The sequence below is a fragment of the Variovorax boronicumulans genome, from assembly GCF_009811375.1.
Lineage (GTDB): Bacteria > Pseudomonadota > Gammaproteobacteria > Burkholderiales > Burkholderiaceae_C > Variovorax > Variovorax boronicumulans.
Map to the genome: position 1 here is coordinate 114117 of NZ_BKDH01000005.1, position 227678 is coordinate 341794.

Consider the following 227678-nt stretch of genomic DNA (forward strand, 5'->3'; position numbering starts at 1 on the left):
CCGAGTTTCATCGTCTCGCTGGGCATGCTCGAAGCCGTGCGCGGCGGCGCCTACCTGGTCACCGACTCGCGCACGCAGTACGTGGGCGACGCCATCTCGGGCCTGGCCGCGCCGTGGATCGGCGGCATCTCGGCCGCCTTCGTGCTCGCCGTGGTGCTGGTGGCCGTGGGGCAGCTGGTGCTCACGCGCTCCGTGTTCGGCCGCCATGTCGTGGGCATCGGCACCAACGAGGAAGCCATGCGCCTGGCAGGCATCGACCCGCGACCGATCCGCATCATCGTGTTCGCCGTCACGGGCCTGCTGGCCGGGCTCGCGGGCCTGATGCAGTCGGCCCGCCTCGAAGCGGCCGACCCGAACGCGGGCGTGGGCATCGAGCTGCAGGTGATCGCGGCCGTGGTCATCGGCGGCACCAGCCTCATGGGCGGGCGCGGCTCGGTGGTCAACACCTTCTTCGGCGTGCTGATCATCGCGGTGCTCGAGGCCGGCCTGGCGCAGGTGGGCGCGAGCGAACCAAGCAAGCGCATCATCACGGGCGCGGTGATCGTGGTGGCCGTCATCATCGACACCCTGCGCCAGCGCCGGGCCGATCGTCGATTGGCCTGAGCCTCAAGGAACCCACACAACCATGGCCACCATCAAGGACGTCGCACTCCAGGCGGGCGTTTCCGTCACCACCGTGTCGCACGTCGTCAACGACACGCGCCACGTGAGCGCCAAGGTGCGCGAGCGCGTCGAGCTGGCGATCCGCGAACTGGGCTACGTGCCCAACGCGATGGCGCGCAGCCTCAAGAGCAACACCACCTCGACGCTGGGCATGCTCATTCCCAACAGCTCGAACCCCTACTTCGCCGAGATCGTGCGCATCGTGGAAGACCGCTGCTTCGGCGCCGGCTACACGCTGGTGCTGTGCAACACCGACGACGAGCCCCGGCGCCAGAGCGTGTACCTGCAGGTGCTGGCCGAGCGCCGCATCGACGGGCTCATCGTGGTGTCGACCGGCGCCGACGAAGACGACTCGCTCGCCACCCAGCTGCGCGGCCTGCGCATTCCCACCGTGCTGGTCGACCGCGAGATCGCCGACCCCGCCTGCGACCTGGTGGAAACCGCCCACATGCAGGGCGGCCTGCTCGCGGTGCGGCACCTGCTGTCGCTGGGCCACAAGCGCATCGCCTGCATCGGCGGGCCGCTGGGCGTCACATCGAGCGAGCAGCGCATCGAAGGCTGGCGCATGGCGCTGGCAGAGACTGGCTCGACACCGAACGCCGACGCGCTGCTGTGGCGCGGCGGCTTCACCAGCCAAGGGGGCTACGAGGCGATGCACGCCATCCTGCGCACCGAGCAGAAGCCCTCGGCCGTGTTCGTGTGCAACGACCTGATGGCCATCGGCGCGCTGCGCGCCGCGCATGAAAGCGGCGTGCGCGTGCCCGACGAACTCTCCATCGTGGGCTTCGACGACATCGAACTGTCGGCCTACACCAGCCCGCCGCTCACCACCGTGGCCCAACCCAAGGAGCGCATCGGCGCGCTGGCGGTCGACATGCTGCTGGAGCGCATGGGCGGCAAGCGCCGCGACGCGCGCAAGGTCGTGCTGCAGCCCGAGCTGCGCGTGCGCGCCTCGACCGTGCGCCACGCGGGCTTTCGCGAAGCCGGCGTGACGCCCGCCCCTTCCACCACCGCCACACCTTCCAAGTCCCGCACCTCGTGAGCCTTCAGCCTCTTTCTTCCTCCAAGGCACCGCGCATCGTGGTGCTCGGCAGCCTGAACATGGACATCGTGCTGCGCGTGCCGCACGCGCCGGCCGCGGGCGAAACCCTGCTGGGCCGCTCGATCGACGCCATCCCCGGCGGCAAGGGCGCCAACCAGGCCGTGAGCTGCGCGCGCCAAGGCGCGCAGGTGCAGATGATCGGCTGCGTGGGCGACGACGCGCATGGCGCGGCCCTGCGCGATGCGCTCGCGCGCGACGGCATCGACACCGCGGCGCTGCGCACCGTGGCGGGCGAGCCGACCGGCACGGCGCTGATCCTCGTGGAAGACAGCGGCCAGAACCGCATCGTGATGATCCCCGGCGCCAACGCGCGCGTCGCCATCGACGAAGCCTCGCTGACGCAGCAGGTGCAGGGCGCGGCCTTCCTCGTCGCGCAGTTCGAGACCCCGATGGACCAGGTGACACGCGCCATCAACGCCGCGCACGACGCGGGCTGCGCGGTGATGCTCAACCCCTCGCCGGTGCAAGCCATCGCCGAGGCGCTCTGGCCCCGCATCGACACGCTGGTGGTCAACGAGATCGAGGCGCAGACCCTGTCGGGCCAGAACGCCGACAGCCCCGAAGAGGCCGCGCAGGCCGGCCAGGCGCTGCGCGCGCGCGGCATCGCCCGCGTGGTCGTGACGCTGGGTTCGCGCGGCGCCGTGGCGGTCGACGCCGACGGTGCGCGCCACCATCCCGCGCCGAAGGTGCAGGCGGTCGACACCACCGCCGCCGGCGACACCTTCCTGGGCGCGCTTGCCGTGGCGCTGGGCGAAGGCCAATCGTTCGACGAGGCCGTGCGCCTGGGCATCCGCGCCGCCGCGCTGTGCATCCAGCAGCCCGGCGCCCAACCCTCCATTCCGCTGCGCGACGCCGTGCTGCGCAGCCCCCTACCCCCCGACTGGATCACGCTGTGAAACGCTCTCCCCTGCTGCACGCCGAACTCTCCCACGTGATCGCCTCGCTGGGCCACGGCGACATGCTGGTGATCGGCGACGCCGGCCTGCCGATTCCCGACGGCCCGCGCCGCATCGACCTGGCGGTGGCGCGCGGTGTGCCGGGGATCACCGATGTGCTGAAGGCGGTGCTGTCCGAGATGCAGGTGGAAAGCGCGCTGATCGCGCGCGAGGCGCTGGAGCCCTTGCCTGCCGGCACGCTGCCCGCGTGGTGCGAAGGCCAACTGGGCGTGGTGCCGCAGGTCATCTCGCACGAAGAACTGAAACGCGTGAGCGCACGCGCCAAGGCCGTGGTGCGCACGGGCGAATGCACGCCCTACGCGAACATCATCCTGGTCGCGGGCGTGGCGTTCTGAATGGGCCTCGACGCCTCGGTCCGCTGCAACTGCTGGGAGCGCGGCCTGACCCGGCCGACGCCCCTGGCATCGCGCATCGCCATCGACGAAGAGGGCTACCCCGGGTTGAAGGACGAGGACGACCCCGACTTCGGCCCGTTCTGGGAGTGGCTGCAGACATGCTGCGTCCACCCGGGCATGAAACAGGCCCACGAACACCTCGCGAACTGGCACGGCTATCGGGAGTTTCAGCATGCATTGCACCAGGCAGGCGGTGCCGAGCGCTTTCCGACGCTGTTCGACAACCTGCCAGAGGCGAATGGAGGTCTGGCACCCGCCGCCGTGGCACCGCGCATGCTCGCGGAGCTGTCGGATTTCGAACAGTCCGCGCGCTTCGGCCAACGCTTCGTGCTGTTGGACTCGACCTCGGGCGATGAACTGCGCAGTGCCTCGGCGTCGCACGAGTTTGTGCTGACGTCCGAGTTGCGTCTGGGCGTCGATGCCGAGGGCTTCTTCGTCGTGTCGGGAGGCGCCGAGGTGCTGTTTCGCAGCAAGCGCTTCACGCAGGCCCTGCTGACGCCTGAAGGCTCAGACTCGTTCAAATCAGGCCCCGTGCTGCTGACGGACCTGGATTCAGGCCAAAGCTTCCGGTGCGCGCTTGCAATGCCCGGCCCCGCCATTGCCTGGCCCGACGGTCGCATGCAGAACGATGCGGGTCAGTGTCGCTCCAGCTACCCGACGGCGGTTCATTTCGAGATGCGCGACCGCACGAGTGCCGACTTCAACTACATCGTCGAGCCGCTTCGAATTTTGTGCAGCGCAGCCATCGAAACGGGAAATCCGATTCGCTGGTCGTAAAGACCACGGCGCTTACTCGAACCTGTAGTTCGCGCCCACCACCTGCCCCACCTTGAGCATGTGCTCCACGCCCTGCACCACGATGCAGTTCATGCCGAAGGTGATGCCGCCGTCCACGCGCGCGTCGGCGCGGTAGGTGCGCAACATGTCGCCGACCTCGGGGCTGCTGAGCGCGGTGGCCGGGTCGATGTCGGGAATGGGGCAGCGCGTGCAGGGCTTGACCGGGCGCAGCTCGGCCTCGCCTTCGCCGGTGGTGACGTGCAGCGCGTCGACCCGGTCTTCGTCGTGCGACTCGATGCCGGCCAGCACGATGTTCGGGCGGAAGCGCTCGATGCCGACCGGGCCGTGGCCCGCCGCCGCCAGGCGCTCGTTGAGCTCGGCGATCGAGCCCTCGCTGGCCACCAGCAGCGGAAAGCCGTCGGCGAACTGGTTCAGCGCCTCCACGCCGTCGGTCCACTTCAGGCTCGACAGGCGCTGGTGCTCGGGGTCGAAGCGCACCAGGCGCAGCGTCTGCGGCTTGCCGGGCTCCGAAAGAAAGTCGCTGAACCACTGGGCGGCGATGTCGCCCATGTCGTAGGCCGCCACCTCGTCCTTCCACACGCGCACGCGCACCGGCTGCTCGACGCGGTCGAAGGCCAGGTGCAGCGCCAGCATGCCGGGCGCGCGCAGCACGACCTCGGTGTGCTTCATCTGCGGCTGGATGAGCGCCATGCGCGGCAGCTGCCGCTGGGTGACGAACTCGCCCTGCGCGTCGACCACCATCCAGGCCCGGTCGAACTCCAGGCCGGTTTCGGTGAGCAGCATCTCGTCGAGCTCGACGCCGGCGCACGATTTGACGGGGTACACGAACAGGCGGGCGATGGTGGCCTGGAGATCGAAAGCGGGCGGCTGCGACACGGTGGGGGTTCCTTTGAAATCGCTGGCCATTCTCCCGCATGAACGGGTATCGGCGCCCGCGCGCGAGGCAACTCCTACAATCATCCGATGGCCCTCTCACCCGAAGTTTGTATCCGCGGCGCCGGCATCGTCGGCCGCACGCTGGCGCTGCTGCTGGCGCGCGAACGCGTGCGTGTCGCGCTGGTGGTGCCGCCGGCCCCTGCGGGCAAGGAAGACATCCGGGCGTACGCGCTCAACGCGGCGTCCCGCACCCTGCTCGAATCGCTGCGCGCCTGGCCCGACACGGCCCATGCCACGCCGGTGCACGAGATGCAGGTGCATGGCGACGACGGCGGCCGCGTGCAGTTCAGCGCCGCGCGCCAGAAGGTCGAGGCGCTGGCCTGGATCGTCGACGTGCCCGCGCTCGAGCAGCAACTGGCCGACGCGGTGCGCTTCCAGCCCCTGATCGACGTGGTGACCGAGCCCGTGGCCGCGCCGCTCACGGTGGTGTGCGAAGGCAAGGCCAGCGCCTCGCGCGCGGCGCTGGGCGTGAGCTACGAGGTCACGCGCTACCCGCAGCACGCCATTGCCGCGCGGCTCGAAGCCGCGCACACGCACGACGGCATCGCGCGCCAGTGGTTCAACGACCGCGGCGAGGTGTTCGCCCTGCTGCCGCTGGGCGGCGTGCACGGCAAGACGCTGGCGCTGGTGTGGTCGGTCGACCAGCTGCGCGTGCCCGAGCTGGTCGCGCAAAGCGCCGAAGAATTCAGCGCCGCGGTGAGCGAAGCCAGCCACGGCGAGCTGGGCTCGCTGCGGCTCACGAGCGAACGCGCCGTGTGGCCGCTGTCGCGCGCCATCGCCGACCGCTGGTCGGGTGCGATGCCCGGCCAGCCCACCCAGTCCTGGGTGCTCGCGGGCGACGCCGCGCACACGGTGCATCCGCTGGCGGGCCAGGGCCTGAACCTCGGCCTGGCCGACGCGGCCGCGCTGGCCGACGTGATCCGCACCCGCGACTACTGGCGCAGCGTGGGCGACGCCCGCCTGCTGCGCCGCTACGAACGCGCCCGCCGCGCCGACGTGCTGCAGATGAGCCTGGCCACCGACGGATTGCAGCAACTTTTCTCGCACAACCTGGGTCCACTGCCTGCGTTGCGCAACTGGGGCATGCGCGGTTTCGACCGCACGCGCTTCGTGAAGCACTGGATCACCGCACAAGCCATGGGCCTGAAGTCCTGACGCCCCGCGCCCTCCAGCCCTCCACCTTTTTCCCGAAACCTTCCCGATGACCTTCGTCCGCCACCTTCTCGTCGCCGCCTGCGCGCTGCTCACGCTCTCCACCGCCGGCGCGGGCGAGGCCGAGATCCGCAAGAACCTGCCGACGCACATCCCGCAACTGCCGCCCATCGAGGAAGTCACCAAGACGCCCGTGCCGGGCCTGTACGAAGTGCGCGTCGGCGGCAGCCAGCTGCTCTACACCGACGAGCAGGGCAACTACCTGCTGCAGGGCAGCCTGATCGACGCCAAGACCCGCCGCAACCTCACCGAGGAGCGCGTCGAGAAGCTCACCGCCGTCGCCTTCGACAAGCTGCCGCTGAAAGACGCGATCAAGATCGTGCGCGGCAACGGCAAGCGCAAGGTCGCGGTCTTCGAAGACCCGAACTGCGGCTACTGCAAGCGCTTCGAAAAAGACATGAAGAAGGTCGACAACGTGACCGTCTACATGTTCCTGTACCCCGTGCTCGGCCCGGATTCGACCGCCAAGTCGCGCGACATCTGGTGCAGCAAGGACCCGGGCAAGGCCTGGGCCGACTGGATGGAAGGCAACGTCAAGCCCGCCGCCGCAGCCACCAGCTGCAACGTGACGGCGCTGGAGCGCAACGTGGAGTTCGGCCGCAAGTACAACATCACCGGCACGCCCACGCTGATCTTCACCGACGGCAGCCGCGTCCCGGGCGCGATTCCCGCCGAACAGGTCGAGAAGCAGCTCGCCGCCGCCAACTGATCCGATGGCGACGACCTCCGCTTCCCGGCGCGCAGCCGCGGCTGCAACCGCCACGCCCGCTGTGCATTGCCGCGTCGAGTGCGCCGACCTGCATGCGCGCCTGTTCGCCGTCACGCTGACCATCGCCGCGCCCGCCGCGCAGCAGCGCGTGGCGCTGCCGGTGTGGATTCCGGGCAGCTACCTCGTGCGCGAGTTCGCCAAGAACCTGCAGGGCCTGCGCGCCACGCAGGGCCGCCGCAAGCCAGTGCTGACGCAGCTCGACAAGTGCAGCTGGCAGATCGATTGCGTGCCAGGCCAGCCGCTGGTGCTGCACTACCAGGTGTGCGCCTACGACAACTCGGTGCGCACCGCATGGCTCGACGCCACGCGCGGCTTCTTCAACGGCACCAGCGTGTGCCTGCGCGTCGAAGGCCAGATCGAGGCGCCGCACGCGCTGGAGATCGTGCCGCCCGCGCTGCCGGCCGACGCCGCGCGCTGGTCGTGCGCCACCGCGCTCGTGCCGACGAAGGCCGACAAGCACGGCTTCGGCAGCTACCGCGCCGCCGGCTACGACGAACTGGCCGACAGCCCGGTCGAGATGGGCGCCTTCTGGAGCGCCGAGTTTGAGGCCTGCGGCGTGCCGCACCGCTTCGTGATCGCGGGCGCCGCGGCCTCGTTCGACGGCGATCGCCTCATTGCCGACACCAAGGCCATCTGCGAAGCCGAGATCCGCTTCTGGCACGGCGACAAGGCCGGCAAGCGCGGCGGGCCGAAGCTGCCGATCGACCGCTACGTGTTCATGCTCAACGCGGTGGACGACGGCTACGGCGGGCTCGAGCACCGCCATTCCACCGCGCTCATCTGCAACCGCCGCGACCTGCCGCTGCGCGGCGAAAAGAAGAAGCAGCCCGAGGGCTACACCACGCTGCTGGGCCTCATCAGCCACGAGTACTTCCATACCTGGAACGTCAAGCGCATGCGCCCGGCGGAGTTCGCGAGCTACGACTACAGCCGCGAGAACTACACGCAGCTGCTGTGGTTCTTCGAAGGCTTCACGAGCTACTACGACGACCTGCTGCTGCGCCGCGCCGGCCGCATCGACGACGCCGCGTACCTGCGCCTGCTCAACAAGACCATCAACCAGGTGCTGCAGACACCCGGCCGGCTGGTGCAGCCGGTGGCCGACGCGAGCTTCGACGCCTGGGTCAAGTACTACCGCCAGGACGAGCAGACGCCCAACAGCACCGTCAGCTACTACACCAAGGGTGCGCTGGTGGCGCTGTGCTTCGACCTCACGCTGCGCCAGGAAGGCAAGGGCACGCTCGACGACGTGATGCGCCACCTCTGGACGCACGGCAACGGCGGCCCGATCAGCGAGGCCGACATCGCCGCCGCGCTCGAAGCCGTGGGCGGACGCTCGTACGCCCCCGAGCTTGCGCGCTGGGTGCATTCGACCGACGAACTCCCGCTGGCCGACCTGCTGCGCGCGCACGGCGTGGCCACGCTCGACGACCCCTCGCAACCCGCGCAGGCGCTCGGCCTGCGCGTGGCCGAAAGCGGCGGCAGCGTGCAGATCAAGGTGGTGCTGCGCGGCGGCGCCGCCGAAAAGGCCGGCTTCTCGGCCAACGACGAATGGCTCGGCATCGAGCTGCCGGCCGTCGGTGGTCGCAAGGGCGCGGCGCAACCCGCACAGGCCTGGCGCCTCACCAAGCTCGACGACCTGGCGCTGTACCTCGGTGATGCCACCAAGTGCACCGCCCTCGTCGCGCGCGACCGCCGGCTGCTGCGCCTGCCGCTCACGCTGCCGACGGGCTCGACCACGTGGCGGCTGTTCTCGCACGACGCGGCCAAGATCACGGCCTGGCTCGCAGCCAAGCCTTGATTTCTTCCGTTCAGGCCGGGTGATCGACGGCCGCCGCCAGCGGCGGCCGCACGAACAGCATCGGCTGCGGCTCGCCCACCAGCACGCAGGGCTTGCCGGTGCGGCGGCAGTGGTCCTGCACGCGCCAGTAGGCACCGTGGCTCACGCAGCCGGTCTGGCAGATCACGAGGTCGGCGGCGCGCAGGCCTGCTTCGAGCGCCGCAGGGTCGTCGGCCTCGTCGCCGCCGTCGTGGTGCAGGTAATGGCCGCCGGCAATCTCCACGAGCTGGCGCGCCAGCGAAGGCGCTTCTTGCGCCGCTTCCGAACGGCCCACGCACAGCACCGACTTGGCCCGCAGATCGGCCGGCACCTGCGGCCCCGGCGGCAGGGCGTGGTGGCGCCGGCCGCCCGGTGCCAGCAGCGCATGCAGGCGCTGGGGCAAGGCAGTGCCTCTGTCGGCGCGCGCCGCCAGTTCCTCGCGCACGATGGCAATCGCCGAGTCGCGCGCCACCAGTGCACCGCGCAGCCGCACGATCTGCGCCTCGAGCCGCTCGACCCGGGCGGCCTGCTCCACCAGCAGGCGCGAGCAACGCTCCTGCACCCGGGCATAGGCCCGCAGCAACACGGCATGTTCTTGCATCGGGAAGTCCATGGCGGCCATTCTAGATGAGAACAATTCTCAAATGAAACACCCGCGCGTCAGCGGGCCCGAAGCCTGGCTGGGTATAGTGGGACGCGTTTTTTTCCCCACCTCCCCCGGAGACAGCGACACCATGAGCTACGAAAACATCGACGTGCGGACCGAAGCAGGCAAGGTCGGCATCATCACCCTCAACCGTCCCAAGGCCCTCAATGCGCTGAACGACGCGCTGATGACCGAACTGGGCCAGGCGCTCAAGGCCTTCGACGCCGACGACGCCATCGGCTGCATCATCCTCACGGGCAGCGAGCGTGCCTTCGCGGCCGGCGCCGACATCGCGGCGATGGCCAAGTACAGCTTCATCGACACCTACAAGGGCGACTACATCACGCGCAACTGGGAAACCATCCGCTCGATCCGCAAGCCCGTGATCGCAGCCGTGAGCGGCTTCGCGCTGGGCGGCGGCTGCGAGCTGGCGATGATGTGCGACTTCATCATCGCGGCGGACAACGCCAAGTTCGGCCAGCCCGAAATCAAGATCGGCGTGATCCCCGGCGCCGGCGGCACGCAGCGCCTGCCGCGCGCGGTGGGCAAGAGCAAGGCCATGGACATGGCGCTCACCGCCCGCATGATGGACGCCGCCGAAGCCGAGCGCGCGGGCCTCGTGAGCCGCGTGGTGCCCTTCGAGAAACTGGCCGACGAGGCCCTGGGCGCCGCGCTGATCATCGCGGGCTTCTCGCAGATCGCCGTGATGGCGGCCAAGGAATCGGTCAACCGCGCCTTCGAGAGCGGCCTGAGCGACGGCGTGATGTTCGAACGCCGCCTGTTCCACGCGCTGTTCGCCACGCAGGACCAGAAGGAAGGCATGGACGCGTTCCTGGCCAAGCGCCAGCCGGATTTCAAGAACGCCTGATCGGCTGAATCGTCACGGGCCCGGCGACCGCCACGGTCGCCGTCAGCGGGTCCGTGACAGCGCCGTGCGCAGCGCCTCGAGCGCCTGCGCCGGCGGCGTGCCGAGGAAGGCGGGGCCGCCCGGCTGCGGCGTCCACCGCACCTGGTCGCCCGCGATCTCGAGCACGGCCAGCAACGCGCCGTCGCGCCGCAGTTCGATGCGCGCCTCGACCGGCGCACCCCATTCCCCGCCCGACATGGTGGCCGCGCGCGCCACGGTGTTCACCAGCGCCGCGAGGCCTTCGGTGTCGCCGCGCGCCTGGCGCGTGGTGGTGCCGGCGCGCGTGATGTCGAGGGCGGTCCAGCGGTCCAGTGCCGTGAAGCCGCCGGCCGCGACGGCCTTGGCGGCGGCCGATGCAGGGGCCGGCGCGGCGCGGCGCTGCATGCCGGCGACGTTCGCGCTGGCACCGCCTTGCGCAGCGAGCGACGACGCCGTGTCTGCGGACTCGCGCTGCATCGGCGCTGGCGCTGCAGGCGCCGCAGGTGCTACGGCCGGCGCCGGCGGTGCGGCTGCGTAGGGCATCGGACTCTGGCCGACATCGGCCATGGGCGGTGCAGCCGGCATGGGCGCAGATGCGATGGCCGGTGCGGCAGGCGCAGGCACGGGCGCCGGGGCTTGCACTACCGGGGCCGCGGGCGCCGCCTTTTCCATCGCCCGTGCTTCGTCCTTCTGGACCGACGCCGCCGCCGCAGGGGCTTCGCGCCGCCGCGACGCTTCACGCGTGTCCTGCGTCTCGCGCTGCTTGAGGGTTTCCTTCGCATCGCGTGCCGCTTCGCTGCGCTGCGCAGCGGGTGGCGTCGTGTCCGCCGTTGCGGCCGGCTCAGCGGCGGGCGCAGGTGGCACCGGTGCCGGTGCCGGTGCCGCTGCCACTGCCGGCGCTTCCGCCGATTGCGCAGGCGGTGCCGACGCCGGCGCGGGCGCCCCGGCCACTTGCGCTTCGCCATCGAGCCGCGCTTCGGGCACCGGCTCGCGATGCCACAGCACGGTGACGAAGGTCGCCACGAGCACGGTCGCGAAGGCCGCGTTCCACGGCATGCGCGAACGGGGACTGCCGCCGCCGAACAGGCGTCGCCACCACGGCGCGGCTTCCACCGCAGGGCCGGCCGCCGGCGCGGAGGCCGTGGCGAGGTTGTGCGCCATCTTCAGGATCGCCTCGCGCGTGTGGGCCGCGGGCATCGCATCGCGGTCAGGCGCATGGTCCAGCGCGCGACGCAGCCGGGCGTCGTGCAGGTCGTCGTTGTCCATGCCGGTGCTCATGCCCGCTGCTCCAGCACCGACAGGTAGCGTTCCATGCAGCCGCGCAGCTTCTGCAGCCCATAGCGCAGGCGGCTGCGCACGGTCTCGAAGCCGATCTCCAGCCGGGCCGCGAGCGCGTCGACGGTCAGGCCGTCTTCATGGTGCAGGAGAAAAGCCGCGCGCTGCTCGGCCGGCAGTTCGTCCAGGCAGACCAGCAGCCGGCGACCGGCAGCGCGCCAGAACGCCAGCTCTTCAGCCGACGGATGCGCCGACAAGTCGGTGGCACCGTGCACGCCGCGGTCGAGCGCGGGCACCGCGTCGCCGTCGTCGTCCGTTGCATGGCCATCGAGCGTCACTTCGCGCCCGCTCACGCGCAGGCGGTCCATCGCGAGGTTGTGCGCGATGGTGAAGGCCCAGGTGCGCCACGTGGCGCCCTGCGGCGAGAAGCTGTCGCGCGCCGAGATGATCCGCACCCAGGTGTCCTGGAACACCTCGTCGGCCTGCGCGGCCAGCCGCGCGCCGAGCAGGCGCTTGACGAAACGGAACAGGCCGCCTTCGTGGCGCGCATAGAGCACGTCGAAGGCAGCAGCATCGCCGTGGGCGTAGGCCAGCATCAACTGATCGTCGGGCATGGCGTCGCGCGCAGTGGCGGCTTGGGCGGAAGGGGCGCGGGGCAGCGCAGACATCGAAGGATTGTCACCCGAGCTTGTACGGGCCAGCGGCGCGATCGGGGTTAAGTCGGGATGCGATCCGATGCGTTCGGACGCAGAAAAATCGACCAGAAAACGCGGGGTGTTGAACTGAGCCCAAAGCCTGGGCTATAATTTTGGGCTTCGGTGCAGTTTTGTACTGAACGGCTCTTTAGCTCAGTCGGTTAGAGCGATGGAATCATAATCCACAGGTCCGCGGTTCGAATCCGTGAAGAGCCACCAACACCGCTTCCCCGCCTCGGCGGAGAAGTCAAAAAAGCCCTAAGTTTTCAACGACTTAGGGCTTTTTTCTTGCCCGGAACATCCTCAGGAGCCCACCGCCACCCGGTCCAGCCGGAACGCCTCGGGCTCGCAATGCACCAGGCGCCAGCCGTGGGCGCCGTGCAGCTGCAGCTCGTCCACCACGTCCGTCAGCGTGCCGATGAGTTCGTTGCCCCAGAACCTGCGCGCGCCGCGCACGGGGTTGAGCATCTGCCGCAGCCGCGGAATCGACAGCACGCGTTCGGCATTGAAGAAGAACTCCAGCGCGAGGTCGAAGGTGACCGGATCGACGCGCTGCGTGCGGCCCGGGAAGCTCACGCTGCGGTCCATCGGCTGGAAGCTGTAGGCGCCCCACACGAGCGGTGCCGGCATCGCGCACGCCAGGCCGCGCGTGCGCAGCGACAGCAGGATGGAGCGATAGAAGTCGTCGAACGCCGGTGCCGCCACGGGCGGGCGTCCCCGCAGGTGCCGCGTCGGCGCGGGCGCCCCGTGCGCCAGCGGGACGACCTTCGCGCCCATCAACGACAGCACATCCGGCGCCTCTTCGCGCGCCGCCTCGGGCACATCGGCCAGGAACAGCAGGTTCAGGCGGTCGCCCAGCGCCTCGAGTTCGTCGACGCTGGTGAACACCAGCGGCGCCACGCCCAGCGCGCGCAGCACGCGCCGCGCGTACTCGCGCTCGCGCAACGCATGGCCGAGCACGCCGATGCGGCGGGCGGGGCGCGCCAGGGGCTCCGAGGGGGCGGCGAAGAAGCGGCTCATGCGGGAGCCCCTTCACAGTCCACTGCGGCAACAACATGCCCGAGGCAATGCGTTCGGGGGCTCGGGCCGCGGTTCGCGACCCCGGTGATCAGGACCGGCATGGGTGCTCGAAATTCTCAAAAGAATGAAAGAAGCCGCGTCCGGTGCGCCCGCGCTTCATGCCGCATGCGAATGCGGGCACAAGGCAGCGGGCCCACTGAAGCAACCCGGCGCTCACCCATCCTAGGAAGGCCCGCGCGGCCCGTACATAGGACTGTTCTGAAAAGCCCCGCCTTTCGCGCCCCTCAGAGCACCTTTGCGCCGCGCAGCCAGTCCAGCAGCATGGCCGAGTCGGCGCGCATGCGCAGGTCGGCCGCCTCGGCGTCAAAGCGTGTCGACACCTGCGCCGACTGGTTGTTGTAGTGGTCGCTCTCGGCGGTGAGCACGTCCAGCAGCGTGCGCTTGCCCAGGTGGTACCACTGCTCGTAGAAGATCTTGCGCACGCGGTCGGTTTCCTGGATCAGCTCGGTGTACTCGCCGGTCCGGCTCGCCGCCGCGTCGCGCTGCTCGGCCGAGGTGCGCAGCCGGTAGGCCAGGTCGCGCGCCGAGGCCTCGGCCTTTTCCTCGCCGGCCGCCGCGCGCTCGAAGGCCGCGCGTTCCGACGCGCGCCCCGAGCCGCCCTGGAACGCGTTCCACTGCAGCGACAGGCCCGTGGACCACGGCTGCTTGTTGCCCGCCGAATCTTCCTGCGTGCTCTTGCCGACCACCCAGTTCAGCTGCGGCAGGCGCCCGGCCTTCACCGACGCCGCATACAGGCCCGCGGCCTTCGCCTCGGCCCGCGCCTGCTGCATGGCCGGATGCTCGGCGCCCGCGATCAGGGCGTCCTGCAGCGCGACCGGGCGGATCTCCCAGGCCAGGTCGGCCGGCCACTGCACCTCTTCGCCGACCAGCTTCACGAGGTTGACCTGCACCTCGCGCAGCTTGGCCACGATGGCGTCGCGGCCGGTCACGGCCTGCAGGCGGCGTGCGCGCGCCTGCGTGAGTTCGCTGGCGCGGCCGCGGTCGCTCTGCACGATCTGGCTCAGCATGTCGACCAGCTCTTCCATGCGCTTCACATAGCCCTGGCTGGCCTCGAGCGCCGCCTGGTGGCGCCGCTGTTCGAGCAGCGCCGACACGGTGTCGTACGCGATCTTCTGGCGCACCTGCTGCGCCGCCTGGTAGGCCGCCTTCGAGGTCTCGGTGCGGCTGTCGATGGTGGCGCTCAGGCGCCCCCAGTCGTACACCGGCGTGGTGATCGCGAGGTTGCCCGCCGCGCTGCGCGTGCCGCTGTTGGCGCCGCCGCCGAAGGTCGCGGAAGGCGACGACACGCCCACCTGCACCTGGGGCCAACGCTGGCCCCTGGCCTGGTCGATGTCGTACTCGGCCGCCTTCCAGTTGGCCTGCGCCTCGCGCGCTTCGGCGCTGAGCTCGAGCGCCTTGCGCACGTTCTCGTCGAGGTAGGCCCGCAGGCGCTCGCCCGCATCGGCGCTGAGGCCCATCGAGGAGGCGGATGCCACCACCTTGCGCATCTGGAACGGCGGCGGCGACGCCGCGACGAACGGCGCAGGCATGGCCACCGGCGCCACGGCAACAGCCACGGCCGGCGCTGCAGCCAACCGCCGCGCCACCTTCAGCGCGGGCGCCTCGTCCTGCGACGCCTGCGCCACCGACGCACCGGCACCGAACAGCATCGACACCGACAGCAGCGCGCACACGCCCGGCTGCATGGATTTGTTCTGCTTCGTTTTCATGATGACTTCGACTCCTGCTCAGCGTTCGCGAAACGCTTCGCGTGCCTTGAGCACCGGCTTCAGCAGGTAGCTCAGGACTGATTTCTCGCCCGTGCGGATCTCGACCGTGGCGGTCATGCCGGGAATGATGGGGAACTCCTTGTCGCCCGCGCTCAAGGAAGCTTTGTCCGTGCGCACCAGCAGCCGGTAGTACGACGTGTCGCCACGCGCGCCCTGGCGCGCCTTCTCGTCGTCCTTCAGCGTGTCGGGGCTCAGGTGCTCCACCGTGCCGGTGAGGCCACCGTAGATGCCGTAGTCGTAGGCCGAGATCTTCACGGTGGCCGGCAGCGTCGGGCGGATGAAGGCCACGTCCGAGGGCTTGATCTTGGCTTCCACCAGCAGCTGGTCTTCCAGCGGCACGATCTCCATGATGTCCGCGCCCTGCTGGATCACGCCGCCGATGGTGTTCACGCGGATGTTCTTCACGGTGCCCTTCACGGGCGCCTTGATGGTGGTGCGCTTCATCACGTCCTCGCGCGCGCCCATGTTCTCCTTGGCCTGCGCCAGCTCGCCCTCGAAGCGCGTGAGCTCGGCGTTGGCCTCGGCCCGGTACTTGTTCTGGCGCTCGGCGATCTGCAGGCGGAACTCGTTGGCCTGGCGCTTCATGCGCAAGACCTCCACCTCCGACATCAGGCCGCGCGCCGACAGCGGCTCCGACAGCGAGATCTCGCGCTCGGCCAGCTGCAGGCTGCGCTGCAGCGCGCCCACGCTCTCGTTGAGCGTCTGGCGGCGTGCGTTGTAGGCCTGCGTCTCGTCGCGCACGATCGAGTCCACGCCCTGCACGTCCGGCGGAAACGCGAGCGGCTGCGCATAGGCCTCGGCGCGCAGCCGGGCAATGGAGCCCTTCAGCGCCTGCACCTTCGACAGCCCTTCGCGGTACGACGCGCCCGCGCGCGTCGGGTCGATCTCGAGCAGGATCTGCCCGCGCTCGACCACGTCGCCTTCGTGCACGTTCATCTCTTCCAGGATGCCGCCTTCCAGGCTCTGGATGATCTGCTCGCGGCTGGCCGGAATCACGCGGCCTTCGCCCTGCGTGATCTCTTCCACCTTGGCAAAGTGCGCCCACACGCCGCCGACCACGAGGATCGTCGCGATCAGGTACAGCACCGCCAGGCTGCCCGGCGTCTTCTGCACCAGCATCGCCTCGCGCAGGTCCTTCACGAAGGGAGAGTCTTCGTGGCGTGCCTGGCCGCTCGGGCCCGGGCGCTTTGCGGGCAGCTTCGCCACGGGGGCCGACACCTTCGCCGGCAAGGCCGCGCCGGGCATGGGCCCCGCGGTGGTTTCATTCGTGTTCATGGCATCGTTTCCTTGCATCGGGTGCGCGCTCACGCGGGCACCGGTTGTTCGTTCGGTTCATTGCCGGCCGTGCCGCGCAGGCGCGCCAGCACGGCGTCTTTCGGTCCGTCGAGAAACACCTTGCCGTCGCCGTCCATCACGACGATGCGATCGACCAGGTCGAGCACCGACAGCCGGTGCGTGGCCACCACCAGGGTCTGGCCCTGCGTGACGTGCGCCATGCGGCGCAGGAATTCGTGCTCCGTCTGCAGGTCCATCGAGCTGGTGGGCTCGTCCATCAGCAGGATGCGCGGGCGCAGCAGCAGGCAGCGCGCCAGTGCCACCAGCTGGCGCTGCCCGCCCGAGAGGCCGTGGCCGCCCTCGCCGATGGGCATGTCGTAGCCGCGCGGATGGCGCGCCGCAATCGCGTCGATGCCGGTGATGCGCGCCACGTGCAGAAACTCTTCCGTGGTGGCCGACGGGTGGCCGATGGTCACGTTGTCGCGCAGCGTGCCGTGGAACAGGCGCGCGTCCTGGCTCAGCAGGCCCACGGCGGCGCGCACGTCGGCCGGGTCGATCTGGCCCACGTCGACGCCGTCGAGCAGCACCTGGCCGGCACCGGGCTGGTACATCGCGGCCATCACGCGCAGCAACGTCGACTTGCCGCAACCGATGTTGCCCAGGATGGCGATGCGTTCGCCCGCCTTGATCGTCAGACTCACGTCCTGCAGCACCGGCGGTGCCGGCTGCATGGGCGGTGCGGGGTAGGCGAAGTTGATCTTCTTGAGCGTGACGTGGCCGTTGAACACGGGCTTGGCCAGGTAGCGTCGCTCCGCCACGCGGTCGGCCGGCTTGGCCATCACCTGGTTGAGCGAGGTCAGCGCCGTCTTGGCCTGCTGGTAGCGCACCGCCAGGCCCACCACCGCCGCCAGCGGCGAGGTCGAGCGCCCGGCCAGGATGACCGTGCCGAACAGCGCGCCCATCGTGAACTCACCCGCATGGATGAGGTACACGCCCCACACCACCAGCACCACGGTCTGCACCTGCTGGATCAGCGTGACGAGGTTCACCGCCATGCTCGAGAGCTTGCGCGACTTCATGGAGCTGGTGGCCGCGAGCGCGCTGAAGTTCTCCCACTTCTGCTGCATCACGCCCTCGCCGCGCGCGGCCTTGAGCGACTCGATGCCTTCGATCGATTCGATGAGCAGGCCCTGCTTGAGCGAACCCTCGCGCAGGTTCTCCTGCATCACCTTGGCCAGCGGCCACTGGATGGCCACGCTGATGAGGATGATGAGCGGAATGGACAGCAGCGGCACCAGCGCCAGCGGCCCGCCGATCATGAAGATGATGCCCACGAACAGCAGGCAGAACGGCAGGTCCGACAGCGTCGAGATCGTGGCCGAGGTCACGAAGTCGCGCACCGACTCGAACTCGCGCAGCTGGTTGGCCGACGAGCCCGACGACTGCGGCTTGTGCTCCATGCGCGTGGACAGCAGCTTGCGAAACAGCATCGAGCCCAGGATCAGGTCGGCCTTCTTGCCGGCCATGTCGACCAGGTGCGAGCGCACGTGGCGCGCGCTGAACTCGAACACCATCGCGAACACCACGCCGATGGCCAGCGACCACAGCGTCACGTAGGCCTGGTTGGGCACCACGCGGTCGTACACGTTCATCGTGAAGAAGGTGCTCGCCAGCGTGAGGATGTTGATGAGCAGCGCCGCCAGCGCCGCGCTCGCGTAGTAGCGCCGGTAGCGCCACAGCGTGGAAAACAGCCAGTGCCCTTCCGATTCCTCGGCCTCGGGGCCGGCGCGGTCGTCCAGCTGCGCATGCGGCTTGGCGAGCAGCGCGTGGCCGCCGTACAGCGCGGCCATCTCCTGCACGGTGAGCGTCACCGTGCCCGTGCCGGCTTCCGGCAGGATCACGTCGTAGGTGGCCTTGTCGCCCTGGCCGTTGCGGCCGGTGATCACACACGCGCCGCCTTCCTTGCGCAGCGCCACCACGGGGAACAGGTACGAGAGCAGGTCGCCCACCTCGCGCTTGACCCAGCCCGCGCCGATGCCCGCCTGCTCCAGGATGCGCACCGCCAGCGTGGGCGACAGGCGCATCTCGCGCGGCAGGCCCGCCTGCAGCGCGGCCTCGCTCAACGTGCGGCCGTGGTGCGCGCACAGCCAGTGCACGGCGCGCAGCAGCGTGTCGCGCTCTTCCGCCACCATCGCCATCGGCGACGCCTCGTTGCCGGGGGCTCCCGGTACGCCGGGTACGGCGTCATGCGCGATCACTGCAGCCATGTGGTTCTCTTTTCTCTTCGCCCGTTGGCAGGCCTGTGGCAGCGCGGCGGGGCCGTGGATGCCGGTGGTGTGAAACATCGGGGCAACACCCGTCCCTGCCCCATGGCATCGGACTTTCATGGCATTGCACCGACAAGGAATTCGCAGGGGCCCCGCATGCGCCTCGGCAGCGGGGGAACTCGACGTGGGAACCGCGCGGCAGGCGCCTTTCCCATGCCAAGGACTTTACAAATGGGCCCGTGAACAATCCATCGGACTCGTCCGAAACTGCGGGCCGCATGCACGCCAAAAGGGGCGTTGTCCCTGCCGCTGCGGGCAAGGGGCAACGCCCCGCGGCGCATGCAGCGCCGGAATGCCCGCCGCGCGGTGCGACTTACGCGACTTACTTCACGCCCTGCACCACCACCTCGACGCGGCGGTTGGGGGCGTTGCACGCAATGCGGGCGTCGCGCGAGCGATTGGCCACGCACGACACCACGGTCTCGACGCTGCCCATGCCTTCGGCCGCGATGCGGTCCGCCGGCAGGCCTTCGTCGGCCAGCACGCGACGCACCGTCTGTGCGCGCTGCTCCGACAGGCGCAGGTTCTCGGGCGCCGAGCCGATCGGATCGGCATGGCCGCGCACTGCGATGCGCGTCACGCCTTCCAGCGAATTCGCGCGGATCTGCGCGGCCACGTCGGCCAGTGCCGTGCGGCCCTTCTGCGTCATCGCGGCGAGGTCGGAGCGGCCGAACGCGAACAGCGTGTCGGTGTTGAGCGTGTAGCGGGCCTTTTCCACCGGCTGCACCGCGGCCACCGGCTCCCGGCAGCGCTCCACCGCGCTTGCGCGGCTGATCACGTGGCGCAACTCGTGCGCGCCCGCCAGCATGCGTTCGGCGTCGGCGCGGCGGTAGGGCACCGGGGAGCCCGAGCCGTCCTGCTCCGACACGGCCACGAACACCGTCTTGCCGCCTTCGAGCTCGGCGCGCGTGCGGGGCTGCGACTTGCCTTCGTAGGTGGGCGCATCGCCGAGGTAGGCCTCGACCGAGTGGTTGCCCGGGGCCACGCACAGGCGCGTGAAGCTGTTGGGCAGCAGCGCGGCGTGGAACTCGCCGTTCACGTACACGTGCGCCGCACCGGGGCGCTGGCCGGCGGCCGAACTGCTGACGGGGCGAAAGAAGATCACCTGGGCCTGGTCGGCCGCTGCGGCGGGCACGGCGCGGTAGACCGGTCCCTGACGGACCGCAGCAGCGCCCTGCTTCTGCGGTTGCTGGGCCTGCGCCGCGGTCGCCGCCAGCACGCCCAGTGCCAGGAGTGCGGCGGCGCGGACGCAGCGGCCGGAGAAAAGAAAAGTCGAAGGAAACAACGAAGACATGAATGGCTCCTGGTGCCCCGCGCGGGGGCACGCATGAAAAATGAATGAAGAAGAAAGGGCAAGGCCTCGAAGCCGCGGCCGGCCGACAGCGCGCGGCAGCCATCGGCTGCCACGCGCATTCACCACCGGCCGGGCGACGGGCCCCGTCGGCTTACAGGATGGTCACGTGGACCTTGTCCTCGACCAGCAGCTCGGCCGTGCCGGCGAGGTTGGTGTAGACGCTGTACGTCACACCGCCCACCGTGGCATTGCTGCCCTGGGCCCAGCTGTCGTCGCCGCCGAGCAGGTTCACATCGCCGTTGGCGCCGTTGACCAGCATCTGCACCTTGCCGTCGGCCATGACCATGTCGCGCGCGCCACCGGCCAGCACGTCGTGCGTGCTCAGCGCCAGCGTGTTGCCGCCCGTGCCCAGGTCGAACTTCTCGACGCCCTGCACCTTCAGGCCGAGGGCCGACAGGTCGATGTGCATCGCCTTGCCGTCCATCACCAGGGTGTCGACACCCAGGCCGCCGTCGATGCGTTCGAAGTCGCCGCTGTTGACGTGAACCCTGTCATTGCCCGCGCCGCCGTGTACCACGTCACCCGTGCCCACCTTCAGGAAGGTGTCGTTGCCGGCGCCGCCTTCGAGGCGGTCGGCGAAGCCGAGCCTGGCGATGATCTGGTCGTCAGCTTCGGTGTAGCCCTGCGTCGGGTGATCGAGCACGTCGGTGCCGTGGGCTGCCGCATCGGCACCGGCACGGTCGCCCGTTTCATCCCCATCCAAAGCGAAGGTCCCGGACACACCCGGCATGGTCTGCGCCGACACATTGCCCACCGGGTCGATGATGACCGCCGAGGCATCGAGGTTGGCGGTGGGGCCGCCGCCGATCTGGAGGTTGTCCATGGCGGCGACGACATCCCGTCCATCCTTGGTCTCGAATGTCACACGGCCGATCTCCCGGCCCACGGGTGCCGCAAAGCTGTAGTCATTGGGAGTCGCCCCGCCCGGGATCGCGACAACGTCGATCACACCGCCCTTCATGTCATAGATCGTCATGGTCGTAGGGGATGATTGATCGGTGCCGCGCCAGCGGAAACCGATGAAGTCCGTTCCCTCCGCCACCGCGAACTGAAGGGTGGGTCCCGCTCCGGCGGGCATGCCGAATGCCAGGTAATTCCCCGACATGCCCCAGAAGATCTCCGATACGGAGGTCTTCGGGGAAACGTACATCTGGCTGCCGGTGATCGTCAGGCGACCGCTCTCCAATGAAGGCACGTAGGTGCCCTCCGGTGCGATCGGCATCCCCTCGAAGCCGACGGTGAACGGCGGCACCGGATTGGCCACGTACGCCTTGCCTGCGGCAATGTCGGCCGCCGTGAGCACATGCTCGACGGGCCCGTCGCCGAAGATCACGCGCACCTTGTCGCCCGCCTTCGCATCGGTGGTGTCGAAGTACACGTCCACGCCCGTCGCGGTGGCCACCAGCTTGGTCGGGGCCTTGGGCGGCGTCGTATCCACCGTGAACCCGAACGCTGCCGAAGGCACGCTGGAAACGCCCGCCTTGTTGATCACAATCGCGCTGATGCTGTGGCCGCCGTCGGCCAGCGGGGTCGCCGGCATGTAGGTCCAGTTGCCCGACGCATCGGACTGCACGCGCGTCACCTCCACCCCGTTGTTGAAGACGATGACGGTGCTGTTGGCCTCGGCCTTGCCCGTGACCAGGGGCTGGGCGTCGTCAGTCACGTCGCCGCTGTACAGGTCGTCCTGCACCGCGCCCACGTCGTCGTACACCGACACGATGGTCGGCTTGGGCGGCGGCGTGGTGGACACCGTGAAGCCGAAGGCATCCGACGGCGCGCTGAGGTTGCCCGCCTGGTCGACGGCCTTCACGGTGATGGTGTGCACGCCGTTGTTCAGCGCCGTCGTCGGCGTCCAGCTCCAGTTGCCCGACGCATCGACAGGCACGCGCTTGACCTCCACACCCTTGTCGTAGATGACCACGGTGCTGTTGGCTTCGGCCTTGCCCGTGAAGACGGGGCGCGGATCGTCGATGACGCCGTTCAGCGTCACTTCGCCCTGGATGCTGCCCACGTCGTCGACCACCGACACGATGGTCGGCTTGGCCGGCGGCGTCGCGTCGACGGTGAAGTCGAACGCAGCCGAGGGCACGCTCACGTTGCCTGCGGCGTCCGTAGCGGTCACGGTCACGTTGTGCGCACCGTTGCCCAGCGCCGCGGGCGGCGTGAAGCTCCAGTCGCCCGCGGCGTTGGCCGTGGTCTCGCCCAGCTCGGTGGCGCCGTCGTAGACCTTCACGGTCGCGTTGGCCTCGGCCTTGCCCATGAACTGCGGCCGGGTGTCGTCGGTGACGCCGCCCTGCACCACGTTGATCGTGAGGCTGCCCACGTCGTCGAGCACCGCCACGATGGTCGGCGCGCCCGGCGCGGTGAAGTCCACGGTGAAGTCGAACACCGCCGTCTTCGCGCTTTCGCCGTGCGCCGCCGTGGTCACGGTGGCGCTCAGTTCGTACGCGCCTTCGCGCAGCGCGGTGGCCGGCGTGAGGCTCCAGTCGCCGTTGGCGTCGGCCACGACCGAGCCCAGCACGGTGGTGCCGTCGTACACCTTCACGGTGCCGCCCGGGGTGGCCTTGCCGTGCAGGGTCGGGGTGGCGTCGTCGGTAACGCCGCCCTTGGCGATCTCGCCGAGGATGTCGCCGGCGTTGTCGGTCGCGCCGGCGATGCTCACGGTCGCGGGTTGCACATCGACGGTGAAGTCGATGGCCGCGCCCGGCTGGCCGACGTTGCCGGCCAGGTCGATCACGGCGTTGCTGAAGCTGTGCGCGCCCGGTGCCAGCGGCGTGAACGGCGTGAAGCTCCAATCGCCCGCGGCGTTGGCCTGCACCCTGTCGATTTCCTTGCCGTCGTCATAGATGACCACGGTGGCGTTCGGCTCGGTCTTGCCCGCGTAGGTCGGGGTGTCGTCGTCGGTCACGGTGCCGCTGGTGATCGGCCCCTTGATCTCGCCGGCATCGTCGCTCAGCGTCGCGGCCGAAGCCGCGGGCGCCGAGTAGTCGGTGGTCAGCACGAACTCGGCCGAAGGCGCGCTCGTGTTGCCCGCCTTGTCGGTGGCGGTGGCGGTGAACTTGTGCTCGCCTTCTGCCAGCGGCGAGGTCGGCGTGTACACCCAGTTGCCGCTGGCGTCGGCCACGACCTTGCCCAGCTCCACGGCGCCATCCTTGATGATCACGCTACTGCCGGCTTCGGCCTTGCCCGACAGCGTGGGCGACGGGTCGTCCGTCACGCCGCCGTTGACCAATGCACCTTGCTTGGCGCCCACGTCGTCTGCTGCCGCGTCGATGCTCGGCGCGGTCGGTGGCACGGTGTCCACGGTGAAGTTGAACGGCTGGGTCGGCTCGCTCACGTTGCCCGCCAGGTCGGTGGCGACGGCGGTGATGGCGTGCGCGCCTTCACCCAGGCCGGCCGTGGGCGTGACGCTCCACGTGCCGTCGGCCTTGACCACGGTCTCGCCCACCTGGGTCGCGCCGTCGTACACCTTGACGGTGCTGCCGGCCTTGCCCATGCCCTGGATTTCAGGGCGGGTGTCGTCCGTGGTTCCGTTGAGCGCAATGCTGCCCTTGTTGGTGCCCTGGTCGTCCAGCAGCGTGTCGATCGACACCGTCACGCCCGAGTTGTCGACCACGATGTTCAGGGGCGCGCCCTGTCCGCTGCTGTTGCCCGCCGGGTCCACCACCTCGGTGGTGAGCGCGTGCGGCCCGTTCGCCAGCGGCGCGTTCGGCGTGAAGGTCCAGTCGCCGTTGCCGTCGACCGGCGCGCTGCCCAGCAGCGCGCCGTTGTCGTAGACCTTCACGGTCGCGCCGGGCTCGGCCTTGCCGTTGAAGGTGGGCTTGGTGTCGTCGGTGGTGTCGCCGTTGGCGAGCGGACCCGTCTTGGCACCCACGTCGTCCAGCACTTCGAGACCCGTCACCTGGCCCGGAGGCGCGGTGTCGACCACGAAGTTCCAGATGCCGGTGGCATCGCTGGTCTGGCCCACGGAGTTCGTGGCCGTCGCGGTGATGTTGTGCGTGCCGTCGGCCAGGTCGACCGTCGGCGTGACGCTCCACTTGCCGTTGGCGTCGGCCACGACTTCACCGATCTGGGTGCCGTTGTCGTAGACCTTCACGGTGGTGCCGGCTTGCGCCGTGCCGATGATGGTCGGGCGCGCGTCGTCGGTGACTTCACCCTTTTGCAGCATGTGCACCACGCCCACGTCGTCCTGCACGTTCTGGATCACCGGCACGCTCGGCGGCACGCTGTCCAGGATCACGGTGTAGGGCGCGCTCGGCGCGGTCGCATTGCCCGCCGGATCGATTTCGATCGCGGTGAACTCGTTGCTGCCTTCCAGCAGCGGCGTGGTCGGCGACAGCGTCCACTTGCCGTCGGCGCCCACGGTCGTTTCGTTCAGCTTGTGGTTGCCCGTGCTGTCCTTGACCATCACGACGATGGTGTTGCCGGCCGTGCCGGTGCCGCTGATGACCGGACGGCTGTCGTCGGTGGTGGCACCCGAGGCCACGTTGCCTTGCACGCCGCCCACGTCGTCTTCCACGCCCGTGATGGCCAGCTTGCTGGCGTCCGGCGGCGTGTAGTCGGTGGTCACCACGAACTCGGCCGAAGGCGCGCTCGTGTTACCGGCCTTGTCGGTGGCGGTGACGGTGAACTTGTGTTCGCCTTCTGCCAGCGGTGTGGTCGGCGTGTAGCTCCAGTTGCCTTCGGCGTCGGCCACGACCTTGCCCAGGAAGGCGCCGTTGTCATTGATGGTCACGGTGCTGCCGGCTTCGGCCTTGCCCGACAGCGTGGGCGACGGGTCGTCCGTCACGCCGCCGTTGACCAATGCGCCCTGCTTGGCGCCCACGTCGTCCGTGACCGACTCGATGCTCGGTGCGGTCGGCGCAACGGTGTCCACGGTGAAGTTGAACGGCTTGGTCGGCTCGCTCGTGTTCCCGGCCTTGTCGGTGGCCGTGGCGGTGATGGCGTGTGCGCCCTGGCCCAGCTCGGCCGTGGGCGTGAAGGTCCACGAACCGTCGGCCTTGACCGTCGTCTCGCCCAGCAGCGTGGCGCCGTCGTACACCTTGACGGTGCTGCCGGCCTTGCCCGTGCCCTGGATCTCGGGACGCTTGTCGTCGGTGGTGCCGTTGGCGGCGATGGCGCCCTTCACGTCACCCTGGTCGTCCACCAGCGCGCTGATCCGCAGCTCGCCAGGGATGGTGTCCACGGTCAGGTTCAACGGAGCGCTTTGACCACTCGAGTTGCCCGCGGGGTCCACCACCTCGGTGGTGAGTGCGTGCGTCCCGTCCGCCAGCGGCGTGGGGGGCGTGAAGCTCCAGTCGCCGTTGGCGTCGACCGGCACGCTGCCCAGCAGCGTGCCGTTGTCGTAGACCTTCACGGTCGCGCCCGGCTCGGCCTTGCCCTTGAACTCGGGCTTGGTGTCGTCGGTGGTGTCGCCGTTGTTCAGCACCCCTTGCTTGCCGCCCACGTCGTCCAGCAGCTGGACGGTCGCCACGTCGGGGGCCTTCGTGTCCACCGAGAAATTCCAGATGCCGGTGGCGGGACTGACCGCGCCCACCTCATTGGTGGCCGTGGCGGTGATGTTGTGCGCGCCGTCGGCCAGGCTGGCTTCAGGCGTGAGGCTCCACTTGCCGTTGGCGTCGGCCACGACCTGGCCCAGCAGCTTGGCGCCGTCGTAGACCTTGACGGTGCTCCCCGCCTGCGCGGTGCCGATGATGGTCGGTTTGGCGTCGTCGGTGACCTGGCCCTTCTGCAGCATGCCCTGGTGCACGCCCACGTCGTCCTGCACGTTCTGGATCACCGGCATGAGCGACGGGCCGTTTTGCAGGATCACGGTGTAGGGCGCGCTCGGCGCGGTCGTATTGCCTGCCGGATCGACCTCGATCGCGGTGAACTCGTTGCTGCCTTGCAGCAGCGGCGTGGTCACTTGCAGCGTCCACTTGCCGTCGGCGCCCACGGGCGCACGGCCCAGCTCGTGGTTGCCCGTGCTGTCCTTGACCATCACGATGATGGTGTCGCCGGCCGTGCCGGTGCCGCTGATCGCGGGACGGCTGTCGTCGGTGGCGCTGCCCGAGGCCACGTTGCCCGTGATGCTGCCTTCGTCGTCTTCCACGCCCGTGATCACCAGCTTGCTGTAGTCAGCCGGCGTGTAGTCGGTGGTCAGCACGAAGCCTGCCGAAGGCGCGCTCGTGTTGCCCGCCTTGTCGGTGGCGGTGACGGTGAACGTGTGCTGCTCTTCCGTCAGCGGCGTGGTGGGCGTGTACACCCAGTTGCCTTCGGCGTCGGCCACGACCTTGCCCAGGAAAGCGCCGTTGTCATTGATGGTCACGGTGCTGCCGGCTTCGGCCTTGCCCGACAGCGTGGGCGACGGATCGTCCGTCACACCGCCGTTGACCAATGCACCTTGCTTGGACCCCACGTCGTCCGTGACCGATTCGATGCTCGGTGCGGTCGGCGCAACGGTGTCCACGGTGAAGTGGAACGCAGCCGTCGGCTCGCTCGTGTTGCCAGCCTTGTCGGTGGCCGTGGCGGTGATGGCGTGTGCGCCCTGGCCCAGCTCGGCCGTGGGCGTAAGAGTCCACGTGCCGTCGGCCTTGACCACGGTCTCGCCCACCTGGGTCGCGCCGTCGTACACCTTGATGGTGCTGCCGGCCTTGCCCGTGCCCTGGATCTCGGGACGCGTGTCGTCGGTGACGCCGTTGGCCGTGATCGGGCCCTTCACGGTGCCCTGGTCATCCACCAGCTTGCTGATCGAGACTTCCACCTTCGAGGTGTCCACGGTGATGTCCAGTGCCGGACCCTTGCCGCTGGAGTTGCCAGCGGGGTCCACCACTTCGGTCGTGAGCGAGTGCGCACCGTCGCCCAGCGGCGTGGTCGGTGTGATGCTCCAGTTGCCGTCCGGGTCTGCCACGGCCGTGCCGATCTTGGTGTCGCCGTCGTACAGGTTCACGGTTGCACCAGGCTCGGCCTTGCCCTTGAATTCAGGCTGGTTGTCGTCGGTGGTGTCGCCGCTGGTCAGGGTGCCTTGCTTGGCGCCCACGTCGTCCAGTGCTTCCTGGCCCGTGGCCAGGCCCGGAGGCGTAGTGTCGACCACGAAATTCCAGATGCCCGTGGCATCGCTGGTCTGGCCCACCGGGTTGGTGGCCGTCGCGGTGATGTTGTGCTGGCCGCCGGCCAGCGGCGTCTCGGGCGTGAAGCTCCACTTGCCCGAAGCGTCAGCCACGATCTCGCCGATCTGGGTGCCGTTGTCGTAGATCTTGACGGTGTTGCCGGCCTGCGCGGTGCCGATGATGGTCGGCTTGGCGTCGTCGGTCACGTCGCCCTTTTGCAGCATGCCCGTGTGGATGCCCACGTCGTCCTGCACGTTCTGGATCACCGGCACGCTCGGCGGCACGCTGTCCAGGATCACGGTGTAGGGCGCGCTCGGCGCAGTCGCATTGCCCGCCGGATCGATTTCGATCGCGGTGAACTCGTTGCGGCCTTCCAGCAGCGGCGTGGTCGGCGACAGCGTCCACTTGCCGTCGGCGCCCACGGTCGTTTCGTTCAGCTTGTGGTTGCCCGTGCTGTCCTTGACCATCACGATGATCGTGTTGCCGGCCGTGCCGGTACCGCTGATGACCGGACGGCTGTCGTCGGTGGTGGCACCCGAGGCCACGTTGCCTTGCACGCCACCCACGTCGTCTTCCACGCCCGTGATGGCCAGCTTGCTGGCATCCGGCGGCGTGTAGTCGGTCGTCACCACGAACTCGGCCGAAGGCGCGCTCGTGTTGCCGGCCTTGTCGGTGGCGCTGACAGTGAATTTGTGCTCGCCTTCGGTGAGCGGCGTGGTCGGCGTGTAGCTCCAGTTGCCTTCGGCGTCGGCCACGACCTTGCCCAGGAAGGCGCCGTTGTCGTTGATGGTCACGGTGCTGCCCGCTTCGGCCTTGCCCGACAGCGTGGGCGACGGGTCGTCCGTCATGCCGCCGTTGACCAGCGCGCCTTGCTTGGCGCCCACGTCGTCCAGCGCCGATTCGATGCTCGGCGTGGTCGGCGCGACGGTGTCCACGGTGAAGTTGAACGGCTGGGTCGGCTCGCTCACGTTGCCAGCCTTGTCGGTCGCGGTCACGGTGATGCTGTGCGCGCCGTCGGCCAATGCCGTGCCGGGCGTGACGCTCCACGTGCCGTCGGGCTTGACCGTCGTCTCGCCCAGCAGGGTCGCGCCGTCGTACACCTTGACGGTGCTGCCGGGCTTGCCCGTGCCCTGGATTTCAGGGCGCGCATCGTCGGTGTTGCCGTTGGGGGCGATGGCGCCCTGGATCGTGCCCTGGTCGTCCATCAGCTTGCCCAGCGTCACGACGCCAGGAATGGCATCCACCACCACGTTCAGCGCATCGCCCTGGCCGCTGCTGTTGCCGGCGGGGTCGACCACTTCGGTGGTGAAGGCGTGCTCGCCGCTGGTCAGCGGGGCGGTGGGCGTGAAGCGCCAGTCGCCGTTCTCGTCCACCGGCGCTTCGCCGATCTTGGTGCCGTTGTCGTACACGTTCACGGTGGTGCCCGGCTCGGCCTTGCCGCTGAAGGTGGGACGGTCGTCGTCGGTGGTTTCGCCGTCCTTCAGCGGACCCTGCTTGCCGCCCACGTCGTCGGTGATGACGAGGTCGGTGACCTTGCCCGGCGGCGTGGCGTCGACCACGAAGTTCCAGATGCCGGTGGCGTCGCTGGTCTGGCCCACGGGGTTGGTGGCCGTGGCGGTGATGTTGTGCGTGCCGTCGGCCAGGTCGGCTTCAGGCGTGACGCTCCACTTGCCATTGGCGTCGGCCACGGTCTGGCCCAGCAGCTTCGTGCCGTCGTAGACCTTGATGGTGTTGCCCGCTTGCGCGGTGCCGATGATGGTCGGCCGCGCGTCGTCGGTGACCTGGCCCTTCTGCAGCATGCCCTGGTGCGGGCCCGCGTCGTCCTGCACGTTCTGGATCACGGGCACGCTCGGCGGCACGCTGTCCAGGATCACGGTGTAGGGCGCGGTCGGCGCGGTGTGGTTGCCCGTGGGGTCCATCTCGATGGCGGTGAACTCGTTCTTGCCTTGCAGGAGCGGCGTGCTCACCTGCAGCGTCCACTTGCCGTCGGCCTCCACGATGGTGCGGCCGAGCTCGCGGCTGCCCGTGCTGTCCTTGACGGTCACGATGATGGTGTCGCCGGCCGTGCCGGTGCCGCTGAGCAGCGGACGGCTGTCGTCGGTCTTGCCGCCCGAGGCCACGTTGCCCTGGATGTCGCCCACGTCGTCGGCCACGCCCTTGATGGCCAGCTTGCTGGCGTCGGGCGGGGTCACGTCGATCTCGAAATCGAAGGGGTCGGAGGGCTTGCTCTCGTTGCCGGCCGGGTCGCGCGCGATGACGGTGATGGAGTGGTCGCCCTCCTTCAGGTCGGTCGAGGGCGTGAAGGTCCAGGCGCCGTTCTCGTCCACTTCGGTGGTACCGATCACGGTGTCACCGTCCTTGATGACGATGGTGTCGCCCGGCGTGCCTTCGCCATGGAACTCGGGCTGGCGGTCGTCGGTGACGCCGCCCGGGGTGATGGGGCCCTGGTACTCGCCCATGTTGTCGTTGGCGCCGCCCACCTGGGGCTGCTCGGGCGGGGTGATGTCGACGACGAAATCGAACGGGTCGGAGGGCTCGCTCTCGTTGCCCGCGGGGTCGCGCTCGACGATGGTGATGGAGTGCTCGCCCTCGCTCAGGTCGGTCGGCGGCGTGAAGGTCCACACGCCGTCCCCGTTCACTTCGACGCGGCCGATTTCCTTGCCGTGGTCCTGCACGATGATGGTGTCGCCCGGGGTGCCCTGGCCGTTGAACTCGGGACGCTGGTCGTCCGTCGCGCCGCCCGGGGGCACGCGGCCCTTGATGGGGCCCACGTCGTCGATGACGGCGCCAGGGCCTTCGCTGCTGCCGCCGTTCCACTCGGGCTTGGGCGGCGGGGTGGTGTCGACACCGAACTCGAACGGATCCGAAGGCTCGCCTTCACGGCCGGCCGGATCGCTCTCGGTGATGGTGATGGAGTGGTTGCCCTCGCTCAGGTCCTTCGGTGGCGTGAAGTGCCACGCGCCGTTGCCGTCCACGAGGGTCTTGCCGATTTCTTTGCCGTTGTCGTACATGGTGATGGTATTGCCGGGGGTGCCGGTTCCGAAAAAATCAGGTCGTGTGTCGTCGGTCTGGCCGCCGGGTTGGATCTGGCCCTTGATGGGGCCGACGTCGTCGTAGGCGCCGCCGATGCCGTCGAAGCCGGGCTTGCCGGGAGGGCGCACGTCGGGCGGGGGCATCACAGGCGGAAGGCTCGGCGCGGTATAGCCGTCGCTGCCGCTGGCCGCGGCGATCGCGCCGAGGCCGAGCGCGGCCAGGCCGCCGGTCATCAGCAGGGGCAGCATGCCGCCGAAGAGGTCATTGCCACCGGCTTCGGTGCCGGCCAGGTACGGCGCGCCGGACCCGTACGAATCGCCGCCCAGCGCCACGGGCGCCGACTGGCCTTCGGCCAGCGCGTAGATGTCGCCCGCGCCATCGGTGCGCGCGTAGGCGTACAGCTGGCCGTCCTCGGCCACGCCGTACAGGCCCACGGGTTCCGATTGCGCGTAGTAGCCCTCGAGCACCAGGCCCGGGCTCGTCTCGCCTTCGAGCGTGATCTGCAGGTCGTTGCCCACGCGCGTGAGCGTCACGTTCTCGGGCGCGAAACCGTCGTCGCCCTTGAGCAGGTACTTCGCGCCCTTCTGGACCTTGATGCGGACCGGCGCCTTGCCGTTCGTTGCCGCTTCCACCGTGTGATCGATGTTCCTGCCGTTGCTGTTGACGACGACCTTCGTCTTCTTCGTTGCCATGTGATTCCTAGTGCTTGCTGAATGAAAAACGGGACCGCAGCGGCACGCGCACGCGCGGCGCCAGCTCATACGGTTTGTTGACCGATGACTTTAGGAAGACGGTCCCGTTCCATCCATCGGACGAGTCCGAAAGCGGGTGCGACAAACATAGGCACAGGGCGAAACTGTGAACAAAGCCCCCAGGAGTTCGTACAAAGCACAAGGCCCTCGCGAGTCAGCGACTCGCAAGGGCCTTGAAGAAGACAGCGCCGCAGCGCGAAGCGGTCAGCGTCCGAGGTCTTTGGCGGACACGCCGCCGATGCCCCAGTTTTCCTTGGGCATGTCGTGCAGCCACACGCGCACGTTCTCCTTCGGCGCGTCGACGGCCTCGACGATGGCGCGGGTCACTTTCTCGATCAGCGCGCGCTTCTGTTCTTCGGTGCGGCCTTCGATGAGGTAGATCTGTGCAAAGGGCATTCGTGTACTCCTGTTCGGTTCTTCAGTGCTTGATGCAGGTCAGACGAAGCGCAGGCCCACGCTGCCCATGCCCTGCACCTTCAGCGTGACGGCATCACCCGCCTGCACGGCCACGGCCTCGGTGATGCCGCCCGACAGGATCAGCGTGCCCGCCGGAATCTCCTCGCCGCGCGCGCCCAGGTGGTTGGCCAGCATCGCGATCGCCGCGGCCGGGTGGCCGAGCACGGCGGCGCCCGCGCCGAAGGCCACGGGCTGGCCGTTCTTCTCGAGCACGATGCCCACGGTGCGCAGGTCGACCTCGCTCGCGGGCACGGCGCGCCCGCCCACCACGAAGCGCGAGGCGGAGGTGTTGTCGGCCACCACGCTCTTGAGGTCGAACTTGAAGTCGCGGTAGCGGCTGTCGATCACCTCGATGCCGGGCAGCACGAAGTCGGTGGCCGCGAGCACGGCGCCGATGTGGCAGCCCGGGCCGCTGAGCGCGCGCTTGGTGACGAACGCGATCTCGGGCTCGACCTTCGGGTGGATGAGCTCGCTCACCTTGCACTCGCCGCTCTCGGGCAGCGCGTAGTTGTCGGCCATGAAGCCGAAGACCGGCGTGGTCACGCCCATCTGCTTCATCTTGGCGTGCGAGGTGAGCCCGGCCTTCAGCCCGATGATGCGGTGGCCGCGCGCGAGCTTGCGGCGGCGGATCTCGTTCTGGATGGCGTAGGCGTCGTCCCAGTCCATCTCGGGATGTTCGTCGGTGATCTTGGGCGTGTCGCGTGCCTCGAGCTCGCAGGTCTCCAGGTGCTCGGCGAGCGCGGCGATGGTGTTCTTGCCGAGCTTCATGCCACGACTCCTTCCTGTTGCTGCTGCACGGCCTGGCGTGCGCGGGCCAGCGTGATGGCCGTGTCTTCGATCATGTCTTCCTGGCCGCCGACCATGCCGCGCCGGCCCAGCTCCACCAATATCTCGCGCGCGGGCACACCGTACTTTTTCTCGGCGCGCTTGGCGAACAGAAGGAAGCTCGAATACACGCCCGCGTAGCCCAGCGTGAGCGAGTCGCGGTCGACGCGGATCATGTGGTCCATGATCGGCACGACGCGGTCCTCGGCCACGTCCTGGATGCGGAACACATCGACGCCGGTCTCGATGCCCATGCGGTCGCACACCGCCACGAACACCTCCATCGGCGTGTTGCCCGCGCCCGCGCCCAGGCCTGCGGCGGCAGCGTCGATGCGGTTGGCGCCGGCCGCAACGGCCGCGACCGAATTGGCCACGCCCATCGCGAGGTTGTGGTGGCCGTGAAAGCCCAGCTCGGTGTCGGCCTGGAGCGCCGCGCGCACCGCGCCGATGCGCGCCGTGACGTCGTCCGGCAGCATGTAGCCGGCCGAATCGGTCACGTAGATGCAGTTGGCGCCATAGCCTTCCATGAGCAGTGCCTGGCGCACCAGCGTCTCGGGCGAGGCCATGTGGGCCATCATGAGAAAGCCCACCGTGTCCATGCCGAGCCGGCGCGCCATGGTGATGTGCTGCTCGGACACGTCGGCCTCGGTGCAGTGCGTGGCCACGCGCACGGTGTGCACGCCCAGGCCGTGCGCCATGCGCAGGTGGTCCACGGTGCCGATGCCGGGAATCAGCAGCGCCGACACCTTGGCCTGCTTCATGAGCGGGATCACGGCGCCCAGATACGCTTCGTCGGAATGCGCGGGAAAGCCGTAGTTGACCGAGCTGCCGCCCAGGCCGTCGCCGTGCGTCACTTCGATCAGCGGCACGCCCGCTTCGTCGAGCCCGCTGGCGATGTGCGTCATCTGTTCGAGCGTCATCAGGTGGCGCTTGGGGTGCATGCCGTCGCGCAGCGTCATGTCGTGCAGGGTGACACGGCGGCCCTGCAGGTGGGTGTTCGTGGGGGTGGTCATGGGGGTGCTCCTAGGCCACGGCGGGCTCGGGTTGCGGGAGGCTGGCGAGCATCGCTTCGGCGAACATTTCGGCCGTGCGCGCCGCGGCGGCGGTCATGATGTCGAGGTTGCCGGCGTACTTGGGCAGGTAGTCGCCCAGGCCTTCGACCTCCAGGTAGATCGACACGCGGTGGCCGTCGAACACCGGCCCGTTCACGAGCTTGTAGCCCGGCACGTACTTGCGCACCTCGGCGATCATTTCGTGCACCGAGGCCGTGATGCGCGCCTCGTCGGGCGGGCCTTCGGTGAGGCAGTGCACCGTGTCGCGCATGATCAGCGGCGGCTCGGCCGGGTTGACGATGATGATCGCCTTGCCCTTGGCCGCGCCGCCCACGCGCTCGACCGCACCGGCCGTGGTGCGCGTGAACTCGTCGATGTTCTTGCGCGTGCCCGGGCCGACCGAACGGCTCGACACGGTGGCCACGATCTCGCCGTAGGCCACGGGCTGCACGCGCGACACGGCCGCCACCATCGGGATGGTGGCCTGCCCGCCGCAGGTGACCATGTTGACGTTGGCCGGCCGCGCGCCGCCCGCCATGAGCAGACTCTTCAAGTTGACCGGCGGCACGCAGAACGGCCCGATGGCCGCGGGCGTGAGGTCGATCATGAGCACGCCCAGCGCGTTGAGCTTGGCGCTGTTCTCGGCGTGCACGTAGGCGCTGGTGGCGTCGAACGCGATCTGCACGCCGTCGGCCTGCACATGCGGCAAGAGGCCGTCCACGCCTTCTGCCGTGGTCTTCAGGCCCATCTCGCGGGCGCGCTTCAGGCCGTCGGATTCGGGGTCGATGCCCACCATCCACACGGGTTCGAGCACCGGGCTGCGCTGCAGCTTGGCGAGCAGGTCGGTGCCGATGTTGCCGGGGCCGATCAGCGCGCACTTGATCTTCGTTGGGGTCGTCATGGGGTTGTCTCCTTCAGTGGAAGCGCACCGAGCAGCCGCCGAGGCCGCCGATCGACACGCGGAAGTTGTCGCCGGCCTTGGCGGGGAACATCGCGGCGAGCGCGCCCGACAAAATCACCTCGCCCGCCTTGAGCCCGATGCCCAGCGCGCCGAGCGTGTTGGCCAGCCACGCGACCGCGTTCACCGGCGAGCCGAGCGCGGCGGCGCCCGCGCCGGTGGCGATGATTTCGCCGTTCTTCTCCAGCACCATGCCGCAGGTCACCAGGTCGATGCGGCGCGGATCGACCGCGTGGTCGCCCAGCACGAACACGCCGCACGAGGCGTTGTCGGCCACGGTGTCGGCGATCTGGATCTTCCAGTCGCGGATGCGCGAATCGACGATCTCGAAGCAGGGCATCACGCACTCGGTGGCGGCCAGCACGTCGGCGTTGCCGATGCCGGGGCCCATGAGGTCGCGCTTGAGCAGAAAGGCGATCTCGCCCTCGGCCTTGGGCTGGATGAGCGTGCGGCTGTCGATCGACTCGCCCTCGCCGACGACCATGCCGTCGAGCAGGTAGCCGAAGTCGGGCTGGAACACGCCCAGCATGTTCATCACGGCGCGCGAGGTGACGCCGATCTTCTTGCCGACGACGCGCTCTCCGGCGTCGAGGCGGCGCGCGATCATGCGCTGCTGCACGCCGTAGGCGTCGGCGATGGTGATGCCTTCGTGCCGGCTGGTGAGCGGCTCCACGACGCTGCGCTCGCGCAGCGCGTCGTAGAGCTCGTCGCCGAGCCGCTGGATGAGGGTGGGGTCCATGGTGGGTTCTGTCCTTTGCTCTGTCTCAGGTGAATCAATCGGTCAATCAGTCAATCGGCTTCGTTCAGGAAGTCGCCGACCAGGCGGGCGAAGCGTGCGCTGTGCTCGATCTGCGTCCAGTGGCCGCAGCGGCCGAACACATGCAGCTGGCTGCGGGGAATCCACTGGCTCAGCGTGAGCGAGGTGGCCAGCGGAATCACCTGGTCTTCGCGGCCGTGGATCAGCAGCGTCTCGTGCGGCAGGGCGCGGATGGCGGCCTCCGGGCTCGCCATGGCATCGACCCAGCGCTGGCGCGGCGCCGGGAACATCGCGCCGAAGGTCTCCTGGAAGCCGGGTCGCATGCTGGCCTCGTAGCGCAGCTGCGCGAGCTCGTCGGTGACGAGGGCGCGGTCGAACGCGAACACGTCCATGATCCGGCGCATGTTCGCGAACGAGGGCGTGTAGCCCCACACCGCGTCGAGCCCCGGCGTGATCGCGAAGGGCACGCCCACGCTGCCCATGAGCACCAGCCGGCGCACGCGGTGCGGCGCGCGGATGGCCAGGGCCAATGCCAGCGCACCGCCGAAGGAGTTGCCCACCACGTCGGCGCGCTCGATGTCGAGCGCGTCGAGCAGGTCGAGCGCCTGCTGCACCCAGGCATCCATGGTGTAGGCCGCGCCGGGCACGCGCTCGGTGAAGCCGAAGCCGGCCATGTCGGGCGCGATCACGCGGCGCGTCTGCGCGAGCACCGGCAGCACCAGCCGCCAGTTGGCCCACGCACTCACGCCCGGGCCCGAGCCGTGGATGAAGAGCACCGGCGCGCCCTCGCCCAGGTCGTGGACGTTGGTGTGGAACGCACCCGTGCGGATGCTGTTCGCGATTTCGGGGTTGCTCACCGCCGGGCCCTCATAACTTGATGCAGACGTTGCGCAGCTCGGTATAGAACTCGAGCGAATGCACGCCGCCTTCGCGGCCGATGCCCGACGACTTGGCACCGCCGAAGGCCGTGCGCAAATCGCGCAGGAACCAGCTGTTGACCCAGCAGATGCCGACCTGCACCTGCTTGGCCACGCGGTGCGCGCGGCCCAGGTTCTCGGTCCACACGGTGGTCGCCAGGCCGTAGTCGGTGGCGTTGGCCAGCGCGATGGCTTCTTCCTCGGTGTCGAAGGGCGCGATGTGGCAGCAGGGGCCGAAGATTTCCTCGCGGATCACCGAGGCCGTCTCGGGCAGACCGGTCCAGATGGTGGGCTGCACCCAGTGGCCCTCGGCCAGCGCGCCCGGCATCGACGGCACGCCGCCGCCGGTGACGACGGTGGCACCTTCCTTCACGGCCTTCGCGTAGTACGACAGCACCTTCTGCTGGTGCTCGCGCGAGATCAGCGGGCCGATGCCCACGCCGGCTTCCTCCGACGGGCCCGGCTTGAGCGCCTCGGCCTTGGCCTTGAGCGCCGCGACGAAGCGGTCGAAGATCGGCCGCTGCACGTAGACGCGCTCGGTGCCCAGACAGACCTGGCCGCAGTTCTCGAAGGCCGAGCGCGTGATGCCGGCCACGGCCTTGTCGAAATCGGCGTCGGCGAACACGATGCCGGCGTTCTTGCCGCCGAGTTCGAAGGACACGGGCCGCACGCCCTTGGCGGCCGCCCCCATGATGGCCTCGCCAGTGCGCGTCTCGCCCGTGAAGGTGATGCCGTCCACGCCCGGGTGCGTGGTGAGGAACTCGCCGGCCGAGTCGGGGCCGAAGCCGTGCACCACGTTGTAGACGCCCGGCGGAATGCCGACCGCGTTCATCACCTCGCCCAGCAGCGTGGCGGTGGCCGGCGTTTCTTCCGAAGGCTTGACCACCACCGTGTTGCCGCAGGCCAGCGCGGGCCCGACCTTCCAGGTCATGAGCAGCAGGGGCAGGTTCCACGGGCACACGACGCCGATCACGCCCAGCGGCGAGCGCACGGCGTAGTTCAGCGCCTGCCCGCCGTCGGGCGTCGTCATCTCGAAGCTCTCGGTGGGCACGTTCTTCACGATGTCGGCAAACACCTTGAAGTTGGCCGCGCCGCGCGGGATGTCGACGTGCGAGGCCAGCGCGTGCGGCTTGCCGGTGTCGGCCATCTCGGCGGCCAGGAAGTCGTCGAAGCGCCGGTTGATCTCGTCGGCCACGGCATGCAGCAGCTCGACGCGGCGCGCGACGCTCATGCGGCCCCACTCGCCATTGAGCGCCGCGCGTGCGGCGCGCACGGCCGCATCGACCTCGCTGCGGCCGGCCTCGTGCACCTTGCCGATGACGCGGTTGTCCACAGGCGCGCGGTTGTCGAAGGTCTTCGTCGTGGCGACGAACTCGCCGCCGATGAAGTTCATGAACTGTTTCATCGCACCGTCTCCTTCAGGTCACCACGCTCAGGAAGTTCTCGTTGAGCTTGCGGTCGTGATAGAAGATCGCGCGCCCGAGTTCGTCGTCGGTCCACACCAGCGGCGGCTTGTCGGGGTAGAAGATGTAGCCGCCCGAGAACACCTCGTTGCGATTGCCGCTCGGGTCGAAGAAGTAGATGGTTTCGCCGCGCGTGATGCCGTGGCGCGTGGGGCCGATGTCCAGCGACACGCGCTTCTTGGTGATGATGTCGGCCGCCTTGAGCACCTCGCCCCAGTTGTCGAGCAGGAACGACGCGTGGTGGAACTTGTTCTTCTCGGGATGGCGGATGAACGCGATGTCGTGCGGCTTGGTCGAGCAGGTGAGAAAGGCCGCGATGTACATGCGCTCGGGGCCCGCCACCACGCTCTCGGCCAGCTGGAAGCCCAGAACCTCGGTGAACAGCTTCATGGTGCCGTCGAGGTCGTCGCCGTACAGCAGGCAGTGGTCGAAACGCGAGGGCGCCATGCCCTTGAGGTCGTCGGGGTAGACCTCGGGGTTCTCGTAGGGCATGCCGTTGCCGACCTTCTCCTTCTCGGCGAAGAGCTCGATGGCATGGCCGGTGGGCACGGTGAAGCGAAAGCGTTGGCCGGTGCGCAGGTGCTCGCCGGCTTCGATCCACTGCATGTCGGTGGCCAGGCCGCTGGCCTTCAGGTCGGCGGCGAGCTGGTCGAGCGTGGCGGGCGAATCGACGCGAAAGCCCATGAAGTCCATGCCGGCCTCGTCGGCTTCGCGCAGCACGACACTGTGGTGGTCGTGCTCGTCCCAGGCCTTGAGGTAGATGCGGCCCTGCGCATCGCGCCCGGTTTCGATCAGGCCCAGCACGTCGCGGTAGTGCGTGAGGGCGGCCCCGAGGTCGAGCACGCGCAGTTGCACGTGTCCGGGGCGAATGACGCCAGTGAGTGCCATGGAAGTCTCCTTTGGTGGGTGAGGGAAAAGTTCAGGTGGGGGAACGGGGAACGGCGGGCTGCGACGCGGCCAGGCGCCGCTCGATGCAGCGCGCCAGCTTTTCGACGGCGCGCAGGGCCAGGTCGCTCTGCGGGTACGCGCGGCAGGCCAGCACGTAGCCCTGGGCTTCTTCTTCGGCGCTGACGTGGCAGCGGCTCATGCGCTCGCGGCGCACGGCGCCCGACTCGATGCGCACCTTGCACACGCCGCAGCCGCCACCGCGGCAGCCGACCGGGATGCCCTTGCGGCCGAGCTGCTCCATGCCGCCGAGCAGGGTCTGGTCGGCGCGGCACACGTAGTGCTCGTGGGTGTTGCCGATGGCGACGGAAAAGCGCATGACCGGCTCCACGTCACAACGCCTTGAACAGCGGGCTGCGCGGCGCTGCAGAGGCCGCATCGGCAGCGGTGAAGAATTTCTCGGTGTAGATGTCGCGCTCGAACAGCCGCCCCTGCATCAGCGTGGCGATGCAGGCCTCGGTCATCGGTGGCGGCCCGCACAGGTAGGCCTTGTGGCCGCGGAAGTCGTTCGCGAAGTGGGCCTTCAGCGCCTCGTGCGCGAAGCCGCGCGCGCCAGGCCAGTCGCTGTCGGCCGGCAGGTCGGACAGCACGGGCACGTAGGTGAAGTTGGGGTGCCGCTCGGCGAGCTGCTCGAAGAGCGCGCGGTAGTACAGCTCCTCGGTGTTGCGCGCGCCCTGCACCAGCGTGATCGGCAAGGTGCAGCCTTCGGCCAACAGGTCGAGCACCATCGACTTCGGGCTCGACAGGCCCGAGCCGCCGGCCACGAAGATCATCGGCAGGCCGGCCGACTTGCGCACGAAGAAGCGGCCGTTGGGTGCGGTGAAGCGCAGGCGCTGGCCCACCTGAAGGTCGTCGTGCAGCCAGCCGGTGGCGCGGCCGTTGGGCACGCGGCGGATGTGCAGTTCGACGAGGTGGTCGTCGGGTGCGTTGGCGATCGAGAAAGCGCGTGCGCCCTCCACGCCCGGCACGTGCAGCATCACGTACTGGCCGGCCTGGAACGGCGCCGGCCGGTCGGTGCGCAGCCACAGGCCGCGGATGGTGGGCGTGAGCATGCGGGCCTCGACCAGCTCGGCGTCAAAGTCTTCCAGCGGCAGGAACTGCGCGTCGGGGTCTTCGTCGATCTCGGCCTCGATGACCAGGTCGGCCTGCGCCATCGCGCAGCACGCGAGGATCTTGCCGTCGTCGCGCTCGAAGTCCATGAGCGCGAAGTTGGAGGCGTCGCCGTGCTCGCACTCGCCTTCGAGCACCTGCACCTTGCAGGTGCCGCACACGCCGTGGCCGCAGGCGTGGGGCAGCCACACGCCGGCGCGCAGGCAGGCGTCGAGCACGGTCTGTCCGTCGCGTGCCGCCACGGCCTGGCCGAGCGGCTCGATCATGATCTGGAAGCTCATGGCAAGGCCCTCCTTCCTGTGCTCAGCTGAACGAGCCGCCGATGCCCGTGAGCCCGGGCGTGCGAAAGCGCAGCGCCGACTTGTGGACCAGGCCGTTGTCGGCCAGCGACTTCGCCGCGTCGGGCGCGAAGGGCTTGCCGGAATCGAACCATTCGACCTTCGACCAGTCGACCTTTTCGAAGTCGGGGTGGCTGCCGTACACGCCGGGCAGCACGTCGCTGACGAGCGCGCCGAAGGGCATGGCCGCGGGCAGCGGCAGGCACACGGGGGCGCAGAAGAGCAGGTGGTCTTCCCAGCCGATGTAGAGCAGGCGGTTGCCGTGGAAGCGGTCTTCGCTGTCCATGACGGTGCCGGTGTAGCCGGGGGCGAGTGCAACAACAGACATGTCGGTCTCCTTGTTTCGGGGTGAGCGCCGCCCGCACCGTGCGTGGGGCACGGCGGGAGCGCGGGGGTCGATGAGGGGTGGTGGGCCGGGTGCTCAGGCCACCTTGGGCTCGGCCGCCGACAGGTCCTGCCCTGTCCAGCGTTCCCAGTTGGCCTTGTCGGGCGAGGTGTTGAACTCGCCGTTGTCGGCGCCGACGTTGATGTGGTAGTAGTCGAGCACGGCCGCCAGCGGGTTGAAGCCTTCCACCGTCGGGTCGGTGCCCTCGGGGAAGCAGTTGCCCTGGTAGATCTGGTGCACCGGCAGCCAGGCCTGCACGTACTTCTCGGGCTCGCCGTCGAACACGTCCTTGCAGCCGTCGGAGCAGAAGTGGTACTTCATGCCGTGGTAGCTGCTCTCGCGATAGCAGATCTTGGTCGGGTCGTCAGGCTCGGTGAAGGCCATCGGGATCTGGCAGGTCTGGCACAGCATGGGCAGCGTGTTGTTGAACCAGCGCTTGCCCTGCTTCTCCTGTTCGGCCAGCCACTCGAAGCGCGGGCGGTACAGGCTGTCGAAGGTCTCGGGGTACTTCTCGGCCAGCCAGGTCATCTCGTCTTGCTTGGGTGCCCAGACGTTGAAGTTGGCGGCGTGGCCGTAGTTGTTGAAGATGGCCCAGGCCTCGTGCGAGATGCGGCTCTTTTCCTTCGACGCGACCTCGTGGTACTTGGGCATGCGGATGCCGTAGCGCGCGAGGTCCTCGAACAGCGCGCCGCCGTTCTTCTCGAAGTACATCTCCCAGGCCTCGGACCAGCTCATGACGCGCTTGGGCAGCATGTAGTCCATCATCATCGCGACCAGCGTGAGCAGGCGGTAGCCGCGCCAGAACCACTTGTCGACCCACTTCTGCACGATGGGCACGTTGTCCGGGTCCTGCTCGAGGATGAACTTCACCACCTCCAGGCCCAGCGTCATGTGGCGCGACTCGTCGCTCTGCGCCGAGAAGCCGAAGGTGACGGTGGCCATGTCGCCGTTGTAGGCGGCGCCGCTCATGAAGGGCATGAACAGCAGGTTGGTCAGCACGTACTCGAAGGAGAACGAGATGGCGGTGATGAACTCGAAGGGCCCCGCGCTCATCGCATCTTCGAAGTAGCTCTTGGGCACCGACAGGTACCACACGCGGTCGTGCATGTGCTGCGGGTCGTGCAGGCCGTGGAAGTACTTGTTGAAGTGGCTGATGGTGTGGAACTGCGTCTGCGCATGGCGCAGCTCGTCGATCGACTGCATCTGGCAGGCCACGCGCGCGCCCACGCCGCGCAGCGAACGCCCGGCCATGGCATAGCCGCGGTGCGCCGCGTACTCCAGCGGCGAGACGCCGGTGAGGAACAGCTTGAGCGTGTTCAGGTAGCGCGGGTCGCTGATGTTGAACTGGCCGTTGTTCTGCTGGAACGCATCGATGATGGCGTAGAGCTTTTTCTCCTTCTCGCCCTGGAACTTCCAGTAGGCGTCCATCGTGAGGCGGAACGGGTCTTCCCACTTATCCCAGTCGTGGATCTTGATGCCCTCGAACTTGTCGAAGGGAAACACGTCGTCCATCGACTGGTAGGTGGTCTCCCAGCCGAGGCCGCGCGTCATCATGGCGTAGCGCTCCTTCAGGCCGAGGCGCGGGGTCGTGGGGGTCTTTGCTGCTGCTTGGGTGGTCATGGCGTTGTCCTTGGTCGTGGTCCGGTGGGGCCTGGGCTCAGGCGCCCCAATGGAGGGTGAATTCGTCATCCGTCTCTTCGATGCTTCCGGACAGCGAGATCAGGCTCAGGTGCAGTTCCTGCAGGTCCCAGCGGCGCCCGACCAGGGCTTCGACGCTCTCGCGGCGGATCACGAGGCGGCCGGGCGCGTCGATCTTCACCATCGCGGGGTACTCGGTGACGGTGGCCCCGGGGTTGTCGGCCACGATGGCCTCGACGATGGCGCGCGCGGCCTCGCCGGTCTGCAGCGCGATGAAGACGGGCGGTCGGGACACTTCGGCGGTGGCGGTGGTCATGGGGTGGTCTCCTTGGTTCGATCGATTCGGTCGTCAGGCGGCAGCGCCCGTGCGCACCAGCCGGGCCACGCGCGCATCGAGCGCGGCGTGCAGCGTCTTGAGCACCTCGGCGCCCTGCGCACCGAGCGCCAGCGCGGCCAGCGGCGCCAGCGCCTGCACGGCCTGGTCGCGCCAGCTCGCGTACCACTGCGCAAGCAGTTCGGCGTTGGCGGGCGACTCGTCGGCGGCGGTCTTCAGCGTGGCGTCGACCCAGCGCACGTTCTCGTCGAACCACTCGTTCATGAACTCGGTCAGCATCGCCAGCGCGTTGCCGGTGGCGGCGCTGTGCGCGTTCACGTAGTGGCGGTAGACCAGCGGGTACAGCAGGCCGTCGAGCACGAGGTTCTGGGCCACGAACACCTCGAACCAGTCTTTCGTGACGAACAGGTTTTCCATCAGGCGGCGCACGCCCTGCCAGGCTGGGTGCGCGAGCCAGGCCTGCTTGCCGGCGTCCAGCGCGCGGCCCGAGTTGGCGTCGATCTGCAGGCCGACGCGCGAGAGGTACTGCGCGATGCCCAGGCGGTCCATGGCCGCGTAGATGAAGGGCTGCGTGATGGCCGTGCCGTAGCCGTAGCCGCAGCAGTAGCTGTGGTTCATGTTGGCGCCCCACTCGTAGTGGCGCAGCGGCACCAGCACCTGCTGCAGCGACTCGCGCACGCCGGCATCGGCCAGGGCCAGCAGCTGGCGCTTCTCGGCGAACTCGAACTGGCGGTCGGCGCCATCCCCCTGGCGCGCACGGGTCATCGTGTACACGCCGTAGTAGTAGTGGCGCGGGTCCTTGAAGCTGTACCAGTCGGCCATCACGAGGGCCGTGCGGCGCTTGTCGTACAGCGCGTGCTGCGGGTCCCACAGCGGCCGGTAGTGGAAGTTGGCCGTGGGCTGCATGTCCAGCGTGGCCTCCTGGTAGCGCGAGGCCGGCTTGTCGCCGAGCCGCCGCGCCACATGCGAGAAGGTCTGGCGGATCGGCCGGATGTCCGAGGTCTTGATGTCGACTTGCACGGGGTGTCTCCTTGGTTGTCGCGGGAAAAAAATGGGGGCGTGTCAGTGGTCGATGCCGGGCGCGCCGAAGCGCCACTTCATGCGCTCGAAGTCCAGCCGTGCGCCCTCTTCGGTGCTCAGGTGGCGCACCGCGTGGCGCGCGCAGAACTCGCGGAACTGGTCGAACTGCAGCACCAGCTCCACGGCCAACTCGGGGTCGCCGATGGCGAACTCGAACTCCACGAAGCGCGTGCCGCGCGTGCCGGTGACGCGCACGAAGCACGGCTGGCCGGTCATCTGGGCGGCGCTGCCGCTGCGGGGGTCGGGCTGCATCGAGGGCATCACTTGTTCAATCCATCAACAGGTGGACGGCACCAGCGCCGCCCGGCCTGATAAGGGCAACGGGCGTGCCAGCGTGGCTAAGTGATTGATTTGCATGGGCCCGCTGCGCCTGCGGGCCCGAAGCACCGGGAAGTCCCGGATGCTGGTTTGATCATTTGCTGCGGTGCAGCTTGATCAAATGGTGAAAACCGGAAAACGCCGGCCTGCGTCCGCTCAGGACGTGGGAAGGCCTTCCTTCTTGAGCCGGTAAGCCAGCTGCGGGCGCGTGATGCCCAGCAACCGAGCGGCCTGCGACAGGTTGCCCTTGGCGCGCTGCATCGCGGTCTGCATGAGGCGCTGCTCGAGCGAGGCGATGTCGATGTTCTGCTCGAGCACGCGCTGGCACAGCGCGTCCAACTCGCTCGCGTCGGCGCCCGACGCCGAGGCGCCCGTGGCGACCTTGCCGCTGGCGTCGAGCTGGTTGTCGGGCGGCGCGCCCGGCGGCTGCATCCACAGGTGGCAGGCCTCGATGTCGCCGTGGTCGGGTGCCAGCAGCACGGCGCGCTCGATCACGTTCTCAAGCTCGCGGATGTTGCCGGGCCAGGCGTGCTTGTGCACGTCGAGCGCGGCCTTGTCGGTGAGGCCGCGCAGCTTCTTGCCGTACAGCGCGCTGTACTTCTCGACGAAGCGCGCCACCAGCGCCGGGATGTCGGCGGTGCGCTCGCGCAGCGGCGGAATCTGGATCGGGAAGGTGTTGAGCCGGTAGAACAGGTCGGTGCGGAACTTGCCCGCCTGCATGGCCTGCTGCAGGTTGACGTTGGTGGCGGCCACGATGCGCACGTCGACCTTGGTCGGCTGCTCGGCGCCCAGGCGCTCGACCTCGCCGGTCTGCAGCACGCGCAGCAACTTGACCTGCGCGGCCAGCGGCAGGTCGCCCACCTCGTCCAGGAACAGGGTGCCACCGTGGGCGCGCTCGAAGCGCCCGGCGCGCGCATGGTGGGCGCCGGTGTAGGCGCCCTTTTCCACGCCGAACAGCTCGGCCTCGATCAGGTCGGCCGGGATCGCCGCGCAGTTGACGGCAATGAAGGGCTGCTTGCCGCGCGGCCCGTTGTCGTGCAGCCAGCGAGCGAACACTTCCTTGCCGACGCCGGTCTCGCCGAGCAGCAGCACGGTGATGGCGCTGTCGACCGCGCTGCGCATGAGCTCGAAGGCGGCACGGAAACCCGGCGACACGCCGACCAGCTTCTGGTCGTACTCGCGGCGCGGCTGCAGGCGGCGCAGGTGCTGCAGGCCGAGGTTGAAGTCGATGAGCTTCTCGGCCACGTGGTGCTGGCGGAAGTACTCGAGGTAGTGCTCGTCGTTCCACGCCTCGGCGGCCTGGCCGACGATGCGGCAGCGGCTGTCGCCCATGCTGGTGCACTCGACTTCCTTGAACACCACGAGCCGCCCCATGAAGGCGGTGGTGTAGCCCGAGGCATAGCCGATCTGCGACCAGCACTGCGGGTCTTCCCCGTAGCCGAAGTCGGCCACGTGGGCTTCGCATTCCCAGGAGTTCTCCCAGAGGAATTCGCCGTAGAAATGCTTGGTGGCCACGTCGAGGTCGACCTGCACCTTCTGCACCGAGACGATGCCCTCGATGGAATGCAGGCGCGGGCCGAGCATGAAGGCGTCTTCGGCGCGCATGCCGGCAAGGCGCTCGCGCACGGCCACCTCGCCGTCGCGCAGGCCGGAAGCAAAACCCATGCGCACCAGCAGGCCGCGCGCGCGCTCGATGCCCAGCGAGTCGAGCAGTTCGCGGCGCAGTTCGGCGAAGGCCCGGGCATGCATGAGCAGCATGCGCTGCTCGTCCAGCCAGATGTGGCCCGAGCCGGCGCTGAAGCGCAGGAGAGAAAGAAGTTCTCCCACCATGTCCCCTTTACTTGTCTGGAATCCGTTCCTCCTACATTCTCCTGCAAGGACGGACGACAAGGCTGCTCAATCAACAGGCAACGTGGTGCGAAGCCGCGCCAATGCTCGTTCTGCTGGCTCGCCTCCTCAGGCAACCCACAGAGTTATGCACAGAAAGAACGAACAACTGTCATCAAGTTGACTTGGCTGCGACGTAGCCCTTGAACTGCTCGCGCAGCTTGGTCTTCAGCAGCTTGCCGGTGGCTGTATGCGGCAGGCTGTCGACGAAAGCCACGTCGTCGGGCAGCCACCACTTGGCCACGCGCTGCGAAAGAAAAGTGAGCAGTTCCTCGCCCGTGACCTCTGCGCCTGCACGCTTCACGACGATCAGCAGGGGCCGCTCCTGCCACTTCGGATGCGCGATGCCGATCACCGCGGCCTCGGCCACGGCCGGGTGCGCGCTGGCGGCGTTCTCCAGGTCGATCGACGAGATCCACTCGCCGCCCGACTTGATGACGTCCTTGGCGCGGTCGACCAGCTGCACATAACCGTCGGCGTCGATGTTGGCCACGTCGCCGGTCGGAAAGAAGCCCTCGGCGTCGAGCACGTCGCCGCCTTCGCTGCGGAAGTAACCGCTCGCAATCCATGGGCCGCGCACATGCAGGTGGCCGAAGGCCACGCCGTCGTGCGGCAGGCGCTGGCCGTTCTCGTCGACGATCTTGAGCTCCACGCCCCACACGCCGCGGCCCTGGCGCATCTTGACCGTCGTCTGCTCCTCTTTCGGGAGCGCGAGGTGCTTGGGCAGCAGGTTGCCGATCACGCCGATGGGGCTGGTCTCGGTCATGCCCCAGCCCTGCACGAAGTCGGCGCCGAAGTCGCGCTCGAAGCGTTCGATCATGGCGCGCGGCGTGGCGGCACCGCCGACGCCGATGCGCTTGAGGCCGATGGCGCGGGTGTCGATCTCGGGGTGGGCGTCGAAGTACTGGAACAGCATGAGCCACACGGTGGGCACCGCCTGCGAGAAGCTCACCTTCTCGTCGCGCATGAGTTCGTACAGGCTCTGGCCGTCCAGGTGCGGGCCGGGCATGACGAGCTTGGCGCCCACCATCGGCGCCGCATACGGCATGCCCCAGGCGTTGGCGTGGAACATGGGAACGGCCAGCAGCAGTGTCATCTGCGAGCACACGCCGAAGGTGTCAGGCGCGCATTCCATCAGCGAATGCAGCACGGTGGAGCGGTGCGAATACAGCACGCCCTTGGGGTTGCCCGTGGTGCCCGAGGTGTAGCAAAGCGACGACGCAGTGCGCTCGTCGAACTCGGGCCAGGTGTAGTCCTCGCTCTGCGCGCCGATGAGCTCGTCGTAGCACAGCAGGTTGGGCACGTCGATGGCCGGCATGTGCGCGCGGTCGGTCATGGCGACGAAGGCGCGCACGCTCTTCAGTTTGGGCGCGAGCTTCTCGACCAGCGGCGCGAAGCTGGTGTCGAAGAACAGCACCTTGTCTTCGGCGTGGTTGACGATGTAGTCGATCTGCTCCGGAAAGAGCCGCGGGTTCACCGTGTGCAGCACCGCGCCCGAGCCCGACACCCCGTAGTACAGCGCCAGGTGCCGGTACGTGTTCCACGCCAGCGTGCCCACGCGGTCGCCGGGCGCCACGCCCAGCGCCTTCATCGCATTGGCCACCTGCTTGGAACGCCGCTGCACCTCGCGGTAGTTGGTGCGGTGCACCGGGCCTTCGACGGTGCGCCCGACGATCTCGACGTGAGGGTGGAAGGTGGCCGCGTGGTCGATCAGCGACGAGATCAGCAGCGGGCGGTCCTGCATCAGTCCGAACATGGTGGTGTGTCTCCTGTGGTTCTTTTGAGCGTGCGTCTGCGAAGGCTACTTCACGGCGATCGAATCGCCCATGGGCTCGAACTCCTTGCCGTTGAACTGCACCAGCTGCAGCGTGTTGAACGGAAAGTAGTCGGTGCTCGAAGTGTTCAGCGCGATGCCCGGCAGCAGCATGCCGGTGCGCATGTTCTTCAGCGTGGTGGCCTGCTTGAGCACGTTCTCGCGCGTGAGGTTGTCGCCCGAGGCCTTGAGCACGGTCTCCATGGCCTGCGCCACGCCGTAGCCGTACACGCCGGCGGCGTTGTTCACGTCTTCGTTGGGTGCGTACTTCTTCATGAAGGCCAGGAACTCCTGCGTGGCCGGGTCGTTGGCCCAGCGCGGCTGCGCGGCGTCCTTGAAGAAGGCCATGGCCATGATGCCCTTCGACTTCTCCAGGCCCGCGGGCTCCAGCGTCATCTTCACGTAGGCCGACACGTAGGTGAGGTACTGCTGCTTCGGTTTCCAGCCGATGTCCCAGGCCTTGCGGATGGCCTGCGCGGCGAAGCGCGCGGTGGCGAAGTTGACGAACACGTCGGCGCCCGACGACTGCAGCTTGATGATCTGCGAATCGACCGTCGGGTCGGCCACTTCGAACGAGGCCTCGGCCACCACCATCGAGGCCTTGTCGCCCAGGCCCTTCTTCAGGCCCTTGAGCAGGTCCTTGCCGAAGTCGTCGTTCTGGTAGAGCACGGCGATCTTCGCGTTGGGCATCGTCTTCAGGATGTTCTTCGCGTAGAGGCTGCCCTCGCCCTCGTAGCTGGGCATGTAGGGCGTGGTCCAGGGGTAGGTCTTGGGGTCGTTGAAGCGGTCGGCGCCCACGCCCAGGAACAGGTGCGGCACCTTCTTGGCGTTCATGTAGCGCTGGATCGCGGCGTTGGACGCCGAGCCCAGGTTGCCGTACACGGCGAGCACTTCGTCCTGCTCGACCAGCTTGCGCACCACCTCGGTGGTGCGCGGCGGCGTGTACTGGTCGTCGTAGCTGATGAGCTTCACCTTGCGGCCGTTGATGCCGCCCTTGTCGTTCACCATCTTGAAGTAGGCCTCGTTGACCTTGCCGACGATGCCGTACGACGACACGGGGCCGCTGTAGGGCATGGCCATGCCGAGCTTGATCTCGGTGTCGGAGGCGCCGGTGTCGTACTTCTTCTGCGCGAAGGCCGCGCCAGCGGTGAACAGGAGGGCCGCGCCGCCCAGGGCGGCGGCCAGTCGAACGATGGAGGTCATGGAAGCTTCAATGAAAACGAAAAGGGGAAATGAATGGCGGGCCGACAGCGCGGCCCGCGTGACGTCGATCAATCGCCGAGCACCTTGCCGAACGGCTCGTAGCGCGTGCCATTGAAACGCACCAGCTGCATGCGCTCGATCGGGTAGAAGTCGCTCGGCGAGGTCTTCACCTCGATGCCCGGGTAGAGCATGGGCGGGCTGTACTGCAGGTTGGCCGCCACCTTCATGATGTTGGCGCGCGTGAGGTCGTCGCCCGCCTTGCGCAGCACCTGCTCCAGCGTCTGCGCCGACGAGTAGCCCAGCACGTTGAGCGAATCGCTCAGGTCGCCCGAGGGGTAGTACTTGCTGAACCAGGTCTTGTAGTCCTCGTACTCCTTGGCGCCCTTCCACATGTCGTCGGCCGGGTCGCGCAGGTAGGTGGCCGAGATCACGCCCACCGCGTTCTCGGGGCCCGCCGGCTTGATCACCGCCGACACCGACACCGAGACGCTCGACAAATACTGCGTGGGCTTCCAGCCGATGTCGGCCGCCTTGCGGATCGCCTGCGCCGCGAACTTGGGCGTGGTGATGCTGAAGAAGGTGTCGGCGCCCGAGGCCTTCAGGTTGACCATCTGGCTGTCGATGGTCGGGTCGGTCACCTCGTAGGTCGACTGCGCCACGATCATCGTCTTGGCCTTGTCGCCCAGCGCTTCGAGAAAGCCCTTCAGGAAGTCCTTGCCGAAGTCGTCGTTCTGCATGAGCACGGCGATCTTCGCGTTGGGCTTGGTGGAGAGGATGTGCTGCGCGTAGATCTTGCCTTCGGTCTGGTACGTGGGCTGCCAGCCCATGGTCCAGGGGAAGGCCTTCGGGTCGCCGAAGCGCGTGGCGCCCGTGGCCACGAACAGCTGCGGCACCTTCTTGGCGTTCATGTAGCGCTGGATGGCCAGGTTGTGCGCCGTGCCCAGCGGGCCGAAGAGCACCAGCACTTCATCTTGTTCGACCAGCTTGCGTGCCTGCTCCACGGTCTTGGAGGGGTTGTAGGCGTCGTCCAGCGAGATGAACGTGACCTTGCGGCCGTTGATGCCACCCTCGGCATTGAGCTTGGCGAAGTAGCCCGCCGCCGCCTTGCCGATGGTGCCGTAGGCCGACACCGGGCCCGAGTACGGGACGATGTGGCCGATCTTGATCTCGGTGTCGCTCGCGCCCGGGTCATAGCGCTTCTGGGCCTGCGCCGTGAAAGCGGTGGCGAGGCCGAGCGTGGCGGCAAGGCCGGCGCCCAGCAGGCGGCGGAGCGTGCCGGGGCGGGCGGAAAAGAGGGAACGTGTCATGGTGTTGTCTCCGTCGTTCTCGTGAAAAAGAAGCTGCGGCCGCGGGCCTCTCAACGGCCTTGAATCGATCTCTTTCGGACCTCGTGCGGCGTTCGGGCTGGATGGTAGGCAGCGCCTCCTGCGCGTCACATCGTCGGAACGGACGATTGAGAGCGGCTGAGGGTTGCCCCTAGCATGGGCCTCGACACGGAGACACACCCACCGCCGCGCAACGCGGCGCGCACCGAAGGCAAGCACCGCATGGACCTCACGCTCAATCCCCGCTACGAAGCCTTTCGCGACGAGCTGCGCGCGTTCCTCGCCACGCACGGCCACCGCTCGGCCTTCGCGCGCACCGCCGAACGCCCCGACGCCGACGCCCTCGCGTGGCAGCGCCTGCTGCTGGACCACGGCTACGCGGGCCGCACGGTGCCGCGTGAGTACGGGGGCCACGGCGCGGCGCCCGACGTGATGGCGTCGCACCTCATCACCGAAGAGTTCGCGCGCGCCGGCGTGGCGCCGCCGCTGGGCAACCAGGGCATCTCGATGCTGGTGCCCACCCTGCTCGAGCTGGGCAGCGAGGCGCAGCGGCGCGAGTGGATCGGCCCCACCCTGCGCGGCGAGGTGGTCTGGTGCCAGGGCTACTCCGAGCCCGGCGCGGGCTCCGACCTGGCCTCGCTGCAGACGCGCGCCACCGAAGACGGTGGCGACTTCGTCATCAACGGCCAGAAGATCTGGACCTCGACCGCGCACGTGGCCGACATGATCTTCTGCCTCGTGCGCACCGAGCCCGGCGCCGCGAAGCACGCCGGCATCAGCTACCTGCTGTTCTCCATGAAGACGCCCGGCATCGAGGTGCGCCCGCTGAAGACCATGACGGGCCACGCCGAGTTCAACGAGGTCTTCTTCACCGACGTGCGCGTGCCGCAGCACCAGATCGTGGGCCAGCGCGGCGAGGGCTGGAAGGTGGCCAACGCCACGCTCAAGCACGAGCGCGGCTCGCTCGGCAACCCCAACCTGACGACGCAGCGCTACCAGGAGCTCGCCACGCTGATGCAGGCCGAGACGGTGGACGGCACGCGCCTCATCGACCAGCCCGTGCTGCGCGACCGCCTGATGCGGCTGCAGGGCGAGGTGCTGGCGCAGAAGTGCCACGGCCTGCGGCTGCTCACGGCCGCGGCCAGGGGCGAAGACCCGGGCCTGGCCGCGCTGGTCGTGAAGCTGCAGGGCTGCGAGCTGCGCCACCAGCTGGCCGCGCTCGCCATCGACGCGCTGGGCGAACTGGGCCTCCTGATGCCCGGCAGCGCGCACCTGCGCGCGCAGGCGCTCTGGCAGGAGCGCTACATGTTCGACCTGGGTTTGATCATTGGCGGCGGCACCGCGCAGATCCAGAAAAACATCATCGCGGAGCGCGGGCTCGACATGCCGCGCGAACCCCGGCTGGCTTGAGACAAACGGAAAGAAGTACCCGATGGAATTCGCCCTCTCCGCCGACCAGAAGCTGCTGCAGGACAGCCTGCGCCGCGCGCTCGAACGCGCCTGTCCGCTCGATCGCGTGCGCCGCGTCGCGGCCGACGACCTGCCGCTGGACCGCGAGGTCTGGCGCACGCTGTGCGAGGTCGGCGTGCCGGCCCTGCTCGTGCCCGAAGCCTTCGGCGGGCTCGGCCTGTCGCTGCTCGACGCCGCGCTGGCCGCCGAGGAGCTGGGTCGCCATGTCGCGCCCACGCCGTTTCTCGGCACCGCCGTGCTCGCACCGCTGGCGCTGCGCGAAGCCGGCAGCGCCGCACAACAGGATGAATGGCTGCCGCGCCTGGCGGCAGGCGAATGCATTGCCGGCGTCGCCATCGCCGAGGCCGTGGCCGGCGCGCGCGATGGCGCGGGCGTGACGGCCAATGCCGACGGCACGCTCGACGGCAGCGCGCTCTTCGTGCTCGACGCGGGCGCGGCCGATGTGTTCATCGTCGCCGACCGCGCGGGCGGCCTGCACCTCGTGCGCGCCGATGCACAGGGCCTCACGCGCGGCGCGCTGCGCAGCATCGACGCCACGCGCCCGCTCGGCGAACTGCACTTCGCACAGGTGAAGGCCGAACGGCTTCCCAACGCCAGCCCCGCCACGCTCGCGCGCCTGCGCAGCGCGGGCTGGACCCTGCTCGCCGCCGACACGCTCGGTGCGGGCGAAGCCATGATCGGCCAGGCCGTGGCCTACGCCAAGGAGCGCCGCCAGTTCGGCCGCGTGATCGGTTCCTTCCAGGCCGTGAAGCACCTGTGCGCCGAGATGGCCGCCGCGCTGGAGCCCGGCCGCGCGCTCGTCTGGTACGCGGCCCACGCCTTCGACGCACTGCCCGAAGAAGCCGCGCTGCTCGCCGCGCACGCCAAGTCGCACCTGAGCGAAACCGGCACCTTCGTCGCCCGCACCGCCACCGAGGTGCACGGCGGCATGGGCATCACCGACCTGCTGGGCCTGCACTACTGGTTCAAGCGCATCGGCTTCAACCGCCAGCTGCTCGGCGGGCCGGAGCGCGTGCGCCACCTCGCCGCCGAGATGCAAGGCCTCGTCGCCGCATGACTGCCAAACCCATGACCACCCCATCCCCCGCCCCCCGCATGCTCGAAGGCCTGCGCATCGTCGACCTCACCACGGTGATCTTCGGCCCCTACTGCACGCAGATCCTCGCGGACCTCGGCGCCGAGGTGGTCAAGGTCGAGCCGCCCGAGGGCGACAGCATCCGCATCATCGGCACGCCGCCCGTCACGCCGCTGATGAGCCCCGTGCACCTGCGGCTGAACCGCGGCAAGCGCTCGGTCGACTGGGACCTGAAGAGCGAGGACGGCCGCACCGCGATGCGTCGCCTCATCGAGACCAGCGACATCTTCATCCACAACGTGCGCAGCAACGCCATCGCGCGCGCCGGCCTCTCGTACGACGACGTGCGCGCCATCCGTCCCGACATCGTCTACGTGCACTGCACCGGCTTCGACCAGCGCGGGCCGTACGCCGCGCTGCAGGCCTACGACGACATCATCCAGGCGGCTTCAGGCATCGCCTCGCTGCCACCCAAGGTCGACGGCAACCCGCAGCCGCGCTACGTGCCGATGACCATGGCCGACAAGGTCTCGGGCCTGCATGCGGCGTATGCCGTGCTCGCCGCCGTGGTGCACCGGCTGCGCACCGGCGAGGGCCAGCAGGTGGAGGTGCCGATGTTCGAGTCGCTCGCCAGCTTCAACCTCGTGGAGCACCTGTGCGACAAGACCTTCGTGCCGCCCACCGGCCCCGCGCTGTACCCGCGCCAGATCGACCCCATGCGCCAGCCCATGCGCACGCGCGACGGCTACATCGCCATTGCGCCCTACCTGGACGACCGCTGGCTGCGCTTCTTCGAGGCCGCCGGCCACCCCGAGGTGCTCGAGGCGCCCGAGCTGGCCGACAAGGCGCTGCGGCGCAAGCACATGAGCCGCATGTACGAGGCCGCCGCCGCGATCCTGCCCGAGCGCACCACGGCCGAATGGCTCGACATATTGAAGAAGGCCAACGTGCCCGCGATGCGCGTGAACGACATCGCCGACCTGCCCGACGACCCGCAGCTGCAGGCCGCCGGCCTTTTCCGACAGCGCACGCATCCGACCGAAGGCGCGTATCTTGAAGTGCGCCCGCCGGTGCGCTTCTCGGGCTATGCCTACGCCGACCTGTCGCACGCCGCGACGCCCGGCCAGCACAGCGCCGAAGTGGCACGCGAGCTGGGCGTGACCCTCATGAACGAACGAAAGAACGCCGCATGACCATGACTGTCTACGACGCCGTCGCGAGCCGCCGCTCGGTGCGCGAATTTCTCGACCGCCCCGTGCCGGCCGACACCCTCCGCCGCGTGCTGCAGGCCGCGCTGCGCGCGCCCTCGGGCGGCAACCTGCAACCGTGGCACCTGCACGTGGTGGGCGGCGAGCGCCTGGACGAACTCAAGGCCCTCATGCGCACCCGCGTGCAGGAAACGCCCGGCGGCGAAGGCAGCGAGTACGACATCTACCCGCGCGAGCTGGTGGCGCCGTACCGCGACCGCCGCTTCGCCGTCGGCGAGGCGATGTACGCGCGCCTGGGCATTCCGCGCGAGGACAAGGCCGCGCGTTTGAAATGGTTTGCGCGCAACTTCCAATTCTTCGGCGCGCCGCTCGCGCTCTTCTGCACGGTGGATCGCCGCATGGGCCCGCCGCAGTGGTCCGACCTCGGAATGATGTTGCAGAACGTGATGCTGCTGCTGCGCGCCGAGGGCCTGGACAGCTGCCCGCAGGAATGCTGGGCCATCTACCCGCAGACCATCGGCCGCTTCATCGACCTGCCGCCCGAACGCATGCTCTTCACCGGCATGGCCATCGGCTACGCCGACCGCGACAAGCCCCTCGACGCCCTGGAGACCGAGCGCGCGCCGCTGGACGACGTGGCCGAGTTCATCGGCATCTAGGAAGGCAATCACCGATGGACGATTGGGAAAGCGCCTGGGCGCCGATGGTGGCGCGCGTGGGCGAAGACTTCGCGAACGGCGTGATCCGCTGGGGCGTCGATGTGATCGAGGCCGGCGCCGTGCGCCGCTATGTCGAGGTGCTGGAGTTCGACTGCCCGCTGCACCACGGGCCCGACGCCGTCGCGCCATCGACCAGCCTCGCGAGCCTCACGCTGCCGCCGATGTGGGCCCCGGGCCAGCCGCCCGTGTTCACCAGCGACGCGCGCAACGCCGAACCCGAGCGCAGCCCGCTCAAGGGCACGCGCCCCGAAGGCATGCCGCCCACCACCGCCTACATGGCGACCGACTACGAGGTCGACTACCTGCAACCCGCGCGCCTGGGCGACCGCCTGGGCCGACGCGGCAACCGGCTCGTGCGTTGCGAACCCAAGGCGACCAAGGTGGGAAAGGGTGCCTTCACGACGTGGGAGTACGACATCGTGAACCAGCGCGAAGAGGTCGTGGCCCGCTGCCGCTTCGGCATGTACCACTACCTGCCGCACTAGCGAACAAGCATCCGATTCAGTGCGGCCTCTCGCACCGGCGCGCCGCGTCCCGTGCGCAGGGCATTGGGTGCTCCCCGCAGCGAAATCAAGGAGGAGGGGCGAAGCCCCGGGGGACATTCGCGGAGGGGAGTACCCGATGTCCTGTGCACGCGCCCCGAACAACGAAAGCAGAGCAACAAGATGAACTGGCAAGAACAACGCCACTGGAACGAAGTCAACGAGGGCGACACCCTGGCCCCCGTGCCCTTCCCCCTCACCGTCTACCGCCTCGTGATGGCCGCCGGCGCTAACCGCGACTTCAACGCCATCCACCACAACACCGAGCACGCCCAATCGACCGGCGCCCCGGAGATGTACGCCAACGTGATGCTGCTGCAGGGCATGTGGGAGCGCGCGATTCGCGAGTACATCGGCACGGCCGGCGTGCTGCATTCCATCCGCGGCTTTCGCATGAAGTCGTTCAACACGGCGGGCGACACCGTCACCGTGCGCGGCCAGGTCGAGCGCAAGTGGATCGACGACAGCGCCGACGCTGCGCACCGCCACCGCCTCGACCTGCGCCTGTGGAGCGAGAACCGGCACGGCGTGTCGGTCGGCCCCGGCATTGCCGTCGTGAGCCTGCCGCCCTGACATCGCACCCACACAGAAAAACCATCGGAGACAAGACAGACATGCACAGCAGCAGATTCACCCGCCGCCACGCCCTCGCGCTGGCAGCCGCCCTGGCCACCGGCAGCGCCTTCGCGCAACAACAAGCGACCACCTGGCCCGACAAGCCCATCCGCATGATCGTCCCCTACGCGGCCGGCGGCGGCACCGACGTGTTCGCGCGCATCGTTGCCGAAGGCCTGGGCAAGCGGCTCGGCCAGAGCGTCATCGTCGACAACCGCCCCGGCGGCAACGGGCAGATCGGCATCACCGCCGTGCAGCGCGCACCGGCCGACGGCTACACCGTGCTGTTCTCGCTCACCTCCATCATCCAGAACCCGCTGCTGTACCCCAACGCCGGCTTCGATCCGTTCAAGGACTTCGTGCCCGTGTCGGAAGCCGGGCGGTTGCCCATCGTCTTCACCGTGAGCAACAAGCTCGGCGTCGACACCCTCGACGGCTTCGTCAAGCTCGCGCGCGCCGCGCCCGGCAAGTACTCGTACGGCTCCTACGGCAACGGATCGAGCGCCCACCTGTACGCCGAGGTGCTGCAGGACGCCGCGGGCATCCAGTTGCTGCACGTGCCTTACAAGGGCGAAGCGCCGGCCATCACCGACCTGCTCGGCGGCACCGTCGATGCCGTGTTCGTCTCGGCCAAGGGCGTGGGCCCGCACGTCGCGGCCGGCAAGGCGAAGTCGATCGCCGTGGTCGGCACCGCACGCGCCCCGCTCGCGGCCGGCGTGCCCACCTTCAAGGAACAGGGCTTCGCGGGCATGGAGTCGGTCGGCTGGTTCGGTATCTACCTGCCCACGGGCACACCGCAACCCATCGCGCAGCGCCTCTCGACCGAGGTGGCCCAGGTGGTGCAAAGCCCCGAGCAGGCCGCGCGCATCGAAGGCCTGGGCGTGATCCCGGTCGGCAGCACGCCCGCGCAGCTCACCGCCACCATGCGCACGGACCATGCGCGGTGGAAGCAGGTGATTCAGGCCAAGAACATCAAGCTCGATTGAGACCGCACGCCATGACACGTCTTTCCTCCACGCTCGGCATCGCGCTCGCTGCCTTGTTCGCCCTGCCCGCCGCCGCGCAACAGCCACCGGCCGACTACCCCTCGCAACCCGTCACGCTCGTCGTGCCCTTCCCCGCAGGCGGCATCACCGACAACATCGCGCGGCTGGTCGCACAGGAACTCGGCACTGCCTGGGGCAAGCCCGTCGTCGTCGACAACCGCGTGGGCGCCAGCGGCACCATCGGCGCCGCCGCCGTCGCGCGCGCCCCGAAAGACGGCCACACCGCCCTCTTCACCATCACCACGCACGTGCAGATGCCCGCGCTGCAGCGCAAGCTCTCGTACGACGCGGTGAAAGACTTCGCGGCCGTGTCGCAGATCGGCATCTCGACCTCGGCCCTGGTCGTGACGCCCGACGTGCCCGCGAAAACGCTGGCCGAACTCGTCACGCTGCTCAAGGCCGAGCCCGGCAAGTATTCGTACGGCTCGACCGGCGTCGCGACCACCTCGCACATCTACGGCGAGCTGTTCAAGAAAGAGGCCGGCGTCGACATGCCGCACGTGCCCTACAAGGGCGCCGCGCCCATGGTGACCGACCTGCTGGGCGGCCACATCCGCGTGGCCGTGCTCGACACCGGCACCGCCCTGCCCTACCTGCAAAGCGGCAAGCTGCGCGCGCTGGCGGCGCTGGGCACGCAGCGCTCGGCCACGCTGCCGCAGGTGCCGACCTTCCAGCAGGCGGGTTACGCGGGCTTCGAGCCCTATGCGTGGATTGCGCTGTTCCTGCCGGCCGGCACGCCGAAGCCGCGCGTGGACAAGATGTCGAAGGCCGTCGCGGCCATCATCGCCAAACCCGAGGTGCAAAAGAAGATGCGCGACATGAACATCGAGCCCGTGGGCAGCACGGCCGCCGAGTTCGCCGTGGTGCTGCGCCAGGACGCCGACACCTGGAAGCGCGTGATCGACAAGACCGGCATCCGCCTGGAGGACTGATCGATGACGCCCCCTCCCCTTCTTCGCGGCGCCCTCGAAGGCGTCAAGGTGCTCGACCTGTCGTCCGTGGTGCTCGGCCCGCTGGCCAGCCAGATGCTGGCCGACATGGGCGCGGACGTCATCAAGGTCGAGGCGCCGCAAGGCGACCTGGCCCGCTCGGTCGGACCCGCGCGCCACAAGGGCATGTCGTCGCTGTACTTGTCGTGCAACCGGAACAAGCGCAGCCTCGTGCTCGACCTGAAGCAACCCGCCGCGCGCGAGGTGCTCGACACGCTGGTGCGCGGCAGCGACGTGCTCGTGCACTCCGTGCGCACCGATGCAGCGGCGCGCATCGGCATCGACGCGGCGCGGCTGCTGGAACTCAACCCGCGGCTGGTGAGCGCGCACGTCAAGGGCTTCTCAGACGAGGGGCCGTATGCGGGCCTGCCGGCCTTCGACGACATCATCCAGGCCGCCTCGGGCCTGGCGCAGCTGCAATCGATCTACACCGGCGAGCCGCGCTACATGCCCGCGCTCGTGGCCGACAAGACCACCGCGCTGTACGCCGCCTACGCCATCGTCACCGCGCTGTTCCACCGCGAGCGCAGCGGCCAGGGGCAGGCGGTCGACGTGCCGATGTTCGAGACCATGACCGCCTTCAACATGGTGGAGCACCTGTGGGGCCACACCTTCCAGCCGCCCATCGACGACATGGTCTACGGCTCGATCCGCTCCGGCGTGCGCAAGCCCTTTCGCACGGCCGACGGCTACATCGCGCTGGTGCCCTACACCGACGCGCAGTGGCTGCGCTTCTTCGAGGTGGTGGGCCGGCCCGAGCTGCGCGAGGACGAACGCTTTGCCACACTGGCCGCGCGCGTGCGCAACCACACCGTGGTGTTCGGCGAACTCGAACGCGCCACCGGCGCGCGCACCACGGCCGAATGGGTCGCGGCCTTCCGCCAGGCCGACATTCCGGCGATGCCGATCCAGACGCTGCAGCAGTTGCCCGACGATCCGCAGCTGAAAGCCAGCGGCCTGTGGCACGACGCCGAGCACCCGACCGAAGGCAGGCTGCGTTTTCCCGGCGTGCCGTTCACGCTGTCGGCCACGCCGGGCGGTGTGCAGCGGCTCGCGCCGTCGCTGGGAGAGCACACGGACGAGGTGCTGGGGGAGTTCGGGTTCGAACGCACGGCGGTCGATGCGCTGGTGACCGCCGGCGTGGTGGCGCGGGCCTGAGGTCTATTCGAGCTTCAGGTTCATGTCCTTGATGAGCCGCGACCACAGCAGGTTCTCGCGCCGCACCGCTGCCATCAACTCACCCGGCCCTTCACCCGAAGGCTCCAGCCCCAGCCCGATCATGCGTTCCTGCAGATCAGGCTGCGCCACGGCCCGGCGCACCGCGCCGGCCAGCTTGTCGATGGCCGGCTGCGGCGTGCCGGTGGGCGCGAAGAAGCCCCAGAAGCCGCCGTGCTCGTAGCCCTTGAAGCCCTGCTCGGTGAAGGTGGGAGTCTGCGGCGCGAGCGGCATGCGGCGCGTGCCGAACACGCCCAGCAATTTCGCGCGGCCCGACTTCGCGTGCGGGAGCGCCTCGCCCATGGTGACGAAGCCGCCCTGCACCTGGCCGCCGAGGATGTCGATCATCAGCGGCGCGCCGCCCTTGTAGGGCACGTGCGTCATCTGCAGGCCCTCGTCGCGCATGAGCTTCTCGCCATAGAGGTGGCCCGACGAGCCCTGCCCCGCCGAGCCGAAGCTCAACTTGCCGGGCTGCGCCTTGGCCATGGCGACGAACTCGCGCATGCTCTTCGCCGGCACGCCCTCGCCCACCGCGAACACGAGCAGGCCGTAGTTCGACAGCGACACGGGCGCGAAGTCCTTGAACACGTCGTAGCCGGGCTTGGCCATCAGCAGCGGCGCGAGCACGAAGGAGTTGACGGCGAACAGCAGCGTGTGGCCGTCGGCCGGCGCCTTGGCCACGAAGGACGCGGCAATGGCACCGTTGGCACCGGGCTTGGGATCGATCAGCACCGGCTGGCCCAGCGGCTTGGCGATGCGTTCGCCGATGGTGCGCGCGATGCCGTCGACCAGCCCGCCGGCCGCCGACGACACGATCACCTTGATCGGCTGGGTCGGGTAGGCGTCGGCCGCCTGCGCCTTCGGCAGGGCACCGAGCGCGGGGGCCAGCAGTCCGCTCGCGCCCCATTGCGCGAATCGACGTCGTTGCAGCATGAAGAGGTCTCCTGTTGGTTTTCTTGAGGATGAAAGTCGTTCAGCCGGCCGCGCCCCACACGGCCAGCGCATCGAGCGCCTCGACCGTGCCGCCGTCCACCCGCAGCGGGTTGACTTCGAGCGAGACCAGCTCGGGGCCGAGCGCAAGCGCCGCGTTGCCGATGGCGGCCACGGCTTCGGCGATGGCGTCGCGGTCGGCCGCGGGCGCGCCGCGCCAGCCGTCGAGCAGGCGCGCACCGCGAAGCTCGGCCAGCATGTCCTTCACCTCGGCGGGCGTCACGGGCAGCAGGCGCAGGCTGGTGTCGCGCAGCGCCTCGACCCAGATGCCGCCGAGCCCCACGGCCAGCGCCGGGCCCCACTGCGGATCGCGCACGGTGCCGACGAACAACTCGAGCCCACCTTGGCGCATCGGCGCGACCAGGATGCCGTCGATCTCGGCCTCGGGCCGCGCGGCACGCACGCGCGCATCCATCGCCTGCCAGGCGGCACGCACCGCGTCGGCACCCTGCAGGTTGAGCGCCACGCCGCCGACCTCGGTCTTGTGCGCGATCTGCGCCGAGGCGATCTTCAGCACGACCGGGCCGCCGAGTTCCTGTGCAATGCGCGCGGCCTCGTCGGCGCTGCGCGACAGCCGCACGGGCACCACCGGCACGCCGCGCTGCGAGAGCCAGTCGAGCGTCTCGCGCTCCGAACGCAAAGGCTGCGCGGGCGGCGTGGCCGGCACCGCGGCAGCGACACCTTGCGCGTCCTGACGCCGGCGCAGCGTTTCGGACCAGCGATGCACCGCACCCGCCGCGCTCATCGCGTGGTGGATGCCGCAGGCGATGTGGCGGATGCCGGTCTCGGCGATGAGCTCGCGCGACCGCTCGCTCACCTGCATCACGTAGTGGCTGCAGACGATGGCCGGCACCGGGCTGGCGGCCAGGCCGCGCGCCACTTGCGCCAACACGGCGCGGTTCTGCGGCGTGTCGTTGGCCGGTGCGTTGGGCACGTCGGCCACGACGATGGCGGCGCCCAGCGCGGGGTCGCGCACCAGCGCTTCGAGGGCGTTGCCGAACAGTTCGGGCTGCAGCATGGCGGCGCCGGTCACGTCCAGCGGGTTCTGCGGCGTGCCGTAGCCCGGCAGCACCTCGCGCAGCGCGGCCTCGGTGGTGGGCGCGAGCGGCGTGAGCGCCAGGCCTTCTTCTTCGGCGCGCTCGGCAAAGATCTCGCACATGCCGCCCGACATCGACACCGCCGCCAGCCCGCCGGCCGCGAAGGGCCCGGTCATGCTGGCGAAGGCGGCGGTGAACACCAGGTCTTCGATGGAACGCACGCGCATCAGGCCCAGGCGCTGGCACATGGCGTCGAACACGCGGTCGTCGCCCACCAGCGAGCCGGTGTGGGCCTGCGCGGCCTGCGCCGTGATCTCGCTGCTGCCCATCTTCAGCACGACGATGGGCTTGGCCACGGCCAGCGCGCGCTCGGCCGCGGCGGCAAAGCGCTGCGGGTCGCGCACGGTCTCGGCGAACACGGCGATGGAACGCGTGTGCTCGTCGTCCACCAGGTAGTCGATGACCTCGGCGATGTCGATGTCCGACTCGTTGCCGGTCGACACCATGCGGCTCAGGCCGATGCCGTGCACCTGCGCCATGAACGACAGCTGCCCCGCCAGCGCGCCGCTTTGCGACACGATGCCCAGCGTGCCCGCCGGCAGCGGCTCGCGCAGCGAAGCGGTCCACACGGCCGAGCGGTCGACGAAGTTGACGAAGCCCAGGCAGTTCGGCCCGAGGATGCGCAGGCCGCGCGATCGCGCCTTGGCCGTGAGCTGGCGCTGGCGCTCGCGACCTTCCTCGCCGGCTTCGGCGAAACCCGAGCTCAGCAGCACCGCGTTGCCGATGCCCGCACGCTGCAGGTCGGCCAGGGCGTCGTCGAGCGCATCGGCCGGCACCATGAGCAGCGCCGTGTCGACCGGCTCGCCGATGGCCTCGGCCGAGGTGGCCGCCGCCATGCCATGGAAGCTTCCGCCGCGCCGGTTGACCGGGTAGAGCTGGCCCGCGTAGCCCAGCGTGCGCAGGCTGGCGAGCGCCGCGTTGGACCACACCGAGCGCTCGGTGGCGCCGACGAAGGCGATGGCCTTGGGGTGGAGGAAGCAGTGAAGAGAAGAGGAAGAAGAAGTCATGGCAGCAGGAAGAAAGGTCGGGTTCAGTCGTCGAGCTTGATGCGCAGGTCGCTCACGAAGCGCTTCTCGTCGGCGTAGGTCTTGTGCGCCCAGGCCGTGTAGGCGGGGCTGTCCATGTAGAACCGGACGTAGTCGTTGAGGTCGAGCGTGCGCAGGAACTCGGGGTCGTCCACGGCCTTGCGGAAGGCCTCCTGCAGCGCCTGCACCACCTTCGGGTCCATGCCGCGCGGGCCGGCGATGCCCCACGAGCCGTTGGCCACCACGTCGTAGCCGAGTTCCTTCACGGTCGGCACGTTCAGCCGCGTGGGCGAGCGCGCCTCGTTGAAGGTGGCCAGCAGGCGCACGCGCCCGCCCGCCACGGCGGCGCCGAAACCGGCCTCGGAGACCGCGTCCACATGGCCGCCCATGAGCGCGTTGTACAGCTCGGCCGCGCCCTTGAAGGGAATGAAGTTGAACTTCACGCCGGCCAGCGCGGCCAGCCGCTCCATCGACACGTGCGAGGTGCCGCCGCGCCCGGTGGTGCCGTACGACACCTCGCCCGGTTTGGCCTTGGCCGCGGCCAGCAGCGCGTTCAGGTCTTTCCACGGCGCCTCCTGGCGCACCGTGATGCCCAGCGTGGCGGCCGTCACGTTGGCCACGTAGGTGAAGTCGGTGGCCGGGTCGTAGCTCACTTTCTGCAGGTGCGGCAGCCGGTACAGCGAACTCAGCATGAGCGAGAGCGTGTAGCCGTCGGGCGCGGCCTTGCGCGCCATGGTGGTCGGCGCCAGCGTGGCGGCCACGCCGGGCTGGTTGAGGATCACGATCTGCTGCTTCAGCTCGCGCGAGGCCGCCAGGGCCAGCGCGCGAGCCTGCACGTCGGTGGCGCCGCCCGCGGGGTACGGCACCAGCAGCGTGATCGGCTGCTTGCCGAACAGGCCCTGGGCGCGTGCCAGGAAGGGCAGCGCGGTGCCCGCGGCGGCGAGCGCGGCGCCGTGGATCAGGCGGCGGCGCGCCGGGTCGGTCGGGAAGGAATGCATGGCTTGTCTCCGGTCGGTCGAACAGTCGAATCGTTCGTTCTTCGGCGATGGTCGCGCGCAGCCCTTGGCCGGTCACCGTCGCTTCGGACGACTTTGGCCGCCAGGGCGCGTTCGATCCCGTCGCTTCCGACGATGCCGGCGCGGCGCGTCCCTTCCATACTCGGCGCACAACAACGAACCGACCGACGGAGACCGCAGTCCATGGACCTCACCCAGCCCCTGCACAAGGCCCTGCAGGAACGCCCCGGCGCCACCGCCCTCGTGTGCGGCGAGCGCCGCAGCACCTTCGCCCAGTTCGTCGACCGCGTGGCGCGGCTGGCGGCCGTGCTGCAGTCGCTGGGCCTGCAACCCGGCGACCGCGTGGGCCTGCTGGCGCTGAACTCCGACCGCTACGTGGAGTACCTCTACGCCACCTGGTGGGCGGGCGGCGTGATCAACCCGGTCAACATCCGCTGGAGCGCGCGCGAGGTCGCGTACTCGCTGGACGACTGCGACACGCGCATCCTGCTGTCCGACGCGCACTTCGGCGCCGTGGCGCAGCAGCAGCGCGAACTCTCGCGTTCGCTGAAGACGCTGGTGCACTTCGGCGACGGCCCCGCGCCCGACGGCATGGCCGACGCCGAAGCCCTCATGGCGCAGGCGCAACCCGTGCCCGACGCGCGGCGCGGCGGCGCCGATCTGGCCGCCGTGATGTACACCGGCGGCACCACCGGCCTGCCCAAGGGCGTGATGCTCACGCACGGCAACCTCTACACCGGCCAGCTCTCGGCCAACATGGCCGCCACGCGCCCGGCCGAGGCCGTGGGCCTGAACATGGCGCCCATGTTCCACGTGGGCGGCACCGGCCTCACGCTGCAGCTGATGATGCGGCTGTGCACGCAGGTCATCATCCCGGCCTTCGACGAAGCGAAGGTGCTCGAGGCGATCCAGAACGAGCGCGCCAGCGAGACCTTCATGGTGCCCACCATGCTCAAGCGGCTCATCGAGCACCCGCGCTTTGCCGAGTTCGACACCACGCCGCTGCAGCTGGTGCTGTACGGCGCCGCGCCCATCGACGACGCGCTGTTGCTGCAGGCCATCGACAAGCTGCCGCGCGCGGGCTTCTGCCAGCTCTACGGCATGACCGAGCTGTCGCCCGTGGTCACCGTGCTGCCCACGTGGTGCCACCAGCCCGACCAGCCGGCCGCGCGCCGCCGCTCGGCCGGGCGTCCCGTGCCCATCGCCGAAGTGCGCATCGTCGATGCCGACGGCCAGCCTGTGCCGAACGGCACCGTCGGCGAGATCGCCGCGCGCGGGCCGATGGTGATGGCCGGCTACTGGAACAAGCCCGAGCAGACCGCCGAGGTGCTGCGGGGTGGCTGGATGCACACCGGCGACGGCGGCGTGATGGACGCCGACGGCTTCGTCTACGTGGTCGACCGGCTCAAGGACATGATCGTGAGCGGCGGTGAGAACATCTACTCGGCCGAGGTCGAGAACGCCATCACCCAGCTGCCGCAGGTGTCGATGTGCGCCGTGGTCGGCGTGCCCGACGACCAGTGGGGCGAGCGCGTGCATGCCGTGGTCGTGCTGCGCGCCGGCGAGGCCCTGAGCGCCGAGGCGCTGGTGGCGCACTGCAAGACGCTGATCGCCGGCTACAAGTGCCCGCGCAGCGTGGAGTTTCGCGAAGAGATTCCGCTGTCGCCGGCAGGGAAGATGCTCAAGTACAAGCTGCGCGAGCCGCACTGGGAAGGGCGCGCGCGCAAGGTGGGGTGACGCGCCGGCGGGTGTGTCTGGGTGTGTACGGGTGTGTTTCACCTGCTTGGGGTATGGTGGCGGGCCGCCACCTGCACCCACTGCGACATGCACCGCCGCCTCCTCGCTCTCGCCCTGCCTTGCTTTCTGCTCTTTGGCCTGTCGCCCGCCTTTGCGAACGGCAGCCTGCAGTGCGACGGCCGGCCTTATGCGGTCGAGATCCAGTTCAGTCTCTCGACCGGCCAGCTGACCGAGCTGATCGTGGCGAACACCGCCTCCGGTGCCGACGAGACCGAGCGCTTCAGCCTGCAGCAGCGCTTCGTCGACCATCGCCGCCAGTTCATGCGCGCGCGCGGCACCGGCCTGGACCGTCCGCAAGTGGCCGTGGCGCTGCGCGTGGCCGGCGCGACGGGCACGCTCAGCTACCGCGGCGCGCAGTACGAGCTGCGCTGCAACTGGACCGCGCTGGGCTGACCCACCCCGTCGTGCGTTCACGCTTCGCATGCCGCAAGACCGCACCCTTCTCTATGCCGGACGCGGGTTCGAGGTGGCGCATGTGCGCCTGCACGCGCCGCAGGGGCCGGCGTGGAGCGACCTGTACACCGTGGCCTCGCCGCGCGTCGTCTTCCCCATCGGGCGCACGCGGCTCGACGTGCGCTCGGGCGAGCACACCTGGCTGACCGACGCGCTCACCGCCATCCGCTTCGGCGACGCCACCGCCTACCGGCTGCGGCCCGAGACCGCGACCGTGCGGCACAGCCTCGTGGTCAGCGGCCATGCGTCGGTGAACCCGGCCCACGGTGAAAGCGCTGCGGGCGTGAGCGTCTGCCTGCTGACCCCGCAGGCGCTGTACCGCATGCACGCGGCACGGCGCCAGCTGCCGGACACCGACAGCGCACAGGCCGCGGCCCTGGTGGCTGCGCTCGTCGCCGAGCTGGGCAGCGCGCCGCACCAGGCGCCCTGGCACGGCGCCGTCGCACGCGCACGGCAACTGCTGCTGTCCGAAGGCAGCAGCCCGGGCGCGCAGCCTCCGCTCTCGCTGGACGAACTGGCCGAGGCCGTGTCGCGCTCGCCCTTTCACCTGGCGCGGCGCTTTCGCCAGCAGACCGGCCTGAGCCTGCACCAGTACCGCCAGCACCTGCGGCTGGCGGCGGCGATGGAGCGGCTGGCCGACGGCGAGCGCGACCTGGCTGGGCTCGCGCACGACCTGGGCTACTGCAGCCAGAGCCACCTGGGCGCCGTGTTCCGGCGCGGCGTGGGCGTCACGCTCGGCGAGGCCCGCCGCGTGCTCGGACCGGCCGGCGCAGCAGGCGCACGAATCTGATAGCTTTCGCGCCGGCCGGACCACAGACTGGCCCGATGACGACATCGCCTCGCACCCTCTGGACCGGCGCGCTCGCCGCGCTGGCCGCCGCCCTCATCGGCAGCGCCTGGCAGCTGCTGTCGCGCCACGGCGTGACCGCCACCGCGCTCGGGCCGATGGACCTCGCGCTGCTGCGCTACGGCATTCCCGCGCTGCTGCTCAGCCCGCTGTGGCTGCGCGGCAGGCTCGTGCCGCCGGGTGCGTCGCGCGGCGCACTCGTGCTGCTCGTCGTCGGCAGCGGCCTGCCCTTCGGCCTGCTGGTGCTGGCCGGTGCGCAGTGGGCGCCCGCCAGCCACATGGGCATCTTCATGGCCGGCAGCCTGCCGCTCTTCACCGCGCTGGGCGCGTGGGTCTACCGGGGCGAGCGCGTGCACGGCCTGCGCCTGCTCGGGCTGGTTGGCATCGCCGTCGGCATGGCCGTGTTCGCGGCGGGTAGCTTCGGCGAGGGCTTGCGCCAGCAGCACTGGCGCGGCGACCTGCTCTTTCTGCTGGCGGCCCTGTTGTGGACCGTCTACTCCCTGGCCTTCGGCCGCTGCGGCATGAGCGCGTGGCAGGGCGCGGCCTTCGTCAACGGGGCGTCGACCCTGCTGCTGTTGCCGCTGCTCTGGCTCGCCGGCCCGCCGCGACTGTTCGCCGCGCCATGGACCGACATCGCGATGCAGGCCGCAGGCCAAGGCGTGGTCGCCGGCCTGCTGGGGCTGGTGGTCTACGGCGTGGCGATCACGCGGCTGGGCGCCGCACGCGCCGCGCTGTCGTCCGCGCTCGTGCCCGTGCTGACCACGCTCGGCGCGGCGTGGTGGATGAACGAGCCCGTCACGCGCCCCGCGCTGCTGGCGCTGTCGTTCGTGGTGCCCGGCGTCGTGCTCGCGAGCGGCGCGCTGCGGTGGCCGGTGCCGGCGCCGCGCGACAGCGAGCGCAAGACCCCGGGGGAGAATGCGACGACGCCGTGAGGTGGTGTGACGCCTCGGTGCGCTAACGGCGCAGATCGGCTGCTGCGGCGTTCAGTTGGGCGATGAAGTCAGGAAGGGGAATGCGTGAGCCCAGGCTTCCGTCTTTCGCGGGGAACGCAACGCAGAGCTGGTCCCGGCCTTCCTCGCGGTCGAGCAGCAACAAGAACTGACCGTCGAAACTCAGTTCCGCGACGAGGTGCTCGTACGTCGTGTCGCTCAGGATGGTGGTTTCCCATTTCTCGTTGTTCATGTCTGCTCTGCGGAAGAAAGATGACGATGCCGTGCGCTGTGGGTTGAGGCCCGACAGGGCCGGATGATAGGTCTGTAGGTCTGCAAATCCAGCCTCGCACGAGCAGCACTGGCCATGGCTATACTGCGCCGGTCACGTCAACACAGGGCGTGATCGGGCTTGGACTCCCGTTGAAATCACTGCGACGTAAAAGCCGCAGCCGCCCCGCAGGGTCTGCGGCTTTGTCGTTCGTGCTTCCTGTTTAGGCGGCTCGATGGGCGGGCGCGAGCCCGGCCGGTTTCACGCAAGTGGTTTCCCGGTAGTCCAACCCGTCGAGCCGCCGCCCCCGCTTGGACTCGGGCGCGTCGGTTTCAGCAAACCGAAACCCTTGGAGGCCATTCATGGCTGCATCTGCATCTCCCCGCGCGTGCGCGCACGCGTCTTCGCTTTCTGCATCTTCCGAAATCGCCAGTGCCGAGTCGCTCGCGCTGCAGGCGTGTGATGATGTCGACAGTCTTCACGCGGTGCAACGGGCCTACGCGTGCATCGAGAAGCTCATCGTTCCGCAGCGTGTGGGGGATACAGAGGAAGTCTTTCCGACGCGCACGGAGTTGGGGGCGTTGGTGCGGTTGGTGAATGAGGAACTGCAGCGGCGGATCGAAGCGGCCGATGCCACGACGCAGTCACTGCGTGCGGCGCTTGGTGAAGGCGGCGTGCAATGAGCGCCTCGCACGATTCACCCCTCTTCAAACCGGCTCGAAACGGAAGCTGAGAGAGCCAGCGGTGCGCCGACAGGCCGGGGATAGCCCACCTCGCTCAGGATTTCGTCGAAGTCCAGGTGCAGGAGTTCGACAAGCTTGTCGATATCCCGCAGTTTCATGGTCCCGTTCGCCATCAAGGTTTCGACACGCTGCTCTGACGTGGCGAGCGCACTCGCCACGTCGCCGAGGGTGAAACCGGCAGCAGCAAGCTCTCTTCGAAGAATGGCGAGTAAATGCGGCGTTCCGTGCATCGCTGAACTGGCAGTAGTGATGCCCGCGCTTGAATCGCGCGGAGCTGCTCAGCGCGATTGTTCCGAGCATGGCGCTGATCGCGACGTGTTATCCGGGAGGTAGCATCTCTTGGCACTCCGGGTATCCCGGTATCGCGAACCTTGCCCAAGGCTCAGACCATTGCAACCGGTCGTGGCTCAGACGCCGCTTCGGATGAGTGGTGGTGTCAGGCGCCTGACCTGAGGGAGGGTCTTTCGCCAATCAGCGCGACGAAACACCGTCAGGCCCGCCAGCACGACGCCGCCTCCAAATCACGGCGTCCGCCAAGTAGTGATGGAAGTTCAAGACGAAGTGCGCGATAAGAATGGTCGGAAGCCCCAGCCAAAGAAGACTTTCGCCAACACGATCGGCAGCCACGAACAAGACAGCGCCCACGATTGAACACGTCAGAAAAAAAGTCACGGGGGATTTCAGAACCGCAACCAACGGCTTGTGGCGTGCCGAAGCGTTGTCTGGTTTCTCGCCGCCTTTTTCCGTCGTGATTTCAGGACGCCGTTGGCGATACACGAATACCAGGTACTGAATGTTGTGCCAGACGTTGACCACCAACCAGCCCACCGTGATGTCGCTGATCCAGACATAGCCAACCAGCGAAATCACCAGGTGCGAGAGCACGAAGCTGTTGAAGGGCTCATTCGCCGGCTTCTCGCTCCTGGCATGCATCATCAGGCGAGCGAACCAGAACAATGCACCGGCGATGGCTGCGACGCCCACCGCAAAGGCCAACTCCTGCGGAATGGGAGGAAACCAGATGGGGTACCCCAGGAAGCTTTGGGGCGCCTGCGCGCTGCGATGCAGGTACCCCCACACGGGAAACAAATAGACCAGCAAGTAGGGCAGCTTCCGGAAAGGCACCTGAAGCCGATGGTCATTGCGTCTGGCGATTCCATAGCTCTGGCGAGCAACATGGAACGTCTGAAGCACGAAATACAGGGCGAGCAACCCAGCCGCTTCATAGGCCAGCGCAATGACCGTCAAAGCCGCCAATATCAAGAGAGGTGCGACAACGATCAGGACCCAGCGCAGGCGAAGGCGCGAATAGATAGCGCCAATGCGCGTGTAGGTCGCAACCAGATGAGGGTTCGCCAGCAGCCATACATTGATATAGAGAATGGCCAGCATCATCGGCGCGGACCACAATGCCAGCGCTCCGGCCGACAGCGCCACGAACAGGTTGCCAAAGATGAACCAATGCTCCTGGCGCATCGCGGCGTTGGTGCCGCTCCCAGCCGCAAGCTGCGCCTGGGCGGTCATGTCGCCGCAACCGGCATGGGCGGAGGACGTGGCGACCCGAGGGGCGCTGGTTTGGGCGGCACCGAGAACACGGAGCGAGGTCGCAGATAACGTTCGAGGTCAGTACGCATGCTTTCGTATGCCGCATTCCGCGCTGCCGTGAATCTCGACTCGAGGCTCGCACGGCTCACGACGCCAGACAGACCCGCCGGGGGAAGTTGCTGGTGCGGATCGAAGTATTCAATGACCTCGCAGGGGTAGCAATGGCCGTCCGCGTCGTACTGGCTGAGGACCTTCACCTTGTAGACCACCCCGCCCTCCTTGGCCGGATCCACGGGAAAACTGAAAGCCAGAGTGAGCTCGGGGGCCTTCGGAGGAGCCTCGCTTTCAATGGGCAGGAAGCCAGCGCTCTGATAAGCGCGAACAATGTTCTCCTTGAGACTGGGCAAACTGAGGCCAACGAAGGCGTTGCCGAACAAGGTCTTTTCTCCTTCCCATTGCCGCTTGTAGTCGAGCCGAAACGCAGGGTCGATATGTTCGCGCCCGACAGACTCGATCGTCGCGTACGCGTTGTCGATCGCCGGCAAGAGCCGCGCGCTCAGGTCGTACTGAGCCATCCACGGAAGCGCCTTGACCTCTGGCGCGTTTTTTATCTCGAAGAATCTCAAGTAGCATGGATTGCACTTCTTCTTTCCATCGAGCAACTCCTCGGCAGATACGAGAACTGTCGGCACGAACCGCCACTTCGGATCCGCATTGAATTTGAACTCGAAGATCGTCGACTTGTTCTTCTGCTGGCCCACAGCCACAAGAGAGAAGTCCGACTTCTGGAACGCCTTGCTCACCATCGACCTGAATTCCGCCCCGCTGATATTTCGGTAGGCGGCGACCGGAAGAGCGGGCCTTGCGCTCTGGTAGCTGAGATCCAGAACGCTTCGATACAGCTCCGGCTGGGCGAATGCGGTCAGCCCGGCCAGCAAGAAGCATCCGCCAAGCAAAGCTTTTCGAATACCGGAAGTAAATGCCATGTGTGCTCCCTGTAACAGCGCCCGTGTGTGCGTGGACTCGCCATTGGCGCAAATTGTTTTTTTGACGAATGTCCAATACCAGCCGATAACGCGGCCCCGAATCGTCGCATGGAACCTCTCTGCGAGATAGGCACGGCCTTGGTTAAACGCCTCAGACAAGCATCCATCGGCACGATGGAATTCGGCGTTTAGCGAAAAAGTTCCGAGACCAATTGGGGGGCTCAAACACCTGTTGCCCGCAAACGACGGCTTCCGCCTACAGAACGCCCCCTCCATTTGTGTCCCCAAATTGAGCACAATCCCCCCATGCCAAACATCGCCTCCATCCTCAAAGCCGAAATTTCCCGTGTCGCTCGCAAGGAAGTGCGAGCGGAAATCGAAACACTCAAGAAGGCCTCCGTCGCGCACCGGGCATCGATTGCCGACTTGCGCCGTCAAGTGAGCGCGCTTGAAAAGGAATTGCGCAAGGTTGCCAAGGGCTCCGCGCGTCAGACATCGGCCGCAGCCGGTGCTGCGGGTGACGACGCCGACGCGGGCAGCCCCAAGCGCCGCTTCAGCGCCAACCGGTTGGCCGCGCACCGCGCCAAGCTCGGGCTGTCCGCCGCGATCTACGGGCAGCTGGTCGGCGTGTCGGGCCAGACGATCTATCACTGGGAACAAGGCAAGGCGCGCCCGCGCGCGGCACAGCTGGAGCGGCTGGCCACGGTGCGAGAACTCGGGGCGCGCGAGATTGCAGAGCGGCTGGAAGCGCAGTAAGCAAGTCACCCGCCGCACACCATGAAACTCGGCTACACCATCGTCTACGTTCCCGACGTCGCCCAGTCGCTGAAGTTCTTCGGGCAAGCCTTCGGCCTGCCCACGCGCTTCCTGCATGAATCGGGCACTTATGGCGAACTCGAAACTGGCGAGACCACGCTGGCGTTCGCCGCGCATGCGCTCGGCGATTCCAACTTTCCGGGTGGACATGTCGCCGCCTCGGAATCCGCGCAACCGCTGGGCATGGAGCTGGGCCTCGTGACGCCCGACGTGCCTGCCGCGCACAGCCGCGCGCTCGCAGCCGGCGCCACGCAGCTGTCGGCGCCGGCGACCAAGCCCTGGGGGCAGGTGGTCTCGTACGTGCGCTGTCCCGACGGCACGCTGGTCGAGCTGTGCTCGCCCATCGGCGGCTGACGGGCGCCCTGCCCGCTCGCCAGTTCGCTGGCGGCTAGTCGATCAACGCCACCGCCCGCCGCGCAAACCCCGCGGCCTGCGCGCCCACCTGCACCGCATCGGCCGCCGCCGCGCTGCCGCTCTTGGCGCGCGCCGCGATGCCTTCGAGGATCACGGCGAAGCGGAACAGCGAGAACGCCAGGTGGAAGTTGGTCACTGGCTCGGCGCAGCCGCCGGCCTGCTGGTAGTGGGCGATGTACTCGGCCTGCGTGGGAACGCCTTCGGCCGCGAGGTCGATGCCCTGCATGCCCTCGAACTCGTCGGCGCCGGTGTGCCAGGCCATGCAGTTGTAGGCCACGTCGGCCAGCGGGTGGCCCAGGGTGGACAGCTCCCAGTCGAGCACGGCGATCACGCGCGGCTCGGTGGGGTGGAACATGAGGTTGCCGAAACGGAAGTCGCCGTGCGCGATGGTGGTCTGGTCGCCCGGTGGCAGGTTGGCGGGCAGCCAGGCGATGAGGCGGTCGATGTTGGCGTCCTCGCGGGTGCGCGAGGCTTCCCACTGCCGGGTCCAGCGGGCGATCTGGCGCTGGAAGAAGTTGCCGGGGCGGCCGTAGTCGGTGAGGCCGACGGCGGCAAGGTCGACCGCATGCAGGCGCGCCAGGGTCTCGGCCATGGCGAAGTAGTACGCGCGGCGCTGGGCGGGCGCGATACCGGGCAGCGCGTAGTTCGACAGCACGCGGCCTTCGAGCTTGTCCATCACATAGAAGGGCGTGCCCACCACGGCGCGGTCGTCGCAGTACAGCACGGTGCGCGGCACGGGCACGTCGGTGGCGGCCAGTGCGCGCAGCACGCGGTACTCGCGGTCGACCGCGTGGGCCGAAGGCAGCAGCTCGCCGGGCGGCTGCTTGCGCAGCACCAGCGCGCGGTTGTCGAAGTCGACGAAGAAGGTGGGGTTCGACTGCCCGCCGCCGATGCGCGCCAGGCGCATCGGGCCTTCAAGCGCGGGCAGCGCTTGCCGCAGGTGGCGCTGCAGGCGGTCGGCGTCGAACTCGATGCCTGCTGGGGTGGCGATGTCTGCAGCTGCGCTCATGGCCGGCGGAACACGGGCTCGCGTTTCTCCAGAAAGGCTTTCACGCCTTCGGCGAAGTCGGGCCGGTCGATCAGCTCGCGCTGGCGCTCGGCCTCGTGGCGCATCTGGCCGACAAGCGACTGGCTCGCGGCCGATTCGTACACGGCGCGGATCTCGTGCGCCGCGTGCGCGGGCAGGCGCGCGAGCCGCTGCGCGACGGCAACCGCCTGGGCGCGCAGCTCGGCGTCGTCCACGCAGGCCCACACGAGGCCCCATTGCGCAGCCTGTTCGCCCGACAGGCGCTCGCCGAGCAGCGACATGCCGACGGCGCGCGCGCGGCCCACGAGCCGCTCAAGGAACCAGGTGGTGCCCAGGTCGGGCACGATGCCCAGGCGCGGCATGAAGGGCAGGTAGAAGTAGGCCGATCGCGCCACCAGCACGACGTCGGCGGCCAGCGCCACGCCCACGCCGGCGCCCGCGGCGGGGCCGTTGATGGCGCTCACCACGGGGAAGGGCATGCTGCGCAGGTCTTCGATGAGGCGGTTCGACATCGCCTCCATCGCGTCGGCCGTGCGCTGGCCCAGGCTGCCGGGCGCGCTGGCGTCCATGCTGCCCAGGTCGGCGCCCACGCAGAACGATTTGCCGACGCCGGTGAGCACCACGGCGCGCACCTCGCCCTCGTCGCGCAGCTGCGCGAGCCGCTGGCGCAAGGCCTCCTGCAGCGGCACGGTGAGCGGGTTGAGCCGCTTGGGAATGTTGAAGCTGAGGATGGCGACGTCGCCGTCGCGTTCGTACAGAAGGGGGTCCTGGTCGTCAGGCTGGCTCATGGCGGGGCTCCGAAGGGTGTGAGTAGGCAAGAGGGTTTCACTTCATGTTCAGCGCGGGCCCGACCGGGTCGAGGTCCACGCCGTTGAAGCGCACGGGCTGCATCGACGCATAGGCGTGCAGGTCGGCGGCCGAATTGGCCATGGCCACGCCGGGCAGCAGCATCGAGATGCGCGGGCTCTTGAGGGTGCTGGCGGCCACGCGCACGCTCTCGCGCGTGGGGTTGGCGCCGGCCTCGCGCAGCACGTGGGCCATGAGCTGCGCGACGATGTAGCCCGACACGCCGCTGCCGTTGCTCGGGTCGACGCCGCTGGCGTGGGTCTTGAGCAGCTCGAGGTACTCGAGCACCTCGGGGTCGCGACTCCAGCGCGGGCTCATGGGTTCTTTGTAGACGGCGAGCGCGACCACGCCCTTGGCCTTGTCGGCACCCGCGGGCTCGAAGGCCATCTTCACGGAGGCGGCGGCAAAGTTGAGGTAGCGGTCGGGCGTCCAGCCCACGTCGGCGACCTTGCGGATGGCCTGCGCGGCGGTGCGCGCGGTGGCGGCCATCACGAGCACGTCGGCGCCCGACGACTTGAGCTGCACCACCTGCGAATCGACGGTGGGGTCGGTCACCTCGAAGGTGGCCTGCGCCACGATCTTGGCCTTGCCCTGCTTCGACAGGCCTTCCTGCAGGCCCTTGAGCACTTCGCGCCCGAGGTCGTCGTTCTGCATGAGCACGGCGATCTTGGCGTCGGGGCGGTTGTCGATGATGTGGCGCGCGAACACGCGGCCCTCGCCCTGGTAGCTGCCGAGAAAAGGCACGGTCCACGGGTACTTGGCCGCGTCGTCGAACTGCGAGGCGCCCGACTGCACGAACAGCTGCGGCACTTTCTTGGCGTTCATGTAGCGCTGGATCGCCATGTTGGGCGCGGTGCCCAGGTTGCCGAAGATGGCGAGCACCTGGTCTTCCTCGACGAGGCGGCGCGCCACCTCGACGGTCTTGGGCGGCGAGTACTGGTCGTCGTAGATCAACAGGCGCACCTTGCGCCCGTGGATGCCGCCCTGCTCGTTGAGCTTCTTGAAGTAGGCCTCGGCCACCTTGCCGACCACCGAGTAGCCCGACACGGGGCCCGACAGCGGCATGGGCATGCCCAGCACGATCTCGGCGTCGCTCACGCCGGCTTCGGGCTTCTTCTGGGCCAGGGCCGGCAGGCTGATGCAGAGCGTGGCAAGGCCCACAACTAGGCCGGAAGCCAAGGCGGTGCGGCTGGAAAGCAAATGAACCATGTCGCGTGTCTCCTTCTGTGTTGCTGAGTGGCCGGGTGGCCTGCGTCGTCAGTCGTCGTCGGAAAGCGGTTCAGGCGGAGGTGGCCCGGTTCGGCCCCATGTAGCCGAAGAGGTGGCCCGCCACCTTGCGCATCTGGATCTCTTCGGAGCCCTCGGTGATGCGGTAGCGGCGGTGGTGGCGGTAGATGTGCTCGAAGGGCTTGTGGCGCGAGTAGCCGATGCCGCCGTGCACCTGCATCGCGCGGTCGGCGGCCTCGCACACCAGGCGGTTGGCCCAGTAGTTGCACATCGAGACCTTGTCGGACAGCTGCTTCTCGACCTGCGGCTTGGGCATCTGGTCCATCTGCCACGCGGTCTTGCGGATCAACAGGCGCAGCATCTCGACCTGCGTGGCCAGTTCGACCAGCGGAAACTGGATGCCCTGGTTGCGCGCCAGTTCCTCGCCGAAGGGCTTGCGCTCGCGCGCGTACTTGACGCTCTCGCGCACGCAGTAGTCGGCGGCGCCCAGGCTCGACGCGGCCTGGCGGATGCGGTTCTCGTGCACGAAGTGCTGGGCAATGGCCAGGCCGCCGTCGAGCGGGCCGAGCACGGCGTCGTCGGGCACCCACACGTTCGTGAAGCTCACGCGCGGGTGGTCGGTGGGCATGTTGAAGGTCCAGAGGTACTCCTCGATCTTCACGCCCTCGGCCTTCGCGGGCACGAGCAAGGCGCTGATGCCGCGCGCGTCGCCGTCGCGCCCGCTGGTGCGCGCGAACAGCACGCAGTGCGTGGCGGTGTGCATGCCGGTGGTCCACATCTTTTCGCCGTCGATGCGAAAGCCGGCGCGGCCGTGGCGTGCTTCGGGCACGGCGCGGGTTTCCATGTGGGTGGCGTCGGAGCCGTGCTGCGGCTCGGTGAGGCCGAAGGTCAGGCGCACGCGCTCGTTGAGCATGCCCTGGATGAGTTCGTCGCACTGCGCGAGCGTGCCGAAGTCGCGGATGGCCAGCACGAAGGGGTTGTTGGCGACGATCGAATGTTCGTTCTGCAGGTCGTTGTGCAGACCCAGGCCGCGCGCGGCAAAGTGCTCGCGGATCACGGCCATCCAGAGGTTGCTGCCGTCGCGCCCGCCGAATTCGGCGGGCAGTGCAAAGCGCAGGTGGCCCGCGCGGTCGGCGCGGTGGCGCGCCTCGGCCAGCAGCGCCTCCCACTCGGGGCGCGGCAGGCCGCCGTTCTCGAAGTCGGTGCGGGCCCATTCGCGGCGGTGGTCGAAGAAGCGCTCGTTGTCGTCCTGCGCCTGCAGCGGCGCAATCTCGAGGTCGATGAAGGCGTCGAGTTCGGCGAGATAGTCGACAAGGTCGCGGGGCAGGTCGAAGTCCATGGCTCAGTCTTTCTTCTCCGTGCCGGCGGCATAGCCGGGCTGGTCGATGGCGAGCTTGTCGCGTGTGGTCTGGCGCAGGTGGTCGATCAGGCCGGGGGTGGCAGCGTCGAATTCGCCTGTGGCGATGCGGGTGCAGAGCAGGCGGTTGGCTTCGGCCAGGTCGGCAGGTGTGCCGGGGCCCAGCAGCGCGTGCAGCCGCATCAACTCACTGGCCTGCGCGACGGGGCCGAGAAGCACTTCGCGCCGCACGATGTCGAGCGTGTTCGCCGCCACGCGCGCGTGGAACGCGACCTGCCCTTCGGTAGCCGGCACCACCTGCTCGCGCAGGAAGGCGGCAACGGCCTCGAGCAGTTCGGCGATGTCGGGGCGGTCCTGCATCAGGTGGCCTCTTCCTCGGGGGCGAGCAGCGCCAGCAGGTCCGATTCGGCCTCCGATGCGCGGCGGCCGATGGCGGCCTTCTCGACATCGCGCTCGCGGCCGCTGAGCCAGGCATGCACCATGGCCTCGCAGACGATGCCCCACTTGAGCGTGCCCAGCACCTCCCACCAACGCACGCGCCCGGCATCGACCTGCCCGCCTTCGGCCGTGTAGCCCTCGAAGAGCTGCTCGCGCGTGCCGAAGCCGCCCACGGGCAGCGCACCGTGGCCGAAGCGCCAGGAGCGCACGCACATCCAGCCGAGGTCTTCCATGGGATCGCCGAGGTGCGCCAGCTCCCAGTCGAGCACGGCGCGCAGGCCCTCCTCGCCGACCATCAGGTTGCCGTTGCGAAAGTCGCCGTGCACGAGCACCGGCGCGGGCACGTCGGCCGGCGCGTTCGCGCGCAGCCAGCGGAACGCGAGTTCGAACACGGGGCGCGCGGTGCCGTGGCTGCGATGCAGGCCGATCTGGAAGTCGAGCTCCGCGCGTGCGGCGGCCGTGCGCAGCGGCGGCAGGTGGTGCGCGGGCAGGCGGTGGATGCGCGCCATGGCCGCGCCGCACTGGCGCGCGAGCACGCGGCGCGCGCCGGCCAGGCGTTCGTCGCGCACGATGCGGCGGCCCAGGGTCTCGCCCTCGATGCGGTCCATGACGAAGCCTTCGCCGAGCCCGTCGGCCGGCTGCAGCACATGGCGCACGCCGGGCACGGGCACGCCGCCTGCGCGTGCGGCCTCGATGAGTTGTGCTTCCGCCGCCAGGCCCGCGGTGCCCAGGGCGCGCGCGCCGCTGGCATCGGCCGCGCGGCGCAGCACCAGCGGCCGGGCCGGGCCCGCGCCGGTGGTCGTCACATCGAAAGCCCAGGTCTGCTGGCTGGCGCCGCCCGAAAGCCGGCGCACGGCCTGCACCGCATGGCCATCGGGCACGAGCCGCCCGGCCAGCCGCTGCAGTGCGTTCGCGATCAGCGTCGCGTCATCGTGCACGGGCGAAGCGTGCCTGGAGCTTGCGCAGCAACCCGACCACGCCGCCGGGCATCGCGAACATGAAGGCGATCAGCACCACGCCGTACACCGCCCAGGGCGCGGCCTTGGAGACCTTCTCGGCCAGCGAGGGCACGAACATGATGAAGATGGCGCCGAAGATCGCGCCGTACAGCGTGCCCACGCCGCCCACCACGATGCCCACCAGCAGCGAGATCGACAGGAAGAGCGTGAACGAATCGGGCGCCACGAACTGCACCGCGATGGCCGACAGCGCACCGCCCACGCCGGTGTACGCAGCCGACACGCCGAAGGTCATGGCCTTGTAGTGGCTGTTGTCCACGCCCATCGCCTCGGAGGCCATGGCGTGGTCGCGGATGGCGCGCATGGCCCGGCCGCTGCCGCTTTGCAGCAGGTTGTGGGCAATGAAGAACATCACGACCGCGACGAACAGCGAGAACAGGTAGAGCCACTGGTCTTCGTTGAGCGGCAGGCCGAAGGGCGCGGCGGGCTTCATGAGCACGATGCCCTGCACGCCGCCGGTCCAGGCCTCAAGGTGCTTGTACTTGAGCAGCTGCGGCATCGCCACGCCGAGCGCGAAGGTGGCCAGTGCCAGGTACAACCCTTCGAGCTTGAGCGCGGGCCGCCCGAACAGGTAGCCGACGATCAGGCACACCACGGCCGCCGCCGGCACCGTGAGCCAGTACGGCACGCCCGCGTGCTCCATGAGGATGCCGGTGGTGTAGGCCCCAATGGCATAGAAGGCGCCATGGCCCAGCGAGATCTGCCCGTTGTAGCCCGTGAGGATGTTCAGGCCCAAGAGCGCAATGGCATACGAGATCACCATCGTCGCCTGAAACAGCTGGTAGCCGCGCGCCACGAAGGTGATGCCGATGGCCAGCACGATCAGCAGGCCGACCCACACGAGCGGCGAGCGCGAGGGCTTGACGGTGGCGCGTGCATCGGCCGCCCTGGCGAGCGGTGCCATGGCGGTCGGCAAGGAGGAGGCTTGGGGAGAGTTCATGCGATCAGACCCGGGTGACCAGCTTGCGGCCCATGAGGCCGGAAGGCTTGACGATGAGCACGCCGACGATCAGCACCAGCGCCACCGACAGCTTGAGTTCGGTGCCCACCACGTAGGTGCCGATGAGGTTCTCGAGCACGCCGACGATGAAGCCGCCGAGCACCGCGCCCACGGGGCTGTCGATGCCGCCGATGAGCGCGCCGGCAAAGGCGTACAGCAGCACGCCGGTCATCATGTGCGGGTCGAGGAAGACCACGGGTGCGACCATCATCCCGGCCACCGCGCCGATGGCGCCGGCCAGGCCCCAGCCCAGCATCAGCATGCGCCCGACGTTGATGCCCACCAGCCGCGACGAGGCCGCGTTCTGCGCCGCGGCGCGCATCGCCAGGCCCAGCGGCGTGAAGCGGAAGAACGCGAACAGCAACAGCACCACCAGCAGCGTGACGCCGATGGCGCCCATCTCGTGCGCCGACATCATGGCGCTGCCGAACCACGCGTCCGACGGGAACGGGCTCGGGAACTGCTTGATGGTGTAGCCGAAGAGCCAGCCCGCCAGGCTGTGGAAGATCACCAGCAGGCCGATGAACACCACCACCACCGACAGCGCCGGCTTGTCGTGCATGGGCCGGATGACGGTGAACTCCACCACGGCCGCGAGCACGAAGGACAGCGCCACGGTCGCGACGAAGGCGGCCCAGTACGGCAGGCCGGCCTGCATGAGGCTCCAGGCGATGAAGGTCGAGAACATCGCCATCTCGCCCTGCGCGAAGTTGATGTGGTGCGTGGCCTGGTAGATCATCACCAGCGCCAGCGCAACGCTGGCGTAGATGCCGCCGGTGGCCAGGCCCGCCAGCAGTTGGTGCAGGAATGCGTTCATCGGTGTGTGGCCCTTATTCGCCCAGGTACGCTTTGCGCACGGCGTCGTTGCGGCGGATCTCGGCGGCCGTGCCCGAGAGCACGATGCGGCCGGTTTCCAGGAGGTAGGCCGAGTCGGCCAGGTCGAGTGCGAGCTTGGCGTTCTGCTCCACCAGCAGGATCGACACGCGCTCTTCCTTGTTGATGCGCCGCATGATCGAGAAGATGTCCTTCACGATGAGCGGCGCGAGCCCGAAGGAGGGCTCGTCGAGCAGCAGCAGGCGCGGCTTGCCCATGAGCGCGCGGCCGATGGCGAGCATCTGCTGCTCGCCGCCCGACAGCGTGCCGGCCTGCTGCGCGCGGCGCTCGCGCAGGCGCGGGAAGTAGTCGAACACGCGCTCCATGTCGGCGTCGATGCCGTCCCTGCTTGCGCGGGCGTAGGCGCCCAACCGCAGGTTCTCTTCTGTCGTAAGACCCAGGAAGGTGCCGCGTCCGTCGGGCACGTGGCCCACGCCGGCCTTGGCGATCTGCTCGGTCGAGCGGCCGTCGATGCGCTGGCCGGCCAGCATGATGCGGCCCTCGGTGCTCACCATCATCTGGCACAGCGCGCGCAGCGTGGTGGTCTTGCCGGCGCCGTTGGCGCCCAGCAGCGCCACGACCTGGCCGGTGGGAATGTCGAGGTCGATGCCCTGCAGCACGCGCGTCGGGCCGTAGGCCGCGTGCAAGCCGCGCACTTCGAGAATGTTGGTCGTCATGCCATCGCCTCCGCTTCTGCCTCTTCGCCCAGGTAGGCGCGGATCACCTCGGGGTGCGCGCGCACCTCGGCCGGCGTGCCCTCGGCGATCTTCTTGCCGAAGTTCAGCGCCACCACCTTGTCCGACACGCCCATCACGAGGCTCATGTGGTGTTCGACCAGCAGCACCGTCACGTTCAGGCGGTCGCGGATGTCGCGGATCAGCGTGCCCAGGCTTTCGAGTTCTTCGTGGTTCAGGCCGCAGGCCGGCTCGTCGAGCAGCAGCAGTTGCGGCTCGGCCGCCAGTGCGCGTGCCAGCTCGACGCGCTTTTGCGTGCCGAAGGGCAGGTCGGCCACTTCGCGCTCGGCCACGGCCTCGAGGTCGAGAAAGTGGATCAGCTGGTCGGCCCGCGCCCGCGCCTGTGACTCGATGGCCGCCACGCCGGGCAGCCGGAAGGCGTTGCGCAGGAAGCCCGCGTGGTGCTTGCTGTGGCAGCCCACCAGCACGTTGTCGCGCACGGTCATCGTGCGAAACAGCGCCAGGTTCTGGAAGGTGCGCCCGATGCCCAGGCCCGCCATGCGGTGGCGCGGCAGGCGCGTGAGCGGATGGCCGTCGAACTCGATGCGGCCGGCGCTGCACTCGTACAGGCGCGAGAGACAGTTGAACAGCGTGCTCTTGCCCGCCCCGTTCGGCCCGATGAGGCCGCAGATCTGGCCCCGCCGCACGTCGAACGAGACGCCGTCGAGCGCCACGATGCCGCCGAAGCGCACCGACACCGCGTCGATGCGCAACAGGGGGGTGTTCTCTTTGTCTCCGCGATCGGTGTCATGAATCATGCGTCGATCTCTTTTTTTGAGGGAACGGAAAAGGTCAGCGCCGCCCCGCGGGCGCTGCCAGGTGGCGGCGCAAGGGCCGCCCGGCTTCGTCAGAGCCGTTCGATGATGGTCACATTCGCCATGCCGCCGCCTTCGCACATCGTCTGCAGGCCGTAGCGCTTGCCGCGCTGGCCCAGGGCGTTCACCAGCGTGGTCATCAGCTTGGTGCCCGAGGCGCCCAGCGGGTGGCCCAGCGCAATGGCGCCGCCGTTCACGTTGATGCGGACCGGGTCGGCGCCCAGTGCCTTGAGCCAGGCGATGGGCACGGGCGCGAAGGCTTCGTTGACTTCGTACAGGTCGATGTCCTCGATCTTCATGCCGGCCTTCTGCAGCGCGCGCTGCGTGGCGGGCAGCGGGGCCTCGAGCATGATGACCGGGTCGTGGCCCAGCACGCTCATGTGGTGGATGCGCGCCAGCGGCTTCACGCCCAGCGTCTTCAGGCCGCGCTCGTTCACGACCATGAGGCCGCTGGCACCGTCGCAGATCTGGCTGGCGGTGGCCGCCGTGCAGCGCCCGCCTTCGGCGATGAGCTTGACGCCGGCGATGCTCTCCAGCGTGGCGTCGTAGCGGATGCCTTCGTCGGTGGTGTGCAGCTCGCCGGTCTCGGTGCCGTCGGCCATGCGCACGGCCACGGGCACGATCTCGCGCTCGAAGTGGCCGGCCTTGGTGGCGGCGATGGCGCGGTGGTGGCTTTCGAGCGCGTAGCGGTCGAGCGCGTCTTTCTCGATGCCGTAGTTGCGCGCGATCATCTCGGCGCCCGTGAACTGGCTGAACTGGATGCCGGGGTAGCGCTTTTCCATGCCGGGGCTCACGTAGAAGCCCAGGTTGTTCTTCAGCGGCAGCGTGGTGGGCAGGCCCATGGGCACGCGGCTCATGCTCTCGACGCCGGCGGCGATGACGATGTCCATCGTGCCCGACATCACGGCCTGCGCCGCGAAGTGCAGCGCCTGCTGCGACGAGCCGCACTGGCGGTCGACCGAGGTGGCGGGCACCGACTCGGGCAGGCGCGAGGCCAGCACCGCGTTGCGCGCCACGTTGGAGGCCTGCTCGCCGGCCTGGCCGACGCAACCCATGATGACGTCCTCGATCAGGGCGGGGTCGGCGTCGGTGCGCTCCACGAGGGCGTTGAGCACCTGGGCGGCCAGGTCGGCCGGGTGCCATCCGGCGAGGCGGCCGTTGCGGCGGCCGCCGGCGGTGCGCGCGGCGGCGACGATATAGGCTTCGGGCATGTGAAATCTCCGGTGATGGGTTCGGTTCGGCAGTCCAGCGCATTGTTGGCGCCGCGCCGCCGCACAGCGTCGTCGGAACCGACGATTTTGGGCGGCGGCGCCTTGCGCCCCTACGCTCTCAGGCCTTGGCGAGGCGCTTGGCCATGCTCCAGCGGTGCACCTCCGAGGGGCCGTCATAGATCCGGAAGGCCCGCATGTCGCGGAAGATGCGCGCGGCCACGGTCTCGTCCGAGACGCCGCTCGCGCCCAGGATCTGCACCGAGCGGTCGACCACGCGCCACTCGGCCTCCGAGCACAGCACCTTGGCCACGCTCGACTCGTGCCGGCCCTTGCCGCCCTGGTCGAGCACCCACGCGCAATGCCAGATGGTCAGGCGCGAGACGTGCAGGTCCATGTCGTTGTCGGCCAGCATGAAGCCCACGCCCTCGTGCTCCACCAGCGCATGGCCGAAGGCCTGGCGGCGGCGGGCGTAGTCGGCAGCGAGCTCGTGCACGCGGCGCGCGGCGCCGAGCCAGCGCATGCAGTGCGTGAGGCGCGCGGGCGCCAGCCGCACCTGCGCGTAGCGAAAACCTTCGCCGATGGCGCCCAGCACGTCGGTGGCCGGCACGCGCAGGCCGTCGAAGCGCACCACGCCGTGGCCACCGGTGAAGCAGCTGTCGAGTGCGTCGATCTGCCGCTCGATGACGATCTCGGGCTGGTTCATGTCGGCCAGGAACATGGTCGACGAGCCGTCTTCCATGCGCGCCATGATGATCGCGAAGCCCGCGCCGGTGGCGCCGGTGATGAACCACTTGCGCCCGGTGATCACGTAGTGGTCGCCGTCGCGCACGGCCACGGTCTGCATCATCGACGGGTCGGAGCCGGCGCCGGGCGGCGGCTCGGTCATGCAGAAGCACGAGCGCACATGGCCGTCGATGAGCGGCTGCAGCCAGCGCGCCTTCTGCGCGGGCGTGGCCACCACTTCCATCAGGTGCACGTTGCCTTCGTCGGGCGCGTGGATGTTGAGCGCCACCGGGCCGAGCGGCGAGTAGCCCGCCTCCTCGAACACGATGGCCTTGTCGACGTGCGACAGGCCCAACCCGCCGTGCTCCTTCGATGCATGCGGCGTGAGCAGGCCGGCGCGGCGTGCGCGCCCCACCAGCTCGTCGCGCAGCGCCTCGGCGGGGCCGTGCGAATCCTGCCGGGGGTCGGATTCGAGCGGAATCACCTCCTCGGCGATGAAGCGGCGCGTTCGTTCCTGCAGGTCGAGCTGGGCCGGGGTGAGGCTGAAGTCCATGGTGGGACGCTCCTTCTTTCTCTCAGTGGATTCAAGGACGGATTGAAGACAATGCGGCGCATGGTGCCGACGCGGGCGCGGGTTTCGAGTCGTGAGCGGGACAAGCCCGCCGGATTCGTCCGTTCCGACGATGCCGCGGCACGGCCTGCGCCCAACACTGACACGCCATGAATACATCTGCAACCAACAACGACGCCGACAACGTCCTCCTGCTCACCCGTCCGCAGGACGGCTGCGCCTGCCTCACGCTGAACCGCCCGCAGGCGATGAACGCCCTGTCGCTCGCGCTGCGGCGCGCGCTGGTGCGCACGCTCGACACGCTCGCGCAGGACGACAGCGTGCGCGTGCTCGTCCTCACCGGCGCAGGCCGCGCCTTCTGCGCCGGCCTGGACCTGCGCGAGATCGACCCCGGCGCCATCACCGGCGACGCCGGCACCGACGTGGCCACCGCGCTCGCGAACTTTCCGCGCCCGGTGATCGGCGCCGTGAACGGCGCGGCCATCACCGGCGGCCTCGAGGTGGCGCTGGCCTGCGACCTGCTGATCGCGTCGAGCGAGGCGCGCTTTGCCGACACCCACGCGCGCATCGGCGTGATCCCGGGCTGGGGACTGTCGCAGCGGCTGTCGCGGCTCATCGGCATCGCGCGTGCGAAGGAGATGGCCTTCAGCGGCAACTTCGTCGGCGCCGAGCAGGCCGAGCGCTGGGGGCTGGTCAACCACGTGACCACGCCCGAGCAGCTGATGCCCCAGGCGCTGGCGCTGGCCGCCGACATCGCGAGCGCGTTGCCCGAGATGCTGCCGGTCTACAAGCGCCTGATCGACGACGGCCATGCGCGCAGCTTCGCCGAAGGCATGGCGCTGGAGCAGGCCGCCACGCGCGACTGGGCCGCGTCGCTCACGCCCGAGGTGCTGCGCGCGCGGCGCGAGGCGGTGCAGGCGCGGGGGCGTGCGCAGAAGGGCTGACGACAGCCCTTCGCCCGGGCGTCAGCGCGGCGCCATCCGGATCGCGCCGTCCAGCCGCACGCTCTCGCCGTTGAAGTAGCCGTTGGTGATCATCAGCTCGGCCAGCGTCGCGTACTCGGCCGGGTTGCCCAGGCGCTTGGGGAACGGCACCGAGGCGGCCAGCGCGGCCTTCACGTTGTCGGGCGCGCCCTGCAGCAGCGGCGTGTTGAAGATGCCCGGCAGGATGGTGTTCACGCGGATGCCCTCGCCCATGAGGTCGCGTGCGATGGGCAGCGTCATGCCGACCACGCCGGCCTTCGAGGCGGTGTAGGCGGCCTGGCCCATCTGGCCGTCCTGCGCCGCGACCGAGGCGGTGTTGACGATGGCGCCGCGCTCGCCGTCTTCCAGCGCATCGAGCGTGAGCATGCCGGCCGCCGACTTGGCGATGCAGCGGAAGGTGCCCACGAGGTTGATCTGGATGATGCGGTCGAAGTTGGCGAGCGGAAAGTGCTTGATCTCGCCCGAGGCCTTGTCGCGGCTCGCGGTCTTCACCGCGTTGCCGGTGCCAGCGCAGTTGACCAGCACGCGCTCCTGGCCGTGCGCGGCACGCGCCTTGGCGAAGGCCGCGTCGACCTGCTCTTCCGACGTGACATCGACCTTGCAGAACACGCCGCCCAGCTCCTTGGCCAGGGCCTCGCCCTGCTCCACGTTGAGGTCGAACAGCGCGACCTTCACGCCGTGGCTGGCCAGGCGACGCGCGGTGGCGGCCCCGAGGCCCGAGGCGCCGCCCGTGACGACGGCGGCAATGCTGGAATCGAGTTGCATCTCTTGTTGTCCTTGGATAGAGAGAGAAAGGAAGAAAGAAAGAAAACCGAAAACGCCTGCCGTTCAGACCGGGTAGTAGCGCAACCTGCGCGCCGCCATCTCGCGCATGCGCGCCGTGGGCACATACGGCGCGCCGAGCGCCGCATGTTTGTCGCACAGCGCGACCACGCGGTCCAGCCCCAGCCAGTCGGCGTACTTGAGCGCGCCGCCCGCGTAGGCCGGAAAGCCCACGCCGAGCAGCAGCGCCATGTCGAGCTCGGCCGGCGTGGCGACCACGCCGTCTTCGAGCGCGTGCGCGGCCTCGACCACCATCGGCAGCATCATGCGTTCGACGATCTCCGCATCGGCAAAATCGCACCGCCCTTGCGGTTGCAGCGTGGCGACCAGCGCATGCGCCTCGGGCGCGGCCGACTTGCGCGGGCGGCCCGTGGGGTCGTTCTCGTAGCGGTAGAAACCCGCGCCGTTCTTCTGGCCGTAGCGCTTGTTCGCCACCATCAGCTTCACGGCGTTGCGTTCCAGGGCCGGCATGCGCTGCGGGTAGCCCGCGGCGATCACGTCGCCCACGTGCGCGCCCACGTCCATGCCCACCACGTCCTGCAGGTAGGCCGGTCCCATGGGCCAGCCGAAGGCTTCCATCGCGCGGTCGACCGCCTCGAAGTCGGCGCCATCGGCCACCAGCTGCACGAAGGCGTTGATGTACGGCGTGAGGATGCGGTTGACCAAAAAGCCCGGGCAGTCCTTCACCACGATGGGCGTCTTGCCCATCGCGACGGCATAGCCCACGGCGGTGGACACGGCGGCATTGCTGGTCTTCGCGCCCTGGATCACTTCCACCAGCTGCATCACCGGCACGGGGTTGAAGAAGTGCATGCCGACGAAGTCTTCAGGTCGCGCAAGCGGCTGGGCGATGTCGTCGATGCGCAGGCTCGAGGTGTTCGAGGCGATCACGGTGCCGGGCTTGACGCTGCCTTCCAGCGCGGCCAGCACCTTGCGCTTGACCTCGAGGTTCTCGACCACGGCCTCGACCACGCAGTCCACCGTGTCGAAGCCGGCCTCGTCGAGCTGCGGCACGATCGACGCTTGAATGGCATCGGCCTTGGCCTGCGCGAGCCGACCGTTCTTCACCTGCTTGGCGAGCTGCTTGCTGGCCTCGGCCATGCCCAGGTCAAGCTGCGGCTGCGCGATGTCCTTCATGCGCACCGGCGTGCCGCGCAATGCGCTGGTGTAGGCGATGCCACCACCCATGATGCCGGCGCCGAGCACGGCCGCCTGCTTCACCGGACGGCCTTCGCGGGCGTGGCGCTTGTAGAGCTTCTTGAGCGCCTGGTCGTTGAGAAAGGCCTGCACCAGCGAGGCGGCGGCCTGCGTCTTCGCGACGCGGCCGAAGGCGGCCGACTCGAGGTCGAGCGCGCCCGCGCGGTCGCGGCCGGCGGCCTCGGCCATCATTTCGAGCGCGATGACGGCGGCGGGCTGGTGCTTGCCGCTGCGCGCCACCACCTGCGTGCGCGCGGCCTCGACCAGCGCACCGGCCTCCTGCTTCGACAGCGTCAGCGGCGCGCGCTTGCGTTGCTGCGCGGCCTGCCAGTCGATCTCGCCGCGCGCCGCGCGCTGCAGCAGCGCGAGCGCACGGTCGCGCAGGGCCTCGGGCGCGGCGACCTCGTCGGTCACGCCCGCGGCCAGCGCGGCCGGCGCCTTGGACGGCTTGCCGCTCGCCACCCAGTCGATGGCCGTGGCCAGCCCCGCCAGGCGCGACAGCCGCACCGTGCCGCCGAAGCCCGGGAACAGGCCCAGCTTCACCTCGGGCACGCCGACCTGGGCCGTGTCGGCCATCACGCGCAGCGGCGCGAGCATCGCCAGCTCCAGCCCGCCGCCGAGCGCGAAGCCGTTGATGGCGACCACGCTGGGCACCTTCAGGTCTTCGAAGGCGTTGAACAGCTCGTTGCTGGCGCGCACGCCGCGCGCGATGTCGGCCTCGGCCTGCTGGAAGGTGGCGCCGAACTCGGTGATGTCGGCGCCGACGATGAACACGTCTTTCGCGCTCGTCACCAGCACGCCGCGCACATCGGGCGAGGCCGCGATGCGCTCGGTGGCCTGGCGGAACTCGTCGACGGTGCGCGCGTCGAGCTTGTTGATGGCCTCGCCGCGCCGGTCGAAGCGCAGCTCCACCAGCCCGTCCTGCAACGGCAGGACTTCGATACTTTCGCCTTGGAACAAAGGGGTCTCCTCGCGGCCGGCGACGCGCCAGCCTGTGGGAAAAAGTTTAGGGACGCGCCCTGCGCGCAGGCATCGTCCGAAGCGACGATTACAGGCGGCCGCGCGCCTGCAGGTAGTCGCGCACCGCCTCGGCGGCGGGGTCGCCGACCACGGCGAACTCGTCGGTGAAGAAGATCGGCGAGGCGGCCAGGTCGATGAAGCGGCGCTCGTCCGCGAGCAGCTCGGCGCTCGCGCGGCGGGCTTCCTCGCGCCGCGCACCGGTGCGCGCTTCGAGGCTGTCCCACCACAGCTCGGCCACGCCGTCGAAGGGCGCGGGGCTGCCGCGCGGCACGGCCAGCGGCTGCACGAGTGCGTCGTCGAGCGTGTGCGACTGCACGTAGCGCCGCAGGCCCAGCACCTCGGCGCGCTCGGCGATGAGCGGCGCGTGCACGTGTCGCCAGTGGTGCTGGAACTGCGCGCGGTCCAGGTGCGGCAAGCGCCGCAGGCAGAAGACGAGCTTGATCATCGGCGCACCCGGATCAGGCCTTCCTGCGCCACCGAGGCCACGAGCCGGCCGGCGCGGTCGAACAGCGCGCCACGACAGAAGCCGCGCGCATGCTCGGCCGAGGGCGAATCGGCGTCGTACAGCAGCCAGTCGTCGCAGCGGAAATCGCGGTGGAACCACATCGCGTGGTCCAGGCTCACGCCCTGCACGCCGGGTTGCTGAAAGGCCAGGCCGTGCGGCTGCATCGCCACACCCATGAAGCTGTAGTCGGAGGCATAGGCCAGCATCGCCTGGTGCAGCAGCGGGTCGTCGGGCAACGCGTCGGCGGTGCGCAGCCAGAGCTGGCTGTGCGGTGGGCGCGGGCCGGCCGTGACCGGATCGCGCGGGTCGACGTAGCGGAACTCGATGGGCCCTTCCACGCGCACGCGCGGGCCGGCGCGAGGCGTGAGCGTTTCGGGCGGCGGCGCCTCGGGCATCGCGCACTGGTGCGACACGCCCTCCTCGCGCCGGTGGAACGAGGCCGACATGTGGAAGATCGGCTCGCCATGCTGGATGGCGACCACGCGCCGCGTGGTGAAGCTCGCGCCGTCGCGGATGCGGTCGACGTCGTAGACGATGGGCGCGGCCTTGTCGCCCGCGCGCAGGAAGTAGCCGTGCAGCGAATGCGCCGCATGCCCGTCGACCGTGCGGGCCGCGGCCATCAGCGCCTGCCCGAGCACCTGGCCGCCGAAGACGGCGGGCGCGCCGATGTCGGTGCTGGTGCCGCGAAACAGGTTCTTCTCCAGTTGTTCGAGCTGCAGCTGGGCGACCAGCGACTGCAGCGCTTGCGCGCGGCCTGGGCTCACGCGGCGTGCTCCACGGGATAGAACGCCGTGTTCGATTGCGCGCGCTGGCGCAGCGCGGCCGTGGGCTTGAAGCGCTCGCCGTGGCGCTGTGCGAGTGCATCGCAGCGCGCGACGAAGGCCGCGAGGCCGACGGTCTCGATGTACGAGAGCGTGCCGCCGGTCCAGTCGGGATAGCCCAGCGCAAGCACGGCGCCGAGGTCGGCCTCGACCGGATGCTTCAGCACGCCTTCTTCGAGGCAGCGCACCGCTTCGAGCGCGAGCAGCGACAGCAGGCGCTCGCCGACAGCGCGCGCGTCGGGCTGCGCTGCAGCGGCTTGTCCCGTCGTTGCATCGGCAACCAGCGGACTCTCGCCCAGCCCGGCCTGCCGCGCGGCGTTCGCGATCAGCGCAGGCGACACGCCCTCGCTCAACAGCGCCGCACCCTCACTGCGGTACAGCTGCCGCAGCCGTTCGACATACGCAGCATTGACCGTACTCAAGTCACCCTTGCGCCGCAGCGCCGCGCCCCGGTTCACGAACAGCGTGCGCATCAGGTTGCGCGCCACCGGGCCGGCCAGCAAGGGACCGAAGCACTGCGCCTCGACCGCCAGCCCCGCGTCCATCGGCAGCTGCGTGCCTTCGTACACCGCCGACAGGATGGCCAGCGGCGCCGGCAGCTGGTCGTGCGTATCACGCCGCACCTGCGCCAGCGTGGCGCCGAAGCTCGCGCCCGCGTGCGGTGCGAGTGCGCCCGCGCCGCCAGGCACCTGGAAGCCCTTCACGTCCCACGGCTGCTGGCCGGCCTCGGGATGGTCGAGCACCCAGCGACGCGCGACCTGCACGAGCTGGTCGGCCGGTGCGAGCGCATCGACCATGCCCAGCGCCAGCGCCTCGGCCGGCGCCACATGCTGGCCCGACAGCAGCAGCGGCAGCGCGCGCGCAATGCCGATCAGGCGCGGCAGCCGCTGCGTGCCGCCGCCCACCGGCAGCAGGCCGACCGTGACTTCGGGCAGGCCGACCACCGCGCGCGCTTCGTCGAGCAGCACGCGGTGGTGGCAGGCCAGCGCCAGCTCGAAGCCGCCGCCCAGCGCCACGCCGTTGATGGCCACCGCCACGGGCTTGCCGCAGCGCTCCAGCTCGCGCAGCGCGCGCCCGCCGGGTGCGATCGCCTCGATGGCCTCGGCCGCGCCACCGCCCGTGGCATGGAAGCCCACGAGGTCCTTCAGGTCGGCCCCGGCCATGAAGCCGCTGGCCTTGCCCGAGGTGATGACGGCGCCGCGCACGTCGGCGCGCTGCGCGATCTGCACCACGGCCTCGCGCAGTTCGGCCGTGAAGCCGGGCGTGAACACGTTCATCGGCCGCTCGGGCACGTCGAGGGTGAGGAGCGCGACGCCGTCGGCATCGACCTCGAATCGGATGTGGGAAGGCATAGGAAAAAAGGAAAGAGAAGACGTGCTGCTCAGACGCGCTCGATCACCAGCGCGGTCGACTGCCCCGCCGCCGCGCACAGCGTGACCAGGCCCAGGCGCGCGTCGCGCCGCTCCAGCTCGTCGAGCAGCGTGCCCGTGAGGATCGCGCCGGTCGCGCCCAGCGGGTGGCCCAGTGCGATGGCGCCGCCGTTCACGTTGATGCGCGCGGGGTCGATGTCGAAATGGCGCGCATAGCGCATCGGCACCACCGAGAAGGCCTCGTTCACTTCGAACAGGTCGATGTCGCCGATGCTCAGGCCGCAGCGCGCCAGCAGGCGCTCGGTGGCGGGCATCGGGCCGCCCAGGCTCAGCAGCGGTTCGTCGGCGCACGAGGCGCTGCCGACGATGCGTGCGCGCGGCTTCAATCCGTTGCGCGTGCCGTAGTCGCGGTTGCCCATGAGCACCGCGCAGGCGCCGTCGACGATGCCGCTCGAATTGCCGCCTGTGTGGATCGGCGCGATGTGCGACAGCTGCGGGTAGCGCTGCAGCAGGATGGCTTCGTAGCCCTGCGCGGCCACGCCGGCGAAGGCGGGCTTGAGCTTGGCGAGGTCGGCCATCGTGGTGCCGGGGCGGTTGGCCTCGTCCTTCGCGAGCACGGTGCGCCCGAGCCGGTCGCGCACGGGCACGAGCGAGCGGTCGAAGCGGCCCTCGGCCTGCGCCACGGCGGCGCGGCGCTGGCTTTCCACCGCGTAGGCATCGACCGCCTCGCGGTCCACGCCGTCGAGCATGGCCGTCAGGTCGGCCGCCACGCCGTTGGGGATGTAGGGGTAGCGCTGGCCCACGGCGGGGTCGGTGTAGACCGCGCCGCCGTCGCTGCCGATGGTCACGCGCGACATCGACTCCACGCCGCCGCCGATCACCGCGTCGGCCTGGCCCGAGGCCACGAGGCCGAAGCCCATCTTGAGCGTGTCGAGCGCCGAGGTGCAGAAGCGGTTGAGCTGGAAGCCGACCACGCTGTCGCCGTAGCCCGCCGACAGCAGCGCGACGCGCGCGATATCGGCGCCCTGCTCGCCCACCGGCATCACCACGCCCAGGCCCACGTCCTCGATCTGCGCGGGGTCGAGTGCATGGCGTTCGCGCAGCGCCTGCAGCACCTGCGTGGCCAGCTGCACCGGCGTGATGGGGTGCAGCGCACCGTCGGCGCGCCCCTTGCCGCGCGGCGTGCGCACGTGGTCGTAGATGAAAACGTCGTCGGTCATGGGCAGGGCGCTGCCCGGGTGCGCAAGGCCACCGGATGCAGGGGAATTCAGTTTGTCTGCGGCCAGTTTAGGAAGCAGAATCGGTTGCCGGAATCGTCGGAAGCGACGGAATTTCCAGGCACTCACTCCCCCTTCGCGATGCCTGCTCCTGCCCCCGTTCCCCCTTCCTCGCTCCGGATTCTCGAGACCAAGCTCAACCCGCCGGCCTTCGTGGCCACGCAGGTGCCGCGCACCGCCATCAGCGAAGAAATCGCGGCCGCGACCGTCAAGCTCGTGCTGGTGCGCGCACCCGCCGGCTTCGGCAAGACCACCGCCATGGCGCAGATCCGCGAGCGCATGGACGCGCAGGGCATCGCCACCGCCTGGCTCACGCTCGACCGCGCCGACAACGACGTGTCGCGCTTTCTCAACTGCTTGGCCGAGGCCGTGCAGCGCATCGGCGTGGACGAGCCCGCAAGCCACGCGCCCTTCGACGCCGTGGCCGCGCTGGCCGCGCACGACTCGCCCTTCACGCTCTTTCTCGATGACTTCGAGGTGGTGCAGGAGCCCGCCGTGCTCGGCCTCGTGCGCGAGCTGGTGGAGCACCTGCCGCGGCGCGGGCAGATCGTGATCGGCTCGCGCAGCCTGCCCGACCTCGGGCTGGGCCGGCTGCGCGCGCGCGGCCAGCTCATCGAGATCGACACCGACCGGCTGCGCTTCTCGCTGGAAGAAACCAGCGCCTTCATCGGCCTGCGCCAGGCGCATGCGCCGCACGCCGCCGCGCAGCCGCCGCAGGCGCTGCCGGCCGACCTGCTCTCGCAGCTGCACCGCAAGACCGAAGGCTGGGTGGCGGCCATCTGGCTGGCGTCGATGGCGCTGGAGCGGCACGGCATCGAGACCGGCTTCATCGAGCGCTTCTCGGGCTCCGACCGCGCCGTGGCCGACTACCTGGCCGAAGACGTGCTCGCGCACCAGCCGCCCGAGATCCACGACTTTCTGCTGCGCACGAGCATCCTGCGCCAGCTCGACGCCTCGGTGTGCCAGGCGCTCAACCCGCGCGGCGACAGCGCCGTCATCCTGGAGCAGCTGGCCGCCGCCAACCTGTTCCTCACGCCCGTGAGCGGCGATGCTGGCGGCGAGGTGCGCGCGTGGCGCTACCACAGCCTCTTCGCCGATTTCCTGCGTGCGCAGCTGGCGCGCGAGCGGCCCGGCGAACTCGCGCGGCTGCACCTCGCAGCCTCGGGCTGGTACGAGTCGCACGGCCGGCCCGTGCCCGCCATCGACCACGCCATCGAAGGCGGCGACCATCCGCACGCGCTCACGCTGCTCGACAGCTACGCCGAGCAGTTCCTCGAGCAGGGCCGCATGCGCATGCTGGCGCGCTGGTTCTCGGCCATCCCTGAACATCAGCTGCGCGAGCACCCGTTTTTGCAGCTCATCGCGCTGTGGGCCACCTGCTTCACGCACGGCCCGTGGGACGCCATGCGCCTGCTCGAACAGTCGGGCTGCCTCGACAGCCCCATTCCCGAGGTGCGCGCCAACGCTCACACGCTCATTCCGCTGCTGCTGGCGATGGAAGACCAGCACGATGCTGCGTATGAAGCCGGCCGCGAAAGCCTTGCGCGCCTGCCCACCGGGCTGGCCTTTGCCGAGGGCGTGCTGCTCAACGCCATGGCCCACATCCTCGCCGTGCGCGGCGACCAGCGCGAGGCGCAGCGCCTGCTCGAGGCCGCGCGGCGCGAGCAGGGCAACAGCACCTTCAACCGCATGTACACCGAGTCGCTGGCGGGCCTGTTCGACCTCACCGAAGGTCGGCTGCGCCAGGCCACCGCGCGGCTGCGCATGGCGGTCGATTCGACGCATGCCGTGTCGTACAACCACAGCCACGGCAACGCCTGGGCCGGTGTGCTGTACGCGGGCGCCGTGTACGAGACCAACCAGCTGGTGCAGGCCGAGCACCTGCTGAACGTGTACCTGCCGCTGGCGCGCGACGTGGGCCTGCCCGACCACATGATCCTGAGCCACGTCATGCGCTCGCGCATCGCGTTCCACGCGGGCGACATCGACGCCGCGTTCCAGGCCCTGACCGAACTCGAATACCTCGGCCACCACCGCCAGCTGCCGCGCGTGGTCGCGGGCGCCAAGCTGGAGCGCGCCCACATGCTGCTGTTGCAGGGCAACGGCCCCGCCTCGCGCGACGAGCTGCAGCGCGCCGACGACCCCGAGCTGTGGGAGCGCGAGCGCCGTCAGCGCCTGCCCGCGCACGACCTCGACTACCTCGCGCTCGCGCGGGCGCGCTGGGACATCGCCTTCGGCGACGCGCGCGCGGCCCTCACCGTGCTCGACGCCGAGCTGCACGCCGCCGTGGCCGCCAACCGCAACCGCCGCGCGCTCAAGCTGCGCGTGCTGCGCGCGCTGGCGCTGCAGCGCGCGGGCGACCTCGCCACCGCCATCGAAGAGATCGGCGCCGTGCTGCAGGCCGCGAGCCAGGAAGGCTTCGTGCGGCTGATCCTCGACGAAGGCCCGGCCGTGGGCACGCTGGTGCACCGCTATGCCGCCGCCATGCAGCAGGAAGCGGGTGCCGTGGCGCCCGTGCTGCGCAGCGACCCGATCCTGGCCGACTACCTGCAGCGGCTGCTGCAGGTGCTGGGCCCGCCGCCCTCGCCGATCGACGCCGAGGCGCCCTCGGGCGACGCCACCAAGGAGCCGCTCACGCGCAAGGAGATCCGCGTGCTGCAGCTCCTGGCCGAGGGCTACTCGAACAACGCCATGGGCGAGAAGCTGTTCGTGTCGGAGAGCACGGTGCGCACGCACCTGCGCAACATCCACATGAAGCTGGGCGCGAAGCGGCGCACGGAGGCGGTGGCGATTGCGCGCAAGCTGGGCGTGATCCGCTAGCCCCAAAAAAAGGGCCCGCCCGCCGACACATGGCAGACGGGCCCAAACCCTCGCCTTTCGTCAGAACGACACGTTCAGATTCGCCTTCACCGACTGGTCGCGCGCCTTGCCGCCGAACTGGCCGCCGTAGGCCACGCCGAAGGTCGCGCGCGGCGAGAACGCGAAGTCCATGCCGAGTTGCAGCACCGCCGCGTTCTTCGCCACCGCGACGCCCGCGATGTCCGAGAAGCCCGTGGCGCCCGGCAATGCGACGCTGGTGAAGGGCGTCAGGTCGCCGTAGGCGCGGCGCCAGCCGACCATGCCCTTGAGCGTGGCGTCGACATTGCCCAGGCGCACCGCGGTCGATGCGCGCAGGCCCAGCGTCGACAGGCCGACGTTCGCGCTGCCGCTGCGCGCCTGCAGCGCCGCCCACGTGCCGCGCTCCGAGAACGCGTCGGTGTGCAGCGTGACGTGCGCCAGGTTCGCGAAGGGCTCCAGTGCCACGTCGCCGGCGGCCAGGCTGTAGCCCACTTCGCCGAAGACCTGCGTGGTCGATGCGTCGTGGTTGCTCTTGAGCGAATCCGACAGGCCCGCCACGCGCGCCTGGCGTGTGGTGTCCACGTCGTGCCGCGCATAGGCTGCGCCGGCGCGCAGGGCCCACGGGCCGAGCGTGGTGCCGCCGTACAGGCCCAGGTGGTAGCTGGTGGCATCGCCCGAAGATGAACGCGCGTCCACGTCGAACTTGCTGCGGCTGTAGCCGCCGGTCACGCCCAGGCGCGCGTTGTCGCCCACGCGGGTGTCGCCGCCCATCAGCAGGCCGTCGACCGAGCGATCGAGGCGCGCGGCATTGCCGTCGCCGCGCGCACGGCCGGTCGAGTGCAGGGCCTGGCTCCAGAAGACGGCCTCGCCCGTGGTCGGTGCGGCCATGTGCGACTGGCCGGCGCCGTCGTTGATCTTGACCGGCGCCGTGGACGCGCCCGCCGTGCCGGCCGAGGCGCGCAGGCGCTCCATCGCGGCCTCGCGCACGAAGCGGCTGTCCTCGATGAGCGCCGTCTTCGCGGAGGCATGCACTTCACCCGACAGGCTGTCGAAGGCCGCGCGCGCGGCCGGCACGCTCTCCAGCTGCAACGCGGCGGCCAGTGCCGGGCTCCAGGGGGCGGCGCCATCGAGGTTCACGCCCATTGCGCGCTGGTTGCCCGACTGCGCGACCGACGCGAACGACACGTTGTTGCGCAGGGCTTCCGTGTAGACCTGCGTCGCGGTGTAGCCCAGCATCGGCGAGAGGAAGAGGTAGTCCTTGGCCACGCTGAAGTCGGCGAAGGTGCCGCTCACGCCGCCCTCGGCGTTCAGCAGCGTGTAGCGCGCGCCCAGAACGTAGCCGCCGAGCACGCGCACCGTGCCGCCTTCGAGCGTGGCCTGCCCGCTGACGTCGAACCGGTCGGCCTGCGCGTCGGTGCCGCTCAGTTCGGCCTCGAAGGTCGAACCGGGCGCGAAGCGGGCGTTGCCGGCCACGTGCAGCGTGCCGATGGAGTTGCCTGGCGCCACAACACCGCCCGCGGCGATGGTGGTGCTGCCGACCGTGCCGGTGCCCTGCAGGCGCCCGCCCGACAGCACGGCCATCGTGCCGCCCAGCGTGCCGTTCACCGACAACATGCCCTGCGCCACCGAGGTCTTGCCCGTGAAGGCGCCGGAGTCGCCGGTGAGCTCGAACCGGCCCGCGCCCGCCTTGACGAGACCGCCGCTGCCGCTGAAGCGGCCCGCGAATTGCGTCGACCGGTCGTTGCCGCCGGTGGTCAGCGTGCCGGTGCCCACGGCGACGTCGCCCGCGCCGGCCAGCGAGCCGATGGTGGCGTCGAAGCCGTTGAGGTCGAGCCTGGCCTTGCCGGCCACCGTGAACGCGCTGGCGTTCGACAAACCGGTGGCCGAGCCTGCGCGCAGCGTGCCGCCCTGCACCCAGGTCGCGCCGGCGTAGCTGTTGGCGCCGCTCAGCGTGGTGACGCCTTCGCCGGTCGTGCCGCCCGTGGTGCGCAGGTCGCCCGCGCCGGTGATGTTGTAGGTGAAGTCGTAGGCATCGCCGCGGTCGATGGCGAAGCTGGCGCCCGCGTCGATGGCCACGTGGCTGGTGATGGAACCGGTGGTGCCGCCCTCGCCCAGCGCGAGCTCGCCGGCTTGGACGTGCGTGTCGCCCGAATAGGTGTTGGTGCCCGTGAGCACCAGCCGCCCGGCACCGGCCTTCACGAGGCTGCCGCGGTAGTCTTCGTCGGTCTTGCTGCGCAGGTGGGTCAGGCGGTCCCAGTCGACGTTGGCCGCCCTCGCCTTGTCCTCGGCAGCCGCCATGATGTCATCCGTCGAAATCGTCAAGCTCAATTGAAGCGAGCTCCAGAGGGGACTTCCCGGCCTAACAATCTTGCGCATTTGATCGAAGAACTCGGCGCGGGATTTCGCAATCGGATTGGCCTTCGCGGCGGCCAGCGCCTCGGCGTAGTCGTCGCCCGACAGTATGGCCGTGCGCAGTGCCTCGAGCAGCACGACAGCCTCCTGACCCAAGGGCTTGAAAGCGTCCAGGGCCACCGGCCCCTTCATGAGCGCACCCAGGCGCGCGATCTCGGCGGCTTCTTCCTGCTTGCGCTGCACCAGCCCCGTCTCCGAGATGTCATTGCGCCACGTATCGGCCGTCCCGCCAGGCATGTCGATGACCGTGCGCTTGAGCAGCTGGCCCGGCCCCTTCATGGCGTTCTCGAGGTTGACGAGGCCCCAGCCGATCACCTCGTCGGGCGCCGCCTGGCGCGAGCCGTCGAGCTTGGTGGCCGTGGTGAGCAGCACCTGCAGCGCCTGCTCGTTGGTCATGTACGGAAAGCGCTCCATGATGATGCCCAGGGCCCCCGTGGCATGCGGCGCCGCCATCGAGGTGCCGGAGTAGGTCCCGTAGGCCCCGTCGAACACCGTGCTCGTGATGTCGCTCCCCGGGGTTGCCACGCACCAGTACTTGGCGATGCCGCACTTGTTGAGGGAGCCGTTCTGCTGGTAGCCCTTCTTGTCCCACCTTTCCATGGCGCCCGTCACCGTCAGCCAGTGCCCCTCCACGTCGGGCCTGAAATACGGCAGCGCCCCGCGCGCCGCCGGGTTGGCCTGCCCCTGGTTGTCGGCAGCGAACACCTGGATGACCCCTTCCTTGCCATCGGCCTGGGGCTTCGTGGCGTCGATCGCGGCATCGACCCAGGACGGCCCGCGCAGGTACTGCAGGTAGTCGGCGGTGACCGCATTCAGTGTGCTGAAATTCCGATTGCTCGGATTGCCCCAGCTGTTGTTGATGACCCGCACGCCCGCGTCGCGCATGCCCTGGTAGAGGTTGCGGAAGTTCTCGGTCGTGGCGTAGCGGTAGCTGTCCGGACTCAGCCCGGCACTCGACTTCAGCGCGTCTGGCGCATTGGTGTTGCCCACGAACACGTTGGCATTGAACGCCACGCCGTGCATGTTGTTCTGGATGTCCTGCCCGTCCCGGCTGGCGCCCACGGTGCCGGACACGTGGGTGCCGTGGAAACCGTAGCCCACGTCTTTGCCGTTGAGCACGGACCCATCCGCCGCGAACTCGCTGTACGCCCCGTTGGACGTCGCCGTCACCAGCGCCGTGAAGCGCGTGAGCGGCAATTCGCGCGTGTGGCGCACGTCGAAGCCCGAGTCGATCACGCCCAGCTTCACGCCCTTGCCGGTGAAGCCCGCCGCATAGGCGTACTCGGTCTTCATCGCCCCGAGCCCCCAGTCGGCCAGGAACTCCTTCGTGCGCCAGCTGGCCGGGTCGCCGATCATGCCGGGGTCTCCCGGATAGGCCTGTGCGCCGGCCGCGGTGGCCAGCATCGAACCCCACACGCACACGGCGGCGCGGGCCACGGCCCTGCGCTTGAACTTCGGTGATCTCGTCATGACGGAACGAACCCTCTCTGTCTTGGAATGGAATGAAAAGACCGTCGCCCTGCCGGTGAAGCCACGTCGTGAAGACGTCGCGCACGGGCCGGTTAACGGTCGTTAAATTCTGGAAAGAGGGGTCGTTCTTTGTGATCTCGTCGGGGCTTGTTCCGATACTTTGAAATCCTGACGCTGGAGTTTTTCCCTAGGTTCCGGCGCTTTCAGGCCGCCAGCCGCTGCCGCTTGTCCTGCGCGTCGCGCCCCGCAATGTGCTCGCGCGCGCGCTTCCAGTCCTCGTCCTGCCACTGCGACATGCGCGAGAAATTCCCGCCCGTGGCCTGGAACTGCGCGCCGTCGATGGCGATGGTCTGGCCGTTGACGTACTCCGAGCCCGGGCCGAGCAGGTAGGCCGCGAGGTTGGCCAACTCGGGCATGCGCCCGTTGCGCTCCATGGGATTGCGCTCGGCCTTGTGCTCGCCGCCGCCGGGGTTCAGGCGCGCGCTCATGCCCTCGGTGGGGAACAGGCCCGGCGCGATGGCGTTGAAGCGGATGCCGCGCCCGGCCCACTCGACCGCGAGCGACTGCGTCATGGCGTGCAGGCCGGCCTTCGACATGGCCGAGGGCACCGTGAAGGGTGAGCCGTTCCACACCCAGGTGGTGAGGATCGACAGCACCGACGCGGCCTTGCCTTCGGCCAGCCAGCGCTTGCCGCATTCGAGCGTCATGCAGAAGCTGCCGCGAAAGACGATGCTCGAAATGGCGTCGAAGGCGCGCGGCGACAGGTCTTCGGTGCGGCTCACGAAGTTGCCCGCGGCGTTGTTGACGAGGCCGTCGAGCGCGCCGCCGTCGGCCCAGATTTCATCGAGCATCTCGGTGATCTGCGCGTCGTGGCGGATGTCGCAGGTCTTGGGCGTCACGCGCCCGCCGTGCAGGTGCATCAGCTCGGCGGCGGTTTCTTCGAGCACGGGGGCGCGGCGCCCGCAGATGTAGACGTGGGCGCCGAGCAGCAGCAGCGCCTCGCTCATCACGCGGCCCAGGCCGCTGCCGCCACCGGTCACGAGGTAGCGGCGGCCGGCCAGCAGGCCGGGCTTGAACATCAGGTCGTCGAGGGTCATGGAAATCCTTGTGTGCGGTCCGTTGAAATTCGGAATGAAGCTCAGCGCCCCGTGTAGACGGGCGCGCGCTTCTCGAGGAAGGCGCTCATGCCTTCGCGGAAATCGCGGGTCTGGGTGCACAGCACCTGGTTGCGGTCTTCCATGGCGACGACCGCTTCCATGCTGCCGGCATCCACGGCGATGCCCAGCGCCTCCTTGGTCAGGCGCAGCGCCACGGGCGTCGCGTTGAGCATGTCGTCGGCCAGCGCCTGCGCCTCGGCCTGCAGCGCGGGCAGCGTGTCGACGCGGCTCACGAGGCCCAGCGCGTAGGCGCGCTGCGCGTCCATGAAACGGCCGGTGAGCATGTACTCGGCCGCGACCGAGCTGCCGACCATGCGCGGCAGGAAGTAGCTCACGCCCACGTCGCAGGCCGACAGGCCGATGCGGATGAAGGCCGCGTTCATGCGCGCGTCGGGCGTGGCCAGGCGCACGTCCGACGCCAGCGCGAGCGCAAAGCCGCCGCCGCTGGCCGCGCCCTGCACCACGCTGACGATGGGCTGCGGGCAGCGCCGCATGGCCAGCATGATGTCGCGGATGCCCTTCTGCTGTTCGAGCATGTCGGCCACGCCGAGGTCTTCGCCGCCCACCTGCTCCTTCAGGTCGAGCCCGGCGCAGAAGGCGCGGCCCGCGCCCTGCAGCACGACCACGCGCTCGGGGCTGCGTGCGCTCAGGCCTTCGAAGTACTCGCGCAGCGCGCGCACCAGCACCGGGTCGAGCGCGTTCAGGCGCTCGGGGCGGTTCAGCGTGAGCCAGGCGACCTCGCCGCGCCGCTCGACCTGCAGCACCTCGTTCATCGCCGTCACAGCGCGCGCGAGATCACTTCTTTCATGATCTCGTTGGTGCCGCCGTAGATGCGCTGCACGCGCCCGTCGGCGTACATGCGCGCCACCATGTACTCGGTCATGAAGCCATAGCCGCCAAAGAGCTGCAGGCACTCGTCGACCACGCGGCCCTGCGTCTCGGAGGCCCAGAGCTTGGCCATGGAGGCGGTGGCGGTGTCGAGCCGGCCGGCCACGAGGTCTTCCACGCAGCGGTCGATGAAGGCGCGGCCCACCTTGATTTGCGTGGCGATCTCGGCCAGCTTGAACTTGGTGTTCTGGAACTCGGCGATCGGCTTGCCGAAGGCCTTGCGGTCGCGCACATAGTCGAGCGTGGCCTGGTAGGCGCCTTCCATGGTGGCCAGCGCGTTCACGCCGATGATGGTGCGCTCGTACGGCAGGTCGCTCATGAGCTGGAAGAAGCCCTGTCCTTCCTGGCCGCCGAGCAGCGCATCGGCCGGCACGTGCACGTCGTCGAAGAAGAGTTCGGAGGTGTCCTGCGCCTTCATGCCGATCTTGTCGAGCACGCGGCCCACGCGGTAGCCCTCGCAGCCCTCGGTCTCCACGATGAGGATCGAGGTGCCCTTGGCGCCCTGCGTCGGGTCGGTCTTGGCCACGACCAGCACCACGCCCGCAAGGAAGCCGTTGGTGATGAAGGTCTTGGAGCCGCGGATGCGGTAGCTGCCGTCGGGCTGCTTCTCGGCGCGCGTGCGCACGCCCTGCAGGTCGGAGCCGGCGCCGGGCTCGGTCATGGCGATGGCGCCGACCAGCTCGCCGCGCGCCATGCGCGGCAGGTAGCGTTGCTTCTGTTCCTCGGTGCCGTGGTTCAGGAAGTAGTGCGCCACGATGGTGTGCACCGAGCTGGCCATGCCGCTCAATGCGCGGCGCGCCTTCTCCTCATAGAACACGGCCTCGTGGCGGAAGTCGCCGCCCGCGCCGCCGTAGGCCTCGGGAATGTCGGAGCACAGCAGGCCGAGCGCGCCGGCCTTGCGCCACACCTCGTGGCCGACGTGGCCGCGCTTGCGCGCCTCTTCGTCGTGCGGCACGACTTCGGTCTCGACGAAACGCACCACGTTGTCGCGGTACAGCTCCAGTTCTTCGTCGCTCCACGAGCGGCGGAAATCGATGGGCATGGGGTGTCCTTCAGTGTCTTGGAATGAGGGGAATGGGGTCAGCCGACGCGGCGTTCCTTGCCGGCCCAGAAGGGTTCTCGCAGCTGGAACTTCTGCAGCTTGCCGGCAGCCGAGAGCGGCAGCGCATCGCGGAACTCCACGCTGCGCGGGCACTTGTAGTTGGCGATCTGGTCGCGGCAATGGGCGATGACGTCGTCGGCCGTGAGCGGCATGCCTTCGCGCAACACGATCACGGCATGCACGCGCTCGCCCCACTTGTCGTCGGGCACGCCGATGACCGCGGACATCAGCACCTGCGGCATCTGGGCGATGGCGTTCTCGACCTCGGCCGAGTACACGTTCTCGCCGCCGCTCACGATCATGTCCTTCATGCGGTCGACCACGAACAGCAGGCCGTGCTCGTCCATGTAGCCGCCATCGCCGGTGTGCATCCAGCCGCCGCGCAGCGCGGCCTCGGTCTCGGCGGGCTTGTTCCAGTAGCCCTTCATGACCATCGGGCCGCGCGCGACGATCTCGCCGACCTGGCCGGGGGGCAGCTCGTTGTCTTCGCCGTCGACGATGCGGATCTCGGCCACGGGCACCGGCGTGCCGGCCGCGCGCAGCAGGCGGTTGCGATCGGGGCCGGGCAGATGGAAGTGCGGCATCAGCACGGCCACGGTGGGCGACAGCTCGGTCATGCCGTAGGCCTGCGAGAAGCTGGTGGCGGGCAGCGCGGCCATGGCCTGCTCGAGCAGCGCGACGTCGATGGGCGCGGCGCCGTACAGCAGCATCTGCAGGCTCGACAGGTCGAACTCGGCAAAGCGCGGGTGCTCGATCACGCGCTTGATCATGGTGGGCACCAGGAACATCTCGGTGGCGCGCGCGGCCTGGATGGCCTGCAGGATCGCCACCTCGTCGAACATCGGCACCACGTGCTGCGGCACCAGCCGCAGGATGCTCTGCAGCGACAGCCCGCAGCCGGCCACGTGGAACATGGGCACGGCGATGACCACGGCGGCGTTGCGCGTCTCGCGCGGCACCGCGGCCACCGAGCTCAGCGCGTTGATGTAGAGGCTGCCGTGCGTGAGCATCACGCCCTTGGGCCGGCCGGTGGTGCCGCCGGTGTACATGATGGCGGCCAGCTCGTCGGCGCTGTGCGGGGCGTCGTCGATGGGCTGCGCATCGGCCAGCAGCGCCTCGTAGCCGACCATGCCCTCGGGCACGGGACCGTCGCCGCAGTACACCACGGTGCGCAGCGACGTCGAAAGCTTGCGCAGCTCGCCGGCCATGGGCGCGAACAGGTCATCGACCAGCAGGATGCGTGTGTCGCAGTCGTCCAGCGAGTAGGCGACCTCCTTCGGGTTCCAGCGGATGTTCACCGGGTTGATGATGCCGCCGCCCCACCAGGTGCCGAAGAAGAACTCGACGAAGCGGTGCGAGTTGAGGCTCATCATGCCGACGCGGTCGCCGCGCGCCATGCCGAGCTGCTGCAGCACGGCGCCCAGGCGCGCCACGCGGTCGGTGAGGGTCGCGAAGTCCAGGCGGTGGTTGCCGCAGACCACGGCGGTCTCGCGGGCCTTCTCGCGGCGGCCCTTGTGCAGGGGCTGGGTGAGGAACATGGTGTCGTCTCCTTGGTGGTTTTTTTCGTCAGGCAACCCGGCGTGCGTGGCCGGCCCAGTGCGGCTCGCGCAGGCGGTACTTCATGACCTTGCCGGCGCCCGAGATCGGCAGCGCGTCGACGAACGCGACGCTGCGCGGGCACTTGTAGCCGGCGATCAATTCACGGCAATGGGCGATGAGCGCGTCGGCATCCGCTTCGGTGCCAGGCTTGCGCACCACCACCGCATGCACGGCCTCGCCCCAGCGCTCGTCGGGCACGCCGATGACGGCGGCGGCGGCCACGGTGGGGTGGCGCGCGAGGGCGCCCTCGACCTCGGCGCAGTAGATGTTCTCGCCGCCGCTCACGATCATGTCCTTGTAGCGGTCGACGATGAAGACGAAGCCGTCGTCGTCCATGCGGGCGGCGTCGCCGGTGTGCATCCAGCCGCCCTGCAGCGCGGCGGCCGTCTGCTCGGGCAGGTTCCAGTAGCCCTGCATCACGCACGGGCTGCGCACCGTGAGTTCGCCCACGGTGCCGCGCGGCACCTCGCGGCCGTCGCCGTCGCACACGCGCAGGTCGATGCCCGAGAGCGCCTGCCCGGCCGAGGCCAGTTTGCCGAGCTTGCGGCCTTCGGGCGAGTGGTAGTGGCGCGTGAGGTAGCTCACGCCGGCCGACAGCTCGGTCATGCCGTAGCCCTGCGCGAACTCGGCCTGCGGGAAGGTGGCGAAGGCGCGCTCCAGCAGTGCCTCGGTGATCGGCGAGGCGCCGTAGCCCACGAAGCGCACGCTCGACAGGTCGGCCTGCGCGGTGCGCGGGTCGTCCACCAGCATCTGCAGCATGGCGGGCACGGCCATGAGGTTGGTGGCGCGGTCGCGCTCGATGGCGGCGAGCATGCCGTCCACCGAGAAGCCCGGCAGGATGATCTGCGCGCAGCCCATGAGCACGCCGCGCAGCAGGAACGACAGCCCCGCCAGATGAAAGAGCGGCGCCACCTGCAACAGCCGCGCGCTGTCGTCGAAGAAGGCGCCGAGCATCGACACCTGCGCATTGATCACCAGCGCCGCGTGGCTGAGCATCACGCCCTTGGGCCGGCCGGTGGTGCCGCCGGTGTAGAACACGCCGGCCAGGTCGTCGCCGCCGCGCAGCGCGTCGGGCACAGGCTCGCTCTCGCGGACCAGCGCTTCGCAGTCCGTCATGCCCGTGGGCGCCTGGCGCTCGCCCATGTAGACCCAGGTGGTGACGGCGCGCGCGGCGGCGCGCAGCGCGTCCGCCGTCGCCAGGAACTGGTCGTCCACGAACAGGATGTGCGTCGCGCAGTCGTCGAGGGAGTGCGCCATCTCGGCCACGCTCCAGCGCGTGTTGACCGGGTTGACCACGCCGCCGGCCCACCACACGGCCAGGTAGTACTCCAGCGTGCGGTCGGCGTTGAGCGCGAGCACGCCCACGCGGTCGCCGGGCTGCATGCCCAGGCGGCGCAGCCCGCCCGCCAGGCGCGCGACGCGCTCGCCGAGTTCGCCGTACGTGCGCGTGCGGCCCTGGAACACGGTGGCGACGGCGCGCGGGCTGCACTGCATGGCGCGGTGCAGGGCCTGCGTGAGGTACAGCGGCGGTGGCGTGGTGGGCATGGACAAGGCTCCTGTCGGTGCGGTGCGGAAATGCCATGCATGCGCGAACGCGCATGCCCGGAAAACAAGGACGTCAGCGGGCTTCGGCCACGGGCGCTGCCGCGCCCCAGCGCTTCAGCAGCGCGGGCCCGTCGTCGGGCGACACGGCCGGCGGCACGACCGGCGCGGTGCGGCTGAAGCGCGGCGCGGGCGCGGGCTGCACCACGCCGCCCACGGTGGCGAAGGTGCCGCGCGCCACGTTGTGCGGGTGCTGCGGGGCCTCGTCCCAGTCGAGCACGGGAGCGAAGCAGGCGTCGCTGCCTTCGAGCAGCACGCACCACTCGTCGCGCGTGCGGGTGCGGAACACGTCGGCCAGGCGCAGCTTGAGCAGCGGCCAGCGGTCGGCGTCCATCTGGGCGTCGAAGGCGGGGTCGTCGACCAGGCCGCAGCGCTCGCGCAGCAGGGCGTAGAACTGCGGCTCGATGGAACCGATGGCCACGTACTTGCCGTCGGCGCAGGCGTAGGTGTCGTAGAAGTGGGCGCCGCCGTCGAGCAGGTTCTCGCCGCGCTGGTTGCTCCACTGGCCGGCCGACTTGAAGCCGTACATCATGGCCGACAGCAGGGCGGCGCCGTCGGTCATGGCGGCGTCGACCACCTGGCCCTGGCCCGAGGCCTTGACCTCGTGCAGCGCGGCCAGCAGGCCGAAGGCCAGCAGCATGGCGCCGCCGCCGAAGTCGCCCACGTAGTTCAGCGGCGGCACGGGCGCCTCGCCCGAGCGGCCGATGGCGTGCAGCGCGCCGCTGATGGCGATGTAGTTGATGTCGTGGCCGGCCGCGTGCGCCAGCGGGCCGTGCTGGCCCCAGCCGGTCATGCGGCCGTAGACCAGGCGCGGGTTGCGCGCGTGGCATTCGGCCGGGCCCAGGCCCAGGCGTTCCATCACGCCGGGACGGAAGCCCTCGATGAGGATGTCGGCGCGCGCGATGGCGTCGAGCACCGGCGCGGCGGCGTCGGGGGCGCGCAGGTCGACCTCCCAGGTGCTGCGCCCGCGCGCCAGGATGTCGTGGGGGTCGCGCCGCGTGGCGGGGCGCGCGATGCGCAGCACCTCCGCGCCCATGTCGGCGAACAGCATCGCGCAAAAGGGGCCGGGGCCGATGCCGGCCATCTCGACGACCCGAAGTCCTTTCAGGGGTCCTGCCATGTGTGTCTCCTCTGGCGCGCACCCGGCGGCCTGTTGTGTGAAGGCATCTTGGCGCGCGGGCGCCGCCGTCGCATCGTCGGAAGCGACGAAAGCGCGGAAAGACGTTTCAACGCCCCGTGAAGACGGGCGCGCGCTTGGCCGCGAAGGCGGCGGCGGCCTCGCGGAAATCCTCGGTTTTCAGCGCCAGCACCTGGGCGCGGTTCTCCACCTCGAGTGCGGCATCGAGGCTCGGCGCCTCGAGGTTGGCCCACATGAGCTGCTTGGTGTGGCGCGTGGCGTAGGGGCTGTTGCGCAGCACGTCGGCGGCCAGGGCGAGCGCGCGCGGCAACAGCGCCTCGTCGTCCACCAGCGCGGCGACGAGGCCGATGCGCTCGGCCTCGTCGGCCGGCACGGGGCGGCCCGTGAGCATGAGCTCGAAGGCGCGCGAGGCACCCACCAGCCGCGGCAGGTGGTAGCTGATGCCGCACTCGCCGGCCGTGAGGCCGATGCGCACCGCGCCCACATGGAACGACGCCGAGCGCGCAGCCACGCGGATGTCGGCGCCCAGCGTGAGCGCAAAGCCCGCGCCCACGGCCACGCCGTTGACGGCGGCGATCACCACCTTGTCGAGCGCGCGCAGCCGCCGCACCATGCCGGCGAACAGCTCCTGCCCCGCCATCAGGTCGGCCACCGAGGGCTCGCCGTCGAGCGGCCGGTCGTCGCGGCGCGTGAGCGGCGTCGTGAGGTCCCAGCCGGCGCAGAAGCCGCGACCCGCGCCGGTGAGCACCAGCACGCGCACGCTGTCGTCCTGCGCCAATGCGTCGAGCGCGGCGCACAGGCGCCGCACGGTGGGCTGGCTCAGCGCGTTGAGGCGCGCCGGGCGGTTCAGCGTGAGCAGTGCGATGCCTGCGCGGTTGCGGTCGATGAGGATGTCGCCTGCTTCGCTGTCGGGCATGGCTGTCTCTTTCTGGTTCAGCGACCGCTCCAGCGCGGCGCGCGTTTTTCGATGAAGGCGCGCGGACCTTCCTTGAAGTCTTCGCTCGCGGCCACGCGCTCGAAGGCGTCGCGCGTGAGGGCGCGCAGCGCGGCTTCGTCGAGCCCGCTGTTCGCCTCGCGCGCCACGCGCAGGCTCTGACGCACCGCCACCGGGCCGTTGCGCGCGATCTCGGCGGCCAGCGCCAGCGCGGCCTCGCGCAGCCCATCGACGTCGGGCACGAGGCGGTTGACCAGGCCGAAGCCGTGCGCGCGCTCGGCATCGAGCTGGCCGGCCGTGAGGATCAGTTCGAGCGCGATGTTGGGCGGAATGGCGCGCGGCAGCCGGTACAACCCGCCCGCCGCGGCGATCAGCCCGCGCAGCACCTCGGGCAGGCCGAAGGCGGCCTGCCGCACGGCCACGACGAGGTCGCAGGCCAGCACGAGCTCGGTGCCGCCGGCCAGCGCCTTGCCGTTGACGGCGGCGATCCACGGCTTGCTGCGCTCGCGGTACACGAAGCCCGCGAAGCCGCCACGCTCGGTGCGCAGCGCGCTGCCGCGCCCGGCCGACACCTCCTTCAGATCGGCGCCCGCGCAGAAGGCCTCGCGGCCGGCGCCGGTGAGCACCACGGCGCGGATGTCGTCGTCGGCCTCGGTGGCATCGACGGCGGCTTCGAGCCCCGACGCCACGTCGCCGTTGACGGCGTTGCGCGCCTCGGGGCGGTCGATGGTGACGAGGGCGACGTGGCCCGGCAGGCGTTCGACGGTGACTGCGCTCATGACACGCTCCAGTTCAAGAGATCGTCCGCACCCGCCGTCACCGTGCCGACGCACCCGACGGGGCTGCGGTCGAGGTCGGTCAGCACCTTCAGCGAGGCCGTGTCCGTGGCCTCGACGCGCGCCATGAGCCGTTCGCCGGCCGGCGTGCGTGCAATCACGATGCCCTGCGAGGGCTGGCCGTCGCGGCCGTAGACCACGGTGAAGGTCTCCAGCGTGGCGGCGCCCGCGTACTGCAGCACCAGCGGCGGCACCGGCCCGCGCCGCGCATCGGCGGCGGCCTGCACGTCGTAGTCGGGCTTCGGAAGCCCCTGCGGCGGCGGGCTGGAGCCCAGCACCAGCGCGTGGTGCTTGGTGACGTACTCGCCCTGCCCGTAGAGCAGCGCCGCCTTGCCCTTCGGCGCGGCGCGCAGCGCGCGCACCAGGCCGGCGGCGGCGTGCGTCATGTAGTCGTTGAGCGGCGCACCGAAGAAGCTCAGGCCGCCGGTGGAGGTCATGCGCGCCTCGGGCGCCAGGCCCAGCGTGCGGCGCGCCATCTTGGGCACGATGGGGAAGCAGCTGTACAGCTCCAGCATCTCGAAGGCCGAAGCGTCGCCGCCGACCTGCGCGAGCACGGTTTCCATCACCAGGTCCTGCGCGTGCGAGCGGTGGTACTGGTCGCGCTGCAGGTAGTCGCGCGGCTCGCGCGCGGCAGCGCCGTCCCACACGTAGACCCAGCGGTCTTCGGGAATGCCGAGTTCGCGCGCATGGCCCACGCTGGTGAGCAGCACGGCCGCGCCCATGTTGACCAGCGGATTGGCCACCATGTGCTTGGTGTACGGCCAGGCGATGAGGCGGTTGGCCGCGTCGACGCGCGCGATGTCCTCGGGCGTGAAGGGCTTGCGCAGCCAGGCGTAGGGGTTGGCGGCGGCCACCTCGGAGTAGCGCGCCCACAGGCGCGACGACTCGTCCTGCGCCTGGCGCGGCGTCTGGCCCCAGTGGGCGAGCGCGGCGTTCTCGTAGAACGGGTAGATGGTGGTCGGCATGGCTGCGCCGAGCTTGATCGCCACGGGGTGGCAGATGTCGGTGCCGCGCACCAGCTTCACGCTGTCGTCGCGCGGGGTCCAGTCGAGCGGGATGCCGAGCTTGGCGGCAGCGTCCACCGTGTAGCGCGCCTCGGCGCCGGTGATGGCCGCCACCTGGCTCTCGCCGCGCGCGATGCGCAGCGCGGCCTCGTGGATGTAGCGCACCGGCGACTCGCCACCGGTGACGCCGTAGACACTGCGCGCCGGGCTGCAGCCCAGCCGTTCGTTGAGCAGCGCGGGCGCGTCGGTGTAGGGCCACGAGTACTCGCAGACGACGTCGAGCGAGTCGAGGCCGGCCAGCAGCGCGGCGGCGCCGCTGTCCTGTGCGGCAGCACGCATGGCGCGCGCCATCAGCTCGATGGGTTCGAGGCCTTCGGCGGCCTCCTTGGTGCGGTGCGTGATCTCGCCGACGCCGACGATGACCGGCGTGCGATCGTCCAGTGCTGTCATGAGGTTAGTGTTGTGAGAGGGGTTGTTGTTGCTGAAGCTGCGCCACGCGGCGCAGGTGCCACGCGGGCGGGCCGAACTGGCCTTCGATGAGGGTGGCGCGGCGCACGTAGTGGCCGACGGCGAGTTCTTCGGTCATGCCCATGCCGCCGTGCAGCTGCACCGCGCCCTGCCCCACGGCGCGGCAGGCCTTGGCGACCGCGACCTTGGCGGACGAGACGGCGCGAGCGCGCGAGGCCGCATCGGCGCCCGCGGCCAATGCCTCGCCCACGCTGGCGGTGAGCGCGTCGGCCTGTTCGAGCGCCATGTGCATGTCGGCGAGCCGGTGCTGCAGCACCTGGAAGCTGGAGATCGGCACGCCGAACTGCTTGCGCTGGCGCACGTAGTCGAGCGTGTCGCGCATCAGCCGGCGCAGGATGCCGATGGACTCGGCGCAGACGGCGAGCGTGGCCTCGTCGAGTGCCTGCTCGATCTGCGGCAGCGCTGCGCCTTCCTCGCCGAGCAGTGCGTCGGCGTTCAGGCGCACCGCGTCGAAGGCGATGTCGGCCGCGCGACCGCCGTCGCGCGTGCGGTAGGCGCGCAGTTGCACGCCGGGCGTGTCCTTGGGCACGACCAGCAACGACAAGCCCTTGTCGCTGCGCGCCGTGACGATGACATGGCTGGCCCACGGCGCGGCCTGCACCACGGCCTTTCGGCCGTCGAGCCGCAGCCGGCCGTCGGCCTCGCGCACGAGCGTCGTGCGCACGTCGTCGCGTGCATGGCGGCTGTGCGGCTCGTCGTGCGCGAAGGCCAGCACGGCCTGCCCGGCGACGACGCGCGCGAGCAGCGCATCGGCCATCGCGCCCGGATGGCGCTGCAGCAGGCCGGCGCCGATCACCAGCGTGGACAGATACGGCTCGGCCGCGAGCGCGCCGCCCAGCGTGGGCAGCAGCGCAAGGTGCGCGGCCAGGCCAAGGCCCAGTCCGCCCTGCGATTCGGGCAGGGCCGCGCCCAGCAGCCCGAGGTCACTTGCCAGGCCTTGCCAGAACGGTGGCGGTGCATCGTCGGCAGCGGCCAGCGCATGAAGCCGCTGCTCGAAACCGTGTTGGTCGTCGAGGTAGCGCGCGAGGCTGTCGCGCAGCATCGCGAGGGTATCGTCTTGGTCGGTGAGGGTGGTCATGGCAAGCGGGCCTCAGCGTGATTGCAGCAATTGCGCGGCGATGATGTTGCGCTGCACTTCGTTGGAGCCGGCGTAGATCGACGCGGCGCGGTCGTTGAGGTAGGCCGACATCGAGAACACCGCCTCCTCGGGCACGGCCAGCGCGCCTTGCAGGCTGTCGTCCAGCGGCAGGTCGGCCGCCGCGTAGTGCGCGGCGATCTCCACACCGAGTTCCGTCAGGCGCTGGCGCAGCTCGGAGCCCATCACCTTGCCCATCGAGGGCCGGATGCCGTGCGGCTCGCCGCGGGCCTGGGCGCGCAGCGACTGCAGCTCGGTGGCCTCGACGGCATCGATGGCGCAGTCCATCTCGGCCAGGCGCAGCGCCATCTCGCGCGCCTCGTCGGCGGCGGTGTCGCCCGCGGCAGCAAAGGCGCTGTCGGCCGCAGCGCGCAACCGGCGCAGGCGCGCGCGCAGCATCGGCGCCCAGGCCCCGCCGCGCTCGTGCTGCAGCAGGTATTTGGCCACCGTCCAGCCCTGGTTCTCCTCGCCGATGAGGCCGCTGGCGGGCACGCGCACGTCGTCGAAGAACACCTGGTTGAGCTCGTGGTCGCCCGAGATGCTGATGATCGGGCGGATGGTCAGGCCGGCCTGGGGGATGTCGAAGCACAGGAAGCTGATGCCCTGCTGCGCCTTGCCGCCCGAGGCGGTGCGCACGAGGCAGAACATGCGGTTGGCGTACTGCGCGTGGGTGGTCCAGATCTTGGTGCCGTTGATGACGTAGTCGTCGCCGTCGCGCACCGCCTTGCATTGCAGCGAGGCCAGGTCGGAGCCCGACTGCGGCTCGGAGTAGCCCTGGCACCAGTAGTCCTCGCCCGAACGGATGCCCGGCAGCCAGGCCTGCTTCTGCGCCTCGGTGCCGAAGGCGATGATCACCGGAGCCACCATGCCGGGGCCCATGGGCGCGCGCGGCGGCGCGTCGGCCGCGGCCAGCTCGCTGGCGAAGAGGTAGTGCTGCATCGGCGTCCAGCCGGTGCCGCCGTGCTCTATCGGCCAGTGCGGCACGCTCCAGCCGCGTTGGGCCAGCACGCGGTGCCAGCGGTTGCCGTCGGCGTAGTCGGTGAAGATGCCGGAGCAGCGACGCCCTGCGGCACGCAGCTCAGGCGTCAGCTCGCGCGCGAGAAAGTCGCGAACCTCGTCGCGAAACGCGGTCTCCGCCGCGCTGAGGGTCCAGGCCATGGTGTTGTCTCACAGGGTTCACACCCGGCAAGTGTGCGGCGCGCGCGCCGGCGCGGCATCGTCGGATCGGACGAACGTGGGCGCCCCACCGCGGCGGTGAGCGCTTTTTTCTTCAGTTCTTCGATCAAGGCCCGCGCGGGGCCGGACGTTCAGGCCGCGACCGCTTCGCGCGCCGGCACCGCTTGCGTCCCGACGGGCATGTGCTGCGCCCAGTCGATGATCTCGAGCGTGCCGTCGGCATGCTCGGCCAGCGCGGTGAGGCTTTCCACCCAGTCGCCGTCGTTGCAGTACAGGATGCCGTCGATGTCGCGCATCTCGGCGTGGTGGATGTGGCCGCACACCACGCCCTGCGCGCCGCGGTTGCGGGCCTCGCGGGCCACGGCGTTCTCGAAGTCGCCCACGTAGCTCACGGCGCGCTTGACCTTGCCCTTGAGGTACTTCGAGAGCGACCAGTACGGCAGCCCCATGCGCGCGCGCAGCGAGTTGAGATGCCGGTTGAGCTTGAGCGTGAACTCGTAGAGCGAGTCGCCCACGTAGGCGAGCCACTTGGCGCACTGGATCACGCCGTCGAACAAATCGCCGTGGATGATCCACAGCTTGCGGCCGTCGGCCGTTTCATGGATCCACTCGTCGGCCACGTCGATGCCGCCGAAGTTGTGGTTGAGGTACTTGCGGGCGAACTCGTCGTGGTTGCCCGGAATGAAGATCACGCGCGTGCCCTTGCGCGCCTTGCGCAGCAGCTTCTGGATCACGTCGTTGTGCGCCTGCGGCCAGTACCAGTGGCGCTTGAGCTGCCAGCCGTCGATGATGTCGCCGACCAGGAACAGGGTCTCGCACTCGGTGTGCTTGAGAAAGTCGAGCAGCGCCCGGGCCTGGCAGCCGGGCGTTCCCAGGTGCAGGTCGGAGATCCAGAGGGTGCGATAGCGCAGCGCCGGACGCGCCGCATCGTCGTCCTCCGGCTCGGGAGGCTGGATCGCGGTGTCGCGCCAGGCGCGAAGGAAAGCGTCGTCGCGTTGCATGGTCCGGCAGGTTCGCATCCGCGCATGACCGCGCGATGGCGACTCCGTGACATCCCGGTGACGCGTGGCACCGGGGCAACGCCACAATCGGACGATGCGCTCTGGCCAGATCATCGTTCTCGTGTCCCCCGTGTTCTTTTTGCTGATCGCGATCGAGTTCGCGGTCGGCCGCGCGCGCGCCCGCCGCGGCACCGGGCAGGACACCTACCGCCTGGCCGACGCCGTGAACAGCATCGGGCTGGGCATGCTGAGCCAGATCAGCGCGGTGCTCACGGGGCTGCTGCGCATCGGCATCTACACCGCCGTGTACTCGGCCGTGGCGCTCTTTCCGCAAGAGACGGCGCGCGAGTTCTGGACCACCTGGTACGGCTGGCTGCTGGCGCTGGTGTTCTACGACTTCTGCTACTACTGGCTGCACCGCATGGGCCACGAGTCGGCCGTGCTGTGGGCCGCGCACGTGGTGCATCACCAGAGCCAGCACTACAACCTGTCGACCGCGCTGCGCCAGACCTCCAGCGGCGCGCTGCTGGGCTGGGTCTTCTACCTGCCGATGGCCGTGGCCGGCGTGCCGCCGCTGGTGTTCGTCGTGGTGGCGCTCATCGACCTGCTCTACCAGTTCTGGGTCCACACCGAACAGGTCGGCAAGCTCGGCTGGTTCGACCGCTGGTTCTGCTCGCCCTCGAACCACCGCGTGCACCACGCGGTGAACGACACGTATCTGGACCGCAACTACGGCGGCGTGCTGATCGTGTGGGACCGCCTCTTCGGCACCTTCCGCGAGGAGGACGAGCGCTGCGTGTACGGCACGCGCGGCGAGCTGAAAAGCTGGGACCCGCTGTGGGCGAACGCCGAGGTCTACTGGGCGCTCGCCAGGGACTCATGGCATGCGCGCCGCTGGTCCGACAAGCTGCGCGTGTGGTTCAAGCCACCCGGCTGGCGACCGGCCGACGTGGCGGCGCGCTACCCCAAGCCCGCTTTCGACATCGCGAAGGTGACGCGCTACGAGCCCGTGGTGAGCCGCGGCGTGCAATGGTTCGCGGGCCTGCAGTTCCTCGCGCTGCTGGCCGGCGTGACGGTGTTCCTCTGGTACTCCGACGCCGTGCCGCTGCCGCAGGCCGCCGTCTGGCTGGCCGCGCTGACGGCCGGGCTGTGGGCCGTGGGCGCGGTGCTGCAGGGACGGCTCTCGGTCACCGAGGTGCTGCTGGTCGAGGCCGCCGCGCTGGCCACGGCGAGCGCGGCCTTGGGCATCGGCTGGCTGCACCTCCTCTTCAAGCCATTGGCCCTGGCGATCGCCATCGCCTTCGCGGCCCGCCGCGCGCAACGCCAGCCCGGCGGCATCGCGCGCTTCGATGCGCTGTTGCTGACCGGCCTGGTCTTCTCGCTCGCGGGCGACGTGCTGCTCATGGGGTCGGCGAACCTCTTCGTGCCCGGGCTCGTGTGCTTCCTGCTCGCGCACCTGGCGTACATCGCGCTGTTCCGCATCGGCGTCGGCTTGTTCCCGCGGCCCCGCGCGCTGGCAGCCACCTTGCTGATCGGCGCGGGCATGTACGCCTTCCTGTGGCAGGGCGGCCTGCCGGTGGCGCTGCGCATCCCGGTCGGGTTCTATGTGGTGGTGATCGCCTGCATGGCGGCGCAGGCCATCGGGCGTGCGGCGGTGCTGCGTTCAAGCGACCCGGCCGCGCTGTGGGTGGCGGTGGGCGCCTGCTTCTTCATGCTGAGCGATGCGCTGCTGGCGATCAACCGCTTCGTGTCGCCGCTGCCGCTGGCGTCGCTGTGGGTGCTGGCGACGTACTACACGGCGCAGATGCTGATCGTGCGGCATGCGAAATCTCCTCGAAGTGGGTAGATTTCGCTCGCCCTATCAGAAGCGACCATCTGTTGCATTGCGGCGCAAGGGAAGCCGATGTGCGTTTTTTCCGGCGTTCGGATCGCAGTCCAGAATCGACTCCACGGCGGCGACTGGCCCCGTCGTCGAGGTCTCGCGCAAGTCGAGTGGCCGCTCGAGCTGACGCTTGCGGCAAGCGTCCTCAGCCTCTTTCTCTCGGCGCCGCTTTTCCACCAGGCCCGCCACTTTTTCGTGGTGGATATCGACGACCCAGCGACCTTCCTTCGTGCGATTCCAGCTGGCAAAGGTGTTGAACCACGGCGTCCAGGCATCGTTGAGGGGGGACGCACGTTCGTAGAGCAGTGGATCCAATTTGGTGAACGGCATCGTTTCACCGTCTTTGTCGACGACGGTGAGAGCGCCTTTTTTCTCCCCTGATGAGTACAGATAGGAGAACCAGGCTGCCGTGCTGTTGTCAGGCGACACCGAAACGATTTCGTCCAGATCGAAATCCACCCCGGGAATCGATTGAAGCGGCAGCAACTGAATCTGGAGCGAGCGCTCGTCGAGAATTCGTCCGGTGTATTGCGGCGCTCTTCCATTCGTCAGCTCGTGCGTTCTGGCGTCGTGAACAAACCAACGGCCCGCATCGAGTCGGGTGGTGGCAATTCCGTTGGCGATCCATGCGTTCGGTATCGCCCTTGCCGTGGTCGGAAGCGGAGTGACCGCGACCGAACCGTCCGATGCTTCCTTGAGGAAATAGAAGTTGGAAGCACTGCTCACAAGCCATGTCGGATGGGGGCCCGCCAAACGTGCTTCGATCGCGATGAACCGACCTGTCTCATCAGGCGCCTTCAGCTCCTTCGGGAAAAGGCGGCCATGGCGGACGATGAGGTACGAGGGATCGGCCGGACGCAAGTAGCCCGTGAAATCCACGTACTGGAACTGGAAATTGCCGATGCGCTCTTCGGGCGAATCCTTGCGGACGCTGCAGCCCGAAAGGCTGAAAAGAAATATGGCGCCGAGAACGATGCAGGTGCTGTTTCGTGACTTGCGCGCTTTGCCGATGCCTGTCCAGACGCAAGAAGCATCAAGGAAGTTCATGCAGCGCTGCCGATTTGCGTTCGCTCACGGCAAACGAGTCCACGGGAATTTCTGAAGCAGGCCGGAGCCATCGTTCTCATGGATAGACAGGAGATGGCTGCAACAGCGAAACCCTTTCTCTACTCAGCGCAGCGCTGAATCTCCACCGTCGAGTGCCGGATCTCCTCGTGCATCGAGAAGCACGCCCGCACCTGGTCGGCGGTGAGCGTGGCCGAATGCGTCACCACCGTGAGCGCGCAGGCGTACGCATCGCGGCCGACACGCCAGACGTGCAGGTCGGCCACGCGGGTTTCGGAATCGGCCAGCATCGTCTCGACGCCTTCGCGAATTTCGGCGGTGACGGGGTGGTCCATCTCGCGGTCGAGCAGGACCTTGCCGGTTTCCTTCAGCAGGCCCTTGGCCCAGACGGCGACGAGCACGGCGCCGACGATGCCCATGGCCGGATCGAGCCAGGACCAGCCGTAGAACCAGCCACCCAGCAGCGCCGCGATGGCGAGCACCGAGGTGGCGGCGTCGGCCACCACGTGCAGGTAGGCGGAGCGCAGGTTGAGGTCGTGGCCGTGTGCGTGGTCGTGGCCGTGGTGATGGTCATGCCCGTGCCCGTGGTCATGGCCGTGATGGTCATGCGAATGCCCCAAGAGCCGCGCGCAGACCAGGTTCACCACCAGGCCCAGCACCGCGATCGAGATGGCTTCGGGGTAGTGGATGGCCACGGGCGACCACAGCCGCTCCAGCGAACCGACCACCATGAGCGCGGCGACGCCGAGCAGCAGCAGCGCGCTCGCGAAGCCGCCGAGCACCTCGATCTTCCAGGTGCCGAAGGCAAAGCGCGGGTCGCGGGCGTAGCGCCGCGCGGCGGCGTAGGCAAAGGCGCTCAGGCCGATGGCCAGCGCGTGCGAACTCATGTGCCAGCCGTCGGCCAAAAGCGCCATGGAGTTGAACCACCAGCCGGCGCCGATCTCGACCACCATCATGGCGGCGGTGATCCACATCACGAGGCGGGTGCTGCGTTCGGCGGCGGCATTGCCGGCGCCGAAATGGTGGTCGTGCTGCCAGGCGCTCAGGTCGTGGGTGTGCATGGAATTCTCAGGCTCCGAACAGGTCCGGGCCGTCGGCGCGGCCCGAGGGCGGCACCACGCCCAGGTGGCGGTAGGCCGCGAGCGTGGCGATGCGCCCGCGCGGTGTGCGTTGCAGGTAGCCCTGCTGGATGAGGTAGGGCTCGATCACGTCCTCGATGGTGTCGCGCTCCTCGCCGATGCTGGCGGCCACGTTGTCCAGGCCGACCGGGCCGCCGTCGAAGCGGTGGATGACGGCCTCGAGCAGCTTGCGGTCCATGAGGTCGAAGCCCTGCGGGTCGACGTCGAGCATGGCCAGTGCCTTGTGCGCGATGTCCTCGGTGATGCGGCCGTTGCCCTTGACCTCGGCGTAGTCGCGCACGCGGCGCAGCAGGCGGTTGGCGATGCGGGGCGTGCCGCGCGAGCGGCGCGCGATCTCGAAGCCGCCGGCGGCGTCGGTCTCGACCTTGAGCAGGCCGGCGCTGCGGCGCACGATGAGCGCCAGTTCTTCGGGCGTGTAGAACTCCAGCCGCGCCACGATGCCGAAGCGGTCGCGCAGCGGGTTGGTCAGCATGCCGGCGCGGGTGGTGGCGCCCACCAGTGTGAAGGGCTGCAGGTCGAGCTTGATGCTGCGCGCCGCGGGGCCCTCGCCGATCATGATGTCGATCTGGTAGTCCTCCAGCGCGGGGTACAGGATTTCCTCGACGACCGGGCTCAGGCGGTGGATCTCGTCGATGAAGAGCACGTCGTTGGGCTCGAGGTTGGTCAGCAGCGCCGCCAGGTCCTTGGGCTTTTCGAGCACGGGGCCCGAGGTCTGGCGCAGGTTGACGCCCAGTTCGGCCGCGATGATGTGCGACAGCGTGGTCTTGCCCAGGCCCGGCGGGCCGAACAGCAGCACGTGGTCGAGCGCCTCTTTGCGCTTGCGCGCCGCGCCGATGAAGATCTCGAGCTGCTCGCGCACCTTGGCCTGGCCGACGTACTCATCGAGCAGCTTGGGCCGCAGGGCCCGCTCGATCGCCTCCTCGTTGGGCGAGGCGGGGGCGGCGGACACCACGCGTTGCGGGGCGGGGGCGAAATCGTCGGTCTGGATGGTCATTGGAGGTGGGTCTTCGGCAATGAGTTTAGTCCTTGGCCACGCTGGCAGAATGATCGGCTAATACAACAAAACGAGGGGAAGGTCAGGCGTGTCCATCTACGAACTGAAACCGCGTTTCCAGGCCTTGCTGCGACCGCTCGTGGTCCGGCTGCATGCGATGGGCGTGACGGCCAACCAGGTGACGCTGGCGGCCTGCGCGGTGTCGGTCGTGCTCGGGCTCTGGCTGTTCTTCGCCGCGCCCTCGCTGGCGGCCTTCGGCCTGATCCCCGCCTGGATGTTCCTGCGCATGGCCTTCAACGCCATCGACGGCATGCTGGCGCGCGAGCACCACCAGCAAAGCCGGCTGGGCGCCTTCCTCAACGAACTCACCGACGTGGTCTCCGACGCCGCGCTCTACCTGCCTTTCGCGCTGGTGGCGCCGTTCGCGCCGTTCTGGGTCGGCACGGTCATCGTGCTGGCCGGGCTGAGCGAATTCGCCGGCGCGTTGGGCCCCACGGTGGGCGCCTCGCGCCGCTACGACGGGCCGATGGGCAAGAGCGACCGGGCCTTCGTGTTCGGCGCGCTCGGGTTGTACGTCGCCCTCGGCGGGCCGCTGCCGGGCTGGACCGCCCTGCTGATGCCGCTTGTGGCCGCGCTGGTGGCCTGGACGGTCGTCAACCGCATCCGCCGCGCCCTGGCCGAGGCCGAGGCGCCCGCCGCCTGAAACACCCCCATACAAATAAATAAAGAAGACCCTTCTTCATGACCCTTTCCACACCCCGCGTCGCCGCCGAGCACCACTTCCGCACGCACGACGGCGAATCGCTGTTCTACCGCCATTGGCCGGCCACCAGCGGCGCACGGCGCGGCGCCGTGCTGCTGTTCCACCGCGGCCATGAGCACGGCGCGCGCATGGCGCACCTGGTGGACGAGCTGGACCTGCCCGACTTCGACTTCTTCGCCTGGGACGCGCGCGGCCACGGCCTGTCGCCGGGCCAGCGCGGCTACAGCCCCAGCTTCGGCACCTCGGTGCGCGACGTGCAGACCTTCGTGCAGCACATCGCCGCCGCCCATGGCGTGCCCGAGCACGACATCCACGTGGTGGCGCAGAGCGTGGGCGCGGTGCTGATCGCCACCTGGGCGCACGACTACGCGCCCAAGGTGCGCGGCCTCACGCTGGCCTCGCCGGCCTTCAAGGTCAAGCTCTACGTGCCGTTCGCGCGGCCGGGGCTGGCGCTCATGCACAAGCTGCGCGGGCTGTTCTTCGTGAACAGCTACGTGAAGCCGAAGTTCCTCACGCACGACCCCGCGCGCATCGAGAGCTACAAGAACGACCCGCTGATCTCGCGCCCGATCGCCGTCAACATCCTGCTGGGCCTGTACGAGGCGGCCGACCGCGTGGTGGCCGACGCCAACGCGATCACGTTGCCGGTGCAGCTGCTCATCTCGGGCGCCGATTGGGTGGTGCACCACAAGCCGCAGCACCAGTTCTTCGAGCGGCTGGGCAGCGCCGTGAAGACGAAGACGGTGCTGCCGGGCTTCTTCCACGACACGCTGGGCGAAAAAGACCGGGCGCCCGCGGTGGCGTCGATCCGCGAATTCATCCTGCAGCGCTTCGACGAGCCGGCCGTGCCGGTCGACCTGCGCGAGGCGCACCTGAACGGCAACACCGCCGACGAGTCGCGCGCGCTGGCCGAACCGCTCTCGCCCCTGTCGCCGCGCGGCGCCTACTGGGCGATCACGCGCGGCGGGCTGCGCGTGGGCGGCGCGCTGTCCAGCGGCATCGCGCTGGGCCACGCCACCGGCTTCGACTCGGGCAGCACGCTCGACTACGTCTACCGCAACCAGCCGCAGGGCAAGGGCGCGCTGGGCCGCTCGGTCGACCGCACCTACCTCGACTCCATCGGCTGGCGCGGCATCCGCCAGCGCAAGATCCACGTCGAGGAGCTGCTGCGCATCGCGATGGAGCGGCTGGTCGAGATGCACCGCGAGGTGCGGCTCATGGACATCGCCGCCGGCCACGGCCGCTACGTGCTCGACGCGGTGCTGGCCAGCCCCGTCAAGGCCAGCTCGATCCTGCTGCGCGACTACAGCGACATCAACGTGCGCGACGGCACGACCCTGATCGCCGAGAAGGGCCTGGAAGACGTCGCCCAGTTCGTGCAGGCCGACGCCTTCGACCGCATCAGCCTGGCGAGCGTGACGCCGAGGCCCACGCTGGCCGTGGTGTCGGGCCTGTACGAGCTGTTCCCCGACAACGAGATGGTGCGCCGCTCGCTCGCGGGCGTGGGCGACGCGGTGGAAGACCGGGGCTACCTGGTCTACACCGGCCAGCCCTGGCACCCACAGCTCGAAATGATCGCCCGCGCGCTCACCAGCCACCGCCAGGGCGAAGCCTGGGTGATGCGCCGGCGCACGCAGGCCGAGATGGACCAACTGGTCGAGGAGGCGGGCTTCCGCAAGATCGACCAGCGGGTGGACGAGTGGGGCATCTTCACGGTGTCGCTGGCGGTGCGCGTCGCGCAATGACCGCCCGGCGCGCGCCCCGGCCGTGGAAACGCGCCGCCGCGTGGCTGGTGTTTCTGGGGCCGCTGTTCTACGCCACGTATGGCTTCGCCAACTGGTGGGCCACCACGCGCGCCAGCGTGCCCTCGATGGCCTTCGACTGGGAGCGGCAGGTGCCCTTCTGGGCCTGGACGATCTTTCCGTACTGGACCATCAACGTCTTCTACGCGCTGTCGCTGTTCCTGGCGCGCGACCGCCACACGCTCGACCGGCATGCGCTGCGGCTGGTGAGCGCCACGCTCATCGCCTGCACCTGCTTCATCCTCTGGCCGCTGCACTTCAGCTTCGGCCAGCCGCCGGTGGAGGGCGCGCCGGCCTTCCTGTTCAACGCGCTGCGCGGCTTCGACCAGCCCTACAACCAGGCGCCCTCGCTGCACATCGCGCTGGCCGTGATCCTGTGGGACTGGTACCGGCGCTTCATCCGGCCGCTGTGGGCGCGGCTCGTGCTGCATGTGTGGGCCTTCGCGATCTGCGCCTCGGTGCTCACGACCTGGCAGCACCACTTCATCGACATCCCGACCGGCGCGCTACTGGGCATCTTCTGCGTCTGGCTGTGGCCGATGGCGCGCCGGGTGTCGATGCTGCGCGCGTGGCGCCTGGCGCGCGATCCGCAGCGGCTGAAGCTCGCGGGCTTCTATGCCGTGGGCGCAGCGCTGTGCCTGTTCGCGGCGTTGGCAACGGGCGGCGTGGCGCTGTGGCTGGCCTGGCCGGCGGCGGCGCTCGCGCTGGTGGCGCTCAACTACCTCGGCTTCGGCGCGCGCGGCTTCCAGATGGACGGCCACGGCCGCATGGGCTGGGCGGCGCGCTGGCTGTTCGCGCCCTACCGCCTGGCCGCGGCCTTCAATGTGTGGCTCTGGACGCGCAAGCTGCCGGCCTCGGTCGAGGTGGTGCCCGGCCTGCGCCTGGGCCGCCGCCCCACGCAAGCCGAATGGCTCGCCGCCGGCCAACCCCGGCTCGTGAGCCTGTGCGCCGAGCTGCAACTGCCGGCCGGCGTGCCGCCCGCCCGTGCGCGCTGCGTGCCGCTGCTCGACCTCGTGGTGCCGCCGCCCGTGCGCCTGCGCCGCGCCGCGGCCGTCATCGAAGGCCAGCGCCGCGCGGCGGCGGCCGACGGCTCCACGGTCTGGGTCTGCTGTGCGCTGGGCTTCTCGCGCAGCGCCGCCGCCGTGATCGCCTGGCTGGGCCGCGACCACGGTCTGGCGCAAGCCGAAGACGCCGTGCGCCGCGCCCGCCCGCAGATCGTGCTGCACGCCGCCTGGCGTGCCGCGCTCGAACCCCTTGGAACACCTTCGCGCCATGACTGACAACGAACGCGCCACCTGCACCACCCTGGCCGGCCTGCTGCGCGCGGCGGCCATGCTCGCCCTCTGGGGCTTCGCGCTCACCTGCATCGCCGCCCTGGTGCTGGCGCTCACGCTGCGCGGGCTCTCGAACACCGCCATCCTGGCCTTTGCCGCGGTGATGGTGCTGGGCGTGCTCGAACGCTACTTCGCCTTCCGGCTGCGGCTGGACCAGGCGCTGTTCGAAGGCCTGGCCAACGGCCAGATCGCCTCGCTGGGCGCGATGGACAACGCCCTGTCGGTGCTCGGGCTGCGCGACCCGCCGCCGCAGCCCAACGCCCGCGCGCTCGCCGACCGCGTGCAGGGAACCCGCCAACTGATGCAGCGCCACGCCATCGTGATCGCCTGCCAGAACGCGCTCTTCCTGCTCGCCCTCATGACACAGGAACTCGCTTGAACAACGACAACGGCAACAACAAGAACGACAGCAGCAACGGCGACGGCAACGACAGCGCCCGCCCCGGCGCCATCGTGCGCCGCGGGCTCGCGGTGGTGGCGGGCCAGCTCATCATCGGCGCGGCCGGCCTCTTGACCGGCGTGCGCGCCATCTGGTCGGGCACCACGCCCAAGGCCGAGCAGACGCTGTACTTCGCCAACCACACCAGCCACGGTGACTTCGTGCTGCTGTGGGCCACGCTGCCCTCCGACCTGCGCGCGCTCACGCGGCCCGTGGCCGGCCAGGACTACTGGGAGGCCTCGAAGCTGCGCAACTTCATCGGCAAGGACGTGTTCAACGCGCTCATGATCCGCCGCGACGGCTCGGGCCAGGGCGGCAACCCGGTCGACCAGATGAAGGAGGCGCTGGAAGGCGGCGACTCGCTCATCATGTTCCCCGAGGGCACGCGCAACACGGGCGACGACATCCTGCTGCCGCTGAAAAGCGGCCTCTTCCACCTGGCGCGCGCCTGCCCCACCGTGCGGCTGGTGCCGGTGTGGATCGAGAACCTCAAGCGCGTGCTGCCCAAGGGCACGCTGGTGCCGATCCCGCTGGCCTGCACGGTGCGCTTCGGTGCGCCGATCCAGCTCGAGGAAGGCGAAGACAAGGTCGCCTTCCTCGCCCGCGCACGCACGGCCATGCTCGACCTGCGCCCCGAGTACGACCGCATCGAACAAAACGGAGGGACCGCCTCGTGATCGAAATGTCCCCCTTCGCCTGGACCACCTTCAGGCTCTTCGGCGGCGTCTTCGGCGTGCTCGTGCTGGCCTCGGCCATCGGCGCGCTGCTCAAGTGGCGCGTGGCGCACGGCCAGCCGCACTCGGTGATCGACAACCTGAACTCGCGCGTCAACGCGTGGTGGGTGATGGTGGCGGTGATCGGCCTGGCCTTTGCCTTCGGCAAGGGCGGCGTGATCGTGCTGTTCTACCTGATCTCGTTCTATGCGCTGCGCGAGTTCATCAGCCTGGCCTACACGCGGCGCGGCGACCACGGCGCGATCGCGCTGGCCTTCTTCGTGGCGCTGCCGGGCCAGTACTTCCTGATCTGGATCGACTGGTACGGGCTGTATTCGATCTACATCCCGGTCTACGCCTTCCTGCTGCTGCCCATCCTGGCGGCCGTGGGCGGCGACACGCAGCGCTTCCTGGAGCGCACCTCGAAGATCCAGTGGGGCCTGATGGTGTGCGTGTTCTGCATCAGCCACGTGCCGGCGCTGCTCACGCTGCAGATCCCGGGCTTCGAGGGCCGCAACCTGCTGCTGATCGCCTTCCTGGTCATCGTGGTGCAGGGCAGCGACGTGCTGCAGTACGTGTGGGGCAAGCTGTTCGGCCAACGCAAGGTGGCGCCCGAGCTCTCGCCGTCGAAGACCTGGGAAGGCCTGATCGGCGGCGTGGCCAGCGCCACCGCGATGGGCGCGGCGCTGTACTGGGCCACGCCCTTCAACCCGTGGCAGGCGGCGCTCATGGCCTTCATGATCTGCCTCTTGGGCTTCTTCGGCGGACTGGTGATGTCGGCCATCAAGCGTGACCGCGGCGTGAAGGACTGGGGCTCCATGATCGAAGGCCACGGCGGCATGCTCGATCGGCTCGACTCGGTGATCTTCGCGGCGCCGATCTACTTCCACGCATTGCGCTACTGGTGGGTGCCGTGAGCCCGGCGGCGAAGAAGACCGCGGTCAAGGTGGACCGCATCGTCGACGACACGCCGCTGGAATGCGCCGACGCCGCCGCGCTGCTGCGTTGGTACAAGAAACACCATGCGAGCCACGCCGGCGTCTGGCTGCGCATCGCGAAGAAGGCCAGCGGCATCACCTCCGTCGACCACCCCGAGGCGCTGGAGATCGCGCTGTGCTTCGGCTGGATCGACGGCCAGCGCAAGAGCCAGGACGCGCAGTTCTTTCTGCAGCGCTTCACGCCGCGCACCGCGCGCAGCATCTGGTCGAAGATCAACCGAGACAAGGCCCTGAAGCTCATCGACGAGGGCCGCATGCAGCCCGGCGGCCTGGCCGAGGTGGAGCGTGCCCGCGCCGACGGCCGCTGGGAGGCGGCCTACGACGCCCCGAGCGTGGCCACCGTGCCGCCCGACCTGCAGGCCGCGCTCGACGCCAACCGCACCGCCAAGGCCTTCTTCGCCACGCTCGACGCGCGCAACCGCTTTGCGGTGCTGTTCCGCACGCAGGGCGCGAAGAAGCCCGAGACGCGCGCCCGGCGCATCGCGCAGTTCGTCGAGATGCTCGCCAAGGGCGAGAAGATCCACCCCTGAGCTTTCGCCTTGCGGTGCGTGCCGCTCACTGCGGCCCGGTGCCCGTCGCGATGACCGCGAGCTGGTCGGGGTCCACGATGCGGATGCGCTTGTAGCTCATGTCGATCACGCCTTCCGCGACCAGGCGCCCCAGCTCCTTGTTGATGGTCTGGCGCGACAGCCCCAGCATCGCCGCCAGGTCGTTCTGCGACAGCCGCACCGGCAGGCTCGCGGCCGCCTCCACCTGCATGCCGTAGAAGTGGATCACGCTCATCAGCGTGGCGGCCACGCGCCCGCGCACCGAGTTCAGCATCTGGTTCTGCAGCAGCACCACGCTCAGCCGCTGGCGCTTCAGGCCCAGCCGGGCCACGCCGCGCCACAGCGCGGGCTCGGCGTCGAGCACCGCGATCACGGCGTCGCTGGGCAGGTGGACGATCACCGAGTCTTCGTGCGCGTGGTAGTCGTAGGGCAGCGGCACGTCCTCGAGCAGGCGCACCAGCGGCGCCACCTGGCCGGGCCCGAGCAGCGCGTTGACGTACTTGCGCCCCTGCGGGCTCATGCTGCTGATCTCCAGGCAGCCTGACACCACCGCCAGCAGCTCGCGCTTGTGGCGGTCGCGCGCCAGCACCTGCGTGCGGCGGCGGTAGCGCACCAGCCGCGCCGACTTCATGAGCTCGGCGCGGCGCGCGTCGGGCCATTGGGAGAACAGCTCGTTCCAGCGCAGCGCGCGGTCGAGCAGCTCGGCGCTGTCTTCGGCGTCGGGAGGGGTGGTTGCAGGTGGTCGGGTCAGCGGGTTCTCCCTGCCCTGGTGTTCACGAATCTGTCAAAGCGTTGACAGATTCGGGGGCCCTTCATTTCTATCGTAAGCCCCGGACATCGACAAGCACACAGGCGGCACCGCCTAGCGGCTCGCCACACCGGAGACAACCCAAATGAAGAAGACAGCCACCGCGGCCCTCGCGCTCGCGGCCTGCGCCCTTGCGTCCGCGCAAAGCACCGTGAGCGTCTACGGCACGCTCGACCTGTACGTGGCGCACGCCAGGTCGGGCCCCGCCTCCTCCATGCGGCTGGAGGACGGCGGCCAGACCGCCTCGCGCATCGGCTTTCGCGGCACCGAGGACCTGGGCGGCGGCCTGGGCGCGCACTTCACGCTGGAGAGCGGCTTTGCGCCCGACACCGGCAACGGCACGCTGCCGGGCCCCGCGATGTCGTTCAGCCGGCAGTCCTTCGTCGGGTTCTCGGCGCCGTGGGGGCAGATCGACGCAGGCCGCATGTACACGCCGATGTTCTATGCGCTGTTCAAGGCCGACCCCTACGGCCTGAACTCGGTGTTCTCGCCCATCAACCTGGTGGCGGCCACCGACGCGCAACCGGGCCTCACGCCCTTCGCGGCCCGCGCCAGCAACATGGTGCGCTACCGCACGCCGGCCAGCATGGAGTTCTTCGCCGACCTGGCCTACGCGCCCGGCGAATCGAGCGCGCCGAGCCACCAGAGCGGCAACGTCTACGGCGGCAACATCGGCTGGGCGCGCAAGCCGTACTACATCGCCTACGCCTTCCAGCGCGCGCGCTCGGGCACCGGCGCGGCGCCGGTGGCTTCGCCCAGCACCACGACCTACCAGGCGCTGACCGGCTCCTACGAGCTGCCCTCCATCGGCCTGCAGCTGTACGCCAGCTACGTGCGCAACGCCTCGAGCCTGCCCCACGTGCCGACCGCGAAGCTCGTGAACCTGGGCGCCACCTACAACGTGACGCCGGCCTCGAACCTGATCTTCGGCGCCACGCAGCGCAAGGTGGCCGAGAGCGAACGCTCGCAGCTGGCCTGGACGCTGGGCTACGACTACTACCTGAGCAAGCGCACCGTGGTCTATGCGCGCTGGCTGCGCCTGCTGAACCGGCACGGCGCCTCGGCCTCGCTCGCGACCATCCCGGTGATCGCCAACAGCGGCAACGACGTGCGCGTGCTGGCCACCGGCATCCGCCACAACTTCTGACTTCCGACACCTCCGCCATGCCCATGGACTTCTTCTCTTCGCAAGCCGAATCCCTCTCGGCGCTGTTCGCGCCGCGTGCCATCGCGGTGGTCGGCGCTTCGTCCAACGCGCAGAAGATCGGCGGCATCCCCGTCGACTACCAGCGCCGCTTCGGCTTCGAGGGCGCGCTGTACCCGGTCAACCCGAACGCCGACCGCATCCAGGAGCTGCCGGCCTTCCCCAGCCTGCGCGCCATCGGCCAGCCGGTGGACCTGGCCATCCTCGCCGTGCCGTCGGCGCTGGTCGACGGCGCGCTCGACGACGCCATCGCGGCGGGCGTGAAGGGCGTGGTGCTGTTCTCCTCGGGCTTTGCCGAAGTGGGCGCCGAGGGCGCAGCGGCGCAGGCGCGGCTGGGCGACAAGGCGCGTGCCGCGGGCGTACGGCTGGTCGGCCCCAACTGCCTGGGCTTCATGAACATCGCGCGCCACGTGTACGCCACCTTCTCGCCGGCGCCCGGCGTGGGCCGCGTGATGCCGGGGCGCATCGGGCTGGTGAGCCAGTCGGGCGCGTTCGGCGCCTATGCCTACGCGATGGCGCGGGCGCGCGGCGTCGGGCTGTCGCTGTGGGCCACCACCGGCAACGAGGCCGACGTGCAGGTCGCCGACTGCCTGGCCTGGCTCGCGCAGGACTCCGACACCGACGTGATCATGGCCTACATGGAAGGCTGCCGCGACGGCCCCCGCCTGCGTGCCGCGCTGGCCCTGGCGCAGGCCAACGGCAAGCCCGTGGTGATGGTCAAGGTCGGGCGCACTGCGCTGGGCGCCGAGGCCGCGGCCTCGCACACCGCCGCGCTGGCGGGCGACGACGCGGTGTACGACGCCGTGTTCCGCCAGTACGGCGTGCTGCGCGCGCGCAACCTCACGGAGTTCTTCGACCTGGCCCACAGCGCCGCCGTGGCAGGCCGCCCGCGCGACCGCTCGATCGGCCTGTTCACGCTCTCGGGCGGCGTCGGCGCGCTGATGGCCGACGAGGCCTCGGCCCAGGGCCTGGACGCCCGGCCGCTGAGCGAGGCCGCGCAGGACACGCTGCGCCGCTGGGTGCCCTTCGCGGCGCCGCGCAACCCGGTCGACATCACGGGCCAGGTCACCAACGACATGACGCTGATCGATCGCACGGCGCGCGTGATGCTGGACGACCAGGGCTTCGCCTCGTGGATGGGCTTCCTGGCCGCCGCGGGCGCGTCGGACGCGTTCTGGCCGGTGCTGCGCTCGCTCGTGGCGTCGCTGCGCGAGGCCTATCCCGACACGCTGCTGGCAGTGAGCACGCTGCTGACGCCCGAGCGCCGCGCCGAACTCGAGGCCATGCGCTGCCTGGTGTTCGCCGACCCGTCGGACGGCATCCGCACGATCGCCGCGCTGGCGGGGCTGAAGCCTGCGGCGGCAGCGGTTGCGGCACCCGCGTCGACCCAGGCGCCGTTGACGCTCGCGCCCGGCACGATGTCCGAGCCCGACGCGCTCGCGCTGCTGGCCGGCGCCGGCGTGCCCGTGGTCGCGCACCGCGTGGTGCGCAGCGCCGACGAGGCCGCGGCCGCCGCCGAGGCGCTCGGCGAGGCGGTGGTGGTGAAGATCGTCAGCGCCGACATCCCGCACAAGTCGGACGTGGGCGGCGTGGCGCTCGGGCTGCGCGGCGCGGCGCAGGCGCGCGCGGCCTTCGAGCGCACGCGCGACCTCGCACTCACGGCGCGGCCCGAGGCGCGGCTCGACGGTGCACTGGTGGCGCGCATGCTGACGGGCGGCGTCGAATGCATCGCGGGCGTGCACCGCGACCCGGTGTTCGGGCCGGTGCTGATGTTCGGCCTGGGCGGCATCCACGTCGAGACGCTGCGCGACGTGTCGCTGCGCGCGCTGCCGATCGCGCGCGACGACGCGCTGGCCATGGTGCGCGAGCTGCGCGCCTTCGCGATCCTGAACGGCGCACGCGGCCGCCCGCCGGTCGACCTCGGTTCGATCGCCGACGCGCTGTGCGCGCTGGCCGACTTCGCGCAGCGCGCGGGCGACTCGCTCGACAGCGCCGAGATCAACCCGCTGATCGCGCGCCCGCGGGCCGAGGGCGGCTGCGTGGCCGTCGACGCACTGGTCGTCGGCCGCGCACCCTGAAGCACAACAACAACCACCGGAGACATCGCATGACGACGACATCGAAGAACGGCCTTTCGCGCGCGCTCGGCCTGGGCGCGGCACTGGTGCTCGCGACCGGCGCGGCAGCAGCCACGGAAGCGCCCTTCCCCTCCAAGCCCGTGCGCATCATCGTGCAGTACCAGGCGGGCGGCTCGACCGACATCCTCGCGCGGCTCGTGGCCGAGGGCCTGTCGAAGCGGCTGGGCCAGCCGGTGGTGGTCGAGAACCGCAGCGGCGCGGGCGGCATCATCGGCACCGACTACGTCGCCAAGAGCCCGCCCGACGGCCACACGCTGTTGCTCACGGTGCCGGGCCCCGTCACGGCGAACCTGGTGCTCTACAGCAAGCTGCCCTACGACCCGCGCACCGACCTGCGCATGGTGTCGGACATCGCCACCACGCGCACCGTGCTGGCGGTGCACCCTTCGGTGCCGGCCACCGACTTCAAGAGCCTGATCGCCGCCGCCAAGGCCGCGCCCGGCAAGTACTCGATGGGCTCGTGGGGCCCGGGCACGCAGCCGCACCAGGTGCAGGTCTACATGGACAAGGCCTACGGCCTGCAGACGATGCACGTCCCCTACAAGGGCGAGAGCCCGATGGCGATCGACCTGATCGGCGGCGTGATCCAGATGACCGTGGGCTCGGTCACCACGCTGCAGCCGTACATCAAGGCCGGCAAGCTGCGCCCGCTGGCCGTGGCCGGCCCGCGGCGCGCTCGCGCGCTGCCCGACGTGCCCACCTTCGCCGAGCAGGGCTACGCCGACGAGGTCTACGCCATGACCGGACCGACCTCGCTGATGGCGCCGGCCAGGACGCCCGACGCCATCGTCGAGCGCCTGGGCCGCGAGGTCAGCGCGGTGGTGCGCCAGCCCGAGGTGAGCCGGCGCATCGAGGAGCTCGGCGCCGAGCCCGTGGGCAACCTGCCGCCCGAGGCCGCCGCGGCCTACAAGGCCTTCCTGCCCGTGACGCTGAAGCTCACGCAGGCCACGGGCGTGAAGCTCGACTGATCCGCCTTCCCCCTCCCCTTTTTTCGAACCCCGAGGTCTTTCCCATGAACGCTCCCGCTCCCGTGCCCGACATCGCCGCCGCCCGCAAGGCGCTCGCCCGTTCCATCGGCCTGGCCGCCTTCGTCTACGGCTATCCGCTCACCGAGACCTACCGCACCTGCGCCATGCAGACTGCGCCACGCGCCGAACGCCGCAGCGGCGCCTCGGCCGGCTCCGACGTGCGCGCGCCGCTGAACACGCTGCACCACGCGCCGCGCCCGTCCACCCACGAAGACCGCGACGTGGTCACGCCCGCCAACGACCTGCTCTACACCATGGCCTGGCTGCACCTGGCGCACGGGCCGATGCTGCTCACCGTGCCCGCGTCGGCGCGCCACCCGGGGCGCTACTTCGTGCTGCCGCTGTACGACGCCTACACCGAGAACTTCGAGAACCTGGGCCCGCGCAACTGCAACCCCGAGGGCGAGACCGTGGTGCTCGTGGGCCCCGGCGGCACGGTGCCGGAATCGCTCGCAGCCGCCCACCGCGTGGTGCGCTGCCCGACCGACCTGGTCTGGCTCATCGGCCGCATCCTGGTGGGCGACGAGAGCGACTGGCCGGCGGCGCGCGCGCTGCAGTCGGAGATCCAACTGAAGCCCGCGCCCGGCACCGTGCTGCAAGGCCGTCCATCCGCCATCGAACAGTGGGCCGGTCCGCACGAGGACGCCATGGCCGCCGCCTTCGAGCACGGCGAGCCGGCCGCGCAGGTGGCGCCGCGCTTCTTCACCAACGTGTGCCACGCGCTGGCCGAGGCGCCGGGCCGCGTGGAAGACCGCGGCCTCGTCGCGTGGTTCGGCCAGGGCGGGCTGCTGGCCAACGCCGCGTTCTCGTGGGACGCGCTGGAGGCACCGCTGCGCGAAGGCCTGATCGAAGGCTTCGCCGAGGGCGTGCAGCTGGTGGGGGCGGTGGGCCGCAACCGCCGGCCCAAGCCCTGGTCGATGACGCCGGCCACCGGCCGCTACGGCAACGAGTTCCTCGGCCGCGCGCGCACCGCCTACCTGGGCCTGGGCGCGCTGGCCACCAGCGAGGCGGTGTACGCCGCCGCGCACCACGACGCGACCCAGGAGCCGCTGGACGGCCAGCGCCGCTACACGATGCGCTTCGAGGCCGGCGATCTGCCGCCCGCCGACGCCTTCTGGTCGGTCACGCTGTACGACAGCGACCGCTTTCTCTACCCCAACGACATCCGCCGCCACGCCATCGGCGACCGCACGCCCGGGCTGAAGCGCAACGCCGACGGCAGCCTGGAGCTGGTGGTGAGCCACGCACGCCCCGCCGATGCCGCCAACTGGCTGCCCGCGCCGGCCGGGCGCTTCTACCTGATCCTGCGCATGTACTACCCGCGCGAAGGCGTGCAGGGCTGGCGCATCCCGGCGCTGCAGGCACAACAGGGCTGAGCACGATGCAGCCGCACACCGACTCCCTTCACGCCCTGGCCGAAGAGGCCGTGGTCTACGCCTACCCGCTGTACGAGATGTGCCGCATGCGCGCGGCCACCTCGCCGCAGCGCACCGACGCCGCCGGCGAGGCGCCCAAGCCGCTGCGCTGGTGCAACGTGTTCACGCACGCGCGCCAGCTGCTGGGCGCGGGCAAGAGCCGCGTCGTCACGCCGAACAACGACACGCTCTACACCAACGCCTGGCTCGACCTGGGCGAGGGCCCGCTCGTGATCGACGTGCCCGACACGGCCGGGCGCTACTACGTGCTGGGCCTGCTCGACTTCTTCACCAACCCCTTCGCCCACCTGGGCCAGCGCCTCACGGGCACGGCGGCGCGCGCCTTCGTGGTCACGCCGCCGGGATGGCGCGGCACGCTGCCCGCGGCCTTCGACGCGCCGGGCGCGCGCATCGAGGCGCCCACGCGCTGGCTGTGGATCATCGGGCGCCTGCTGGTCGACGGCCCGCAGGACGTGCCCGCCGTCAACGCGCTGCAGGACGGTTTTCTCGTGCGCACGCTGGCCGACTGGGAGGCCGGCCGCCGCTCGGCACCGCGCGCCTTCGACCCGGCCTGCGACCCGAAGGCGCCGCTCACGGCCGCGCACTTCGCCGCGCAGGTGAATGCGGCGCTGCGCGACAACGCACCGCCGGCTGGTGATGCCGCGCGGCTCGCGCGCTATGCATCGCTCGGCATCGGGCCCGATGCGGGCGCGCTCGACGACAGTCAGCGCGCCGCGCTGCAGGCAGCACTCGACACCGTGCTGCCACGGCTGCGCGAGGCGCAGTCGGGCCGCACCACGGCCTCGGGCTGGGTGCAGATGCCGCTGGTGGAAGGAAGCTTTGGTGACGACCACCTGGCGCGCGCGCTGATCGCGCTCAAGTACATCGGCATGCTCGAAAGCCGCGAGGCCACCTACCCGATGGCCTGGCACGACGCCGCAGGCGAACCGCTCACCGGCCAGCGCCGCTACACGCTGCGCTTCGCGCCCGACGCACTGCCGCCGGTCGACGCCTTCTGGTCGCTCACGATGTACGACACGCGCGACTACATGCTGGTCGACAACCCCATCGACCGCTACGCCATCGGCGACCGCACGCCGGGGCTGCAGCGCGATGCGGACGGCGGGCTCACGCTGCACATCCAGCACGCGCGCCCCGACAGCGAGGCCGCATTCGCCAACTGGCTGCCGGCGCCCGAGGGCAGCTTCTACCTGTGCCTGCGCGCCTACGTGCCGCGCGCCGAACTGCTCGACGGCCGCTACCCGCTGCCGCCCCTCACCGTCACCAAGGATTCCGCATGAGCGCCACCGCTGAAAAACCCAAAGCCACGGAAGAAGAAAAGCCCTTCCTCATCGTCGGCACCGGCACCGAGACCGTCGCGCCGGGCCTGCACATCCTGCGCGGGCAGGGCCAATCGTTCGTGGCCGAGACCAACGTGGGCCTGGTCGTGATCGACGCCGGCCCGGGCGGCTCGGTGACGCAGGGCATGATCGACGCGCTGCGCCAGCTCAGCGACGCGCCGGTGCATGCGCTGTGCTTCAGCCACGGCCACATCGGCTACAACGCCGGCGTGCCGATGTGGCTGGCCCATGCCGCCGCGCGCGGCGATGCGCCGCCGCGCATCATTGCGCACCGCAACGTGCCGCGCCGCCTGGCGCGCTACCGCGAGACGCTGGCCCTGCAGCACCGCATGGCCGAGATCCAGTTCAACCGCCCCGCCGGCTTCTTCGACCACCGGCTGGTGACGCACCCGCCCACCGAGACCTTCGACGACGTGCTGCAGATCGGCAGCGGCGAGCGCCGCATCGAGCTGCGCTGGGCGCCCTCGGAAACCGACGACGCGATCGCGCTGTGGAGCCCGGCGCAGCGCGTGCTGTACGGCGGCGCGGCGCTGATCGACTCCATTCCCAACATCGGCACGCCCTTTCGCACGATGCGCGACACGGTGCGCTGGGCCGACACACTGGAGGCGCTGGCGGCGTTGAAGCCGCGCAAGGCGGTGCGCGAATTCGGCGCCACGCTCGAGGGCGAAGACCAGGTGCAGCACGTGCTCCTGCACACGGCCCGTGCGCTGCGCTGGGTGCGCGCCGAGGTGGTGCGGCTCATGAACGAGGGGCTCAACGAGCGCGACATCCTGGCGCGCATCCGCTTTCCCGACGAGCTGTTCGCGGTCGAGTGGATGAAACCCACCTACGGCGACCCGGGCTACATCGTGCGCGACATCTACCGCTCGGAGAACGGCTGGTGGGACCGCAACCCGACCTCGCTGCACCCGGCCGCGCCCGAGGCCATCGGCCGCGCGGTGGCCGACGCCATCACCGACAAGCGCGGCGTGATCGACCAGGCACGTGCGCTGGCGGCGGGCAAGCAGTGGCAGCTCGCGCTGCACGTGATCGACCTGCTGGCCACCGCCGAGGGCGATGCGCTGGAGATCGCCGAGGCGCGCTCGCTCAAGGCCGAATGGCTGCGTGAGCGGGCACGCGAAGTGCCCAGTTACGTCTCGCGCAACCTGTATCGCGTGGGCGCGGACATGATCGAACAAGGCACGCAGGCGCGCTTCGGCATCCGCTGAGGCCTTTCCATCGGAGACACGGACCATGACAACGACAACACCATTCCGCTTCGGCCTGCGCATGCTCGCCGCCTGTTCCCTGGCCGCACTGGCAACGGCCAGCCACGCACAACAGGCCGACAGCTACCCCGACAAGCCCGTGACGCTGGTGGTGCCCACCGCGGCCGCAGGCGGCACCGACACCATCGCGCGGATCATCGGCGACGGCCTCGGCAAGATCCTGAAACAGCCCTTCGTGGTCGACAACCGCCCGGGCGCCAACGGCATCCTCGGCAGCGAGGTGGTGGCGCGTTCCACGCCCGACGGCTACCGGCTGCTGTTCACCTACGCCGCGACGATGGTGGTGAACCCCAGCCTCTACAAGAAGCTGCCCTACGACCCGCTGAAGGACTTCATGCCGATCGCGCAGGTCGGGCGCGGCGGCAACCTGCTGCTGGTGCGCAAGGACCTGCCGGTGAAGACGATCCAGGAGTTCGTCGCCTACGCCAAGGCGCGCCCCGACAAGCTCAGCTACTGCTCGTGGGGCAACGGCTCGGGCGGCCACCTGGCGATGGAAAGCCTGAAGAAGCAGGCCGGCCTCGTGATGACGCACGTGCCCTACAAGGGCAGCGGCCCCTGCGTGCAGGACCTCGTGGGCGGCCAGGTCGATGCGGCCTTCGCCGACATCTCCTCGACCGTGGAGATCGTGCGCGCCGGGCGCATCCGCGCGCTGGCCAACAGCGGCCCCTCGCGCATCCCGATGCTGCCCGACGTGCCGACCATGACCGAGAGCGGCTACCCCTTCACCACCTACGCCTGGTACGGCCTGCTGGCGCCGGCCAAGACGCCGCCCGCCGTCGTGAAGAAGCTCAACGAGGCCGTGAACCAGGTGCTGCGCGACCCCGCGGTGGTGCGCCGCATGTACGAGCTGAACTTCAACGACCTGCCGCAGAACACGCCCGAGCAGTTCACCGCCACCATCCGCAGCGACCTGCGGAACTGGGGCGCGCTGGTGAAGGACATCGGCCTGACGCTCGAATGAACGCCTGAGCGACCCCGACCAAGGGTAAGCAACATGGTCGGCCGGCGGCGCTTCCCACACACTGCGCCGTGACAGGCACGGTTTCTGCTCATCGGTGGGGCGATGGCAACTGCGCCAGCGCGCACCATGACCGAGCTTCTTCATTTCAGCCGACAACTCACCGCCGAAGCCCAGGCCCAAGCCTCGGGCGTGGGCACCTGGAAGCAGCACTACGAGCAGCTGTCGAACGGCCGCTTCGAGGGGCTGTCCGAAGACCTGCACCTGGATTTCGTGCAGGTGTTCCACGAACACGCCAACCAGACGGTGCTGCAGCACGGCCACGGCCGCCCGGGCGCCCTGTGCCTGGCCGTGATCGACGTGACGGCCCCGGGCAGCTGGTACTGCGGCCACGATCTCGACGGGCGGCGGCTCATCGCGCTGTCGCCGCAGCGCGAGTTCGAGCTGCTGGCCGGCGCCGGCATGGACCTGATGGCCGTGTGCGTCGACACCGAACCGCTGGCGAAGCTGGCCACCACCCTGTTCGGCCCCGACTTCGCGCTGCGCATGCCGGCGCCCGCGCCGGTGCAGCACCCCGGTTTCGACGAAACCGCCTTCACCCGCCTGCTGGGCGCCGCCCTGTCGCTGGCGCGCGACAACCTCGCGCAGCTGGAGCAGCCGGCCGCGCGCCACATGCTGTCGCTGTCGCTGGCCGACGCGGTGCTGCAGTGCATGGGCTCGAAGGCCTTCGAGGCCCGGCTGCCCGCCAGTTCGGCGGCGCGCCGCCACATCGTGGCCAAGGCGCGCGAGTACATGCAGGCGCACGCCGACGAGCCCATCAGCGTGCCCGACCTGTGCGCGGCCACGGGCGTGTCGCGCCGCTCGCTGCAGTACGCCTTCGAGGACGTGCTGCACCTGAGCCCCGTCACCTACCTGCGCGTGATGCGCCTGAACCGCGTGCGCTGCGAGATGCAGGCCTGCCGCGACGACACCATCGGCGACATCGCCGCGCGCTGGGGCTTCTGGCACCTGTCGCGCTTTGCCATCGACTACGCGCGCCTGTTCGGCGAGCTGCCGTCCGCCACGCGCGCGCGGTGGTTTGCCAAATCTTGATAACGCCCGCGCCGGCGGCGCTCTTACCTTCGCGGTTGTCCACCACAACACGCGAAGAAGGATGCAGCCATGCGCAGCAGCTACCACCGAACGCCCGGCCGCGGCGCCGCACGGCGTCTCCTGGGCACCGCCCTGGCCTCTGCCCTGGCGCTCGCCCTCGGCACCCTGAGCATTGAGCCGGCCCGGGCCCACGGCGGCGCGGCCCACATGGTGCCGCTGAAGAAAACGGTGGAAGACTTCGGCGGCACGCTGCGCTGGGACAGCTTTGCCAACGTGTTCACCGTGGCGCGCAATGGCACGCTGGTGCGCCTGAAGCCCGGCTCGAAGACGGCGCTGGTCAACGGCCAGCCGATGCAACTCGACGTGCCCGTGGTCATGCGCAAGGGCGCGGCCTACGTGCCGCACGACTTCGTGAACCAGGTGTTCCAGTCCAGCCTGGACAAGACCTTCGTGGTCGAGCGCGTGCCCAACCCGCTGAACCCGCTCACCGAGGCCGAGATCCAGGCCACGCTCGAGGTGCTGAAGGCCTCGGGGCGCCACAAGGCCGGCCTGCGCTTCACCGAGATCAGCGTGAAACGCCCGCCCAAGGACGAGGTCTGGAACTTCGCGCTCACCGGCCAGCCCGTGCGCGCGCCGCGCCAGGCGGCCTTCGTGGCGCTGGACGGCAAGAAGGTCATCGAGGGCACGGTCGACCTCGCGGCGCGCACGCTCACCGCGTGGAAGCCCATCGAGGGCGCGCACGGCATGGTGCTGCTGGACGACTTCGCCAGCGTGCAGAGCGCCATCGAGGCCAGCCCCGACTACGCCAAGGCCCTCGCCACGCGCGGCATCGCCGACGTGAAGAAGGTGGTCGCCACGCCGCTCACCGTGGGCTACTTCGACGGCAAGGATTCGCTGCGCCAGGAAGACCGCCTGCTGAAGGTGGTGAGCTACCTGGACGTGGGCGACGGCAACTACTGGGCCCACCCCATCGAGGGCCTGGTGGCGGTGGTCGACCTGGAGCAGAAGAAGGTCATCAAGATCGAGGACGGCGGCCTGGTGCCCGTGCCGCTCAAGCCCACGCCCTACGACGGGCGCGACCGCGCGGCCACGCCCGCGCCCAAGCCGCTGGAGATCACCGAGCCCGAGGGCAAGAACTACACGATCACCGGCCACACGATGCACTGGCGCAACTGGGACTTCCACGTGCGGCTCGACTCGCGCGTGGGCCTGGTGCTGTCCACCGTCACCTACAACGACAAGGGCACGAAGCGCAAGGTGATGTACGAAGGCTCGCTGGGCGGCATGATCGTGCCCTACGGCGACCCCGACACCGGCTGGTACTTCAAGGCATACCTCGACTCGGGCGAGTACGGCATGGGCACGCTCACCTCGCCCATCGAGCCCAACAAGGACGCGCCGCAGAACGCCGTGCTGCTGGACGCCACGCTGGCCGACTACACCGGCGCACCCACCAAGGTGCCGCGCGCCATCGCCGTCTTCGAGCGCTATGCCGACCCCGAGTTCAAGCACCAGGAAATGGGCAAGCCCAACATCAGCACCGAGCGGCGCGAGCTGGTGGTGCGCTGGATCAGCACGGTGGGCAACTACGACTACCTGTTCGACTGGGTGTTCGCCGAGAACGGCACCATCGGCATCCACGCCGGCGCCACCGGCATCGAGGCCGTGAAGGGCGTGAAGTCGCGCACCATGCAGGACCCCACGGCCGCCGAGGACACGCGCTACGGCACGCTGCTGGACCACCACATCGTCGGCACCACGCACCAGCACATCTACAACTTCCGCCTCGACCTCGATGTGGACGGCGAGCAGAACACGCTCACCGAAGTCGACCCGGTGGTGCTGCCCAACACGCGCGGCGGCCCGCGCACCAGCACCATGCAGACGGTGCAGCGCACGGTGCGCACCGAGCAGCAGGCGGCGCAGAAGTTCGACCCCTCGACCATCCGCCTGCTGAGCAACCCGGCGAAGAACAACAAGGTCGGCAACCCGGTGTCCTACCAGCTCGTGCCGTACGCGGGCGGCACGCACCCCATTGCCAAGGGCGCGAACTTCGCGAAGGACGAGTGGATCAACCACCGCCTGAGCTTCATGGACCGCCAGCTCTGGGTGACGCGCTACGACCCCGAAGAGCTGTTCCCCGAAGGCAAGTACCCGAACCGCTCCAACAAGGACACGGGCCTGGGCCAGTTCACGGCCGACAACCAGGAGATCGTGAACACCGACAACGTGGTGTGGCTCACCACCGGCACCACGCACGTCGCGCGCGCCGAGGAGTGGCCGATCATGCCCACCGAGTGGGTGCATGCGCTGCTCAAGCCCTGGAACTTCTTCGACGAGACGCCGACGCTGGGGCTGAACCGGCCCGCTGCGAAATGAGCACGTCCGACGAGGCCATCGGCCGCTACGAAGACCTGATGACGCTGGCGCCCGCGCTGCAGGCGCCGACCTACCGCCAGATGGACCGGCTCTATGCGACGCGCGCGATCCGGCGCGGCACGCAGGTGCATCCGCTGCCCCAGGGCACACCGGTCGATGCGCAGCGCTTCGGCATCGACGCGTTCATGGCGCGCAACCACACGGCCGGCCTGCTGGTGATCAAAGACGGGCACGTCGTGCTCGAGCGCTACGCCATGGGCAACGACGCGGCGACGAAGTGGCTGTCGTTCTCGGTCGCGAAATCGCTGACCTCCACGCTGGTCGGCGCGGCCGTGAAAGATGGCCACATCGCCAGCCTCGACGACCCGGTCGTGCGCTACCTGCCCGCATTGAGTGGCTCGGCCTACGACGACGTGACGGTGAAGCAGGTGCTGCAGATGAGCTCGGGCGTGGCCTGGAACGAGGACTACCTCGATGCCGACTCCGACAGGCGCCAGCTGATGCGCGTGCAGCTCACGCGCGAAAAGGGCGCGGTGCTGGCGTTCATGGCACAGCGCCCGCGCGTGGCGCCGGCGGGCACGCACTTCAACTACAGCACCGGCGAGACCTGCCTGGTCGGCGAGATCCTGGCCAGCGCGATCCGCCGGCCGATCAGCGACTACCTCTCGCAAAAGATCTGGGCGCCCTTCGGCATGGAGGCCGATGCCTACTGGCAGCTCGATGCGGTCGATGGCCAGGAGTTCACCGGCAGCGGCGTGAACGCCACGCTGCGCGACTTCGGGCGCTTCGGCCTGTTCGTGCTCGGCGGCGGCGTGGCCGGCGGCCACAAGGTGCTGCCCGACGGCTGGGTGGCCGACGCCACGCGCGTCGATGCAACCAGCCACCTCGCGCCCGGCACGCTCGCGGGCTTCGAACCGATGGGGTACGGCTACCAGTGGTGGACCTTCCCGACCGGCGCGAAGGCACTGCCCGAGCTCGACGGCGGCCTGTTCGCTGCGCTCGGCATCTTCGGCCAGCAGGTCTACATCCATCCGAAGGAACGGCTCGTGGTCGCGATCCACAGCACGTGGCCGGCGCCGATCCATCCACCGAGCCTGGTCGAGACCGATGCGCTGCTCGGCGCACTGACCGCCGCGCTGCGCACCTGAACAGAGCGTGGCGCGCGCCACGCTCTGCAACGCGTCAGGAGAAGATCACCTGCGCGTCGGTGTACTCCTTCAGCCCTTCTTCCGCGAACTCCACGCCGAGCCCCGAGCCCTTCACGCCGCCGAAGGGCGCGTTGGGCTGGATGGCGCCGTGCTTGTTGATCCACACCGAGCCGCACTCTAGGCGCGAGGCGATGCGCTTGGCGTGCTCGATGTCCTTGGACCACACGGAACCGCCGAGGCCGTTCTCGCTGTCGTTGGCGGCGCGGATGGCCTCTTCGACGTCGGTGTAGCGGATGATGGGCAGCGCGGGTCCGAACTGCTCTTCATCGACCAGCGCATCGCCGTTCTTCAGGCCCGCAACGATCGTCGCGGGGAAGAACAGGCCCTCGCCCGGTTCGCCGCCCGTGAGCACCTGGCCCTTCTTTTTCGCGTCGGCCACGAGCCGCGCGACCTTGTCGAACTGCATGCGGTTCTGCACCGGGCCGAGCACGTTCTTCTCGTCCATGCCGTCGCCCATCGGCACCTGCTTGGCAAAGGCCGCGAGGTGCTCGCACACCTCGTCGTGGATGCTGGCGTGCACGTACAGCCGCTTCATGGCCGCGCAGGTCTGGCCGTTGTTGAGGAACGCGCCCCAGAACAGGCCTTCGGCGATGGCCTTGGGGTCGGCGTCGGGCAGCACGATGCCGGCGTCGTTGCCGCCGAGCTCGAGCGTGAGCCGCTTCATGGTGCTGGCGGCCGACTGCATCACCTTCTTGCCGGTGGCGCAGGAGCCGGTGAACACGATCTTGCGGATGACCGGGTCGCTCGCCATGTCGGCACCGAGGTTCGACGTGCGGTCATCGCAGCTCACGCTGTTGACCACGCCTTCGGGCAGCACCTCATTGAGCAGCTCCACAAAGCGCAGCGTGGCCAGCGGCGTGTAGGGCGAAGGCTTGATGACGACCGTGTTGCCCGTGCGCAGCGCCGGCAGCACGTGCCACACGGCGATCAGCACGGGGAAGTTCCACGGCGTGATCGAGCCGACCACGCCCACGGGCTTGCGGAAGATCTCGACGTGGCCCTGCGCGTTGTCCTGCAGCACGCGCGGCGGCAGCGACAGCGCCGCGGTGGCGCCGGCCCAGGCCGCGGCGCCGCCCAGCTCCCAGCGCGAACCCAGGCCATTGAGCGGCTTGCCCTGCTCCAGCGTGAGCAGGCGCGCCAGCTCTTCGGCGTGCGCGCCGATCTTCTCGGTCACGGCGCGGCAGGCGGCGGCCAGTTCGTCGTCGGACTTGCGCGACCAGCTCGTGAAGGCTTTCTGCGCGGCGGCCACGGCGGCGGCGAGGTCGTCGCGCGAACCGTTCGGCGCGGTGCCGATCACCTGCCCGTTGGCGGGGTTGCGCACTTCGAAGGAAGCCGTGCCTGGCACCGCGCGACCGCCGATCGTCATTCTTGTCTCTTGCATTGCTTTGTCCTGGTTGGGTTGACGCTGGCGCGCGCCGCCGCAGGGCGGGCGCGCCGGGTCACTGTAGGAAAAGCAGGGGCCGGCGTCTTGGAGCCAGGCGTCAGCGAATGGACTCAGGCGTCAGTCAGTGCGTCAGGGGTCCAAGTGCCAGGCGCCCCGGCGGCACGCCGTAGCGCTTGCGGAACTCGCGGTAGAAGAACGACAGGTCGTTGAAGCCGCAGTCGTAGGCGACCACCGCGATGGCCGGCGCGGGGCCGCCCTGCCGGGCCGCCGCATCGAGCGCGGCGCGCGCCGCCGCCAGCCGGGTGTCGAGGATGTGGCGGCTCGGCGAAACGCCCAAGGCCTCGAAGGCGCGTTGCAGCAGCCGCGGCGACACCCCCAGGTGCCGCGCCAGTTCGCCCGCGTGGAAGGCCGGGTCGTGGAACTGCAGCGCCACGTGGTCCATCGCGCGGCGCAGCACGCCCTCGCCGGCGTTGCGCGACAGCAGCGCCGGCGCCTGCCGCGCGCGCTCGACCAGCACCGAGCCGAACACGCCGAGAAAGGCCTCGACCAGGTGCGCGTCGTCGGACTGCCCGCTGTCGAGCAGGCGCGCGAGGATGGCGCGCATCGCGAAGCCCAGCGCGTCGCCGCGCCGCACGCACACGCCGCCCTGCAGCGTGGGGCCGAAGCGCGCGAGCATGTCGGCGCGCGGCAGGTGCACCGACACCTGCTGCGAGCTGGCGCCGTCGTAGACGAACTCCGAGGGCCGCGCCGAATCGATCAGCACGATGTCGCCGGCCTGCACCGCGATCTGCTGCGCGCCCTGGCACATGAGCGCGCCGCCGTGGTCCTGGAACACGAGGAAGAAATGCTCGCGGTCGTCGCGCCGGATGGCCTGCGCGTCGCGGTGCACGCGCTGCAGGTTCTGGCCGATGAGCGCCACGTCGACACCGCCGGCGCGCCGCACCTCGATGCCGCCCGAGACGGTCTGCTGGCACGGCATGGGCACGGGGGTGAAGTTGCCGCACACAGCCTGCAGGCGCGGGCCGACGAGCTCGAACGGCATCTCGGCGCGCATCCGCGGCGTCAGCGGGCCGCCGCTCAGGTGCGCGGGCGAATCGAAGAAAGAAGCGCTCACAGAGGGTGTCTCCTTGCAGGGCGCCGGGCCAGCGCTCAGTCCTCGTCCATGACCCGTGAGCGGCCGAACCAGAAGCCGAGCACCAGGCCGACCGTGCCGGCACCGATGCCGCCCCACAGGCTCAGGAAAGTGTAGACGTTGTAGCGCCCCGGATGCTGCGCGAGCGCACTCGCCAGTGCGGGTTCGTTCAATCCGCCGAGCCCGCGCGCAGCGGCGTAGTCGAAGCCCGCGGCGCCCAGGAAATGCGGCGTCACGAGGATCGGCAGCGCCGTGAAGAACGGAAACCACGCGCCGCGCATCCGGCGCCAGCGCATGAAGATCGCCGCGACGAGCAGCACCGCGCCGACCGCGACGGTGCCGAGCGCGAAGGGCTGGCGCGCGAGCGGCAGCAGCCAGGGCCAGATCCACGGCAGCGGGTACAGCGGCCACTCGGCGCGCGGCGCCAACCCACCCGGCCGCGCGACGACCGACCAGCCCAGCGTGTCGAGGCCGCTGAACACCAGCGCCGACACGCAGGCCACGGCCGCGACAAGCAGGCACACGCTGCGAAACGGGGACGCGCTGCCCTGCAGGAAGCCGGGCAACGGCTCGGGCGGCAACGCCGGCGACCGGGGCCAGCCCGACTGCCAGTGCCGCACGACGATCGACGTCGGCACCGGCGGCGGTGCCAGGTCACCGCGCACCAGCCAGTCGATGAACAGGGCGCCGACCGCGAAGGCCATGACCGCCGTGAGCCATGCACAGACGCCCGGCATGTCGACGAAGCCGGCCGGCGTCAGCATCGGCAGCTGGCCGTAGGCCACGCCCGCAAAGCCGTAGAGCCAGATGATCGGCACCGACAAGGCCATGGCCGTGTGCATCAGCACCGCGTCGGTCTCGGTCGAATCGTGGCGCAGCGCCTGCGCGCGCGACCACGCCTCGCGCCAACTCACTTCGCCAGGGCTTTCAGCGCCATCTTGATGCCGTCGCTCACGCTCGCGTCCTTCGGCAGCGCCTTCAGCGCGAGCGCGGCTTCCTTGTCGCTGTAGCCCAGCGCCACCAGCGCCTGCAGGATGTCGGCCTGCGCGTCGGACGCGGCATGCGCCGGCAGGCCGATGTCGGCGCCCAGCTTGCCCTTGAGTTCCAGCAGCAGCCGCTCGGCGGTCTTCTTGCCGATGCCCGGGATCTTCACGAGCCGGCCCAGCTCCTGCGTGGTGATGGCCTGCGCCAGCTCGCCCACGCTCATGCCCGAGAGCAGGCCCAGCGCGGTGCGCGGGCCCACGCCGGTGATCTTGATGAGCTGGCGGAAGGCCGCCCGCTCCTCGGCGGTGCCGAAGCCGTAGAGAATCTGCGCGTCCTCGCGCACGACGAAGTGCGTGAGCAGCGACACCTTCGCGCCGACGTTGGGCAGGTTGTAGAACGTGCTCATCGGCACGTCGACCTCGTAGCCGACGCCGTTGCAGTCCACCACCACCTGCGGGGGGTTGCGCTCTGCGAGCGTGCCGGTCAGTTTGCCTATCATTGGCTCCCCCCCGTTGCTTGCTCACTTCGTGTAGCCGCTTCCCCCCTCAAGGGGGCAACACCGGCGGCCCGGCAAAGCCGGTTCCGCGGTGTTACCCGCCTTGGATTGCGTTTTTTCGAGCGTGGCTGGTCTTGCATGGGCTGCCAATTAGATGGAAATGGATACCGCGTGATTCTGCGACACACCTTTACCCCCCTGAACAATTCGCGCCTCGGCCACCTGTGCGGCCCGCTGGATGCGCACCTGCGCCGCATCGAGGACGCCCTGGGCGTGAAGATCGCGCACCGCCACGAGCAGTTCAAGGTCGACGGCCCCAAGGCCCCGGCGCAGCGCGCCATGGAGGTGCTGCAGGCGCTGTACGAGATCGCCCAGCGCGCCATCGACCCGGCCGTGGTGCAGCTCACGCTGGCCGGCGACGGCTCGATGAGTGACGAAGACGCGGCCATGCTCGTCACCCGCCGCGCCGACCTGCGCGCGCGCACGCCCACGCAGGCGCTGTACCTGGACAACATCGCCAAGCACGACATCACCTTCGGCATCGGCCCGGCCGGCACCGGCAAGACCTACCTGGCGGTGGCCTGCGCGGTCGATGCGCTGGAACGCGCGGCGGTGCAGCGCATCGTGCTCACGCGCCCGGCCGTGGAAGCCGGCGAGCGGCTGGGCTTCCTGCCGGGCGACCTGACGCAGAAGGTCGACCCCTACCTGCGCCCGCTGTACGACGCGCTGTACGACCTCATGGGCTACGAGAAGGTGCAGAAGGCCTTCGAACGCAACGTGCTCGAGATTGCGCCGCTGGCCTTCATGCGCGGACGCACGCTGAACAACGCCTTCGTGATCCTCGACGAAGCGCAGAACACCTCGGTGGAGCAGATGAAGATGTTCCTCACGCGCATCGGCTTCGGTGCCAAGGCGGTGGTGACGGGCGACGTGAGCCAGATCGACCTGCCCAAGCAGCAGCTCAGCGGACTGATCGACGCCGAGCGCGTGCTCAAGCGCGTGGCCGGCATCGCGACCACGCACTTCACGAGCGCCGACGTGGTGCGCCACCCGCTGGTGGCGAAGATCGTCGATGCCTACGACGGGCAGCGCAAGCGCTCGGGAGGCCACTGACATGGCGGCCTCCTTGCTTCCAGCCCTGTCGCTGTCGCTGCAGTTCGGGCGCTTCAAGGGCGTGGAGCGCCACCGCGCCGCGCTGCCGCGCCACAGCGTGACCCGCTGGATTCGCCATGCGCTGGACATCGACGGCGAGATCACCGTGCGCATCGTCGATGCCGAGGAGGGCCAGCGCCTGAACCGCGAGTTCCGCGGCAAGGACTACGCCACCAACGTGCTCACCTTCGACTATGCGCAGGGCCCGGTCGTGATGGCCGACCTGGTGCTGTGCGCGCCCGTGGTGGCGCGCGAGGCCAAGGAAAACCGCAAGACGCTCGCTGCGCACTACGCGCACCTGCTGGTGCACGGCACGCTGCACGCGCAGGGCTGGGACCACGAGACCAGCGAGGCCGACGCGGACGAGATGGAAGCGTACGAAATCGAGATCCTCGCGGGCCTGGGCATCCGCAGCCCGTATGGGCGCTGAGCGGAGGCCGCGTCAGTGTCGGACACCGATCCCTGGTTGCCGCGCTGGCTGCCGCTGCTGCGCGAATGTGCCGGCGACGAGCCGGTGCTCGAACTGGGCTGCGCGGCCGGTCGCGACACCGCCACGCTGGTCGAGGCCGGCTTGCGGGTGGTGGCGGTCGAGCTGTCGTCCGACGCGCTGGCGCAGGCGCGGCAACGCGTGCCCGCAGGCGCCGAGTTCCACTGCGGTGACTTCCGCGACGCGTGGCCGCTGGCGGAGGGCGCCACGGTCGGCGCCGTGCTCGCGAGCCTGTCGCTGCACTACTTCGCGTGGGACGAGACGCTGGCGCTGGTGCGGCGCATCCACCGCGTGCTGCGGCCCGGCGGCGTGCTGCTGTGCCGCCTCAACTCAGTCAACGATCTGCACCACGGCGCGCGCGGCCCGTCGGCCAGCGGGCGGGACGAGGATTTTTTCTACACGGTGGACGGCGTCCCCAAGCGCTTCTTCGACCGCGCCGCGGTCGAGCGGCTGTTTGCCGACGGCTGGCAGCTGCAGCACCTCGAGGAGGTGCGCGTGCTGCGCTACGACGAGCCGAAGGTGGCGTGGGAAGCGGTGATCCGGCCTACGCCGTCATCTGCAACGGGATCGTGACGGGCCCGTCGTTCAGCAGGTGCACCTGCATGTCGGCACCGAATTCGCCCGTCGCCACCACCGGGTGCGCGCCGCGCGCCTGCGCCACGAAGTACTCGTAGAGCCGGCGGCCCTCGTCGGGCGGCGCCGCGAGCGTGAAGCTGGGGCGGTTGCCGCCGCTCACGTCGGCGGCCAGCGTGAACTGGCTCACGACCAGCAGGCCGCCGCCGATGTCCTGCACGCTGCGGTTCATCTTGCCGGCCTCGTCCGAGAAGATGCGCAGCTTGAGGATCTTGGCGAGCAGGCGGTCGGCCACGTTGTCGGCGTCGCCGCGTTCGGCGCACAGCAGCACCAGCAGGCCGGCCTCGATGGCGCCGACGGTCTGGCCCGCGATGTCGACGCGGGCGTGGGCGACGCGCTGGAGCACGGCTTTCATGAATGGTGGTCCTCGAGTCGGGTGGCGCGCGCTTCCATGGTGAGCGGCAGCAGTTGAATGGTCACACGCAGGCCGGGCACGGCGTCCATGAGCGACTGCTCCAGTTCGTCGCGCAGGTTGGCGGCGCGCTGCAGGGTCCAGTCGCCGGGCACGTGCATGTGCAGGTCGGCAAAGCGGCGCTGGCCGGCACCGCGCGTCACCATGTCGTCGAAGCGCAGCCGGTCGCCCTCGGCATGGTTGGCGGCGAAGGCGTCGAGCGTGGCGCGCACGGTGGCGAGCGTCTCGGCATCGAGCGCCTCGTCCATCAGGCCCTGCGACGAGCGCCACACGAGCTTGAAGCCCTCGCGCACGATGTTGAGCGCCACGCCGATGGCGATCAGCGGGTCGAGCCAGAGCCAGCCGCTGAAATGCACGGCCACGATGCCGACCAGCACGCCGACCGAGGTCCAGACGTCGGTCATCAGGTGGCGCCCGTCGGCCTCCAGCGCGATGGAGCGGTGCGCGCGCGCCGCCCGGAACAGCACGAACGCCAGCGCCGCGTTGAAGCCCGAGCTGATCACCGACAGCGCCAGGCCCCAGCCCAGCTGCTCCAGCGGCTGCGGCGACAGCAGCCGCAGCACCGACACCCACAGGATGGCGACGGCGGCGGCCACGATCAGCAGGCCCTCGAAGCCGGACGAGAAGTACTCGGCCTTGTGGTGGCCATAGGGATGGTCCTCGTCGGCCGGGCGCTCGGCGATGGTCACCATGGCCAGCGCGAACATGGCGCTGGCGAGGTTGACGCACGACTCCATGGCGTCCGAAATCAGGCCCATCGAGTTCGTCAGGTAGCCGGCCCATCCCTTCAGGAGGATGGTGATCAGGGCCACCGCGACAGAGACGCGAAGCAGCGTTTTAGGGGTCAACGTCATGCAGAAAGAACAAGATCAGGTAAAAAGGGCCTGTGCGGGCGGGCATTACGTCGCAGGAATCGGCTGAATTATCAGCCGCGTGACCATATGTAATGCCTTCGCCTTAATATTTGCGCTCATTGCGAAGCAATCAGTCACAGAGAGGCAAATGATGAAGAAATTTTTGACCGCCGCCCTCGGGCTCGCCATCGTCGGCGCCGCCACCCTGGCCCAGGCCCAGGCACCCGCTGCGGCAGCCCCGGCAACGCCCCCGCAGGCCGGGTTCGTGAAATCGGTGCGCGGCAGCGTCCAGCTGCTCGACGCCACCGGCGCCACGCGCAACGCGGCCCCCGGCGACGCGCTGGGCGCGGTCGATCGCATCGTGACCGGCCCCGACTCTTCCGCCGCCGTCGTGCTGCGCGACAACACCACGCTGATGGTCGGCCCGTCCTCGCGCATGGACCTCAAGGAATTCCACTTCGACGGCACCACCCGCGACGGCGGCATGCTGGTGTCGCTGCTGCGCGGCTCGATGCGCATGATCACCGGCCTCATCGGCAAGACCAACCCCGACGCCGTGCGCGTCGAAACCCAGACCGCCACCATCGGCATTCGGGGCACGGACTTCATCGTGCAGACCGACGGCCAACCCTGAAAAGATGCAGACACTGTTACGCCGCTCCTCCCTTCTTCTCGCGACCACGGTCGCCCTGCTCCTGGCCGCCTGCTCCTCGCCGGGCACGCGCGTGGTGCTGTTGCCCCAGGCTGACGGCACGCCCTCCGCCGTGGTGGTGCGCGCCAAGGACGGTGAAGAAGTTCTTTCCAAGCCCTACCAGCGCGCCACGGCCGCGGTAGGCGCGAGCGGCGCACCAGTGGTCGACCAGGCCGACGCGGCCAAGGTCCAGGCCGAGAACAAGCCCCTGTTCGACATGCGCCCGCCGCTTCCGCAGCGCTACACGGTGTTCTTCGAAGTGGGCACCACCACGCTGACGGCGGCGTCGCAGCAGATCATGACCGAGGCATTGACCGCCGCGCTGGCCCGCAGCGGCGGCGACATCGTGGTGACCGGCCACACCGACACCAAGGGCGCCGGCGAGCAGAACGACCAGCTGTCGCGTCGCCGTGCACAGGAAGTGGCTCAGCTCTTCGTGGAGCGCCAGTTCCCGGCCGCCCGCATCGAGGCCGTGGGCCGCGGCGAACGCGACCTGGCCGTGCCGACCGCCGACGAGGTGGACGAGCCCCGCAACCGGCGCGTGACCATCGAGGTCCGCTGACCCCGCCGCGCTGCCCCCATTGAAAAAGGCCCCGAGGGGCCTTTTTTTCTTGCGATCAGCTCAGGGTCACCCGCGCGAACTTGCGCTTGCCGACCTGCACCACATAACTGCCCGCGGGCAGTTTCAGGCCCTTGTCGGACACCACGACCGAGTCGATGCGCACGCCGCCGCCGTCGATCAGGCGGTTGCCCTCGCCCGACGAAGACGCCAGGTTGGCCTGCTTGAGCAGCTGGCCGATGCCCAGCGGGGCGCCGCCGAGCGCCACCTCGGGAATCTCGTCGGGCACGCCGCCCTTGCTGCGGTTGATGAAGTCCTGCTCCGCCGCATCGGCCGCCGCCGCGCTGTGGAAGCGCGCGGTGATTTCCTTGGCCAGCGCGACCTTGGCGTCCTTCGGGTTGCGGCCACCGGCGATCTCGGCCTTCAGCGCCTCGATCTGCGCCACCGACTGGAAGCTCAGCAGCGTGTACCAGCGCCACATCAGCGTGTCGGAGATCGACAGCACCTTGGCGAACATGCTGTTGGCGTCCTCGCTGATGCCGATGTAGTTGCCCTTGCTCTTGGACATCTTCTCGACGCCGTCGAGCCCTTCGAGCAGCGGCATAGTAAGTATGCACTGCGGCTCCTGGCCGTATTCCTGCTGGAGGTGACGGCCGACGAGCAGGTTGAACTTCTGGTCCGTGCCGCCCAGTTCGAGGTCGCTCTGCAGCGCCACCGAGTCGTAGCCCTGCATCAGCGGGTACAGGAACTCGTGCACCGAGATCGACTGGCCGGCCTTGAAGCGCTTGTTGAAGTCGTCGCGCTCCATCATGCGCGCCACCGTGTACTTGGCCGCCAGCTGGATCATGCCGCGCGCGCCCAGCGGGTCGCTCCACTCGGAGTTGTAGCGAATCTCGGTCTTGGACTCGTCCAGCACCAGCTTGGCCTGGGCGAAGTAGGTCTCGGCGTTGGCGCGGATCTGTTCGGCCGTGAGCGGCGGGCGGGTGCTGTTGCGGCCGGAGGGGTCGCCGATCAGGGAAGTGAAGTCGCCGATCAGGAAGATCACGCGGTGCCCCAGGTCCTGGAGCTGGCGCATCTTGTTGAGCACCACCGTGTGTCCGATATGAATATCCGGTGCGGTCGGGTCCAGGCCCAGCTTGATGCGCAGCGGTTTGCCGCTGGTTTCCGCCTTCTGGAGCTTCTTGACCCACTCGTCCTGCGGCAGCAGTTCGTCAGCGCCGCGGAGGGAGATTTCGAGGGCTTGTCTTACACCATCGGAGAGGCTGGTGGATGTAACAGATTCGGCGTTCATGGGCTTTTTTGGCGGTTTTTCCGGTGGCCGAAGCTATACTCAGCCCGACTTTTCAAGCGCCGGATTCTAAGCGGCGCTTTTTTTCCGCACCGTCTCCTGCCGCCCTGAACGCACTGGGCCTTGCAGCACGGACCTGCAGAACCTGAGTTGGAATCCACAGTTTGATCAACGGCATTCTCGCCGCCGAGGAGCTTCTCGCTTCCCGCGTGGCCTACACATTCCGGACGTACCCCAAGCAGATCACCGCAGCGATCGCTGCGATGCTGCTCAGCGCCGGCACCCTCGCGGTCGCCTCGCTCGGTCCCGACGCGTCCGACCTCCCCATCCAGCAAGTGCTCGAAGCCACCGCGCCGGTGTCGTTCGCCGACCAGTCGGCGTCGCTCGAGAACTTCAGCTTCACGCTGTTCCGCACCGACGTCTCGCGTTCGAGCGACACGGCCGACACGCTGATGAAGCGCCTGGGCATTTCCGACCCCGCCGCCACCGCCTTCGTGCGCGGCAACGCCGAAGCGCGCATGGCGCTGTTCGCGCGCGTGGGCCGCACCGTGACGGCCGAAGCCACGCAGGAAAACCAGCTGCAAAAACTCAGCGCCCGCTGGATTCCCGACGCCGACGGCGGCTTCAAGCGTTTCGTCGTCGAGCGCACGCCCACCGGCTTCGTGGCTCGCACCGAGCGCGACATGCTGACGCCGGGCACGCGCCTGGCCAGCGGCACCATCCGCAGCTCGCTGTTCGCCGCCACCGACGACTCGCGCATTCCCGACGCCGTGGCGAGCCAGCTGGCCGACATCTTCGCGGGCGACGTCGACGTGCGCTCGCTGCGCAAGGGCGACCGCTTCGCCGTGGTCTACGAGACCTTCGAAGCCGACGGCCAGGCGCTGCGCAGCGGCCGCGTGCTCTCAGCCGAGTTCGAGAACAACGGCAAGGTCCACCAGGCCGTCTGGTTCCAGCCTCCGGGCGCGGGCCAGAAGGGCAGCTACTACCGTCCGAACGGCGACAGCCTGCGCAAGGCCTACCTGGCCTCGCCGGTCGAGTTCTCGCGCGTGTCCAGCGGTTTCGCGATGCGCATGCACCCGATTTTGAACAGCTGGCGCCAGCACAACGGCATCGACTACGCGGCGCCCACGGGCACCGCGGTGCGCACGGTCGGTGACGGCACGGTCGATTTCGCCGGCACGCAAAGCGGCTATGGCAACATCGTCATCATCAACCACCGCAACAACCAGCAGACGGCCTACGCCCACCTGAGCCGCATCAACGTGAAGGCCGGCGAGAGCGTGAGCCAGGGCCAGACCATCGGCGCCGTCGGCTCGACCGGCTGGGCCACGGGCCCGCACCTGCACTTCGAATACCGCGTCGGCGGGGCCTACCAGGACCCGACCACGATCGCGCAAGAAGGCGGCGCCCCGATCACCGCCGCCCTGCGCCCGGCCTTCGAACGCATCGCCGTGGGCGCCCGCACCGAGCTGGCCGCCGCCTTCTCGGTGATCCAGGCCAGCGCCGACTGAGCCTCGCGTCCCTGGGCATGGCCGCCGCACCGCAGCCGCCGCAGCAACGCTTCATCGGCCTGATGTCGGGCACCTCGCTCGACGGGGTCGACGGCGTCATCGCCGATTTTTCCGACGACGGCCACCTCGCGGTGATCGGCCACGCCAGCGCCGACTTTCCCGCCCCGCTGCGCGCCGAGCTGCTGGCGCTCAATACCCCCGGCGACAACGAACTGCACCGCGCGGCCCTGGCCGGCAACGGCCTGGCGCGGGCGTATGCCGACGTGGTCGCGCAGCTGCTGGCCGATACCGACACTGCCCCGACAAACGTCACCGCCATCGGCGCCCACGGCCAGACCGTGCGCCACCGGCCGCTCGAGTTCGACGGCACGGGCTACACGCTGCAGGTCAACAACCCCTCGCTGCTGGCCGAACTGAGCGGCATCGACGTGGTCGCCGACTTCCGCAGCCGCGACCTCGCAGCCGGCGGCCAGGGCGCACCTCTGGTGCCGGCCTTTCACCAGGCCCTGTTCGCCCGGCCCGATGCCCCCGTCGCCGTGCTCAACCTCGGCGGCATCTCCAACCTGAGCCTGCTGCCCGCCACGAACACGCCGGCGGGCACCGCGCCCCTGCTGGGCTTCGATTGCGGCCCCGCCAACGCACTGATGGACCATTGGTGCCAGCGCCACCTCGGCCAGCCCTTCGACCAAGGCGGCCAGTGGGCGGCCAGCGGGCGCGTGCTGCCCGAGCTGCTCGCCCGGCTACAGGCCGAGCCGTACTTCGCCAAAGCGCCGCCGAAGAGCACGGGGCGCGATTTATTCCATCCGGACTGGCTGGCAGGCCACCTGGGCACGGGCGCCTGGGCGCCTGTCGACGTACAGGCCACGCTGGCCGAACTGACCGCCAGCACCTGCGCGGCAGCGCTGCGAAGCTATCAAAAAGAGAGCGCCTTGCTGATCGTCTGCGGCGGCGGCGCGCTCAACGACCACCTCATGGCCCGCCTGCGCGCCCTGCTGCCTGGCGTGCAGGTGCAGGCGTCGTCGGAACACGGCCTGCCGCCCCAGCAGGTCGAAGCCGCCGCCTTCGCGTGGCTGGCCCGGCGCACCGTCCGGCGCGAACCCGGCAACCTCGCGAGCGTGACCGGCGCGCGCGGGGCGCGGGTGCTCGGCGCGATCTACCCCGCCTGATCTGCGTCAGCCCTGGCCGGAGACTTCCGGCTGCGCAGGCTGCGCCGCCCGCACTTCCGCGGGCAAATGCCAGAAGATCAGCGCAGAAGCCACCGTGATGAGCCCCATGGTCGCGAACGTGGCCTGGAACGCATCGAGCGTCTGCACCGCCGTGGCCGTGCCAAAGACGCCGTTGTAGCCCGCCAGCACCGCGCCGGCTGCGGCCACGCCCAGGCTCATCGCCAGCATCTGCACCATCGACAGCAGGCTGTTGCCGCTGCTGGCCATGCCGCCGTCGAGGTCCTTCAGGGTGATGGTGTTCATGGCCGTGAACTGCAGCGAATTGACCGCGCCGAACACCAACAGCTGCAGCAGGTGCTGCGCCACCGGCTGTCCCGGCGCCGTGAGGCCGAAGCTGGCCATGGTGCAGCCGACCAGCACCGTGTTGGCGACCAGCACGCGGCGGTAGCCGTGGCGCGTGATCAGCGGCGTGGCAAAGCGCTTCATGGCCATGCCGGCCAGCGCCACCGGCAGCATCATCAGCCCGGCGCGCACCGGCGAATAGCCCATCGACACCTGCAGCAGCAGCGGCACCAGGAAGGGCATGCAGCTGCTGCCCAGGCGCGAGAACAGGTTGCCCAGCAGGCCGATGCTCAGCGTCGGGATGCCGAACAGCGCGGGCGAGAACAGCGGCTCGGGCGTGCGCGCCGCGCGCAGCCAGTAGGCGACCACGGCGGCAAAGCCGAAGATCAGCACCGCCATCACCCCGCCCTGGCGCAGCCCGAGCCCCGACACGCCGTCGACCGCCAGCGAGATCGCCACCATGCCGAAGGCCAGCAGCGCGTAGCCCACGCCGTCGAAGCGCTTCTGGAGGGCGCCGCGCAGGTCCGGCATGTAGCGCAGCGTGGCGATGCAGCCGGCCAGCCCCACCGGCACGTTGATGAGGAAGATCCAGTGCCAGGAGGCGTACTGCACCAGCCAGCCGCCCAGCGTGGGCCCCAGCAGCGGCCCGATGAGCCCCGGAATGGCCACGAAGCTCATCGCCTGCAGGAACTCGCCGCGCGGCACCGTGCGCAGCAGCGCCAGGCGCCCCACAGGCAGCAGCAGCGCCCCGCCCAGGCCCTGCACCACCCGCGCCGCCACGAGCTGCCCCAGCCCCTGCGAGAGCGCGCACAGCACCGAGCCGGCGGCGAACAGCACGATGGCGCAGAAGAAGACGCGCCGCGTGCCGAAGCGGTCGGCGATCCAGCCCGAGGCCGGGATCAGCATCGCCATCGTGAGCGCGTAGGCCACCACCACCGACTGCATGCGCAGCGGGCTCTCGCCCAGGCTGGCGGCCATCGCGGGCAGCGCCGTGTTGATGATGGTGGCGTCCAGCGTCTGCATGAAGAAGCCCACGGCCACGAGCCACAGCAGGCTCTTGCGGGCGGGATCGACGGGGACGGCGGTGTCGGGGCTCATCGGGAAAGCGTGGACTCAGGAAAACGACGGGCAGCAAAAAGCCGCCCGGAGGCGGCTTTTTCGAGGGGGCTGGTCAGCAGCATCCAGGCATCAGGCCGAGAAGCTGGAACCGCAGCCGCAGGTGCTGGTGGCGTTCGGGTTCTTGATGACGAACTGGGCGCCCTGCAGGTCTTCCTTGTAGTCGATCTCGGCGCCGAGCAGGTACTGGTAGCTCATGGCGTCGATCAGCAGCGACACGCCGTTCTTGGTCATGGTGGTGTCGTCTTCGTTGGTGATCTCGTCGAAGGTGAAACCGTACTGGAAGCCCGAGCACCCGCCACCCTGCACGAACACGCGCAGCTTCAGGTCGGGATTGCCCTCTTCGGCGATCAGGTCGGCGACCTTGGCGGCCGCGCTGTCGGTGAAGACGATCGGCTCGGGCATCTGGGTCTGGATGTTTTCGGCAACAGCGCTCATGGGGTGAAACTCCTTGGGGGGCCGCTTGGGCGGCCAATGGGATGGATGCTACTGCAATGCCGCAATTTCGGCAGGCCGCATGCGGCGAGCACCCATCGCAAGTGGGGTCGGGCGCCGCATCCACCAGGGGCACCTGGGGGACGCGGCCACGAAAAAGCCGCCCGAGGGCGGCTTCTTGTCTCGCAACGAGCAGGGGATCAGCGCTTGCTGAACTGCTTGCGGCGACGGGCGGAGTGCAGACCGACCTTCTTACGCTCGACTTCACGTGCGTCACGCGTCACGAAGCCGGCTTGGCTCAGGACGGGCTTCAGCGAAGCGTCGTAGTCGATCAGGGCACGGGTGATGCCGTGGCGCGTAGCGCCGGCTTGACCCGATTCGCCGCCGCCGTTCACGTTGACCATCACGTCGAAAGCTTCGAGGTTGTTGGTCAGCGCCAGGGGCTGCTTGGCGATCATGATCGAGGTTTCACGGCCGAAGAACGCTTGGATGTCCTTGCCGTTGACCGTGATCTTGCCGGTGCCTTTTTTCAGAAACACGCGGGCGACGCTGGATTTGCGACGGCCGGTGCCATTGTTCCATTCACCAATCATTCTCAAGGCTCCTTACAGTTCCAGCACTTTGGGCTGTTGGGCGGTATGCGGGTGCTCAGCACCACCGTACACCTTGAGTTTCTTGATCATCGCGTAACCAAGCGGGCCCTTGGGCAGCATGCCCTTGACAGCCTTTTCCAGGGCGCGGCCCGGGTGCTTGTTCTGCATGTCGCGGAAGTTCGTCGCCGTGATACCGCCCGGGTAGCCCGAGTGACGGTAGTACACCTTGTCGATCGACTTGGCGCCGGTGACGCGCAGTTGCGCGGCGTTGATGATGACGATGTAGTCACCGGTATCGACGTGAGGCGTGTAAATGGCCTTGTGTTTGCCGCGCAAACGGAGAGCAACTTCGCTGGCTACTCGTCCGAGGACCTTGTCGGTCGCGTCAATCACAAACCACTCGTGCGTCACGTCAGCGGGCTTGGCGCTGAACGTTTTGGTCATGAGTTTTTCTCTTGAAAGAGGGTTTGGCGAGCCCTTTTCCACGGTCGGCGTTCCTCTGATGGGAATCTCTTAGGTGGGTTTTCACGCCTTCCGCCCAATGAAAGGGCAGCTGGCATGCCTTCGCCGCGGGGCTACAAAAACGCTGCGAAGCCCGCGATTATATGAAGAAATGGCCAAACGGCCAATTTCCGGGCTTCCGGGGGCCTCAGCGCTGGATGCGGACGAGTTCCAGGGTCTCGCTGGTCACCGCGGCATAGCCGCGTCGGTACATGGCCTCGAAGTTAACGATCCGCCTCAGCTCGGGGCTGTAAAGAACGGCCGCCTTGAAGGGCGTGCCAACGGGCGCAGCGCCGGTGCCATAGGAGACGTAGATCCAGCCGTCATAAGCGATGCGCACCACATTGAGCTCCACGCCGTCCACGCGTGCCGTGTGTTCAGCGCCCACCGAGGCGTTGAGTTCATGCCGCAGCCGGTCCTCGGTGGTCGCCACATAGTCGAGGTGCCAGCGCATGCCCGGCTGGACGTCGTCCTTCGGCGCCCAGCCGCCCGGCGGCGATGCGCTGTCGAACAGACCGCCAACCGACGAAGTGAGGGTCACCACCTGCCCGTTCGTCTTTTCGATCCGGCTGCCCGCGTTGAACGACACCTCGTCGCCGTTGACCCGGTCCACCCGATAGATCACCGGCGTGCGGTTGCCCGTCAGCCGGTCGGTCCGCACGTACTCGAGCGCGTCGCCGGCGCGCAGCGGCTCCGCCAGCGCCACGCCGGTGCTGCGCCGGGCGCCGCCTTCGGGCTCACGCGCCCGAGCCGCCAGCTGCGCCTGGGCGCGGGCCGGCAGTTCCGCCAGGAACTCGGCCGGCATCGCGAAATTCAGGTTGCCGCCGTCGCGGGCGGCGAAGGTGGTGATGCCCAGCAGGCGGCCGTCGCTGTCGAACAGCCCGCCGCCGCTCGATCCGGGCGCAATCGCCGCCGTGGTCTGCAGCAGCCGCGCCTCGCCGTCGCCGCCGCGCAGGCCCGACAGCAGGCCTTCGCTGAGCGTGTTTTCCAACCCGCGCGGGTTGCCGATGGCGTACACGCGCTGCCCCACCCGCGCGGTGCCAGCAGGCGCCAGCGCCACCGGCGGCGCCGTGAAGTTGGCGACCTTGATCTGGCACAGGTCACGCCCTGGGTCCGGGTATTCGAGCGTGGCGCCGTAGGTGACGTTGTCGCGCTTGACCACGAAATTGCTGGCCTTGGCGAGCACGTGGCAGTTGGTGACGAGGCGACCGGGCGCGATCACCACGGCGCTGCCGGCGCGCAGCGGGCGCTCCTGCGCATCGAAGGTGCGCACGGCCCAGACGCTGCCCGTCAGCTTGGCGAACAGGGCATCGGGCTCCAGCGCGGCGGCCTGGCCGGCGGCCAGCAAGGCGCCTGCGGCACACAGCCACGGCGCGGGGTTCGTCCAGACCGGCTTCACGGCTTGGCAGGCAGCAGGCCGCGCAGGTCGTCCATCGAGACGCGGGCGTCGGGCGCGGCGGGCGGCGCGGCTGGCGCGGGACGCACTGGAGCGGCCGGTGCGACCGCCACGGGAGGAGAAGGAGGAGGCGGAGACGCCACCACGGCCGGCGCGGGCGCAGGCACAGGCGCCGCAGCCGTCTTCGGCGCCGGCGCGGCCGCCATCTCGGTCGTGCCGATCTTCATGCCGACGGTCGCCTCGTCGCCGGTCTGCGCGCTGCGGTCGAAGCTGCGCACCTCGCCGAAGATCAGCCGGATCCAGCTCGGGTAGTTGAAGCCCGCCCCGGTGCCGGTGTCGATCGCCACGCCGACCAGGCCGCCGATCATCACGTTGCCGACCAGGCCCACGTTGACGCGCGAAATCGCCTGGCCGCGGGCCGGCGGCAGGCCGGACTGGGTGCATTCGATGTTCAGGTTCTCGCCCGAGCGCCGCACCGGCAGGGTCAGGCCGGAGCGCACCACCGCATCATTGCGGTCGTTCGAGACCCGGCAGCGGGCGCCGTCGACCACCTTGCCCTCGGGCGACAGGGTCTCGACCTTCACGTTCTGCGTGGTGCCATGGGTCACGGAGGCGCAGCCCGTCAAAATAGACAAAACACCCGCGCCGACGCACAGGCCCCAAAATCGCCATCCGGCTCCTCGCATTGCTGCCCCTCGTTGTGTTTTGTAAATCAATGTAGCGCCGCGCGAGTCTAGCGCTCCCCTTTCCACTTTTTCAGGCCTCATTCCATGTTCAGTTACCGCCACGCGTTCCATGCCGGCAACCACGCCGACGTGCTCAAGCACACGGTCCTGATTGCCACCCTCGATCACCTGCTTGAAAAAGACGCCGCGCTGACCGTCGTCGACACCCACGCCGGCGCCGGCCTGTACCGGCTCGACGGCGACTACGCCGGCACCAGCGGCGAGGCGGCCGACGGCGTGCTGCGCTTCTTCGCCGAACCGGAAAAAGCCCCCGCCACGCCCGCCCCGGCCGCCAAGTCGGCGGGCAAGAAGCCCGCAGCCCCCGCCGAAGACAAGCCGGTCGCCGAAGCCATCGCCCGCTACCTGAGCGTGATCCACGACTTCAACCCCAAGGGCGGCGCGCGCGTCTACCCCGGCTCGCCGTTCATCGTGCAGCACCTGCTGCGCGACCACGACAAGCTCAAGCTGTTCGAGCTGCACCCGACCGACGCCCGCACGCTGGACGCCAACATCGCCCAGCTCGAGGCCGGCCGCCGCATCGCCGTGCTGCGCGACGACGGCTTCGGCAGCGCCACCAAGTTCCTGCCGCCGCCCTCGCGCCGCGCGCTGGTGCTGATGGACCCGAGCTACGAAATGAAGACCGACTACGGCCGCGTGCTCGACTTCGCGGCCGAGGCGCTCAAGCGCTTCGCCACCGGCACGTATGCCGTCTGGTATCCGATCATTCCGCGCCCCGAGGCGCACGACCTGCCGCGCCGCCTGAAGACGATGGCGACCAAGGCCGGCAAGCCGTGGCTGCACGCCACGCTGACGGTCAAGTCGAGCAAGATCACGAAGGACGCCGCCTCGGGCGAAACGCAGCGCCCGGGCCTGCCGGCCAGCGGGATGTTCCTGATCAACCCGCCCTACACGCTGAAGGCGCAACTGGCCGAGGCACTGCCCCAGCTGGCCGAGCGCCTGGCCCAGGACCGCAACGCCGCCTACTCGCTCGAGAGCGGCGGCTGAGGCCGGCCGCTCAGCGGCGCTTGCGCGGCGGCACGATCACCCGCTTGCGCGCAGGGGCCGGCGCGCGAACGCGCGACGTCGGCGCCTCCGGCAACAGCGCGGGCTGCAGATCTTCCGCCGCCACGGCCTGGCCGCCGCAGCGCATGCCTTCGCGGTCGATGACCGACAGCGCCACCTGCTTGATGCCCATGCTCGTGAGACCGATGCGGTCGGCCGCGGCGCGGCTCAGGTCGATGATGCGGCCCGGCGTGAAGGGCCCGCGGTCGTTGACGCGCACCAGCACCTCGCTGCCGTTGACCAGGCTGCGCACGCACACGCGCGTGTTGAAGGGCAGCGTCTTGTGGGCCGCTGTCATGGCGCCCATGTCGAAGCGCTCGCCGTTGGCGGTCTTGCGCTGGTGGAACTGGATGCCGTACCACGACGCGCCACCACGCTCGAAGATCTCGCGCGGCTCATCGCCGGGCACGCCGTCGTCCAGCGATTCGCCGGTGCCCGACACCGCGAGGTCGTAGCGCACCGACGGCACGGCCGAGCGCGGCGCGGCACCGGGCGGCACGGCCAGGCCGCGTCCCAGCGGCTGCAGCCGCTTGCCGGACGCCGCCGGCGCGGCGGCGGTGTCCGCGTCTTTCTCCTGCGTGGCAGGCGGCATGGTGCACCCTGCGAGCACGCAGGAGACCGCGACGGCGACCGCGCGCAGCCCTCTCAATCCAGGCGCTCCAGAATCGCCAGCGTGGCCGCCGACTGGTTCATCGTGTAGAAGTGGATCGCGGGTGCGCCGCCCGCTTGCAGGCGCGCGCACAGGTCGGTCACCACGTCCAGGCCGAAGGCCTTGATGGAGGCCGTGTCGTCGCCGAAGCCCTGCAGCCGCAGGCGGATCCAGCGCGGGATCTCGGCGCCGCAGGCGTCCGAGAAACGCATGAGCTGCGTCGAGCTCGTGATGGGCATGATGCCCGGCACGATCGGCGTGTCGAGCCCCAGCTTGCGCGCGTCGTCGACGAAGCGAAAGTAGGCCTCGGGGCTGAAGAAATACTGCGTGATGGCCGAATCGGCCCCGGCCTTCATCTTGGTCGCGAAGGCCTGCAGGTCGGCTTCGGGCGAGCGCGCCTGCGGATGCACTTCGGGGTAGCAGGCCACCTCGATGTGGAAGTCGCGGCCGGTCTCCTCGCGGATGAAGGCGACCAGGTCGCTCGCGTACTGGAACTCGCCGCCGATGCCGTAGCCGCTGGGCAGGTCGCCGCGCAGCGCCACGAGGCGCTTCACGCCCATGGCCTTCAGCTCGGCCAGCTGCTCGCGCACGGTCGCGCGCGTGGCGCCGATGCACGAGAAGTGGCTCGCGGCGTCCACGCCCTCGGCCAGGATCTCCTGCACCGCACCGAAGGTGCCCTGGTGCGTGGAGCCGCCCGCGCCGTAGGTGACGGAGCAGAACTGCGGCTTGCGCGCATACAGCTGCTGGCGCACGGCGCGCAGCTTGACCGCGCCTTCGGGCGTCTTGGTCGGGAAGAATTCGAAACTCAGCGGAAGGCGCACCTGCGTCTCCTTAGGAACCGTCGCCCGCCTTGGCAGCAGCACGAACGGCGTGAATGAAAAACTCGCGGTTGCCGTCGCCCCCGGCGATCGGGCTGTCGAACCAGCGCAGCACCTTCAGCTCGAGCGCCGCGCAGGCGTCGTGCAGGCGCTTCTCGACCACAGCGTACATCGCCTCGTCGCGCACGATGCCGCCCTTGCCGACCTGGCCGGGCTGCAGCTCGAACTGCGGCTTGACCAGCATCAGCAACTGGCCGTCGTCGGCCAGGAACTGCACCACGGCCGGCAGCACCAGCGTGAGCGAGATGAAGGACAGGTCGCCGACGATGAGATCGAAGCGCGGCTCAGGCGGGGCTTCGACGACTTCGAGCGCCTCGCCAACCTCGTCGTCCTCGCCCTCGTCCACCTGCAGGTCGGCCGGCGACAGCGCCCGCGCATTGACGCCTTCGATGGCGACCACGCGCTCGTCCTCGCGCATGCGCGCATGCAGCTGCCCGTGACCGACGTCGACGCCCACCACCTTGGCGGCGCCGTGCTGCAGCAGGCAGTCGGTGAAGCCACCGGTCGACTGGCCGACGTCCAGGCAGAGCTTGCCGGTCGGGTCCACGCCGCTGGTCTTCAGCGCACCTTCGAGCTTGAGGCCGCCACGCGACACGTAGCGTGCCTCGGCGGCGTCGGCGAGCTCGAGCTCGGCCGACTCGGGCACTTCGTCCTTGTTCTTGGCGACGTTGCGCCACGCGTCGCCCGTGCCCGCGTCACGCCAGCGCATGCCACCGGCGATGAGCCGGACCGCTTGCGAACGCGACGCGGCCAGGCCGCGCTCTACCAACAGTTGATCGGCGCGCACGCGGATCAATAGCGGTAGGTGTCCGGCTTGTAAGGGCCGTTCTTGTCCACGCCGATGTAGGCGGCTTGCGAGTCGGTCAGCTCGGTGAGCATGGCGCCGACCTTCTTCAGGTGCAGGCGCGCGACCTTCTCGTCCAGGTGCTTGGGCAGCACGTAGACCTTGCCGGCCTGGTACGCGTCGGGCTTGGTGAACAGCTCGATCTGGGCGATGGTCTGGTTGGCGAACGACGACGACATCACGAAGCTCGGGTGGCCCGTGCCGCAGCCCAGGTTCACCAGGCGGCCCTTGGCCAGCAGGATGATCTTCTTGCCGTCCGGGAAGGTGATGTGGTCGACCTGCGGCTTGATCTCTTCCCACTCGTACTTCTCGATCGACGCGACGTCGATCTCGTTGTCGAAGTGGCCGATGTTGCAGACGATGGCCTGGTCCTTCATGGCGGCCATGTGCTCGTGGCGGATCACGTCGCGGTTGCCGGTGGTGGTCACGAAGATGTCGGCCTTGTCGGCGGCGTACTCCATGGTCACGACCTTGTAGCCTTCCATGGCGGCCTGCAGGGCGTTGATGGGGTCGATTTCGGTGACCCACACCTGCGCCGACAGTGCACGCAGCGCCTGGGCCGAGCCCTTGCCCACGTCGCCGTAGCCGGCCACGCAGGCCACCTTGCCGGCGATCATCACGTCGGTGGCGCGCTTGATGCCGTCCACCAGCGATTCGCGGCAGCCGTACAGGTTGTCGAACTTGCTCTTGGTGACCGAGTCGTTCACGTTGATGGCGCGGAACAGCAGCGTGCCCTTGGCGCTCATCTCGTTCAGGCGGTGCACGCCGGTGGTGGTCTCTTCGGTCACGCCGATGATCTCGGCCGACTTGCGGGTGTACCAGGTGTCGTCCACGGCCAGCTTGGCCTTGATGGCGGCGTACAGAATGCGTTCCTCTTCGCTGGTCGGGTTGGCGAGCACGCCCAGGTCTTTTTCAGCGCGCTGGCCCAGGTGCATGAGCAGCGTGGCGTCGCCGCCGTCGTCCAGGATCATGTTCGGGCCTTCGCCCTTCGAGCCCTTGGGACCGAAGTCGAAGATGGCGTGGGTGTAGTCCCAGTAGTCCTTCAGCGACTCGCCCTTGATGGCGAACACCGGCGTGCCGGCGGCGGCGATGGCGGCGGCGGCGTGGTCCTGCGTCGAGAAGATGTTGCACGAGGCCCAGCGCACTTCGGCGCCCAGGGCTTGCAGCGTCTCGATGAGCACGGCCGTCTGGATGGTCATGTGCAGCGAGCCCGTGATGCGCGCGCCCTTCAGGGCCTGGCCCTTCGAGAACTCTTCACGGATGGCCATGAGGCCGGGCATCTCGGTTTCGGCGATCTTGATTTCCTTGCGGCCCCAGGCGGCAAGGGACAGGTCGGCAATCGCCTGGTCGGCGGTCGAGACGGGGGTGGGCTTGAGTACAGCGCTCATGAGAACTCCAAAACTGGTTTGAAAGATGCCACTGCGTACGGGGAAGAAAAACTCACCGCGAGAACAGCGGGTGAGCGTGGTTGCGATGTGGTCCGAGCCTCACGCCTGACGGCGCTGCAACGCTCCTCGGAGCGCCGGATTGTAGTCGCGGCCGCCCGGCCCGCCAATCGACCGGGGCATCCCACATCACGGAAAGCGCGGGCGCCCGCCAGGCCGGGCCGTGCGGCGCGGGCCACCCCGGGAAACTCCGCAGGCAAATCCGCGCTTGGAGCGCCCTGAGCCGCGCCGGCCCGGCGTATCGTGGCGGCGGGCCCCGGCCGCCCGGCCGCTGCCTGCATCCACCCGTTCGATTGTTTTCATCACCCGACACAGGAGATTCCGCACCATGGCCACTGCCAAGAAAGCCGCCGCGAAAAAAACCACCGCCAGCAGCGCCGGCGCGAAGCAGGCGGCGCCGTCCGCCGCGGACATGCTCGATCCGATGAAGAACCTCAAGGGCATGGCCGAGCGCCTGCAGAACCTGAACCTGACCGGCGGCGCCGGCAAGCTGCTCGACAGCGGCCGCAAGGACCTGCAGGCGCTGATGCAGGCCAACGAGAAGTCCTACCAGGGCCTGCAGACCGTGGTGCAGCGACAGACCGAGATGATCAAGACGGCCATCGCCGAATGGCAGACCGCCGCCAAGGCGATGCCGGGCAAGGACCCGAAGGAAAACCTCGCCAAGCTCGACGAGCTGGGCCGCCAGTCGTTCCAGCGCGCCGTCGACGACATCAAGGAACTGGCCACCCTGGCCGCCAAGTCGCAGGCCGACGCCTTCGACGTGGTGCGCCAGCGCATCCAGGCCAACGTGGACGAGGTCACGAAGCTGCTGCAGCGCAAGTAACAAGAAGAAAAGAAAGGCCCGCATGACCGCCGTCGCGCCCCGCACCGAACGGCGCACCCGCGCCAACGGCATCGAACTGGCCTGGGACAGCTTCGGCGACCCCGAGGCGCCGCCGCTGTTGCTGGTCATGGGCCTCGGCGCCCAGATGGTCGCGTGGGACGACGCGTTCTGCGCCGCCCTGGCGCAGGCCGGCGGCCACCACGTGATCCGCTTCGACAACCGCGACATCGGCCACTCCACCCACCTGCCGCACGCCGGCGTGCCCGACATCCAGGCGCTGATGCTGCAGGCCATGGCCGGGCGGCCGCTGCAGGTGCCCTACACGCTGCGCGACATGGCCGACGACTGCGCCGGCCTGCTCGACGCGCTGGGCATCGCGCGCGCCCACGTCGTGGGGGCGTCGATGGGCGGCGCCATCGGGCAGGAGATGGCCATCCATCACCCGGGGCGGATGCGCTCGCTCACCAGCATCATGTCGAGCACCGGCGACCCGGCCCTGCCGCCGCCCACGCCCGAGGCGCTGGCGGTGCTGTTCGCGCCCGCGCCGACCCGCTTCGAGGCCTACCTGCCGCACCACGCCAAGCTGTGGCGCGTGCTGCGCGGGCCCGACGCCTTTCCGCTCGACGAGGCGCGCGACGCCGAGCGCGCGCAACTGGCCTTCCTGCGCGGCCTCAACCCGGGCGGCGTGGCGCGGCAGCTGGCGGCCGTGTTCGCGTCGGGCAACCGCAAGCCGGCGCTGCGCGCGGTGCAGGTGCCGACGCTGGTGATCCACGGCGATGTCGATCCGCTGGTGCCCGTGGCCTGCGGCATCGACGTGGCCGAGGCCATTCCCGGTGCGACGCTGCTGCGCATTCCGCGCATGGGCCATGCGCTGCCGATCGCGATGTGGCCGCAGATCATCGAGGCCATCGCCGCGCACACCGCACGGGCGGCGCGGCGCGACGATCACTGAAGAAAAAAGCAGACACAACAACAAACCCAGACGGAGGTGTTTTTCATGAGCCAGTTTCCGTCCCTCGATCCCATGGCCCTGTGGCGCGAGCTCACGGCCCAGTGGGAAAAAAGCACCAACGAATTCGCCAACGAAGCCATGGCCTCGGACCCGTTCCGCCAGGGCATGCACGGCGGCATGAACGCCTCGCTCACCGCGCAGAAGGCGGTGGGCGACCTGATGGCGCGCTACCTCACGCTGCTGAACCTGCCCACGCGCGCCGACCTGCAGGCGCTGGGCGAGCAGCTGCACCGCATCGACGACCACCTGGCGGGCATCCGCCGCGCGCTGGAAGGCGGGGGCGGACCAGCCACACGAACGGCGCGGACCGCCGATACGGCTGCAGCGCCGCCCCGACCACGCCGCACCAAGCAGCCGCCCACGGCGGCGGCAGCGCCTGCACCGGCCGCCAAGGCCGCCGCCCCCAGGAAACGCCCCACCGGAAAGCGCCGCCCATGAGCGCGCCGCCCGACACCTTCCATCTGCCCGACATCCGCGGCGAGATCGAGCGCACGATCCAGCGCAACATCAAGGGGCTGGACTTCCTGACCTCGACCGCGCCGGCCGTCGGCCTCACGCCCAAGGACGAGATCCACCGGCGCGGCACGCTGAGCCTGTACCACTACCGCCCGATGGTCGACGAGATCTACCGCGTGCCGGTGCTCATGGTGATGGCCACCACCAACCGCGCCTACATCTTCGACCTCGCGCCGGGCCAGAGCATGGTCGAGTACCTGCTGCTCAAGGGCTACGACGTCTACGTGATGGACTGGAACGCGCCGCGCCCCGACGAGAAGCGCCTGCGCATCGAGGACTACGTGCTCGACTTCATTCCCGACTCGATCCGCCGCGTGCAGGAAAACTCGGGCGAGGAAGACGTGACCATCGCCGGCTACTGCATGGGCGGCGTGCTCTCCACGCTGTACGCGGCGCTGCACCCCGGCGGGCCGATGAAGAACCTCGCGCTCTTCACCACACCGATCGACTTCAGCCGCATGAAGCTCTTTCATGCGTGGTCCGACCGGCGCTACTTCGACGTCGACCGCCTCATCGACACCGTGGGCAACGTACCGCCCGAGATGCTGTTCGCCTCCTTCGACATGCTGCGCCCCGCCGGGCGCGGCGCCGGGCTGGTGCAGCTGTGGGACAACATGGCCAACGACGAGTTCGTCAAGTCGTACCGCATGTTCGACCGCTGGGGCGCCGAGATGCTGCCGCTGGCCGGCGAGTACTTCCGCCAGACCGTGAAGGAGCTCATGTGGGACAACAAGCTGCACAAGGGCGAGCTGGTGCTCGGCGGGCGCCCCGTGCTGCTGAAGAACATCACCGTGCCTGTGCTGCATGCGCTGGCGCAGCACGACCACATCGTGCCCTACGAGGCGGGGCAGCCGCTGATCGCCGGCATCGGCTCCACCGACAAGGAAGAGGTGGTGCTCAAGGGCGGCCACGTGAGCCTGGCGGCCGGCACCAACGCCGTGCGGCGGCTGTGGCCCAAGCTCGACGAGTGGCTGGGCGTGCGCTCCACCTGACGAAGACAACCATCGAACACCTTCCCATGACCGCATCTTCTTCCCGCACCTACCCGCGCACCGTTCCCCACGCGGACGGCGACATCGCCCTGCGCCTGATGACCGGCGCCGACGCCCCCGCCGTGCTGGCCTTCGCGCAGGCGCTGCCCGCGCACGACCTGCTCTTTCTGCCGCGCGACATCACCGAGCCCAAGGTGATGGGCGCCTGGGTCCGCGCCATCGAGCGCGGCGACATCGACAGCGTGCTCGCCGTGCGCGACGGCGCCGTGCTGGGCTGCGCCGCCGTCATCCGCGACCCGCATTCGTGGTCGGGCCACGTGGCCGAGCTGCGCGTGCTGGTGTCGCCCGCGCTGCGCGGCGGCGGCCTGGGCCAGCAGCTGGCGCAGGAGGGCTGCGCGCTGGCCTTCGCCCACGGGCAGGAAAAGATCGTCGCCCAGATGACCGTCGACCAGCGCGGCGCCATCGCCGTCTTCCAGGCCCTGGGCTTCCGGCCCGAGGCCCTGCTCACGCGCCACGTGAAGGACCGCGAGGGCAAGGCGCACGACCTCGTGGTGCTGAGCCAGGACGCGGCGCAGGTCGAGGCGCAGATGCGGGCGTACGGGGTGACGGAGGCGTTTTAGGGCATAAAGCGGGGATGAACTCGCACGCGTCGAAGAAGCCGCTCTATCGCAAGGTCAACACCAAGGCCCGAAACGTACATCACGATTTCGGCGGCGACTACCGGCATGAGCGGAACACGAAAAACAACGAACGTTCCGAAGAGACGCGACGCGCCATGCACGGAAAGCACTTGCGCGGACTCGACTACACGCCCCTGTGCCGGTTTCTCTTGTCCAAGGTCGGTGCCGACTGGGACCAAGTCCACAGCGAAGCCGTGGCGCGGCTCGACCGTCCCGAACCGATCTTCTGGCTGGTAGCCCTGCGCGAAGACGAAAAAAAGGACGTCGTCAGGATTGGCGACTCCAGCTACTACAGCGGGTTGTTTGTCGACGCCGAAGGCAAGTTGCGCGTGGTGAATCCCGCACTGGGTCCCGAACACATGACACCGACCTGCCCTTGCTGCACCCACACCTTCAACGGCATCCGCTTCGCCGGACAAAGCAAGGAAACCAGCTCGAATCCGCCGGTCGGCCCGGGCGCGCCGTCCCGTTCCGGCACGGCCTCCTAAAATCGGGGGATTCCCCTGCAGATTGCCCACCTTGTCTTTTCTCGCCGAAACCCGCCGCCGTCGCACCTTCGCGATCATTTCCCACCCTGACGCCGGCAAGACCACGCTGACCGAAAAACTGCTGCTGTTCTCGGGCGCGATCCAGATCGCCGGCTCGGTGAAGGCCCGCAAGGCCTCGCGCCACGCCACCTCCGACTGGATGGAAATCGAGAAGCAGCGCGGCATCTCGGTGGCCTCGTCGGTGATGCAGATGGTGTACCGCGAGCACGTCATCAACCTGCTCGACACGCCCGGCCACAAGGACTTCTCGGAAGACACCTACCGCGTGCTCACCGCCGTCGACTCGGCGCTGATGGTGATCGACGCGGCCAACGGCGTGGAAGCGCAGACGCGCCGGCTGATCGAGGTCTGCCGCCAGCGCGACACGCCCATCATCACCTTCGTCAACAAGATGGACCGCGAAGTGCGCGAGCCGTTGGACATCCTGGACGAGGTGGAGCGCGAGCTCGGCATGCCCTGCGTGCCCATGACCTGGCCCGTGGGTCAGGGCAAGAGCTTCCGCGGCATCATGAACCTGCGCACGCAGGCGATGACGGTGTTCGAGTCGGGCAGCGAGCGGCTGCCGCACGACTTCGAGACCATTCCGCTGAGCGAGCGCGACACGCTGACGAAGCGCTTCGGCGCCGACTTCGAGCACGCCATGGAAAGCATGGAACTGGCCACCGGCGCCTCGCCCACCTGGGACCGCGAGGCCTTCCTGGCGGGCAAGCAGACGCCGGTGTTCTTCGGCTCCGGCGTGAACAACTTCGGCGTGATGGAAGTGCTCGACGCGCTGGTCGACCTGGCGCCCTCGCCGCAGTCGCGCACCAGCACCACGCTGGTCAACCGCCAGCCGGTGGTGAAAGAGATCCAGCCCGAGGACAAGGACTTCGCGGGCGTGGTCTTCAAGGTGCAGGCCAACATGGACGCCAACCACCGCGACCGCATCGCCTTCGTGCGCATGGCCTCGGGCAAGTACACGCCGGGCATGAAGCTGAAGGTGCAGCGCACCGCGAAGGAGCTGCGCCCCACCAGCGTCGTGACCTTCATGAGCCAGCGCCGCGAGGCGGTGGAAGAGGCCTACGCGGGCGACATCGTGGGCTTCACCACGCACGGCGGCGTGCAGCTGGGCGACACCATCACCGACGGCGCGAACCTGCAGTTCACCGGGCTGCCCTTCTTCGCACCCGAGCTGTTCATGACCGTGATCCTGAAGAACCCGCTGCGCACCAAGCAGCTGCAGCAGGGCCTGGCCCAGCTCGGCGAGGAAGGCGCGATCCAGGTGTTCCGCCCCGAGGTCGGCGGCCCGATGCTGCTGGGCGCGGTCGGCCAGCTGCAGTTCGAAGTGGTGCAGCACCGCCTGAAGGCCGAGTACGACGCCGACGTGCGGCTCGAAGGCTGCCAGTACACGGGCGCGCGCTGGATCACGGCCGACACCCCGGCCGAGCTGCGCGAGTTCGTCCACGCCTACCCGGTGCGCATGGCCAAGGACGCGGCCGACACGCTGGCCTTTTTGTGCACCTCGCCGTACGACGTGCGGCTGGCGCAGGAGCGCTTTCCGAAGATCCACTTCCATCCGCTGCGCGAGCACGCGGGCTTGGCGCTGCAGAGCGCCGGCTGATCAGCTGCCCGACGAGGTGTAGTGGCGCAGCCCGAGGCGCCACGCACCGAACGCCGCCGCGAGGAACACGAAGCCCGCGAGCGGCGACACCCACCCCACCCAGACCGGCGCGCCCAGCGGATCGGGCTTGCCCAAGATCGCCAGCACCGGGTAGTACGCCACGCAGGCCAGCGGCACGATGAAGGTCAGCACGCGGCGGAACCACTGCGCATAGAGCGCCAGCGGGTACTGCGCCGCCTGCACGCCGCCGTAGGTGAGCACGTTGGCGATCTCCAGGCTCTCGACGGTCCAGAACGACAGCGTGCCCTGCAGCACGAGGATGCCGAGGAACAGCGCGATGCCACCGGCCAGGGCGAACATGGCGATTGCCACGGCGCTGGGGGTCCATGCGATGTCGGCCTGCACGGTCGCAAAGGCCAGCACGAGCAGGCCCTGCAGCAGACGGCCGAGGCGGCTGATGCGCACGTCGTGGCCCATGAGCTGCAACGCGAGCGGGCGCGGGCGCAGCAGCAACCGGTCGAAGGTGCCGGTGCGCAGGAACTCGGTGCCCAGCACGTCGAAGCCGCGGCCCAGTGCGTCGGCGAGGGCGAACATGCAGTTCACGAGGCCGTAGAACAACGCGACTTCGCCGATGCCCCAGCCCTGTACCTCGCCGAAGCGATGGAACAGCGCCCAGACGGCGACGACCTCGATGCCTGTGCCCAGGAACTGGCCGAGGGTCAGCAGCAACGCGGACGCAGGGTACCTGGCCTGGCCGCTGATGGAGGCGGCCATGAGGCGGAAGAAGAGAGGGAGGGCGCCCATCCTCAATGGCCCCCACCGCTGTTCAGGGCGCGTGCACAGGCCACCGGGTACTTCCCTCCGCGAATGTCCCCCGGGCTTCGCCCTCCTCCTTGATTTCGCTGCGGGAAGCACCCAGTGTCCTGCGCACACCGAGCGCGGTCGTGGTGCCGGTCGGTCCACCGCTGTGCGGATTGCGTCATGCCACTCATTGCTCGTAGCAGATGTCGAGCCGGATCAATGCGCCGCGGGCATCGATGCGGTCGGCGCGGAAATAGAAGCGGCCGCGGTAGCTGTCGAGGTGAAGGGGCCCGGTGACCGGGTCGCCCCAGCTCGTCACCGAGAAGCCGTGCGCACGCAACCATCCCAGCAGGGCGTCCAGGCGCTGCGGGTCGGCGTCGACGTGGATGTCTGCGTCTGCGGGCGGCGTGCCCTGTGGGTCCTGCTGCCAGCGTGCAAAGCTGCCGAACAGCGTGAAGACGTGTCCTGCGGCGCGCATGGCATCGTGCAGCGCGGCAGTGGCTGCCAGGTCGATGCGCTCGCGCTGCTTGCGAAAGACCAGCGCGTGTTCGTGGCGCCGGTCGGTGCGGGCATCGGTGTCGCTGTCGCTGTCTGCCGCATCGTGCGGATAGACCAGCACGCGCTCCTCCTCCATCGTGAAGAGCGAACCCAGGATGCGCGCGAGATCGAAGGCCAGCGGCAGCACGCGATGGCCGATCCGGAGGTTCTCCGCCATCGCGATGCAGGCGCCGCCCTCGCGCAATCCGGCGCGGACGCGGTGGAAGACGTTGCGCAGGCCATCGAGGTGCTGCGCGTAGCTCGGGCTGTCGTAGAGCTGGGAGGTTGCCTGCGCACCGGTCCAGCGGCAACCGAAGTAGGGGACGTTCGTCAGGCACAGGTCGAAGGGCGGGAGCGCGGCGTCTTCGAGCGCATCGCACGAGGCGTGCAGGAGCGTCGTGCCGTGGGCGAGGCCGTGGCGTGCCAGCCGCTCGCGGATGAGGTCGATGCGGCCTGCATCGACTTCGCAGCCCAGGGCCTGGCGCTGCTCGAGGCGTGCCGCGAGCAGCGTCGTGCCGAAACCGGCGAACGGATCGAACACCGTGTCGCCCGGTTGCGAGAACCGGCGCACGAAGGGCAGCATCTGCTCGAGCCATCCGCAATCGCGCCCGCCCATCGGGTCCCGCGCGCGCAGGTCGTCCGGCAGCCGGTAGCGCGGCGATTCATGGTCGAGCATCAGCCAGCTGTGACTGCTCATGGACAGGCCTTCGCGGTGCGCGTGTCGAGCAGCACGTCGTGCCCCGGCTCCCAGCCGGCGCACAGCTGTCCGTCGGCAAAGTAGACGAGCTTGTAGACATCGCCGGTCGCGTGGCGCGCGTGCATGGCGCCGTAGTCGGCACTTTCGAAGACGACCGTCAGGCCGCTGTCGGTGCGCAGGCGCAGGTTCCAGAAGTAGTAGCCCTCGGTGAGGCTTTCGAGGGTCCACCCGCGCGAGATGTCGGGGTCGTCGAGGCAGGCCGTCAGCAGCGCGTCCATCGAGACCCGCTGCGTGCGCAGATAGCGCGCGGTGGCGTTGTCGCGATAGCCGTCGTCGAGCCGCGAGAACTCCCGGAAGACGACGGTCCCGGCGCCGCATTGCCGTGCCCAGCCGAGGTACGCGGCCACGTCGGTCGGCTGCGCGACACCGCCGCGCTGGAGGATGCACACGAGCCGCAGCGCCACTGCATCGGCGAGCTGGCGCGCGGTGCGTTCGAACACGGCGGCATCGCCGATGGCCACCTCGGGCCGGAACCGCATGATGGCCTGGTTGACCGCGCCGTCGTGGTGGTGGCGGGACAGCTCCAGCCAGCTCATTCCGAAGCGTTGCAGCGCGCGCCGCAGCACCTCGCCCTGCGGCCCGGCAAAGCCTGCGCCGTTGGTGTAGAGCACACGGTCCTCGACCACCGGGCCTTCGCTTTCGCCCGCGGCCAGCGTGTGCAGCAGCCGAAGCATCCAGTCGGCGTCGTCGCTCGTTTCCAGGCCCGAGAGCGACCACGACAGCGGCACGCCGCGCAAGGCGCGCAGCGCGCGGGACAGGCCGTCGAAGTAGTCGGGCGCCGGACGCAGCCGGGACGCCGAGGTTCCGCCGTCGGTCTTGCGCAGGTTTTCCGAGCAGAAGCCGCAACGTGCCGAACAAGGCTTCACGGAGGCGTACGGCGTGAACGTGAGGGGCTGCGCAAGGCGCCGGGCGACGCCGCCGATCGTGTGCGTGTGCCAGCGCGCGGCCTCGTTCGAAGGCGGCGTGCGAAGGGTCACCCCGCGCACGGAGCGGCGAAGGCGTTCGAAGAGTGGGGAGCTGGCGCTGCGCGGCAGATCGGCCACGGCGATCTGGTCGATCGCGCAGGTCACGGCCCGCACGGCGAGGGGCGTCGGCGCATCGGCTTCAACGGGAATGACGGGGCGCATGGCAGGGGCGGGGTTGTCGCACCCGCCACCATACGACAGTGCTGCCTCCGAGGGCGGGAGTGGCTCCCTGAGCGCGCCCGTCACTCTAGCCACCCTGCACCTGCAGACTGCGCATCGTGCGCCCCATCGCCATCCGCCCGAACGCGACCAGCGCGACGATCCAGAAGCACTGCAGCCCCAGCGCGCCCAGCGCATGCGCGCCGCTCAGTTGTCCGAAGTAGAGCCGCGCCGGAATGTCGAACAGCCCCGCCAGCGGCTGCACCAGCAGCGCGGTCTGCCAGGCGTCGGGCAGCAGCGCCAGCGGCAGCAGGTTGCCCGAGAACACGATGACCACGGGCGTCGCCACCGCCTGGATGCCGCGCTCGTTGAGCGCCGCCGTGGTCGCCACGTTGAGCAGCATCACCATCGCGGTCGAAAGCAACAGGCCCAGCAGCACCGACAGCAGGAACGCCGCGCCGGCCATCGCGTTGGCGGGCAATTGCCAGGCCCAGTCGCCCAGCCCCACCAGCGGCAATGCGACCGCGGCGAAGGCCGCCATCAGTGCCACGCGCGGCAGCAGGCGCGCCGCGATCCAGCCGGCCGTGCGCGCGAACCACAGCGCGTAGGCGTCCACCGGGCGCAGCCGGTCGTAGGCGACGGCACCGGTGCGCGCGGCCTGCGCCACTTCGGGGTCGCCGAGCCAGGGCATGAGCACCAGCAGGCCCTGCGCGAGCCAGGTGTAGGTGATGGCCTGGGCCAGCGACATCGACGAGGCAGCGCCCGCGATGGCGCTGCCGCTGTAGAACGCGGCGAACACCATCACCTTGATGCCGCCCCACCAGCACTGCGTGGCAAAGCCCGCGAGCGCCGCCGTGCGGTACTGCAGCATCTGCAGGAAGCGCGAGACGAACGCCGCGACATACGGCCGGGCGAGGTCGCGCGGGCCCAGGGCCGGCCTCACGCCTCGGCCGCTCCGTGCATGGCGTAGAAGCGCGCGATCACGGCTTCGATCGCGAGGCCTTCGAGGCGGATGTCTTCCACGGCGTGCGCGCCGGCAATGCGCGCGATGAGCGCGGGCGCGGGGGTCTGCTTGGGATCGAAGTCGAGCACGAGCGTCTGGCCGTCGCGCGAATGCACGGTGGCGCCGTCGACCTGCGCGGGCAGCGTGGCGTCCTGTGCAAAGTCGACCACCAGCCGGCGCTCGGCCATCACCTGCGCGCGCAGCGCCTCGACCGGGCTGTCGGCCAGCACGCGGCCGTGGCCGATGACGATCACGCGCTGGGCCAGGGCCTCGATGTCGTGCATGTCGTGCGTGGTCAGCAGCACGGTGGTGCCACGCTCGCGATTGGCGCGGCGCACGAAGTCGCGCACGGCGAGCTTCGAAGGCGCGTCGAGGCCGATGGTCGGCTCGTCGAGGAACAGGATGTCGGGCTCGTGCAGCAGCGCCGCCGCGATCTCCGCACGCATGCGCTGGCCCAGCGACAGCTGGCGCACCGGCTGGTCGAGCACGCGCTCCAGGTGCAGCAGCGCGACCAGCTCGTCGCGTGTGCGGCGGTAGCGCTGCGGGTCGACGCGGTAGATGTCACGCAGCAGGTCGAAGCCGTCGCCCACGGGCAGGTCCCACCACAGCTGCGTGCGCTGGCCGAAGACCACGCCGATGCGCGCCACGTGCCGTTCGCGGTCGGCAAAGGGGTCGCGGCCGTCGACTTCCACGCCCCCGCCGTCGGGCCGCAGGATGCCCGAGAGGATCTTGATGGTGGTCGACTTGCCCGCGCCGTTGGGCCCGATGAAGCCCAGCAGCTCGCCGCGCTCCAGCGCGAACGACACGCCCGACAGCGCCTCCACCGTGCGGTGGCGGCGCTGCAGCAGGCCGCGCAGCGCCCCGCGCAGACCGGGGTCGCGCTCGGACACGCGGTAGGTCTTGCGCAGGTGGTCGACGAGGATGTGAGGCATGGTGGACGGTGCCGCGCCGGCCCGAAAGCGCGGCGGGGGCGGGATGCTACACGAAAGCGCCGGTACGATCACGGGCCTCTTCGAGAATCCTGTCCATGTCTTCGCCTCCCCTGCCCGCCTCGCCCCACCACCTGCTGCCGCTCACGCGCTGGCCCGCCGACGCACGCGCGGCGCTGGTCGGCGAGTTCACTGACATCGACGACACGCTCACCACCGACGGCGCGATCACGCCCGACGCGCTGAAGGCGCTGGCCGACCTGAAGGCCGCCGGCCTGGCGGTGGTCGCCATCACCGGCCGACCCGTGGGCTGGAGCCTGCCTTTCGTGAACAGCTGGCCGGTCGATGCCATCGTGGCCGAGAACGGCGCGGTGGCGCTGCGGCCCGCGGCCGATGGCGGTGTCGAGAAGCGCTACCAGCAGGACGCCGCCACGCGCGCCGCCAACTTCGCGCGCATGCAGGCCGTGCTGGCGCGCATCGAGCGCGAGATTCCGGGCGCCGGCCGCGCCACCGATTCGCCGGGGCGCGAGACCGACATCGCCATCGACCACAGCGAGTTCGTGACGCTGAGCGACGACACCATCGCGCGCGTCGTCGCGCTGATGCGCGGCGAAGGCATGCACGCCACCGTGAGCAGCATCCACATCAATGGCTGGTACGGCGACAACGACAAGCTCGAAGGCGCGCGCTGGATCGTGCGCGAGCTCTGGGGCCGCACGCTCGACGACGAGATGGACCGCTGGGCCTACGTGGGCGATTCCACCAACGACCAGCTGATGTTCCGCAGCTTCGCGCACAGCATCGGCGTGGCGAACGTCGCGCGCTTCGTGCCGCAGCTGGAGCACCTGCCGCGCTATGTGACGCAGGGCGAGCGCGGCGCGGGGTTTGCGCAGGCCGCGCAGGCGGTGCTGTCGGCGCGCTGAGCCGCGCACGAAAAAAAGGCCCGCGCAGGGCGGGCCGAATGGACCGGTTGAACGACCCTTGGAGAAACTTGCAGGGGTGAGGGTCGCGCAATGCGCGACCCTTCAGGACATCAGAACGTGTGGCGGATGCCGAACTCGTAGCCCATCGAGCTCTTGGCCTGCAGCGCGGTGCGGTTGAACGTGGTGGCGTACGACGGGCCTGCACCCACCGTGAGCCCCGCGCCGTTCTTGTTGCTGACGCGCGCGACCGTGCCGTACAGCGCGGTGCGCTTGGACAGGTTGTGCACGTAACCCAGCGCGAGCTTGTTGGCCTTCGGATCGGCGTTGTTCACGCCGAACACGGGCACGCGGTTGAAGTCGTACTTGACCTGCGAATACGACGCGCGGATCACGCCCGGGCCGATCGGCACGGTCACGCCCAGCAGGTAGCCGGTGAGGTCCACGTCCTGGCCGGGCGTGAAGATGTTCAGCGCGTTGCGCTCGTCCTTCGAACGCGAGATTTCGCCGAACAGCTTGGCCACGCCGAAGTCGTAGGTCGCGCCGAGGTTGAAGGTCTTGACCTTGCCCGGGCGCGCCACGGCGGCGGCGCCGCTGCCGGTCGTGAAGCTGGTGTCGTTCTGCGCGTAGCTGGCGGCGATGTCGAACGGACCCGTCGTGTAGCCCAGGCGACCGCCGATGTGGCGGCCGGTGTTGGTGCTGGCGGCGGTGTCGGGCGACAGGCGCGTCTGCTCGGCCAGGCCGTAGGCCACGTTGCCGTAGAAGCCGCCCAGGCGCGGCAGGAAGTACTGCACCATGTTGCTGGCGCGCTTGTAGGTGCCGTTGCTGCCGTAGCCGCTGCCCGGCACGCTGGCTTCGTTGGCGTCGATGATCAGCGAGCCGCCGATGCCGGTGTCGCCGAACGGGTCGAACTGTTCTTCGTTCATCACCGTCGCGGTCTTGTCGCGGCCCAGGCGCAGTTCGCCGAAGCTGCCTGCCAGGCTCATGGTCGAGCGGCGGGTGAAGTTCGACACGCCGGTGGCGCCGTCGTCATTGGTGATCGGGGCTTCGAGCCAGAAGCTGGCCGACAGGCCGCCGCCCAGGTCTTCCACGCCGCGAAAGCCGAGGCGGCTCGAGCTCAGGCCCGAATTCGCCAGCTCGCTGCGGCTGGCCTTCACGCTGTAGGCGGGGCCGAAGGGGGTGGTCGAAACGCTCTTGTTCGCTACGTTGCGGTAGGCGGCATCGACCACGCCGAACAGGGTCACGGTCGATTGCGCCGACGCGGCGCCGCAGGCTGCGATGGCAGCCAGAACAAGCAGGGATTTTTTCATTGGTGTCACTCCAGGAGGGGGATGTCGCTGCGCCGAGACCGGGCGCGACTTTGGGACGTCCGGGCCTTGTTGCCGCGAGACTGGGTCCGAGTTTTCCTGCGCTGGAAGACAAAGGGATTACATAGGGTTAACGCCTAGATTACGGAGGGGCACAGGGGGTGAGTTCAGGACAACGGTCGCGGATCGGGGTAGGCGCCGCAACGCGGCACAGCGCTTGGCCAAGTCCTTGCGAGCGTCAGCTCGATGACCGAAGGGTTTCTGGCTCGCCTTGCAGGATCGCCGCCAGCGCCCGGTTGATGTAGTAGTTGCTGCGACCGACCTTCTGCTTCTGCACGAAGCCGCCGTCCACCAGCGCCTCGAGGTACTTGGTCGCCGTGAGGCGCGAGACCTGCAGGTCTTGCTGCACGAATTCGATCTTCGTGTAGGGGTGCGTGAACAGGTGGTTGATCAAGTCCTGGCTGTAGAACTTGTAGCCCTCGCGGATGCGGTGCTTGTAGTCGGCCAGTGCGGCCTTGATGGCGTAGATGGTCGCCATCGTCTGGCCGGCCGTTTCCTCCACGGCCTCCAGCAGGTAGAGCACCCACGCTTCCCATGCGTCGCTGTCACGCACGGCCTGCAGCAACCGGTAGTAGTCCGCCTTGTGGCGCACGATGTAGCTGCTCAGATAGAGCACGGGAATATCGAGCAGTCCCTCTTTCACCAGGTAGAGCACGTTGAGGATGCGCCCCGTGCGGCCATTGCCGTCGTAGAAAGGGTGGATGCTCTCGAACTGGTGATGGATCAGCGCCATCTTGATCAGCGGATCGACAGCGAACAGTTCGCGCTCGTTGATGAAGCGCTCCAGCCCGCGCATCAGGGCCACGATCTCGACCGGGTCCTGCGGCGGCAGGTAGACCGTGCGACCGGCACCGTCCTTCAGCGCCGTGCCAGGCAATTTGCGCAGGCCCGCATGGTTGCGCTCCAGTTCGGCCTGGATCTCGACGATGTGGTTGACCGTGATCAAGCCGCCATTGCCGACCCGCTCGAACCCGACACGCAGCGCCTGACGGTAGCGCAGCACCTCCTTGGCGGCGGGATTGTCGAAGGCTTCGGGCAGCACGTCGTCCTTGAACAGCTCATCGTGCGTGGTGATGATGTTCTCGATTTCGGAGCTGGCTTTCGCCTCCTGCAGACCCAGTGTGTTGATCAGGATGCCCTGATTCGGAATCACCGCCGCGATGCCCTTGAGCTCGGCCAGCCGCCGGCTGGCGCTGGCGAGCTTCTTCAGGATCGCCGGCGTGTCGAAGCGCGACGGATCGAGCGTTTCAAGGGGGTCGAGGGCGGACATGGGTCATGCAAATTTCTTTGCATGTTAGCCCGGACGTGTATAGAAAATCGTGATTTCTATGCACGTCATCTGCGACATGCATAGAAATTGGCGAAATCCGCGTTCAGGGGGAGCGACCGCCCCCCACGGCGCCGCGGTGTCCCGCCGCCTCACTTCTCCTTCGCCAGCCCCAGCTTGTCGATGATCACCTTCTCGCGCACCACCGTGTCCTGCGCGAACTTGGTGTACGTGGCCGAGCTCATGTAGTTGGGCAGCATGTCGTAGCGGCCGAGCGAGGCCACGTAGCTGGGTTCTTCCATCGCCTGCTTGAACGCGTCGTGCAGCTTCTTCACGACCTCGGGCGGGGTGCCCTTGGGCGCGCCGATGCCGAAGGGCGAGTTCTGCACCACGTCGTAGCCCAGCTCCTTCAGCGTGGGCGCGTCGGGGAACTTGGCCAGGCGCTTCTCGCCCCAGGTGTTGAGCACGCGCAGCTTGCCGGCCTCGACCTGCGGCGCGAAGCCGGTGCTGTCGGCCGCCGCCATGAGCTGGCCGCTGACCACGGCCAGCATCAGGTCGGCGCTGCCCTTGTAGGGCACGTGCTGCAGCGTGATGCCGGCCTTCTGCGCGACGATCTCGGTCGTGAGGTGCGGGCTGGTCAGGTTGCCGGTCGAGCCGTAGGTGAGCTTGCCGGGGTTGGCCTTGGCGTAGGCGACGAAGTCGGCCCAGGTCTTGAAGGGGCTGTCGGCCGGCACGACGATGCCGAAGGCATAGCCGGTGACGTTCAGCACGTAGGTGATGTCCTTGAGCGGGTCCCAGTTGATCTTGGTGGTGTAGCCCAGGCGGAACACGCCCAGCGGAATCTGCGCGACGGTGTAGCCGTCGGGCTGCGCGGTCTGCAGTGCCTGCGCGGGCAGCGTGCCGCCGGCGCCGGGCTTGTTGTCGATGATCACGGGCTGGCCCAGGATCTTGCTGGCGTTGTCGGCCAGCTGGCGCATGGTGATGTCGGTCGGGCCGCCGGCTGGAAAGGCGATGACCAGCTTGACGGGCTTGGAGGGAAAGGCCTGCTGCGCAAAGGCCGCCAGCGGGGAGACGAGACCACACGCGGCAAGCGTGGCGGCACAGAGGAGCGAAGAACGGCGGAGCATGGCTGGCGGATTCCTGAAACTTGGGAAAGCGCCGATTGGGCCCGGGCCGGTGGTCGAAGGCAATCGGGGCTCCCCTGATTTCCCGGGGAAACCAGGGCCTATTCAGGCAGCGCGGTCGCCTGTGCGTCAGCAGCGGAGCCTGCGTGAGCTCCCGCGGCTTCGCTTACTTCTGCGCGAAGCCTTCGAGAACGTTGACCGCGTTCACACCCACCTCGGCGACCGCATAGCCGCCCTCGAACACGAACACCGTCGGCAGGCCCACGCGCGCGAGGTCTTCGCCCATGCGCAGGTAGTCCTCGCTCTTCAGCTTGAAGCCCGAGATCGGGTCGCCCTCGAAGGTGTCGACACCGAGCGAAACCACGAGCGCGCCGGCCTTGACCTTCGCGATGCCGTCGAGCGCCGTGCCCAGCGCCACGCGCCAGGTCGTGAAGTCGGTGCCGCGCGGCAGCGGCAGGTTGTGGTTGAAGCCCTCGCCCTTGCCCGCGCCGCGCTCATCGGCGTGACCCAGGTAGTAGGGGTAGTCGGTCAGCGGGTCGCCGTGCAGGCTGGCGAAGTGCACGTCGCTGCGCTCGTAGAAGATGGCCTGCGTGCCGTTGCCGTGGTGGTAGTCGACGTCGAGCACGGCCACGCGTTCGACGCCGGCATCGCGCAGCGCCTGCGCGGCCACGGCGGCGTTGTTGATGAAGCAGTAGCCGCCGAAGAAGTCGGCGCCCGCGTGGTGGCCTGGCGGGCGCGTGAGCGCGAAGGCGCTGCGCTGGCCGCCGAGGACGCGCTGCGTCGCCGTCCACGCGCAGGCGGCGCCGTGGCGCGCGGCGGCCCAGCTGCCGGCCATCAGCGGCGTGCCGGCGTCGAACGCAAAGAGGCCCAGGCGCGCGGGAAAGCTCTTGGGCAGCACATCGGTGCGCATGCCGCGCGTGGGCCAGTACGAGGGCAGCGCGTCGCGCGTGGCGTTGGCGGCGTCGAGCGCCACCCATTCGTCCCAGGCATGGGCGATGAAGTCGAGGTAACGCGGCGCATGCACCTTCGCCAGCAGCGCGTCGTCGAACGCGTCGGGCGCCTGCAGCGGGCCGAGGCCGCGCCGCTCGAGTTCGTGCCTCACATGGTCGACGCGGGCGGGCACCTCGAAGCAGGGCACCAGCTCGCCCCGGAACATTTCGACTTGGCCTTGGTGCAGGGCGTGCTGGTCGTTGTAGATGGTGAGCATGAAGCGGCGAAGGGCGTGACGACAGGGCCTGCCATCATGCCGCACGCCGCAGCACCGCCCGGCGCCGCCCCGAGGCGGTGAGGCCGAACAGGTCCTTCGGGTCGTCGAGCTCGGGCACCAGCGCGATCTGCCGGCCCACGCCGCGCTCCAGCGCCAGCTGCTGGATGCAGCGCAGCGCCGTGTAGTCCTCCAGCGCGAAGCCGACCGAGTCGAACACCGTCACCTGCTCCGGCCGCTCGCGGCCCGGCACTTCGCCCAGCAGCACACGCCACAGCTCGTGCACCGGGAAGTCGGGCGCCAGCTGCTGGATCTCGCCCTCGATGCGGGTCTGCGGCTCGTACTCGACGAACACGCGCGCGCCGCGCAGCACGTCGGGGTGCAGCTCGGTCTTGCCGGGCGAATCGCCGCCCACGGCGTTGATGTGCATGCCGGGCTCGATCATGTCGGGCGTGAGCACGGTCGCATGGCCCTGGTAGGCGGTGATGGTGGTCACGATGTCGGCGCCGCGCACGGCCTCGGCGGTGGAGTCGGCGCGAACGATCTCCATCGGCGTGCAGGCCGCGAGGTGGCGCACCAGCTTGTCGGTGGCGCGCGGGTCGACGTCGAACACGCGCACCTGCTCGATGCCCAGCAGCGCGTGGAAGGCCAGCGCCTGGAACTCGCTTTGCGAGCCGTTGCCGATGAGCGCCAGGCTGCGCGCGTCGGGCCGTGCCAGCGCCTTGGCGGCCATGGCCGAGGTGGCGGCCGTGCGCAGCGCGGTGGTGAGCGTGAGCTCGGACAGCAGCACGGGGTAGCCCGTGTCGACCTCGGCCAGCACGCCGAAGGCCATGACCGTGGGCAGGCCGACCTGCGTGTTGTGCGGGTGGCCGTTGACGTACTTGAAGGCGTAGGCGCCGTCGTCGGCCACGGGCATGAGCTCGATCACGCCCAGATGCGAATGGCTGGCCACGCGCGCCTTCTTGTCGAACTCGCGCCATCGCAGGAAGTCGTCGCGCAGCGCGTCGGCCAGCGTGACGAGGAATTCCGGGACGCCGGTCTCATCCACCAGGCGAACCAGGCTGTGAACATCGATGAAGCGGGTCATGGCGCGGCTCCTTGCGTAGCCCCCGGCACGGCGCTTCATCCGTTCACACGGTCTCCACCATGGCTGATTCAGGATGCGCCTGCGCCAAGGGTTCAAGCCATTGTGCGCCTGTGCGCGTCAACGTGCCAACACGGCCTTAAGAGCTACGCCAGTGTGCGTACCCAATCGCACCACCTCCTCCGGCGGCGCCGCCGCCACGATGCGTCCGCCGGCGTTGCCGCCCTCGGGTCCGAGGTCGAGAATCCAGTCGGCTTCGGCGATCAGGTCGAGGTCGTGCTCGATCACCACCACGCTGTGGCCGCCGTTCACCAGCCGGTGCAGCACGTGGATCAGCTTCTCGACGTCGGCCATGTGCAGGCCCACGGTCGGTTCGTCGAGCACGTACAGCGTGTGCGGCGCCTTCTGGCCGCGGCGGGTGATGTCGTCGCGCACCTTGCTCAGTTCGGTCACCAGCTTGATGCGCTGCGCCTCGCCGCCCGACAGCGTGGGCGACGGCTGCCCCAGCGTGAGGTAGCCCAGGCCCACGTCCTTCAGCAGCTGCAGCGGATGCGCGATGTTGGGCATGCTGGCGAAGAACTCCACCGCCTCGTCGACCTCCATCTTCAGCACGTCGCCGATGCTCTTGCCGCGCCAGCTCACGGCCAGCGTCTCGGGGTTGAAGCGCGCGCCGTGGCACACCTCGCAGGGCACCTTCACGTCGGGCAGGAAGCTCATCTCGATGGTGCGCACGCCCGCGCCTTCGCAGCCCGGGCAGCGGCCTTCGCCGGTGTTGAAGCTGAAGCGCGCCGGGCCGTAGCCGCGCGCCTTCGCCTCGAGGGTGTCGGCGAAGAGCTTGCGGATGGTGTCCCAGAAACCGATGTAGGTGGCCGGGCAGCTGCGCGGCGTCTTGCCGATGGGCGTCTGGTCGACCTCGAGCACGCGGTCGATGACCTCGTAGCCGTCGACGCCGCGGCAGCCGGTCCAGGCCGGGCGCTTGCCCGCGGCATCGGCGTCGCGGCCGGCCTTGGTCATGCGCTGCACCACGATGCCCTGCACGCTGGCCAGCAGCACGTCGCGCGCGAGCGTCGACTTGCCCGATCCGCTCACGCCCGTGACCACCACGAGGCGGTGCAGCGGCAGCGTGGCGGTCACGTCCTGCAGGTTGTGCAGGTCGGCGCCGTGCACGGTGAGCCAGTTGCCGCTGTCTTCGGCCTTCGGATCGGGCGAGGGAATGAGGCGGCGCGCCTGCAGCGGGTGCTTGATGGCATCGCGCAGGTAGCGGCCGGTCTGCGAATCGCCGGCCTTCTGGATGTCGGCCACCGTGCCCTCGGCCACGAGACGGCCGCCGCGCTTGCCGGCGCTGGGGCCGATGTCGATGATGTGGTCGGCGCGGCGGATGGTGTCTTCGTCGTGCTCCACCACCACCAGCGTGTTGCCCTTTTCACCGAGCTTGTGCAGCGCGTTCAGCAAGATCTGGTTGTCGCGCGCATGCAGGCCGATGGTCGGCTCGTCGAGCACGTAGCACACGCCCTGCAGGTTGCTGCCCAGCTGCGCCGCCAGGCGGATGCGCTGCGCCTCGCCGCCCGAGAGCGTGGGCGCGCCACGGTCGAGCGTGAGGTAGCCCAGGCCCACCTCTTCGAGGAATTCGAGGCGGCTCTTGATCTCGGGCACGAGGTCGCGGGCGATCTCGGCTTCGCGGCCGTTGAGCACCAGCCCTTCGAACCACTGGCGCACCTCGGTCACGCTCATGCGCGCGAGCTGCGTGATGCCGATGCCGCCCGAACCGTCGGCCGCGGTGCCGAAGCCCACGGCGCGCGCGGTGGCGTTCAGGCGCGTGCCTTCGCAGGTCGGGCACGCCACGTCGGCGAGGTCTTCCACCTCGGGCTCGGCGAAAGTCTGCTCGCGGCCCTTGCTGTCGTCGTCGCGGATCGAATCGTCGAAGACCTTGCGCTGGTCCTTGCTGAGCTTGACGCCCGTGCCCACGCAGTCGGGACACCAGCCGTGCTTGCTGTTGTAGCTGAACAGGCGCGGGTCGAGCTCGGCGTAGCTGGTGCTGCACACCGGGCAGGCGCGCAGCGTGGAGAACACCTGCACGCGGCCGATGCCCACGGCGGACACGCCGGCCATCATGGCGGCGCGCAGGCCGTCGAGCTCGCTCAGCACATGCACGACGCCCTTGCCATGCTCGAGCGCCTTGGTGAGCGCGGCGCGCAGTTCGTTCTCCTGCGAGGGCAGCACGTCGAGGCTGGCCACGGGCAGCTCGATGCTGTGTTCCTTGAAGCGGTCGATGCGCGGAAAGCCCGTGGTCGGCAAAAAGTCGCCGTCCACGCGCAGGTGCGTAAAGCCGCGCGGGCGCGCCCAGTCGGCCAGCTCGGTGTACACGCCCTTGCGGTTGCTCACCAGCGGCGCGAGCAGGCCGATGTGCTGGCCCTTGAAGTTGCGCATGAGCTGCGCGGCGATGCTGTCGGGCGTCTGCGGCTGCACGGCCGCGCCGTCGTGCACGCAATGCTGGATGCCCAGCTTCACGTACAGCAGGCGCAGGAAGTGCCACACCTCGGTGGTGGTGCCCACCGTGCTCTTGCGGCCGCCGCGCGACAGGCGCTGCTCGATGGCCACGGTCGGCGGAATGCCGTACACCGCGTCCACCTCGGGCCGGCCCGCGGGCTGCACGATGCTGCGCGCATAGGCGTTGAGCGATTCGAGGTAGCGGCGCTGGCCTTCGTTGAACAGGATGTCGAACGCGAGCGTCGACTTGCCCGAGCCGCTCACGCCCGTCACCACGCTGAACTTGCCGCGCGGAATGTCCACGCTGAGGTTCTTCAGGTTGTGCTCGCGCGCATTGACGATCTCGATGGCGTTGCTGCCCGGCGCCGTCTTGGCGTTGGCGATGTAGCGGCGCGCGGCGCGCTCGGCCACCTTGTAGGCGCCGGGACCGATGGCGAGTTCGTAGTCGGCCAGCGCCGCGCCGGTGAGCGAGGCGCGGTTCTCGCGCAGCTGCTCGGGCGTGCCTTCGGCCACCACCTGGCCACCGCCCTCGCCGCCTTCGGGGCCGAGGTCGATGAGCCAGTCGCTGGCGCGGATCACGTCGAGGTTGTGCTCGATGACGATGAGCGAATGGCCCGCGTCGAGCAGCTTGCGCAGCGCGCGCATGAGCCGCGCGATGTCGTCGAAGTGCAGGCCGGTGGTCGGCTCGTCGAACAGGAACAGCGTGCCCTTGCGCGCCACCATCTGGCGGCTCGCGGTCGCGCTCTTGGCGGCCTCGGCCAGGAAGCCCGCGAGCTTCAGGCGCTGCGCCTCGCCGCCCGAGAGCGTGGGCACGGGCTGGCCGAGCTTCACGTAGTCCAGGCCCACGTCGACGATGGGCTGCAGCACGCGCAGCACGTCGCGGTCGGTGTCGAACAGCGCCGCGGCCTCGGCCACGGTGAGCTCCAGGATGTCGGCCACGTTGTAGCCCTTGGCCTTGCGCTCGATCTTCACTTCGAGGATCTCGGGCCGGTAGCGCTTGCCGTCGCAGTCGGGACAGCGCAGGTACACGTCCGACAGGAACTGCATCTCGACGTGCTCGAAGCCCGAGCCGCCGCAGGTGGGGCAGCGCCCATCGCCGGAGTTGAAGCTGAACTTGCTCGCGGTGTAGCCGCGCTGGCGCGACAGCGCCGCGGTGGCGAAGATTTCGCGGATGGCGTCCCACGCGCCCACGTAGCTCGCGGGGTTGGAACGCGCGGTCTTGCCGATGGGCGACTGGTCGACGAACACCACGTCGCCCAGGTGATCGGCGCCGAGCATGCGGTCGTGCGCGCCCGGCGTCTCGGTGGCCTTGCCGAAGTGGCGCATGAGCGCGGGTGCCAGCACGTCCTGGATCAGCGTCGACTTGCCCGAGCCGCTCACGCCGGTCACGCACACGAGGCGCGCGAGCGGAAAGTCGACCGTGATGTTCTTCAGGTTGTGCTCGCGCACGCCTTCGAGGATGAGCCGGTGCGTGTTCTCGCTCACGAGCCGCTTGAAGCCCATGCCGATCTTCTTGCGCCCGCCCAGGTACTGGCCGGTGAGCGTGTCGGCGTCGCGCAGCTGGTCGGTGCCGCCGTCGAACACGATCTGCCCGCCGCGCGCGCCGGGGCCGGGGCCCATGTCGATCACGCGGTCGGCCGCGAGCATCACGGCCGGGTCGTGCTCGACCACCACCAGCGTGTTGCCGGCATCGCGCAGGCGCAGCATGGCCTCGGTGATGCGGTTCATGTCGCGCGGATGCAGGCCGATGCTGGGCTCGTCGAGCACGAACAGCGTGTTCACCAGCGAGGTGCCCAGCGCCGTCGTGAGGTTGATGCGCTGCACCTCGCCGCCGCTGAGCGTGCGGCTCTGGCGGTCGAGCGTGAGGTAGCCGATGCCCACGTCGTGCAGGTAGCGCAGGCGCGTGGTGATTTCCTCGAACAGCAGCTTCAGCGCCTGCGCCTCGCCTTCGCTGGCAGGGCTGCCGTTGCCGTGGTGCTCCACGCGGTCGAAGAACTTGCGCAGCCGCTCGATGGGCAGCAGCATCAGGTCGTGCAGGCACAGGCCGGGCAACGCCTCGAGCTGCGCGCGACTCCACTTCGCGCCGGTGGGCAGGAAGCGCTTTTCAGGCGGAAGCACCGCGTCGGCGTCGTCCTTGCTGCCGATGCGCCACAGCAGCGGGTCGAGCTTCAGGCGCGCGCCGCTGCACACGGGGCACGGCGTGTAGCTGCGGTACTTCGACAAGAGCACGCGGATGTGCATCTTGTAGGCCTTGCTCTCCAGGTAGCCGAAGAAGCGGCGCACGCCGTACCACTGTTTGTTCCAGTTGCCGTCCTTGTAGTTGGGCGTGCCTTCGATCACCCAGTGCTTCTGCTCCTCCGTGAGCTTGTTCCACGGCGTGTCGCGCGGAATGCCGGCGGCCTCGGCGTGGCGCATGAGGTCGTCCTGCGCCTCTTTCCACGCGGGCGTCTGGATGGTCTTGATCGCGCCGGCGCGCAGCGTGAGCTTGTCGTTCGGGATCACGAGCCCCAGGTCGACGCCGATCACGCGGCCGAAGCCGCGGCAGGTGTCGCAGGCGCCCACCGCCGAGTTGAACGAGAACATCGACGGGATGGGGTCGGTGTAGCGGATATCGCTTTCCGGGCAATGCAGGCCGGTGGAGAACTTCCACACGTCCGTGGGGGCGTTTTCCTCGGCGCCGGTCGCATGCACGGTGACGCGCCCGCTGCCGCGCTTGAGCGCCACTTCGATCGCCTCGACGACGCGCGCGCGCTCCGCGCTCGAGATGCGGAAGCGGTCGGCCACCACGTCGAGCACCTTGCGCGGGCCGGTGGGCGTGGCCACCTCGCGCTCGGCCTGCACGCGCGTGAAGCCGCTGGCCGACAGCCACTGCGTCACTTCGTCCGCCGTGGTGCCGGCCGGCAGCTCGACCGGGAAGGTGATGACGATGCGCGGGTCGCCCGCGGCGGCCGCGCGCTCGGCGATCTGTGCGTAGATGCTGTCGGGCGAGTCGTGGCGCACCGGCAGTGCGGTCTCGCGGTCGAACAGCTGGGCCGCGCGCGCATAGAGCAGCTTCAGGTGGTCGTTCAGCTCGGTCATCGTGCCGACCGTGGAACGCGAGGAGCGCACCGGGTTGGTCTGGTCGATGGCGATGGCGGGCGGCACGCCCTCCACCTTGTCGACGGCGGGCTTGTCCATGCGGTCCAGGAACTGGCGCGCGTAGGCGGAAAAGGTCTCCACGTAGCGGCGCTGGCCTTCGGCGTAGAGGGTGTCGAACACGAGGCTCGACTTGCCCGAGCCGCTGGGCCCGGTGACCACGGTCATCTCGCCGGTGCGGATGTCGAGGTCGAGGTTCTGGAGGTTGTGCTGGCGCGCGCCGCGAATCCGGATGGAGCCCTGTGTCATGAGTGCCTTGGGGGGTGGGGCAAACATTCTAGGGAGTGCTTCGTGACGCTTCGGCCCACGCCGGCGCATGGGCGGCGCCCGCGCAGGGGTTTGTCTGGATGCGTCCAAAGACACTTTATGAAACAAATGCGACATTTGTTTTCACAATTGTTCAGCGAGTCTCCCGAAGGCTCCGAAAGGCTTTCATGACGAAGAAGAAAGTGGCAGGTTCACGGCACGCGCTCGGCGTGGCCGCCCTGCTGGCGCTGTGCGCGATGGGCGCCTCGGCCCAGATCGTGATCGGCCAGACCGCCGGCATGACCGGCTCGGTGGCCGCCAGCGTGAACGAGACCATTGGCGGTGCGCAGCTGGTGATCGACGCGGCCAACGCCCAGGGCGGCATCCACGGCGAGAAGATCGAGGTCATCCGCATGGACGACGCCTTCGACGTCAAGCGCGCCGGCGATAACGCGCGCGTGCTGATCGAGGACAAGAAGGTGCTCGCGCTCTTCATGAGCCGCGGCACGCCGCACTCGCAGGCCATCATCCCGTACCTGGACAAGAACGAGGTGGCGCTCATCGGCCCCTCGACCGGCGCGATGGTGCTGCACAAGCCGCTGCAAAAGCACGTGTTCAACGTGCGCGCCACCTACCAGCGCGAGGCCGAGAAGGCGGTGCAGCACCTGCTGACCATCGGCCTGACGCGCATCGCCGTGGTCCACGTGACCGACTCGTTCGGCGCCGACGCGCTGCAGGGCGCCATGAACGGCTTCACCAAGGGCAAGGCCCAGCCGATCGCGACCGTGCCGGCCGACCGCGAGAAGCCCGACTACAAGACCATCGTGCCCGCCATCATGAAGGCCGATGCGCAGGCGGTGGTGTGGATCGGCTCGGGCGTGGCGGTGGTCGACGGCATCAAGGCGCTGCGCGCCGCGGGCTCGGCGGCGCAGGTGGTCACGCTGTCGAACAACGCCTCGTCGGGCTTCATCAAGCAGCTGGGCGACGCCAGCCGCGGCGTGATCGTGACGCAGGTGTTCCCCAGCGAGCGCTCGATGGGCCAGCCGATGGTGAAGGAGGCGCTGACGCTGGCCCGCGCCAAGGGCCAGGGCGAGCTGTCACCGGCCGCGCTCGAAGGCTTCGCCTCGGCCAAGGTGCTGGTGGAGGCCTTGCGCCGCGCGGGCCCCAAGCCCACGCGCGCCAAGGTGCTGGCGGCGCTCGAAAGCCTCAAGGGCTACGACCTGGGCGGCGGGCTCGAGGTGAGCTACTCGCCGCAGGACCACAGCGGCATCGACTTCGCGGACCTCGCGATCATCAGCGAAGGCCGCTTCAAGCGCTGACGCGCGCCCCGTTGCGTTACTTCGCGGCGGAGGCCGCGGCAGCCGGTGCCGATGCGCCAGGCGCCGGCGTGGCCGCCGGTGCGGGGGCGTGCGTCGTGTCGCCGCCGTGCTTCTCGCCGGACATGTCGATCTTGTCGCCGCCCATCGAAATCACATACAGGGCAATGGCGGCGAAGATGACGAAGCCGACAACGATTTTCCACATGGGTACTGTCTCCTGAGAAGGTGAAACGGGGGATGAAGAGGGTTCAAGAAAAAGGCCTCATGCCGCGGGGCATGAAGCCTCTTTGTTGAACGGAGGGCGGCCGCCGCGCGGCCTCCTCCAGATGCCGCCGAGGATCAGTCGTTGGCGTAGATGTCCACGTCCTTGGTCTCGCGGATGAACAGCGTGCCGATCACCAGCGTGATGCCCGCGATGATGATCGGGTACCACAGGCCGTTGTACATGTTGCCGGTCGAGGCCACGATGGCGAAGGCGGTGGTCGGCAGCAGGCCGCCGAACCAGCCGTTGCCGATGTGGTACGGCAGGCTCATCGAGGTGTAGCGGATGCGCGTGGGGAACATCTCGACCAGCATCGCGGCGATCGGGCCATAGACCATGGTCACCAGCAGCACCAGCCAGAACAGCAGCACGATGGTCAGCACCTTGTTGATCTTGGCGGGATCGGCCTTGGACGGGTAGCCGGCGACCTTCAGGTCTTCGGCCACGCCCTTCTTGAAGGCGGCGATGGCCTTGACGCTGGTCTCGTCGAACTTGGAGTTCGCGACCACGCCGGTGGGCGCCTCGACGGTCTTGTCGCCGATCTTCACGACGGCCGCGGAGCCGGGCGCGCCGGCCACGTTCTCGTAGCTCACCGAGTTCTGCACGAGGTAGCGCTTGGCGATGTCGCACGAGCTCTTGAAGTCGATCTCGCGGGCCACCGGGTTGCCCTGGAACGAGCAGGTCTTCGGGTCGGCCGTCACGGTGACGCCGGCCGTGGCTTGTGCGCGGGCCAGGTCGGGGTTGGCGGCTTCGGTCAGCATCTTGAAGACCGGGAAGTAGGTGACCACGGCCAGCAGGCAGCCGGCCATGATGATCGGCTTGCGGCCGATCTTGTCGGACAGCGTGCCGAACACCACGAAGAAGGGCGTGCCCAGCAGCAGCGCGGCGGCGATCATCAGGTTGGCGGTGGTCGCATCGACCTTGAGCTGCTGCGTCAGGAAGAACAGCGCATAGAACTGGCCCGAGTACCAGACCACAGCCTGGCCGGCCGTGAGGCCGATCAGCGCCAGGATCACGATCTTCAGGTTCTTCCACTGGCCGAAGGATTCGGCCAGCGGTGCCTTCGAGGTCTTGCCCTCGGCCTTCATCTTCTGGAAGGCCGGCGACTCCGACAGCGTCAGGCGGATCCACACCGAGATGGCCAGTAGCAGGATGGAGACCAGGAACGGAATGCGCCAGCCCCACTCGCCGAACGCCTGCTCACCGAGCCAGGTGCGCACGCCCAGGATCACGATCAGGCTCAGGAACAGGCCGAGCGTGGCCGTGGTCTGGATCCACGAGGTGTAGGCACCGCGCTTGCCGTGCGGCGAGTGCTCGGCCACGTAGGTGGCGGCACCGCCGTACTCGCCGCCGAGCGCCAGGCCCTGCAGCATGCGCAGCGCGATCAGGATCACCGGCGCCGCGACGCCGATAGTCGCGTAGCTGGGCAAGAGGCCGACGATGAAGGTCGACAGGCCCATGATCAGGATCGTCACCAGGAAGGTGTACTTGCGACCGATCATGTCGCCCAGGCGGCCGAACACGATGGCGCCGAACGGACGCACCAGGAAGCCGGCGGCAAACGCCAGCAGCGCGAAGATGAAGGCCGCGCCCGCATCCAGGCCGCTGAAGAACTGCTTCGCGATGATCGCGGCGAGCGAACCGTACAGATAGAAGTCGTACCACTCGAACACGGTGCCGAGCGAGGAGGCGAAGATGACCTTCTTCTCCTCCGCGGACATGGGCCGGGGGGCCGGATGCGGCACTCCCCTTGAATCTAGCGTGGCTGCCATCGTCGTCTCCTGGTGTGTATGTATGCGTCCATCGGTTCCCGGCATTCGGGACCGTGGGGCATTCTTGGAGGCGCGACTGACCCGAGGCTTTCGCGAAACTGAACGGGCGCTTACGGTTTAGGGTGAAACCCGCGCTGCTCGTTTCAGCTTGTAAGAAACAAGGACCCTGCGCGGGTTTGTCCTCAGTCCTTGCTGCGAAGCAGCAAAAAAGCCTCAGCTCTTGCGCAGCAACGAGGGGCGCTGGTCGGCGCCGGTCCATTGCGGACCGTCGAACCAGGCATCGCCCTGCAGGTAGGCGCGCAGCATCGCGAGGCCGTCGAAGCCCCAGAACAGGCGCCCGTCGACCACGTAGCAGGGCACGCCGAACACGCCCTGCGCCACGGCCTCGTCGGTGTTGCGCTTGAGCAGGGCCTTGTTGTCGTCGCCGTTCACGTCGCGCTTCGGCTGCAGCTGCGCCGTGAGCGCGGCCAGCCGCGTGGCATCGCCCGCCTCTTCGCCGCCGCGCCACACATGGCGAAAGAGGGTTTCGGCCGCGAGGCGGCTGATGCTGCCGTCGTCGCCCGTGGCCACGGCCAGGCGCAGGTGCGGCAGCGGGTTGTAGGGGTGCGAGGCCGGCATCTCGATGGGGATGCCGTGGGCCTGGCCCAGCCACAGCACGTGGCGGTAGGTCCAGCTGCGCTTGGAGGGAATCTCGGCCGGCCCGAGCTGGCCGTGGTGCTTGAGCAGCGCGCCCAGCAGCACCGGCTTGTAGGCCACGCTCACGCTCAGGCCTTCGAGCGCCTCGGGCAGCTGCTCGAACGCCAGGTGCGCGTAGGGCGAGATGAAATCGAGATAGAAGTCGATGTGCTTCATGCGTCGTGGTCTCCTGTGGTGGGTTCGGGCACGCGCCAGATGCCGGCCTGGGCCCGCAGTTCGATCGCGCGCCACACCTGGCGGCGGCTGTCGTCTTCCATCTTGCTCCAGCCGGCGATCTCGGGAATGGTGCGCAGGCACCCTTCGCAGAAGCCGCTCAGGCGGTCCATGCGGCACACCGACGAGCACGGCGAGGGCACTTCGCCGTCCATGCGCTGCACGGTCCCGGCGCGCTCGGCGAGCGCATGCGCTTCGTCGAAGTTCACACCACGTCGGCCACCGGCGCGCCGGTGAGCTTCTCGAGATCGGTCGGGTGCAGCTGGAACACGGCGTGCGGATGGCCCGCGGCGGCCCAGATCTCCTCGAAGCGGAACAGCTCGCGGTCGATGAGCACCACGGGCTTCGTCACATGGCCCACCGGCGACACGCCGCCGATGGTGAAGCCGGTGCGCGCCTTCACGAAGTCGGCGTCGGCGCGGCCGGTCTTGCCGACGATGGCATCGACCTTCTTCTCGTCGACGCGCTTGTCGCCCGAGGTGATGACCAGCACCGCCGCCTCGTCGCTCTTGCGCCGAAAGATGATGCTCTTGGCGATCTGCCCGACCGAGATGCCGAGCGCGTCGGCGGCCTGCTGCGCGGTGCGGCAGGCGTCGTCGAGCATGCGGGGCGCATGGGGATGGCCGGCGTCCTGCAGCACGCGGGAGACGCGCTGGACACCTTCAGGGAGGGAATGGAGTTCGGAGCCGCACATGGCAAGTTCTTCGGGGTTCGTGGGGGGCGTTCGCCCTGCGTTGCAAGGCCCCGAGCATACGGAAAAGCCCCGCGCACCGACGCCACCGCCCGCATCCGCCCCTCCACCCCGGCGCACCAATGCGGAGAGCGCCGGCGCACGACGCCCGTGCGCGGCGTGCCGGCCCCGGTCCGTTTTCGGTGCGCCACCGGCCGATGAGCCCCGCCGCACGGGCTTTTGAGCGCGGCACGCTTATTGCTGAACACGGTGGCGACCCACCGGCCTCTGCGGCGGGTTCGCAATGCCTCCGCTAACGACGGCGGGGTTCAAGCGCACCGATGGCCGCCCGCCGCCGGTTCGTCTGCTCCAACCCATTTCGCATCCGTTCCGTCGCGGGGGCCCCAACGACGCTGTCTGTTCGACAGCGGCTGCGGGGGCGCCTTCCAGGGCCGGTTGCGTGCAGGACCCCCAATGAAGATCGCAGTCATCGGCCACGGCATGGTCGGCCACAAGTTCCTCGAGCAACTCCACACGCTCGGCATTTCCGACGCACAGGTCACCGTGCTGTGCGAAGAGCCGCGCCCGGCCTACGACCGGGTGCACCTGTCCGAATACTTCTCCGGCAAGACGGCCGACGACCTGTCGCTGGTCGAGCCCGGCTTCTTCGAGCGCAGCGGCTTCACGCTGCGCCTGGCCGCGCGGGCCGTGGCCGTCGAACGGCGCAACAACACCGTGACCACGGCCGACGGCGAGGTGATCGCCTACGACAAGCTGGTGCTGGCCACCGGCTCCAACCCCTTCGTGCCGGCCGTGCCGGGCCGCGACCGGCCGAACTGCTTTGTCTACCGCACCATCGAGGACCTGGACGCCATGAAGGCCTGCGGCGCCAAGTCGCGCAGCGGCGTGGTGGTGGGCGGCGGCCTGCTGGGCCTGGAATGCGCCAAGGCGCTGCGCGACATGGGCCTGGAAACGCACGTGGTCGAGTTCGCGCCGCGCCTGATGGCGGTGCAGGTCGACGAAGGCGGCGGCCGTGCATTGCGCGGCAGCATCGAGGCGCTGGGCCTGCACGTGCACACCGGCCGCAACACGGTGGAGATCGTCGACGGCGCGAGCGCGCGGCACCGCATGGTGTTCGCCGACGGCACGCACCTGGAGACCGACATGATCGTGTTCTCCGCCGGCATCCGCCCGCGCGACGAGCTCGCGCGCCAGAGCCTGCTGGCCGTCGGCCCGCGCGGCGGCGTGGCGATCGACAGCCACTGCCGCACCAGCGACCGCAACGTCTACGCCATCGGCGAATGCGCGTCGTGGAACGAACAGACCTTCGGCCTCGTCGCGCCGGGCTACGACATGGCCCGCGTGGCCGCGCGCCACATCGCCGGCCAGGACGACGCCGCCTTCACCGGCGCCGACCTGAGCACCAAGCTCAAGCTGATGGGCGTCGACGTGGCCAGCATCGGCGACGCGCACGGCAAGACGCCGAAGTCGCGCGCCTACCAGTACATCGACGAGCGCAAGCAGGTCTACAAGAAGATCGTCGTCAGCGAAGACGGCAAGCAGCTCTTGGGCGCGGTGCTGGTCGGCGACGCCAGCGAGTACGGCACGCTGCTGCAGCTGGCGCTCAACGGCATCGCGCTGCCCGACGAGCCCGAGTTCCTCATCCTGCCGTCCAGCGACGGCAAGGCCAAGCCGGGCCTGGGCGTCGATGCCCTGCCCGACACCGCACAGATCTGCTCGTGCAACAGCGTCACCAAGGGCCAGATCTGCGAGGCCGTGGGCCAGGGCGTGTGCACGCCCGCCGAGATGAAGGCCTGCACCCAGGCCGGCGCCACCTGCGGCGGCTGCGTGCCGCTGGTCACGCAGGTCATGAAGATGGAAATGGCCAAGCGCGGCATGGCCGTGAACAACCACCTGTGCGAGCACTTCCCGTACTCGCGCCAGGAGCTGTACCACCTCATCCGCGTGGGCGAGATTCGCAGCTTCGCCGACCTGCTCACGAAACACGGCAAGGGCCTGGGCTGCGACATCTGCAAGCCGACCGCCGCGAGCATCTTCGCCTCGTGCTGGAACGAGTTCGTGCTCAAGAAAGACCTGGCCGGCCTGCAGGACAGCAACGACTACTTCCTGGGCAACATCCAGAAGGACGGCACCTACTCCGTGGTGCCGCGCATGCCCGGCGGCGAGGTCACGCCCGAGGGGCTGATCGCCGTGGGCCAGGTCGCGAAGAAGTACGGCCTGTACACCAAGATCACCGGCGGTGCGCGCGTAGACATGTTCGGTGCGCGCGTCGAGCAGCTGCCGGCCATCTGGGAAGAACTCATCGCCGCCGGCTTCGAGTCGGGCCATGCCTACGGCAAGTCGCTGCGCACGGTGAAGAGCTGCGTGGGCTCCACCTGGTGCCGCTACGGCGTGGACGACAGCGTGGGCCTGGCCGTGGAACTGGAGAACCGCTACAAGGGCCTGCGCGCGCCGCACAAGATCAAGTTCGGCGTGTCGGGCTGCACCCGCGAATGCGCCGAGGCGCAGGGCAAGGACGTCGGCATCATCGCCACCGACAAGGGCTGGAACCTCTATGTGTGCGGCAACGGTGGCATGAAGCCGCGCCACGCCGAGCTGCTGGCGAGCGACCTGAGCAAGGCCGACCTCATCCGCATGATCGACCGCTTCCTGATGTTCTACGTGCGCACGGCCGACCGCCTGCAGCGCACCAGCACCTGGCGCGAGAACCTCGAGGGCGGCCTCGACTACCTCAAGGGCGTGCTGCTGCAGGACACGCTGGGCCTGGGCGCCGAGCTCGAGGCGCAGATGCAGCACGTGGTCGACACCTACCAGTGCGAATGGAAGACCGCGGTGAACGACCCCGCCACGCGCCAGCGCTTCCGCTCCTTCGTGAACAGCGAGAAGCCCGACGAGCACATCGTCTTCGTGCAGGAGCGCGGCCAGAACCGTCCCGCACGCCCCGAGGAACGCCGCGAAACCAGCGCCGCCTGAGCCAACGACAAGGAAGAAAACCCACCATGACCACCGACACCCAGACCTGGACCGCCGTGTGCGCCGCCGGCGACATCCTCCCCGACACCGGCGTGTGCGCGCTGGTCGACGGCGTGCATGTCGCGATCTTCCGCGTCGGCCAGGAGCCGTCGCTCTTCGCCATCGACAACGTCGACCCGAAGGCCGGCGCCAGCGTGCTCTCGCGCGGGCTGGTCGGCAGCCTGGGCGAGCGCATCGTCGTGGCCTCGCCGCTCTACAAGAACCACTTCGACCTGCGCAGCGGCGAATGCCTGGAGGCGCCCGAGCACTCGGTGCGCGCGCATGCGGTGCGCGTCGAGGACGGCCGCGTGCTCGTCGCGCTGGCCTGACGCCGCTTCGCCCTCCTCCCCTTTTTTCAGCTTCTCTCCAAGGACCCCGAATGGCCTACCTCGCCCCTGCCGAATTCGTGACCAAGATGGTCGATGCCGGTGAATCCAAGCTGCTGATGTCCACGCGCGACACGCTGATCCGCTCGTACATGGCCGGCGCCATCCTCGCGCTGGCCGCGGCCTTCGCCGTGAGCATCACCGTGAACACCGGCAATGCGCTGGTCGGCGCCATGCTGTTCCCGGTCGGCTTCATCATGCTGTACCTGCTGGGCTTCGACCTGCTCACGGGCGTGTTCACGCTGGCGCCGCTGGCCGTGCTCGACAAGCGCCCCGGCGCCACCTGGGGCGGCGTGATGCGCAACTGGAGCCTGGTCTTCGTGGGCAACTTCGCGGGCGCACTCACGGTCGCGGTGTTCATGGCGATCATCTTCACCTTCGGCTTCAGCGAGGCGCCCAACGCCATCGGCGAGAAGCTCGGCCACATCGGCGAAGGCCGCACCGTCGGCTATGCGGCGCACGGCGCGGCCGGCATGCTCACGCTGTTCATCCGCGGCGTGATGTGCAACTGGATGGTCTCGACCGGCGTGGTCGCGGCCATGATGTCGACCACCGTGTCGGGCAAGGCCATCGGCATGTGGATGCCCGTGATGGTCTTCTTCTACATGGGCTTCGAGCATTCCATCGTCAACATGTTCCTGTTCCCCGCCGGCCTGATGCTGGGCGGCAAGTTCACCTTCATGGACTACCTGATCTGGAACGAACTGCCCACCGTGATCGGCAACCTCGTCGGCGGCCTGACCTTCGTGGGCCTCACGCTGTACGCCACGCACTACAAGACGGCGGCCAAGCGCGTCGCCGGCTGAGCCACCGCATCGTTCGCATGCCCGCGCCGCCGCGCAAGCAGCTGCGCGTGACGCTCGGCCAGCATTCGCTGGCGGGGCTTCACGCGCCGGTCAACCAGGACTTCCACGGCGCCATGCTGCCCGAGGGCGCGCTGCGCGTGTCCAAGGGCATCGCCGTGGCGCTGGCCGACGGCATCGGCTCCAGCCGCGTGAGCCAGGTGGCGAGCGCGGCGGCCGTGCGCGGCTTTCTCGACGACTACTACGCCACCTCCGACACCTGGTCGGTGCAGCGCGCGGCGCAGCGCGTGCTGGGCGCCACCAACGCCTGGCTGCATGCGCAGACGATGCGCAGCGACGCGCGCTTCGACAAGGACAGCGGCTACGTCTGCACCTTCAGCGCGCTGATCCTCAAGGGCCGCGACGCGCACCTGCTGCACGTGGGCGACGCGCGCATCCACCGGCTGCATGCCGGCGCGCTCGAACAGCTCACCGAGGACCACCGCGTGCGCGTGTCGTCGGTGGAGTCGTACCTCGGGCGCGCGCTGGGCGCGGGCGCCCATGTCGAAATCGACCACCGCTGCTGGCAAGCCGAGGTGGGCGAGGTCTACCTGCTGGCCACCGACGGCGCCTACACGCACCTGGACGCCGCCGCCGTGCACGAGGCGCTGGCGCTGCATGCCGACGACTTCGACGAAGCAGCGCGTTGGCTCGCGGAAGCCGCGCGCACCCGGGGCAGCACCGACGACATCACGGTGCAGCTGCTGCGCATCGACGAGCTGCCCGACGCCGCCGCGCCGCCCGCGCAGCTGCAGCGCGAAGGCCTGGCGATGCCGCCGGCGCTGGCGCCGCGGGCCCGCTTCGAGGGCTTCAGCCTCGTGCGTGAGCTGCACATGAGCGCGCGCAGCCACGTCTACCTGGCCACCGACGACGCCACCGGCCAGCCCGCCGTGCTGAAGCTGCCGTCGGTCGACCTGCGCGACGACCCCGGCTACCTCGACCGCTTCGTGCTCGAGGAGTGGGTGGCGCGGCGCATCGACAGCCCGCACGTGCTCAAGGCCAGCGCCATCGAGCGCCCGCGCGCGCACCTGTACGTGGCCATGGAATACGTCGACGGCCACACGCTCGCGCAATGGATGGTCGACCACCCCCGGCCCGACCTGGACAGCGTGCGCGGCATCGTCGCGCAGCTGGTGCGCGGGCTGCAGGCGCTGCACGGCAAGGAGATGCTGCACCAGGACCTGCGGCCCGAGAACGTGATGATCGACCGCGCCGGCACCGTGAAGATCATCGACCTGGCCGCGACCCACGTGGCCGGCCTGGCCGACGGCAGCGGCGAAACCCGCGCGCTGGCCATCGAAGGCACGCTGCAGTACACCGCGCCCGAGTACTTCACCGGGCACGGCGGCAGCGCGCGCTCCGACCTGTTCTCGCTGGCCGCGATCGTCTACCAGATGCTGTGCGGCCAGCTGCCCTACGGCCTGCAGGTGTCGTGCATCCGCACGCAAGCCGACGTGGGGCGGCTGCGCTATGTGCCCGTGCGCCACCTGCGGCCCGAGCTGCCCGCCTGGATCGATGCCGTGCTGCAGAAGGCGCTGCACCCGCAGGCCGCGAAGCGGCAGCAGGCGGTGTCGGAGTTCGCGCACGACCTGCGCGCGCCGGGCCCGGAGTTCTGGAGTGCGCGGATGCCGCCGCTGATCGAGCGCCGCCCGGTGCTGTTCTGGCAGTGCACCAGCGTGCTGCTGGCCGCGGCGGTGGTGGTGCTGCTCGGGCTGCGCGCCTTCGGGCGCTGAGAAGAAAGAAGGAAGGCTCAGCCCGCGCGCTTGGTGCGGATGGCCTTCGAGGCGCGCGAGTTCGGTTCGCGGCCCAGCGCTTCGCTGATGTACACGCCCGCGTCGATGAGCTTGTCCAGGTCGATGCCGGTGGCGATGCCCATGCCGTGCAGCATGTAGACCACGTCCTCGGTCGCGACGTTGCCCGTCGCGCCCTTGGCGTAGGGGCAGCCGCCCAGGCCGGCCGAGGACGACTGGAAGTTCCACACACCCAGCTCGAGCGCCGCCAGCGTGTTGACCAGCGCCTGCCCGTAGGTGTCGTGGAAGTGGCCGGAGATGGCGTCGACATCGAAGTGCGCCAGCGTGGCCTCCATGGCCGCCTGCACCTTGCGCGGCGTGCCCACGCCGATGGTGTCGGCCACGTCCACGCGCTGCACGCCGATGCCCTTCATCAGCTGCGCAAGGTAGCCGACCTTGGCCGGCGCGATCTCGCCTTCGTAGGGGCAGCCCACGGTGCACGACATCGCGCCGCGCACGGCGATGCCCTTGGCGCGCGCCGCCTCGACCACGGGCGCGAAGCGCTCGATGCTCTCGGCGATCGAGCAGTTGATGTTCTTCTGGCTGAAGGCCTCGCTCGCGGCGCCGAACACCACGATCTCGTCGGGCCACTCTTCGCGCGGCGCGGCAATGGCGGCCTCGAAGCCCTTCATGTTGGGCGTGAGCACCGAGTAGAGAACGCCCGGCTTGCGCGTGATGCCGTGCATCACTTCGGCGTTGTCGGCCATCTGCGGCACCCACTTGGGCGAGACGAAGCTGGTGACCTCGATCTCTTTCAGGCCGGCGTCCTGCAGGCGGTGCACGAGGCCGATCTTGACCTCGGCGGAGACGGGTTGCTTTTCGTTCTGGAGGCCGTCGCGCGGACCGACGTCGACGAGCTTGACCTGGGTGGGGAGTTTCATGGGATGTCTCTGGTGTCGCTGTCGCGGGAGGGGGATGAAAAACCGGCTTCGATTGTCTGACACATGGGCTTGCGCTGCTTGGTACACAAGTCGCGGAAGGTAGCAATGCGCGCCTGTGGGGTTGCAAATGGTGCCAACCGGTCGGCCCCGCCGGAAAACAGCCGCTAGACGGTCTCGCGCTGCGCGAAGCCGTCGGGCAGATTGCTCGCGGCTTCGGCCTCGCTCACATCGACCGCCTCCACGCGCGCACCGGCCGGCCCCTGGCGCGCCCAGTGCACCAGCGCCTCGACCGCATCGGCCTTGCCGGCCACGAGCGCTTCGACCTTGCCGTCGCGCCGGTTGCGCACCCAGCCGCGCACGCCGAGCCGCTGCGCGGCCTGCACCATCGACCAGCGATAACCCACGCCCTGCACGAGGCCGTGGACGACGAGATGGCGGGTGATGGTGGCGTGTGGGTTCATGGGCAATGGTCAGTACGACTTCGGCAGCCCCAGTGCCTTCTCGGCGATGAAGTTCAGGATCATCTGCGGGCTGACCGGCGCGATGCGCGGGATGTAGCTCTCGCGCAGCAGGCGCTCGACATGGTATTCCTTCGCGTAACCCATGCCACCCAGCGTGAGCACGGCGTTCTGGCAGGCGTCGTGCGCCGCCTCGGCCGCGAGGTACTTGGCGGCGTTGGCCTCGATGCCGCAGGGCTCGCCCGCGTCGTACAGCGTGGCGGCCTTGAGCATCATCAGGTCGGCCGCCTCCAGGTTGGCCCAGGCGCGCGCGAGCGGATGCGCCACGCCCTGGTTCTGGCCGATGGGCCGGCCGAACACGACGCGCTCCTGCGCGTACTGCGAAGCGATGCGCAGCGCGGCGCGGCCGATGCCGATGGCTTCGGCGGCGATCAATATGCGCTCGGGGTTCAGGCCGTGCAGAATGTATTCGAAGCCCCGGCCTTCCTCGCCGATGCGGTTTTCCTCGGGCACCTCGAGGCCGTCGATGAAGAGCATGTTCGAGTCGACCGCCGCGCGGCCCAGCTTGTGGATCTCGCGCACCTCGACCTTGCTTCGGTCCAGCGCCGTGTAGAACAGCGTGAGGCCCTGCGTGGGCTTCTTCACCTGGTCCAGCGGCGTGGTGCGCGTGAGGATCAGCATGCGGTCGGCCACCTGCGCGGTCGAGATCCAGATCTTGCGGCCGTGCAGTACATAGCTGCCGTTCGGCTGGCGCACCGCCTGCGTCTTGAGGCTGGTGGTGTCGAGCCCCGCGTCGGGCTCGGTCACGGCGAAGCAGGCTTTCTCGGTGCCCGCGATGAGCGGCGGCAAAAAGCGCTGGCGCTGCGCCTCGGTGCCGAACACCACCACGGGGTTGAGGCCGAAGATGTTCATGTGCACCGACGACGCGCCCGACATGCCCGCGCCCGACGCGCTGATGGCGCGCATCATCAGCGCCGCCTCGGTGATGCCGAGCCCCGCGCCGCCCTGCGCCTCGGGCATGGCGATGCCGAGCCAGCCGCTGTCGGCGACGGCGCGGTGGAACTCGTGCGGGAACACGGCGCGGTCGTCGTGGTCGCGCCAGTAGTCGAGGGGGAAGTCTTCGCACAGGCGTTCGATGGCCGCGACGAGCGAGCGCTGGTCTTCGTTCAGGGAGAAATTCATTCGCTGTTGCCTTTCATGGGTTCCGGCTGCAGCGTGACGCCGCGCGCGAGCATGCGGTCGATGGCGTCGTCGTCATAGCCCGCTTCGCGCAGCAACTCCACGCTCTGCTCGCCGATGCGCGGCGCGGGCCGGCGGATGGCTGCGGGGGTCACGCTGTATCGACCGACGGGCGCGAGCGTGCGGATGCGGCCTTCGCTCGGGTGATCGAACTCGGGGAAGAAATCGACGGCGCGCAGGTGCGGGTCGTCGAGCAGGCTCTCGGTGGTGTGCAGGCGCGCGACCGGGATGTCGGCGGCTTCGAGCAGCGCCATCCATTCGTCGCTGCCGCGCGTGGCCATCACCTCGGCCACGAACGCGTAGACCGCGCCGATGTTCGCGGCGCGCGCCGTGTGCGTGCCGAACATCGGCGAGCTGCGCAGCTCCGGCCGGCCGATCACGTCGAAGAAGGCCTGCCAGTGCTTGTCGTTGTAGATGAGCACGCCGAGGTAACCGTCGGCCGTGGCGTAGGGCTTGCGGTGCTCCGCGAGCAGGCGCGCGTAGCCGGTGGGACCGAGCGGCGGCTCGAAGCTGTGGCCGCCGAGGTGGTCGCCCATGACGAACTGCGAGAGTGCCTCGAACATCGGCACTTCCACCGCCTGGCCTTTGCCGGTGCGCTGCGCGCTGAGCACGGCCGCGAGCAGCGCGATGGCGGCCTGCAGGCCCACGGCGCGGTCGGCCAGCGTGACGGGCGCGTAGCGCGGCGCACCGCCGCTTTGCTGCGCGAAGAGCGAGGCGACGCCGGCCGCGCCCTGGATCAGGTCGTCGTACGCGGGCTTGCCGGCATAGGGGCCTTCTTCGCCGTAGCCGAAGGCGCCGAGGTAGACGATCTTCGGATTGACCGCCGCCACGGCTTCGTAGCCGAGCCCCAGCCGCGCCATCGCCTGCGGGCGCGTGTTGTAGATGAGCGCATCGCAGCCCGCCGCGAGCCGCAGGCAGGCCTCGCGGCCTTCGGGCTGCTTGAGGTCGAGCACGATGGAGCGCTTGTTGCGGTTCAGGTGCATCGCCATCGCGCCCATGCCCGCATGGCGCATCGGGCCGACGGCGCGCAGGTTGTCACCCGACGGCGGCTCGACCTTGATGACGTCGACGCCGAGGTCGCCGAGGGTCTGCGTGGCGTACGGGCCCATCACCACGGCCGTGAGGTCGAGGATGCGGATGCCTTCGAGGGGGCCGAGAGAACCGGTCGCGCTCATTCGGGTTGGATGCCCGCGGCCTGGATCAGCTTCTTCCACTTCGCCAGCTCGGACACGGTGAAGGCCCCGAGTTCTTCCGGCGTGCTGCCGAACGCATCGAAGCCCAGCTTCGTCACGCGCTCGCGGAAGGCGGCACCGTTCGCCATCTCCGACAGTGCCTTGTTGAGTTTGAGCACGACATCGCGCGGCGTGCCGGCCGGCGCGAACACGCCGTTCCACGAGGTGATGTCGAAACCCTTGAGCTCGGGCGTGTCGGCCAGCGGCGGCAGTTCGGGAAAGAGCTTGGTGCGCTCCTGCGTGGTGACCGCAATCGCGCGCATCTTGCCGGCCTTGACCGTGGCGAGCCCCGCGGCGAGGTCGACCACCATCATCGACACCTGCCCGCCGATGAGGTCGGCGATGGCCGGCGGCGTGCTCTTGTAGGGTACGTGCAGCATCGGGATGCCGCTCATGCGCGACAGCGTGGCGCCGCTCACGATGCCGGTGCTGTTGCCGCTGGCGTAGGTGAGCTTGCCCGGATGCGCGCGGCCCCAGGCCAGAAGCTCGGCCACGCTCTTCACGGGCAGGTCGTTGTTCACCACCAGCATGAACGGCAGGTTGCCCATGCGGCTGACGGGCGCGAAGTCTTTCACCGGGTCGTAGGGCAGCGACTTCATCAGGCTCGGGTTGGCCGAGTGCGTGGTGTTGGTCGTCATGAAGAGCGTGTAGCCGTCGGGCGGCGCCTTGGCCACCAGCTCGGCCGCGATCACGCCGCTGGCGCCGGCCCGGTTGTCGACGATCACCGAGGCCTTGAGCGCCTCGCCCAGCATCTGCGCGGTGATGCGCGCCACCGCGTCGGTGCCGCTGCCGGCCGCGAAGGGCACGACGAGCTTGATCGGTTGCTTCGGATAGCCGCCGTCCTGCGCGAAGGCCCAGGGCGCGGCGCCCACGAGGCCTGCCGCAGCGCCGATGGAAATGAAACGGCGGCGGCTTTCCACCGCGACTGTTTCTGTCGCGTTCTTCGTCTGCATGGTTGTGTCTCCGGGGTTGTCGTTCAGGGCCGGATCACGCGCTCCGGCGATTCCTCGTACGGCGGGCTGTAGATCACCAGCACGCGCACCGGCTCGTCGCTCACCACCGTGAAGGTGTGCATCGCGTCGGCCGGAAAAAAGCAGCTGTCGCCGGGGTGCAGCTCCTGCCGCTGGCCGCCCACCTCAGCGACCGCGCGGCCTTCGAGCATGTAGCAGACCTGTTCGATGCCCGGGTGCGCATGCGGCAGCGCGCCCTTGCCCTTCTGGATGTGGCCCACCAGCACCTCGAGCTGCTTCGCACCCACCGTCTCGGGACCGATCAGGCGCTTGTTCAGCGTGCCCGTGTGGTTGGCGGGGTGGTAGCCGGTGATCTCGTCCTCGCGGACGAAGTAGCGCGCAGCGGTGGCAGTCATCGGGGGCTTTCTGTCTTCGGTTCGATCGCGAGGCAGGCCGAGCGCAGCATCGCGGCGATGTCGTCGATGCGCGCTTCCATGCGGTAGCGCGGGCCGGCCACCGAGATTGCGTAGGCCTCGCCGCCGATGCGCAGCGGCCATGCCAGGCCGATCAGGTCGGGAATGCTTTCGCCGAGGTTGCCGTACCAGCCGCGCGCGGCGCCGCGCTGCAGCTCGGCCTCGATGGCATCGGCGGTGGTGAGCGTGGCGTCGGTCAGCGGCGCGAGCGTCATGCCCTCGAGCAGCTTGCGGCGCGCTTCGGGTGCGAGCGTGGACAGCAGCGCGCGGCCCATCGAGTTGGCGTACGCGGGGCGCGTTTCGCCCGACTCGGCCGTGTAGCGGATGCGCTGCGGTGCGCTCAGCACGTCAAGATAGACGACGTTTTCCGCATCACGAAACTTGCCGAACACCACCGTTTCGCAGGCGGCGTCGCGCAGTTCCTCGAGCGTGGCCTTCACCCGGTCGAGCACCGGGTCGTGCGCGGCGATGACCTGCGCCATGGCCAGCAGCCGGCCCGTGGGGTAGTAGCCCTGGCGGCGGCCGGTCTCGTACATGTAGCCCTGCTCTTCGAGCGTGCGGATCAGGCCCAGGCAGCTGGACACCGGCATGTCGAGCAGCCGCGCCATCTCGGACAGGGCCAGCGGCTGCTTCTCCCGGGCGAAGAGCTCGACGATCTCGATCACGCGAAACGCTGTTTTCACAACCATGAAGAAATTTTCTCGTATGTGAAAAACAAAAGCGTCGGGGTTTTCCCCCGCCGGCCGCGTGTCAGCCGGTCGTCGTCGTCGGCGCAGGGCCGTCAGTAGCCGCGGACGGGATCGACGATGCCGGCGATCGGCAGGCCCTGCTCCATCGCGCGGATCTTCCCGGCGATCTGGGCGATGGACTCCTCGCGCAGCGTGCGCGCCGAGCCGTGCGGCGTCACGGTGATCTTCGGGTGGCGCCAGAAAGCGTGGTCGGCCGGCAGCGGCTCGACCTGGAACACGTCGAGCGTCGCGCCCGCGAGCTGGCCGGCGTCGAGCATCGGGATCAGGTCGTCTTCCACCAGGTGGCCGCCGCGCGCGATGCTGATGAGGTAGCCCTCGGGCTTGAGCTTGCCCAGCGTCGTGCGGTTCAGGATGCCGCGCGTGGACTCGGTCAGCGGCAGCAGGTTGACCAGCACGCGCGTGGAGGCCAGGAACTCGTCGAACTGCGCCTCGCCGCTGAACACCTGCACGCCGCCGAGCGCCTTGGGCGAACGGCTCCAGCCGAGCACCGGAAATTCGAACTGCGCCACCGCCTTGGCCACGCGCTCGCCGAGCACGCCCAGGCCCATGATGCCGACCGGAAAGTCGCGCCGCAGCTTCGGCTTGCGGTAGCTCCACTTGCCCTCGCGCGCATCGGCCTCGTACACGTCGAACTCGCGGAAGTGGCGGATGAGCGTGTGGCACACGTACTCGGCCATCTGCACCGACATGCCCGCGTCGTCCAGGCGCACGATGCGCGTGTGCGCCGGCACCTTGAGCTTGAGCAGCGCATCGACGCCCGCGCCGATGTTGAACAGGCCGCGCAGGTCGGGCTGCTCGTCGAGGAACTGCTGGGGCGGCGCCCACACCACGCCGTGGTCGGCCTGCGGCGCGCCGGGCGTCCAGGCTTCGATGGTGGCTTCGGGGAGTTCGGCCTTCAGGCCATCGATCCAGGGATCGGGACGGTTGTCGGTGAGGTAGACGGAGATTCGCATGGGCGCCATCTTAGAAGGCACCGGCTTGTTGCGCCGCGCGCCATCTCCTATGCTCGACCGCATTCAGCCACCCAGGAGACACCTTCCATGATCAAAGTCAGCGTGATGTACCCCCACACCCCCGGCGCGCGGTTCGACCACGACTACTACCGCGACCAGCACATGCCGATGCTCAAGGCCCGCATGGGCGACGCCTGCCTCTCGTACACCATCGACAAGGGCCTGGGCGGCGGCGCACCGGGCGCGCCGCCCACGTATGTCGGCATGTGCCACGTGTTCGCCGAATCGGTCGAGTCCTTCCAGAAGGCCTTCGGCCCGCACGTGAAGGAGATCATGGGCGACGTGAAGAACTACACCGACATCGCGCCGGTGATGCAGATCAGTGAAGTGGTGGTGGGCTGACGGGCGCTTGCCCCAGGTCCGTCGGAACGCGGGCCATCAACCCCACGCCCGGCACGTAACCCCGGTCCGCTTCGTCGAGCCGCGTCGGGTCGACACTCCACGCATCGGCAAGCGCCGTGACGTCCTCTTCGCCGGGCACGACGCTACGGCCAGTCGGACGGACCTGGCGGTCGGCGTCGCGCCGCGACATGCCTGAGGCGACCAGCGCTGCCTCCCGTGCGAATTCATCCTCGAGCAGGTCCGAGAGCCGATCGCGCGCATCGACCGGTGACAGTCCGCTGAGCACGGCAAAGCCCAGTGAGGCTTCCTCGGCGCTCTGTGCGCCCACGTTGGCATAGACCTCGCCGCTGCTGCCCGCATAGCTGAACTGCCGCCCGGGCTCGCCGCGGCGTGCGCGCGCCCAGGTGACGAAGTCGGCGACACGGTGGCTGCCAAAGAATTGCGCTTCGCCGAAGTGGTCCTTCAGGCGCGTGAAGATCACGTCGAAGGCCTGCCCGATGCCTTCGAGGCGGTCCTCCGGGTACACGGCGGGATACGGCAGGCCGTCCCCCACGAGAAGCACCCAGCCCTCGACGGGCGGTGATGCGAACACCCAGGGGGCCTGTCCGCCAGACGTCCGGCGGTAGGCCGCCGCGATGCCGGTGTGCCAGTTGGCCGGCCCTTCGGACGCCCACCCGAGGGCATCGAGCACTTGTGCGGGGTCCGAGGCTTGCACGGCAAACCAGCAGACCTTGTAGCCGAAGGGCTCCGGCAGGTCCGGGGTCGCGTCGAACTGCGGCGGAGGTGCCTCGACGGGTGGCGCGGGCGGGTTCCGTGGTGGGCGCTTCAAGGGCTTCGGCGGCGTCGGGGGCGCCGAGGCCCACGGGGCGGCAATCAACCGTTCCATGGGCTGGGCGGGTTTGACGTCGAAGGTGTAGCGCAGTGCAGGGGGCGCTGCGGGCGGTGGCGCCGGTTCAGGCGCAGCCGGCACAGAGGCAGGCACCGCCCCATCGTCCTGCGCCTTCCCCAGGCCCAGTCCCGCAAGAAACTTCCGAAATCGACCCACCATGCGGCCCCTCCTTCCTGTCGTGCGGCCACCCTGCGTCGGGTGCGGCCGGCGCGCAGTGTCTCACGCCGACTTGGCGCGGCGACGACGCCACAGCACCCGCACCAGCCACCCCACGGGCAGCACCACCAGCAGCAGCCACGGCAGCGCCGCGGCCACGAAGGTGATGAGCGCGCCCACGCTTTCGGCCAGCACGTCGCCGGCGTTGCGCAGCGCGTGCGCCATCGGGCTGTAGCCGTCGCTGCCGCTGACCAGCGCGCGCTTGGGCGTGAACTGGATCTGGATGTGCTGCTTGCTGGTCTGCTGCGCCAGCACCTTGCGCTGGGTGGCGATGGCGTCGAGCTCGGCCTGCGTGTCCGACAGCGTGCGCTGGATCGCCAGCAGGTCGGCCATGGTGCGCTTGGTGACGGTGTCGCGCAGCATGACGCGCAGGCTGTCGCGGAACTCGGTGCGGTTCTTGATGCGGGCCTGGACGTCGATCACCTCGGAGGTCTTGTCCTCGCTGGTGGTGGTGTGCGAGACCACGTTCGCCACGCCGGCCAGGCCGCCGAGCAGCTTGTCGACGTCGGCGGGTTCCACGCGCATCTCGAGCAGGGCGTTGCCCGGCTGCTGCGGCGTCTCGCGCAGCAGCGAAGACGACAGCAGCTCGCACTTCAGCGTGCCGCACAGGTCGCGCACCTTGCCCCAGGCGTCGGCGAGCTGTTCGGCCGGCACTTCGACGTTCAGGTCCTGGCGCACGGCCAGGAAGCGCTGCAGCGCGGTCTCGCCGCTGCCCTGCCGCGCCTCGTCGGACTGCGACGCGGCGATCTCGGCCTGCGGCGCACGCGCCCTCTGTTCCTTCATGGCCATGCCGCCGCCGTAGCCCATCGGCGGCGCCTGCATGGGCGCAGGCGCGGAGGCCGGTGCAGCCGACTCGGCACTGTGCTGGCGGTCGCAGCCAGCCAGCGACAGGGCAGCCGCCAGGGCCAGCAGGACAGCGCCCGCGCGGTGGCGCACAGCGGCGCGGGAGGTCGACACGGAAAGGGTGCGGCGGCTCATCAGGACTCCTTGAAAAGAATGACTACCACCGCTGATACGGGCGACGACCCGCAACGGGGTTAAGCCGCCGCAGCCATTCGCAACAATTCGTCGCCTTCCGCCACCTGCTCGCCCGGCGAGAACATCAGCTCCTCCACCGTGCCGTCGGCCGGCGCGGCGATGGTGTGCTCCATCTTCATGGCTTCCATCACGGCCAGCGGCTGGCCGCGGCTGACCTTGTCGCCGGCCTTGACCGCGAAGGACACGACCTTGCCGGGCATCGGCGCCGTGAGGCGGCCGCCTTCGGCGTGGGTGTCGCCCGCGTGGGCGAGGCGGTCGATGGCCGTGAGGCGCGTGGCGCCCTTCGCCGCGAACACGTGGGCGGTGGCGCCGTCCAGGTGCACATCGAGGGTCTGGCGCGTGCCGGCGAACTCGAGCTCGAACTCGCCCGTGGGAAAGCGCCCGATGGTGAGCGGGCCTTCGACACCGCCCACTTCGAGGTTCAGGCCGCCGTCGCGGCGGTAGGTCAACAGCGCGCTGTGCTCGGCACCGCGGAACTCGAAGTCGAAGCGGCGCTTGTACTCGCCATGTGCGCGCCAGCCGTCGCGGCGCTCGAAGGGGTCGGGCAGCTGCGTCGGCCACTCGGTGACCAGCGTGCGCGTGATGGCGGCGGCCGCGGCCAGCGGCAGGCCCAGTGGCTCGCGGTCGAACAGCACGGCGCGCTCGCGCTCGATGAGCGCGGTGTCGAGGTTGGCCTTCGAGAACGACTCGGTCGCCAGGATGCCGCGCAGGAACTGCACGTTGGTCGACACGCCCACGATCTGCACCTGGGCCAGCGCGGCATCGAGCCGGGCCAGCGCTTCGGCGCGCGTGCTGCCGTGCACGATGAGCTTGGCGATCATCGAATCGTAGAAGGGCGAGATCTCGCCGCCCTCGCGCACGCCGTCGTCGATGCGCACGCGGCTGCGCTGGAAGGCGGTGGCCTGCGGCTTGCGGTACACGCGCAGCGTGCCAGTGGCGGGCAGGAAGTTGTTGTCGGGGTTCTCGGCGCAGATGCGCGCCTCGATGGCGTGGCCGTGGATCTGCAGCTCCGACTGCTTGGCGGGCAGCGGCTCGCCCGAGGCCACGCGCAATTGCCATTCGACGAGGTCGAGGCCCGTGATGGCTTCCGTGACCGGATGCTCCACCTGCAGGCGCGTGTTCATCTCCATGAAGAAGAAGTTCATCTCGCCGCCTTCGCGCTGCTCGACGATGAACTCCACGGTGCCCGCGCCCACGTAGTTCACGGCGCGTGCCGCGGCCACGGCGGCATCGCCCATCTGCTTGCGCATCGCCTCGGTCATGCCAGGCGCGGGCGCTTCCTCGAGCACCTTCTGGTGGCGCCGCTGCACCGAGCAGTCGCGCTCGAACAGGTAGACGTAGTTGCCCTGCGTGTCGCCGAACACCTGGATCTCGATGTGGCGCGGGCGCTGCACGTACTTCTCGATCAGCACCGCGTCGTCGCCGAAGCTGTTGATGGCTTCGCGCTTGCACGAGGCCAGCGCGGCTTCGAAGTCGGCGGCCTTGTCGACCGCGCGCATGCCCTTGCCACCGCCGCCGGCGCTGGCCTTGATGAGCACCGGGTAGCCGATGCGGTCGGCCTCGCGCTGCAGCAGCGCCGGGTCCTGATCGGCACCGTGGTAGCCGGGCACGAGCGGCACGCCGGCCTTTTCCATCAGCTGCTTCGACTCGGCCTTCAGGCCCATGGCCTTGATCGCCGAGGGCGGCGGGCCGATGAAGGCCAGGCCGGCGTCGGCGCAGGCCTGTGCGAACTCTTCGTTCTCGCTGAGGAAGCCGTAGCCCGGGTGCACCGCTTCGGCGCCCGTGGCCTTGGCGGCTTCGAGGATCTTTTCCCAGCGCAGGTAGCTGTCCTTCGGGGCGCTGCCGCCGAGGTACACCGACTCGTCGCAGGCGCGCACATGGTTGGCGTGCGCGTCGGCGTCGGAGTACACCGCCACGGTGCGAACGGCCATGCGGCGAGCGGTTGCGGCCACGCGGCAGGCGATCTCGCCACGGTTGGCGATGAGGATCTTCTTAAACATTCGGAGTGTCTCCCGGAGGATTCTTTTTCAGTTGAAAGGCGGACGTGACGCCCGGATCGGGCCGGCCACTGAAGATGCGTGCCACGCGGCTGAACAGCGCGCGCAGAAAACGCCAGCTCTTGCGGATGAGCCACACGCTGAGCACGAGCACGAAGACGAACAGCACGAGAAAGACCAGCGGATGCGCCACCGCGAGCCACAGCCCGGCCGGCACCATCGAGTCTTCGACCAGCGAGGCGCCGACGTTCGAAAACGGCTCGGGCGAGGTGTTGATGGCCGCGCGCGTGGTGGCCTTGGCCGCATGCGCCGTGGCCGCGAAGCCGCCGCCCAGCAGCGCCGCGACGACGGCCATGGCGCCATGGTCGGCACCGAACACGCTGGCCGCGAGCGCCGCGCCGGCGGGGATGCGGATGGCGGTGTGCACCACGTCCCAGAGCGAATCGAGGCCCGGGATCTTGTCGGCGAAGAACTCGACGAACACCATGAAGCCGCTGACCGCGAGCACGATCGGATGCGCGAGCATCTGCAGCCCCGCAGGCAGTGGCACCCAGCCGAAGTAGCCGACCAGGCCGGTCAGCAGCACGACGAGGTACAGACGCACGCCGCTGGCCCAGCCGATGGCGGCGGCCAGTGCGAGCAACTGGGGCATGTCGAGTGCGTTCATGGCGGTCCTTGGTTGGCTATCAGCCGGCGAGCCAGGACGGCTTGCGCTTCTGCAGGAAAGCCTGCACGCCCTCGCGGCCTTCGTCGCTGGCGCGGATGTCGGCGATGCCTTCAACCGTCTTGGCGATGAGCGCGCTGTCGATCTCGCGGCCGGCCACGTCGGCGATCAGCTGCTTGCAGGCGCGCACGGCGGCGGGGCTGGCACCGGTGAGGGCCTTCAGCAGTTCGTCGACCTTGGCGTCGAGCGCGTCGGCGGCCACCACCTCATGCACGAAGCCGATGCGGTGCGCCTCGGCGGCGGTGAAGCGCTCGGCCGTGAGGAAGTAGCGCTGCGAGGCACGCGGGCCCATCGCACGCAGCACGTACGGGCTGATGGTCGCGGGCACGAGGCCGATCTTCACTTCGCTGAGGCAGTACCACGCGGTGTCCACGCTCACGGCCATGTCGCACGCGGCCACGAGCCCCATGCCGCCCGCGTACACGTCGCCCTGCACGCGCGCGATGGTGGGCTTGGGGCACTCGGCGATGGTGCGCAGCATGTCGGCCAGCTTGCCCGCGTCGGCGAGGTTCTCGCCCCGCGTGTAGTCGGCCATGCGGCGCATCCAGTTGAGGTTGGCGCCCGCGCAGAAGGCCGGGCCGTTCGCGCCGAGCACGACGGCCTTGACCTGCGGCGCGGCGCCGGCCTCGAGAAAGGCCTGCGTCAGCTCGGCGATCACGACGTCGTCGAAAGCGTTGCGCGCGTCGGGCTGGTCGAGCCAGATGCGTGCGACCGCGCCGTCGATGGCGAGGTTCAGCTTGGTGAAGGTGCTGCTCATGCGGTGCCCCTGGTCACATGCGGAAGATACCGAACTTCGGCTCGGGAATGGGCGCGTTGCGCGATGCGGCCAGGCCCAGGGCGAGCACGCGGCGCGTGTCGGCCGGGTCGATGATGCCGTCGTCCCACAGGCGCGCGGTGGCGTAGTAGGGGTGGCCCTGGTCTTCGTACTGCTGGCGGATCGGGGCCTTGAAGGCTTCTTCTTCGTCGGCGCTCCAGCTGCCGCCCTTCAGTTCGATGCCGTCGCGCTTCACGGTGGCCAGCACGCTCGCGGCCTGCTCGCCGCCCATCACGCTGATGCGCGCGTTGGGCCACATCCAGAGGAAGCGCGGGCTGTACGCGCGGCCGCACATGCCGTAGTTGCCGGCGCCGAAGCTGCCGCCGATGATGATCGTGAACTTGGGCACGTTGGCCGTGGCCACGGCCGTCACCATCTTGGCGCCGTGGCGTGCAATGCCTTCGTTCTCGTACTTGCGGCCCACCATGAAGCCGGTGATGTTCTGCAGGAACACCAGCGGGATCTTGCGCTGGCAGCACAGCTCGATGAAGTGCGCGCCCTTCTGCGCCGACTCGCTGAACAGGATGCCGTTGTTGGCGATGATGCCGACCGGCATGCCCTCGATCTCGGCGAAGCCGCAGACCAGCGTGGCGCCGAAGCGGGCCTTGAACTCGTGAAACTCGCTGCCGTCGACGATGCGCGCAATGATCTCGCGCACGTCGAAGGGCTTGCGCGTGTCGGTGGGGATCACGCCGTACAGCTCCTCGCGCGGGAAGTCGGGTGCGCGCACTGCGGCGCCTTCCGGCGTGTCGGCGGCCTTCGCGTTGAGGTTGGCCACCGCCGAGCGCGCCAGCGCCAGCGCGTGCAGGTCGTTCTGCGCCAGGTGGTCGACCACGCCCGACAGGCGCGTGTGCACGTCGCCGCCGCCCAGGTCTTCGGCCGACACGACCTCGCCGGTGGCCGCCTTCACGAGCGGCGGGCCGCCCAGGAAAATGGTGCCCTGGTTCTTCACGATGATCGATTCGTCGCTCATCGCCGGCACGTACGCGCCGCCGGCCGTGCACGAGCCCATGACCACCGCGATCTGCGGAATGCCCTGGGCGCTCATGTTGGCCTGGTTGTAGAAGATGCGGCCGAAGTGCTCGCGGTCGGGGAACACCTCGTCCTGGTTCGGCAGGTTGGCGCCGCCCGAGTCCACGAGGTAGATGCAGGGCAGGCGGTTCTGCTCGGCGATCTCCTGTGCGCGCAGGTGCTTCTTCACCGTCATCGGGTAGTAGGTGCCGCCCTTCACGGTCGCGTCGTTGCACACGATCATGCAGTCGACACCGTTCACCCGACCGATGCCCGCGATGATGCCGGCGCCGGGCGCCGACTCGGCGCCCTTGGCATCGAGGTACATCGCATGCGCGGCCAGCGGCGCGATCTCGAGGAAGGGCGTGCCCGGGTCGAGCAGCTCGGCCACGCGGTCGCGCGGCAGCAGCTTGCCGCGCGCCGTGTGCTTGGCGCGCGCGGCCTCGCCGCCGCCCTGCTCCACTTTCGCGAACTGCTGCTGCAGGTCGTCGACCAGCGCGCGCATGGCGGCAGCGTTCGCCTGGAAGTCTGCGGACCGTGCGTTGAGTTTGGTTTCGAGTTTGCTCATGCTGTCTTTTCTTGGCTGAGACCGAGCTGCTCGGTCATGGCGTCGCGGATCTTGAATTTCTGGATCTTGCCGGTCACCGTCATCGGGAACTCAGAGACGAACTGGATGTACTTGGGCACCTTGTAGTGCGCGATCTGCCCCTTGCAGAAATCGCGGATCTCGGCGTCGGTGGCGCTCTGGCCGGGCTTGACGATGATCCAGGCGCACAGCTCTTCGCCGTACTTCTTGTCGGGCAGGCCGACCACCTGCACGTCCTGCACCTTCGGGTGGCGGTACAGGAATTCTTCGATCTCGCGCGGGTAGATGTTCTCGCCGCCGCGGATCACCAGATCCTTGATGCGCCCGACGATGTTCACGTAGCCCTCGGCGTCCATGGTGGCGAGGTCGCCGGTGTGCATCCAGCGCTCGGCATCGATGGCCTCGCGCGTCTTGGGCTCGTCTTCCCAGTAGCCGTGCATCACCGAGTAGCCGCGCGTGCACAGCTCGCCCGACTGGCCCGGCGGCATGATCGCGCCGGTCTCGGGGTCGATGATCTTCACCTCGAGGTGCGGCTGCACGGTGCCTACCGTGGACACGCGGCGGTCCAGCGGCGTGTCGGTGCTGCTCTGGCAGCTGACGGGACTGGTTTCGGTCATGCCGTAGGCGATGGTGATCTCGCCCAGGTGCATCTCGTTGACCACGCGCTTCATCACTTCGATGGGGCACGGCGAGCCGGCCATGATGCCGGTGCGCAGGGTCGACAGATCGAACTCCTTGAAGCGCGGATGGTCCAGCTCGGCGATGAACATCGTGGGCACGCCGTGCAGGCCCGTGCACTTCTCGGCCTGCACCGTCTCGAGCACCGTGAGCGGGTCGAAGCCGTCGTTCGGGTACACGATGGCCGAGCCGTGCGTGAGGCAGGCCAGGTTGCCCAGCACCATGCCGAAGCAGTGGTACAGCGGCACCGGAATGCACAGGCGGTCGGCCGGCGTGAGCTTCATGCACTCGCCGATGAAGAAGCCGTTGTTCAGGATGTTGCGGTGCGTGAGCGTCGCGCCCTTGGGAAAGCCCGTGGTGCCGCTGGTGAACTGGATGTTGATCGGGTCGGTGGCCTTCAGCGTCTTCTGCGTGGCGGCCACGCGCGCATCGGCCGCATCGCCGCCGGCCAGCAGCTCGCTGAAGCGGCGCATGCCGGGCTGCTCGTCGCCCTGGCCGGGCTTGTCGATCCAGAAGGTGTGCTGCAGCAGCGGCAGCTTGGCCGGGCCCAGCTCGCGCAGCATGCCCAGGTAGTCGCTGGTCTTGAACTGCGCCATCGTCACCAGCGCCTTGCAGCCGACCTTGTTGAGCGCGTACTCGAGCTCCGAGGTGCGGTAGGCGGGGTTGATGTTCACGAGGATCAGGCCGACCTTGGCGGTGGCGATCTGCATCAGCACCCAGGGCACGTTGTTGTGCGACCAGATGCCCACGCGGTCGCCGGGCACGAGCCCCAGGTCCATCAGCGCGCTGGCGAGGCGGTTCGAGGCGGCCTGCAGCTCGCGGTAGGTGAAGCGCTGGCCTTCGTGGCGGCTGACGAGGGCTTCGCGGTCAGGCTGCTTCTCGACCATGTCGTCGAAGAAGTCGCCAATGGCTTGCTCGATGAGGGGGACGTCCGTGGCGCCTTGGGCCAGGCTCTGCGTCAGTGGCATCGTCTTGTCTCCTTGTCTGGCGCCCTCTCCCTGCGGGGAGAGGGTGGGGTGAGGGTGTGCGGCGACTTATGCCGTTTCTGAGAACAGCTCGCGGCCGATGAGCATGCGGCGCACTTCGCTCGTGCCCGCGCCGATCTCGTACAGCTTGGCGTCGCGCCACAGCCGCTCGACCGGGAAGTCCTTGGTGTAGCCCACGCCGCCCAGCGTCTGGATCGCCTCGCCGGCCATCCAGGTTGCCTTCTCGGCCGAGTACAGGATGGCGCCCGCCGCGTCCTTGCGGAAGGTGCGCGCATGGTCGTTGCGGTCGCAGGCCTTGCCCACGGCGTACACGTAGGCGCGGGTGGCCTGCCAGGTCGAGTACATGTCAGCGATCTTGCCCTGCATCAGCTGGAACTCGCCGATGCTCTGGCCGAACTGCTGGCGCTCGTGGATGTAGGGAATCACGGCGTCCATGCAGGCGGCCATGATGCCCAGCGGGCCGCCCGAGAGCACGGCGCGCTCGTAGTCCAGGCCGCTCATCAGCACCTTGGCGCCCATGCCTTCGCCGCCGAGCACGTTCTCTTCGGGCACTTCGCAGTTGTCGAAGAACAGCGGGAAGGTGTTGGAGCCGCGCATGCCGAGCTTGTCGAGCTTGGTGCCGGCCGAAAAACCTTTGAAATTCTTTTCGACGATGAAGGCCGTCATGCCGCGCGCGCCCATCTCGGGTTCGGTCTTGGCGTAGATGACCAGCGTGTCGGCGTCGCCGCCGTTGGTGATCCACATCTTGCCGCCGTTGAGCACGTAGTAGCCGTCCTTTTTGTCGGCCTTGAGCTTCATGCTCACCACGTCGGAGCCGGCGTTGGGCTCGCTCATGGCCAGCGCGCCGACGTGCTCGCCGCTCACCAGCTTGGGCAGGTATTTCTTCTTCTGCGCTTCGCTGCCGTTGCGGTGGATCTGGTTCACGCACAGGTTGGAGTGCGCACCGTACGACAGGCCCACCGAGGCCGAGGCGCGCGAGACTTCTTCCATGGCCACGATGTGGGCCAGGTAGCCCAGCTCGGTGCCGCCGAATTCTTCCTTCACCGTCATGCCGTGCAGGCCCAGCTCGCCGAGCTTTTGCCACAGGTCGTGCGGGAACAGGTTGTCGCGGTCGATCTCGGCGGCGCGGGGCGCGATTTCGTTGGCGGCGAAGTCCTGGATCGCGCTGCGCAGCGCGTCGATGTCGTCGCCCAGGTCGAAGTTGAGGCCGAAATCGTGCATGAGTCTTGTCTCCTCTGAAGGGGTCGGCGCGCAGGGCTGCCCGCGCGGATGGCGCTTGAAAAAACGCAGCTTACGCCTCGTGGCGCCGCAATTGGCGCCACAATGGTTGCAAATTGCGCCACGACCGATGCCCTCCACCACGTCGTCCCCCGCCTTCCTGCGACCCGCCCGCGCCGTCACGCCGATGGCCTTCGTGCGAGCCATCGTGCAAGGGTATGCCCGCTACGGCAAGGACCCGGCGCAGGCCCTGCAGGCGGCACAGATCGCGCCGCGCGAACTGGCCCGCCCGGGCGCGCGGGTGACGGCCGCGCAGTTCGAGGCGCTGTCGGGCCACGCGATGCAGGAGCTGGACGACGAGGCGCTGGGCTGGTTCTCGCGCCGCCTGCCCTGGGGCAGCTACGGCATGCTGTGCCGCGCCTCGCTCACCTCGCCCGACCTGGGCGTGGCCATGAAACGCTGGTGCCGCCACCACCGCCTGCTGACCGAGGACATCACGCTCGCGCTGGAGGTGGCCGGCGGCGTGGCCACGCTGCGCATCACCGAGAACCGCCCGCTCGACCCGGCATTCCGCGAGTTCTGCCTGGTGACCAGCCTGCGCTTCATGCACGGGTACGTGTGCTGGGCCATCGACTCGCGCATCTCGCTGCGCCAGGCCACCTTTCCGTTCGCGGCACCGCCGCACCGCGACGCCTACCCGCTGATGTTCACGCCCGACGTGCACTTCGACGCGCCGCAGGCCAGCATCAGCTTCGACGAGCGCTACCTCGCGCTGCCGCTGCTGCGCGACGAGCGCGCGCTGCGCACCATGCTCAAGCGCGCCCTGCCGCTCACGGTGCTGCAGTACCGCCGCGACCGCCTGCTGGGCCAGCGCGTGCGCGAACTGCTGCGCGCGCGCGCCGGCGAGGCCACCACGGCGGAGGCGCTGGCGGGGCTGCTGAACGTGTCGGGGCGCACCTTGCACCGGCAGCTGCACGAAGAAGGCACCTCGCTGCAGGTGCTGAAGAACGAGGTGCGGCACGAACTCGCGGTGGAGCAGCTGCGCCGGACCACGCGGCCGATCAAGCAGGTGGCGCTGGCAGTGGGCTTTCGCAACGAGAAGAGCTTTTCGCGCGCGTTCCTGCAGTGGACGGGGCACGCGCCCAGGGACTTTCGGCAGCTGGGGTTGTAGCGAGTTTGTTCAGGGCGCGTGCACAGGCCACCGGGTACTTCCCTCCGCGAATGTCCCCCGGGGCTTCGCCCCTCCTCCTTGATTTCGCTGCGGGAAGCACCCAGTGTCCTGCGCCCGCTGAGCGCTGTCGTTGTGCCGGTCGATCAACAACCGCACTGCCCAACGCTCACGTCGAAGGGGTGCCTTGCGCAGCGAAATTAAGGGGGAGCCCGAAGGGCGGAGGACATTCGCGGAGCAAGGCGCCCCGTCGGCGGGAGCGTCGCCCTGAACAACGAAACTCAGGCCGGCAAATCGATCAACGCCAGCGCATCGGCGATCGACTGGCTGTCTTCCGGCCGCACCAGCTTCGCGACCTGTTGCCCGTCGCGCATGAACACCAGCGTGGGCCACAGCCGCACGTTGAACGAACGCCCCAGCGGACGGCCGCTGCCGTCTTCCACCTTGATGCGGCGCACGTTCGGGTACTGGGCAAAGGCCTCGGCAATGTTCGGCTGCGCGGCCTTGCAGATGCCGCACCAGTTGGTGCCGAACTCCACCACGGCCGGGCCCTGAAGCGCGTCGATCTCGCTGCGGTCGGGTTGCTCGGTCTGGTACTCGGAGGTCATGGGCAGGGTCCTTGCGAATTCGTGGGAAGGAGCGCGTGAAGGCGACGGGCGCGCCACACGCTGACGGGCGTCATTGCACCAGAAACTCAGGCCGCCTGCAGGCCGTAGCCGGCCAGCAATGCGGGCAGCCCGGTCATGTCGCAGAACACGGCCACGGCGCCCGCGGCGCGCAGCGCGCCCGGGCCGCTGTGACCCGACTCGCCCGTGCTGTAGCCGAACACCGTGGCACCGGCAGCCACGCCGGCCATCGCGCCGGTGACCGTGTCTTCGACCACCGCGCAGCGCTTCGGATCGACACCGAGCGCTTCCGCCGCGGCCAGGTACACGTCGGGATGCGGCTTGGAGCGCGGCATCTCATGGCCGCTGAAGATGCGGCCCTCGAAGCAGTCGAGCAGGCCGACCTTGGCCAGCTGCAGCTCGACCTTGTGGCGGTCGGCCCCCGAAGCGCAGGCGATGCGGCCCTTGAGCCGCGCATGGATCTCGCGGATGGCGGCGGGTGCGTGGGGAATGGCGACGAGGTCGCGGTCCAGCGCCTCGTTGCGGCGGGCGCGGAAGCCGCGCAGCCAGTCGTCGGTGATCTTGAAGCCCGTCTTGGCCTCGATGAGCGCCGTTTCGTCCTTCACGGCCTTGCCGGTGAAGATGTTCATCGATTCCTCGGCCGTGAGCTGCCAGCCGAGCTCGCCGAGCATGTCGGCGAGCACGCGGTTGGTGATGGGTTCGGAATCGACGAGCACGCCGTCGCAATCGAAGAGAACGGCGGAAAAGGGGAAAGGGGTCATTGCGAGGCTGGAGTTCAGAGGTCTGGCCCCATGGTAGCAACGCCCCCTTTCCGCACGGGCAGACTCAGGCTATCGGGCCATCTCAGGCCACTGGCCGGATCGGGATGTAGATCTCGCCACCGCCGGCCATGAATTCTTTCGACTTCTCTTCCATGCCCTCGGCCATGGCAGCCGCCTCGGCCACGCCCTTCTTGGCCGCGTACTCGCGCACTTCCTGCGTGATCTTCATCGAGCAGAACTTGGGGCCGCACATCGAGCAGAAATGCGCCACCTTGCTCGAATCTTTCGGCAGCGTCTCGTCGTGGAATTCGCGCGCCGTGTCGGGGTCCAGGCCCAGGTTGAACTGGTCTTGCCAGCGGAACTCGAAGCGCGCCTTGCTCAGGGCGTCGTCGCGCGAGCGCGCACCCGGGTGACCCTTGGCCACGTCGGCCGCGTGCGCGGCGATCTTGTAGGCAATGATCCCCTGCTTCACGTCGTCGCGGTCGGGCAGGCCCAGGTGCTCCTTGGGCGTCACGTAGCAGAGCATCGCCGTGCCGGCCCAGCCGATCATCGCGGCGCCGATGGCGCTGGAGATGTGGTCGTAGCCCGGTGCGATGTCGATGGTCAGCGGGCCGAGCGTGTAGAACGGCGCCTCGTGGCAGTGCTTGATCTGCTCGTCCATGTTGGCCTGGATCATGTGCATCGGCACGTGGCCCGGGCCTTCGATCATGGTCTGCACGTCGTGCTTCCAGGCGATCTGCGTGAGCTCACCCAGCGTGCGCAGCTCGGCAAACTGGGCCTCGTCGTTCGCGTCGGCACCCGAGCCGGGGCGCAGGCCGTCGCCGAGCGAGAAGCTCACGTCGTAGGCCTTCATGATGTCGCAGATGTCTTCGAAGTGCGTGTAGAGGAAGCTCTCCTTGTGGTGCGCGATGCACCACTTGGCCATGATCGAGCCGCCGCGCGACACGATGCCCGTCATGCGGTCGGCCGTGAGGTGGATGAACGGCAGGCGCAGGCCCGCGTGGATGGTGAAGTAATCGACGCCCTGCTCCGCCTGTTCGATGAGCGTGTCGCGGTAGATTTCCCAGGTGAGGTCTTCGGCCACGCCGCCCACCTTTTCGAGCGCCTGGTAGATCGGCACCGTGCCGATGGGCACCGGCGAGTTGCGCACGATCCAGTCGCGCGTGGTGTGGATGTTCTTGCCGGTCGACAGGTCCATCACGTTGTCGGCGCCCCAGCGGATGGCCCACACCAGCTTCTCGACCTCTTCCTCGATGCTCGAGGTGACGGCCGAGTTGCCGATGTTGGCGTTGATCTTCACCTTGAAGTTGCGCCCGATGGCCATCGGCTCGACCTCGGGGTGGTTGATGTTCGCGGGAATGATCGCGCGGCCGCGGGCCACTTCGTCGCGCACGAACTCGGGCGTGATGATGCGCGGAATGCTCGCGCCCATCGGGTTGCCCGCCACGCGCTTGGCGCGCTCCTCGTTGGCCAGGTACTCGGCCATCCACTCGCGCTTGCCGTTCTCGCGCAGAGCCACGTACTCCATCTCGGGCGTGACGATGCCGCGGCGCGCGTAATGCATCTGGGTGACGTTGGCGCCCGACTTGGCGCGGCGCGGCGTGCGTTGCAGTGCCGAGGCACCGGCGCGCAGCTCGGCCAGGCGCTGCGCGTCGCGGTCTTCGTTCTTGGCGCCGTCGTCCAGCGCGTGGTGCGTGCGGCCTTCATAACTTTCGGTGTCGCCGCGCTCGATGACCCAGGCGCTGCGCACATCGGGCAGGCCGCGGCGCACGTCGATCTCGACCTTCGGGTCGGTGTAGGGGCCCGAGGTGTCGTACAGGGAGACGGTTTCGCCGTTGGTCAGCGCCACGTCGCGCACGGGCACGAACAGGTCGGGCCGGCTGCCCGGAATGACGCACTTGTGCGAGGCGGGAAAGGGTTCGCGCGTCAGCGACAGCAGCGAGGTGAATTTATCGGGGGCATTCATCGGAGGCACTCCTTGTTGAGGGAAAGGGTGCTCCGCAATCGCTCGTGGACCTCGGGAGGCCCGCCACCGAAAAAGGGAGTGACGGACCGAAGTCAGGGAGTGCAGCTCTTCTTACGCCGGTATGACCCGGATCAAGTTCGCGGGTCGGCAGCTTTGCCATCTCAGCACGCCACATGCGTGCACCCCGGAGCGGGGCCGATTGTGCGGGCCGAAGCCCGCCGCCGTCAACCCGGGGGCTGGTGCAGGTCGCCGTCGACGTAATACCAGCGCTCGTCCTCGCGCACGAAGCGGCTGCGCTCGTGCAGGCGGAACGCCACGCCCGTCGCGCCACGCTGGCGGGCGACGAACTCGACCTCGGCGTGGTCGGCGTCGAGCACCGAACGCGAGCGGATGTCCAGCCCCAGCCATTTGACGCCCGGCTCGAACTCGACCGAGGCCGGTCGCTTCGATGCGTGCCAGGTGGCGAGCAGGTAGTCGGCGCGGGCCAGCACGAAGGCCGAATAGCGCGAACGCATCAGCGATTCGGCGTCGGGCGCCGGCGTGTTCTCGAAATCGTCGAGGTAGCGCCCACAGCACAGGGCGTAGCCGATGGGCTTGTCGCGACGGTCGGTGCGGCCGCAGGGGCAGGGGCCGGGAGTGGGGTCGGTGGCGCTCATGAAGGGCTCTATTGGAACACTTGGCGCGGTGGGGGTTGAAGGTGGGCTTCCTGGCATGCCCGCTTTGCGAGGACCTGCCGGGGCCAAAGGCGCCGGGGCCTCTTGCGCCAATGGCTTGTGCCGCTACAGTCGTCCGGCGTTTCGTTCCTTCAAGCTGAACACCAAAGCATGCTTTTGCGATTCCTCAAGCTGTTCTTCCTGCTCGCTGCGACCCTCTCCTTGGGCGCCTTCGCCTTTCTGCACGGATTCAATGCATGGCGCGCCGGACAAATCGTGGTCACGCGAAGGGGACGCGAACCCTTTGTCGCAAGCGCCGATGGTGCATTTCCCCTCACGTTCAATATGGAAGTCTGGGGATTGATGATCATCGGGGGTGCCGTTGCGCTTTGCGGCATTGCAGGCGTCGTCAAGTTCCTCATCAACACGCCGGACCAGCGACGCACGATGCTGACCCGTATGGATGGCGTCTCGCGTCGCGAGCGCAGTGACATGGACATTCCGTGGCCGGTTGGGCTTGCCATCGTCGGGGCGGTTGTGGCGCTTTTTGTCTACCTGGGGTTTAGGGTCCACGCGCAATAGCTTTGTCTGCCTGCAATCGGCCAGAACCAGTCACTCCGATCAGAGAAGTCGCACGATGAGCCACGAAGCAGCGCCACACAACGAGGTCGAATGGTTCCATGATTTGGCAAAGCTGCCTGTCGAGGAACTTGTCCAGCAAGCGACTGACGTTAACCGCACGAGGTTCAGGAAGTTTGTGACTGCGAGCCTGCCGGGCCACGTGCCCCGGATAACCAACCACCCGCCGAATTTGCGACGACGGTCCTCGAGCTCAGGGCCAACCAACGTGGGTGGAATCGAGCCCTCGGTGAAGCGCTAATACACGCGGATGACCAACGGTCCGAAGGAAACTTGCAGGCTGCGATCTCGGCATTGCGATCTTTTGCCAGCTCATGCCCTTGGAAAGCCTTTGGGGATATCGCGCGTGTCCAGGCCGACAAACTCGAGAAAGACCGGCAGTAGAAAAAGGCTGCATCCAGCCACAAGCGGTCATCCGCATCTGCTTTCCGATGACGGCTTAGAAACATTCGCGTACTCTCGCCCCCAAATTTCCCTGAGGTTTTCATACAAATGCTGGAGTCTCTGGTGTCTGGAAGACACGCCTCGGCGCTCTTCAGGTCTTTGATGCAAGCCGATGGATCGCTCGACGCTAGGGCACTAGAAAGCCTCCTCGGGCTTGAGTACCCGAACACCAGTCCAGGTGCCTTCATCGCCATACGCCGATGGTTGAAACTGGGTAGTGTTGAGATTTCGGACGAGGACTTGAACGCCCTGATTTCGCACTATCTGAAAGAGGCCGCGTACATCGACTAGCTCGGCGTTCTAACCCTTCGATAGGAGCGGAACCTCTGTTGCAGGAAGCGGCCACAACCGTTCAATCGTGCCGTAGGAAAAATTCGAACAACAGCAGACCTTCAACCGTCCTGTTCAGTCGACAGACCAGATTCGAACGCACCACCATTGTGATAGTGCTCAACGATCCGCATTGCCATGAAGCCATATGCTTTTTCGGGAGGCGTATCGTTCTCGACGTATCGAATGTGTGAGACCACGTAGGCGGAGCCCAGATGCTGGTTCGCTTCCGCCACCCCGCGTAGCACGTGTTGGACGAGCTGATCTTCGTTCAAAGGCTTGTGCCGGCACTCGCCTGTGCCGGCGAGTCGCTCACAGATGGGAAAGCCATCGAGTGGGCCACCGAGTCGAATCTGAAGCAAGTTGTGCGTTGGTCCGGTAATACGGGCAGCAGCGAAAAATTCCCCCAAGCGTACGAACTGCATTTTCGATGTCCAGTTTCTGTGCGAATAGCTGAATCATGCCTCAGCGACTACTGCAGAATTCGGCCACAACCGGTCGATTGCACGGCCTGTCAAAATTCGATCGGCAGACGTTCAGGTGTTAAACCGCAGGGGGAGCAGGATCAGTGTCGAATCGCAAATCTAGGCATCTCGCACGCGAGCGACTTGAGCACCAAGTGGAGAGGGCCGTTGAAGACCTTGTGAAGCAGAACGGGACGGTCTACGTGGAGCGTTCTGGAGAGGGGGCGCTGGACTCAATACTGGTTCAGGTTGTTCTACGAGACGCTCTCCCGGCCCATGCCACGACTGCACTTCAGCGCAAGCTCCGGGAACTGTTGCTGGATCTCTTCCCACCGGTCTCTACGCCTGAATGCTGTGCAGTGGTTGAACAATTTGGAGAGAAGTTCTATCCGTTGCATGGCTAGGACGGCAGTAGTCGGCCAAGACCAGTCTTTCGATCATGCTTCCTAAGAACAAAGTCTTCGCAAACGTCAAGCGCGTCCTGGCGCTGAGCGCGCTCGTCATCAGCGGCAGCGGATATTCGGCAACTACGCAGTTCGCTGACGGCGGAGTGTTTCTTGACTATCTTGTAATGAGGGAAGCTTCGGCGGTCTGTTCGGATCGGTTTCCGGGATTCGCGCAAAGGTTTGCGCCCGCTTTTGCGAAATGGCAAACACGTCGGGCAGCACAACTTGAGCGAGGCCCTACGGCACTAGAAGCTGTGGGCAAGAGCCAAGGTGTCGACTACGACAGCGTTGTCCGACTGACGATCGACAAGCTCAATCGCTCGCCTGCGGTCGTGGTTCAGAAGGAGTGCGGGCAGGTGCTCGAGTCGCTCGGCGTCGAGTGAAAACCGTTTAAGCAGCAGACGGCCACACCCGGACTTTCACTTCCGCTGCCCACTTCGCGAATTCGATGATAAATACGTTGAAACTCTCCTCAATCGAGAACTACCTCGCCTGCAAGGATGATTCGCCCGAGGAACGAGATGCCGCGATTCGGGAGCGAGAAGATCTCTTGCAGAAGTTTCCTCACTCCGTGATGCTTGAAATGGCCTATCCGGAACTTGACTACGCGCATCGCTGGTGTTGGCAACGCTTTGGTCCAAGGGATGGCTCGTGCACGCAAAAGTATTCTGAGTACAAGGCTTGCTCCGACGAGACTGAACACCGTCACATCGGGAAGTGGACCTCACATTGGTTCGTGAAGACAGACTACGACTTCGGCTACAACGAGTTCTACTTTGTCGAGCTGGCAGACCGCGACCTGCTCCTCGCACATCTCTCAGACATTCACTGGGGAGAGCACTATCCGAAATAGCAGCATAAGAAAGCCAGGTAAGCCGGAGCGAGAGCGGCCTAACCCTGTCATCGAGGGGGGCGCCCTCGGCCAGTCGGTCAGCGCCTCTCACATCAAGCGTTGAGCGGAGCGATAAGAGCGCAACGTGACTTCGATTTACCCATGTATTGGGCGGCTGCTATCGGGCAAAGGCAAGGACCGCAGTGGGCCCACTGCGGTCTTCCGACATTGTCCGAAGCTGCCGGTCGTCGCGCCAAGGCTAAGAGACATCTCCTTCCACGCAATGTCTAGCCAGGCACGCTGAATAAAATCCAGCCATGTCCGCCGCTTTAGTCCCGCGCCCCCGGTGCACCGCTTGCCTGCGCCCGCTCAGCGCCTGCATCTGCCGCTGGGTCGCGCCCACTGCCCACGCAGTGGAGGTACTAGTGCTGCAGCACCCGCTCGAGGTACACCAAACCAAAGGCAGTGCTCGCCTGCTGCACCTCAGCTTGGCGCACTGCCGCTTAGTGGTGGGTGAGGCATTTGCCGTGCCCGTCTGGCCGGTGGACGGCAAGCACACGCTGCTGCTGTACCCGGACAGTCTGCAAGATAGCGCCCCGGACCTGCGGGTCCCCCCCCCGCTACCGACCGAGTGGCCGGAAGCCCAGTCGCGCCTGCGCCTGGTCGTGCTGGACGGCACCTGGCGCAAAAGCCGAAAGATGCTCTACCAAAGCCCACCACTGCAACAGTTGCCCCGCTTGGCCCTGCACAACCTGCCGCCTTCGCACTACCGTATCCGCAAAGCCCATGGGCCCGACCAACTGTCCACGCTGGAGGCGACCTGCTACGCCTTGTGTCAACTGGAAGGCGGTGCGGCGCGGTTCCAGCCCTTATTGAATGCCTTCGACGGGTTTGTAGAGTACTTGGAGCAGGCTGGTGGGCAGCGAAACGCGCAAACCGACAAGTCCTGCCCTCGACCAAGGGCTACGGGGTTCATTTAAGTGACCGGCTAAATGGCTGGTTTTGGCCGGATGCCGTCAACGTATCTGAGGCTCCATCGTTACAAAGCCGAAGTTCAATACCCCGCAAAGTCGTCGTCGGTCAGATGATCCGAGAGGCGTTCATAAGCTACCCCATAGATACAGCGACTTCTGTTCAGCAATCGCCTGTTTAGCGAGTCTTTGAAGATCCAGCACCACAGGTCGCAGTTCCGCCACATCCACTTGAAGCTCCTCGGTGTCGGCCCATCGGGGGAGTGCAGCATCAAGCGCCGAGTGTTCGACGTGAGCAAGAAGTTGGACTAGCCGATCTGGGAACCGGAAGAGCCAGGAGTCCCCTTCATCGCCGCCCTCGTCACTTTCCAACTCGTGCAGGTCAGCATCCCATTCCTTCCCTTCTAGGATTGCCCACAAAGTGCCTACTTCAAGGTCGGTGAAGCCTTTGTACTCAGCCGGGCGCAATTGCAATGCAATGGCCTTGCCCTGGTCATCTTCGCTCATCCGGTCCGCGTAGCGCGCGGCTTCTCCTTCATTCGCGACGAAGAAGTCGGAAAGTAATCCCATTGCATTCCTCCTATGTTTCTATGCTGCCACTGAGCTGCGTAACGCGGATTTAGATGACTAGACCGCTTCCGAGGGTGTCTGGCTCCGACGCCAAGTGACCGGTCCTGGCCGAAAGTCGTCTTCCTAGAGCACTAGTCATCAAGCGGCGAGCACTTTGTGCGAATCCAGGGAGTGTGAACGTCGGCCCGCTCTGCCTCCCACTCGGGAGCCAAATCAAGCAACGCATTGAGGCTAGGGTCACGGTCGAGCAAGCGCCCCATCCCGACAACGCTGTATTCAGACGCATTGTCAGCGTGCTCGCCGCCGCAAACAAAGCACCAACTCCCGCCGTACCTGGCTACAAGGAGGACAGGCTTCACGTTGTCGAAAACGTGGATGCAGACATAGGATTTTTGACCGCGTTGCATTTTCTTAGCGCCGGTACTGAGGGCGTTGTACCTCTGGGTTCTGTCTTCCCGTGTTTCTGCCGCCCGCGTCGAACGACCGGTTGAATCCGCCGCCGAAAGCGGGCAACTGAAGAATGCCACAGGCTCATGTCTTCCGAAACGAGAAGAGCGCCCCTGCGCCGTACCCCTACTCGGTCAACACCTCGCACTGCGCTTCAATCCGCGCATGCAAAAGCCCCAACGACACCGCAAGAAACCGCTGCAGCGAACTGCGCTGACATGCATCGAAAAGCGGCGCGGCGTCTGCATCTGAAGTAGCGGCGTCGCGCCGATCCTCATCCCAGTCGAGCAACTGCACCAACGTCTGAGCGCCCTGCACTACATCACGCGCATCGTTGAGGAAGGCAGCGTGACTTTGCTGTGAAGGAGAGAGCCGTTCGCCTTCAACCCATTCGAAGGGTTTGAACAAGGCAGTGGGTCGTTGAGACGCACAAGAACAACCAGCGTCGGTACCCGCATTTGAAGCAGTGGCCATAGGCCTCCAAGGATGTCGATTTGCAACAACCGACGCACCCGACGCCAATCGGGGGCGGCAGCTCGAACGGGTTGGCGTACCGGGACATCCTTGCGGAAACCGGCAGGGCGCGAGCCCTCCCATTCGAGCCGCCTAAAAAAGCTGCGCGAATGAAAAAGCCGCAGACCTTGTGCGGTAACTGCGGCTTTCGTCGCAGGATGTCAGCGGGACGCCAATCCCGGCCTCGCTCATCACGAGGCAAAAGCAATGTACGCGGTCGCTCGGACGCCTGTCAAGCGTCAGCGACTGGAACGCACCGCCCCACCCGAAACATCACCCACTCAGGTCGCGGCGTTGGTTCACGTGATCAGACGATCTCAGGCGAGCGCGCGTTGAATCAGCAGCTTCTGGATGTCCGACGTGCCTTCGTAGATCTGGCACACGCGCACGTCGCGGTAGATGCGTTCCAGCGGAAAGTCGTTCACGTAGCCGTAGCCGCCCAGGGTCTGGATGGCGGCGCTGCACACGCGCTCGGCCATCTCGCTGGCGAAGAGCTTGGCCATGGCGGCTTCTTTCAGGCAGGGTCGGCCGGCATCGCGCAGGCTCGCGGCGTGCCATATGAGCTGGCGCGCGGCTTCGATCTGCGTGGCACAGTCGGCCAGGCGAAAGCCCACGGCCTGCTGGTCGAAGATGGCGCCGCCGAAGGCCTGGCGCTCCTTGGCATAGGCCACGGCCACGTCGAAGGCGCTGCGGGCCATGCCCACGCTCTGCGCGGCGATGCCGATGCGCCCACCCTCGAGTGCGCCGAGCGCGATCTTGTAGCCCTCGCCTTCGGCGCCGATGAGGTTCTCGGCCGGGATGCGGCAGCTGTCGAAGTTGATCTGCGCGGTGTCGCTGCTGTGCTGGCCGAGCTTGTCTTCCAGGCGCGCGACGTTGTAGCCGGGCGCGTCGGTGGGCACGATGAACGCGCTCATGCCGCGCTTGCCGGCGCCCTTGTCGGTCACGGCGATGACGATGGCAACCTGGCCGTTCTTGCCGCTGGTGATGAACTGCTTGACGCCGTCGATCACGTAGCCGTCGCCGTCCTTGCGCGCGGTGGTGCGCAGGCTCGATGCATCGCTGCCGGCCTGCGGCTCGGTCAGGCAGAAGGCGCCGAGCATCTGGCCCTGGGCCAACGGCTCGAGCCACTTCTTCTTCTGCTGCGCGTTGCCGTAGCGCATGAGGATGGCGTTGACGGGGCAGTTGGTCACGCTGATGGCGGTGCTGGTGCCGCCGTCGCCGGCTGCGATTTCTTCAAGCACGAGTGCGAGCGTGAGGTAGTCGAGGCCCGCACCGCCATGCTCCTCGGGCACGCAGATGCCGTAGGCGCCCAGCGCGGCCAGGCCCTGGTGCACTTCCTTCGGGAAGCTGTGGTCGCGGTCCCACTTGGGGGCGTTGGGCCAGAGCTCGGCCTGCGAGAAATCGCGCACGGCGTCGCGGATGGCTTCCTGGTCTGCGCTGAGCAGCATGGCGTTGTCTCCAGTTCTTTCTTGTCGGTGGGTGCGCGGCTTACTTGCCGGCGCCCAGGTCCATGATGAGACGCGCGGCCATGTACAGGCGGCGCGGAATCGCGCTGATGTCGACGTACTCGGCCTTGTCGCTGTGGTAGCCGAAGCCGGGCAGGCCCAGGCTTTCGATCACGGGCTTGCCCGCGAGCGCCGCGTAGGCTGCGTCGGTGCCGCCGCCGGTGCGCTCTTCGACGCCCACGCTGCCGCCGGCTTCCTTGTAGAAGACCACGGCCTTGTCGACCAGCTTCTTGCCGCCCTCGCCCGCGTTGAAGGCCGGACGGCCGCGCGTGACGAGCACCTTGACGTCGGCCTCGGGTAGTTTTTTCTGCTGTGCCTTCTCTTCGAGGGTCTTCATGGCGGCGTCGAAGTCTTCGTTGCGTGCGTAGCGCACGTCGGCGTTCAGCGTGGCGCTGGCCGGGATGATGTTCGACACGTTGCCGGCCTTGGCAATGGTCCAGTTGAAGCGCAGGTTCTTCGACTTGTCGTCGATGCTCATGGTGCGCAGCACGAGGTCGGAGGCCTCGACCAATGCGTTCACGCCCAGCTCGGGCGCGGCGCCCGCGTGCGAGGCCTTGCCGGTGATGTTGACCTGCACGTAGGCGATGCCCGAGGTGCCGAGCGACATCTTTTCGTCGCCGGCGCTGGTGGGCTCGAACGAGAGCACGTAGTCGGCCAGCTTGGCTTCTTCCTGGATCAGGTCGCGCGAGCCGAAGGAGCCTTTTTCTTCGTCGGTGTTGAACAGCACGGTGATGGTGCCGTAGTCGCGCACGCCATAGTCTTTCAGCAGCTTGAGCGTGTGCAGGATGACGGCGTTGCCGCCCTTGTCGTCGGCGATGCCGGGGCCGTAGGCCTTGTCGCCTTCGATGCGGAACGGCGCCTTGGCGAGCGTGCCCTTGGTGTACACGGTGTCCATGTGCGACATGAGCAGCAGGTTCTTGCCGCCGCGGCCCTTGAGCTTGCCGACGATGTTGTCGCCGACCACGAGGCCGGCCGACTTGCTGCGCGTGACGGTGAAGCCGAGGTTTTTCAGTTCGCCTTCGAGGTACGCGCCGGCGGCGGCCATGCCTTCGGCGTCACCGGTGCCGGTCTCGATGTTGACGAGCTTCTCGAGCGTCTTGATCACCGCCGGCTGCTCGTCGGTGGCGGCCTGGAACAGCACGTTGTCGCGCTTCTGGGCCCAGGCGCCGCCTGCCACGAAGGCGGTAGCGAGCACGGCGGCAACGGCGGTACGGTGAATGGATGGGCGCATGAAATCTCCTGCTCTACGCATGGTTTTGTTTGAACTGTCCGGGGTGGAAACCGGCCGGCGCCCTCTCCCGGGCGCCGGCGGCTCCTGGCGTTATAGCAATTCGA

At 69.0% G+C, this 227678-nt stretch carries 201 protein-coding genes, 1 tRNA gene, 1 pseudogene and 2 riboswitches (2 of these 205 cut by a window edge); of the genes and pseudogenes, 73 read left to right on the plus strand and 130 right to left on the minus strand.

The genetic code is table 11. The features are described from left to right. The 5 genes in view from VHAB30_RS27840 to VHAB30_RS27860 are tightly spaced (at most 22 nt apart) and all read left to right on the plus strand, a layout consistent with a single transcriptional unit that may run on beyond the window. On the plus strand, positions 1–603 hold the 3' portion of the coding sequence (locus tag VHAB30_RS27840; RefSeq protein WP_062482008.1) for an ABC transporter permease. Its footprint begins 402 nt before the window's first position; only the last 603 of its 1005 coding nucleotides appear in the window; its start codon lies off the left edge, out of view; the stop codon is at positions 601–603. 22 nt (positions 604–625) lie between these two features. Next, positions 626–1705, plus strand: coding sequence for a LacI family DNA-binding transcriptional regulator (locus VHAB30_RS27845; RefSeq protein WP_159279325.1), 1080 nt, complete (start codon positions 626–628; stop codon positions 1703–1705). After that, on the plus strand, positions 1702–2661 hold the full coding sequence (gene rbsK / locus VHAB30_RS27850) for a ribokinase (RefSeq protein WP_159279326.1): 960 nt from the start codon (positions 1702–1704) through the stop codon (positions 2659–2661). The genes VHAB30_RS27845 and rbsK overlap by 4 nt, the downstream gene beginning before the upstream one ends. Further along, a complete protein-coding gene (rbsD, locus tag VHAB30_RS27855; RefSeq protein ID WP_159279327.1) occupies positions 2658–3056 on the plus strand; it encodes a D-ribose pyranase in 399 nt (132 codons plus the stop codon). Before rbsK ends, rbsD begins: the two co-directional genes overlap by 4 nt. After that, entirely contained in the window at positions 3057–3893 is an 837-nt protein-coding gene (locus tag VHAB30_RS27860; RefSeq protein WP_159279328.1) for a hypothetical protein, read from the plus strand. 12 nt (positions 3894–3905) lie between these two features. Here the strand turns inward: VHAB30_RS27860 and VHAB30_RS27865 are convergent, their stop codons facing one another. Continuing rightward, positions 3906–4820 (minus strand): MOSC domain-containing protein, encoded by a 915-nt coding sequence (locus VHAB30_RS27865; RefSeq protein WP_390904066.1) that lies wholly within the window; start codon positions 4818–4820, stop codon positions 3906–3908. 57 nt (positions 4821–4877) lie between these two features. On the opposite strand from VHAB30_RS27865, the gene VHAB30_RS27870 reads away from it, so the two are divergent. From VHAB30_RS27870 to VHAB30_RS27880, 3 genes are read left to right on the plus strand one after another with little or no spacing between them, the layout of a single operon-like run. Then, positions 4878–6005 (plus strand): FAD-dependent monooxygenase, encoded by a 1128-nt coding sequence (locus tag VHAB30_RS27870; RefSeq protein WP_159279329.1) that lies wholly within the window; start codon positions 4878–4880, stop codon positions 6003–6005. 46 nt (positions 6006–6051) lie between these two features. Then, the gene (locus VHAB30_RS27875) at positions 6052–6771 is read left to right on the plus strand and encodes a DsbC family protein (RefSeq protein ID WP_095746794.1); all 720 of its coding nucleotides are present in this window, start codon (positions 6052–6054) and stop codon (positions 6769–6771) included. 4 nt (positions 6772–6775) lie between these two features. Continuing rightward, positions 6776–8632 (plus strand): M61 family metallopeptidase, encoded by a 1857-nt coding sequence (locus tag VHAB30_RS27880; protein WP_159279330.1) that lies wholly within the window; start codon positions 6776–6778, stop codon positions 8630–8632. Between the two features lie 10 nt (positions 8633–8642). On the opposite strand, the gene VHAB30_RS27885 is transcribed toward VHAB30_RS27880, so the two are convergent. Continuing rightward, a complete protein-coding gene (locus tag VHAB30_RS27885) occupies positions 8643–9251 on the minus strand; it encodes a DUF2325 domain-containing protein (protein WP_159279331.1) in 609 nt (202 codons plus the stop codon). A 133-nt stretch (positions 9252–9384) separates the two neighbouring features. Between VHAB30_RS27885 and VHAB30_RS27890 the strand changes: the two genes are divergently transcribed. Further along, positions 9385–10164, plus strand: a complete 780-nt coding sequence (locus VHAB30_RS27890; protein ID WP_062481985.1) for an enoyl-CoA hydratase — start codon at positions 9385–9387, stop codon at positions 10162–10164. A gap of 42 nt (positions 10165–10206) precedes the next feature. Here VHAB30_RS27890 and VHAB30_RS31245 read toward each other — a convergent pair whose 3' ends face one another. Together VHAB30_RS31245 and VHAB30_RS27900 are read right to left on the minus strand one after the other, a co-directional pair. Beyond that, complete coding sequence (locus VHAB30_RS31245; protein WP_235926947.1) at positions 10207–11460, minus strand: hypothetical protein; 1254 nt, start codon at positions 11458–11460, stop codon at positions 10207–10209. Next, positions 11457–12125 carry a sigma-70 family RNA polymerase sigma factor gene (locus VHAB30_RS27900; RefSeq protein WP_159279332.1) on the minus strand — a complete coding sequence of 223 codons (669 nt, stop codon included), beginning with the start codon at positions 12123–12125 and terminating at the stop codon, positions 11457–11459. Before VHAB30_RS27900 ends, VHAB30_RS31245 begins: the two co-directional genes overlap by 4 nt. A 169-nt stretch (positions 12126–12294) precedes the next feature. Here VHAB30_RS27900 and VHAB30_RS27905 point away from each other — a divergent pair. Further along, a tRNA-Met gene (locus VHAB30_RS27905) sits at positions 12295–12371 on the plus strand. Between the two features lie 84 nt (positions 12372–12455). On the opposite strand, the gene VHAB30_RS27910 is transcribed toward VHAB30_RS27905, so the two are convergent. From VHAB30_RS27910 to VHAB30_RS28030, 25 genes and pseudogenes are all read right to left on the minus strand, one after another. Beyond that, a complete protein-coding gene (locus VHAB30_RS27910; RefSeq protein WP_159279333.1) occupies positions 12456–13172 on the minus strand; it encodes a hypothetical protein in 717 nt (238 codons plus the stop codon). Positions 13173–13456: 284 nt separating this feature from the next. Further along, positions 13457–14941, minus strand: coding sequence for a TolC family protein (locus tag VHAB30_RS27915; RefSeq protein ID WP_159279334.1), 1485 nt, complete (start codon positions 14939–14941; stop codon positions 13457–13459). Between the two features lie 18 nt (positions 14942–14959). Next, positions 14960–16276, minus strand: coding sequence for an HlyD family type I secretion periplasmic adaptor subunit (locus VHAB30_RS27920; RefSeq protein ID WP_235926949.1), 1317 nt, complete (start codon positions 16274–16276; stop codon positions 14960–14962). Between the two features lie 29 nt (positions 16277–16305). Beyond that, entirely contained in the window at positions 16306–18543 is a 2238-nt protein-coding gene (locus VHAB30_RS27925) for a type I secretion system permease/ATPase (RefSeq protein WP_235926950.1), read from the minus strand. Positions 18544–18925: 382 nt separating this feature from the next. After that, entirely contained in the window at positions 18926–19897 is a 972-nt protein-coding gene (locus tag VHAB30_RS27930) for an OmpA family protein (protein ID WP_159279335.1), read from the minus strand. 151 nt (positions 19898–20048) lie between these two features. Continuing rightward, entirely contained in the window at positions 20049–30770 is a 10722-nt protein-coding gene (locus tag VHAB30_RS27935) for an Ig-like domain-containing protein (protein ID WP_159279336.1), read from the minus strand. Between the two features lie 264 nt (positions 30771–31034). Next, positions 31035–31229 (minus strand): annotated as a pseudogene (locus VHAB30_RS27940) (2-hydroxymuconate tautomerase); the annotation flags it as partial. Positions 31230–31265: 36 nt separating this feature from the next. After that, positions 31266–32054, minus strand: coding sequence for a 2-oxo-3-hexenedioate decarboxylase (dmpH, locus tag VHAB30_RS27945; protein WP_159279337.1), 789 nt, complete (start codon positions 32052–32054; stop codon positions 31266–31268). Further along, positions 32051–33124, minus strand: a complete 1074-nt coding sequence (gene dmpG, locus VHAB30_RS27950; protein WP_159279338.1) for a 4-hydroxy-2-oxovalerate aldolase — start codon at positions 33122–33124, stop codon at positions 32051–32053. The genes dmpH and dmpG overlap by 4 nt, the downstream gene beginning before the upstream one ends. 10 nt (positions 33125–33134) lie before the next feature. After that, complete coding sequence (locus VHAB30_RS27955) at positions 33135–34064, minus strand: acetaldehyde dehydrogenase (acetylating) (RefSeq protein ID WP_159279339.1); 930 nt, start codon at positions 34062–34064, stop codon at positions 33135–33137. 13 nt (positions 34065–34077) lie between these two features. Beyond that, entirely contained in the window at positions 34078–34860 is a 783-nt protein-coding gene (dmpE, locus tag VHAB30_RS27960) for a 2-oxopent-4-enoate hydratase (protein WP_062475136.1), read from the minus strand. 50 nt (positions 34861–34910) lie between these two features. After that, positions 34911–35735: an alpha/beta fold hydrolase gene (locus VHAB30_RS27965; RefSeq protein ID WP_159279340.1), complete on the minus strand. Its 825-nt coding sequence runs from the start codon at positions 35733–35735 to the stop codon at positions 34911–34913. Between the two features lie 10 nt (positions 35736–35745). Next, positions 35746–37200 (minus strand): 2-hydroxymuconic semialdehyde dehydrogenase, encoded by a 1455-nt coding sequence (locus VHAB30_RS27970; RefSeq protein ID WP_159279341.1) that lies wholly within the window; start codon positions 37198–37200, stop codon positions 35746–35748. Positions 37201–37213: 13 nt separating this feature from the next. Continuing rightward, positions 37214–38146 carry a catechol 2,3-dioxygenase gene (locus VHAB30_RS27975; protein ID WP_159279342.1) on the minus strand — a complete coding sequence of 311 codons (933 nt, stop codon included), beginning with the start codon at positions 38144–38146 and terminating at the stop codon, positions 37214–37216. Positions 38147–38177: 31 nt separating this feature from the next. Further along, the gene (locus VHAB30_RS27980) at positions 38178–38522 is read right to left on the minus strand and encodes a 2Fe-2S iron-sulfur cluster binding domain-containing protein (RefSeq protein ID WP_159279343.1); all 345 of its coding nucleotides are present in this window, start codon (positions 38520–38522) and stop codon (positions 38178–38180) included. A gap of 13 nt (positions 38523–38535) precedes the next feature. Next, positions 38536–39594: an NADH:ubiquinone reductase (Na(+)-transporting) subunit F gene (locus VHAB30_RS27985; protein WP_159279344.1), complete on the minus strand. Its 1059-nt coding sequence runs from the start codon at positions 39592–39594 to the stop codon at positions 38536–38538. 22 nt (positions 39595–39616) lie between these two features. Next, a complete protein-coding gene (locus tag VHAB30_RS27990; RefSeq protein ID WP_159272872.1) occupies positions 39617–39979 on the minus strand; it encodes a phenol hydroxylase subunit P4 in 363 nt (120 codons plus the stop codon). Positions 39980–40072: 93 nt separating this feature from the next. Beyond that, entirely contained in the window at positions 40073–41656 is a 1584-nt protein-coding gene (locus VHAB30_RS27995; RefSeq protein ID WP_159279345.1) for an aromatic/alkene/methane monooxygenase hydroxylase/oxygenase subunit alpha, read from the minus strand. 37 nt (positions 41657–41693) lie between these two features. Continuing rightward, complete coding sequence (locus VHAB30_RS28000) at positions 41694–41990, minus strand: MmoB/DmpM family protein (RefSeq protein ID WP_174250302.1); 297 nt, start codon at positions 41988–41990, stop codon at positions 41694–41696. Positions 41991–42023: 33 nt separating this feature from the next. Further along, positions 42024–43028 carry an aromatic/alkene monooxygenase hydroxylase subunit beta gene (locus VHAB30_RS28005; RefSeq protein ID WP_159279346.1) on the minus strand — a complete coding sequence of 335 codons (1005 nt, stop codon included), beginning with the start codon at positions 43026–43028 and terminating at the stop codon, positions 42024–42026. Positions 43029–43070: 42 nt separating this feature from the next. Then, a complete protein-coding gene (locus VHAB30_RS28010) occupies positions 43071–43340 on the minus strand; it encodes a phenol hydroxylase subunit (RefSeq protein WP_174250303.1) in 270 nt (89 codons plus the stop codon). Between the two features lie 222 nt (positions 43341–43562). After that, the gene (locus VHAB30_RS28015; protein ID WP_062475161.1) at positions 43563–45236 is read right to left on the minus strand and encodes a sigma-54-dependent Fis family transcriptional regulator; all 1674 of its coding nucleotides are present in this window, start codon (positions 45234–45236) and stop codon (positions 43563–43565) included. A 172-nt stretch (positions 45237–45408) separates the two neighbouring features. Further along, positions 45409–47049: a 3-(methylthio)propionyl-CoA ligase gene (locus tag VHAB30_RS28020; protein ID WP_159279347.1), complete on the minus strand. Its 1641-nt coding sequence runs from the start codon at positions 47047–47049 to the stop codon at positions 45409–45411. Positions 47050–47094: 45 nt separating this feature from the next. Further along, positions 47095–48309, minus strand: a complete 1215-nt coding sequence (locus tag VHAB30_RS28025; protein WP_159279348.1) for an ABC transporter substrate-binding protein — start codon at positions 48307–48309, stop codon at positions 47095–47097. Between the two features lie 68 nt (positions 48310–48377). Continuing rightward, positions 48378–49616, minus strand: coding sequence for an ABC transporter substrate-binding protein (locus tag VHAB30_RS28030; RefSeq protein ID WP_159279349.1), 1239 nt, complete (start codon positions 49614–49616; stop codon positions 48378–48380). Positions 49617–49790: 174 nt separating this feature from the next. Between VHAB30_RS28030 and VHAB30_RS28035 the strand changes: the two genes are divergently transcribed. The 9 genes from VHAB30_RS28035 (at position 49791) to VHAB30_RS28075 (ending at position 58456) form a co-directional block, all read left to right on the plus strand. Beyond that, the gene (locus tag VHAB30_RS28035; protein WP_216850755.1) at positions 49791–51044 is read left to right on the plus strand and encodes an acyl-CoA dehydrogenase family protein; all 1254 of its coding nucleotides are present in this window, start codon (positions 49791–49793) and stop codon (positions 51042–51044) included. A gap of 22 nt (positions 51045–51066) precedes the next feature. Next, positions 51067–52161, plus strand: a complete 1095-nt coding sequence (locus VHAB30_RS28040) for an acyl-CoA dehydrogenase family protein (protein ID WP_159279350.1) — start codon at positions 51067–51069, stop codon at positions 52159–52161. An 11-nt stretch (positions 52162–52172) separates the two neighbouring features. Beyond that, positions 52173–53372 (plus strand): CaiB/BaiF CoA transferase family protein, encoded by a 1200-nt coding sequence (locus VHAB30_RS28045; RefSeq protein ID WP_159279351.1) that lies wholly within the window; start codon positions 52173–52175, stop codon positions 53370–53372. Between the two features lie 2 nt (positions 53373–53374). Then, on the plus strand, positions 53375–54046 hold the full coding sequence (locus tag VHAB30_RS28050) for a nitroreductase (protein WP_159279482.1): 672 nt from the start codon (positions 53375–53377) through the stop codon (positions 54044–54046). A 14-nt stretch (positions 54047–54060) separates the two neighbouring features. Continuing rightward, a complete protein-coding gene (locus VHAB30_RS28055; RefSeq protein ID WP_159279352.1) occupies positions 54061–54591 on the plus strand; it encodes a hotdog family protein in 531 nt (176 codons plus the stop codon). Between the two features lie 180 nt (positions 54592–54771). Beyond that, the gene (locus VHAB30_RS28060) at positions 54772–55221 is read left to right on the plus strand and encodes a hotdog family protein (protein WP_159279353.1); all 450 of its coding nucleotides are present in this window, start codon (positions 54772–54774) and stop codon (positions 55219–55221) included. Between the two features lie 41 nt (positions 55222–55262). After that, the gene (locus tag VHAB30_RS28065) at positions 55263–56249 is read left to right on the plus strand and encodes a Bug family tripartite tricarboxylate transporter substrate binding protein (protein WP_159279354.1); all 987 of its coding nucleotides are present in this window, start codon (positions 55263–55265) and stop codon (positions 56247–56249) included. 11 nt (positions 56250–56260) lie between these two features. Then, positions 56261–57241 (plus strand): Bug family tripartite tricarboxylate transporter substrate binding protein, encoded by a 981-nt coding sequence (locus VHAB30_RS28070; protein ID WP_159279355.1) that lies wholly within the window; start codon positions 56261–56263, stop codon positions 57239–57241. 3 nt (positions 57242–57244) lie between these two features. Continuing rightward, positions 57245–58456: a CaiB/BaiF CoA transferase family protein gene (locus VHAB30_RS28075; RefSeq protein ID WP_159279356.1), complete on the plus strand. Its 1212-nt coding sequence runs from the start codon at positions 57245–57247 to the stop codon at positions 58454–58456. A 3-nt stretch (positions 58457–58459) separates the two neighbouring features. Here the strand turns inward: VHAB30_RS28075 and VHAB30_RS28080 are convergent, their stop codons facing one another. From VHAB30_RS28080 to VHAB30_RS28090, 3 genes are read right to left on the minus strand one after another with little or no spacing between them, the layout of a single operon-like run. After that, entirely contained in the window at positions 58460–59446 is a 987-nt protein-coding gene (locus tag VHAB30_RS28080) for a Bug family tripartite tricarboxylate transporter substrate binding protein (protein ID WP_159279357.1), read from the minus strand. A 40-nt stretch (positions 59447–59486) separates the two neighbouring features. Beyond that, the gene (locus VHAB30_RS28085; protein ID WP_159279358.1) at positions 59487–61607 is read right to left on the minus strand and encodes an acetate--CoA ligase family protein; all 2121 of its coding nucleotides are present in this window, start codon (positions 61605–61607) and stop codon (positions 59487–59489) included. Between the two features lie 23 nt (positions 61608–61630). Further along, a complete protein-coding gene (locus VHAB30_RS28090) occupies positions 61631–62623 on the minus strand; it encodes a tripartite tricarboxylate transporter substrate binding protein (protein WP_159279359.1) in 993 nt (330 codons plus the stop codon). Between the two features lie 201 nt (positions 62624–62824). Here VHAB30_RS28090 and VHAB30_RS28095 point away from each other — a divergent pair, with 201 nt between their 5' ends. The 4 genes from VHAB30_RS28095 (at position 62825) to VHAB30_RS28110 (ending at position 66670) form a co-directional block, all read left to right on the plus strand. Further along, positions 62825–64378 carry a long-chain-fatty-acid--CoA ligase gene (locus VHAB30_RS28095; protein WP_159279360.1) on the plus strand — a complete coding sequence of 518 codons (1554 nt, stop codon included), beginning with the start codon at positions 62825–62827 and terminating at the stop codon, positions 64376–64378. A gap of 87 nt (positions 64379–64465) precedes the next feature. After that, a complete protein-coding gene (locus tag VHAB30_RS28100) occupies positions 64466–64831 on the plus strand; it encodes a hypothetical protein (protein ID WP_159279361.1) in 366 nt (121 codons plus the stop codon). Positions 64832–64859: 28 nt separating this feature from the next. Continuing rightward, the gene (locus VHAB30_RS28105; RefSeq protein ID WP_159279362.1) at positions 64860–65681 is read left to right on the plus strand and encodes a helix-turn-helix transcriptional regulator; all 822 of its coding nucleotides are present in this window, start codon (positions 64860–64862) and stop codon (positions 65679–65681) included. 35 nt (positions 65682–65716) lie between these two features. Further along, positions 65717–66670 (plus strand): DMT family transporter, encoded by a 954-nt coding sequence (locus VHAB30_RS28110; protein ID WP_159279363.1) that lies wholly within the window; start codon positions 65717–65719, stop codon positions 66668–66670. Positions 66671–66692: 22 nt separating this feature from the next. Here VHAB30_RS28110 and VHAB30_RS28115 read toward each other — a convergent pair whose 3' ends face one another. Then, a complete protein-coding gene (locus tag VHAB30_RS28115; RefSeq protein ID WP_159279364.1) occupies positions 66693–66920 on the minus strand; it encodes a hypothetical protein in 228 nt (75 codons plus the stop codon). Positions 66921–67300: 380 nt separating this feature from the next. On the opposite strand from VHAB30_RS28115, the gene VHAB30_RS28120 reads away from it, so the two are divergent. Continuing rightward, complete coding sequence (locus tag VHAB30_RS28120) at positions 67301–67621, plus strand: hypothetical protein (RefSeq protein WP_159279365.1); 321 nt, start codon at positions 67301–67303, stop codon at positions 67619–67621. Between the two features lie 14 nt (positions 67622–67635). Here the strand turns inward: VHAB30_RS28120 and VHAB30_RS28125 are convergent, their stop codons facing one another. The 3 genes from VHAB30_RS28125 to VHAB30_RS28135 form a co-directional block, all read right to left on the minus strand. Next, positions 67636–67911 carry a hypothetical protein gene (locus VHAB30_RS28125; RefSeq protein ID WP_159279366.1) on the minus strand — a complete coding sequence of 92 codons (276 nt, stop codon included), beginning with the start codon at positions 67909–67911 and terminating at the stop codon, positions 67636–67638. A 241-nt stretch (positions 67912–68152) separates the two neighbouring features. Beyond that, the gene (locus tag VHAB30_RS28130) at positions 68153–69205 is read right to left on the minus strand and encodes a hypothetical protein (RefSeq protein WP_159279367.1); all 1053 of its coding nucleotides are present in this window, start codon (positions 69203–69205) and stop codon (positions 68153–68155) included. After that, positions 69202–70212, minus strand: coding sequence for a hypothetical protein (locus VHAB30_RS28135; RefSeq protein WP_235926951.1), 1011 nt, complete (start codon positions 70210–70212; stop codon positions 69202–69204). Before VHAB30_RS28135 ends, VHAB30_RS28130 begins: the two co-directional genes overlap by 4 nt. Positions 70213–70518: 306 nt before the next feature. Here VHAB30_RS28135 and VHAB30_RS28140 point away from each other — a divergent pair, with 306 nt between their 5' ends. Beyond that, complete coding sequence (locus VHAB30_RS28140; RefSeq protein ID WP_159279368.1) at positions 70519–70968, plus strand: helix-turn-helix domain-containing protein; 450 nt, start codon at positions 70519–70521, stop codon at positions 70966–70968. Between the two features lie 21 nt (positions 70969–70989). Next, complete coding sequence (locus VHAB30_RS28145) at positions 70990–71382, plus strand: VOC family protein (protein ID WP_159279369.1); 393 nt, start codon at positions 70990–70992, stop codon at positions 71380–71382. A 34-nt stretch (positions 71383–71416) separates the two neighbouring features. Here VHAB30_RS28145 and VHAB30_RS28150 read toward each other — a convergent pair whose 3' ends face one another. The 12 genes from VHAB30_RS28150 to VHAB30_RS28205 all read right to left on the minus strand — a co-directional run bounded on the left by VHAB30_RS28150 (position 71417) and on the right by VHAB30_RS28205 (position 83265). Then, positions 71417–72451, minus strand: a complete 1035-nt coding sequence (locus VHAB30_RS28150; RefSeq protein ID WP_159279370.1) for a phosphotransferase family protein — start codon at positions 72449–72451, stop codon at positions 71417–71419. Continuing rightward, a complete protein-coding gene (locus VHAB30_RS28155; protein WP_159279371.1) occupies positions 72448–73257 on the minus strand; it encodes an enoyl-CoA hydratase-related protein in 810 nt (269 codons plus the stop codon). Before VHAB30_RS28155 ends, VHAB30_RS28150 begins: the two co-directional genes overlap by 4 nt. 37 nt (positions 73258–73294) lie before the next feature. Further along, on the minus strand, positions 73295–74524 hold the full coding sequence (locus VHAB30_RS28160) for an ABC transporter substrate-binding protein (RefSeq protein ID WP_159279372.1): 1230 nt from the start codon (positions 74522–74524) through the stop codon (positions 73295–73297). 70 nt (positions 74525–74594) lie between these two features. Beyond that, positions 74595–75881, minus strand: coding sequence for an acyl-CoA dehydrogenase family protein (locus VHAB30_RS28165; RefSeq protein ID WP_159279373.1), 1287 nt, complete (start codon positions 75879–75881; stop codon positions 74595–74597). Between the two features lie 3 nt (positions 75882–75884). Beyond that, positions 75885–76259: a DUF6285 domain-containing protein gene (locus VHAB30_RS28170; RefSeq protein WP_159279374.1), complete on the minus strand. Its 375-nt coding sequence runs from the start codon at positions 76257–76259 to the stop codon at positions 75885–75887. Continuing rightward, positions 76259–77275: a phosphotransferase family protein gene (locus VHAB30_RS28175; protein ID WP_235926952.1), complete on the minus strand. Its 1017-nt coding sequence runs from the start codon at positions 77273–77275 to the stop codon at positions 76259–76261. Before VHAB30_RS28175 ends, VHAB30_RS28170 begins: the two co-directional genes overlap by 1 nt. Beyond that, entirely contained in the window at positions 77265–78296 is a 1032-nt protein-coding gene (locus VHAB30_RS28180; RefSeq protein WP_235926953.1) for a branched-chain amino acid ABC transporter permease, read from the minus strand. The genes VHAB30_RS28175 and VHAB30_RS28180 overlap by 11 nt, the downstream gene beginning before the upstream one ends. Positions 78297–78300: 4 nt before the next feature. Next, positions 78301–79173 carry a branched-chain amino acid ABC transporter permease gene (locus tag VHAB30_RS28185; RefSeq protein WP_056577629.1) on the minus strand — a complete coding sequence of 291 codons (873 nt, stop codon included), beginning with the start codon at positions 79171–79173 and terminating at the stop codon, positions 78301–78303. A gap of 13 nt (positions 79174–79186) precedes the next feature. After that, positions 79187–79906, minus strand: a complete 720-nt coding sequence (locus VHAB30_RS28190) for an ABC transporter ATP-binding protein (protein ID WP_139704363.1) — start codon at positions 79904–79906, stop codon at positions 79187–79189. Next, a complete protein-coding gene (locus VHAB30_RS28195) occupies positions 79903–80721 on the minus strand; it encodes an ABC transporter ATP-binding protein (protein ID WP_062478152.1) in 819 nt (272 codons plus the stop codon). The genes VHAB30_RS28190 and VHAB30_RS28195 overlap by 4 nt, the downstream gene beginning before the upstream one ends. An 89-nt stretch (positions 80722–80810) precedes the next feature. Continuing rightward, positions 80811–81989, minus strand: coding sequence for an acetyl-CoA C-acetyltransferase (locus tag VHAB30_RS28200; RefSeq protein WP_159279375.1), 1179 nt, complete (start codon positions 81987–81989; stop codon positions 80811–80813). A gap of 118 nt (positions 81990–82107) precedes the next feature. Continuing rightward, on the minus strand, positions 82108–83265 hold the full coding sequence (locus tag VHAB30_RS28205; protein WP_159279376.1) for an acyl-CoA dehydrogenase family protein: 1158 nt from the start codon (positions 83263–83265) through the stop codon (positions 82108–82110). Between the two features lie 167 nt (positions 83266–83432). Here VHAB30_RS28205 and VHAB30_RS28210 point away from each other — a divergent pair, with 167 nt between their 5' ends. After that, a complete protein-coding gene (locus VHAB30_RS28210) occupies positions 83433–84227 on the plus strand; it encodes an enoyl-CoA hydratase (RefSeq protein ID WP_159279377.1) in 795 nt (264 codons plus the stop codon). 21 nt (positions 84228–84248) lie between these two features. Here the strand turns inward: VHAB30_RS28210 and VHAB30_RS28215 are convergent, their stop codons facing one another. The 6 genes from VHAB30_RS28215 to VHAB30_RS28240 all read right to left on the minus strand — a co-directional run bounded on the left by VHAB30_RS28215 (position 84249) and on the right by VHAB30_RS28240 (position 91221). Beyond that, complete coding sequence (locus VHAB30_RS28215; protein WP_062478161.1) at positions 84249–85031, minus strand: SDR family NAD(P)-dependent oxidoreductase; 783 nt, start codon at positions 85029–85031, stop codon at positions 84249–84251. Positions 85032–85094: 63 nt separating this feature from the next. Continuing rightward, on the minus strand, positions 85095–87245 hold the full coding sequence (fadB, locus tag VHAB30_RS28220) for a fatty acid oxidation complex subunit alpha FadB (protein ID WP_159279378.1): 2151 nt from the start codon (positions 87243–87245) through the stop codon (positions 85095–85097). A gap of 88 nt (positions 87246–87333) precedes the next feature. Next, positions 87334–87750, minus strand: a complete 417-nt coding sequence (locus VHAB30_RS28225; RefSeq protein ID WP_159279379.1) for an EthD domain-containing protein — start codon at positions 87748–87750, stop codon at positions 87334–87336. After that, positions 87747–88574 carry an acyl-CoA thioesterase gene (locus VHAB30_RS28230; protein ID WP_159279380.1) on the minus strand — a complete coding sequence of 276 codons (828 nt, stop codon included), beginning with the start codon at positions 88572–88574 and terminating at the stop codon, positions 87747–87749. Before VHAB30_RS28230 ends, VHAB30_RS28225 begins: the two co-directional genes overlap by 4 nt. Beyond that, positions 88571–89983, minus strand: coding sequence for an enoyl-CoA hydratase-related protein (locus tag VHAB30_RS28235; RefSeq protein WP_159279381.1), 1413 nt, complete (start codon positions 89981–89983; stop codon positions 88571–88573). The genes VHAB30_RS28230 and VHAB30_RS28235 overlap by 4 nt, the downstream gene beginning before the upstream one ends. Positions 89984–90012: 29 nt before the next feature. Beyond that, the gene (locus tag VHAB30_RS28240) at positions 90013–91221 is read right to left on the minus strand and encodes an acetyl-CoA C-acetyltransferase (RefSeq protein ID WP_159279382.1); all 1209 of its coding nucleotides are present in this window, start codon (positions 91219–91221) and stop codon (positions 90013–90015) included. A gap of 138 nt (positions 91222–91359) precedes the next feature. On the opposite strand from VHAB30_RS28240, the gene VHAB30_RS28245 reads away from it, so the two are divergent. After that, positions 91360–94098 carry a LuxR C-terminal-related transcriptional regulator gene (locus tag VHAB30_RS28245; RefSeq protein WP_062478179.1) on the plus strand — a complete coding sequence of 913 codons (2739 nt, stop codon included), beginning with the start codon at positions 91360–91362 and terminating at the stop codon, positions 94096–94098. Positions 94099–94158: 60 nt separating this feature from the next. Here the strand turns inward: VHAB30_RS28245 and VHAB30_RS28250 are convergent, their stop codons facing one another. From VHAB30_RS28250 to VHAB30_RS28310, 13 genes are all read right to left on the minus strand, one after another. Next, the gene (locus VHAB30_RS28250; RefSeq protein WP_159279383.1) at positions 94159–97998 is read right to left on the minus strand and encodes an autotransporter domain-containing protein; all 3840 of its coding nucleotides are present in this window, start codon (positions 97996–97998) and stop codon (positions 94159–94161) included. A gap of 203 nt (positions 97999–98201) precedes the next feature. Beyond that, positions 98202–99095, minus strand: a complete 894-nt coding sequence (locus tag VHAB30_RS28255) for an SDR family oxidoreductase (protein ID WP_159279384.1) — start codon at positions 99093–99095, stop codon at positions 98202–98204. Between the two features lie 41 nt (positions 99096–99136). Next, the gene (locus VHAB30_RS28260; RefSeq protein ID WP_159279486.1) at positions 99137–99928 is read right to left on the minus strand and encodes an enoyl-CoA hydratase/isomerase family protein; all 792 of its coding nucleotides are present in this window, start codon (positions 99926–99928) and stop codon (positions 99137–99139) included. 5 nt (positions 99929–99933) lie between these two features. Continuing rightward, complete coding sequence (locus VHAB30_RS28265; RefSeq protein ID WP_095947975.1) at positions 99934–101085, minus strand: acyl-CoA dehydrogenase family protein; 1152 nt, start codon at positions 101083–101085, stop codon at positions 99934–99936. Positions 101086–101123: 38 nt separating this feature from the next. Next, on the minus strand, positions 101124–102683 hold the full coding sequence (locus VHAB30_RS28270) for a long-chain-fatty-acid--CoA ligase (protein WP_159279385.1): 1560 nt from the start codon (positions 102681–102683) through the stop codon (positions 101124–101126). 28 nt (positions 102684–102711) lie between these two features. Further along, positions 102712–104289, minus strand: coding sequence for an acyl-CoA synthetase (locus tag VHAB30_RS28275; RefSeq protein WP_235926954.1), 1578 nt, complete (start codon positions 104287–104289; stop codon positions 102712–102714). A gap of 73 nt (positions 104290–104362) precedes the next feature. Beyond that, positions 104363–105466: a CaiB/BaiF CoA transferase family protein gene (locus VHAB30_RS28280; RefSeq protein ID WP_159279386.1), complete on the minus strand. Its 1104-nt coding sequence runs from the start codon at positions 105464–105466 to the stop codon at positions 104363–104365. A gap of 106 nt (positions 105467–105572) precedes the next feature. After that, positions 105573–106400, minus strand: a complete 828-nt coding sequence (locus tag VHAB30_RS28285; RefSeq protein WP_159279387.1) for an enoyl-CoA hydratase/isomerase family protein — start codon at positions 106398–106400, stop codon at positions 105573–105575. 17 nt (positions 106401–106417) lie between these two features. Further along, complete coding sequence (locus VHAB30_RS28290) at positions 106418–107197, minus strand: enoyl-CoA hydratase-related protein (protein WP_159279388.1); 780 nt, start codon at positions 107195–107197, stop codon at positions 106418–106420. Next, positions 107194–108708 carry an acetyl-CoA acetyltransferase gene (locus VHAB30_RS28295; RefSeq protein WP_159279389.1) on the minus strand — a complete coding sequence of 505 codons (1515 nt, stop codon included), beginning with the start codon at positions 108706–108708 and terminating at the stop codon, positions 107194–107196. Before VHAB30_RS28295 ends, VHAB30_RS28290 begins: the two co-directional genes overlap by 4 nt. Positions 108709–108712: 4 nt before the next feature. After that, positions 108713–109864 carry an acyl-CoA dehydrogenase family protein gene (locus VHAB30_RS28300; protein WP_159279390.1) on the minus strand — a complete coding sequence of 384 codons (1152 nt, stop codon included), beginning with the start codon at positions 109862–109864 and terminating at the stop codon, positions 108713–108715. 12 nt (positions 109865–109876) lie between these two features. Continuing rightward, complete coding sequence (locus VHAB30_RS28305) at positions 109877–111079, minus strand: acyl-CoA dehydrogenase family protein (protein WP_159279391.1); 1203 nt, start codon at positions 111077–111079, stop codon at positions 109877–109879. Between the two features lie 149 nt (positions 111080–111228). After that, positions 111229–112098, minus strand: a complete 870-nt coding sequence (locus tag VHAB30_RS28310; RefSeq protein WP_062482079.1) for a UDP-2,3-diacylglucosamine diphosphatase — start codon at positions 112096–112098, stop codon at positions 111229–111231. A 94-nt stretch (positions 112099–112192) separates the two neighbouring features. Here VHAB30_RS28310 and VHAB30_RS28315 point away from each other — a divergent pair, with 94 nt between their 5' ends. Then, positions 112193–113944 (plus strand): lysoplasmalogenase family protein, encoded by a 1752-nt coding sequence (locus tag VHAB30_RS28315; RefSeq protein WP_159279392.1) that lies wholly within the window; start codon positions 112193–112195, stop codon positions 113942–113944. Positions 113945–113959: 15 nt separating this feature from the next. On the opposite strand, the gene VHAB30_RS28320 is transcribed toward VHAB30_RS28315, so the two are convergent. The 3 genes from VHAB30_RS28320 to ruvB all read right to left on the minus strand — a co-directional run bounded on the left by VHAB30_RS28320 (position 113960) and on the right by ruvB (position 117178). Beyond that, entirely contained in the window at positions 113960–115027 is a 1068-nt protein-coding gene (locus tag VHAB30_RS28320) for a hypothetical protein (protein WP_159279393.1), read from the minus strand. A 119-nt stretch (positions 115028–115146) separates the two neighbouring features. Beyond that, entirely contained in the window at positions 115147–116106 is a 960-nt protein-coding gene (gene dmeF, locus VHAB30_RS28325) for a CDF family Co(II)/Ni(II) efflux transporter DmeF (RefSeq protein WP_159279394.1), read from the minus strand. 7 nt (positions 116107–116113) lie between these two features. Then, positions 116114–117178: a Holliday junction branch migration DNA helicase RuvB gene (gene ruvB, locus VHAB30_RS28330; protein ID WP_062482092.1), complete on the minus strand. Its 1065-nt coding sequence runs from the start codon at positions 117176–117178 to the stop codon at positions 116114–116116. 88 nt (positions 117179–117266) lie between these two features. Between ruvB and VHAB30_RS28335 the strand changes: the two genes are divergently transcribed. The 7 genes from VHAB30_RS28335 to VHAB30_RS28365 all read left to right on the plus strand — a co-directional run bounded on the left by VHAB30_RS28335 (position 117267) and on the right by VHAB30_RS28365 (position 123757). Then, on the plus strand, positions 117267–117881 hold the full coding sequence (locus VHAB30_RS28335) for a CDP-alcohol phosphatidyltransferase family protein (RefSeq protein ID WP_159279395.1): 615 nt from the start codon (positions 117267–117269) through the stop codon (positions 117879–117881). A 38-nt stretch (positions 117882–117919) separates the two neighbouring features. Then, positions 117920–119686 (plus strand): bifunctional alpha/beta hydrolase/class I SAM-dependent methyltransferase, encoded by a 1767-nt coding sequence (locus VHAB30_RS28340; protein WP_159279396.1) that lies wholly within the window; start codon positions 117920–117922, stop codon positions 119684–119686. Beyond that, positions 119683–121023: a phosphatase PAP2/dual specificity phosphatase family protein gene (locus VHAB30_RS28345; protein WP_159279397.1), complete on the plus strand. Its 1341-nt coding sequence runs from the start codon at positions 119683–119685 to the stop codon at positions 121021–121023. The genes VHAB30_RS28340 and VHAB30_RS28345 overlap by 4 nt, the downstream gene beginning before the upstream one ends. Continuing rightward, positions 121016–121456 carry a hypothetical protein gene (locus tag VHAB30_RS28350; RefSeq protein WP_062482724.1) on the plus strand — a complete coding sequence of 147 codons (441 nt, stop codon included), beginning with the start codon at positions 121016–121018 and terminating at the stop codon, positions 121454–121456. The genes VHAB30_RS28345 and VHAB30_RS28350 overlap by 8 nt, the downstream gene beginning before the upstream one ends. 71 nt (positions 121457–121527) lie before the next feature. Continuing rightward, positions 121528–122193: a lysophospholipid acyltransferase family protein gene (locus VHAB30_RS28355; protein ID WP_095747742.1), complete on the plus strand. Its 666-nt coding sequence runs from the start codon at positions 121528–121530 to the stop codon at positions 122191–122193. 5 nt (positions 122194–122198) lie between these two features. Next, a complete protein-coding gene (locus VHAB30_RS28360; protein ID WP_174250307.1) occupies positions 122199–123146 on the plus strand; it encodes a phosphatidate cytidylyltransferase in 948 nt (315 codons plus the stop codon). Then, positions 123134–123757, plus strand: coding sequence for a YdeI/OmpD-associated family protein (locus VHAB30_RS28365; protein ID WP_235926955.1), 624 nt, complete (start codon positions 123134–123136; stop codon positions 123755–123757). Before VHAB30_RS28360 ends, VHAB30_RS28365 begins: the two co-directional genes overlap by 13 nt. 25 nt (positions 123758–123782) lie before the next feature. Here VHAB30_RS28365 and VHAB30_RS28370 read toward each other — a convergent pair whose 3' ends face one another. Further along, positions 123783–124406 (minus strand): Crp/Fnr family transcriptional regulator, encoded by a 624-nt coding sequence (locus VHAB30_RS28370; RefSeq protein WP_223301435.1) that lies wholly within the window; start codon positions 124404–124406, stop codon positions 123783–123785. A gap of 262 nt (positions 124407–124668) precedes the next feature. Between VHAB30_RS28370 and VHAB30_RS28375 the strand changes: the two genes are divergently transcribed. The 10 genes from VHAB30_RS28375 to VHAB30_RS28420 all read left to right on the plus strand — a co-directional run bounded on the left by VHAB30_RS28375 (position 124669) and on the right by VHAB30_RS28420 (position 138577). Beyond that, on the plus strand, positions 124669–125730 hold the full coding sequence (locus VHAB30_RS28375) for a porin (protein ID WP_159279399.1): 1062 nt from the start codon (positions 124669–124671) through the stop codon (positions 125728–125730). Positions 125731–125753: 23 nt separating this feature from the next. Next, positions 125754–127865, plus strand: a complete 2112-nt coding sequence (locus tag VHAB30_RS28380) for an acetate--CoA ligase family protein (RefSeq protein ID WP_159279489.1) — start codon at positions 125754–125756, stop codon at positions 127863–127865. A gap of 29 nt (positions 127866–127894) precedes the next feature. Continuing rightward, positions 127895–128893 (plus strand): Bug family tripartite tricarboxylate transporter substrate binding protein, encoded by a 999-nt coding sequence (locus VHAB30_RS28385; RefSeq protein ID WP_159279400.1) that lies wholly within the window; start codon positions 127895–127897, stop codon positions 128891–128893. A gap of 44 nt (positions 128894–128937) precedes the next feature. Further along, on the plus strand, positions 128938–130329 hold the full coding sequence (locus VHAB30_RS28390) for a DUF1254 domain-containing protein (RefSeq protein ID WP_159279401.1): 1392 nt from the start codon (positions 128938–128940) through the stop codon (positions 130327–130329). A gap of 5 nt (positions 130330–130334) precedes the next feature. After that, a complete protein-coding gene (locus VHAB30_RS28395; protein ID WP_159279402.1) occupies positions 130335–131669 on the plus strand; it encodes a DUF1254 domain-containing protein in 1335 nt (444 codons plus the stop codon). Next, on the plus strand, positions 131666–132940 hold the full coding sequence (locus VHAB30_RS28400; RefSeq protein WP_159279403.1) for an alkyl sulfatase dimerization domain-containing protein: 1275 nt from the start codon (positions 131666–131668) through the stop codon (positions 132938–132940). Before VHAB30_RS28395 ends, VHAB30_RS28400 begins: the two co-directional genes overlap by 4 nt. 61 nt (positions 132941–133001) lie before the next feature. Then, positions 133002–133961: a Bug family tripartite tricarboxylate transporter substrate binding protein gene (locus VHAB30_RS28405; RefSeq protein WP_308789342.1), complete on the plus strand. Its 960-nt coding sequence runs from the start codon at positions 133002–133004 to the stop codon at positions 133959–133961. Between the two features lie 126 nt (positions 133962–134087). Continuing rightward, on the plus strand, positions 134088–135050 hold the full coding sequence (locus VHAB30_RS28410; protein WP_159279405.1) for a helix-turn-helix domain-containing protein: 963 nt from the start codon (positions 134088–134090) through the stop codon (positions 135048–135050). A 69-nt stretch (positions 135051–135119) separates the two neighbouring features. Continuing rightward, a complete protein-coding gene (gene tynA / locus VHAB30_RS28415) occupies positions 135120–137429 on the plus strand; it encodes a primary-amine oxidase (protein WP_159279406.1) in 2310 nt (769 codons plus the stop codon). Beyond that, entirely contained in the window at positions 137426–138577 is a 1152-nt protein-coding gene (locus VHAB30_RS28420) for a serine hydrolase domain-containing protein (protein WP_216850756.1), read from the plus strand. The genes tynA and VHAB30_RS28420 overlap by 4 nt, the downstream gene beginning before the upstream one ends. A gap of 34 nt (positions 138578–138611) precedes the next feature. Here the strand turns inward: VHAB30_RS28420 and VHAB30_RS28425 are convergent, their stop codons facing one another. The 4 genes from VHAB30_RS28425 to ruvA form a co-directional block, all read right to left on the minus strand. After that, positions 138612–140018, minus strand: coding sequence for an aldehyde dehydrogenase family protein (locus tag VHAB30_RS28425; RefSeq protein ID WP_216850757.1), 1407 nt, complete (start codon positions 140016–140018; stop codon positions 138612–138614). Positions 140019–140142: 124 nt separating this feature from the next. Then, positions 140143–141135 (minus strand): helix-turn-helix domain-containing protein, encoded by a 993-nt coding sequence (locus VHAB30_RS28430; RefSeq protein ID WP_159279407.1) that lies wholly within the window; start codon positions 141133–141135, stop codon positions 140143–140145. A 35-nt stretch (positions 141136–141170) separates the two neighbouring features. Next, positions 141171–142067: a hypothetical protein gene (locus VHAB30_RS28435; protein WP_159279408.1), complete on the minus strand. Its 897-nt coding sequence runs from the start codon at positions 142065–142067 to the stop codon at positions 141171–141173. Then, on the minus strand, positions 142064–142636 hold the full coding sequence (gene ruvA, locus VHAB30_RS28440; RefSeq protein WP_056577514.1) for a Holliday junction branch migration protein RuvA: 573 nt from the start codon (positions 142634–142636) through the stop codon (positions 142064–142066). The genes VHAB30_RS28435 and ruvA overlap by 4 nt, the downstream gene beginning before the upstream one ends. Before the next feature lie 168 nt (positions 142637–142804). Between ruvA and VHAB30_RS28445 the strand changes: the two genes are divergently transcribed. Genes VHAB30_RS28445 through VHAB30_RS28455 form a run of 3 tightly spaced genes read left to right on the plus strand, consistent with a single transcriptional unit; the run spans position 142805 to position 144845 of the window. Next, positions 142805–143746, plus strand: a complete 942-nt coding sequence (locus tag VHAB30_RS28445; RefSeq protein WP_062479248.1) for a PhoH family protein — start codon at positions 142805–142807, stop codon at positions 143744–143746. A gap of 1 nt (position 143747) precedes the next feature. Then, entirely contained in the window at positions 143748–144215 is a 468-nt protein-coding gene (gene ybeY / locus VHAB30_RS28450; RefSeq protein ID WP_159279409.1) for an rRNA maturation RNase YbeY, read from the plus strand. 15 nt (positions 144216–144230) lie between these two features. Next, the gene (locus tag VHAB30_RS28455; protein ID WP_159279410.1) at positions 144231–144845 is read left to right on the plus strand and encodes a class I SAM-dependent methyltransferase; all 615 of its coding nucleotides are present in this window, start codon (positions 144231–144233) and stop codon (positions 144843–144845) included. On the opposite strand, the gene dtd is transcribed toward VHAB30_RS28455, so the two are convergent. Together dtd and VHAB30_RS28465 are read right to left on the minus strand one after the other, a co-directional pair. Next, positions 144817–145260: a D-aminoacyl-tRNA deacylase gene (gene dtd, locus VHAB30_RS28460; protein WP_159279411.1), complete on the minus strand. Its 444-nt coding sequence runs from the start codon at positions 145258–145260 to the stop codon at positions 144817–144819. The two genes, VHAB30_RS28455 and dtd, sit on opposite strands and share 29 nt — an antisense overlap. After that, on the minus strand, positions 145257–146171 hold the full coding sequence (locus VHAB30_RS28465; RefSeq protein ID WP_095746881.1) for a cation diffusion facilitator family transporter: 915 nt from the start codon (positions 146169–146171) through the stop codon (positions 145257–145259). Before VHAB30_RS28465 ends, dtd begins: the two co-directional genes overlap by 4 nt. Before the next feature lie 148 nt (positions 146172–146319). Between VHAB30_RS28465 and VHAB30_RS28470 the strand changes: the two genes are divergently transcribed. After that, positions 146320–146805, plus strand: a complete 486-nt coding sequence (locus VHAB30_RS28470; protein WP_159279412.1) for a FecR family protein — start codon at positions 146320–146322, stop codon at positions 146803–146805. Between the two features lie 4 nt (positions 146806–146809). Continuing rightward, positions 146810–147424, plus strand: coding sequence for an OmpA family protein (locus tag VHAB30_RS28475; protein WP_159279413.1), 615 nt, complete (start codon positions 146810–146812; stop codon positions 147422–147424). Between the two features lie 55 nt (positions 147425–147479). Here VHAB30_RS28475 and tyrS read toward each other — a convergent pair whose 3' ends face one another. Further along, on the minus strand, positions 147480–148712 hold the full coding sequence (gene tyrS, locus VHAB30_RS28480; RefSeq protein ID WP_159279414.1) for a tyrosine--tRNA ligase: 1233 nt from the start codon (positions 148710–148712) through the stop codon (positions 147480–147482). A 161-nt stretch (positions 148713–148873) separates the two neighbouring features. Between tyrS and VHAB30_RS28485 the strand changes: the two genes are divergently transcribed. Continuing rightward, positions 148874–150220 carry a M23 family metallopeptidase gene (locus VHAB30_RS28485; protein ID WP_159279415.1) on the plus strand — a complete coding sequence of 449 codons (1347 nt, stop codon included), beginning with the start codon at positions 148874–148876 and terminating at the stop codon, positions 150218–150220. A 17-nt stretch (positions 150221–150237) separates the two neighbouring features. Continuing rightward, complete coding sequence (locus VHAB30_RS28490; RefSeq protein WP_159279416.1) at positions 150238–151386, plus strand: anhydro-N-acetylmuramic acid kinase; 1149 nt, start codon at positions 150238–150240, stop codon at positions 151384–151386. 6 nt (positions 151387–151392) lie between these two features. Here VHAB30_RS28490 and mdtD read toward each other — a convergent pair whose 3' ends face one another. The 6 genes from mdtD to VHAB30_RS28520 all read right to left on the minus strand — a co-directional run bounded on the left by mdtD (position 151393) and on the right by VHAB30_RS28520 (position 156377). Next, the gene (gene mdtD / locus VHAB30_RS28495; protein ID WP_159279417.1) at positions 151393–152826 is read right to left on the minus strand and encodes a multidrug transporter subunit MdtD; all 1434 of its coding nucleotides are present in this window, start codon (positions 152824–152826) and stop codon (positions 151393–151395) included. Between the two features lie 90 nt (positions 152827–152916). Beyond that, positions 152917–153282, minus strand: coding sequence for an iron-sulfur cluster insertion protein ErpA (gene erpA, locus VHAB30_RS28500; RefSeq protein ID WP_056577477.1), 366 nt, complete (start codon positions 153280–153282; stop codon positions 152917–152919). Between the two features lie 197 nt (positions 153283–153479). Next, positions 153480–153872, minus strand: coding sequence for a 30S ribosomal protein S9 (rpsI, locus tag VHAB30_RS28505; protein WP_062479216.1), 393 nt, complete (start codon positions 153870–153872; stop codon positions 153480–153482). Between the two features lie 12 nt (positions 153873–153884). Further along, entirely contained in the window at positions 153885–154316 is a 432-nt protein-coding gene (gene rplM / locus VHAB30_RS28510) for a 50S ribosomal protein L13 (protein WP_062479213.1), read from the minus strand. 205 nt (positions 154317–154521) lie between these two features. After that, a complete protein-coding gene (locus VHAB30_RS28515) occupies positions 154522–155772 on the minus strand; it encodes a S1C family serine protease (RefSeq protein ID WP_159279418.1) in 1251 nt (416 codons plus the stop codon). Continuing rightward, positions 155769–156377, minus strand: a complete 609-nt coding sequence (locus VHAB30_RS28520) for a hypothetical protein (RefSeq protein ID WP_159279419.1) — start codon at positions 156375–156377, stop codon at positions 155769–155771. Before VHAB30_RS28520 ends, VHAB30_RS28515 begins: the two co-directional genes overlap by 4 nt. 162 nt (positions 156378–156539) lie before the next feature. On the opposite strand from VHAB30_RS28520, the gene VHAB30_RS28525 reads away from it, so the two are divergent. Continuing rightward, on the plus strand, positions 156540–157499 hold the full coding sequence (locus VHAB30_RS28525; protein ID WP_062482365.1) for a 23S rRNA (adenine(2030)-N(6))-methyltransferase RlmJ: 960 nt from the start codon (positions 156540–156542) through the stop codon (positions 157497–157499). A gap of 10 nt (positions 157500–157509) precedes the next feature. Here the strand turns inward: VHAB30_RS28525 and VHAB30_RS28530 are convergent, their stop codons facing one another. The 4 genes from VHAB30_RS28530 to ahcY are packed head-to-tail and all read right to left on the minus strand — an operon-like array spanning position 157510 to position 161315. After that, the gene (locus VHAB30_RS28530; protein WP_095746890.1) at positions 157510–158148 is read right to left on the minus strand and encodes a septal ring lytic transglycosylase RlpA family protein; all 639 of its coding nucleotides are present in this window, start codon (positions 158146–158148) and stop codon (positions 157510–157512) included. Between the two features lie 53 nt (positions 158149–158201). Continuing rightward, positions 158202–159026, minus strand: a complete 825-nt coding sequence (gene metF, locus VHAB30_RS28535; protein WP_062482359.1) for a methylenetetrahydrofolate reductase [NAD(P)H] — start codon at positions 159024–159026, stop codon at positions 158202–158204. 10 nt (positions 159027–159036) lie between these two features. Further along, the gene (locus VHAB30_RS28540; RefSeq protein WP_159279420.1) at positions 159037–159870 is read right to left on the minus strand and encodes a TlyA family RNA methyltransferase; all 834 of its coding nucleotides are present in this window, start codon (positions 159868–159870) and stop codon (positions 159037–159039) included. Positions 159871–159875: 5 nt separating this feature from the next. Further along, the gene (gene ahcY / locus VHAB30_RS28545) at positions 159876–161315 is read right to left on the minus strand and encodes an adenosylhomocysteinase (RefSeq protein ID WP_070062885.1); all 1440 of its coding nucleotides are present in this window, start codon (positions 161313–161315) and stop codon (positions 159876–159878) included. Positions 161316–161380: 65 nt separating this feature from the next. After that, a riboswitch (S-adenosyl-L-homocysteine riboswitch) is annotated at positions 161381–161449 on the minus strand. A 251-nt stretch (positions 161450–161700) separates the two neighbouring features. Here ahcY and phaP point away from each other — a divergent pair. Genes phaP through VHAB30_RS28580 form a run of 7 tightly spaced genes read left to right on the plus strand, consistent with a single transcriptional unit; the run spans position 161701 to position 167546 of the window. Further along, entirely contained in the window at positions 161701–162198 is a 498-nt protein-coding gene (gene phaP, locus VHAB30_RS28550) for a TIGR01841 family phasin (RefSeq protein ID WP_062482351.1), read from the plus strand. A gap of 22 nt (positions 162199–162220) precedes the next feature. Beyond that, positions 162221–163150, plus strand: a complete 930-nt coding sequence (locus tag VHAB30_RS28555) for an alpha/beta fold hydrolase (RefSeq protein WP_062482348.1) — start codon at positions 162221–162223, stop codon at positions 163148–163150. 45 nt (positions 163151–163195) lie between these two features. After that, positions 163196–163648, plus strand: a complete 453-nt coding sequence (locus VHAB30_RS28560; protein WP_159279421.1) for a hypothetical protein — start codon at positions 163196–163198, stop codon at positions 163646–163648. After that, complete coding sequence (locus VHAB30_RS28565; protein ID WP_159279422.1) at positions 163645–164718, plus strand: alpha/beta fold hydrolase; 1074 nt, start codon at positions 163645–163647, stop codon at positions 164716–164718. Before VHAB30_RS28560 ends, VHAB30_RS28565 begins: the two co-directional genes overlap by 4 nt. Before the next feature lie 26 nt (positions 164719–164744). Next, complete coding sequence (locus VHAB30_RS28570; protein WP_159279423.1) at positions 164745–165338, plus strand: GNAT family N-acetyltransferase; 594 nt, start codon at positions 164745–164747, stop codon at positions 165336–165338. 14 nt (positions 165339–165352) lie between these two features. Next, entirely contained in the window at positions 165353–165886 is a 534-nt protein-coding gene (locus tag VHAB30_RS28575) for a hypothetical protein (RefSeq protein WP_159279424.1), read from the plus strand. 31 nt (positions 165887–165917) lie between these two features. After that, positions 165918–167546, plus strand: a complete 1629-nt coding sequence (locus tag VHAB30_RS28580; protein ID WP_159279425.1) for a peptide chain release factor 3 — start codon at positions 165918–165920, stop codon at positions 167544–167546. Here VHAB30_RS28580 and VHAB30_RS28585 read toward each other — a convergent pair whose 3' ends face one another. The 5 genes from VHAB30_RS28585 to VHAB30_RS28605 form a co-directional block, all read right to left on the minus strand. Continuing rightward, a complete protein-coding gene (locus VHAB30_RS28585) occupies positions 167547–168350 on the minus strand; it encodes an ABC transporter permease (RefSeq protein ID WP_159279426.1) in 804 nt (267 codons plus the stop codon). Positions 168351–168534: 184 nt separating this feature from the next. Continuing rightward, complete coding sequence (locus VHAB30_RS28590; protein WP_159279427.1) at positions 168535–169581, minus strand: DNA methyltransferase; 1047 nt, start codon at positions 169579–169581, stop codon at positions 168535–168537. Further along, positions 169578–170768 (minus strand): hypothetical protein, encoded by a 1191-nt coding sequence (locus VHAB30_RS28595; RefSeq protein ID WP_235926957.1) that lies wholly within the window; start codon positions 170766–170768, stop codon positions 169578–169580. Before VHAB30_RS28595 ends, VHAB30_RS28590 begins: the two co-directional genes overlap by 4 nt. An 85-nt stretch (positions 170769–170853) precedes the next feature. Further along, positions 170854–171636, minus strand: a complete 783-nt coding sequence (locus tag VHAB30_RS28600) for an ABC transporter permease (RefSeq protein ID WP_390904073.1) — start codon at positions 171634–171636, stop codon at positions 170854–170856. 68 nt (positions 171637–171704) lie between these two features. Then, entirely contained in the window at positions 171705–172700 is a 996-nt protein-coding gene (locus VHAB30_RS28605) for an ABC transporter ATP-binding protein (protein WP_159279428.1), read from the minus strand. 95 nt (positions 172701–172795) lie between these two features. Here VHAB30_RS28605 and VHAB30_RS28610 point away from each other — a divergent pair, with 95 nt between their 5' ends. Continuing rightward, positions 172796–173620 carry an HAD-IIB family hydrolase gene (locus VHAB30_RS28610; RefSeq protein ID WP_159279429.1) on the plus strand — a complete coding sequence of 275 codons (825 nt, stop codon included), beginning with the start codon at positions 172796–172798 and terminating at the stop codon, positions 173618–173620. 110 nt (positions 173621–173730) lie between these two features. On the opposite strand, the gene VHAB30_RS28615 is transcribed toward VHAB30_RS28610, so the two are convergent. From VHAB30_RS28615 to uvrA, 6 genes are all read right to left on the minus strand, one after another. Further along, positions 173731–174927, minus strand: coding sequence for a porin (locus VHAB30_RS28615; RefSeq protein ID WP_159279430.1), 1197 nt, complete (start codon positions 174925–174927; stop codon positions 173731–173733). A 235-nt stretch (positions 174928–175162) separates the two neighbouring features. Next, positions 175163–176254, minus strand: coding sequence for a Fic family protein (locus VHAB30_RS28620; protein WP_159279431.1), 1092 nt, complete (start codon positions 176252–176254; stop codon positions 175163–175165). A 149-nt stretch (positions 176255–176403) separates the two neighbouring features. Continuing rightward, the gene (locus VHAB30_RS28625; protein ID WP_159279432.1) at positions 176404–177378 is read right to left on the minus strand and encodes a Bug family tripartite tricarboxylate transporter substrate binding protein; all 975 of its coding nucleotides are present in this window, start codon (positions 177376–177378) and stop codon (positions 176404–176406) included. A gap of 163 nt (positions 177379–177541) precedes the next feature. Next, a complete protein-coding gene (locus VHAB30_RS28630; protein WP_159279433.1) occupies positions 177542–178582 on the minus strand; it encodes a histone deacetylase family protein in 1041 nt (346 codons plus the stop codon). A gap of 34 nt (positions 178583–178616) precedes the next feature. Next, complete coding sequence (locus tag VHAB30_RS28635; RefSeq protein ID WP_159279434.1) at positions 178617–179666, minus strand: ornithine cyclodeaminase; 1050 nt, start codon at positions 179664–179666, stop codon at positions 178617–178619. 117 nt (positions 179667–179783) lie between these two features. Beyond that, positions 179784–185534, minus strand: a complete 5751-nt coding sequence (gene uvrA, locus VHAB30_RS28640; RefSeq protein WP_159279435.1) for an excinuclease ABC subunit UvrA — start codon at positions 185532–185534, stop codon at positions 179784–179786. 185 nt (positions 185535–185719) lie between these two features. Here uvrA and VHAB30_RS28645 point away from each other — a divergent pair, with 185 nt between their 5' ends. Further along, the gene (locus tag VHAB30_RS28645; protein WP_062477357.1) at positions 185720–186850 is read left to right on the plus strand and encodes an ABC transporter substrate-binding protein; all 1131 of its coding nucleotides are present in this window, start codon (positions 185720–185722) and stop codon (positions 186848–186850) included. A gap of 16 nt (positions 186851–186866) precedes the next feature. Here VHAB30_RS28645 and VHAB30_RS28650 read toward each other — a convergent pair whose 3' ends face one another. The 5 genes from VHAB30_RS28650 to VHAB30_RS28670 all read right to left on the minus strand — a co-directional run bounded on the left by VHAB30_RS28650 (position 186867) and on the right by VHAB30_RS28670 (position 190487). Continuing rightward, positions 186867–187055, minus strand: a complete 189-nt coding sequence (locus VHAB30_RS28650; RefSeq protein WP_056577413.1) for a hypothetical protein — start codon at positions 187053–187055, stop codon at positions 186867–186869. Between the two features lie 134 nt (positions 187056–187189). After that, positions 187190–188884, minus strand: coding sequence for an MFS transporter (locus VHAB30_RS28655; RefSeq protein ID WP_062477354.1), 1695 nt, complete (start codon positions 188882–188884; stop codon positions 187190–187192). Positions 188885–189097: 213 nt separating this feature from the next. Next, positions 189098–189736, minus strand: coding sequence for a 2-hydroxychromene-2-carboxylate isomerase (locus tag VHAB30_RS28660; RefSeq protein ID WP_159279436.1), 639 nt, complete (start codon positions 189734–189736; stop codon positions 189098–189100). After that, on the minus strand, positions 189733–190002 hold the full coding sequence (locus VHAB30_RS28665; RefSeq protein WP_082818188.1) for a DUF1289 domain-containing protein: 270 nt from the start codon (positions 190000–190002) through the stop codon (positions 189733–189735). The genes VHAB30_RS28660 and VHAB30_RS28665 overlap by 4 nt, the downstream gene beginning before the upstream one ends. Continuing rightward, complete coding sequence (locus tag VHAB30_RS28670) at positions 189999–190487, minus strand: YbaK/EbsC family protein (protein WP_062477348.1); 489 nt, start codon at positions 190485–190487, stop codon at positions 189999–190001. The genes VHAB30_RS28665 and VHAB30_RS28670 overlap by 4 nt, the downstream gene beginning before the upstream one ends. 450 nt (positions 190488–190937) lie before the next feature. Between VHAB30_RS28670 and nirB the strand changes: the two genes are divergently transcribed. From nirB to VHAB30_RS28690, 4 genes are read left to right on the plus strand one after another with little or no spacing between them, the layout of a single operon-like run. After that, positions 190938–193457 carry a nitrite reductase large subunit NirB gene (gene nirB, locus VHAB30_RS28675; RefSeq protein WP_159279437.1) on the plus strand — a complete coding sequence of 840 codons (2520 nt, stop codon included), beginning with the start codon at positions 190938–190940 and terminating at the stop codon, positions 193455–193457. Between the two features lie 26 nt (positions 193458–193483). Further along, the gene (nirD, locus tag VHAB30_RS28680) at positions 193484–193825 is read left to right on the plus strand and encodes a nitrite reductase small subunit NirD (RefSeq protein ID WP_070062899.1); all 342 of its coding nucleotides are present in this window, start codon (positions 193484–193486) and stop codon (positions 193823–193825) included. Between the two features lie 50 nt (positions 193826–193875). Then, entirely contained in the window at positions 193876–194688 is an 813-nt protein-coding gene (locus tag VHAB30_RS28685; RefSeq protein WP_062477339.1) for a formate/nitrite transporter family protein, read from the plus strand. 17 nt (positions 194689–194705) lie between these two features. Continuing rightward, positions 194706–196457 carry a bifunctional protein-serine/threonine kinase/phosphatase gene (locus VHAB30_RS28690; RefSeq protein ID WP_159279438.1) on the plus strand — a complete coding sequence of 584 codons (1752 nt, stop codon included), beginning with the start codon at positions 194706–194708 and terminating at the stop codon, positions 196455–196457. 17 nt (positions 196458–196474) lie between these two features. On the opposite strand, the gene VHAB30_RS28695 is transcribed toward VHAB30_RS28690, so the two are convergent. The 8 genes from VHAB30_RS28695 to VHAB30_RS28730 all read right to left on the minus strand — a co-directional run bounded on the left by VHAB30_RS28695 (position 196475) and on the right by VHAB30_RS28730 (position 203449). Next, complete coding sequence (locus VHAB30_RS28695; protein ID WP_159279439.1) at positions 196475–197395, minus strand: hydroxymethylglutaryl-CoA lyase; 921 nt, start codon at positions 197393–197395, stop codon at positions 196475–196477. Positions 197396–197559: 164 nt separating this feature from the next. Continuing rightward, positions 197560–197856 carry an acylphosphatase gene (locus VHAB30_RS28700; protein WP_159279440.1) on the minus strand — a complete coding sequence of 99 codons (297 nt, stop codon included), beginning with the start codon at positions 197854–197856 and terminating at the stop codon, positions 197560–197562. 9 nt (positions 197857–197865) lie between these two features. Beyond that, positions 197866–199035 (minus strand): acyl-CoA dehydrogenase family protein, encoded by a 1170-nt coding sequence (locus VHAB30_RS28705; RefSeq protein WP_159279441.1) that lies wholly within the window; start codon positions 199033–199035, stop codon positions 197866–197868. Further along, a complete protein-coding gene (locus VHAB30_RS28710) occupies positions 199032–200267 on the minus strand; it encodes a CaiB/BaiF CoA transferase family protein (RefSeq protein ID WP_159279442.1) in 1236 nt (411 codons plus the stop codon). Before VHAB30_RS28710 ends, VHAB30_RS28705 begins: the two co-directional genes overlap by 4 nt. Then, positions 200264–201277 (minus strand): Bug family tripartite tricarboxylate transporter substrate binding protein, encoded by a 1014-nt coding sequence (locus VHAB30_RS28715; protein WP_159279443.1) that lies wholly within the window; start codon positions 201275–201277, stop codon positions 200264–200266. Before VHAB30_RS28715 ends, VHAB30_RS28710 begins: the two co-directional genes overlap by 4 nt. Positions 201278–201300: 23 nt before the next feature. Then, positions 201301–201690 (minus strand): cupin domain-containing protein, encoded by a 390-nt coding sequence (locus VHAB30_RS28720; RefSeq protein WP_095746917.1) that lies wholly within the window; start codon positions 201688–201690, stop codon positions 201301–201303. Then, positions 201687–202436: an IclR family transcriptional regulator gene (locus VHAB30_RS28725; protein WP_159279444.1), complete on the minus strand. Its 750-nt coding sequence runs from the start codon at positions 202434–202436 to the stop codon at positions 201687–201689. The genes VHAB30_RS28720 and VHAB30_RS28725 overlap by 4 nt, the downstream gene beginning before the upstream one ends. 92 nt (positions 202437–202528) lie before the next feature. After that, positions 202529–203449 carry a 2-hydroxyacid dehydrogenase gene (locus VHAB30_RS28730; protein WP_159279445.1) on the minus strand — a complete coding sequence of 307 codons (921 nt, stop codon included), beginning with the start codon at positions 203447–203449 and terminating at the stop codon, positions 202529–202531. Positions 203450–203536: 87 nt separating this feature from the next. On the opposite strand from VHAB30_RS28730, the gene VHAB30_RS28735 reads away from it, so the two are divergent. Beyond that, a complete protein-coding gene (locus tag VHAB30_RS28735; RefSeq protein WP_119552476.1) occupies positions 203537–203851 on the plus strand; it encodes an EthD family reductase in 315 nt (104 codons plus the stop codon). Here VHAB30_RS28735 and VHAB30_RS28740 read toward each other — a convergent pair. From VHAB30_RS28740 to VHAB30_RS28775, 8 genes are all read right to left on the minus strand, one after another. Continuing rightward, positions 203829–204737 (minus strand): hypothetical protein, encoded by a 909-nt coding sequence (locus VHAB30_RS28740; RefSeq protein ID WP_159279446.1) that lies wholly within the window; start codon positions 204735–204737, stop codon positions 203829–203831. The genes VHAB30_RS28735 and VHAB30_RS28740 overlap by 23 nt on opposite strands. 222 nt (positions 204738–204959) lie before the next feature. Next, positions 204960–205934, minus strand: coding sequence for a DUF4349 domain-containing protein (locus VHAB30_RS28745; RefSeq protein WP_159279447.1), 975 nt, complete (start codon positions 205932–205934; stop codon positions 204960–204962). A gap of 59 nt (positions 205935–205993) precedes the next feature. Further along, positions 205994–207994, minus strand: coding sequence for an acetyl-CoA carboxylase biotin carboxylase subunit (locus VHAB30_RS28750; RefSeq protein WP_159279448.1), 2001 nt, complete (start codon positions 207992–207994; stop codon positions 205994–205996). Then, the gene (locus VHAB30_RS28755) at positions 207987–208658 is read right to left on the minus strand and encodes a DUF4126 domain-containing protein (RefSeq protein WP_095947914.1); all 672 of its coding nucleotides are present in this window, start codon (positions 208656–208658) and stop codon (positions 207987–207989) included. The genes VHAB30_RS28750 and VHAB30_RS28755 overlap by 8 nt, the downstream gene beginning before the upstream one ends. Before the next feature lie 19 nt (positions 208659–208677). Further along, on the minus strand, positions 208678–209472 hold the full coding sequence (locus VHAB30_RS28760; RefSeq protein WP_159279449.1) for an enoyl-CoA hydratase/isomerase family protein: 795 nt from the start codon (positions 209470–209472) through the stop codon (positions 208678–208680). A gap of 13 nt (positions 209473–209485) precedes the next feature. Further along, positions 209486–211108: a carboxyl transferase domain-containing protein gene (locus VHAB30_RS28765; protein ID WP_159279450.1), complete on the minus strand. Its 1623-nt coding sequence runs from the start codon at positions 211106–211108 to the stop codon at positions 209486–209488. Then, positions 211105–212772, minus strand: a complete 1668-nt coding sequence (locus VHAB30_RS28770; RefSeq protein WP_159279451.1) for an AMP-binding protein — start codon at positions 212770–212772, stop codon at positions 211105–211107. The genes VHAB30_RS28765 and VHAB30_RS28770 overlap by 4 nt, the downstream gene beginning before the upstream one ends. A 66-nt stretch (positions 212773–212838) precedes the next feature. Continuing rightward, complete coding sequence (locus VHAB30_RS28775; RefSeq protein ID WP_062478706.1) at positions 212839–214011, minus strand: isovaleryl-CoA dehydrogenase; 1173 nt, start codon at positions 214009–214011, stop codon at positions 212839–212841. Positions 214012–214138: 127 nt separating this feature from the next. Here VHAB30_RS28775 and VHAB30_RS28780 point away from each other — a divergent pair, with 127 nt between their 5' ends. Beyond that, positions 214139–215179, plus strand: coding sequence for an AraC family transcriptional regulator (locus tag VHAB30_RS28780; protein WP_062478709.1), 1041 nt, complete (start codon positions 214139–214141; stop codon positions 215177–215179). Positions 215180–215457: 278 nt separating this feature from the next. Here VHAB30_RS28780 and VHAB30_RS28785 read toward each other — a convergent pair whose 3' ends face one another. The 4 genes from VHAB30_RS28785 to VHAB30_RS28800 form a co-directional block, all read right to left on the minus strand. Continuing rightward, positions 215458–215784 (minus strand): thioredoxin family protein, encoded by a 327-nt coding sequence (locus VHAB30_RS28785; RefSeq protein ID WP_062478711.1) that lies wholly within the window; start codon positions 215782–215784, stop codon positions 215458–215460. Between the two features lie 86 nt (positions 215785–215870). Beyond that, positions 215871–216563, minus strand: a complete 693-nt coding sequence (locus tag VHAB30_RS28790) for an HAD family hydrolase (protein WP_159279452.1) — start codon at positions 216561–216563, stop codon at positions 215871–215873. An 82-nt stretch (positions 216564–216645) separates the two neighbouring features. Then, entirely contained in the window at positions 216646–218529 is a 1884-nt protein-coding gene (gene thiC / locus VHAB30_RS28795; protein ID WP_062478718.1) for a phosphomethylpyrimidine synthase ThiC, read from the minus strand. A 91-nt stretch (positions 218530–218620) separates the two neighbouring features. Continuing rightward, positions 218621–218726: riboswitch (TPP riboswitch) on the minus strand. A gap of 27 nt (positions 218727–218753) precedes the next feature. After that, positions 218754–219185 (minus strand): YchJ family protein, encoded by a 432-nt coding sequence (locus VHAB30_RS28800; protein WP_159279453.1) that lies wholly within the window; start codon positions 219183–219185, stop codon positions 218754–218756. Between the two features lie 174 nt (positions 219186–219359). Here VHAB30_RS28800 and VHAB30_RS28805 point away from each other — a divergent pair, with 174 nt between their 5' ends. Then, entirely contained in the window at positions 219360–219764 is a 405-nt protein-coding gene (locus tag VHAB30_RS28805; protein WP_216850758.1) for a hypothetical protein, read from the plus strand. Between the two features lie 893 nt (positions 219765–220657). Here VHAB30_RS28805 and VHAB30_RS28810 read toward each other — a convergent pair. Then, the gene (locus VHAB30_RS28810; protein WP_153284732.1) at positions 220658–221020 is read right to left on the minus strand and encodes a hypothetical protein; all 363 of its coding nucleotides are present in this window, start codon (positions 221018–221020) and stop codon (positions 220658–220660) included. A gap of 478 nt (positions 221021–221498) precedes the next feature. Between VHAB30_RS28810 and VHAB30_RS28815 the strand changes: the two genes are divergently transcribed. The 3 genes from VHAB30_RS28815 to VHAB30_RS28825 all read left to right on the plus strand — a co-directional run bounded on the left by VHAB30_RS28815 (position 221499) and on the right by VHAB30_RS28825 (position 223317). Then, entirely contained in the window at positions 221499–221888 is a 390-nt protein-coding gene (locus VHAB30_RS28815; RefSeq protein WP_159279455.1) for a hypothetical protein, read from the plus strand. Between the two features lie 77 nt (positions 221889–221965). Continuing rightward, positions 221966–222358 (plus strand): hypothetical protein, encoded by a 393-nt coding sequence (locus tag VHAB30_RS28820; protein WP_159279456.1) that lies wholly within the window; start codon positions 221966–221968, stop codon positions 222356–222358. Between the two features lie 296 nt (positions 222359–222654). Next, complete coding sequence (locus tag VHAB30_RS28825; RefSeq protein ID WP_159279457.1) at positions 222655–223317, plus strand: tRNA-uridine aminocarboxypropyltransferase; 663 nt, start codon at positions 222655–222657, stop codon at positions 223315–223317. Between the two features lie 120 nt (positions 223318–223437). Here VHAB30_RS28825 and VHAB30_RS28830 read toward each other — a convergent pair whose 3' ends face one another. The 5 genes from VHAB30_RS28830 to VHAB30_RS28850 form a co-directional block, all read right to left on the minus strand. Further along, the gene (locus VHAB30_RS28830; protein ID WP_062472352.1) at positions 223438–223878 is read right to left on the minus strand and encodes a hypothetical protein; all 441 of its coding nucleotides are present in this window, start codon (positions 223876–223878) and stop codon (positions 223438–223440) included. A gap of 573 nt (positions 223879–224451) precedes the next feature. Next, entirely contained in the window at positions 224452–224733 is a 282-nt protein-coding gene (locus VHAB30_RS28835; protein ID WP_308789341.1) for a hypothetical protein, read from the minus strand. A gap of 422 nt (positions 224734–225155) precedes the next feature. Next, positions 225156–226286, minus strand: a complete 1131-nt coding sequence (locus VHAB30_RS28840) for an acyl-CoA dehydrogenase family protein (protein ID WP_095746931.1) — start codon at positions 226284–226286, stop codon at positions 225156–225158. 40 nt (positions 226287–226326) lie between these two features. Further along, positions 226327–227574, minus strand: coding sequence for a glutamate carboxypeptidase (locus tag VHAB30_RS28845; RefSeq protein WP_159279459.1), 1248 nt, complete (start codon positions 227572–227574; stop codon positions 226327–226329). A 90-nt stretch (positions 227575–227664) separates the two neighbouring features. Then, positions 227665–227678 carry the 3' portion of an acetyl-CoA C-acyltransferase gene (locus VHAB30_RS28850; protein ID WP_159279460.1) on the minus strand. 1171 nt of this gene lie beyond the right edge of the window, so 14 of the gene's 1185 nt are visible here — the last part of the coding sequence; the start codon falls outside the window, past its right edge; its stop codon occupies positions 227665–227667.

Coding starts and splice junctions, on each gene's coding strand:
- VHAB30_RS27845 (WP_159279325.1), top strand. CDS start 626: ATGGCCACCATCAAGGACGTCGCACTCCAGGCGGGCGTTTCCGTCACC.
- VHAB30_RS27860 (WP_159279328.1), top strand. CDS start 3,057: ATGGGCCTCGACGCCTCGGTCCGCTGCAACTGCTGGGAGCGCGGCCTG.
- VHAB30_RS27865 (WP_390904066.1), bottom strand. CDS start 4,820: ATGGCCAGCGATTTCAAAGGAACCCCCACCGTGTCGCAGCCGCCCGCT.
- VHAB30_RS27870 (WP_159279329.1), top strand. CDS start 4,878: ATGGCCCTCTCACCCGAAGTTTGTATCCGCGGCGCCGGCATCGTCGGC.
- VHAB30_RS27875 (WP_095746794.1), top strand. CDS start 6,052: ATGACCTTCGTCCGCCACCTTCTCGTCGCCGCCTGCGCGCTGCTCACG.
- VHAB30_RS27880 (WP_159279330.1), top strand. CDS start 6,776: ATGGCGACGACCTCCGCTTCCCGGCGCGCAGCCGCGGCTGCAACCGCC.
- VHAB30_RS27885 (WP_159279331.1), bottom strand. CDS start 9,251: ATGCAAGAACATGCCGTGTTGCTGCGGGCCTATGCCCGGGTGCAGGAG.
- VHAB30_RS27890 (WP_062481985.1), top strand. CDS start 9,385: ATGAGCTACGAAAACATCGACGTGCGGACCGAAGCAGGCAAGGTCGGC.
- VHAB30_RS31245 (WP_235926947.1), bottom strand. CDS start 11,460: ATGAGCACCGGCATGGACAACGACGACCTGCACGACGCCCGGCTGCGT.
- VHAB30_RS27900 (WP_159279332.1), bottom strand. CDS start 12,125: ATGTCTGCGCTGCCCCGCGCCCCTTCCGCCCAAGCCGCCACTGCGCGC.
- VHAB30_RS27910 (WP_159279333.1), bottom strand. CDS start 13,172: ATGAGCCGCTTCTTCGCCGCCCCCTCGGAGCCCCTGGCGCGCCCCGCC.
- VHAB30_RS27915 (WP_159279334.1), bottom strand. CDS start 14,941: ATGAAAACGAAGCAGAACAAATCCATGCAGCCGGGCGTGTGCGCGCTG.
- VHAB30_RS27920 (WP_235926949.1), bottom strand. CDS start 16,276: ATGAACACGAATGAAACCACCGCGGGGCCCATGCCCGGCGCGGCCTTG.
- VHAB30_RS27925 (WP_235926950.1), bottom strand. CDS start 18,543: ATGGCTGCAGTGATCGCGCATGACGCCGTACCCGGCGTACCGGGAGCC.
- VHAB30_RS27930 (WP_159279335.1), bottom strand. CDS start 19,897: ATGTCTTCGTTGTTTCCTTCGACTTTTCTTTTCTCCGGCCGCTGCGTC.
- VHAB30_RS27935 (WP_159279336.1), bottom strand. CDS start 30,770: ATGGCAACGAAGAAGACGAAGGTCGTCGTCAACAGCAACGGCAGGAAC.
- dmpH (WP_159279337.1), bottom strand. CDS start 32,054: ATGAAGCTCGGCAAGAACACCATCGCCGCGCTCGCCGAGCACCTGGAG.
- dmpG (WP_159279338.1), bottom strand. CDS start 33,124: ATGACCACCCCCACGAACACCCACCTGCAGGGCCGCCGTGTCACCCTG.
- VHAB30_RS27955 (WP_159279339.1), bottom strand. CDS start 34,064: ATGACGACCCCAACGAAGATCAAGTGCGCGCTGATCGGCCCCGGCAAC.
- dmpE (WP_062475136.1), bottom strand. CDS start 34,860: ATGGACCCCACCCTCATCCAGCGGCTCGGCGACGAGCTCTACGACGCG.
- VHAB30_RS27970 (WP_159279341.1), bottom strand. CDS start 37,200: ATGAAACAGTTCATGAACTTCATCGGCGGCGAGTTCGTCGCCACGACG.
- VHAB30_RS27975 (WP_159279342.1), bottom strand. CDS start 38,146: ATGGCACTCACTGGCGTCATTCGCCCCGGACACGTGCAACTGCGCGTG.
- VHAB30_RS27980 (WP_159279343.1), bottom strand. CDS start 38,522: ATGCGCTTTTCCGTCGCCATCGGCAACACCCACGAGCACTACGTGTGC.
- VHAB30_RS27985 (WP_159279344.1), bottom strand. CDS start 39,594: ATGAGCTTCCAGATCATGATCGAGCCGCTCGGCCAGGCCGTGGCGGCA.
- VHAB30_RS27990 (WP_159272872.1), bottom strand. CDS start 39,979: ATGTCTGTTGTTGCACTCGCCCCCGGCTACACCGGCACCGTCATGGAC.
- VHAB30_RS27995 (WP_159279345.1), bottom strand. CDS start 41,656: ATGACCACCCAAGCAGCAGCAAAGACCCCCACGACCCCGCGCCTCGGC.
- VHAB30_RS28000 (WP_174250302.1), bottom strand. CDS start 41,990: ATGACCACCGCCACCGCCGAAGTGTCCCGACCGCCCGTCTTCATCGCG.
- VHAB30_RS28010 (WP_174250303.1), bottom strand. CDS start 43,340: ATGCAGCCCGACCCCCGCAGCGGCAGCGCCGCCCAGATGACCGGCCAG.
- VHAB30_RS28015 (WP_062475161.1), bottom strand. CDS start 45,236: ATGGTGGGAGAACTTCTTTCTCTCCTGCGCTTCAGCGCCGGCTCGGGC.
- VHAB30_RS28020 (WP_159279347.1), bottom strand. CDS start 47,049: ATGTTCGGACTGATGCAGGACCGCCCGCTGCTGATCTCGTCGCTGATC.
- VHAB30_RS28025 (WP_159279348.1), bottom strand. CDS start 48,309: ATGACCTCCATCGTTCGACTGGCCGCCGCCCTGGGCGGCGCGGCCCTC.
- VHAB30_RS28030 (WP_159279349.1), bottom strand. CDS start 49,616: ATGACACGTTCCCTCTTTTCCGCCCGCCCCGGCACGCTCCGCCGCCTG.
- VHAB30_RS28035 (WP_216850755.1), top strand. CDS start 49,791: ATGGGCCTCGACACGGAGACACACCCACCGCCGCGCAACGCGGCGCGC.
- VHAB30_RS28040 (WP_159279350.1), top strand. CDS start 51,067: ATGGAATTCGCCCTCTCCGCCGACCAGAAGCTGCTGCAGGACAGCCTG.
- VHAB30_RS28045 (WP_159279351.1), top strand. CDS start 52,173: ATGACCACCCCATCCCCCGCCCCCCGCATGCTCGAAGGCCTGCGCATC.
- VHAB30_RS28050 (WP_159279482.1), top strand. CDS start 53,375: ATGACTGTCTACGACGCCGTCGCGAGCCGCCGCTCGGTGCGCGAATTT.
- VHAB30_RS28055 (WP_159279352.1), top strand. CDS start 54,061: ATGGACGATTGGGAAAGCGCCTGGGCGCCGATGGTGGCGCGCGTGGGC.
- VHAB30_RS28060 (WP_159279353.1), top strand. CDS start 54,772: ATGAACTGGCAAGAACAACGCCACTGGAACGAAGTCAACGAGGGCGAC.
- VHAB30_RS28065 (WP_159279354.1), top strand. CDS start 55,263: ATGCACAGCAGCAGATTCACCCGCCGCCACGCCCTCGCGCTGGCAGCC.
- VHAB30_RS28070 (WP_159279355.1), top strand. CDS start 56,261: ATGACACGTCTTTCCTCCACGCTCGGCATCGCGCTCGCTGCCTTGTTC.
- VHAB30_RS28075 (WP_159279356.1), top strand. CDS start 57,245: ATGACGCCCCCTCCCCTTCTTCGCGGCGCCCTCGAAGGCGTCAAGGTG.
- VHAB30_RS28080 (WP_159279357.1), bottom strand. CDS start 59,446: ATGCTGCAACGACGTCGATTCGCGCAATGGGGCGCGAGCGGACTGCTG.
- VHAB30_RS28085 (WP_159279358.1), bottom strand. CDS start 61,607: ATGACTTCTTCTTCCTCTTCTCTTCACTGCTTCCTCCACCCCAAGGCC.
- VHAB30_RS28090 (WP_159279359.1), bottom strand. CDS start 62,623: ATGCATTCCTTCCCGACCGACCCGGCGCGCCGCCGCCTGATCCACGGC.
- VHAB30_RS28095 (WP_159279360.1), top strand. CDS start 62,825: ATGGACCTCACCCAGCCCCTGCACAAGGCCCTGCAGGAACGCCCCGGC.
- VHAB30_RS28100 (WP_159279361.1), top strand. CDS start 64,466: ATGCACCGCCGCCTCCTCGCTCTCGCCCTGCCTTGCTTTCTGCTCTTT.
- VHAB30_RS28105 (WP_159279362.1), top strand. CDS start 64,860: ATGCCGCAAGACCGCACCCTTCTCTATGCCGGACGCGGGTTCGAGGTG.
- VHAB30_RS28110 (WP_159279363.1), top strand. CDS start 65,717: ATGACGACATCGCCTCGCACCCTCTGGACCGGCGCGCTCGCCGCGCTG.
- VHAB30_RS28115 (WP_159279364.1), bottom strand. CDS start 66,920: ATGAACAACGAGAAATGGGAAACCACCATCCTGAGCGACACGACGTAC.
- VHAB30_RS28120 (WP_159279365.1), top strand. CDS start 67,301: ATGGCTGCATCTGCATCTCCCCGCGCGTGCGCGCACGCGTCTTCGCTT.
- VHAB30_RS28125 (WP_159279366.1), bottom strand. CDS start 67,911: ATGCACGGAACGCCGCATTTACTCGCCATTCTTCGAAGAGAGCTTGCT.
- VHAB30_RS28130 (WP_159279367.1), bottom strand. CDS start 69,205: ATGACCGCCCAGGCGCAGCTTGCGGCTGGGAGCGGCACCAACGCCGCG.
- VHAB30_RS28135 (WP_235926951.1), bottom strand. CDS start 70,212: ATGGCATTTACTTCCGGTATTCGAAAAGCTTTGCTTGGCGGATGCTTC.
- VHAB30_RS28140 (WP_159279368.1), top strand. CDS start 70,519: ATGCCAAACATCGCCTCCATCCTCAAAGCCGAAATTTCCCGTGTCGCT.
- VHAB30_RS28145 (WP_159279369.1), top strand. CDS start 70,990: ATGAAACTCGGCTACACCATCGTCTACGTTCCCGACGTCGCCCAGTCG.
- VHAB30_RS28150 (WP_159279370.1), bottom strand. CDS start 72,451: ATGAGCGCAGCTGCAGACATCGCCACCCCAGCAGGCATCGAGTTCGAC.
- VHAB30_RS28155 (WP_159279371.1), bottom strand. CDS start 73,257: ATGAGCCAGCCTGACGACCAGGACCCCCTTCTGTACGAACGCGACGGC.
- VHAB30_RS28160 (WP_159279372.1), bottom strand. CDS start 74,524: ATGGTTCATTTGCTTTCCAGCCGCACCGCCTTGGCTTCCGGCCTAGTT.
- VHAB30_RS28165 (WP_159279373.1), bottom strand. CDS start 75,881: ATGGACTTCGACCTGCCCCGCGACCTTGTCGACTATCTCGCCGAACTC.
- VHAB30_RS28170 (WP_159279374.1), bottom strand. CDS start 76,259: ATGCAGGACCGCCCCGACATCGCCGAACTGCTCGAGGCCGTTGCCGCC.
- VHAB30_RS28180 (WP_235926953.1), bottom strand. CDS start 78,296: ATGAACTCTCCCCAAGCCTCCTCCTTGCCGACCGCCATGGCACCGCTC.
- VHAB30_RS28185 (WP_056577629.1), bottom strand. CDS start 79,173: ATGAACGCATTCCTGCACCAACTGCTGGCGGGCCTGGCCACCGGCGGC.
- VHAB30_RS28190 (WP_139704363.1), bottom strand. CDS start 79,906: ATGACGACCAACATTCTCGAAGTGCGCGGCTTGCACGCGGCCTACGGC.
- VHAB30_RS28195 (WP_062478152.1), bottom strand. CDS start 80,721: ATGATTCATGACACCGATCGCGGAGACAAAGAGAACACCCCCCTGTTG.
- VHAB30_RS28200 (WP_159279375.1), bottom strand. CDS start 81,989: ATGCCCGAAGCCTATATCGTCGCCGCCGCGCGCACCGCCGGCGGCCGC.
- VHAB30_RS28205 (WP_159279376.1), bottom strand. CDS start 83,265: ATGGACTTCAGCCTCACCCCGGCCCAGCTCGACCTGCAGGAACGAACG.
- VHAB30_RS28210 (WP_159279377.1), top strand. CDS start 83,433: ATGAATACATCTGCAACCAACAACGACGCCGACAACGTCCTCCTGCTC.
- VHAB30_RS28215 (WP_062478161.1), bottom strand. CDS start 85,031: ATGCAACTCGATTCCAGCATTGCCGCCGTCGTCACGGGCGGCGCCTCG.
- VHAB30_RS28225 (WP_159279379.1), bottom strand. CDS start 87,750: ATGATCAAGCTCGTCTTCTGCCTGCGGCGCTTGCCGCACCTGGACCGC.
- VHAB30_RS28235 (WP_159279381.1), bottom strand. CDS start 89,983: ATGCCTTCCCACATCCGATTCGAGGTCGATGCCGACGGCGTCGCGCTC.
- VHAB30_RS28240 (WP_159279382.1), bottom strand. CDS start 91,221: ATGACCGACGACGTTTTCATCTACGACCACGTGCGCACGCCGCGCGGC.
- VHAB30_RS28245 (WP_062478179.1), top strand. CDS start 91,360: ATGCCTGCTCCTGCCCCCGTTCCCCCTTCCTCGCTCCGGATTCTCGAG.
- VHAB30_RS28250 (WP_159279383.1), bottom strand. CDS start 97,998: ATGACGAGATCACCGAAGTTCAAGCGCAGGGCCGTGGCCCGCGCCGCC.
- VHAB30_RS28255 (WP_159279384.1), bottom strand. CDS start 99,095: ATGACCCTCGACGACCTGATGTTCAAGCCCGGCCTGCTGGCCGGCCGC.
- VHAB30_RS28260 (WP_159279486.1), bottom strand. CDS start 99,928: ATGAACGAGGTGCTGCAGGTCGAGCGGCGCGGCGAGGTCGCCTGGCTC.
- VHAB30_RS28265 (WP_095947975.1), bottom strand. CDS start 101,085: ATGCCCATCGATTTCCGCCGCTCGTGGAGCGACGAAGAACTGGAGCTG.
- VHAB30_RS28270 (WP_159279385.1), bottom strand. CDS start 102,683: ATGTTCCTCACCCAGCCCCTGCACAAGGGCCGCCGCGAGAAGGCCCGC.
- VHAB30_RS28275 (WP_235926954.1), bottom strand. CDS start 104,289: ATGCCCACCACGCCACCGCCGCTGTACCTCACGCAGGCCCTGCACCGC.
- VHAB30_RS28280 (WP_159279386.1), bottom strand. CDS start 105,466: ATGGCAGGACCCCTGAAAGGACTTCGGGTCGTCGAGATGGCCGGCATC.
- VHAB30_RS28285 (WP_159279387.1), bottom strand. CDS start 106,400: ATGCCCGACAGCGAAGCAGGCGACATCCTCATCGACCGCAACCGCGCA.
- VHAB30_RS28290 (WP_159279388.1), bottom strand. CDS start 107,197: ATGAGCGCAGTCACCGTCGAACGCCTGCCGGGCCACGTCGCCCTCGTC.
- VHAB30_RS28295 (WP_159279389.1), bottom strand. CDS start 108,708: ATGACAGCACTGGACGATCGCACGCCGGTCATCGTCGGCGTCGGCGAG.
- VHAB30_RS28300 (WP_159279390.1), bottom strand. CDS start 109,864: ATGACCACCCTCACCGACCAAGACGATACCCTCGCGATGCTGCGCGAC.
- VHAB30_RS28305 (WP_159279391.1), bottom strand. CDS start 111,079: ATGGCCTGGACCCTCAGCGCGGCGGAGACCGCGTTTCGCGACGAGGTT.
- VHAB30_RS28310 (WP_062482079.1), bottom strand. CDS start 112,098: ATGCAACGCGACGACGCTTTCCTTCGCGCCTGGCGCGACACCGCGATC.
- VHAB30_RS28315 (WP_159279392.1), top strand. CDS start 112,193: ATGCGCTCTGGCCAGATCATCGTTCTCGTGTCCCCCGTGTTCTTTTTG.
- VHAB30_RS28320 (WP_159279393.1), bottom strand. CDS start 115,027: ATGAACTTCCTTGATGCTTCTTGCGTCTGGACAGGCATCGGCAAAGCG.
- dmeF (WP_159279394.1), bottom strand. CDS start 116,106: ATGCACACCCACGACCTGAGCGCCTGGCAGCACGACCACCATTTCGGC.
- ruvB (WP_062482092.1), bottom strand. CDS start 117,178: ATGACCATCCAGACCGACGATTTCGCCCCCGCCCCGCAACGCGTGGTG.
- VHAB30_RS28340 (WP_159279396.1), top strand. CDS start 117,920: ATGACCCTTTCCACACCCCGCGTCGCCGCCGAGCACCACTTCCGCACG.
- VHAB30_RS28345 (WP_159279397.1), top strand. CDS start 119,683: ATGACCGCCCGGCGCGCGCCCCGGCCGTGGAAACGCGCCGCCGCGTGG.
- VHAB30_RS28350 (WP_062482724.1), top strand. CDS start 121,016: ATGACTGACAACGAACGCGCCACCTGCACCACCCTGGCCGGCCTGCTG.
- VHAB30_RS28360 (WP_174250307.1), top strand. CDS start 122,199: ATGTCCCCCTTCGCCTGGACCACCTTCAGGCTCTTCGGCGGCGTCTTC.
- VHAB30_RS28370 (WP_223301435.1), bottom strand. CDS start 124,406: ATGAAGTCGGCGCGGCTGGTGCGCTACCGCCGCCGCACGCAGGTGCTG.
- VHAB30_RS28375 (WP_159279399.1), top strand. CDS start 124,669: ATGAAGAAGACAGCCACCGCGGCCCTCGCGCTCGCGGCCTGCGCCCTT.
- VHAB30_RS28380 (WP_159279489.1), top strand. CDS start 125,754: ATGGACTTCTTCTCTTCGCAAGCCGAATCCCTCTCGGCGCTGTTCGCG.
- VHAB30_RS28385 (WP_159279400.1), top strand. CDS start 127,895: ATGACGACGACATCGAAGAACGGCCTTTCGCGCGCGCTCGGCCTGGGC.
- VHAB30_RS28390 (WP_159279401.1), top strand. CDS start 128,938: ATGAACGCTCCCGCTCCCGTGCCCGACATCGCCGCCGCCCGCAAGGCG.
- VHAB30_RS28395 (WP_159279402.1), top strand. CDS start 130,335: ATGCAGCCGCACACCGACTCCCTTCACGCCCTGGCCGAAGAGGCCGTG.
- VHAB30_RS28400 (WP_159279403.1), top strand. CDS start 131,666: ATGAGCGCCACCGCTGAAAAACCCAAAGCCACGGAAGAAGAAAAGCCC.
- VHAB30_RS28405 (WP_308789342.1), top strand. CDS start 133,002: ATGCTCGCCGCCTGTTCCCTGGCCGCACTGGCAACGGCCAGCCACGCA.
- VHAB30_RS28410 (WP_159279405.1), top strand. CDS start 134,088: ATGACCGAGCTTCTTCATTTCAGCCGACAACTCACCGCCGAAGCCCAG.
- tynA (WP_159279406.1), top strand. CDS start 135,120: ATGCGCAGCAGCTACCACCGAACGCCCGGCCGCGGCGCCGCACGGCGT.
- VHAB30_RS28420 (WP_216850756.1), top strand. CDS start 137,426: ATGAGCACGTCCGACGAGGCCATCGGCCGCTACGAAGACCTGATGACG.
- VHAB30_RS28425 (WP_216850757.1), bottom strand. CDS start 140,018: ATGCAAGAGACAAGAATGACGATCGGCGGTCGCGCGGTGCCAGGCACG.
- ruvA (WP_056577514.1), bottom strand. CDS start 142,636: ATGATAGGCAAACTGACCGGCACGCTCGCAGAGCGCAACCCCCCGCAG.
- ybeY (WP_159279409.1), top strand. CDS start 143,748: ATGGCGGCCTCCTTGCTTCCAGCCCTGTCGCTGTCGCTGCAGTTCGGG.
- dtd (WP_159279411.1), bottom strand. CDS start 145,260: ATGAAAGCCGTGCTCCAGCGCGTCGCCCACGCCCGCGTCGACATCGCG.
- VHAB30_RS28465 (WP_095746881.1), bottom strand. CDS start 146,171: ATGACGTTGACCCCTAAAACGCTGCTTCGCGTCTCTGTCGCGGTGGCC.
- VHAB30_RS28470 (WP_159279412.1), top strand. CDS start 146,320: ATGATGAAGAAATTTTTGACCGCCGCCCTCGGGCTCGCCATCGTCGGC.
- VHAB30_RS28475 (WP_159279413.1), top strand. CDS start 146,810: ATGCAGACACTGTTACGCCGCTCCTCCCTTCTTCTCGCGACCACGGTC.
- tyrS (WP_159279414.1), bottom strand. CDS start 148,712: ATGAACGCCGAATCTGTTACATCCACCAGCCTCTCCGATGGTGTAAGA.
- VHAB30_RS28490 (WP_159279416.1), top strand. CDS start 150,238: ATGGCCGCCGCACCGCAGCCGCCGCAGCAACGCTTCATCGGCCTGATG.
- mdtD (WP_159279417.1), bottom strand. CDS start 152,826: ATGAGCCCCGACACCGCCGTCCCCGTCGATCCCGCCCGCAAGAGCCTG.
- erpA (WP_056577477.1), bottom strand. CDS start 153,282: ATGAGCGCTGTTGCCGAAAACATCCAGACCCAGATGCCCGAGCCGATC.
- rpsI (WP_062479216.1), bottom strand. CDS start 153,872: ATGATTGGTGAATGGAACAATGGCACCGGCCGTCGCAAATCCAGCGTC.
- rplM (WP_062479213.1), bottom strand. CDS start 154,316: ATGACCAAAACGTTCAGCGCCAAGCCCGCTGACGTGACGCACGAGTGG.
- VHAB30_RS28525 (WP_062482365.1), top strand. CDS start 156,540: ATGTTCAGTTACCGCCACGCGTTCCATGCCGGCAACCACGCCGACGTG.
- VHAB30_RS28530 (WP_095746890.1), bottom strand. CDS start 158,148: ATGCCGCCTGCCACGCAGGAGAAAGACGCGGACACCGCCGCCGCGCCG.
- ahcY (WP_070062885.1), bottom strand. CDS start 161,315: ATGAGCGCTGTACTCAAGCCCACCCCCGTCTCGACCGCCGACCAGGCG.
- phaP (WP_062482351.1), top strand. CDS start 161,701: ATGGCCACTGCCAAGAAAGCCGCCGCGAAAAAAACCACCGCCAGCAGC.
- VHAB30_RS28555 (WP_062482348.1), top strand. CDS start 162,221: ATGACCGCCGTCGCGCCCCGCACCGAACGGCGCACCCGCGCCAACGGC.
- VHAB30_RS28560 (WP_159279421.1), top strand. CDS start 163,196: ATGAGCCAGTTTCCGTCCCTCGATCCCATGGCCCTGTGGCGCGAGCTC.
- VHAB30_RS28565 (WP_159279422.1), top strand. CDS start 163,645: ATGAGCGCGCCGCCCGACACCTTCCATCTGCCCGACATCCGCGGCGAG.
- VHAB30_RS28570 (WP_159279423.1), top strand. CDS start 164,745: ATGACCGCATCTTCTTCCCGCACCTACCCGCGCACCGTTCCCCACGCG.
- VHAB30_RS28575 (WP_159279424.1), top strand. CDS start 165,353: ATGAACTCGCACGCGTCGAAGAAGCCGCTCTATCGCAAGGTCAACACC.
- VHAB30_RS28585 (WP_159279426.1), bottom strand. CDS start 168,350: ATGGGCGCCCTCCCTCTCTTCTTCCGCCTCATGGCCGCCTCCATCAGC.
- VHAB30_RS28590 (WP_159279427.1), bottom strand. CDS start 169,581: ATGAGCAGTCACAGCTGGCTGATGCTCGACCATGAATCGCCGCGCTAC.
- VHAB30_RS28595 (WP_235926957.1), bottom strand. CDS start 170,768: ATGCGCCCCGTCATTCCCGTTGAAGCCGATGCGCCGACGCCCCTCGCC.
- VHAB30_RS28600 (WP_390904073.1), bottom strand. CDS start 171,636: ATGCTGCAGTACCGCACGGCGGCGCTCGCGGGCTTTGCCACGCAGTGC.
- VHAB30_RS28605 (WP_159279428.1), bottom strand. CDS start 172,700: ATGCCTCACATCCTCGTCGACCACCTGCGCAAGACCTACCGCGTGTCC.
- VHAB30_RS28610 (WP_159279429.1), top strand. CDS start 172,796: ATGTCTTCGCCTCCCCTGCCCGCCTCGCCCCACCACCTGCTGCCGCTC.
- VHAB30_RS28615 (WP_159279430.1), bottom strand. CDS start 174,927: ATGAAAAAATCCCTGCTTGTTCTGGCTGCCATCGCAGCCTGCGGCGCC.
- VHAB30_RS28620 (WP_159279431.1), bottom strand. CDS start 176,254: ATGTCCGCCCTCGACCCCCTTGAAACGCTCGATCCGTCGCGCTTCGAC.
- VHAB30_RS28625 (WP_159279432.1), bottom strand. CDS start 177,378: ATGCTCCGCCGTTCTTCGCTCCTCTGTGCCGCCACGCTTGCCGCGTGT.
- VHAB30_RS28630 (WP_159279433.1), bottom strand. CDS start 178,582: ATGCTCACCATCTACAACGACCAGCACGCCCTGCACCAAGGCCAAGTC.
- VHAB30_RS28635 (WP_159279434.1), bottom strand. CDS start 179,666: ATGACCCGCTTCATCGATGTTCACAGCCTGGTTCGCCTGGTGGATGAG.
- uvrA (WP_159279435.1), bottom strand. CDS start 185,534: ATGACACAGGGCTCCATCCGGATTCGCGGCGCGCGCCAGCACAACCTC.
- VHAB30_RS28645 (WP_062477357.1), top strand. CDS start 185,720: ATGACGAAGAAGAAAGTGGCAGGTTCACGGCACGCGCTCGGCGTGGCC.
- VHAB30_RS28650 (WP_056577413.1), bottom strand. CDS start 187,055: ATGTGGAAAATCGTTGTCGGCTTCGTCATCTTCGCCGCCATTGCCCTG.
- VHAB30_RS28655 (WP_062477354.1), bottom strand. CDS start 188,884: ATGGCAGCCACGCTAGATTCAAGGGGAGTGCCGCATCCGGCCCCCCGG.
- VHAB30_RS28660 (WP_159279436.1), bottom strand. CDS start 189,736: ATGAAGCACATCGACTTCTATCTCGATTTCATCTCGCCCTACGCGCAC.
- VHAB30_RS28670 (WP_062477348.1), bottom strand. CDS start 190,487: ATGTGCGGCTCCGAACTCCATTCCCTCCCTGAAGGTGTCCAGCGCGTC.
- nirB (WP_159279437.1), top strand. CDS start 190,938: ATGAAGATCGCAGTCATCGGCCACGGCATGGTCGGCCACAAGTTCCTC.
- nirD (WP_070062899.1), top strand. CDS start 193,484: ATGACCACCGACACCCAGACCTGGACCGCCGTGTGCGCCGCCGGCGAC.
- VHAB30_RS28685 (WP_062477339.1), top strand. CDS start 193,876: ATGGCCTACCTCGCCCCTGCCGAATTCGTGACCAAGATGGTCGATGCC.
- VHAB30_RS28690 (WP_159279438.1), top strand. CDS start 194,706: ATGCCCGCGCCGCCGCGCAAGCAGCTGCGCGTGACGCTCGGCCAGCAT.
- VHAB30_RS28695 (WP_159279439.1), bottom strand. CDS start 197,395: ATGAAACTCCCCACCCAGGTCAAGCTCGTCGACGTCGGTCCGCGCGAC.
- VHAB30_RS28700 (WP_159279440.1), bottom strand. CDS start 197,856: ATGAACCCACACGCCACCATCACCCGCCATCTCGTCGTCCACGGCCTC.
- VHAB30_RS28705 (WP_159279441.1), bottom strand. CDS start 199,035: ATGAATTTCTCCCTGAACGAAGACCAGCGCTCGCTCGTCGCGGCCATC.
- VHAB30_RS28710 (WP_159279442.1), bottom strand. CDS start 200,267: ATGAGCGCGACCGGTTCTCTCGGCCCCCTCGAAGGCATCCGCATCCTC.
- VHAB30_RS28715 (WP_159279443.1), bottom strand. CDS start 201,277: ATGCAGACGAAGAACGCGACAGAAACAGTCGCGGTGGAAAGCCGCCGC.
- VHAB30_RS28720 (WP_095746917.1), bottom strand. CDS start 201,690: ATGACTGCCACCGCTGCGCGCTACTTCGTCCGCGAGGACGAGATCACC.
- VHAB30_RS28725 (WP_159279444.1), bottom strand. CDS start 202,436: ATGGTTGTGAAAACAGCGTTTCGCGTGATCGAGATCGTCGAGCTCTTC.
- VHAB30_RS28730 (WP_159279445.1), bottom strand. CDS start 203,449: ATGCGAATCTCCGTCTACCTCACCGACAACCGTCCCGATCCCTGGATC.
- VHAB30_RS28735 (WP_119552476.1), top strand. CDS start 203,537: ATGATCAAAGTCAGCGTGATGTACCCCCACACCCCCGGCGCGCGGTTC.
- VHAB30_RS28740 (WP_159279446.1), bottom strand. CDS start 204,737: ATGGAACGGTTGATTGCCGCCCCGTGGGCCTCGGCGCCCCCGACGCCG.
- VHAB30_RS28745 (WP_159279447.1), bottom strand. CDS start 205,934: ATGAGCCGCCGCACCCTTTCCGTGTCGACCTCCCGCGCCGCTGTGCGC.
- VHAB30_RS28750 (WP_159279448.1), bottom strand. CDS start 207,994: ATGTTTAAGAAGATCCTCATCGCCAACCGTGGCGAGATCGCCTGCCGC.
- VHAB30_RS28755 (WP_095947914.1), bottom strand. CDS start 208,658: ATGAACGCACTCGACATGCCCCAGTTGCTCGCACTGGCCGCCGCCATC.
- VHAB30_RS28760 (WP_159279449.1), bottom strand. CDS start 209,472: ATGAGCAGCACCTTCACCAAGCTGAACCTCGCCATCGACGGCGCGGTC.
- VHAB30_RS28765 (WP_159279450.1), bottom strand. CDS start 211,108: ATGAGCAAACTCGAAACCAAACTCAACGCACGGTCCGCAGACTTCCAG.
- VHAB30_RS28770 (WP_159279451.1), bottom strand. CDS start 212,772: ATGCCACTGACGCAGAGCCTGGCCCAAGGCGCCACGGACGTCCCCCTC.
- VHAB30_RS28775 (WP_062478706.1), bottom strand. CDS start 214,011: ATGCACGATTTCGGCCTCAACTTCGACCTGGGCGACGACATCGACGCG.
- VHAB30_RS28780 (WP_062478709.1), top strand. CDS start 214,139: ATGCCCTCCACCACGTCGTCCCCCGCCTTCCTGCGACCCGCCCGCGCC.
- VHAB30_RS28785 (WP_062478711.1), bottom strand. CDS start 215,784: ATGACCTCCGAGTACCAGACCGAGCAACCCGACCGCAGCGAGATCGAC.
- VHAB30_RS28790 (WP_159279452.1), bottom strand. CDS start 216,563: ATGACCCCTTTCCCCTTTTCCGCCGTTCTCTTCGATTGCGACGGCGTG.
- thiC (WP_062478718.1), bottom strand. CDS start 218,529: ATGAATGCCCCCGATAAATTCACCTCGCTGCTGTCGCTGACGCGCGAA.
- VHAB30_RS28800 (WP_159279453.1), bottom strand. CDS start 219,185: ATGAGCGCCACCGACCCCACTCCCGGCCCCTGCCCCTGCGGCCGCACC.
- VHAB30_RS28810 (WP_153284732.1), bottom strand. CDS start 221,020: ATGCAGTTCGTACGCTTGGGGGAATTTTTCGCTGCTGCCCGTATTACC.
- VHAB30_RS28815 (WP_159279455.1), top strand. CDS start 221,499: ATGCTTCCTAAGAACAAAGTCTTCGCAAACGTCAAGCGCGTCCTGGCG.
- VHAB30_RS28825 (WP_159279457.1), top strand. CDS start 222,655: ATGTCCGCCGCTTTAGTCCCGCGCCCCCGGTGCACCGCTTGCCTGCGC.
- VHAB30_RS28830 (WP_062472352.1), bottom strand. CDS start 223,878: ATGGGATTACTTTCCGACTTCTTCGTCGCGAATGAAGGAGAAGCCGCG.
- VHAB30_RS28840 (WP_095746931.1), bottom strand. CDS start 226,286: ATGCTGCTCAGCGCAGACCAGGAAGCCATCCGCGACGCCGTGCGCGAT.
- VHAB30_RS28845 (WP_159279459.1), bottom strand. CDS start 227,574: ATGCGCCCATCCATTCACCGTACCGCCGTTGCCGCCGTGCTCGCTACC.